This is a genomic window from Kitasatospora setae KM-6054 (assembly GCF_000269985.1).
Lineage (GTDB): Bacteria > Actinomycetota > Actinomycetes > Streptomycetales > Streptomycetaceae > Kitasatospora > Kitasatospora setae.
In genome coordinates this window covers 7,793,839-8,024,524 of the sequence record NC_016109.1, presented here as the reverse complement: position 1 = coordinate 8,024,524, position 230,686 = coordinate 7,793,839, and the positions used below count along the sequence as shown (strand labels likewise).

Annotated in this window: 140 protein-coding genes and 7 pseudogenes (2 of these 147 running past the window's edge); 66 read left to right on the top strand and 81 right to left on the bottom strand. The window is 75.7% G+C overall.

Annotated features, from left to right (window positions below):
- The 5 genes in view from KSE_RS34925 to KSE_RS34905 are tightly spaced (at most 58 nt apart) and all read right to left on the bottom strand, a layout consistent with a single transcriptional unit that may run on beyond the window.
- On the bottom strand, positions 1–111 hold the 5' end (the start) of the coding sequence (locus KSE_RS34925) for an SDR family NAD(P)-dependent oxidoreductase (RefSeq protein ID WP_014140110.1). Its footprint begins 6,867 nt before the window's first position; only the first 111 of its 6,978 coding nucleotides appear in the window; it begins with the start codon at positions 109–111; the stop codon falls past the left edge of the window.
- Positions 108–19,646, bottom strand: coding sequence for an SDR family NAD(P)-dependent oxidoreductase (locus KSE_RS46085; protein ID WP_014140109.1), 19,539 nt, complete (start codon positions 19,644–19,646; stop codon positions 108–110). Before KSE_RS46085 ends, KSE_RS34925 begins: the two co-directional genes overlap by 4 nt.
- Positions 19,646–24,400 carry a non-ribosomal peptide synthetase gene (locus tag KSE_RS34915; RefSeq protein WP_014140108.1) on the bottom strand — a complete coding sequence of 1,585 codons (4,755 nt, stop codon included), beginning with the start codon at positions 24,398–24,400 and terminating at the stop codon, positions 19,646–19,648. Before KSE_RS34915 ends, KSE_RS46085 begins: the two co-directional genes overlap by 1 nt.
- Complete coding sequence (locus KSE_RS34910) at positions 24,397–36,543, bottom strand: SDR family NAD(P)-dependent oxidoreductase (RefSeq protein ID WP_014140107.1); 12,147 nt, start codon at positions 36,541–36,543, stop codon at positions 24,397–24,399. The genes KSE_RS34915 and KSE_RS34910 overlap by 4 nt, the downstream gene beginning before the upstream one ends.
- A 58-nt stretch (positions 36,544–36,601) precedes the next feature.
- Positions 36,602–42,604, bottom strand: coding sequence for a beta-ketoacyl synthase N-terminal-like domain-containing protein (locus KSE_RS34905; RefSeq protein WP_014140106.1), 6,003 nt, complete (start codon positions 42,602–42,604; stop codon positions 36,602–36,604).
- A gap of 773 nt (positions 42,605–43,377) precedes the next feature.
- Between KSE_RS34905 and KSE_RS34900 the strand changes: the two genes are divergently transcribed.
- The 7 genes and pseudogenes from KSE_RS34900 to KSE_RS34875 all read left to right on the top strand — a co-directional run bounded on the left by KSE_RS34900 (position 43,378) and on the right by KSE_RS34875 (position 48,201).
- On the top strand, positions 43,378–44,148 hold the full coding sequence (locus KSE_RS34900) for a HipA family kinase (protein WP_014140105.1): 771 nt from the start codon (positions 43,378–43,380) through the stop codon (positions 44,146–44,148).
- Positions 44,145–44,540 (top strand): DUF3037 domain-containing protein, encoded by a 396-nt coding sequence (locus KSE_RS34895; protein ID WP_014140104.1) that lies wholly within the window; start codon positions 44,145–44,147, stop codon positions 44,538–44,540. Before KSE_RS34900 ends, KSE_RS34895 begins: the two co-directional genes overlap by 4 nt.
- A 118-nt stretch (positions 44,541–44,658) precedes the next feature.
- A pseudogene (locus KSE_RS46265) lies at positions 44,659–44,823 on the top strand (TetR family transcriptional regulator); the annotation flags it as partial.
- A gap of 135 nt (positions 44,824–44,958) precedes the next feature.
- A complete protein-coding gene (locus KSE_RS45305) occupies positions 44,959–45,402 on the top strand; it encodes a TetR family transcriptional regulator C-terminal domain-containing protein (protein ID WP_014140103.1) in 444 nt (147 codons plus the stop codon).
- Positions 45,399–47,102 carry an MFS transporter gene (locus KSE_RS34885; protein ID WP_014140102.1) on the top strand — a complete coding sequence of 568 codons (1,704 nt, stop codon included), beginning with the start codon at positions 45,399–45,401 and terminating at the stop codon, positions 47,100–47,102. The genes KSE_RS45305 and KSE_RS34885 overlap by 4 nt, the downstream gene beginning before the upstream one ends.
- Before the next feature lie 141 nt (positions 47,103–47,243).
- Complete coding sequence (locus KSE_RS34880) at positions 47,244–47,576, top strand: DUF6204 family protein (protein WP_014140101.1); 333 nt, start codon at positions 47,244–47,246, stop codon at positions 47,574–47,576.
- Positions 47,577–47,655: 79 nt separating this feature from the next.
- Positions 47,656–48,201: a DUF2087 domain-containing protein gene (locus KSE_RS34875; protein WP_014140100.1), complete on the top strand. Its 546-nt coding sequence runs from the start codon at positions 47,656–47,658 to the stop codon at positions 48,199–48,201.
- Positions 48,202–48,297: 96 nt separating this feature from the next.
- On the opposite strand, the gene KSE_RS34870 is transcribed toward KSE_RS34875, so the two are convergent.
- The 9 genes from KSE_RS34870 to KSE_RS42485 all read right to left on the bottom strand — a co-directional run bounded on the left by KSE_RS34870 (position 48,298) and on the right by KSE_RS42485 (position 62,019).
- Positions 48,298–49,662 carry an acyltransferase domain-containing protein gene (locus KSE_RS34870; RefSeq protein WP_014140099.1) on the bottom strand — a complete coding sequence of 455 codons (1,365 nt, stop codon included), beginning with the start codon at positions 49,660–49,662 and terminating at the stop codon, positions 48,298–48,300.
- A gap of 124 nt (positions 49,663–49,786) precedes the next feature.
- Positions 49,787–50,746 (bottom strand): class I SAM-dependent methyltransferase, encoded by a 960-nt coding sequence (locus KSE_RS34865; protein WP_014140098.1) that lies wholly within the window; start codon positions 50,744–50,746, stop codon positions 49,787–49,789.
- Between the two features lie 31 nt (positions 50,747–50,777).
- The gene (gene panD, locus KSE_RS34860) at positions 50,778–51,194 is read right to left on the bottom strand and encodes an aspartate 1-decarboxylase (RefSeq protein WP_033257944.1); all 417 of its coding nucleotides are present in this window, start codon (positions 51,192–51,194) and stop codon (positions 50,778–50,780) included.
- A 14-nt stretch (positions 51,195–51,208) separates the two neighbouring features.
- Entirely contained in the window at positions 51,209–52,435 is a 1,227-nt protein-coding gene (locus KSE_RS34855) for a cytochrome P450 (RefSeq protein ID WP_033257899.1), read from the bottom strand.
- Complete coding sequence (locus tag KSE_RS34850) at positions 52,435–53,721, bottom strand: cytochrome P450 family protein (RefSeq protein WP_014140095.1); 1,287 nt, start codon at positions 53,719–53,721, stop codon at positions 52,435–52,437. The genes KSE_RS34855 and KSE_RS34850 overlap by 1 nt, the downstream gene beginning before the upstream one ends.
- A gap of 78 nt (positions 53,722–53,799) precedes the next feature.
- A complete protein-coding gene (gene fabD / locus KSE_RS34845) occupies positions 53,800–57,111 on the bottom strand; it encodes an ACP S-malonyltransferase (RefSeq protein WP_014140094.1) in 3,312 nt (1,103 codons plus the stop codon).
- Positions 57,112–57,113: 2 nt separating this feature from the next.
- Positions 57,114–58,115 carry a methyltransferase gene (locus KSE_RS34840; RefSeq protein ID WP_014140093.1) on the bottom strand — a complete coding sequence of 334 codons (1,002 nt, stop codon included), beginning with the start codon at positions 58,113–58,115 and terminating at the stop codon, positions 57,114–57,116.
- 38 nt (positions 58,116–58,153) lie between these two features.
- Positions 58,154–61,231 carry a non-ribosomal peptide synthetase gene (locus tag KSE_RS34835; protein WP_014140092.1) on the bottom strand — a complete coding sequence of 1,026 codons (3,078 nt, stop codon included), beginning with the start codon at positions 61,229–61,231 and terminating at the stop codon, positions 58,154–58,156.
- On the bottom strand, positions 61,228–62,019 hold the full coding sequence (locus KSE_RS42485) for a hypothetical protein (protein WP_033257900.1): 792 nt from the start codon (positions 62,017–62,019) through the stop codon (positions 61,228–61,230). Before KSE_RS42485 ends, KSE_RS34835 begins: the two co-directional genes overlap by 4 nt.
- A 631-nt stretch (positions 62,020–62,650) precedes the next feature.
- Here KSE_RS42485 and ccrA point away from each other — a divergent pair.
- The gene (ccrA, locus tag KSE_RS34825) at positions 62,651–63,988 is read left to right on the top strand and encodes a crotonyl-CoA carboxylase/reductase (RefSeq protein WP_014140090.1); all 1,338 of its coding nucleotides are present in this window, start codon (positions 62,651–62,653) and stop codon (positions 63,986–63,988) included.
- A gap of 73 nt (positions 63,989–64,061) precedes the next feature.
- On the opposite strand, the gene KSE_RS34820 is transcribed toward ccrA, so the two are convergent.
- A complete protein-coding gene (locus KSE_RS34820) occupies positions 64,062–65,129 on the bottom strand; it encodes an SGNH/GDSL hydrolase family protein (RefSeq protein WP_014140089.1) in 1,068 nt (355 codons plus the stop codon).
- A gap of 126 nt (positions 65,130–65,255) precedes the next feature.
- Positions 65,256–65,642 carry a hypothetical protein gene (locus KSE_RS34815; RefSeq protein WP_014140088.1) on the bottom strand — a complete coding sequence of 129 codons (387 nt, stop codon included), beginning with the start codon at positions 65,640–65,642 and terminating at the stop codon, positions 65,256–65,258.
- Between the two features lie 82 nt (positions 65,643–65,724).
- Between KSE_RS34815 and KSE_RS46525 the strand changes: the two genes are divergently transcribed.
- Positions 65,725–65,889, top strand: a complete 165-nt coding sequence (locus KSE_RS46525) for a hypothetical protein (protein ID WP_014140087.1) — start codon at positions 65,725–65,727, stop codon at positions 65,887–65,889.
- Between the two features lie 23 nt (positions 65,890–65,912).
- Here the strand turns inward: KSE_RS46525 and KSE_RS34810 are convergent, their stop codons facing one another.
- Positions 65,913–66,533 (bottom strand): dihydrofolate reductase family protein, encoded by a 621-nt coding sequence (locus tag KSE_RS34810; protein ID WP_014140086.1) that lies wholly within the window; start codon positions 66,531–66,533, stop codon positions 65,913–65,915.
- Positions 66,534–66,640: 107 nt separating this feature from the next.
- Positions 66,641–66,793: a hypothetical protein gene (locus KSE_RS46420; protein ID WP_407927460.1), complete on the bottom strand. Its 153-nt coding sequence runs from the start codon at positions 66,791–66,793 to the stop codon at positions 66,641–66,643.
- A gap of 489 nt (positions 66,794–67,282) precedes the next feature.
- On the opposite strand from KSE_RS46420, the gene KSE_RS34805 reads away from it, so the two are divergent.
- From KSE_RS34805 to KSE_RS40570, 11 genes and pseudogenes are all read left to right on the top strand, one after another.
- On the top strand, positions 67,283–68,020 hold the full coding sequence (locus tag KSE_RS34805) for a Crp/Fnr family transcriptional regulator (protein ID WP_014140085.1): 738 nt from the start codon (positions 67,283–67,285) through the stop codon (positions 68,018–68,020).
- Between the two features lie 151 nt (positions 68,021–68,171).
- Positions 68,172–68,981 (top strand): nucleotidyl cyclase domain-containing protein, encoded by an 810-nt coding sequence (locus KSE_RS34800; RefSeq protein ID WP_081539939.1) that lies wholly within the window; start codon positions 68,172–68,174, stop codon positions 68,979–68,981.
- A complete protein-coding gene (locus KSE_RS34795; RefSeq protein ID WP_014140083.1) occupies positions 68,974–71,649 on the top strand; it encodes a hypothetical protein in 2,676 nt (891 codons plus the stop codon). The genes KSE_RS34800 and KSE_RS34795 overlap by 8 nt, the downstream gene beginning before the upstream one ends.
- Positions 71,646–72,941 carry a hypothetical protein gene (locus tag KSE_RS34790; RefSeq protein WP_014140082.1) on the top strand — a complete coding sequence of 432 codons (1,296 nt, stop codon included), beginning with the start codon at positions 71,646–71,648 and terminating at the stop codon, positions 72,939–72,941. Before KSE_RS34795 ends, KSE_RS34790 begins: the two co-directional genes overlap by 4 nt.
- 4 nt (positions 72,942–72,945) lie before the next feature.
- Positions 72,946–73,515, top strand: a complete 570-nt coding sequence (locus KSE_RS34785; RefSeq protein WP_014140081.1) for a Pycsar system effector family protein — start codon at positions 72,946–72,948, stop codon at positions 73,513–73,515.
- 91 nt (positions 73,516–73,606) lie between these two features.
- Complete coding sequence (locus KSE_RS34780; RefSeq protein WP_014140080.1) at positions 73,607–75,979, top strand: hypothetical protein; 2,373 nt, start codon at positions 73,607–73,609, stop codon at positions 75,977–75,979.
- Between the two features lie 100 nt (positions 75,980–76,079).
- Positions 76,080–79,601, top strand: coding sequence for a tubulin-like doman-containing protein (locus KSE_RS34775; protein ID WP_014140079.1), 3,522 nt, complete (start codon positions 76,080–76,082; stop codon positions 79,599–79,601).
- The gene (locus KSE_RS34770) at positions 79,598–82,096 is read left to right on the top strand and encodes a hypothetical protein (protein WP_051055551.1); all 2,499 of its coding nucleotides are present in this window, start codon (positions 79,598–79,600) and stop codon (positions 82,094–82,096) included. The genes KSE_RS34775 and KSE_RS34770 overlap by 4 nt, the downstream gene beginning before the upstream one ends.
- On the top strand, positions 82,093–84,141 hold the full coding sequence (locus KSE_RS46080; protein ID WP_148283213.1) for a protein kinase family protein: 2,049 nt from the start codon (positions 82,093–82,095) through the stop codon (positions 84,139–84,141). The genes KSE_RS34770 and KSE_RS46080 overlap by 4 nt, the downstream gene beginning before the upstream one ends.
- Positions 84,138–86,156 (top strand): hypothetical protein, encoded by a 2,019-nt coding sequence (locus tag KSE_RS34760; protein ID WP_014140076.1) that lies wholly within the window; start codon positions 84,138–84,140, stop codon positions 86,154–86,156. Before KSE_RS46080 ends, KSE_RS34760 begins: the two co-directional genes overlap by 4 nt.
- Positions 86,157–86,205: 49 nt before the next feature.
- Positions 86,206–86,382: pseudogene (locus KSE_RS40570) on the top strand (DUF3311 domain-containing protein); the annotation flags it as partial.
- Between the two features lie 77 nt (positions 86,383–86,459).
- Here KSE_RS40570 and KSE_RS40565 read toward each other — a convergent pair.
- From KSE_RS40565 to KSE_RS34745, 4 genes and pseudogenes are all read right to left on the bottom strand, one after another.
- Positions 86,460–86,687 (bottom strand): annotated as a pseudogene (locus tag KSE_RS40565) (transposase); the annotation flags it as partial.
- 55 nt (positions 86,688–86,742) lie between these two features.
- Positions 86,743–86,949: a heavy-metal-associated domain-containing protein gene (locus tag KSE_RS34755; RefSeq protein WP_033257904.1), complete on the bottom strand. Its 207-nt coding sequence runs from the start codon at positions 86,947–86,949 to the stop codon at positions 86,743–86,745.
- A gap of 116 nt (positions 86,950–87,065) precedes the next feature.
- Positions 87,066–87,728 carry a sigma-70 family RNA polymerase sigma factor gene (locus KSE_RS34750; protein ID WP_014140074.1) on the bottom strand — a complete coding sequence of 221 codons (663 nt, stop codon included), beginning with the start codon at positions 87,726–87,728 and terminating at the stop codon, positions 87,066–87,068.
- Positions 87,729–88,063: 335 nt separating this feature from the next.
- The gene (locus tag KSE_RS34745; RefSeq protein WP_014140073.1) at positions 88,064–88,882 is read right to left on the bottom strand and encodes a hypothetical protein; all 819 of its coding nucleotides are present in this window, start codon (positions 88,880–88,882) and stop codon (positions 88,064–88,066) included.
- A 202-nt stretch (positions 88,883–89,084) separates the two neighbouring features.
- Between KSE_RS34745 and KSE_RS34740 the strand changes: the two genes are divergently transcribed.
- The gene (locus KSE_RS34740) at positions 89,085–89,327 is read left to right on the top strand and encodes a hypothetical protein (protein ID WP_014140072.1); all 243 of its coding nucleotides are present in this window, start codon (positions 89,085–89,087) and stop codon (positions 89,325–89,327) included.
- A 185-nt stretch (positions 89,328–89,512) separates the two neighbouring features.
- On the opposite strand, the gene KSE_RS34735 is transcribed toward KSE_RS34740, so the two are convergent.
- The 5 genes from KSE_RS34735 to KSE_RS34715 form a co-directional block, all read right to left on the bottom strand.
- The gene (locus KSE_RS34735; RefSeq protein ID WP_014140071.1) at positions 89,513–90,388 is read right to left on the bottom strand and encodes a geranyl diphosphate 2-C-methyltransferase; all 876 of its coding nucleotides are present in this window, start codon (positions 90,386–90,388) and stop codon (positions 89,513–89,515) included.
- 29 nt (positions 90,389–90,417) lie between these two features.
- On the bottom strand, positions 90,418–91,800 hold the full coding sequence (locus tag KSE_RS34730; protein WP_033257905.1) for a family 2 encapsulin nanocompartment cargo protein terpene cyclase: 1,383 nt from the start codon (positions 91,798–91,800) through the stop codon (positions 90,418–90,420).
- A gap of 692 nt (positions 91,801–92,492) precedes the next feature.
- The gene (locus KSE_RS34725) at positions 92,493–95,015 is read right to left on the bottom strand and encodes a glycoside hydrolase family 9 protein (protein ID WP_014140069.1); all 2,523 of its coding nucleotides are present in this window, start codon (positions 95,013–95,015) and stop codon (positions 92,493–92,495) included.
- Positions 95,016–95,469: 454 nt separating this feature from the next.
- A complete protein-coding gene (locus tag KSE_RS34720; protein WP_014140068.1) occupies positions 95,470–96,573 on the bottom strand; it encodes an LLM class flavin-dependent oxidoreductase in 1,104 nt (367 codons plus the stop codon).
- Positions 96,570–97,439 (bottom strand): GNAT family N-acetyltransferase, encoded by an 870-nt coding sequence (locus tag KSE_RS34715; RefSeq protein WP_014140067.1) that lies wholly within the window; start codon positions 97,437–97,439, stop codon positions 96,570–96,572. Before KSE_RS34715 ends, KSE_RS34720 begins: the two co-directional genes overlap by 4 nt.
- A gap of 329 nt (positions 97,440–97,768) precedes the next feature.
- On the opposite strand from KSE_RS34715, the gene KSE_RS46075 reads away from it, so the two are divergent.
- The 4 genes from KSE_RS46075 (at position 97,769) to KSE_RS34700 (ending at position 101,699) form a co-directional block, all read left to right on the top strand.
- A complete protein-coding gene (locus tag KSE_RS46075; RefSeq protein ID WP_255519026.1) occupies positions 97,769–97,900 on the top strand; it encodes a hypothetical protein in 132 nt (43 codons plus the stop codon).
- 261 nt (positions 97,901–98,161) lie between these two features.
- On the top strand, positions 98,162–99,445 hold the full coding sequence (locus tag KSE_RS34710; RefSeq protein ID WP_051055546.1) for an LLM class flavin-dependent oxidoreductase: 1,284 nt from the start codon (positions 98,162–98,164) through the stop codon (positions 99,443–99,445).
- A gap of 29 nt (positions 99,446–99,474) precedes the next feature.
- The gene (locus KSE_RS34705; protein ID WP_014140065.1) at positions 99,475–100,869 is read left to right on the top strand and encodes an NtaA/DmoA family FMN-dependent monooxygenase; all 1,395 of its coding nucleotides are present in this window, start codon (positions 99,475–99,477) and stop codon (positions 100,867–100,869) included.
- Positions 100,866–101,699, top strand: a complete 834-nt coding sequence (locus tag KSE_RS34700; protein ID WP_014140064.1) for a DUF1684 domain-containing protein — start codon at positions 100,866–100,868, stop codon at positions 101,697–101,699. The genes KSE_RS34705 and KSE_RS34700 overlap by 4 nt, the downstream gene beginning before the upstream one ends.
- A gap of 317 nt (positions 101,700–102,016) precedes the next feature.
- Here the strand turns inward: KSE_RS34700 and KSE_RS34695 are convergent, their stop codons facing one another.
- Together KSE_RS34695 and KSE_RS42475 are read right to left on the bottom strand one after the other, a co-directional pair.
- Positions 102,017–102,955, bottom strand: coding sequence for an MFS transporter (locus KSE_RS34695; RefSeq protein ID WP_148283212.1), 939 nt, complete (start codon positions 102,953–102,955; stop codon positions 102,017–102,019).
- 12 nt (positions 102,956–102,967) lie between these two features.
- Positions 102,968–103,105 carry a hypothetical protein gene (locus KSE_RS42475; protein ID WP_014140062.1) on the bottom strand — a complete coding sequence of 46 codons (138 nt, stop codon included), beginning with the start codon at positions 103,103–103,105 and terminating at the stop codon, positions 102,968–102,970.
- A 217-nt stretch (positions 103,106–103,322) separates the two neighbouring features.
- Between KSE_RS42475 and KSE_RS34690 the strand changes: the two genes are divergently transcribed.
- Positions 103,323–103,676, top strand: coding sequence for a hypothetical protein (locus tag KSE_RS34690; protein ID WP_014140061.1), 354 nt, complete (start codon positions 103,323–103,325; stop codon positions 103,674–103,676).
- A 209-nt stretch (positions 103,677–103,885) separates the two neighbouring features.
- On the opposite strand, the gene KSE_RS34685 is transcribed toward KSE_RS34690, so the two are convergent.
- Positions 103,886–104,800 (bottom strand): transposase family protein, encoded by a 915-nt coding sequence (locus tag KSE_RS34685; protein ID WP_014140060.1) that lies wholly within the window; start codon positions 104,798–104,800, stop codon positions 103,886–103,888.
- Positions 104,801–104,963: 163 nt separating this feature from the next.
- On the opposite strand from KSE_RS34685, the pseudogene KSE_RS46415 reads away from it, so the two are divergent.
- Positions 104,964–105,266, top strand: a pseudogene (locus KSE_RS46415) (site-specific integrase); the annotation flags it as partial.
- 99 nt (positions 105,267–105,365) lie between these two features.
- Positions 105,366–106,151, top strand: coding sequence for a hypothetical protein (locus KSE_RS45290; RefSeq protein WP_231873268.1), 786 nt, complete (start codon positions 105,366–105,368; stop codon positions 106,149–106,151).
- A gap of 112 nt (positions 106,152–106,263) precedes the next feature.
- Here KSE_RS45290 and KSE_RS45285 read toward each other — a convergent pair whose 3' ends face one another.
- From KSE_RS45285 to KSE_RS34620, 11 genes and pseudogenes are all read right to left on the bottom strand, one after another.
- The gene (locus KSE_RS45285) at positions 106,264–107,652 is read right to left on the bottom strand and encodes a hypothetical protein (protein WP_231873267.1); all 1,389 of its coding nucleotides are present in this window, start codon (positions 107,650–107,652) and stop codon (positions 106,264–106,266) included.
- 229 nt (positions 107,653–107,881) lie between these two features.
- Positions 107,882–108,346, bottom strand: coding sequence for an MFS transporter (locus KSE_RS34665; RefSeq protein ID WP_231873266.1), 465 nt, complete (start codon positions 108,344–108,346; stop codon positions 107,882–107,884).
- A 23-nt stretch (positions 108,347–108,369) separates the two neighbouring features.
- Positions 108,370–109,194 carry a helix-turn-helix domain-containing protein gene (locus KSE_RS34660; RefSeq protein WP_014140056.1) on the bottom strand — a complete coding sequence of 275 codons (825 nt, stop codon included), beginning with the start codon at positions 109,192–109,194 and terminating at the stop codon, positions 108,370–108,372.
- A 104-nt stretch (positions 109,195–109,298) separates the two neighbouring features.
- The gene (locus KSE_RS34655; RefSeq protein ID WP_014140055.1) at positions 109,299–110,828 is read right to left on the bottom strand and encodes a UDP-N-acetylglucosamine 1-carboxyvinyltransferase; all 1,530 of its coding nucleotides are present in this window, start codon (positions 110,826–110,828) and stop codon (positions 109,299–109,301) included.
- A 99-nt stretch (positions 110,829–110,927) separates the two neighbouring features.
- The gene (locus KSE_RS39095; protein ID WP_014140054.1) at positions 110,928–111,164 is read right to left on the bottom strand and encodes a hypothetical protein; all 237 of its coding nucleotides are present in this window, start codon (positions 111,162–111,164) and stop codon (positions 110,928–110,930) included.
- Between the two features lie 228 nt (positions 111,165–111,392).
- A pseudogene (locus KSE_RS34645) lies at positions 111,393–111,623 on the bottom strand (VOC family protein); the annotation flags it as partial.
- Between the two features lie 52 nt (positions 111,624–111,675).
- Positions 111,676–112,134, bottom strand: a pseudogene (locus KSE_RS40555) (squalene/phytoene synthase family protein); the annotation flags it as partial.
- 297 nt (positions 112,135–112,431) lie between these two features.
- Entirely contained in the window at positions 112,432–113,043 is a 612-nt protein-coding gene (locus KSE_RS34635; protein WP_033257906.1) for a hypothetical protein, read from the bottom strand.
- Positions 113,044–113,170: 127 nt separating this feature from the next.
- Positions 113,171–116,440 carry an ATP-binding protein gene (locus KSE_RS46070; protein WP_014140051.1) on the bottom strand — a complete coding sequence of 1,090 codons (3,270 nt, stop codon included), beginning with the start codon at positions 116,438–116,440 and terminating at the stop codon, positions 113,171–113,173.
- A 150-nt stretch (positions 116,441–116,590) separates the two neighbouring features.
- Complete coding sequence (locus KSE_RS34625) at positions 116,591–119,479, bottom strand: FG-GAP repeat domain-containing protein (RefSeq protein WP_014140050.1); 2,889 nt, start codon at positions 119,477–119,479, stop codon at positions 116,591–116,593.
- A complete protein-coding gene (locus tag KSE_RS34620; RefSeq protein ID WP_014140049.1) occupies positions 119,479–122,031 on the bottom strand; it encodes a S8 family serine peptidase in 2,553 nt (850 codons plus the stop codon). Before KSE_RS34620 ends, KSE_RS34625 begins: the two co-directional genes overlap by 1 nt.
- A 188-nt stretch (positions 122,032–122,219) precedes the next feature.
- On the opposite strand from KSE_RS34620, the gene KSE_RS34615 reads away from it, so the two are divergent.
- Complete coding sequence (locus tag KSE_RS34615) at positions 122,220–122,810, top strand: DUF4232 domain-containing protein (RefSeq protein WP_033257907.1); 591 nt, start codon at positions 122,220–122,222, stop codon at positions 122,808–122,810.
- A 19-nt stretch (positions 122,811–122,829) separates the two neighbouring features.
- On the opposite strand, the gene KSE_RS43730 is transcribed toward KSE_RS34615, so the two are convergent.
- A complete protein-coding gene (locus KSE_RS43730) occupies positions 122,830–123,939 on the bottom strand; it encodes an NlpC/P60 family protein (RefSeq protein ID WP_051055539.1) in 1,110 nt (369 codons plus the stop codon).
- 343 nt (positions 123,940–124,282) lie between these two features.
- On the opposite strand from KSE_RS43730, the gene KSE_RS42465 reads away from it, so the two are divergent.
- Positions 124,283–125,272, top strand: coding sequence for a universal stress protein (locus tag KSE_RS42465; RefSeq protein ID WP_035834935.1), 990 nt, complete (start codon positions 124,283–124,285; stop codon positions 125,270–125,272).
- Between the two features lie 126 nt (positions 125,273–125,398).
- Here the strand turns inward: KSE_RS42465 and KSE_RS34600 are convergent, their stop codons facing one another.
- Entirely contained in the window at positions 125,399–126,361 is a 963-nt protein-coding gene (locus tag KSE_RS34600; RefSeq protein WP_157850047.1) for an FkbM family methyltransferase, read from the bottom strand.
- 265 nt (positions 126,362–126,626) lie between these two features.
- Between KSE_RS34600 and KSE_RS34595 the strand changes: the two genes are divergently transcribed.
- The 5 genes from KSE_RS34595 (at position 126,627) to KSE_RS34575 (ending at position 135,968) form a co-directional block, all read left to right on the top strand.
- Positions 126,627–127,208 (top strand): Ig-like domain-containing protein, encoded by a 582-nt coding sequence (locus tag KSE_RS34595; RefSeq protein WP_148283211.1) that lies wholly within the window; start codon positions 126,627–126,629, stop codon positions 127,206–127,208.
- Between the two features lie 10 nt (positions 127,209–127,218).
- On the top strand, positions 127,219–129,366 hold the full coding sequence (locus KSE_RS39085) for a glycosyltransferase family 2 protein (RefSeq protein ID WP_081539758.1): 2,148 nt from the start codon (positions 127,219–127,221) through the stop codon (positions 129,364–129,366).
- Between the two features lie 56 nt (positions 129,367–129,422).
- On the top strand, positions 129,423–130,532 hold the full coding sequence (locus KSE_RS34585) for a glycosyltransferase family 4 protein (protein WP_014140042.1): 1,110 nt from the start codon (positions 129,423–129,425) through the stop codon (positions 130,530–130,532).
- A gap of 358 nt (positions 130,533–130,890) precedes the next feature.
- Positions 130,891–135,321 (top strand): glycosyltransferase, encoded by a 4,431-nt coding sequence (locus KSE_RS39080; protein ID WP_014140041.1) that lies wholly within the window; start codon positions 130,891–130,893, stop codon positions 135,319–135,321.
- Complete coding sequence (locus KSE_RS34575) at positions 135,318–135,968, top strand: class E sortase (RefSeq protein ID WP_014140040.1); 651 nt, start codon at positions 135,318–135,320, stop codon at positions 135,966–135,968. The genes KSE_RS39080 and KSE_RS34575 overlap by 4 nt, the downstream gene beginning before the upstream one ends.
- Here KSE_RS34575 and KSE_RS34570 read toward each other — a convergent pair.
- Positions 135,953–136,957, bottom strand: coding sequence for an ankyrin repeat domain-containing protein (locus KSE_RS34570; RefSeq protein WP_014140039.1), 1,005 nt, complete (start codon positions 136,955–136,957; stop codon positions 135,953–135,955). The genes KSE_RS34575 and KSE_RS34570 overlap by 16 nt on opposite strands.
- Before the next feature lie 172 nt (positions 136,958–137,129).
- On the opposite strand from KSE_RS34570, the gene KSE_RS34565 reads away from it, so the two are divergent.
- Complete coding sequence (locus KSE_RS34565) at positions 137,130–139,949, top strand: AfsR/SARP family transcriptional regulator (protein ID WP_014140038.1); 2,820 nt, start codon at positions 137,130–137,132, stop codon at positions 139,947–139,949.
- A 76-nt stretch (positions 139,950–140,025) separates the two neighbouring features.
- On the opposite strand, the gene KSE_RS39075 is transcribed toward KSE_RS34565, so the two are convergent.
- A complete protein-coding gene (locus tag KSE_RS39075; RefSeq protein ID WP_014140037.1) occupies positions 140,026–140,904 on the bottom strand; it encodes a hypothetical protein in 879 nt (292 codons plus the stop codon).
- Positions 140,905–141,195: 291 nt separating this feature from the next.
- On the opposite strand from KSE_RS39075, the gene wecB reads away from it, so the two are divergent.
- The gene (wecB, locus tag KSE_RS34555) at positions 141,196–142,536 is read left to right on the top strand and encodes a non-hydrolyzing UDP-N-acetylglucosamine 2-epimerase (RefSeq protein ID WP_014140036.1); all 1,341 of its coding nucleotides are present in this window, start codon (positions 141,196–141,198) and stop codon (positions 142,534–142,536) included.
- A gap of 216 nt (positions 142,537–142,752) precedes the next feature.
- On the opposite strand, the gene KSE_RS39070 is transcribed toward wecB, so the two are convergent.
- On the bottom strand, positions 142,753–143,400 hold the full coding sequence (locus KSE_RS39070) for an NUDIX hydrolase (protein WP_014140035.1): 648 nt from the start codon (positions 143,398–143,400) through the stop codon (positions 142,753–142,755).
- Between the two features lie 349 nt (positions 143,401–143,749).
- On the opposite strand from KSE_RS39070, the gene KSE_RS34545 reads away from it, so the two are divergent.
- On the top strand, positions 143,750–144,994 hold the full coding sequence (locus KSE_RS34545) for a S53 family peptidase (protein WP_014140034.1): 1,245 nt from the start codon (positions 143,750–143,752) through the stop codon (positions 144,992–144,994).
- Positions 144,995–145,052: 58 nt separating this feature from the next.
- Here KSE_RS34545 and KSE_RS39065 read toward each other — a convergent pair whose 3' ends face one another.
- Positions 145,053–145,592 carry an OsmC family protein gene (locus KSE_RS39065; RefSeq protein ID WP_014140033.1) on the bottom strand — a complete coding sequence of 180 codons (540 nt, stop codon included), beginning with the start codon at positions 145,590–145,592 and terminating at the stop codon, positions 145,053–145,055.
- 87 nt (positions 145,593–145,679) lie between these two features.
- Here KSE_RS39065 and KSE_RS34535 point away from each other — a divergent pair, with 87 nt between their 5' ends.
- The 4 genes from KSE_RS34535 to KSE_RS39060 all read left to right on the top strand — a co-directional run bounded on the left by KSE_RS34535 (position 145,680) and on the right by KSE_RS39060 (position 152,414).
- Positions 145,680–146,747 (top strand): ADP-ribosylglycohydrolase family protein, encoded by a 1,068-nt coding sequence (locus KSE_RS34535; protein ID WP_014140032.1) that lies wholly within the window; start codon positions 145,680–145,682, stop codon positions 146,745–146,747.
- A gap of 180 nt (positions 146,748–146,927) precedes the next feature.
- Positions 146,928–148,844 carry an FUSC family protein gene (locus tag KSE_RS34530; protein WP_148283210.1) on the top strand — a complete coding sequence of 639 codons (1,917 nt, stop codon included), beginning with the start codon at positions 146,928–146,930 and terminating at the stop codon, positions 148,842–148,844.
- 134 nt (positions 148,845–148,978) lie between these two features.
- Positions 148,979–150,091 carry a patatin-like phospholipase family protein gene (locus KSE_RS34525; protein WP_231873264.1) on the top strand — a complete coding sequence of 371 codons (1,113 nt, stop codon included), beginning with the start codon at positions 148,979–148,981 and terminating at the stop codon, positions 150,089–150,091.
- Positions 150,057–152,414 (top strand): protein kinase family protein, encoded by a 2,358-nt coding sequence (locus KSE_RS39060; RefSeq protein WP_014140029.1) that lies wholly within the window; start codon positions 150,057–150,059, stop codon positions 152,412–152,414. The genes KSE_RS34525 and KSE_RS39060 overlap by 35 nt, the downstream gene beginning before the upstream one ends.
- Before the next feature lie 63 nt (positions 152,415–152,477).
- Here the strand turns inward: KSE_RS39060 and KSE_RS34515 are convergent, their stop codons facing one another.
- From KSE_RS34515 to eccD, 13 genes are all read right to left on the bottom strand, one after another.
- A complete protein-coding gene (locus KSE_RS34515; RefSeq protein ID WP_014140028.1) occupies positions 152,478–153,155 on the bottom strand; it encodes a sigma-70 family RNA polymerase sigma factor in 678 nt (225 codons plus the stop codon).
- Positions 153,156–153,326: 171 nt separating this feature from the next.
- Positions 153,327–154,577: a S8 family serine peptidase gene (locus KSE_RS46065; protein ID WP_014140027.1), complete on the bottom strand. Its 1,251-nt coding sequence runs from the start codon at positions 154,575–154,577 to the stop codon at positions 153,327–153,329.
- On the bottom strand, positions 154,574–157,948 hold the full coding sequence (locus tag KSE_RS34505; protein WP_014140026.1) for a right-handed parallel beta-helix repeat-containing protein: 3,375 nt from the start codon (positions 157,946–157,948) through the stop codon (positions 154,574–154,576). The genes KSE_RS46065 and KSE_RS34505 overlap by 4 nt, the downstream gene beginning before the upstream one ends.
- 115 nt (positions 157,949–158,063) lie before the next feature.
- On the bottom strand, positions 158,064–159,557 hold the full coding sequence (locus KSE_RS39055; RefSeq protein WP_014140025.1) for a hypothetical protein: 1,494 nt from the start codon (positions 159,555–159,557) through the stop codon (positions 158,064–158,066).
- A 125-nt stretch (positions 159,558–159,682) separates the two neighbouring features.
- The gene (locus tag KSE_RS46060) at positions 159,683–170,869 is read right to left on the bottom strand and encodes an EndoU domain-containing protein (protein WP_014140024.1); all 11,187 of its coding nucleotides are present in this window, start codon (positions 170,867–170,869) and stop codon (positions 159,683–159,685) included.
- 104 nt (positions 170,870–170,973) lie between these two features.
- Entirely contained in the window at positions 170,974–171,291 is a 318-nt protein-coding gene (locus KSE_RS34490) for a hypothetical protein (RefSeq protein WP_014140023.1), read from the bottom strand.
- Complete coding sequence (locus KSE_RS39050; RefSeq protein ID WP_014140022.1) at positions 171,284–171,724, bottom strand: YbaB/EbfC family nucleoid-associated protein; 441 nt, start codon at positions 171,722–171,724, stop codon at positions 171,284–171,286. Before KSE_RS39050 ends, KSE_RS34490 begins: the two co-directional genes overlap by 8 nt.
- 42 nt (positions 171,725–171,766) lie before the next feature.
- The gene (locus KSE_RS43150) at positions 171,767–173,773 is read right to left on the bottom strand and encodes a hypothetical protein (RefSeq protein ID WP_014140021.1); all 2,007 of its coding nucleotides are present in this window, start codon (positions 173,771–173,773) and stop codon (positions 171,767–171,769) included.
- A 122-nt stretch (positions 173,774–173,895) separates the two neighbouring features.
- Positions 173,896–174,363 carry a hypothetical protein gene (locus KSE_RS34475; RefSeq protein WP_014140020.1) on the bottom strand — a complete coding sequence of 156 codons (468 nt, stop codon included), beginning with the start codon at positions 174,361–174,363 and terminating at the stop codon, positions 173,896–173,898.
- 5 nt (positions 174,364–174,368) lie between these two features.
- Positions 174,369–174,674: a hypothetical protein gene (locus KSE_RS34470; RefSeq protein WP_014140019.1), complete on the bottom strand. Its 306-nt coding sequence runs from the start codon at positions 174,672–174,674 to the stop codon at positions 174,369–174,371.
- A gap of 77 nt (positions 174,675–174,751) precedes the next feature.
- Entirely contained in the window at positions 174,752–175,105 is a 354-nt protein-coding gene (locus KSE_RS34465; RefSeq protein WP_014140018.1) for a WXG100 family type VII secretion target, read from the bottom strand.
- A 112-nt stretch (positions 175,106–175,217) separates the two neighbouring features.
- Positions 175,218–176,690 carry a type VII secretion protein EccB gene (gene eccB / locus KSE_RS34460; protein WP_014140017.1) on the bottom strand — a complete coding sequence of 491 codons (1,473 nt, stop codon included), beginning with the start codon at positions 176,688–176,690 and terminating at the stop codon, positions 175,218–175,220.
- 72 nt (positions 176,691–176,762) lie between these two features.
- A complete protein-coding gene (eccD, locus tag KSE_RS34455) occupies positions 176,763–178,136 on the bottom strand; it encodes a type VII secretion integral membrane protein EccD (RefSeq protein ID WP_014140016.1) in 1,374 nt (457 codons plus the stop codon).
- Between the two features lie 232 nt (positions 178,137–178,368).
- Between eccD and eccCa the strand changes: the two genes are divergently transcribed.
- Entirely contained in the window at positions 178,369–182,313 is a 3,945-nt protein-coding gene (gene eccCa, locus KSE_RS34450) for a type VII secretion protein EccCa (RefSeq protein WP_014140015.1), read from the top strand.
- Between the two features lie 29 nt (positions 182,314–182,342).
- On the opposite strand, the gene KSE_RS34445 is transcribed toward eccCa, so the two are convergent.
- Positions 182,343–182,699: a VOC family protein gene (locus tag KSE_RS34445; RefSeq protein ID WP_231873263.1), complete on the bottom strand. Its 357-nt coding sequence runs from the start codon at positions 182,697–182,699 to the stop codon at positions 182,343–182,345.
- Positions 182,700–182,779: 80 nt separating this feature from the next.
- Between KSE_RS34445 and KSE_RS34440 the strand changes: the two genes are divergently transcribed.
- Complete coding sequence (locus tag KSE_RS34440) at positions 182,780–183,169, top strand: ArsR/SmtB family transcription factor (RefSeq protein WP_014140013.1); 390 nt, start codon at positions 182,780–182,782, stop codon at positions 183,167–183,169.
- The gene (locus KSE_RS34435; protein WP_014140012.1) at positions 183,166–183,906 is read left to right on the top strand and encodes a hypothetical protein; all 741 of its coding nucleotides are present in this window, start codon (positions 183,166–183,168) and stop codon (positions 183,904–183,906) included. Before KSE_RS34440 ends, KSE_RS34435 begins: the two co-directional genes overlap by 4 nt.
- A 97-nt stretch (positions 183,907–184,003) precedes the next feature.
- Here KSE_RS34435 and KSE_RS34430 read toward each other — a convergent pair whose 3' ends face one another.
- Positions 184,004–185,137, bottom strand: coding sequence for an aminotransferase class V-fold PLP-dependent enzyme (locus tag KSE_RS34430; RefSeq protein ID WP_231873262.1), 1,134 nt, complete (start codon positions 185,135–185,137; stop codon positions 184,004–184,006).
- 552 nt (positions 185,138–185,689) lie between these two features.
- Here KSE_RS34430 and KSE_RS46055 point away from each other — a divergent pair.
- Complete coding sequence (locus KSE_RS46055) at positions 185,690–188,191, top strand: hypothetical protein (RefSeq protein ID WP_033259316.1); 2,502 nt, start codon at positions 185,690–185,692, stop codon at positions 188,189–188,191.
- Between the two features lie 71 nt (positions 188,192–188,262).
- Here the strand turns inward: KSE_RS46055 and KSE_RS43145 are convergent, their stop codons facing one another.
- Positions 188,263–189,114, bottom strand: a complete 852-nt coding sequence (locus KSE_RS43145; protein ID WP_014140009.1) for a hypothetical protein — start codon at positions 189,112–189,114, stop codon at positions 188,263–188,265.
- Between the two features lie 416 nt (positions 189,115–189,530).
- On the opposite strand from KSE_RS43145, the pseudogene KSE_RS46410 reads away from it, so the two are divergent.
- Positions 189,531–190,238 (top strand): annotated as a pseudogene (locus tag KSE_RS46410) (AfsR/SARP family transcriptional regulator); the annotation flags it as partial.
- A 67-nt stretch (positions 190,239–190,305) separates the two neighbouring features.
- Here the strand turns inward: KSE_RS46410 and KSE_RS34410 are convergent.
- Positions 190,306–190,698, bottom strand: coding sequence for a hypothetical protein (locus tag KSE_RS34410; RefSeq protein ID WP_157850079.1), 393 nt, complete (start codon positions 190,696–190,698; stop codon positions 190,306–190,308).
- 273 nt (positions 190,699–190,971) lie between these two features.
- Between KSE_RS34410 and KSE_RS34405 the strand changes: the two genes are divergently transcribed.
- On the top strand, positions 190,972–191,610 hold the full coding sequence (locus KSE_RS34405; protein ID WP_014140008.1) for a ClpP family protease: 639 nt from the start codon (positions 190,972–190,974) through the stop codon (positions 191,608–191,610).
- 1 nt (position 191,611) lies between these two features.
- Positions 191,612–192,208 (top strand): ClpP family protease, encoded by a 597-nt coding sequence (locus KSE_RS34400; RefSeq protein WP_014140006.1) that lies wholly within the window; start codon positions 191,612–191,614, stop codon positions 192,206–192,208.
- A 24-nt stretch (positions 192,209–192,232) separates the two neighbouring features.
- Here the strand turns inward: KSE_RS34400 and KSE_RS34395 are convergent, their stop codons facing one another.
- From KSE_RS34395 to KSE_RS34380, 4 genes are all read right to left on the bottom strand, one after another.
- Positions 192,233–192,712 (bottom strand): helix-turn-helix domain-containing protein, encoded by a 480-nt coding sequence (locus KSE_RS34395; RefSeq protein WP_014140005.1) that lies wholly within the window; start codon positions 192,710–192,712, stop codon positions 192,233–192,235.
- Positions 192,713–192,859: 147 nt separating this feature from the next.
- Positions 192,860–195,388 (bottom strand): DUF7617 domain-containing protein, encoded by a 2,529-nt coding sequence (locus KSE_RS43725; RefSeq protein ID WP_014140004.1) that lies wholly within the window; start codon positions 195,386–195,388, stop codon positions 192,860–192,862.
- A 284-nt stretch (positions 195,389–195,672) separates the two neighbouring features.
- Positions 195,673–196,449 carry a polysaccharide deacetylase family protein gene (locus tag KSE_RS34385; protein WP_033259319.1) on the bottom strand — a complete coding sequence of 259 codons (777 nt, stop codon included), beginning with the start codon at positions 196,447–196,449 and terminating at the stop codon, positions 195,673–195,675.
- 107 nt (positions 196,450–196,556) lie between these two features.
- Positions 196,557–197,540 carry a LysR family transcriptional regulator gene (locus KSE_RS34380; RefSeq protein ID WP_033259320.1) on the bottom strand — a complete coding sequence of 328 codons (984 nt, stop codon included), beginning with the start codon at positions 197,538–197,540 and terminating at the stop codon, positions 196,557–196,559.
- A 221-nt stretch (positions 197,541–197,761) separates the two neighbouring features.
- Here KSE_RS34380 and snpA point away from each other — a divergent pair, with 221 nt between their 5' ends.
- Together snpA and KSE_RS34370 are read left to right on the top strand one after the other, a co-directional pair.
- Complete coding sequence (gene snpA, locus KSE_RS34375) at positions 197,762–198,412, top strand: snapalysin (RefSeq protein WP_014140001.1); 651 nt, start codon at positions 197,762–197,764, stop codon at positions 198,410–198,412.
- Positions 198,413–198,635: 223 nt separating this feature from the next.
- Positions 198,636–199,184 carry an LURP-one-related/scramblase family protein gene (locus tag KSE_RS34370; RefSeq protein ID WP_014140000.1) on the top strand — a complete coding sequence of 183 codons (549 nt, stop codon included), beginning with the start codon at positions 198,636–198,638 and terminating at the stop codon, positions 199,182–199,184.
- A gap of 22 nt (positions 199,185–199,206) precedes the next feature.
- On the opposite strand, the gene KSE_RS34365 is transcribed toward KSE_RS34370, so the two are convergent.
- Positions 199,207–199,635: a hypothetical protein gene (locus tag KSE_RS34365; protein WP_148283209.1), complete on the bottom strand. Its 429-nt coding sequence runs from the start codon at positions 199,633–199,635 to the stop codon at positions 199,207–199,209.
- A gap of 305 nt (positions 199,636–199,940) precedes the next feature.
- On the opposite strand from KSE_RS34365, the gene KSE_RS46050 reads away from it, so the two are divergent.
- Positions 199,941–201,062, top strand: a complete 1,122-nt coding sequence (locus KSE_RS46050) for a PP2C family protein-serine/threonine phosphatase (RefSeq protein ID WP_014139998.1) — start codon at positions 199,941–199,943, stop codon at positions 201,060–201,062.
- 42 nt (positions 201,063–201,104) lie between these two features.
- Here KSE_RS46050 and KSE_RS34355 read toward each other — a convergent pair whose 3' ends face one another.
- From KSE_RS34355 to KSE_RS34345, 3 genes are all read right to left on the bottom strand, one after another.
- Positions 201,105–201,359, bottom strand: coding sequence for a lipopolysaccharide assembly protein LapA domain-containing protein (locus tag KSE_RS34355; protein WP_014139997.1), 255 nt, complete (start codon positions 201,357–201,359; stop codon positions 201,105–201,107).
- Between the two features lie 41 nt (positions 201,360–201,400).
- Entirely contained in the window at positions 201,401–202,243 is an 843-nt protein-coding gene (locus tag KSE_RS34350; RefSeq protein ID WP_014139996.1) for a bestrophin-like domain, read from the bottom strand.
- Between the two features lie 135 nt (positions 202,244–202,378).
- The gene (locus KSE_RS34345; protein WP_014139995.1) at positions 202,379–203,833 is read right to left on the bottom strand and encodes a YncE family protein; all 1,455 of its coding nucleotides are present in this window, start codon (positions 203,831–203,833) and stop codon (positions 202,379–202,381) included.
- Positions 203,834–204,249: 416 nt separating this feature from the next.
- On the opposite strand from KSE_RS34345, the gene KSE_RS34340 reads away from it, so the two are divergent.
- A complete protein-coding gene (locus tag KSE_RS34340) occupies positions 204,250–206,175 on the top strand; it encodes an alkyl/aryl-sulfatase (RefSeq protein WP_014139994.1) in 1,926 nt (641 codons plus the stop codon).
- Between the two features lie 66 nt (positions 206,176–206,241).
- Here KSE_RS34340 and KSE_RS34335 read toward each other — a convergent pair whose 3' ends face one another.
- Positions 206,242–206,676, bottom strand: a complete 435-nt coding sequence (locus KSE_RS34335) for a hypothetical protein (RefSeq protein ID WP_033259322.1) — start codon at positions 206,674–206,676, stop codon at positions 206,242–206,244.
- A gap of 343 nt (positions 206,677–207,019) precedes the next feature.
- On the opposite strand from KSE_RS34335, the gene KSE_RS34330 reads away from it, so the two are divergent.
- From KSE_RS34330 to KSE_RS34305, 6 genes are all read left to right on the top strand, one after another.
- A complete protein-coding gene (locus KSE_RS34330; RefSeq protein WP_014139992.1) occupies positions 207,020–212,083 on the top strand; it encodes a DUF5979 domain-containing protein in 5,064 nt (1,687 codons plus the stop codon).
- Positions 212,084–212,220: 137 nt separating this feature from the next.
- Entirely contained in the window at positions 212,221–212,580 is a 360-nt protein-coding gene (locus KSE_RS34325; RefSeq protein WP_014139991.1) for a PadR family transcriptional regulator, read from the top strand.
- Complete coding sequence (locus KSE_RS34320) at positions 212,577–213,464, top strand: hypothetical protein (protein WP_014139990.1); 888 nt, start codon at positions 212,577–212,579, stop codon at positions 213,462–213,464. The genes KSE_RS34325 and KSE_RS34320 overlap by 4 nt, the downstream gene beginning before the upstream one ends.
- Before the next feature lie 111 nt (positions 213,465–213,575).
- Positions 213,576–214,763 (top strand): MFS transporter, encoded by a 1,188-nt coding sequence (locus KSE_RS34315; RefSeq protein ID WP_014139989.1) that lies wholly within the window; start codon positions 213,576–213,578, stop codon positions 214,761–214,763.
- A gap of 78 nt (positions 214,764–214,841) precedes the next feature.
- Entirely contained in the window at positions 214,842–215,414 is a 573-nt protein-coding gene (locus KSE_RS34310; protein ID WP_014139988.1) for a hypothetical protein, read from the top strand.
- Between the two features lie 127 nt (positions 215,415–215,541).
- Positions 215,542–216,852, top strand: a complete 1,311-nt coding sequence (locus KSE_RS34305; RefSeq protein WP_014139987.1) for an alpha/beta hydrolase family protein — start codon at positions 215,542–215,544, stop codon at positions 216,850–216,852.
- Positions 216,853–216,883: 31 nt separating this feature from the next.
- Here the strand turns inward: KSE_RS34305 and KSE_RS34300 are convergent, their stop codons facing one another.
- From KSE_RS34300 to KSE_RS34285, 4 genes are all read right to left on the bottom strand, one after another.
- Positions 216,884–218,425: an FAD-binding oxidoreductase gene (locus tag KSE_RS34300; protein WP_202523356.1), complete on the bottom strand. Its 1,542-nt coding sequence runs from the start codon at positions 218,423–218,425 to the stop codon at positions 216,884–216,886.
- 233 nt (positions 218,426–218,658) lie between these two features.
- Entirely contained in the window at positions 218,659–219,612 is a 954-nt protein-coding gene (locus KSE_RS34295; protein WP_148283208.1) for a hypothetical protein, read from the bottom strand.
- Complete coding sequence (locus KSE_RS34290; protein WP_014139984.1) at positions 219,600–220,631, bottom strand: polymorphic toxin type 44 domain-containing protein; 1,032 nt, start codon at positions 220,629–220,631, stop codon at positions 219,600–219,602. Before KSE_RS34290 ends, KSE_RS34295 begins: the two co-directional genes overlap by 13 nt.
- Complete coding sequence (locus KSE_RS34285) at positions 220,625–220,855, bottom strand: hypothetical protein (protein ID WP_014139983.1); 231 nt, start codon at positions 220,853–220,855, stop codon at positions 220,625–220,627. Before KSE_RS34285 ends, KSE_RS34290 begins: the two co-directional genes overlap by 7 nt.
- 308 nt (positions 220,856–221,163) lie before the next feature.
- Here KSE_RS34285 and KSE_RS34280 point away from each other — a divergent pair, with 308 nt between their 5' ends.
- Entirely contained in the window at positions 221,164–221,709 is a 546-nt protein-coding gene (locus KSE_RS34280) for a hypothetical protein (RefSeq protein WP_033259324.1), read from the top strand.
- Positions 221,710–221,778: 69 nt separating this feature from the next.
- Here KSE_RS34280 and KSE_RS34275 read toward each other — a convergent pair whose 3' ends face one another.
- Positions 221,779–222,528 (bottom strand): CbtA family protein, encoded by a 750-nt coding sequence (locus KSE_RS34275; protein ID WP_014139981.1) that lies wholly within the window; start codon positions 222,526–222,528, stop codon positions 221,779–221,781.
- 34 nt (positions 222,529–222,562) lie between these two features.
- A complete protein-coding gene (locus KSE_RS34270; protein WP_014139980.1) occupies positions 222,563–222,784 on the bottom strand; it encodes a CbtB domain-containing protein in 222 nt (73 codons plus the stop codon).
- 263 nt (positions 222,785–223,047) lie between these two features.
- Here KSE_RS34270 and KSE_RS34265 point away from each other — a divergent pair, with 263 nt between their 5' ends.
- Together KSE_RS34265 and KSE_RS34260 are read left to right on the top strand one after the other, a co-directional pair.
- A complete protein-coding gene (locus KSE_RS34265) occupies positions 223,048–223,707 on the top strand; it encodes a histidine phosphatase family protein (protein ID WP_014139979.1) in 660 nt (219 codons plus the stop codon).
- Between the two features lie 308 nt (positions 223,708–224,015).
- Complete coding sequence (locus KSE_RS34260) at positions 224,016–225,185, top strand: response regulator (protein ID WP_157850081.1); 1,170 nt, start codon at positions 224,016–224,018, stop codon at positions 225,183–225,185.
- 22 nt (positions 225,186–225,207) lie between these two features.
- Here the strand turns inward: KSE_RS34260 and KSE_RS39045 are convergent, their stop codons facing one another.
- Positions 225,208–225,642, bottom strand: a complete 435-nt coding sequence (locus KSE_RS39045; RefSeq protein WP_014139977.1) for a nuclear transport factor 2 family protein — start codon at positions 225,640–225,642, stop codon at positions 225,208–225,210.
- A gap of 128 nt (positions 225,643–225,770) precedes the next feature.
- Between KSE_RS39045 and KSE_RS34250 the strand changes: the two genes are divergently transcribed.
- The 3 genes from KSE_RS34250 to KSE_RS34240 all read left to right on the top strand — a co-directional run bounded on the left by KSE_RS34250 (position 225,771) and on the right by KSE_RS34240 (position 227,530).
- Positions 225,771–226,286, top strand: a complete 516-nt coding sequence (locus tag KSE_RS34250; RefSeq protein ID WP_014139976.1) for a winged helix-turn-helix transcriptional regulator — start codon at positions 225,771–225,773, stop codon at positions 226,284–226,286.
- A 150-nt stretch (positions 226,287–226,436) separates the two neighbouring features.
- Entirely contained in the window at positions 226,437–227,003 is a 567-nt protein-coding gene (locus KSE_RS34245; RefSeq protein WP_014139975.1) for a TetR/AcrR family transcriptional regulator, read from the top strand.
- 65 nt (positions 227,004–227,068) lie between these two features.
- Complete coding sequence (locus KSE_RS34240; protein ID WP_014139974.1) at positions 227,069–227,530, top strand: SRPBCC domain-containing protein; 462 nt, start codon at positions 227,069–227,071, stop codon at positions 227,528–227,530.
- A 72-nt stretch (positions 227,531–227,602) separates the two neighbouring features.
- Here the strand turns inward: KSE_RS34240 and KSE_RS34235 are convergent, their stop codons facing one another.
- Positions 227,603–229,774 (bottom strand): carbohydrate-binding module family 20 domain-containing protein, encoded by a 2,172-nt coding sequence (locus KSE_RS34235; RefSeq protein WP_014139973.1) that lies wholly within the window; start codon positions 229,772–229,774, stop codon positions 227,603–227,605.
- 309 nt (positions 229,775–230,083) lie between these two features.
- Between KSE_RS34235 and KSE_RS34230 the strand changes: the two genes are divergently transcribed.
- A protein-coding gene (locus KSE_RS34230; protein WP_033259337.1) for an ATP-binding cassette domain-containing protein crosses the window boundary here: on the top strand, positions 230,084–230,686 show its start. It continues 1,737 nt past the right edge of the window; 603 of the gene's 2,340 nt are visible here — the first part of the coding sequence; it begins with the start codon at positions 230,084–230,086; its stop codon lies off the right edge, out of view.

The following is a 230,686-nucleotide window of genomic DNA, read 5'->3' as shown; positions in this document are numbered from 1 at the left end:
GAGGAACGACACCCCGGGCAGGATCCGGGTGCCGTGCACCCGGTGGTCGCGCAGCACCGGGTCGGCCCCTCGCACCACCACGGTGCAGGTCAGGCCATCCAACGCGATCATCGCTTTCCTCCCGGCACGGACTGGAACTGGAGCTCGAAGAACGGCGCCGGCGCCGGCGCGGCGGGCGTGGGCGTGGGCGCGGGGGCGGGCGCGGGGACAGGCGCGGGGACGGCCGGCTGCGCCGCCCGGTCGAACCAGAACCGCCGCCGCCGGTAGCGGGGCGGGTCCAGCGGCGTCCGCGCCGGGACGTACCCGGCCGGAGCCTGGCGCACCACCAGGTGCGCGTTGGTGCCGCCGAACCCGAACGAGCTGACGGCGGCCCGGCGGACGCCCTCGCGGCCCTCGAACGGCCGCAGCTCCCGGACCGGGAACAGCGGCGACTCGTCGAACCGGAAGCGCCGGTTGAGCGTGGCGCAGTGCAGCGTGGGCGGCAGCTGGGCGTGGTGGACGGAGAGCACGACCTTGATCAGTCCGGCGATGCCGGCCGCGCTCAGGGTGTGGCCGATGTTGGTCTTCACGCTGCCGACGCCGCAGAAGCCGATCTCGTCGGTGGCGGCGCGGAAGGCCTCGGTGAGCGCCTTCAGCTCCATCGGGTCGCCGATCATCGTGCCGGTGCCGTGCGCCTCCACGTAGCCGATCTGCGTCGGACGGACACCCGCGTCCGCCAGCGCCCGCTCGATCACCTCCCGCTGCGCCCGGGGGTTCGGCGTGGTGATGCCCATGGTGCGGCCGTCGTTGTTGACGGCCCCGCCCTCAAGCACCGCGTAGACCCGGTCGCCGTCCCGCTCGGCGTCGGCCAGCCGCTTGAGCAGCAGCATCCCGGCGCCCTCGCCGAGGACGATGCCGTCGGCCCGCTCGTCGAAGGTGTGGCAGCGGCCGGTCGGTGACAGCGCGCCGGCCTCGCTCATGCCGACGAACGGCACCTCGTCGAGGAGGATGTCCGCACCGCCGGCGAACGCCAGGTCGGACTCTCCGCTCCGCAGGCTCTGGGCGGCCAGGTGCACCGCCACCAGCGCCGAGGAGCAGGCCGAGTCCACCACCACGGACGGGCCGCGCAGGTCGAGGAAGTGGGACAGCTGGGCGGCGATGAAGTTCTGCGCCACCCCGCTGATCGCCTGCGGTCCGCCCGAGCCGTGGTGCGCGCCGAAGTTGGCCGCCCGGGCGCCCGCGAAGACGCCCACCCGCCGGCCGCCGACGTCGGCGGCGGTCAGCCCGGCGTCCGCCAGGCACTCCGCGCCGGTCTCCAGGACCTGGCGGACCAGCGGGTCGACGTGCGCGGCGCCCGCCGGGTCGAGCCGGAAGTACTCCGGGTCGAACTGCTCGATGCCCTCCAGGAAACCGCCCCACTTGCTGATGGTGGTTCCCGGCTCCTGGACGGGGCGCCAGAACCGCTGCCGGTCCCAGCGGGACGCCGGCACCTCGGTGACCGAGTCCGTCCCGGACACCAGGTTCCGCCAGAACGCGGCGTGGTCGGGCGCACCGGGGAAGTGGGCGGCGATCCCGATGACGGCGATGCCGTCCCGCGCCGCCGCCGGCCGGGCGGACCCGGACGGCTCGGCGGACGTCGCCGCCAGGGCGGGGACCGGCGCCACCGGGGCGGGGACCGGCGCCGGTCCGTCCACCGGCGCCGGCGCGGCGGGCGGGTGCTCCGGGACCCGGTCCCGCAGCGCCTCCGCGAGCAGGGCCACAGTCGGGTTCTCCAGCACCGCCGACGGCTCGGCGACCACGCCGAGCTCCCGCTCCAGGGCGGCCAGGATCTGGGCGATCATGATCGAGTCCACCCCGAGCCCGGCGAAGTCGGCGTCCGGCTCCACCTGCGCGGGGTCCATCCGCAGCGTCCCCGCGATCACCTCGGTCAGCCGCCGGACCAGCTGCTCCCCGGCCCGGCCGGACCGCGCCGCCGCAGTCGCCGCGGTCGCGGTGGTCGCCGCCGTCGCGGTGGCCCCCGGTCGGCCGGGGGCCGGCACCGCGAGCAGCGCGCCGGCGTCGAACCGCCCGCCGTCCACCACGCAGGGCAGCACGACCGGCTCCGCGGCGGCCATGGCCCGGTCCAGCAGGTCCAGTCCCGCCTCCGGCTCGACGGCCCGCAGGCCGAGGCCGCGGTAGGCCGCGGTGTCGGCCTCCGGCATGCCCGCCGACCGCCAGCTCGGCCACTGGACGGAGCGCACCAGCGGCCCGCCCGTCGCGGTCGCGGCCCGGTACTCGGCGAGGCGGTCCAGCGCGGAATTGGCCAGCGCGTAGTCGCTCATGCCGACCGCCAGCGCGGGCACCTGCCCGGCGACGGACGAGTACAGCACGACGAACCGCAGCGGCTCCCCGGCACACGCGTCCAGCAGGCGCTGGAGCCCCGTCGTCTTGGGTTCGAGCACCCGGCTGACGTCCGCCATCCGCTTGCCGATGAAGGCCGGGTCGGTCATCACCCCGAGGCCGGCGCAGTGCACGATCCCGGCGATCGGGCCGAGTTCGCGCCGGGCGCGGTCGATCACCGCGCCGATCCGCTCCGGCGGGGCGCTCTCGACCACCACCCGGACGCCCGGGCGGTCGAGCGCCGCGAGGTCCCGCAGGCGGGACGCCAGGGCGGGATCGGTGGCCGGGTCGGCCAGCAGGGCCGGCCAGGCGGCCCGCTCGGGCAGTTCGGTGCGGCCGAGCAGGAGGAGCCGGTCGGCTCCCCGGTCGAGCAGGCGAGCCGCCACCAGTCGGCCGAGGGCGCCGGTCCCGCCGGTGATCACCACCGTCCGGCCGGCCAGGTCCGCGGACCAGTCGGTGCCCGGTGCGGCCTCGGCGGCCTCCCGCAGCACCGGCGTGTGCCGCACGCCGCCGCGCACGCAGACCTCGGTCACCGGGTCGGTCGCGCCGAGTTCGGCCGCGACCGTCGCCCGCAGCGCGGCCGGGTCCAGGGAGTCGGTGTCGAGCGTGCGGGCGAGGACCGCCCGGTACTCGGCGGTGAGCATCCGCACCAGGCCGGCGAGCCCGGCGCCCCGCAGGGTGGGCCGCTCGGCGCGGAACGCGGTCAGGCCGTGCGTGACGTGGAGGTAGGCGAAACCGCCGGCCCGGTGGGTCGCGACCAGTTCGCGGACGAGCGCGATCCGGGCCGGGTCGGCCGTCACCACGGCGCTGGGCACGGCCGAGACGTCGACCAGGTCGACGACCGTCCCGACCCGGCCGAGCGCGGCCGCGAGCTTCACGCCGTCCACCTCGTCGTCGCCGTCCAGCCGGACCAGCTCGCTCGCCGGGCCGAACGCGGCCCGGGCCAGCGGCTCGGTCTCGGCGCTCACCAGCGCGACGATCCCGCCCGGCAGCTCGGCCGCCGGCAGCGGCGCGGCCGCCCAGTCCTTCACCAGCAGCAGCGAGGACGGCGGCGTGTCCGGCCGCCGCGCCGGCTCGGGGGCCGGAGCGCCCGCCAGCCAGTGCCGCTCCCGGGCGAACGGGTAGGTCGGCAGCGACAGCAGCCGCGGCCGGTCGGCGCGCAGCGCGCTCCAGTCGATGTCGGCGCCGTCCTGCCAGAGCCGGGCGATCCGGTCGAGCCGGCCCTCGCGGACCAGCCGCGCCAGGTAGCTCGCGCCCTCCGGCTCGGCGAGCCAGCCGTGGTCCCCGGCGGGGCGGCTGCCGCCGGAGCCGCCGCCGGAGCCGTCGCCGGGGCCGCCGTCGAGGAAGGCGGCCAGCCGCTCGCGCAGCCGCGCCGTCGAGTCGGCGACCACGGCCAGCCGCACCGCCATCGGCACCCGCCCGACCTGGGAGGTGAAGGCGAGCGAGGACAGCGGCGGCTCCGCGCCCTCGGCCAGGCCGTCGAGGTGTGCCACGGTCGCGGCCGCGTACCGGCGCAGCGCCTCCTCGGAGCGGGCGGAGAGCACGAACACCTCGTGCTCCGCCGCGGGCCCCGTCGGGTCGGCGGGCGGCGCGGTCGGCGGTTCCTCCAGCACGACGTGCGCGTTGACGCCGCCGAAGCCGAAGGAGCTCACCCCCGCGCGCAGCGGCAGCGGCGCGCCGGCGGCGTCCACGGGTTCCCAGGGGGTCGCGGCGCGGACCGGTTCGAACGGCGTGCCGTCGAGGTCGATCAGCGGGTTGAGGGTGCGCAGGTGGAGGGTCGGCGGCAGGGTCCGGTGCCGCATCGCCAGGATCACCTTGATCACTCCGGCGATGCCGGCAGCGGGCTCCAGGTGGCCGATGTTGCTCTTCACCGTCCCGATGCCGCAGGCGGCGGCCGGGCCGGTGGCGAGCGCGCGGTGGGCCCGGGTCAGGCCGTCGATCTCGACCGGGTCGCCGAGCGGGGTGCCGGTGCCGTGCAGTTCGACGTAGGACACCGTCTCGATCGGCACGCCCGCGTCGCGGTAGGCGTCCACCAGCAGGTCGGCCTGGGCCAGCGGGTTCGGCGCGGTCAGCGAGGACGCGTGTCCGCCGTGGTTGACGGCGCTCCCCCGGATGACGGCGTGCACCCGGTCGCCGTCGGCGAGCGCGCGGGCCAGGGGCTTGAGCACCAGCACGCCCACGCCCTCCCCCTTGACGTAGCCGTCGGCCGCCGCGTCCAGTGCCTTGCACCGGCCGTCCGGCGAGAGCACGCCGAGCTGGTTGCCCGCGACCACGGTCTGCGGGGAGAGCACCAGGCTCACCCCGCCGGCGATGGCCAGGTCGCTCTCCCCGGACCGCAGGGCGCGCAGGGCGCGGTGCAGCGCGACCAGCGAGCTGGAGCAGGCGGTGTCGACGCTCTCGCTCGGGCCGCGCAGGTCCAGCAGGTACGAGACGCGGTTGGCCAGCATCGTCCGCGCCAGCCCGGTGCCGGCGTGGGCGTTGACCTGCCCGCCACCCAGCACCATCGCCTCGTAGTCGTTGAACTGCACCCCGGCGAAGACGGACACCCGGCGCCCGGCGAGCCGGTCCGCCCGGCAGCCGGCGTCCTCCAGCGCCGCCCAGGTGTGTTCCAGGAACAGCCGGTGCTGGGGGTCGATCACCTCGGCCTCGGCCGGCGAGATCTTGAAGAACCGGGCGTCGAAGCGGTCGACGTCGTCGAGGAAGCCGCCCCAGCGGGCGGTGCCGCCGAAGCGCCGGGAGACCTCCCGCCAGTCCCACCGGTCGGCGGGGGTCTCGGTCACGAGGTCCCGTCCGTCCGCGAGGTGCTGCCAGAAGCCGTCCAGGTCGGCCGCCCCCGGGAAGCGTCCGGCCATGCCGATGACGGCGATCGCGCCGTCCTCGGACGGTGCCGCCGGCCGCGGCTCGGCGGGCGCGGCGGAGGCGGCGGCAGGGACGGCGGGGGCGGCGGGGGCGGCGGGCCGGCCCAGCCCCGGGTACTCCTCGGCGAGGTGCCGGGCGAGCTTGTCGATCGTGTTCGCACCGAACAGCGTCGTGGTCGGGACCGACACGCCGTACCGCTCCTCGATCGCGGCGGACAGCGACTGGAGGCCGAAGGAGTCCAGCCCGTACTCGCCGAAACCGGCCCGCGGGTCGAGCGCCGCCGGCGCCAGGCCCAGGTTCTCCGCGATCATCTCCCGGAGCCGGTCCGCCAGTTCGCCTCCGGCGTCGGCCCCGGCCGACCGGGCCACGGGCGCGGCGGCCGGCCCCGCGGCCGACTCGGCGGCCGACTCGGCGACCGGCTCGGCCGCGCTCACGGCCTCGCGGGGCCGCATCGAGGCGACCTGCTCGCCCATCCGCTCCGGCTCCCCCGGCAGCACGGCCACCTGGGGCCGGCCGAGGCGCAGCACCAGGTCGAGCAGCCGCTCGCCCTCGGCGGCCTCCAGGTAGCGGAAGCCGGTGGCGGCGAGGTAGCGGCTCTCGTCCTCCGGGTCCACGTGCATGCCGCCGTCGCGCCACATCGGCCAGTCGATCGAGACGGTGCGCCCGCTGCGGCCGCCCGCCGTGCGCAGCGCCTCGCGCTCCTCGGCGAAACCGTCCAGGAAGCGGGCGCCCACCGCGTAGTCGACCAGGCCGTAGTCACCGAGCTGGCCCGCGAGCGAGGAGTACAGGACGAAGAGGTCCAGCGGCTCGTCCGCGGTCACCTCGTCGAGCACTCTGGTGCCCTCGATCCGCGCCCGCAGGTGCCCGCGGAACTCCGCGACGTCCTTGCCGGGCAGCGGCGTGCGGGAGGCGGTGGCGGCCAGGTGGAAGACGCCGTTCAGCGCGCCCCACCGCGTCCGGACGGCGGCCACGACCGCCGCCATGGCGGCCCGGTCCTCGACCGCGGCCCGGAAGTACCGCACCTCGCCGAGCGCGCGCAGCTCGGCGAGCTCGGCGGCCCGGTCCGCTTCCGGCGACCGGCCGGTGAGGGCCACCTTGGCGCCGCGGGCCAGCAGGGTGCGGGCGAGCAGCAGGCCGAGGCCGCCGGCGCCGCCGGTCACCAGGTGGACGCCGCCCGGGCGCAGCGGGGACGGCTGCGCGGGCCGCGGGGCGATCTCGGTCAGCCGCCGGACCGTCCGGCCGCTCTCCGCGAGGCGGACGGCGGCTCCGGAGAGCCGCTCGGCCGCGACCTCGGCGAGCAGCGCGGACCGGTCGGCCCGGCCGGCCACCCGCACCACGCAGACGGCCGTGCCCGGCAGGGCCGCCCGCAGGGATGCCTCGAAGCCGCCCCACGCCTCCGCCATCGCGCCTTCGGGCACCAGGACGTGGAGCCGCCGCGCCGGGGCCCGGGAGGCCATCAGCGCGCGGGCGAGCAGGAACACCGACTCGGTGCCGAGGTCCGCGCGGTCCGGGTCCAGCAGCGGCCACTGGTGCACGACGCGGTCGGCCGGGACGGCCAGCAGTCGGGCGTAGTCGCCGGGCTCGCCGGGGCGGATCGTGACGGTGTCGCCGTCCTCGGCGTACGCGGTGCCGGCCCGGACGTGCACGGCGCCGGGGACCGGCAGGTCGCCGAAGACCAGCATCCGGCCGGTGCGCGGTACCGCCGGCGGCACGGGTTCGGCCACCCACTCGGCCGCGAACAGGCTGACCGGCGCGGCCGATTCGGTCGGTCCGGTCGGTACAGCCGGTTCGGTCGGTCCGGCCGCCGGTACCGGGGCGCCGTCGGTGAACCAGTGCCGCTCGGCGGCGAAGGGGTAGCCGGGCAGCGAGCGCAGCCTGGGCGGCCCGGTCCGCCGGGCGGCCCAGTCGACGCTCGCGCCGCGCACCCAGGCGGCGGCCGCCGCCTGGTCGTCGCCGTGCTGGTCGAAGGGTTCGGGGTCGGTGCCGCGCTCGACGCGGCCGAGGTGCAGGCCCGCGGTGTCACCCGCGAGGAACCGCCGCAGGGCGGCCAGCGCGTGCTCGGCCGAGCCGGTGACGAACGCCAGGCGTTCGGCGTGCGGGGCGCGGCCGCTCTGCAGGGTGTGCGCGGTCGCGACGAGGTCCGGCGTCCAGCTCTCCGGCCGGTCCAGGAACGCCTGCGCGTGGGCGCGCAGGCGTTCCCCGTCGCGCGCGGAGAGGACGAGGACGACCGGGGCGGTGGTCGCGGCCGGCTCGTCGTCGGCGCGGTACTCCTCCAGGACGACGTGGGCGTTGACCCCCCCGTAGCCGAACGAGCTCACGCCCGCCCGGCGCGGCACGCCGGGCGCCGACGGCAGCCAGTCACGGCCGGCCGCGGCGACCTCGAACGGGGTCCCGGCGAGCGCCAGGTGCGGGTTGGGCCGCGGCCCGTGCGGGTCACCGGTGATCCGGCCGTTCCGCATCGACAGCAGCACGCGCAGGACGGCGGCGATGCCGGCGGCCGGTTCGAGGTGCCCGATGGTGTTCTTGAGGGCGCCGAGGGCGCAGTGCGGCTGCGCGGGCGCCGGGTGGCCCCAGTCGCGGTAGAGCTCCGCGAAGGCCTGGCGCAGCCCGTTGGTCTCGGCGGGGTCGCCGATGACCGTGCCGGTGCCGTGCGTCTCGATGTAGCCGATGGTCGCCGGGTCGACGCCGGCGGCGCGGTGCGCCTTGACGATGACCTCGGCCTGGGCGCGCGGGTTGGGCGCCGTCAGCGAGTTGGACCGCCCGCCGTGGTTGACGGCGGTGCCGCGCAGCACCGCGAGGACGGGGTTGCCGTCGGCGCGGGCCCGGCTGAGCCGCTTGAGCACGACGGCTCCGACGCCCTCGCCGCGCACGTAGCCGGTGGCGTCGTCGTCGAAGGCCCGGCCGACGCCGTCCGGGCTGAGCATCCCGGCCCGTTCGAGGGAGGCGAAGGTCACCGGCGACAGCATCAGGCTGACGCCGCCGGCGATGACGGTGTCGCAGTGCCCGAGCCGCAGGGCCTCGGCCGCGCGGTGCAGGGCGACCAGCGAGCTGGAGCAGGCGGTGTCCACGGGCTCGCTGGGGCCGCGCAGATCGAGGTGGTAGGAGACCCGGTTGGCCAGCATGGACGGGGTCAGACCGGTCGACGTGTAGGCGTCGGTGGCGGTGCCGGAGCGCTGGACCAGCTCGGCGTACTCGGAGGCGCCGACGCCGACGAACAGGCCGGTGTCGGTGCCGGCGAGGGAGGTCGGGTCGATGCCGGCGTCCTCCAGGGCCGTCCACACGGTGCGCAGCAGCAGGCGCTGGCGGGGGTCCATCCAGCGGGCCTCGCGCGGGGAGATCCCGAAGAACAGCGGGTCGAACCGGTCGATGTCGGGCATGAAGCCGGCCCGGGTGACCCGGGTCCGGTCGGGGTGCCGCGCCGGGTCGCCGTGGTGGGCGCGGGCGTCCCACCGGTCCTCGGGCACCTCCTGGAAGAGGTCGCCACCGCGCTGCAGGTTGGCCCAGAACGCGTCCAGGTCGGCGGAGCCGGGCAGGGTGCCGGCCATGCCCACGATCACCACCGGGTCGTCCTCGGCCGGGGCGGCCTGAGCCGGGGCAAGGGCCTGAGCCGGGGCCGGGGCCGGGGCGGGGGCCTGAGCCGGGGTGGGCCGGTCCGCTTCGGGGAGGGCGTCCGGGTGCTCGCGCACCAGCCAGGCGGCGAGTTCCTTCGGCGTGGGGGTGGCCAGCAGTTGGTCCGGTCCGACCGGCACGGCGAAGGCCGCGGAGACCTCGCCGGCCAGCCGGACCAGGCTCAGCGAGTCCAGGCCGTGGTCGTGGAAGGAGCCGGCCGGATCGAGGTCGGCCACCGGGTAACCGCTGACGTCGCCCAGCAGGCGCAGCACCGCGGCCAGGACGCGGGGGCCGTCCGCCGGGACGGACGCCGGGGCGGTGGGGGCGGGCAGCGGGGCGGTGGAAACCGACCCCGGGGCGACCGCGTCGATCCAGCAGCGGATCCGCGCGAACGGGTACCCCGGCAGGGACAGCGGGCGCACCGGGCCCCGGTGGGCGGCCGCCCAGTCGAACGCCGCGCCGGCGGCCCAGCGGCGCGCGGTGTCGTGGGCGTCGGCGGCCGGCGCGGTGGCGGGGCCGGGCTCCGCGGTCGCGACGCCGGTGTACCCGCCCGGCCGCCCGGCGAGGAAGGCCGCCAGCGCGTCCGCGAACGCCTCCGCCGAGGAGGCGACCACGGCGAGGCGGTGCGCCTGGGCCTCCCGCCCGACCTGGAGGGTGTACGCCAGCCGACCGAGGTCGACCCCGGCCCCGGCTCCGGCCCCGGCTCCGGCCCCGGCTCCGGCTCCGGCTCCGGCTCCGGCTCCGGCCGACAGGGTGGCCAGCTCGCGCAGGGTCGTCCCGCCGTGCACGGCCCCCGCGCGCACCGCGTCGGTGCGCCCGATCAGCCGCACGATGGTGGCCGGGTCGAGGCCGATCTCGTCGAGCGGCTCGTCCACCGCCGTGACGGGCACGCCCGCCGCGGCCGCGAGGTCCGCCACGTCGACGGCCGGGCGCGCGGCGCGCAGCCAGGCCAGCGTCCGCTCGGCGACCCGGCGCAGGCCCTCCTCGTCGCGGGCCGAGAGCGGGAGGACGGTCGGGCCCGCCGGGGCGGGGGCCGGGGCGTCCTGCCGGTACTCCTCCACCACGAGGTGGGCGTTGGAGCCGCCCGCGCCGAAGGCGCTGATGCCGGCGCGCAGCGGTCCGGGGCCGGTCCACGGCGCGAGGTCGCGCTGGACCCGGAACGGCACCCGGTCCCAGTCGACGGCCGGGTTGAGCCGGTCCGCGTGCAGGGAGGGTGCCAGTTCGCGGGCCCGCAGCTGGAGCAGGACCTTGGTGAGCGCGGCGATGCCCGCCGCCGACTCCAGGTGCCCGAGGTTGGACTTCACCGAGCCGAGGGCGATCGAGCCGGCCGGCAGGTCGCCGAAGGCCCGGGCCAGCCCGGCCACTTCGGCGGGGTCGCCGAGCACCGTGCCGGTGCCGTGCGCCTCCACGTACGAGACGCTGCCCGGTTCGACGCCGGCCTCGCGCAGTGCCTCGGCGACGACCTCGGCCTGGGCGGCGGGGCTGGGCACGGCGAACCCGCCGGTCTTGCCCCCGTGGTTGAGGGCGCCGGCCAGGATGACGCCGAGGATCCGGTCGCCGTCGCGCTCCGCCGCGGCCAGCGGCTTGAGCAGGACGGCGCCGACGCCCTCACCGGGTGCCATGCCGTCGCCGTCGGCGGCGAAGCTGCGGCAGCGTCCGCTGTCGCCGGTGAAGCCGCCGACCGCGAGCTGACGGTACTTGCGCGGGTGCGGGGCGAGGTTGACGCCGCCGGCCAGCGCGTAGTCCGCCCGGCCGGCCGCCAGGGCCTCGCAGGCGAGGTGGACGGCGGTCAGCGAGGACGAGCACATGGTGTCGACGGCCAGGCTGGGGCCGTGCAGGTCGAGGGCGTAGGAGACCCGGTTGGCGATGGAGGCGTACCCCATGCCGCCCGCGAGGCCCCGCCCGTCCTCGAACAGCTGGTAGTGGCCGTACATGACTCCCACGTAGACGCCCACCCGGCTGCCGCGCAGCCGGGTGCGCGGGTAGCCGGCGTCCTCCAGCGTGTGCCAGGAGGTCTGCAGGAACAGCCGCTCCTGCGGGTCGGTCAGCTCGGCCTCGCGCAGCGACATCTGGAAGAAGCGCGGGTCGAACTCGTCGATGCCGTCGAGGAACCCGCCCCAGCGGCTGACCGGCCGGCCGTCGGCCGCGGTCAGCGTGCGGTGGTCCCAGCGCTCGGCCGGCACCTCGCGCACGCAGTCGCGGCCGGCCCGCAGGTTCTCCCAGTACGCCTCGACGTCGTCGGCGAGGGGGTAGCGGCCCGCGACACCGATGATCGCGATGCGGTGGTCCGCCGCCGGGCGGGCCCCGGCCTGCGGCCGGGGATCCGCGACCGCAGCGGGGGCGGCAGCCGGGGCGGGAGCCTCGGCGGGGGCGGCGGCCGGGGCGGCGACCACGGCGGCGGGGGCCGGGGCGGGCCGCTCGGGGAGCAGCGCGCGGATGGCGTCGGGGTGGCGCTCCACCAGGTGGTCGGCCACCTCCCGGATCGTCGGGTACTCGAACAGCAGGGTCGCGGGCAGTTCGCCGGTCCGCTCGGCCAGCAGGTCCGCGATCCGGGGCACGGTCAGCGAGTCGATGCCGAAGTTCTCGTAGGTCTCGTCGAGCCAGAGCCGCTCGCGCGGGACCTGGAGGACCTCGACGAAGGCGTCCTTGACGTACTCCCGGGCCGCCTCGGTCAGCGCGTCGGCGTCCCCGTCCCCGTCCGCGTCCACGGTCGCGGGCGCGGGCGCGGGCGCGGTGGCGGCGGCTCGCGGCGCGCCCTCCGCCGCCGTCTCGGCGACGACCACGTGCTGGCTCAGCCCCTCGTCGGCGGGCAGGGCCCGGCTGCGGGTGAAACCGGCCAGGGCGAGGGCCCGGCGCCAGCCGGGGGCGGAGAGCAGCGGCGAGCCGGGCAGCCGCAGTTCGGCGTCCTGGTGGAGCCACCAGCCGTCCAGCAGCCCGAAGGTGAGGGTGGCGGTCATGACGTTGCTGCTGGCCTCGTTGAGGACGAGGCGTCCGCCCGGCCTGAGCAGCAGGTGGACGGAGCGCAGGGTGGCGAGCAGGTCGCTGGTGGCGTGCAGCACGTTGGCGGCGACGACCAGGTCGACGCTGCCGGGCCGGAAGCCCTGCGGGACCGGGTCGCGCGAGACGTCGAGCTGCTCGAAGCGGACGTACGGGTGCTCGGCGGCGAACCGCCGGCGGCCGTGCTGCAGGAAGGCGCGGGAGATGTCGGTGTAGACGTAGTCCACGTCGGCGCCGGAGGCGGACAGCACGGGCAGCACGCTGGCGGTGGTGCCGCCGGTGCCCGCCCCGATCTCGACGACCGTCAGCCGGCCGCGGTGCCCGTCCAGCAGGTCGCGGACGGCTCCGGCCACCAGCTCGTTGGCCCGGTCGACGACCGGGCTGCCCCGGTAGGCGCCCTCGACGAGCGCGGTGGAACCGCCCGGGAACATCACGTCGGTCGCCCGGACGGTGCCGCGCATGACGCCGAAGAGGTTGTGCATACAGGGCCCGAGCAGCCGGTCGAAGCGGTTCAGCGCCGTCTTCCGCTCGCACAGCTCGACCAGGTCGCCCTCCGGGTCGGCGCTCGCCGGACGCCCGGTGGGGGCGAGCCGGCCGGCGTCGTCGCGCAGGAAGCCGGCCCCGGTGAGCTGGCGGAGGAGTTCGGCGAAGAGCCGGCCGTGCGCGGGGACGACGCCCAGCCGCTCGGTGAGCGTCTCGGTGGTCCACCGCTCGGCCTCGGTGAGGAAGACGCCCTCCTGCCGGAACAGCGTCCACAGCCAGCCGAGCATGATCTCGTCCAGGCGGGCGTCGTCGTCCACGGTGAGCAGCCGCTCGACCGGGCGGAGCGCCGCGAGGGAGGGCACCAGCGACACGTCGTCGGCCGGGGTGCCGGGCTCGGCGGTCTCCGGCTCGACGCCGACCGCGGCCAGCACGGAGGCGTCGGCCTTGACGACGACGACCTGCCGGTCCGGGCGTCCCAGCACGCTGTGCACGGCGGCCATCCCCTCCTCCGGGGTGATCGAGTGGATGCCGGTGGCCGCCAGGCGGGCCCGGTGGCGCTCGTCCGCGACGATGCCGACCGTCCCCCAGTAGCCCCAGTTGATGACGGCGACCCTGGCCCGCAGCACCCCGTCGAGGTGGTGGGCGAAGGCGTCCTCGAAGGTCGAGCCGGCCGCGTAGTTCCCCTGCCCGGCGCTGCCGGAGAGCGCCACCGCCGAGGAGAAGAAGAGGACGAAGTCCAGGTCGGACGCGTCGGCGAGCGCCGCGTGCAGGGCGACCGAGGTGCGGGTCTTGGCGGCGAGGACGTCCTGGAAGGTGTCCTCGGTCATGGTGGCGACGCTCTGGTCGCGCAGCACGATGGTCGCGTGGAAGACGCCGTGCAGGGCGCCGTGCCGGGCGCGGGTGCGGGCGACCGCCTCGCGCAGGGCCCGCGGGTCCGTCGCGTCGGCCCGCTCGTAGGAGACGAGTTCGCCGCCCGGGTCGATGGCGCGCAGCCGGGCGCGGCGCCCGGCGTCCAGCTCGCTGCGGCCGAGCAGCACGACCTTCGCCCGGTGGCGCCGGACCAGCCAGTCGGCGACTTCGAGTCCGATGCCCCCGGCGCCGCCGAGGACCAGGTAGACGCCGTCGCGGCGGATCGGCTCCCGCAGGGGCGCGGGCGCGGCGGCCACGAGCCGGCGGCGGTGGAGCACGCCGCCGCGCAGCGCGTACGGGCCGCCGGCCGGCACCCGGAGCAGGTCGGCGGTCGGCGCGTCGGCGGACGACCGGTCGACGACCGCGACCTGCCAGCGCGGGTGCTCCTGGGCCAGCGACAGGGCGAGCCCGTGCAGGCTCGCCGCGTACGGGTCGCGGACCGGCTCGTCGCCGGTGCTGAGCGCGTCCTGGGTGACGACGGTGATCCGGACCGGGGAGCCGAGCCGCTGCAGCGCCTTGGCGAGCCGGAAGAGCGTCAGCACACCCCGGTCCTGGGCGGTCTCCAGCGCCTCGACGTCGTCGGTGCGCCCGCCCGCGGGGGCGAGCAGGACGACGTGGTCGGGCCGGCCGGCGGCGTCCGGGAGCCGGCTCGGGTCCAGCTCGGTGACCGTGCCGGCCAGGCCCTCCCGCAGGACGGCGGCGAGCGCGGCGTGCTCCGGGCCGCGGACCAGCCAGGTGGTGCCCCCGGCGGGGGCCCGGCCCGGCTCGGCCACCGGCACCCAGCGCGGGACGAACATCAGCCCGTCGGCCGACACCGACGCGGCGTCTGGCACCGGCGCGGCGTCCGACACCGGCACCGGCACCGGCACCGGGGCGGCCTGGGGGGCGACGGCGGACACGGCGGACGCGGGCGCGGGCGCGGCACCGGCGGCGGGCCGCAGCGAAAGGTCGCGCAGCCGGACCCGGACGTCGCCGGCGTCGTCGGTCAGGGTCAGGTCGTAGCGGTCGGCGCCGACGGCCCGCACATGGGCGTACCCGTGCTCCGACAGCGGGGCGAACACCTCGGCGGCCGCGAGCGAGAACGGCACCATGGCGGGGCCGGCCGTGCGGTCGCGCAGGACGGCGAACGCGTGCAGCGCGCCGTCCAGCACCGACGGGTGCAGGGCGCAGTCGGCGAACCGGGCGGCCGCCTCGGGGACGCGCAGGCGCACCAGGGCCTCGCCCTCGCCGGAGGCGATCCACTCGACGGCCCGCAGGGCGGGGCCGTAGAGCAGCCCGGCGGCCGCGAGGTCGGCGTAGAGGTCCGCGCCCTGGTGGAGCCGGGTCAGCCGGGCCTTCAGGGCCTCGACCGGGACGGCCCCGGGCCGCAGTTCGGCCAGCTGGGCGAGCCGCCCTTCGGCGAGCGACTCGTCGGCCTCGCCGAGGAGTTCGAAGCCCAGGCCGCCCCGGGCGCGGCGCAGCCGCAGCCGGGCGGTGCGCTCGGCGCCGGCCACCGTGAACGGCCGCAGCCAGCGGACGTCGTCGAGCCGGACGGGCTGCGCGAGCCCGGCCTCCTCGGCGGCGGCGCGGGCCATCTCCAGGATGGCCGCGGCGGGCAGCAGCCGGATCTCGCCGACGCGGTGCCCGTCGATGAGCGGGTGCTCGGGGCCGAAGACGGTGCGGTGGGTCAGGCCGTCCAGGCTGTCGGCCGGGGCGACCCCGTCCAGCAGGGGGTGGACCGGGCCCGGCAGGGCCGTGCGGGCGGGCGGCGACCAGATGGTTCCGGTCAGCCAGCAGCGCAGTTCCTCGAACGGGTAGCCGGGCAGCGGCACCCGCCGCCCGGTGCCCCGGGGCCAGCTGATCCTGGCGCCGGCGGCCCAGGCCGCGGCGAGCTCGGCGGGGTCGTCGCCGGCGGGCGCCGCGGCCCGGGCCGAGGCCCGGCCGCGCGCGCTGCCGGTCCAGACGCCGGACCGCGCGTTCCCGCGGAGCGCGGCCACCAGCTCCTCGGCGGTGGCGGCGAGCACGACCATCCGGTCCGCCCACTCCTCGCGCCCGGCCTGGAGGGTGAACGCCACGTCCGCGAGGTCGTGGCGCCCCCGCTCCACCGCGTCCGCGAGCTGCGCGGCCAGCACGGGCAGGCGCTCCGGTGTCCGGGCCGACAGCGGGAACAGCCAGGGGCCGGTCCGGCCGGCCGTCGGCCGGGCGGCCGACGGGTCGGCGACGTACTCCTCGATGACCAGGTGGGCGTTGGCGCCGCCCGCGCCGAAGGAGCTGATGCCCGCCCGGCGGGGCCGGCCGTCCTGCCGGGGCCAGGGGGCGAGTTCGCGCTGCACCCGCAGCGGGGTCGAGTCGAAGTCGATGTTGGGGTTCGGCGGGTCCGCGTGGAGCGAGGGGACCAGCTCGCCGTGCTGCATCTGCAGCAGCACCTTGCTGAGCCCGGCCATGCCGGAGGCGGACTCCAGGTGCCCGATGTTGGACTTCACCGAGCCGATCGGCAGGCTGCCCGGCGCCCGGCCGGAGCCGCCCAGGGCCAGGGCGAGGCCGCGGACCTCCACCGGGTCGCCGAGCGCGGTGCCGGTGCCGTGGGCCTCCAGGTAGCCGAGCGAGTCGGGGTCCACCCCGGCCTCGGCCAGCGCCTGGCTGACCAGCCCGCCCTGCATGACCGGGTTGGGCACGGTGAAGCCGTTGGTCCGGCCGCCGTGGTTAACGCTGGAGCCCAGGATGACGCCGTGGATGTGGTCGCCGTCCCGGACGGCGTCCGCGAGCGGGCGCAGCAGCACGGCGCCCACCCCCTCACCGGGCACGTAGCCGTCGCCGTCGGCGCCGAAGCTGCGGCACCGGCCGTCACTGGAGGTGAAGCCGCCCTGGCCGAGGAAGCGGTACTTGTACGGGTGCACGTGGAGGTTGACGCCGCCCGCGACGGCGAACTCGGTGTCGCCGGCGCGCAGGTCCCGCACCGCCAGGTGAATGGCCGTCAGCGAGGACGAGCACATGGTGTCCACGCCGAGGCTCGGGCCGGTCAGCCCCAGGGTGTACGAGACGCGGTTGGCGATCGACGCGTGCGAGGAGGCGCCGATCCGGCCGTCCTCGGCCTCGTGCAGTTGGTACAGCCCGTACATCGCGCCGACGTAGACGCCGACCCGGCGGGTGCGGAGGTCCTCGCGGGTGCGGCCGGCGTTCTCCACGGCGTGCCAGGCGGCCTGGAGGAACAGCCGGTCCTGGGGGTCGATGATCTCGGCCTCGCGGGGCGAGATGCCGAAGAACAGCGGGTCGAAGCGGTCGATGCCGCGCAGGAAGCTGCCCCAGCGGCTGTACCGGGCGGCCCGGTCGGCGGGGGTGGCCTGGTCGTAGTCGCGCCAGTCCCAGCGGTCGGCGGGGATCTCGGTGACCAGGTCCCGGCCCGCCCGCAGGTGGGCCCAGAACTCCTCCGGGGTGTCCGACTGGGCGAACCGCGCGGCCACGCCCACGATGGCGACGGGCATCGGGCCGGCGGGGGCGGCCTGCGGCGCGGACGCCGCCACGGGCGCAGCGGCGGGCGCAGGAGCGGCAGGCGCAGCGGCGGCGGGCGCAGGAGCGGCGGGCGCAGCGGCGGCGGGAACGGGGGCGGCCTGCGGCGCGGGCGCCGCCTGCGGGGCGAAACGGTCGCCGTACCTCCCGGCGAACCAGCCGGCGAGCGCGCGCAGGTTCTGGTACTCGAAGAACAGGGTCTTCGGCAGCGACCCGAAGTGGTCCTCCAGCCGCCGGGTCAGGTCCATGATCAGCAGCGAGTCGATGCCGAAGTGCTCGAACGCGGTGTCCGCGTCGATCTCCTCCGGCGGGAAGTCGAACACCTCGGCCAGCACGCCGCGCAGGAACTCCTCGGCGGCAGGCCCGGCGGAGGCCCCAGGAGCCACGGGAGCCGCAGGAGGCGCGGGAGCCGCCGCGGACGGCAGGGCCGGGGCCGGCGCGTCCAGGACCTCCCGCAGCCGTGCCAGCCGGCCGTGGGCGACCATGACGTGATCCCCGTCGTGGCCCAGCGCGCGGTCGAAGGCGGCCAGGGCGGCGGCGGTCGGCATCGCGACCAGCCCGACCTGGCGGGCCATCCGGGCCGCGGCGGCCTCGTCGGCGTCGACGCGGATCCCGCCGTCCGCCCAGAGCGACCAGAGCACGGAGAGGCTGCGGCCGGGCCGCGTGCTGCCCCGGCGCCAGGCCGTGAAGGCGTCCAGGAAGCGGTTGGCGTAGGCGTAGTCGGTCTGGCCGGGGCTGCCGGCGGCGCCGGACACCGAGGAGAAGCAGACGAAGAACTCCAACGGGTCGCCCGCGGTGGCCCGGTCGAGGGCGAGGGTGCCCTCGACCTTGGGCCCGAGCACGTCCGCGAACTGCTCGTCGGACTTGCGCACCAGCAGCGCGTCCCGGGTGGTCCCGGCGAGGTGCAGCACCCCGTGGAGCGGGCCGAAGTCGGCGTGCACCCGCCCGACGAGCTCGGCGGCCGCGCCGGGGGCGCCCAGGTCGGCCCGCAGGTAGTGGACGTCGAGTCCGGCGGCGCGCAGGGCGGAGAGGTCGGCCTCCGCCGAGCGGCCGGTCAGCACGTAGCGGGCGCCGGTGCCCAGGTGGGCGAGGAGGCGGCGGCCCAGGGCCCCCGCGCCGCCGGTCACCAGCACGGTGCCGCGCGGGGCGAGCGGGGCGGCGGCCGGGGCGACCGGCTCCCAGCGGAGCACCTGCCGGCGCCCGGCGGCGTACCGGACGCGGAACTCGTGCGCGGCGCCGGCCTCGGCCGCGACCGCGGCGGCGAGGTCGTCCGCCTCGACGGCCGCGACCCGGAACTCCGGGTGCTCGTTGGCGAGCGCGCGGGCGAAGCCGTCCAGGGCGTGCACCCGCGCGTCGTCGGCGCCGCCGGTCGGCCGCAGGACCTGCAGGACCCGGACCGGGTGCCCGGCCGGCCGGGCCGCCCAGGAACGGAACAGCCGCAGCAGTCCGGGCAGCGGGTCGCCCTCGGTGGTGCGGACGACGAGCAGTTCGCCGTCGCCCGGTTCGCCGTGGTCCGCCAGGGCGGCGTCCTCGGTGGTCCGCTCGGCGCCGGGCAGGTCGCCCTCGCCGAGCAGCCGCACCCGGGCCGGCCGGGCGCCGTCGGCCGCGGCGGGCGCGGCGGGCGCGGCGGGCGCGGCGGGCGCGGCGGGCGCGTCCTGCCAGCGCTGGACGAGCAGGTGGGCGGCCGGGCCGTCCGGCGCGGCGCCGTCCAGGGCCCGGGTGACCACCGCGCGCAGCCGCACGGACACCAGGCCGTCGTCGTCGGCGAGCACCACGTCGTGGCCCGCCGGGGTCGCCACCGCGTGCACGTGGCCCCGCTCGGGCAGCGGCCCGAAGACGTCGACGCCGCCCAGGGCGAAGGGCAGCTCGCGCGCCCGGCGGGCCGACGGGTCCCGGTCGGTCCACAGGCAGGTCTGGAGCATGGCGTCGAGCAGCGACGGGTGCAGGGTGAAGCGGTCGAACGGCTCGTCGGCGGCCGCCGGGACGGCCACCCTGGCCAGCGCCTCGCCCGGGGCGTGCCGCACCGACTCCAGGCCCCGCAGGCTCGGCCCGTAGCCGCCGCCGAGTGCGGTGAACACCGCGTAGCACTCCTCGGCGGTGGAGGTCCTGGGCAGGCGGGCGCGGACGGCGGCCAGGTCGAGCCGGGGCGCCGGGGCGGCCGCGTCGAAGCGCAGGGTGCCGGTCGAGCAGAGTTCGCCGTCGGCCGTGCCGTCGGACCGCCGCAGCTCGTAGGCGACCCCGCCGTCGGCGGCGGCCGGTTCGAGGTGCAGGCGCACCCGCACCGGCTCGTCCCGGACCAGGACGGGGCGGGCCCAGAGCACGTTCGCGATGCCGGTGGCCCGGCCGTGCCCGCGCTCGGCGGCGGCCGCCACCGCGAACTCCAGCGCCGCGACGGCGGGCAGGATCCGGACCTCGCCCAAGGCGTGGTCGCGCAGGTAGAACTCGCCACCGGTCAGCAGCCGCTCGTAGGACTCGCCACCGGTCAGCGGCCGTTCGGGGGCGGCCCCGGCCAGTGCCGCGGGCGGGTCGATCCAGAAGCCGCGGGTCGCCCGGGGCGGCTGCGGCAGCGAGAGCCGGGCCGGCCGGCGGCCGGCCGGGCGGGGCCACCGCAGCGTGCCGCCCGCGGTCCAGCGCAGGGCCGCCGCGACCGGGTCGTCGACGGTCACCGGGGTGTCGGCGGCGCCGGGCGCGGCCGTCCCCGTGCGGACGCCCTCGCCGTCCCGCAGCCGGGCGGCCAGGTCGGCGACCCCGGTGACGACCACGGCGAGCCGCTCCCGCAGCTGCTCGCGGCCGGTCGCCAGGGTGTGGGCGATCCGGTCCAGGGAGGCGGCCGGGTGGGCTTCCAGCCAGGTCGCCAGGTCGGCCCGGTAGCGGTCGAGCTGCTCGCGGCCGTCGGCCGACAGCACGATCAGCCGAGCGGCCCGGTCCTCGGTCGTGCCACCCATCAACGTTCCCCCGCCTCTTCGATGACCACGTGCACGTTGCTGCCTCCCATGCCGAACGAGCTGACGCCGGCCCGGGCCGGTGCGCCGTCGGGCGTCTCCCACGCCTGCGCCGCGGACTGGATCCGCAGCGGACTGTCCGCGAAGTCGAGCATCGGGTTGGGCGTCCGGAGGTCGACCAGGCCGGGGAGCGTGCGGTGCCGCATCGCCAGCACGACCTTCACGATGCCCGCGACCCCCGCCGCGGCCTCCAGGTGGCCGATGTTGGTCTTGACCGACCCGACCCCGGTCCGGCCCGGGACGACCGGGATCCCCCAGTCGTCGTAGAGCCGGGTGAACGCCTCCTTGAGCGCGTCGACCTCGATCGGGTCGCCGAGCGGCGTCCCGGTGCCGTGCGCCTCGATGTAGCCGACGGTGTCCGGCGGGATCCCGGCGGCGCGGTGCGCGGCCAGCACGACCTCGCGCTGCGCCTGCGGGTTGGGCACCGTCAGCGAGTGGGTGTGCCCGCCGTGGTTCTCCGCCGAACCGATCAGGACGGCGTGCACCGGGTCCCCGTCCGCGAGCGCGCGGTCGAGCAGTTTGAGCGCCAGCAGGACCACGCCCTCGCCGCGCCCGTAGCCGTCCGCCCGCTCGTCGAAGGTCTTGCAGCGGCCGTCGGGGCTGAGCATCCCGGCGCGGCGCAGCCCGGCGAAGCCGTGCGGTGCCAGCAGCAGGTTCGCCCCGCCGGCCAGGGCCAGTTCGCAGTCTCCGTACTGCAGCGCGCGGGCCGCCCGGTGGACCGCGACCAGCGAGCTGGAGCAGGCGGTGTCGAACACCGCGCTCGGACCGCTCAGGTCGTAGACGTACGAGATCCGGTTGGCCGCGATCGAGGCGACGTTGCCGATCAGGAAGTGGTCGCCCATCTCCGGGGAGCCCGGGCCGAGCAGGCTGAGGTAGTCCGCGCCGCTGAGCCCGACGAAGACGCCGGTGCGGCTGCCGGCCAGCTCGGCGGGCAGCTGCCCGGAGTCCAGCAGGGCCTCGTGCGCGGCGTGCAGCAGCAGCCGGTGCTGCGGGTCCATCTGGGCCGCCTCGCGGGGCGAGATGCGGAACAGCGACGGGTCGAACGCGTCCACGTCGTCGACGAAGGAGCCGCGGTGGCCCTCCGGGAACAGCCGGGCGGAGAAGCCGCGCTCCAGCGGGTACGGGCGGGTCAGGTCGCGGCCGGCCGCGAGGTGGCCCCAGAACTCCTCCAGGCTCGCCGAGGACGGCAGTCGGCCGCCGATCCCGATGATCGCGACCGGCGGGTAGCCCACGGCGGCCGCGGGCGCACCGGCGGCCGCGGCCGGGCCGGCGACCGGGGTCGCGGTGGTGGTCGCGGTGGTGGTCGCGGCGGCCGGGGCGGTCGCGGCGGCCGGGGCGGCCGGGGCGGCCAGCTCGGGACGGGTCGCGGCCAGGTGGGCCGCCAGCGAGGCGAGGTCCGGGTGGGAGTAGAAGACGGTGGGCCGCACGACGACGCCGAGCCGCTCCCGCAGGGCCACGGCCAGCCGGGTGAAACCGACGGAGTCGAAGCCGACCTCGCCCAGCGGCCGATCGACCGGGACCTCCTCGGCGGGCCGCCCCGCGACGCCCGCGGTGGCTTCGCGCAGCCGGGCCAGCAGGTCGCCGGCCGGCCGGTCCGCGGCCCGCGCGGGCGGCCGGGCCCCAGGCGGGGCCGCCGGGGCCGGGGCCGGGGCCGCCGGGGCGCTCCGCTCCTGCGGGTGCCCGAACCGGCTCAGCAGCTCGGCGTGCGGGAGGTCCGCCAGCGGGCCGGCGTCGACCTTCGCGTTGGGGGTCATCGGGAACCGGGCCAGCGCGACCGTCCGGGCCGGGACCATGTACCCGGGCAGCAGCTCGTCGGCCCGCCGGACTGCCTCGGCCGCGACCTCTGGGGCGGCGGTCACGAACGCGACCAGCTGCGGGGTGCCCGGCAGGTCCTCGCGCACGACCACCCGGACGTCCCCGGTCCCGAGGTGGCGCCGGACGGCGGACTCGACCTCGCCGAGCTCGATGCGGTGGCCGCGCAGCTTCACCTGCCGGTCGGCCCGGCCGAGCAGCAGCAGCTCCCCGGTGGCCGACCAGCGCGCCAGGTCCCCGGTCCGGTAGAGCCGCTCGCCGCTCGCCGGGTCGCGCGGGAACCGCTCGGCGGTCAGCTCGGGCCGGTTGCGGTAGCCCCGGGCGACGCCCTCCCCGCCGATCAGCAGCTCCCCGACCGCGCCGAACGGCACCGGGGCGCCGTCCGGACCGGCCACCCGGAAGGTGGTGTTGGCGATCGGGGTGCCGACGGTGACCGGCCGGTTGCGCCGCACCCGCAGCGCGGAGGACCAGACGGTCGTCTCGGTCGGACCGTACATGTTCCACAACTCGTCGCAGCGGTCGAACAGTTGGGCGGCGAGTCCGGCGGTCAGCGGCTCCCCGCCGCACAGGATCCGCCGCACCCGCCCGGTCCAGCCGGCGTGCAGCAGCATCTGCCAGGTGGCCGGGGTGGCCTGGACGAGCGTCGCTCCCGAGCGGTCCAGCAACTCCGCCAGCGCCAGCCCGTCCCGGAGGGTCTCCGCGGGCGCGAGGTGCACGGTGGCGCCTCGGGTGAGCGGCAGCAGCAGCTCGAGTCCGGCGATGTCGAAGCCGGCGGTGGTGACGGCGAGCAGCACGTCGTCCTCGGCGCAGCCCGGCCGGTCGGCCATCGCGGTCAGCAGGTTGACCAGATTGCCGTGGGTGACCTCGACGCCCTTGGGCTGCCCGGTCGACCCGGAGGTGTAGAGCACGTAGGCGAGGTCGGCGTCGCGGCGGGCGACCGGTTCGGCCGGCGCCGCGGTGCCCGGGCCGTCGACGGGGATCCGCTCCCCCGGGACGTCCGCGGGCAGCCGGTCGGCCAGGCCCGGTTCGAGCAGGACGGCGGCCGGCCCCGCGTCGGAGCCGATGTGGGCGAGCCTGGCGGCCGGGAAGTCCGGGTCCAGCGGGACGTACGCGGCCCCGGCCGCCTGGACGGCGAGCAGCGCGACGATCAGCGCGGCGCGGCGGTCCGTCAGGACGCCGACCAGGTCGCCCGGTCGCACCCCGCGGGCGCGCAGGACCCCGGTGAGGGCCCGCACCCGGCCCGCGAGCTCGGCGTAGGTCAGCGCGCCCTCGGCGTCCACCACGGCGGTGCGCTCCGGGTGGCGTCCGGCCCGGGCGAGCACCAGCTGGGCCGTGCTGACGTCGCGCGGCCGCCCGGCGGCGGTGGCGTTGACCCGCGCCAGGGTGCCCCGCTCCTCGGGCGTGCCCAGGTCGAGGTCGGCGGTGCGCCGGTCCGGGTCGGCCGTGACGGCTTCGAGCAGCAGCCGGTAGTGCTCGGCCAGCCGCTCGACGGTGGGGCGGTCGAACAGCTCGGTGTCGTACTTGACGTACAGCAGGGCCTCGGTGTCGCGGACGACCACCTCGACCACGAGGTCGTTCTCGCTCTCCTGGGTGAGGTCGAGGGCGTCCCGGAAGACGGTCTGGCCGGCGGCCATGTCCTGGTCCCCGCCGACGCCCTGCTGGAGGTAGAAGCCGATGCCGAACTCCGCGTCGGGGTCCGGGCCGCGGCGCAGGTCGTCGACGACCGCGGCGAACGGGTAGCCGCCGTAGTCCTCGGCCCGGACCATCTCGTCCTGGACGGCGTTCGCCAGCTCGGCGAAGCTCAGCCGCGGGTCGCAGTCCACCCGCAGGACGACCGGGTTGATCAGGTAGCCGACGGTGCGGTCGAAGCGGTACTCGGGCCGGCCGTCGGTCGGCACCATCACGCTGATGTCACGGTGGCCGGAGTGCCGCTGCAACAGCGCGGCGAACGCCCCGAAGACCACGCCGAAGGTGGTCACCCCGGCCCTGCGGGCGGTGTTCCGGACGGCGCTCCAGGTGGCCTCCGGCAGCCGGAGCTGCACCATCGCCCCGCTGGTGTGCGAGGCGGTGCCGGCCCGGCGGCGGTCGGCGATCGCCTGGAGCACGGGCGCGGTCGAGGCGCCGCCCAGCCGGTCGAGCCACCAGCGCCGGTGCTCCTCGGCCTGCGGGCCGGCCAGCATCTCCCGCTGCCACCGCACGAACTCGGAGTACGGCGTGGCCGGTTCGACCGGCGGGAGCCCCCGGCCGGAGGTCAGCCCGTCGTAGCAGGCGACGATGTCGCGCAGCAGGAGGTGGCTGGAGACGCCGTCGGTGATCAGGTGGTGGAACACGAGCAGCAGCAGGGCCCCGCCGCCCGGCGTGGTGATCAGCCAGGAGCGGTGCAGCGGGTCGTGCTCCAGGTCGAACGGCTGCCGGACGAGGGAGTCGATCCGGGCCGTGAACTCGCCGTCGGTCACGTGCCCGAGGTCCAGCCGGGGCACCTCGACCGGGCGGTCGGTGATCACCTGCACCGGGCCGGTGGCGTCCAGCCGGACGGCGATGCGCAGGTCCGGGTTGCGTTCCACCGCGGCGATCAGCGCCTCGGCGAGCCGGTCCGGATCGACCTGGTCGCCGAGCCAGAGGCCGAGCGGGAGGTTGTAGGAGGTGGCGTCCGGCCGGCTCTCGTGGATGGCCCACAGCGCGGCCTGGCCGCGGGTGAGCGGGTAGGGGTTCGGGTCGTAGGGCGTCGGCGTCGGCGCGGGGGCAGCGGCCGGGGCCGGGGCCGGGGACGGTGCGGGCGCGGCCGGGGCGGCCTCGACCAGGCTGCGCAGCAGCGGGCCCGCGACGTCCTCGGACACCTCGCCGGCGGCGATCGCCTCCAGCAGTTCGCGCAGTGCGGTGCTCATCGGCCCGCCCCTTCCTTCAGTGCGGCCAGCGCGGAATCGACGCCGAGGCTGCCGTCGCGCAGGCCGGCCAGCAGCGCGGCGATGCCGTCCGACGGCGGTCCGGTCACGGGTGCCGGTGCGGATGCGGGCGCGGGCGCGGGTGTGGACGGCGGTGCGGTCACGGGTGCCGCTGCCGGTGCGGGCTGCTGCGACGCGGGCAGCGGCCCGTAGGTCTCGAACACCGCCTGCGCCGCCGACCTGACGGTCTGCCGCACGGAGAAGACCCGGGTCGGGACGTTCACGCCGTAGTCGGCGCTCAGGCGCCGGCTCAGCCGGCGCAGGCCCAGCGAATCCACCCCCGCCTCGGACAGCGCCAGGTCCGCGGTGAGCCGCTCGACCCGCATCCCCAGGTGGGCGGCCAGCAGGGCGCGCACGTGCTCGCGCACGGCGGCCTCCGGGTCCCCGTCAGCCGCTGCCGCCCCGACCGGCGGGACCGCAGCGGGCCCAGCGGGCGGGACCGCAGCGGGCACGGCGGGCACGGACGCCACCGGCTCCGGAACGGCTACCGGCACAGGTACCGGAACAGGCGCGGCTGCGGGCGCGGCCGCCGTCTCCGGAACCGCGACGGGCTCGACCGGCGCGGACTCGACCGGTGCAGGCTCGACCGGCGCGGGCTCGACCGGCGCGGGCTCGGAGCCGGTGACGCCCTCGGCCGGGATCAGCCCCGATTCGGTGGCCTGCACCCGGTCGAACCGGTCGCCGGGAGTGAGCCAGTAGCTCTCCCGGGCGAACGGGTAGGTCGGCGCGGGCACCCGCCGGGGCGCCGCCCCGCGCCACAGCTGCGTCCAGTCGATCGGGGCGCCGCCGACCCAGAGCCGGGCCACCTTGTCCAACCGGCCGGCGTCCAGGACGGCCCGCAGGTAGTGGAGCCCCTCCGCCCCCTCCAGCAGGAGCGAGGTGGTGGCGTCCCGGCCGCTTCCGGTGAACACCCGCTGCTCGGTGCCGTCGGCCAGCCAGGTCTCCAGGAGCGCCGCGAGCGAGGACGGCGAGTCGGCGACGACGGCGAGGCGCTCGGCGTACTCCTCCCGCCCGGTCTGCAGGGTGTGGGCGAGCGCCGCCGGGTCCACGTCCTGGTGGCGGGCGGCCCAGCGGGCGAGGTTCCCGGCGTAGTCGCGCAGCCGCTGCCCGTCCCGGGCCGACAGGACGAACAGCTGGTCGCCGGCGGGCCCGGCGACCGGTTCCTCGCGGTACTCCTCGACCACCGCGTGGACGTTGACCCCGCCCAGCCCGAAGGCGCTCACCCCGGCGCGCAGCGGGGCTTCGGCCCCGTCGGCGGTGCGCACCGGCAGCCAGGGCTCGCGCTCGCGCACCACCCGCAGCGGGCTGTTCTCCAGCCGCAGGTGCGGGTTGAGGGTCTCGAGGTGCACGTTGCCCGGGATCTCCCGGTGGCGCATCGAGAGCAGCGCCTTGATCAGGCCGGTGACGCCCGCGGCCGCCTCCAGGTGGCCGGTGCTGGGCTTCGCCGACCCGAGCGCGACGTGCGGCACGGTCCACTGGGCACCGTGGTCGGCGTACAGCCGGGTGAAGGCCGTCTTCAGGCCCTCGACCTCGATCGGGTCGCCGAGTTCGGTGCCGGTGCCGTGCGTCTCGACGTAGGTGACCGTCCGGGGGTCCACTCCGGCGCGGCGGTGGGCCGCGACCACGCAGGCGGCCTGCGCGTCCGGGTTGGGCGCGGTGAGCGAGTTGGTGCGGCCGCCGTGGTTGACCGCGCTGCCGCGCAGGACGCCGTGGATGACGTCGCCGTCGCGCACCGCCGCGTCGAGGCGCTTGAGCACCACCATGCCGACGCCCTCGGCCCGGGCGATGCCGTTGGCCCGCGCGTCGAAGGTGCGGCAGCGGCCGTCCGGGCTCAGCATCTCGCCCAGGCTCATGTCGACGAACAGGGTCGGCGAGGCGATGACGTTCACACCGCCGGCCAGCGCGACCTCGCACTCGCCCTGCCGGATCGCCTCGGCCGCCTTGTGGACGGCGAGCAGCGAGGACGAGCAGGCGGTGTCGACGGGCTCGCTGGGGCCGCGGAGGTTCAGCAGGTAGGACACCCGGTTGGAGAGGATCGCGTGGGCCCGGCCGGCCGAGTTGTAGCCGTCGAGCGGGACGCCGAGGGCGTGCTGCAACTCGAAGTAGTCGTAGGTGCTGCTTCCGATGAAGACACCGGTGTCCGTGCCGGACAACGCGGACGGCCGGATGCCCGCGTTCTCGATCGCGCTCCAGGTGGCCTCCAGGACGAGCCGGTGCTGCGGGTCCATCGCGACGGCCTCGGTCGGCGATATGCCGAAGAACCGCGCGTCGAACAGGTCGACCCGGCGCATGAACCCGCCCCACCGGACGTTGGTGCGGAACTCGCCCGGCTCGGGCTCGCCGTCGATGCTGCGCCAGTCCCAGCGGTCCGGCGGGATCTCGCGGACGAGGTCGTCGCCCGCCGCCAGGTGCTCCCAGAACTCGTCCAGGTCGTCGGAGTCCGGCAGCACCCCGGCCATGCCGACGATCGCGACACCGTCGAGGCCGGCCGCGACCGGCGCGGCCGGCGCGGCCGGGGCAGCCGGGGCAGCCGGGGCGGCGACCGGCACCGCGACCGGGGCGGCAACCGGCACCGCGACCGGCGCGGCCGTGAACGCGGCCACCGGCGCCGCCAGTGGCGAGGTCGCGGCGGCGGCCGCGACCACCGCGGGATCCTGCGCGAGGATGGCCCGGCCGTGGTCACGGAGGATCTTGGCCACCAGGTCGTCGACGGTGGAGACCCCGTAGAAGGACGCCGGGGTCACGTCGAGGTCCCACCGGGTGTTCACCCGGTGGCTGAGCCTGGTGTACATGATCGAGTCGAAGCCGTAGCGGCTGAGCTGCTCGTCCGCGGCGAGCTCGCCGGGCAGGACCCCGGCCACCTCCTGGACGAGTGCGAGCAGTTCGTCCGCCACGGCGGCCTGCCGGGCGTCGTCGGCCGCGCCGGCTCCCGACGCCGGGGCGGGCCCGGCGGGCCCGGTCGCGGTCGCGGTCGCCGGGACGGCCTCCGCCGGTGTGGGGGCGGTGGTCCCGGGCGCGAGCGCGTCGGCGGACGGCTCGTGGTCGCCGACCCAGCAGCGCCGGCGCTCGAACGGATAGGTGGGCAGCGCCACCAGGACGCCGCCGCCCGGCCACTCCACCGGTTCCCCGGTGACCCAGCGGTCGGCCGGGGCCGTGCCACCGGGCCGGGCCAGCGCGGGGTGGTCCGCTCCCTCGGCGGCGGCGGCGAGCGCGGCGGCGAGGGTCCGGCGGTCGGCGGCGGTGACGGCCAGCCGCTCGGCCATCGCGTCGCGGCCGTGCTGGAGCGTGTGGGCCGCGTCCGCCAGGTCGGCGATCCGGTCCAGGCCGTCGCGCAGGGCGGCGGCGTAGCGGCGCAGTGCCTGCGGGGTGCGGGCCGACAGCGGGAAGACCCAGGGGCCGGCCGGACGCAGCGGTGCCGGGCCCGGCTGGGCCTCCTCCAGCACGACGTGGGCGTTGACCCCGCCGTAGCCGAAGGAGCTGACGCCCGCGCGGCGCGGGTGGCCGGCCGGGCGCGGCCAGGCGGTCGCCGACCGCACCAGGTGGAACGGGCTCCCGTCGAACCGCAGGTGCGGGTTGGGCGCGGTGAGGCCGGCCACCGGCGGCAGCACGCCGTGCTCCATCGCCAGCAGCGTCTTGATCACCCCGGCGACCCCGGCGGCGGACTCCAGGTGGCCGACGTTGGCCTTCACCGCGCCGACCGCGCAGTACGGCTCGGCCGGTTCGGGCAGGCCCCGGCGGCGGCGCAGTTCGTCGAAGGCCGTCCGCAGGCCGTTGATCTCGACCGGGTCGCCGAGTTCGGTGCCGGTGCCGTGGGTCTCCAGGTAGCCGACCGTGGTCGGGTCGACGTCCGCGCGCTCGTACGCCTGGACGATCATCGCCGCCTGGGCGGCCGGGTTGGGCGCGGTCAGCGAGCGGGCCCGGCCGCCGTGGTTGACGGCGCTGCCGCGCAGCCAGGCGCGGACGGTGTGCCGGCGCGCCCGGTCGGCGCCGGTCAGCACGACCAGGCCGAAGCCCTCGCTGCGGACGAAGCCGTCGGCCTCCGCGTCGAAGGAGCGGCACCGGCCGGTGGGGCTGAGCATGCCGGTGCTGCTGAGCAGTTCGTGGTTGTGCGGCGTCAGGACGAGGTTGATGCCGCCGGCCACCGCGATCTCGCACTCCCCCGACCGGATCGCCTCGGCGGCCCGGTGGATCGCGACCAGGGAGCTGGAGCAGCCGGTGTTGACCGGTTCGCTCGGCCCGTGGAGGTCGAGCAGGTAGGAGACGCGGTTGACCAGGATGGAGTGGGTGGTGGCGGTGGCGGCGTGGGCGTCGACCGGGTGGCCGGCCGACCGGCGGATCTCGTCGTAGTCGTTCGACCCGGCGCCGATGAACAGGCCGACGTCGGTTCCGGCGAGCGCGCCGGGTGCCAGGCCGGCGTCCTCCAGCGCCGTCCACACCCCCTGCAGCACGAGTCGCTGTTGCGGGTCCATCCCGGCGGCCTCGTGCGGCGAGATGCCGAAGAACAGCGGATCGAACATGTCGACGTCGTGGACGAACCCGCCGTGCCGGGCGTGCACGCCCTCCGGGAGGGTGCGCCAGTCCCAGCGGTCGGCCGGCACCTCGCCGATGAGGTCGTCGCCGGCCGCGAGGTGGCGCCAGAAGTCGTCCAGGTCCCGGCTGCCGGGCATCCGCGCGGACAGTCCGACGACGGCGACCGGATCCGGGCGGGCGGGGCGGGCGGCGCGGGCGGCCGGCTCCGGTCGCCGTTCGGCCGCGGCGGTCACGGCCGGCGGGGCGGTCACGGCCGGCGCGGCGTACCGGGTGCGCAGCCGGTCCCCGTGGTCGCGGACCAGGCGCTCGGCCAGGGCGCGCAGGGTGGCCGTCTCGTAGAACAGCGCGGGGGTCACGTCGAAGTCGAACCCGTCGTTCAGCCGGGTGGCGAGCAGGCTGTAGCTGACGGAGTCGAAGCCGTAGTCCCCGATCGCCCGGTCGAGGTCCAGCTCGTCGCGCGGGATGCCCGAGGCGTCCGAGGTGAGCGCCAGCAGCTCGTCGGTGAACGCGGCGGCGGGATCGTCCCCGGCCGGGGCGGCGAGGGTGCCGCCCGCCGCCGGGGCGGCGCCGGCCGGCGTGGTTCCGGGCGCGGCCGTGGCGACGACGACGTGCTGGAAGTTGCGGCGGGTCTCCGCGGGGCCGGGCAGCGCGGCCACCGGGCCGTAGCCGGCCCCGGTGAGCAGCGCCGTCCAGCCGGGCACGTCCAGCAGTGGCGAGCCGGGCAGGCGCAGCGCGGTGTCGTGGTGCGTCCACCAGCCGTCGAACAGGCCGTAGGTGACGGTCCCGCAGAGGGTGACCGTGGTCAGTTCGTTGAGCAGCAGTTCGCCCCCGGTGCGCAGCACGGTGCGCAGGTGGCGGACGGCCCGGCCGAGGTCGGAGGTGGCGTGCAGGACGTTCGCGCCGACCACCAGGTCGAAGCGGCCCGCGGGGAAGCCCTGGCCGACCGGGTCGCTGTCCAGGTCGAGGCGCTTGAACCGGGTGAACGGGTGGCGCCCGCCGAACTCGCGCCGACCGTGCGCGAGGAAGGTGACGGACAGGTCGGTGTACCAGTACTCGACCCGGTCGCCGTACGGGTCCAGGGCGCGGAGCAGGCCGGCCGAGGTGCCGCCGGTGCCCGAGCCGACCTCCAGGACGCGGACCGTCCCGTCGGCCGGCAGCTCGGCCACCCGCCGCTCGACGTGCGCCATCAGGCGGTCCGTCAGCAGGTCGTTGTAGAGGTCGCTGATCGGGTTGCCCCGGTAGACGCCCTCCATCAGCGAGGTGCCGGAGGAGGGGAACAGCAGCTCGGTGGCGAGGAGTTCGCCGCGCAGCAGTTCGCCGTAGTGCGCCAGGCAGTGCGCGAGCAGCCTGACGAACACCGCGTGCTCGGGGTGCGCGGCGGCGAGGTCCTCCAGCTGCCGCAGGTGTCCGTCGGCCCTGGCCGCGGCCAGGGCGCCGGGCACCGGCCGGTGGCGCCCGGCGCGCAGCTCGACCAGGCCCTCCTCGGTGATCATGGCCAGCAGGGTGCGCAGCAGCCGGTCGTAGCGGGGGACGACCCCCACCCGGCGGGCGACCTCGTCGGCGTCCGGGTCGGAGCCGTGCCACGCGCCGAGGTCGTCGAGGACGGCGAGCAGGGCGCTGCCCGCGATCGTCGCCATGCGGCGGTCGAGGGCGTGGAAGTCGTCCACCAGCAGTCGGTCTCCGGCGGTCAGTGGGCGGCCGGTGGGCACCATCCGCGTCGTCTCCGTTCTCGCTGCTCCCATCCGGTCGCGCAGGGCTGCGCTGCCGGGTACCACGACGACCTGGGGGTTCGGCTGTCCGAGGGCCCGGGCGAGCGCGGCGAAGCCGCTCCCGGGCTCGATGGAGGTGAAGCCGGCGGCGGTCAGCCGGTCGCGGTGGGGGTCGTCGGCCACCGCTCCGACGGTGCCCCAGTAGCCCCAGTCGACGGCGCGCACCGGGTAGGGCAGGCGGGCGTCGAGGGCGTGGGCGTAGGCGTCCAGGAAGGTCGATCCGGCCGCGTAGTTGGCCAGGCCGGGATCGCCCAGGAAGGACTGCGCGGACGAGAAGAGCACCAGGAAGTCGAGGTGCCGTCCGCGCAGGGCGTCGACCAGGGCGGCCGCGACGCCGGACTTGGCGGCCAGGCTCTCGGTCAGGTCGGTGTCCGAGAGGTGGTGGGTCAGCCGGTCGCGGCGGACCAGGGCGGCGTGCAGGACGCCGTGCACCGGCCCCTCCTCGCGGAGGAGGGCGGTCATCCGGCGGACGTCGGTCGCGTCGGCCCGGACGTAGCGGATGCCCTCGCCGAGCCCGTCGGCCGGCCCTTCGCCGCGGCCGACGAGGACGACCCGCGCGTCCTGCTCGGCGACGAGCCGGCGGGCGAGCGCCAGGCCGATCCCCCGCGCGCCGCCGACGACCAGGTACCGGCCGCCGCGGCGCAGCGGGACGGCTCCGCCGCCCGCCGGCGCGGGGCGCAGCACCTGGGTGTGGCGGACCGTGCCGGTGCAGGCGAGGCGGGTGCCCCGGGGGGCCGGTGCCACCAGGGCCGCGGACGGGTGGGCCGGGTCGAGGTCGACGGTCGCGACCGACCAGCCGCGGTGCTCGTTCTCCAGCACCCGGGCGAAGCCCACGACCCCGGCGGCGTACGGGTCGGTGACACCGCGTCCGGGGGCGGCGGCGGCACCGACGGTGACGACGACCCAGTCGAGTTCCGGGATCCGGGACCACTCCCGCGCGTACCGGGCCAGGGCCCGGACGCCGGACGCCTCGGCCCGGGCGACCCGCTCCACCTCGTCGGGGGCGGCCTCCGTCGTACCGGTCAGGACGTAGACCAGGCGCGGTACGACCGCCACCGGGTCGCCCAGCCCGACGAGCAGGGCGTCGGGGTGGCGCTCCGCCAGCTCGGCCGCCAGGCCCGCCCGGGAGGGGGCGTGCAGCACCACGACGGGGCCGTCGGGGGCCCGCCGGCCGGCGGGGGCGGCGCACGGCTCCCAGACCGGGAGGTCCATCGGGAGGTCCGCCGGGACGTCCGCGGCGACCTCGACGGGTGCCTGGACCGGGAGCGCCGCCGGAGCCGGGGCGGACGGAACCGGGGCCGCCGGGGCGTTGCCGACCCAGCAGCGGACCCGCGCGAAGGGGTAGCCGGGGAGCCGCACCTTGCGCGGCTTGCGGTCCCGGTGCAGCGCCCGCCAGTCGGGGGCGGCGCCGGCCACCCAGGCCCGGGCCAGTTCGTGCGGGTCGAGGGAGTCCGGGGCGGTGGCGCCGACCGGTCCGGCGGCGGTGCCGCGGTAGCAGCCGGCCGGCGCGGCGCCGTCCAGGTAGGCCCGGAGGGCGGAGCGCAGTTCGTCCGGCCCGGAGACGACCACGGCGAGCCGTTCGGCCATGGCCTCCCGCCCGGTCTGCGTGGTGTAGGCGAGGTCCGCCAGCGGGACGCCGGGGCCGGCCGGCACGGCCGCGGCGAGGTCGGCGAGCGTCGAGCGCGCGTCGACGTGCGGGGGGCGGCCGGGGAAGCGTTCGGCGAGGGTCAGCGCCAGGCGGCGCAGGTCCTCCGCGTCCAGGCCGAGCTCGTCGAGTGCGGTGTCCGGGTCGGCGCCCGCCAGTCCGGCCGGTTCCGCCACCTCGGCGATCCGGTCGGCGGCCGGCAGGTCGGTGTAGCGGTGCGCCAGTTCGCGCAGCGCCTCCTCGGTGCGGGCGGAGAGCAGGACGGCCTGCGGCCCGCACAGCCCGGTGTCCGGTCCGGGCGGCTCCGGGAACTCCTCGACGACGACGTGGGCGTTGGACCCGCCCGCGCCGAACGCGCTCAGTCCGGCCCGGCGCGGGGTGCCGACCCCGGCCGGCCACGGCTCGGCCCGGCGCTGCACGTCCAGCCCGACGGTGTCCCAGTCGACGGCGGGGTTCACCGGGTCGGCGTGCAGGGAGGGGGCGAGGGTGCGGTGGCGCAGCTGGAGGAGGATCTTGGTCAGGCCGGCGATCCCGGCCGCGGACTCCAGGTGGCCGATCGACGACTTCACCGACCCGATCCGGGTCGTCGTCCCGCCGAACACCTGGTCCAGGGCGGAGATCTCGATCGGGTCGCCGAGCGAGGTCCCGGTGCCGTGCGCCTCGACGTAGCCGATCGACGCCGGGTCCACGTCCGCCCGCGCGAGCGCCCGGCGCACCACCTCGGCCTGGGCGGCCGGGTTGGGCACGAAGAAGCCGCCCGCCCGCCCGCCGTGGTTGACGGCACTGCCCTTGATCACGCCGAGGACGCGGTCGCCGTCCTCCAGCGCCCGGGCCAGCGGCTTGAGCACGACGACGCCGACGCCCTCGCCGGGCACGTAGCCGTCCCCGCCCTCGCCGAAGGCCCGGCAGCGTCCGTCGGAGGAGACGAAGCCGACCTGGCTCAGGTGCAGGTACTTGTAGGGGTGGACGATCGCGTTCACGCCGCCGGCGAGCGCCACCTCGCACTCCCCGGAGCGCAGGCTCTCGCACGCCAGGTGCAGCGCGGTGAGCGACGACGAGCACATGGTGTCGAGCGCGAGGCTGGGCCCGCGCAGGTCGAGGAAGTAGGAGACCCGGTTGGCGACGGCCGAGGCGAAGGACGTCGGCAGCACCGGCAGCCGCTCCTCGGCGCCCAGGCCGAGCATCTGGTACTGGGTGAACATCACCCCGGCGAAGACGCCCACCGGGCGCCCGGCGACGTCCGCGCGGGTGAGGCCGGCGTCCTCCAGGGCGTGCCAGGAGGTCTGCAGGAACAGCCGCTCCTGCGGGTCCATGCCCTCGGCCTCGCGCGGCGTGATCCGGAAGAAGCCGGGGTCGAACTCGTCGATGCCGTCGAGGAAGCCGCCCCACTTGCTGGTCGAGCGGCCGGCGGCTCGCTGCGGCTGGTAGAAGCCGTCCGTCCCCCAGCGGTCCGCGGGGATCTCGGTGACGCAGTCGCGTCCGGTCCGCAGGTTGGTCCAGAACTGGTCGAGGTCCTCGGCCTTGGGGTAGCGGCCGGCGACGCCGATCACCGCGATGTCCCCGGTCCGGTCGGGAGCGGCCTCCTCGACCGGGGCCGGCCCGGTCACCGCGGCGGTGTCGGCGGGCGCGTCGACGGGGGTGCCCGCTGGGGTGCCGGCGGCGGGGTCGGCGAGGGACAGGGCCAGCGCCTCGCGGGCGCGCCCGGGGTCGCCGTGCAGCACCACGACCTCCGCGCCGGTGAGCGACAGCGCCCGCTCGAACACGGCCAGGCCCTCCGCGGTCGGCAGCGGGACCTGCCCCTGCCGGCGGAACAGCGCACGCGCCGCGTCGTCGGTGCGCATCCCTCCCTCGGCCCACAGCGGCCAGTCGAAGGAGAGCAGGCCGTGCTCGCGGGCGTAGGCGTCCTGGAAGGCGCCGGCCGCGGCGTAGTCCGCCTGCCCGACGTTCCCGGCGACGCCCGTCACCGAGGAGAACAGCGCGAAGAAGTCGAGGCCGAGGTGGCGGGTCGCCCGGTGGAGCAGCACCGTGCCGCGCACCTTGGGCGCCAGCACCGCGGCGAGGTCCGCGGCGGACTTCCCGGGCAGCATGGCGTCCCGCAGGACCCCCGCCGCGTGCACGACGCCGTCCAGCCGGCCGTGCCGGTCGATGACGTCGGCGACCAGGGCCGTCACGTCGGCGGGCACCGTCACGTCGGCGCGGACGAACCGGCCGGCGACCGGCGCCGCCGGAGGCGTCCGCCCGGCCAGCACGGCCGTGGCTCCCCGCTCGGCCAGCAGCGCGGCGAGTTCCCGGCCGATGCCGCCCGCGCCGCCGGTGACCAGGTAGACGCCGCCGGGGCGGATCCGCTGCCCGCCGTCGAACCGCGCGTCGAGGTAGCGGCGCACCTCGCGGCGCCCCCGGGAGTGCCGCACCCAGGTCTCGGCCCCGTCGCCGGTCTCCGCGAGCAGCGCCCGCGGGTCGGCGTCGCCGTCGCACTCGACGGCGGTCACGGCGAGCCCGGGCCGCTCCAGGCGGACGGTGCGGGCCAGCCCCGCCACCGCGGCCGCGACCGGCCCCGGCCCGGCGTGCACCACGGACACCGGGCGCGGCGCGAGCGCCTGCACCAGGGCGAGCAGTTCGCGGCAGGCCGCCTCGACGGCCTCCGGGAGGTCGTCGGCGGGCGCGGCCAGGTGCAGCACCCGCTCCGGCGGGGTGCCGAGCTCGGCCAGCAGCCGCCGGAGGTCGCCGGCCTCGTCGGCGCGGAGCTCGTACGCGTCGGGCCCGAGCCGGCGGAAGGCCGCGCCGCGCCGGACGGTGACCTGCCCGGGGTGCGCCCGGAGGTCGCCGATCACCAGCAGCGGTCCCGGTTCCGGCGCGGCCCGGCGGGGCGCCGGCTGCCAGACGCCGGTCAGGCAGTGCGTGCGGGCGGGGGCGGCGGGCTCCGGACCGTCCGCCGCGGGGGCGGCCGGGGCGCGCCGGTCGGCGGGCAGCAGGCCGAACAGGTGGGCGGCGACCGCGTCGACCGTGGGGTACTCGAACAGCAGGGTCGGGTACAGCGCGATGTCCCACCGCGCCTCGAAGGCGCGGACCAGCGAGAGCAGGTGGGACGAGTCCAGCCCGAGGTCGTAGAAGCCGAGATCGCCGTCGACCGCCAGGGAGGGGTCCCCGACGGCCTGGCGGACCAGCTCGACGACCTCCGCCCGGAGGTCGCCCAGCCCGGCCCCGGACCCGGCCCCGGCCTCGGACCCGGCCCCGGCCCCGGCCCCGGACCCGGCCGTCGCCGGGGCTTCCGGCGCGACGGGGGCCGACCGCTCGGCCGCCGCGGTGAGCCGGGTGATCGACGCCGTGGAGCGGATCCGCTTGAAGGTGAGGCCGGTGAACCGGGCGGCGGGCGCCCCCGAGCCGTCGTACAGGTCGATGTCGGCCTTCACCACGTCGGCGCCGGCCGCCACCCGGGTGAACCGCAGGTCCACCGTGCAGGTCTCGCCGAGCGGGCGGACCGCCCGGAACCCGCCGATGTGCAGCGGGATCAGCGGGCGCCCGTCGGCGTCCTCCCCCGCGAAGGCCAGCGCGTACGCCTGCATGGTGGAGCCGTCGAGCAGGGCGGGGTGGAGCAGGAAGTCCCCGGCCGTGGCACGGGCCTCCTCGCCGAGCGCGATCTCGGACCTGACCCGGTCGGCCGCGACCCGCAGGGTGCCGGTGACCCGCATGAACGCCCGGTGCTCGATGCCCGCCGAGCGCCCGGTCGCGTACACCTCGGCGACGTCGCGGGCGGCGCCGGTCGGGGCCGGGGCGGGCGTGCCGGTGAGCGGCGGCAGGTCGGTGCGCAGGGTCGCGTGCAGGTGGGTGGTCACCGTGTCGTCGACCGGGCGGCCGTGGTGGGTGCGGCGGCTGGTCGCGGTGACCCGGTGGACGTCGCCGTCGGGTTCGGCCACGACGGTCAGCTCCCGGTCGAAGTCCTCGGTGGTCACCACGGGCTCGACGAACAGCACGTCGCTCAGGCCGGTCCGCTCCAGCGGGAAGTCGTGCGCCGCGAGCAGCCGTTGGACGATGTCGAGGAACGTCACTCCGGGCAGGGTGCGCACCCCGTGCACCCGGTGGTCGTCGACGATCGGGTTGTCCCTGGTCAGGTGTAAGGCACAGCGTACGGACCGTCGGTCCACGTGTTCTCTCCTGGTGATCGGCGGTTCGGCTCGGCGGGGGGCGGGCAGGTGCGCCGGACTAGCTGAACGTCAGGTCGAGCCGGGCGGACCTGGGCGGGGCCGGGGTGCTCACGGCGGTGGACCGGTGCCAGAACCGACGGCGGCGGTAGGCGGGGGGCGGCAGCGGGGGGCGCCCGGGCTCCCCGGGCGTGCCGGCGCCGAGGACGACGTGGGCGTTGGTCCCGCCGAAGCCGAAGGCGCTCACCGCGACCCGGCTGCCGGCGGGCAGGTCCGCGACCTCGGTCACCGGGAAGAACGGCGACTCGGCGAAGGCGAACCGCGGGTTCGGGCGGTGGCAGTGCAGGGTGGGGACGAGCGTGCCGTGCCGCAGGATCTGCACGGCCTTGATGAACCCGGCGACGCCGGCGGCGCTGAGCAGGTGCCCCATCGAGCTCTTGACGCTGCCGATCCCGCAGTAGCCGCGGTCCTGGGTGTGGGCGCGGTGGACGGCGGTGAGCGCCTGGAGCTCGATCGGGTCGCCGATCATCGTGCCGGTGCCGTGCGCCTCGACGTACCCGATCGTCCGGGCGTCGATCCCGCCGCGGGCGAGCACGTCGGAGACCAGGGAGCGCTGCGCGCGGCCGTTCGGAGTGGTGTGCCCCATCGTCCGGCCGTCGTTGTTGACGCCCGAGGACTCCAGCACCGCGAGCACCCGGTCGCCGTCGCGCAGCGCGTCGTCCAGCCGCTTCAGCAGCACCATCCCCGCGCCCTCGCCGGGCACCAGGCCGTCGGCGGACTCGTCGAAGGTGCGGCAGCGGCCGCTGGGGGACAGCGCCTTGCCGGCGCTGAGCATCAGGTACGGCTCCTCGTCGAAGAGCAGGTCGACCCCGCCGGCCAGGGCCATCGACGACTCGCCCGAGGCCAGGCTCTGGGCCGCCAGGTGGATGCTCACCAGCGAGGACGAACAGGCGCTGTCGACCACGAGGTTGGGCCCCGTCAGGTCGAGGAAGTGCGAGACGTGCGCGGCCACGAAGTTCTGGTTCACGCCGACGATGTACTCGCGCTTCGGCGGCTGGAGGTGCAGCCGGTGGTTGCCGGTGCGGGCGCCCACGAACACGCCGACCGGACGCCCGCGCAGCTCGGCGTCGGTGTACCCCGCGTCCCGGACGGCCTCCACCGAGACCTCCAGGGTCTTGCGCACCAGCGGGTCCAGGTGCCGCGCGGTCTCGTCGTCGAAGCCGAAGTAGCCGGGGTCGAACAGCGCGGCGTCGTCGAGGAACCCGCCCCACCTGCTCTGGCTGCGCCCGGGTCCGCCGTCGGGGTGGTAGAGCCCGGCGGTGTCCCAGCGCTCGGCCGGGACGTCGGTGACGAGGTCGCGGCCGGCCAGCAGGGCCTGCCAGAGCCTGTCCGGGTCGCTCGCCCCGGGCAGCCGGCAGCCCATGCCGATCACGGCGATGGGTGTCGGCCGTCCGGTGGGCGCGACGGGGACGGCGGCGGCGGGTGGCGGAACGGCGGCGGCGGGTGCGACGACGGCGGGTGCGGCGGCCGGGGTGCCGAGGGCGGCGGCGAGCCCGCCGAGGGTCGGGTGCTCCTGGAGCAGGCTCGGGTCGACCACGTGGCCGAGTTCGGTTTCGAGCGCCCGCACCAGCTCGATCATCAGCAGCGAGTCCACCCCGACGTCGCCGAGCCTGGTGTCGGGCCCCAGCAGCGCGGGGTCGACCCTGGTCGTCCGGGCCACGAGGGCGAGCAGCCGGCCGAGGTCCGCCGGGACCGCCGGGACCGCCGGGACCGCCGGGACCGCCGGGATCTCCGGCGTGGCCGGGATCTCAGGCGCGGCCGGGGCGGGCCGTGCGGGGGCCGCCGGTCGCGGCGCCAGGTACAGCTCCGCCGTGTCGACCGACGGGCGCTCCACGAGGCACGGCAGCAGCACCGCCCCGCCGGGCACCCGCAGCGCGAGGTCGAACAGCCGCAGCGCGTCCGCGGCCTCCAGGTCGGGGACGCCGAGCGCGGCGCCGGCGCTGGTGCGGTCGGCCCCCATCCCCACCTCGCGCCACAGCGGCCAGCGCAGCGAACGCACCACCTGGCCGGGCTCGTCGGCCAGGGCCTCGGCGAAGTCGTCGAGCGCGGTGTTCGCCGCCGCGTAGTCCAGGTAGCCCGCCGCCAGCCGCGGCGAGGCGGCCGCCACCGAGGAGAACAGCACCAGGAGCTTCGGCGGCTGCCCGCCGAAGGCCGACCGGAGCACCCGCAGCCCGTCGGTCTTGGGCCGCAGCACCCGGGCGATCTCCTCGGCCCCGCGGGCCAGGAAGGAGGTCGGGCGGTCCATCACACCGGCGCAGTGGAAGGCGGCGGTGATCTCCCCCGACTGCTTCCTGACCTGGCCGAGCAGTCGGCGCAACCGGGCCGCGTCGTCGAGCGCGTCGGTGCGCACGGTCAGCGTCACCCCGCGTTCGACCAGCGCGGTCAGCGCGGTGAGCCGGGCGCGCAGCAGCGGATCCGTGGCCGGGTCGGCGCACAGGGACGCCCACCGGTTGCGGGCCGGCATCCGGGAGCGGCCGAGCAGCACGAGGTGCCGGGCGCCGCGGTCCGCGAGGTGGGCCGCCAGGCGCAGGCCGATCCCGCCGAGGCCGCCGGTGATCAGCGTCGCGCCGCGGTCCAGTCCGGCGAGCGGGTCGGCGCCGGTGGCGGCCGGGGCGAACCCGGCCACCGGGCGGCGGCGCCGGCCGCCGGTGTGGCGCAGTTCGGTCTCGCGGTCGACCGCGGCCGCCTCGGTGGCCAGGGCGGCGGCGAGGGCGTCCTCGTCGCCGTCCACCCGGACGGTCCGCGCGTGGACGGCCGGGAACTCGCCGGACAGGGCCCGGTAGAACCCGGCGAGGACGGACCGGTCGGCGCCGCTCACGTGGACGCAGCGCAGTCCGGACCGGGTGTTGGCGGCGAGGACCTGCTGGAGCAGCGCGATCCGTTCGGCCGTTCGGGTGCCGGGCTCGGTCCAGTCGACCAGGTCGACGATCCCCGCCAGGCCCGCCGGGTCGGTCAGCGGCTCCCCGGGGACGTGCACGACGGCCTGGCCGCCGAGCAGCCGGCGGGCGAGCTCCCGGTCGGCGGTCACCGCCAGCAGGCGGCCGGCGGGGACGGTCGGCGGGGCGGGCGCGTCCTCCCAGGTGGTGGTGAGGAACTCGGGGCCGGCCGTGGGCGCCGCCCAGTGCGGGTCGCGGGCGAACGGGTAGGTCGGCAGCGAGGCGGGCGGGGCGTCCGGGGTCGTCGACTCCCGCTCCGCGACGGGCTCGCGGTCGAAGACGGTGGCGAGCCCCTCGGCGAGTCCGGCGAGGTCGGTGGCCTCCACGGCGACGCGGTGCGCCAGGGCGGCCCGCCCGGTGCGCATGGTCCGGGCGACGGAGGCGAGCGGCGGGGCGTCCGGGGAGCGCACCGCGGCGAGCAGCGCGGCCACGGCGGCGCGCAGCGCCTGCGGGGTGCGGGCCGAGACCGGTACGACCACCGGGCCGTCGAGCGGCCGGTCGGGCCGCGCGGCGGGGGCCTCCTCCAGCACGACGTGCGCGTTGGTGCCGCCCATGCCGAAGGAGCTGACGCCGGCCCGGCGGGGGGCGCCGCCGGGCGGCGCCTCCCAGGGGCCGCGTTCCCGCTGGAGCCGCAGCGGGGAGCCCTCCAGCCTGATCATCCGGTTCGGCCGGGTGATGTTGCGGGTGGCCGGGATCGTGCGGTGGCGCATGGCCAGGATCACCTTGATCATGCCCGCGATCCCGGCGGCGGCCTCCAGGTGGCCGATGTTGGTCTTGAGCGAGCCGACGCCGCAGTGCGGCCGGTCCGGGACCGGGCGCCCCCAGGCGTCGTAGAGGCGCTCGAAGGCCGCGACCATCCCGGACACCTCGATCGGGTCGCCGAGGCGCGTGCCGGTGCCGTGCGCCTCCAGGTAGCCGATCGTCGCCGGGTCGACGCCCGCCTCGGTGTGCGCGGCGACCAGCAGGTCGGCCTGGGCCTCCGGGTTGGGGGCGGTGAAGGACCGGGCCTGCCCGCCGTGGTTGACGGCCGCGGCGCGGATCACCGCGTGCACGCGGTCCCCGTCGGCCAGGGCCCGGTCCAGGGGCTTGAGCAGCAGGGCGCAGACGCCCTCGCCCCGGACGTAGCCGTCCGCGTCGTCGTCGAAGGTGTGGCAGCGGCCGCGCGGGCTCAGCACGCCGGTGCGCTGGTAGGCGTACTGCCGGGCCGGGTCGCACAGCACGTTGACGCCGCCGGCGAAGGCCTGGTCGCACTCGCCGGCGCGCAGCGCGGCGACGGCCTGGGCGACGGCGACCAGGGAGGAGGAGCAGAGGGTGTCCACGGCGACGCTGGGGCCGCGCAGCCCGAGGGCGTACGAGACGCGGTTGGCCACCAGGGACGGCGACACGGCGACGCTCAGGTGCGGTTCGTCGCGGCCGGCGTGCGCGGCGAGGACGGCGGCGTAGTCCGAGTGGCAGACGCCGGCGTAGACGCCGGTGCGGGTGCCGGCCAGCGCGGTCGGGTCCCAGCCGGCGTCCTCGGCGGTGGCCCACGCGGTCTCCAGGAGCAGTCGCTGCTGGGGGTCCATCAGCGCCGCCTCGCGCGGGCTGATGCCGAAGAACTCGTGGTCGAAGCGGCGGATGTCGTCGAGCAGGGCCGCCCTGCCCACCAGGTCGGGGTGGGCGGCGGTGTCCCACCGGTCGGGCGGGATGTCGCGGACGGCGTCGGCGTCCCGGCCGAGCAGGTCCCACAGCTCGGCGACGTTCTCCGCGCCGGGGAACCGGCCGGCCATGCCGACCACGGCGATCGGTGCCGCCGGGTCGCGGGGCGCGGCGGCCGCCGGTCCCCGCGCCCCCGCGGCGGCCGGTCGTTCGCCCCGCAGCACGCGGGCCATGGCGGCGGCCGTGAACGCCTGGAACATCCGGCTGGGGTCGAGTTCGAGCCCGAGCTCGTCCTCGGCCCGGACGGCGAGTTCCGACAGCGCCAGGCTGTCCAGCCCGAACGGGCGCAGGTCGTCGTCGGCGCTCAGCGAGCCGGCGGGCCGGGCGAGCACGGTCTCCAGCAGCGGCAGGAGGTCGGCCTCCAGGCCGTCGGGGACGGATCCGGCGGGCGCCCGTACCGGCGCGGGCGCCCGTACCGGCGCGGGGGCCTGAGCCGGCGCGGGGGCCTGAGCCGGGGCCGGGGCAGCGGTCTGGGCGGTGCTCTGGGCGGTGGTCTGGGCGGCGGCCCCGGTCCGGGGCGTCCCGCCGTCCCAGAGGCTTGCGAAGACGCCGGGGTGGACGAGGCGCTTGACGGTCCTGATCCGGGCGAGCGGCCGGCCGTCGTGTTCCCGCAGCAGGGTCGAGGTGAGCACGGCCCGGTGGTCCGGCTCGAAGCGGCAGTCGTCCAACCGGTAGCGCACCGAGTCCTCGATGCCGCAGTTGCCGAGGTAGAGGATGTCCCGGCTGAGGGTGCAGGCTTCGACGGCCCACTCCCCTCCCGGCGCGAGCGCGTGGAGGTACTTGCGCTCGCCCCGGTCGTTGATGTGCGGGTACGAGGCGAAGTAGAGCAGGCCGGCCGCGTTGACGTCGGCGAACGGGTTGAGCTCGTAGGTGTCCTGGAACAGCCCGGGGCCGTCGGCGGGGCCGATCCCGCTCCTGGCGCGGAACTCGGCCTGGAACTCCAGGTGTTCGGCGGTCGGCCGGCCCGCCGACGCCCGTCCCGGATTGCGCGGGGTGCCGGGGGACAGCCAGTTCCCCGCGCCCCTGCGGACGAAGGAGGTGAGCAGCCGGGCCTCGACGTGCGAGGTCGCGGTGGCGAACCGGACGTCGCTGACGAAGGCCTGGTCGTCCAGCCTGGTGGCGGTGCCTTCGAGCCGCCCCCGGTCGTGCTCGGCGAAGAACCGTAAGGAGTCGGCGGCGGTGAGCCGTACCCGGACGAAGGCGGGCAGCAGCCTGGTGCCGTCGGCGTCCGCGAGGTCCGCGACCTTGCAGCCGAAGTGGTTGCCGATCAGTTCCCAGTGGAGGTCGCCGGCCTCGCGCAGCAGCCAGTTCTCCGACAGTCCGCCGACGGACAGCGAGGGGAGCCCGAGGACGACCGACCGGCTCAGCATCCCGGCCCCCCGGTGGCCGGGGCGGGCGGCAGGTGGGGCGCCGGCACCGAACCGCCGCCTCCCGTATCCAGGCATGCGCATGACAGCTCGCAGCGCCGGTTCACCACATCCCCCATCCCTGACGTGTCGTCACACCGGCTCCGAGGCTGCGCGGCACGCCGCCTGCGCACGATTCGTGGAGCCCGTCGAAGAAGAACAGTCGGCGGCTGCGGAGGCGGATTCCGCCCCTCGCACATCCGTGCTGGCGCCCGCCCGACTCGGATCATCATGAACAGACATGCCCACGGCCCGCAAGGGGCGTCAGTTCGTCCACCACGAGGGCCTCCGGCGGAACACCCGCGCACCGGGCCGGGCCGGGAGGGCCGTGCGGTTCACGGGCCGGGCGCGGGGTTCCCCACTTCGGCGGATTTCATTCCGGCGATTTCAATCTTCCCCTCCCCGCGCCCTCACCAGCGAATTCCGGCGCTCCCTCCATCGATGCCCGAGCATTTCGCCCTCCGCCGGGATCCGGCGCGGTGGCGGCCGCGGCGGCCGGTCCGGCCGCCGGTCCGGCCGCCGCCCCGGCGGGTCCGGCCGCCACCGCCCGCGGGGGCCCGGCCGGGGCCACCCGGAGATCGGCCGGAAACCATCGGCGGGGGCGAGGATCCAGCCACGCCCGCCGGACCGGGGCCGCCGGGCCCGGGTCGGCCACCAGGGGGCGAACTCCCTTGTGGGTGACGAGGATTCAGCCAGCGCCTTGGAGCACACCGCCGCCCCGGGCTAGGGTGCGCAGCATGTTACGGAACGTGAAAGGCACCCAGTACGTGACCGCCCTGCGCGAGGGCGGATCGCTCCCCGGCATCGTCGAGGCCGACAACGACGGCACCTACGTGGTCAAGTTCAGGGGGGCCGGGCAGGGCAGCGCGGCCCTGGTCGCCGAGGTCGTGTGCGGCGAGCTCGGCCGGCGCCTGGGCATCCGGGTCCCCGAACTGGTCCTCCTCGACGTGGACCCCGAACTGGCCCGCCGCGAGGCGGACCAGGAGGTCCAGCAGCTCCTGCTCGCGAGCACCGGCCTGAACCTGGGCATGGACTTCCTGCCCGGCTCGGTGAACTACGACGGCATCACCTGGCAGCCGCCGGCCGAGGAGGCCGCCCGGATCTACTGGCTGGACGCGCTCACCGCCAACGTGGACCGCACCTGGTCCAATCCCAACCTGCTGATCTGGCACCGGAAGCTGTGGGCGATCGACCACGGCGCCGCGCTGATCTTCCAGCACTCGTGGCCGGCCGTGGACGCCTGGGCCCAGCGCAAGTACCCGATGGACTCCCACGTCCTGAGCGAGCCGGTGGCCGAGCTCTCCGACGGGAAGCTCCGGGACCTGGACGCCGAACTGGCCGCCCTGGTGACCCGCGAGACCGTGGAGGAGGTGGTCGGGCTGGTCCCCGACCACTTCCTGCTGGGCATGAACTCCGCGAACGGCCTCGAACCCGACGTGCTGCGGGCGCGCTACTGCGACTACCTGCTGGCCCGTTGCGCCGGCGAGCGCGGCTGGTGGCCGGCATGAGCGCCGGGACGGCCCCGTCCGTCGGGTTCGACTACGCGCTGCTGCACGCCGTCCCCCGCGTCGACCGGGGCGAGCGGATCAACGTCGGCGCGCTGCTGTACTGCAAGGAGGCCGACTACCTGGCCGCCGCGATCCACCTCGACGAGGCGCGGCTGCGCGCCCTCGACCCGGAGGTCGACGTCGCGGCCGTCGCGGGGGCCCTGGAGGCGATCCGCGCGATCTGCACCGGCGACCGGGCCGCCGGCCCCGCCGCCGGCGGCCCGGCCCGGACCCGCTTCGGCTGGCTCACCGCGCCGCGCAGCGCGATCGTCCAGCCCAGCCCGGTGCACGGCGGCATCACCGCCGACCCGGCCGCGGAACTCGACCGGCTGATGCGCCGTTTCGTGCGCTGACCCCGCACCCCGTCCCACCGGCCGCCCTCGGGCTGCCGCCGCCTCCCCCCGGGGGCGGCGGCAGCCCTTCGTCGTTCCGGAATCCATTTCAGATACACCACCGCATTGAGATACAGTCCTGTATCCGACGGCGCATCAGGAGGCGATCACCATCACCAGGCGGCTCACCCGGCAGCAGAGCCGGGAACTCACCCGCGAACAGCTGCTGCGGGCCGCGGCCGAACTCTTCGCCGAGCACGGTGTCAGCGGCACCTCGGTCGAGCAGATCGTCGAGCGCGCCGGCTACACCCGCGGTGCCTTCTACGGGAACTTCGAGGGCAAGCACGAGCTCGTCCTCGCCCTGCTGGAGCAGCGCACCCAGCACGAGCTGGAGGAGATACAGGAGCTCAGCCGGGACGCCGGGTCGTTCGACGACCTGATGGACCACATGCGCTCCTGGTACCGCCGGCGCGACACCACCCTCGGCAGCTGGCTCTCCCTGCGCACCGAGCTCTGGCTCTACGGCCTGCGCGACCCGGAGCTGTTGCCGATGCTCGCCGACCGCGAACGGCGTTCGCGCGCCGCGCTCACCCAGGCGCTGGAACAGGGCTTCGCCGCCCGCTCGGTGGCCCCCCCGGCCCCGGTCGAGTTCCTGGCCCTCGTCGTGCACGCGCTGGGCGACGGACTGTCCATCCAGCGCGTGATCTCCCCCGAGGACAGCGACATCGACACCGTCGCGAACGCCGTCGAACTGCTGATGCGCTCGTGGAGCGCGCTCGCCCGGAACCCCGGGCCCACCGACGAGGCCCCCCGCCCGTCCCCCGGGCGTCCGACCGCCGAAGGCCGGACGCCACCGACCGAGAAGCCGGAGAAGAACCCATGAGCAGCAAGGCCGGGCAGGCGGCGCAGCCGACTGCCGAACCGCCCGTCGCCTCCGACGCCCCCGGGCCGGACCCGAAGCGGTGGCTCGCGCTGGCCGTCCTGCTGGTCGCCACCTTCATGGACCTGTTGGACGTCAACATCGTCACCGTGGCGATCCCGACCGTGCAGAGCGACCTCGGGGCGTCGGCCGTCGTCGTCCAGGCGGTGACCGCCGGCTACACCCTCGCGTTCGCGGCCGTCCTCATCACCGGCGGCCGGCTCGGCGACATCTTCGGCCGCAAGCGGATGTTCATGACCGGCGTCGCCGGGTTCGTGCTCTCCTCCGCCCTGTGCGCGGCCGCGCAGAGCTCCGAGATGCTGGTCGGCGGCCGCATCCTCCAGGGCGTGACCGCCGCGATCATGGTCCCGCAGGTCCTGGCGATCATCCACGTCAGCTTCGACCCGAAGGAGATCGGCCGCGTCGTCGCCCTGTACGCGGGCATGATCGGCCTGGCCATCGTCGCCGCCCCGATCCTCGGCGGCGTCCTGGTCGACTGGAGCCCGTTCGACCTCGGCTGGCGGGCCGTCTTCGTGGTCAACCTGCCGGTCGGCGTGGCCGCCCTGGTCGGGGCCTCGCGGTGGATGCGGGAGTCGAAGTCCCCGCACGCGATGCGGCTGGACCTGATCGGCATGCTGCTCGCGATCGTCGGCCTGCTCCTGCTGATGCTCCCGCTCATGCTCGGCCGCGAGCTCGACTGGCCCGCCTGGAGCATCATCTGCCTCGTCGCCGCCGTGCCGGTCCTGGTGGGCTTCGTCTTCTACGAGCGGTACAAGACCCGCAAGGACGGGTCGCCGCTGGTGATCCTCTCCCTGTTCAAGGTCCGCGCGTTCGGCGCCGGCGTCGCGGCGCAGATGCTCTTCAGCACCGTGCCGGCGGGCTTCTTCCTCAGCTGGACGCTCTACCTCCAGGGCGGTCTGGGCTGGTCGGCGCTGCACACCGGCCTGACCGCGATCCCGTTCTCGCTCGGGGTCCCGATCGTCGGCACCATCGCGGTGCGCACGCTCCACCCCCGGTACGGCCGGCACACCCTGGTCGCGGGCGCCGTGGCGATGATGCTCGGCGTCGGCTCCTACGCCTGGATCGCGAACCGGGCCGGGGACGGCATCACCTCCTGGCACGCCGTCCCCTCCATGCTCCTGCTGGGCTCCGGCATGGGCCTGCTGATGGCCCCGCTGACCGGCCTGATCCTGCGCGAGGTCAAGCCGCAGGAGGCCGGCGCGGCGTCCGGCATCATCAACGCGACCGGTCAGCTCGGCGCGGCCCTCGGTGTGGCGATCATCGGCGGCATCTTCTTCTCCGCGCTGGCGAGCAACGCGGGCCCGCAGGCCGACAAGGTGATCCCGACCGTCCGGGCGGTGGCGCCGGCCCAGGCCGGGGCGATCCGCGCCTGCGCGACCGACTCGCTCGGCCAGGCCGACCTGACCAAGGTGCCCGAGAGCTGCACCACGCTGCTCGCCAGTACCTCGGGCACCAGCCAGGACGCCGGCCCCGGCGCCGACGCCAAGACGATCGGCCACACCCTGGACGAGATCCGGTCCAAGACCTTCATCGCCACCTACAGCACGGCGCTGTACTGGGCGGCCGGCGCCCTGGTGCTGGTCACCGGCCTGCTGTTCCTGCTGCCGCACCGGACGCACCGGCCGGAGAAGCGGCAGGCGTGAGCCTCGGCGACCGAAGGCTGTTCGCCCCCGGCTGCTAGGCTGGCCCGCTGCCCTGTCATCGACTGACATGTGGTCAATTCCCTTGCGCGGGACCGCAGAACGCGGACCGGTGCCCGAACCAGACCCTGGAGAAGCACAGTTATGAGTGGCACGACCTACCAGGTCATCACCCACGGCAAGTTCGCCGAGCTCACGGACGAACAGCGGGCTTCCCTGGTCGCCCAGGCCGGCGACCACGACCTGTTCAAGGCCCGGTTCACCGAGGAGGGCACCGTCACCTACGAGCCGGCCCTGCTCACCTTCACGTTCCGCGTCCTCATCCCGGCGACCGACGACGACACCGAGGAGCTCGTGCTGGGCCAGGCCGAGGAGCTGGCCGCGGCCGCCGTCCAGGGGCTCGGGGGCACCTACCGGGACCTCCGGTCGGTCTCCACCGACCTGTCCAAGATCAAGATCAAGCGCAAGGGCCGCTGACCCCCTGCTGACTCCCGGCCGGGAAGCGGCCCGCGCCGGGCGCACGGGCCGGCACGCTTCGGAAAGGACGCGTTATCCCATGACACCCGAACAACTCGCCATCGACCTGGGCGACCCGGTACTGCGCCGGGTGTTCTCGGCGCTCGCCCTCGGCGCGACGACCTCCTCGGAGATCCTCTCCGCCTCGGGGCTCGCCGCACCGCAGGCCGCCAAGGCCATCGGGCAGCTGGTCCGCAGCGGGCTGCTGGTCCAGGGCCGCGGCTCGCTGGCGCTGGACGAGGCCGGCCTCGCCGAGGCCGCCGGGGCCGCCGCCCGGCGGGTGGCCGAGGAGACGGCGGCCGACCAGCCCGACCCGCAGCTGCGCGGGCACATCCGCGGCGGGATCCTGGTCGACGTCCCGGAGCAGGACGACGCGAGGCTCGCGGTGCTCGGGCACATCGCCCGGAGCACCTTCGCCGTCGGCGACGACTACGACGAGCGCGCGGTGACCGACCAGCTGCGGCCCTGGTGCGAGGGCGGCGCGCTGGACGCCGTCTCGCTGCGGCGCGCCCTCGTCGACGACGGGCTGCTGGCCCGCGAGTCCAACCGCTACCGGCTCGCCGCCCCCGTGGGCAGCACCGGCTGAGGACCGGCGGAAGGCCCCGCCCCGGAACGCGGGGCCTTCCGCCCCCCTTGCCTTCCTCGCGGGCCGGTCGACGGGCCCGGCCCGCTCAGACCCCGCTCAGACGCCGGTCGGCACCGGTCGCGGCCGGCGCACCGCGTCCACCACGGCCGCCTGGTACGGCGTCAGCGCCGGTGCGGCCCCGGCGGGCGGGGACAGCGCCGCCCAGTCCGGCCGGAACCCGCACTGGTGGAGCGCGCCGAGCGAGTCGAGCAGCGAGCGGCGCTCGGCGCGCCGACGGCCGGAGGGCAGCAGCCGGGCGGCCCGCTCCCCGTGCTCCAGCGTCTGCCGGATCGGGCTGAGCAGCACCGGGTGCGCGCTGACCTCGACGAACACCTCGTGGCCCGCCGCGTGCAGCCCCTCCACCGCGGCGGCGAGCCGGACCGGCTCCCGCAGGTTGCGCATCCAGTAGCCGGCGCCGAGTTCGGTGCCGGGCACCGGCTCGGCCGTGACCGTCGAGTACATCGGCACCCGTGTCGGCCCCGGCCGCAGCGAACGCAGCGCGACCCTCAGGTCGTCCCGCAACTCGTCCACGTAGTGGCTGTGCGAGGCCACCGTGCCCTTGATCACCCGGCAGTAGACGTCCCGCCGCTCCAACTCCTCGACCAGCGCGGCGAGCGACTCCGCGTCACCGGCCAGCACCGTCGAACGGGGGCTGTTCTCCCCGGCGACGCTGATCCGGCCCCCGCTGGCCGCAGCCACCGCGTGGGCCTCCGCGGGCGGCAGCTCGGTGGTCGCCAGCGCCCCCTTGCCGACGATCCGGCGCAGCAGGCCGCTGCGCCGGCAGGCGATCATCAGGGCGTCCCGCCGGGACAGCGCGCCGGCGGTGTGCGCGGCGGCGATCTCCCCCATGCTGTGGCCGACCACCGCGTCCGGCGTCACGCCCCAGCTGCGCCAGAGCGCCACCAGGGCGATCTGCAGGGACACCATGGTCGGCTGCAGGACCTCGATCTCCCCCAGCCCGGACTCCTGGCCGTCCAGGCCGAGCTGCTCCACGACGGAGAAGCCGGCGAACTCCCGGACCTCCCGGTCGCAGTGGTGCAGGGCCGCGCGGAACACCGGTTCGGTGGCGAGCAGTTCGCGCCCCATCCCGTACCACTGGGCGCCCTGGCCGGCGAAGACGAACACCAGCCCGGAGGGCCGGTCGGGGGCGGGCGCCGGGAGGCTCCCGCCGCCCGGCGCCGTACCCGGCTCCGCGCCCGGCCCGCCGAGCAGCTCGGCGAGCTGCCCGGCGAGCTCCTCGTACGACTCGACCGCGAAGGCGAGCCGGTACGGGCCGGGCGCGGAGCCGGGCGCGGCGTCCCGGCAGTAGTGGGCCAGCGGCGGCAGGTCGTGCCCGTCCAGGACCCGGGCCCGATGCGCGGACAGCACCGCCCGGAGCCGGTCCTCGGTGTCGGCGGCGACGGCGAACAGCCGTGCGTTCATGTCTCCCCCTCTCGATCCCTCTCCCGGTGCCTCTCCCGGTGGCTTTCCCGGGCCCTGTCCCGGGCCCTGTCCCGGGTCCGGGTCCGGTGGCGGGGCGCCGGGGCCGGCGCCCCGCCGGACGGGGTCACCGGCGGACGGCGATCTGGTGGCGGTAGCTCTCCATCGGCAGGCCGCTCATCCACGGCACCACGCCGATCCGGCTGAGCGCCCGGATCGTGGAGTTCGGCCGGTAGCCGGCGAACATGCCGCCGAACATCAGGATCTGGCTGTGCGCCACGATCTGGCGCATCAGCGGGTTGAGCCGCTGGCGTTCCAGCTTCTTGCGGAAGTGGCTGCCCGGCGCCATCCGCCGCCGGACCGCCGCGCGGACCTCGGCGGAGATGTCGTGGTCGGTGGTCCACTCCAGCCCGTCGATCTCCGCGGCGGTCTTGCGCATGGCGGCGTACCGCTGGCGGGTGAACACGTCGATGTGGCTGAGGTGGCCGCCCGGGCGCAGCACCCGCTCGACCTCGCGCAGGAACCTGCCGAGGTCGGGGTAGGTGTGCGAGCTCTCGATGTTGACGAGCACGTCCACCGAGGCGTCCTCGAAGGGGAGTTCCTCGGCGTCGCCGTGGACGAACCGCAGGCTGTCCCCCCGGGCGAGGGTGGCGTTGGCCCGGGTGATGGCCACGGGCGACAGGTCGAGGCCGGTCATCCGGGCCCCGGGGACGATCCTGGAGAGGAAGTCCAGTCCTCCCCCGATGCCGCAGCCGACCTCCAGGACGTCCCGGCCGGCGAGGCCGTCGAGCCCGACCGGGAGGTCGCGCAGGGCGAGGAAGTACAGCTGCTGGCTGAAGCCGTCGGTCCACGGCTCGCCGAACCCGGGCAACAGGGCCCGGATCTCCTCGGCGATCCCGGCGTCGTACATGCCCCAGTTCCACAGGTCGCCCCCGCCGGAGAGGGTGGCGGCCATGTCGTAGATGGTGGCGCTGGCCTTCTTCATCCCCGCGGCCTTCCCGCCCTGGCGGGGTGTGCTGGACTCGTCGAGGTTGATGTCCGCGAGGCCGCTGGTGAAGGCGGTCATGATCTCGGGTGTGGCTGTCATGTGCGTTCTCCGGGAGCCGGGTCGGGGGCGCTCACGCGCTGACGGTGTCGCCGCGGACCAGGCCGAAGCCCTCGGGCACGTCGGCCGGGTCGGTGCCGGTCGCGAGGGGCCGGTTGTCCGCGTCGACGAACACGATGCTGGGTTCGTACGAGCGGGCGTGCTCCTCGGCCATCGAGGCGTAGGCGATGATGATGACCGTGTCACCGGGGCTGATGAGCCGGGCGGCGGCGCCGTTGATGCCGATGATCCCGCTGTCCGCCTCGCCCTCGATGACGTAGGTGCTCAGGCGGGCGCCGTTGTCGACGTCGACGACGTCGACCTTCTCGCCGGGCCAGAGGTCGGCGGCCTTCATCAGGGTGGCGTCGATGGTGATCGAGCCGACGTAGTGCAGGTCCGCCTGGCGCACCGTCGCCCGGTGGATCTTGGACTTGAGCATCTCGCGGTACAGCATGGTCTCCCCGTTCACCAGGTCACCGGCAGCTCGTGGACGCCGTAGATGATCATCTCGGCGCGGGTGCGGACCTGCTCGGCCGGGACGGCGAGGCGCAGCTCCGGCAGCCGGGCGGCCAGCCGTTCGAAGGCGATCCGCAGCTCCAGCCGGGCGAACTGCTGCCCGACGCACTGGTGGATGCCGTAGCCGAAGGCCAGGTGCGGCACCGGCTCCCGGGTGATGTCCAGCCGGTCCGGGTCGGCGCAGAGCGCGGGATCGCGGTTGGCCGCGGCGAGCGACATCGAGACCGCGTCGCCGGCCGCCATCCGGTGCCCGTCGAACTCCAGGTCCTCGCCGGCCGCGCGGATCGCGCCCCCGTGGACGACGGTCAGGTAGCGCAGCAGCTCCTCGACGGCCTTGGGGGCCAGCCCCTCCGGGTCGGCGGCCAGCGCGGCGTACTGCTGCGGGTGTTCGAGCAGCGCGAAGGTCCCCAGGCCGATCATGTTGAGGCTGGTGTCGTAGCCGGCGACCAGCAGCACGCTGCCGATCGTGGCGAGTTCCTCGTCGCTGAGGTCGCCCCCGGCGGCGAGCGTGCCGAGCATGTCGTCGGCGGGCTCGGCGCGCTTCGTCCGGACCAGCCGGGCCAGCACGGCGCCGATGTTCTGCCAGCCCGAGATCGCCTCCTCGGCGCTGGAGTGCACGGTGAACAGCGCCTGGACGGCCTTGCCGAACTCCTCGCGCTGGTCGGTCGGCACCCCGAGCAGCTCGCAGATCGCGGCGACGGCCACCGGCTCGGCGAACGCCTCGACCAGGTCGACCGGCCCCTCGTGGGCGAGCATCGCGTCGAGGTGGCGGTCCACCAGCTCGGTCATCCACGGTTCCAGGGTCCGGGTGCGGCGGGCCGAGAACCAGGAGGCGACCTGGCGCCGGTAGCGGGTGTGCTCCGGCGGGTCCATCGCGGTGAACATCCCCGGCGGGATCGCCATCCCGGAGGAGGCCATCGGCAGCGGGATGGGCGAGCGGAGGATCTCCCCGCGCGAGCTCATCCGGCGCTCCGTCAGCAGGCGGCGGACCTCGTCGTAGCCGGTGACCAGCCAGCCGGTGTGCCCGTCCGGGAACACCATCCGGGCGACCGGGTGCTCCGCGCGCAGCTCCGCGAGCCCCACGGCCGGGTCGAAGGGACAGCCGCCCCGGCGCATCGGGTGGCCGTCGACGGTGGGGACGGGGGTGGGGGTGGGGGTGGGGGTGGCGTCGCTCATCACTTCTCTTCCTCCGGTGACAGCAGCACCGGGAACCGTTGCATGGCGAGCAGGTAGCGCGGCGCGATCTCCGCCGGGTCGACGGCCGGCCGCAGGTCGGGGAACCGGTCGAACAGGCTGGTCAGGGCTATCTCACCCTCGATGAGGGCGAGGCTGCCCCCCAGGCAGTAGTGGGCGCCGCGGCCGAAGCCGAGGTGCGGGTTGTGCTCGCGGGTGAGGTCCAGGCGCTCCGGGTGCTCGAACTCCGCCGGGTCGCGGTTGGCGGCCGCCAGCACCACCTGGACGGCCTCGCCCGGCCGCACCGTCACTCCGCCGATCTCGACCGGCTCGGTGGCGAAGCGCCGGAAGGTGTGCTTCACCGGCGCGGTGTGGCGCACCAGTTCGGCCACCGCGCGGTCGCCGATCCCGGGGTTCTCCTTGAACAGCCGCAGCTGGTCGGGGTGCTGGAGCAGGGCGAGGGCGCCGAGCGCGATGAGGTTGCGGACCGTCTCGTGGCCGGCCTGCACCAGGACCATGGCCAGGGCCACCAGCTCGTCGTCGTTCAGCCGCTCGCTGTCGTCCTCCTGCGCCTCGACGAGCTCGGAGATCAGGTCGTCCCTGGGCGCGGCCCGGCGGGCGTCGATCAGCTTGCGGGTCACGCCGGCCATGCCGCGCACGGCCGGGGCGAACTGCTCGGGGTCGGGCCGCAGGGCCTGGGCCAGCGTCTCGCTCCACTCGCGCCACTGCTCGCGGTACTCCTCGTCCACGCCGAGCAGTTCGCAGATCACGATGATGGCCAGCGGGTGGGCGTAGTGCGCGATCAGGTCGGGCTCGGGCTCGGCCGCCAGGCCGTCCAGCAGGCGCTCGGCCACCCGGGCGATCGCCGGGGAGAGCGCCTGCATCCGGCGCGCGGACAGCGCCCGGGTGACGAGCCGGCGCACCCGCATGTGGTCGGCGCCGTCCATGGTCAGCAGGGTCGAGTCGAACATGTCGACGATGTCCTCGGGGACGCCCCGGCTGAGCATGCTCTGCCGGTGGGAGTCGCCCGGCGGGCGGCTGCGCAGGGTCGGCTCGCCCAGGACCTTCCTGACGTCCTGGTAGCCGGTGGCCACCCAGATGTCGCTGCCGTCGGCGAACTTGCCGCGGCAGACCGGGCGGGGGCCGGAGAGCCAGCGTTCGCCCGCCGCGGGGTCGGTGATGAACGCCGGGTCGGACAGGTCGAACTCGCTGGCGAACGGGTCCGGTCCGCTGGTTGCGGCGGGTCCGTCGGCGTCGTGCGGGTGCTCGGGCACGGCGGTGTCGGTCATGGGGTCAGCTCGCTCCTCGTTCGGCGTCTCGATCGGGCCGGGTCAGGCGGCCGGGTCGGCACGGTGGATCGCGGCGGGTCAGGCGGCAGCGGTGGCAGCGGTGGCGGTGGCGGCGCCGACGGCGGCGGCCTCGGTCATCAGGCGGTCGGCCAGTTCGTCGGCGTGGCGCTCCCGCCAGTCGCGCAGCGGGGTGTGCTCCAGCCAGCGGTTGCAGGCGCCCAGCGCCGGGCCGCAGGGGATCTGGTAGTCGGCGACCCGGTCCGGGGTGCCCTCGATGGCCCAGGCACTGGCCTGCGCGCAGTACCAGCGGAAGACCAGCGCCATCCGCCGCTTGGGGTCGGTGCCGGGTCCGGCGGGGTGGCCGAGCCGCGCGTACACCTCGTCGAACGGGGCGCCGAGGTAGTCGCGTTCCACCTTGGCGCGCACCGCGCCGGGCACGGCGTCCCAGGAGTCGTGGTTGCGCCACAGGTCGTAGAGCTTGGCCGCCCTGGCGTGGAACAGCACGCCCCGGCGGAACACCCGGGCCCGGCCGCCGAGTTCGAACAGGCCGCCGTACGGCGCGAACGCCGTGTCGTGCACGTCGGCCTGCTGCAGCAGGTCCTTGGCGGCCGGGCTGATGCCGCTCTCGGCCGTGCACAGGTTGACCGAGCCGGTGAGGACGAAGTCGGCGCCCAGGACGAAGGCCGCGGCCGCCGACTCCGGTGCGCCGATGCCGCCGCCGGCGCCGATCCGCACGGCCCGGGCGACTCCCCCGAGCTCCGAGCGCAGTCGGCGCAGCGAGGGCAGCAGCGCCCACAGCGCCGCCAGGTCCGAGTGGTCGCCGGCGTCGCCGACCGCGCAGACGTCGTCCGCCAGCGCGACGCGCTCGCCGACCGCCGCCTCCTCGGCGGTGAGCAGCCCCTCCGCCACCAGCTGCCGGGCGAGCGCGGCGGGCGGCGGCGAGAGGAACAGGCGCGCCGTGTCCGGGCGGGTCACCTTGGCCAGCAGCCTGCGGGGCACGTGGACGGTGCCGTCCGGCCGCGACCGGGCCCCGGTGAGGCGGTGCCGCACCAGCGCGGGCGTCACCTCCACGTGCGTGGCGGCCTCCACGAACCGGACGTCGTGCCGGATCAGCAGGTCGACCAGCTCGTCCTCCGCTCCCGGGTCGAACGGGTCGTGGGTGACGTTGACGCCGAACGGCGCGCCGGCCGGGGCGAGGTCCCGGATCCGGGCCACGGCCGCGCCCACCTCGGCCGCGGGGAGCCCGGCGGCGCCGAAGAAGGAGAGCAGACCGGCCCGCGCCATCCGGGCGACCAGGTCGACCGAGCCGATGCCGAGGCGCATCCCGCCCGCGGCGTAGGCGAGGCGGACCCCGTAGTCGCGGCGGAAGGCCGCCGACCCCAGCTCACCGGGGCCCCGGGCGGCCCGCGCCGCCACGGCCGGGACCTCCGCGATCGGGGCCTCCCTGCTCGGGACCTCCCCGGCCGGGAGCTCCGCGGCCGGCAGCGGGGCGGCCTCGTTCCGGATCCGGTCGATCAGCTTGGTCAGCACCTGCCCGGGGCCGATTTCCCGCACCCGGAAGTCGCCCAGCGCCATGAGCAGCCGGACGCTGTCCGTCCAGCGGACCGGCGAGACGATCTGCCGGCGGAGCGTGGCGGCCACCTCGCCCGCCCGGTAGGGCCTGGCCTCGACGTTGCCGATCACCGGGATCTTGGGGGCGGCGAAGGGGGTGGCGTCCAGCAGCCGTCCGAACTCCTCGGCGGCCCGCGCCATGTAGCGGCTGTGGAACGGCGCGCTGACGTTGAGCGGTGCGCAGCGGGCGCCCGCCTCCTTGAGCAGCGGCAGCGCCCGGTCGACCGCCTCGACCGGGCCGGCGATCACCGTCTGGGTGGGCGCGTTGTCGTTGGCGAGGTCGAGCTCGTCGAGGGCGTGGTCCCGGAGCACCTGCCGGACGAGCCCGGCGTCCACGCCGGAGACCGCGGCCATCGTGCCGCCGGTGACCTCGCCCATCAGCCGGCCGCGCTCGGCGACCAGCCGCAGTCCGGTCTCGAAGTCGTACACCCCGGCGGCGAACAGCGCGACGAACTCCCCGAGGCTGTGGCCGAGGACGTAGTCGGGCAGCCGGCCGCCCTCCTGGACGGCCGCCAGCCAGCCGAGCGCGTTGACGACGTACAGCGCGGGCTGGGTGTACCGGGTGTCGCGCAGGTTGCGGCCCGGGTCCTCCAGGCACAGTTCGCGGACGGAGTAGCCGAGCACGGCGTCGGCCCTGGCCACCAGCTCGGGGTAGCGGTCGAACAGCTCCCGGCCCATGCCCTTGGCCTGCGCGCCCTGTCCGGGGAAGACCCAGACCTCGAGCGTCCCCGGGCCGGCGTCGGGCGGCCCGGTGTCGACGGCGGGTCGGGCGGGCACGGCCGTCGGAGCGGTCACGGGTGTCACCTCGGTTCGTCGGGCGGGGGTGGCGAGGGCGGGGCGCGCGTCGAGCACGGCCCGGTGGAGCACCTCCTCGCGGGCGTACGGGGACAGCAGCGGCATGACCCGGGACGAGCTGCCCTTCGGCAGGGCCGCGCGCACCAGGTTGGCCATCGACCCGGACGGGCCGAGGTCCAGGAAGAGCAGGTCGTCCCGGGCCAGCAGCGGGCCGAGCGCCTTGGTCAGGTCGAACGGGTCGCGCAGCACCCGCCACAGGTGGTTCGGGTCGATGATCCGCACGGCCGCCCCGGTGGTTCCGGAGATCAGCGGTGTCGTCGCGGGCCTGGTGGTCAGCGAGCCGACCAGGTCCTTGAAGGCGCCCTCCATCGGGTCGATCAGCGGCGAGTGGAAGGGGTAGAGCACGGGCAGCCGCTGGCAGAGCGTGCCGGCGGCCTGGAGGTGGCGCTCGATCCGGTCCAGTTCCGCGGCCGTCGAGGCGAGGACGAAGTTCTCCGGCGAGTTCACCGCGGCCACGTGCGCGCGGGCGAGGACGGGGTCCCGCCGGGCGAGGCCGACGTCGGCGAGCACCGCGAGCATGCCGCCGCGGGGGCACTCCGCCTCGAAGAGCTCCACCTGCCGCAGCAGGGAGGCCAGGCACTCCTCGGGGTCGACCATGCCGGCCACCGCGGCGGCCGCGACCTCGCCCAGGCTGGCGCCGAGCACCGCCGCCGGCTCGAAGCCGTGCGAACGCAGCATCCGCGCCAGGGCGTACTCGACCATGAAGATGGCCGGCTGGGTCAGCGACAGCCGTGTCATCGGCCGCTCGGGGCCGTGGCCGCCGCCGTGGATGGCGGCGACCACGGAGTCGCCCCGGAGGTCGCGGACGACGGCGTCCAGGGAGTCGAGGGTCTCCCGGAACACGGCGTCGGCCCCGTGGAGCCACTTGCCCATGCCGTGGTACTGGGAGCCCTGGCCCGCGAACAGGAAGACCGGTGTGAGCATGGTCAGGCGGCCCGCAGGGCGGCTTCGAGGACCTTGTGGCCGGTGGGCAGCTGGGTCACCGACGCGACGGTGAAGCCGCCCTCCTCCAGGGCCCGGCGCATCGCCGGCTCGTCCAGGCCGAGGGTGCCCTCGTCGCACGCCACCGCCTGGAACATCGCGCGCCAGCCGTCGATGTCGTTCTCCACCAGCGGCTCCAGCACGAGCAGCCGGGCGTCGGCCGGGCTCTCGGCCATCGCGGTGGCGACGGTCCGCAGGATGCGCACGCAGTTGTCGTACGTCCAGTCGTGCAGCACGTTCTTCAGCAGGTAGCGGTCGGCCCCGGCGGGGACGGACGCGAAGAAGTCGCTCGGCACGTAGCTGATCCGGTCGAGCACCTCCTGGTCGCGGACCCGGCCGAGGGCGGCCGTGCCGCGGGCGCAGACGCTGGCCCGGTCGGCGACGACGCCCTTGAGCCCGGGGTGGGCGCCGAGGATGCCCGGGAGCAGGCCGCCGCTGCCGCCGCCGACGTCGACGACGGTCGCGGCACCGCTGAAGTCGTGCTGCTGGACCAGGCAGTGGGCGACCGGCGCGGCCAGGTCGATCATGCCCTGGTCGAACAGTTCGGCGGTCTCCGGGTGGGTCTCCAGGTAGGCGTACAGCGACTCCCCGAACACCTCCTGGAATCCGGAGCGGCCGGTCTTGACGGTGTGCATCAGGCCGGCGAAGGCGTCGTCGTACAGCTCGGCCGAGAGGATCGCGAAGTGGCGCTGGGTGAACGGGTGGTCGGCCCGGAGCGGCGCGTAGGCCTCGGCGAGCCGGAACGCGTCGCCGTCCCGCTCCAGGATGCCCGGGACGGTGAGCATCTGCAGCAGCCGGTACAGCACGTCGGGGTCGGTCTCGGTGCGCTTGGCCAGTTCGGCGGCGGTCATCGACCCGTCGCCGAGAACGTCCGCGATCTCCAGCCGGGCGGCGACGGCCAGCGCGCGGGCGAACCAGCCGCTGACGGCCAGCTTGAGGATCTCCATGGGGTGTGGCTCCTTCGGGGTCCGGTCGGGGGGTCCGGTCAGGCGGTCCGGCGCAGCCGGTCGACCAGCGCGGCGGGGGTCGGGTTCTCGAACATGTCGGTGAGGGCGAGCCGGACGCCGGTGAGGTCCCGGATCCGCTGGGCGAGCACGACCGCCAGCAGCGAGTGCCCGCCGCTGGCGAAGAAGTTCGCCCCGGGGTGGAGGTCCCGGCGTTCCAGCAGTTCGGCGAAGAGCGCGGTGATCGTCGCGGTCAGCTCGTCGTCGGTGGCCGCGGCGGGGCCGGCGGCGGCCGGGGCCCGGTCCTTCGCCGCGAGGTCGGTGAGGGCCAGGTAGTCGACCTTGTCGCTGCCGGTGCGCGGGAAGGCGTCCACCGCGACGAACCGGTGCGGTATCACCGAGCGGGGCAGCGACTTGTGCGCGTGGTCCCAGAGTTCGTCGACGGCCTCGGGCCGGCCGGGCACCCGGACGAACGCCGCCAGCGAACCGTCCGCCCCGGGGTCGCCGACGACGACCACGGCCGCCGCCTCGACGTCGGGGTGTCCGGCCAGCACGGCCTCCACCTCGGCCAGTTCCACCCGGTTGCCGCGCAGCTTGACCTGGCGGTCGGTCCGGCCGTACAGGTCGATCCGGCCGTCCGGGCGCCAGCGGCCGATGTCCCCGGAGCGGTGGAAGCGGCCGTACTCGGCGTTCTCGCCGAAGCGCTCGGCGGTCAGCTCGGGCCGCCGGTGGTAGCCCTCCGCGACGCCGATCCCGGCCACGCAGAGCTCGCCGCGCAGGCCGATCGGCAGCGGGCGGCCGTACGGGTCGGCGATGAAGATCCGGGTGTTGGCGACGGGCGCGCCGACGTCCACCCGGCCGGTGCGGGGGGCGGTCATCCGGCCGGCCGTCGCCCAGATCGTGCTCTCGGTCGGGCCGTAGACGTTCCAGAGGTCGGCCCCGGCCGCGAGCAGCGTGTCGGCCAGCTCGGCGGGCAGCGGCTCGCCGCCGCTCAGGACGGTCCGGCCGGCCGTCAGCTCGGCGTCCTCGCGGACGACCAGCCGCCAGGTGGTCGGGGTGGCCTGGAGGAAGCCGATGTCGTGGGCGGTGACGGCCGCCGCGAGCAGGGCGCCGTCGGTGCGCGCCTCGTCGGGGAGCACCACCGTGTGGCCGCCGTGCAGCAGCGGCATCATCAGTTCCAGCGAGGACGTGTCGAAGCTGTACGTGCTCAGCCAGCCGGTCGGCCGGGGGGACCCGGCCACGCCGAACCGCTCGGCGTAGTCGACGACGTGGTTGACCAGGCTGCGGTGCGGGATCGGGATGCCCTTGGGGCGGCCGGTCGAGCCCGAGGTGTAGATCAGGTAGGCCAGGTCGTCGGGCCCGGCGGTCACGGCGGCCGGGTCGACCGGCACCTCGGGGGCCGTGGCGCAGTCGGGCGCGGCCACCGGGCGGGGGCCGGGCGGCGGCGTGGTCCCCGCGCCGACGATCACGGTGCGGGCGCCCGCGTCGTCGAGCTGGTGGGCCAGCCGCTCCTCGGGGTGGTTCGGGTCGAGCGGCAGGTAGGCCGCGCCCGCGAGCCAGGTGCCGAAGACCGCGGCCGCGAGGGCCGCGCCGCGCGGCAGCAGCAGGGCGACGACGTCACCGCGCCGCACGCCGGCCCCGGTCAGCCGGGCGGCCGTGTCGACGGCGGCCGACCACAGCGCGCCGTACGTCACCACGCTGTCGCCGTCCCGGACGGCCGGCGCCTGCGGCTCGGCGGCGGCGCGCCGGGCGAAGCCCGCGAGCACCGACGGCGGTTCGACGGCGCGGTCGGTCGCGTTGGCGGCGTCGATGACCGCGCGGTCCCGCTCCGACCAGGTCGGCAGCGAGGCGATCGGCGCGTCCGGTGCGGCGCCTACCGCGACCAGCAGGGCGTCGTAGCGGCTGACCATCAGTTCGACGTCGGACCGGTCCAGCGCGCCGGTGTAGAACGCCGCGCGCACGGTGGCCTTGTCCTTGCTGGAGGAGACGAAGAACTCCAGGTCGAACTGGCTGAAGCCGTTCTCCACGACGACGAGTTCGGCGTCGGCCCCGGCGACCGTGAAGGCGCGCTGGTCCTCGACGTAGGGGACGTAGTTGAAGACGTGCTTGAACAGCACGTTGCGCCAGCCGGAGCCGTCCCGTTGGACGACGTCGAGCAGGTCGTCGGCGGACACGTCCTGGTGGGCCATCGCCTCCAGGAAGGTGCGGCGGGCTAGCGCCGCGAGGTCCCGGAAGCTCGCCTCCCGGTCGAGCGTCAGACGCAGCGTGACCAGGTTGCTGTGGTAGCCGACCGCGTCCGCCGCCTCCCGGGTGCGGGAGTTCACCGGCGAACCGACGGTCAGGTCCGGGCCGGCTCCGTGGGCGGCGAGCAGGACCGCGTAGGCGGTGAGCAGGACCACCGACTCCGGGGCCCGCAACTCCCGCTGGAGGCGGCGCACCACCCCGAGGGCCTCGGGGGACAGCACGTGGGTCACCTCGTCGCCCCGCAGTGTGGTGACCGGCTGCTGCTCGGCGCGCTCGCACCACAGCTCCAGCCCGGAGGAACGGAATCCGGCCATGGTCTCGGCCCAGTACCGGCGGCTCTCCTCGGACGGACCCGGCTCGTGCCAGGCGGGCACCTCGACCGGCGCGGGGGCCCCGCCGGCGAGCACCGCCTCGTAGAGCGTGACGAACTCGGCGCGCAGGATCGCCGTGGACTGGACGTCCGAGACGGCGTGGTGGAGGGCCAGGCAGTACACGTCGTGATCCGGTCCGTGCAGCAGCAGGGCCCGCACCAGCGGGCTGCCGTCGGCGCGGAAGGGGCGGGCGACGAAGGCGGTCAGGGCGGCGCGTTCCCCCTCCTCGCCGAGGTCGGCCTCCTCCAGGTGCACGGCCTGCGCGGCCGGGACGGATCTGGTGAGCTCGGCGTCCGCGCGGTGGAAGACCGTCCGCAGCACCTCGAAGCGCTCCAGCAGGAGCGCGGTGGCCTGCGCGGCGGCGGCGGCGTCGAGGCGGCCGCGCACCCGCAGGCCCAGCGACAGGTTGTTGGCACCGCTGTCCGGGACCAGCTCGTCGAGCAGCCACAGGGCGGTCTCCTTGCGGGACGCGCGAACGGCCCCGACCGGAACGCCGGGGCTCACGCTCCCCCCTCCGGCCGGGCGGCGAGCAGGCCGGCCACGGTCTCGGCCACGGCGGGGGTGCGCAGCAGGTCGCGGTGCTCGACCTCGAAGCGGTGCTCGTCCGCGATGACGATGGGCGCCACCCCCGGCGTGGTGCGCATCCGGTTCAGGCCGCTGCGCTCGCTCCCGGAGGTGACCACCGTGGCGCGCGCCCAGCCCGGCCGCGGGTCGAGGCCGGAGGCGGCGCACAGGTAGGCCATGAACGAGCCGACCATGGCGACCAGTTCGTCGGCGTAGTCCTCGGCCAGCCCCGCCCGGAGCAGGGCTCCCCGGCCGATCGGCGTGAACACCGCGTACAGCTCGGCCGCGAACTCGGTCGGCTCGATGCCCGGCTTGGCGGCGAGCAGTTCGGCCGTCCCGGCCAGCTCGGCGATCTCCGCCTCGGTCAGGATCGCCGTCATGTTGCCGACCACCCGCCCGAACTGCAGGTGGGCGGTGGGCACGTCGACCAGCTCGGGATCGAACACGATCACCGCCGGGGCGACGGCCTGGCGCTCGGCGAGCTTCTCGGCCAGGGCGCCCGCGAACACGGATCCCGCGCAGTAGCCCATGACCGCCCGGACCACCCGGCCGGACGCCTCGATCTCGGAGAGCCAGGCCGCCAGGTACTCCTCGGGCGGGGCACCCGTCTCGGGGGCGCGGACCGGCGCGACCGTCTGCCAGAGCGAGAAGTCGGGATTCAGGTGGGGCAGCAGTTCCGCGAACCCGCCCTCGTTGCGGCCGGTCACCGGGAAATCGGCGGCGAGCACGATACCGGCGTCACTTCCGGCGTCAAAAACGACGTTCCACACGGCAGGATTGGGCATATCGCTCCCCCGGTCGTCAATGATGGGTGCCATGTAACATCACGGGCCGACAGGGCCCGGAAGGCCCGCCAACCCCGGATATTAGATGACCCCGTTCGATCTGTCCACATCAATTGATCAATGCCAATCGCACTCAAACACAATGCGCATCGTGTGGATTCGGGCCACGGGGGAGGCGTTTCGGCCATGCGCGGCAAGATCACCATTACCCGACCCTCCGGCCCGCCAAACATTTGTCCGACGAGAAAAACTCATTAATCCCCGGGAAATTGGCGGAAATCTTGCGGCCCGCCCCCCGCACCATCCCGACGACCCCGCACGGAGCCGTCTCGCGCCCCCCGGAGACTGTCCGAAAGTCTTCGCGCCGGCTCCCGGAAGCACCCACTGGGTCACGCAGTTGACGTACAGTCACACCGATCTGGAGACCCGTCGCCCAGGCACCGCCCGCCCGGCCGGTTCCCGCCGGAGCACCACGAGGGGTTTCGGGCCGCAGGGCGGACCCCTGTGCCGACAAAGAAGTCGCGCGGTTTCGCCTACTTTCCTTGCCGAGGTCCACAGCAGAGGAACTCCCACCGTGAACGAGATTGTCAGCGCCGTCCTTTCCGAAGACGCGGAAGGCCGGGACTTCGCCGCGCTCAGAATTCCGGAGAGCTACCGCGGGTGCGTTCTCAGAAAGCAGGACGTCGGCCTGTTCGACGGCATGGCGACGGCGAACAGGGATCCACGCAAGTCCCTTCACCTGCAAGACGTCCCGACTCCGGAGGTGGGCCCGGGCGAGGCCCTCGTCGCGGTGATGGCCAGCTCCATCAACTACAACACGGTGTGGTCCTCGATATTCGAGCCGCTGCCGACCTTCCATTTCCTGGAGCGCTACGGGCGGCTGAGCGAGTCCGCCAGGCGCCACGACCTCCCCTACCACGTCATCGGCTCCGACCTGGCGGGCGTGGTGCTGCGCACCGGCCCCGGCGTGAACCGCTGGCGGCCCGGCGACCGGGTCGTCGCGCACTGCCTGTCGGTCGAGCTGGAGTCCGCCGAAGGACACGGCGACACGATGCTGGACCCGGAGCAGCGGATCTGGGGCTTCGAGACCAACTTCGGCGGCCTGGCCCAGCTCGCCCTGGTCAAGGCCAACCAGTTGATGCCCAAGCCCGCCCACCTGACCTGGGAGGAGGCCGCCTCCCCGGGCCTGGTCAACTCCACCGCCTACCGGCAGCTGGTCTCGCGCAACGGCGCCGGCCTGAAGCAGGGCGACAACGTGCTGATCTGGGGCGCCAGCGGCGGCCTCGGCTCGTACGCCACGCAGCTCGCGCTGGCCGGCGGCGCCACCCCGATCTGCGTGGTCTCCAACCCGCGGAAGGCCGAGGTCTGCCGGTCGATGGGCGCCGAGGCGATCATCGACCGCTCCGCCGAGGACTACCGGTTCTGGAAGGACGAGCACCACCAGGACCCGCGCGAGTGGAAGCGCTTCGGGGCCAGGATCCGCGAGCTGACCGGCGGCGAGGACGTCGACATCGTCTTCGAGCACCCCGGCCGGGAGACCTTCGGCGCCTCCGTCTACGTCACCCGCAAGGGCGGCACCATCGTCACCTGCGCCTCCACCTCCGGCTACCTGCACCAGTACGACAACCGCTACCTGTGGATGTCACTGAAGCGGATCGTCGGCTCGCACTTCGCCAACTACCGCGAGGCCTGGGAGGCCAACCGGCTGGTCGCCAAGGGGAAGATCCACCCGACCCTGTCGAAGGTGTACCCGCTGGAGGAGACCGGCCAGGCCGCCTTCGAGGTCCACCAGAACCTCCACCAGGGCAAGGTCGGCGTCCTCGGCCTGGCCCCCACCGAGGGCCTCGGCGTCACCGACCACGAGCTGCGCGCCCGGCACCTCGGCGCGATCAACCGCTTCCGGGTGTCCTGAGGCCGACCGGGCGCGGGCCCCGGCTCCGGCGCGGGGCCGGCACGGGGCCGGGGCCGGCGCGGGGCCGGGGCCGCTAACGAGCGGCGCGGCCGAGCAGCGGCTCGACCGCGGCGGCCACCTGCTCGGCCTGGAGGTCGCGGCCCCGCTCGTTGGGGTGCACGTACCAGGGGATCCGCCGCCCGTCCGGGCCGAGTTCGGAGTCCTCCAGCAGGCCGCCGACGCCCCGGTCGGGGCCGGCGCAGGCGGTGCTGTCCCCGGTGCGGTCGTAGAGGTCGACGTACGCGGCGCCGCCGGCCTCGGCGACCCGCCGGGTCAGGTCGTCCAGCCGGCGCTGGACCCGGTCGATGAACGGCAGCGCGTCCGGCGGGATGTCGGCGAACGGGAGCGCGTCCTGACCGGGGGCCGGGGTCAGGCAGGCGGCCGGGTCGGCGGGCACCATCCGGGAGTAGCCGACCAGGACGGTCCGGACGCCCGGTGCGGCGAGGCGGGCCCGGACGAGCAGTTCGGTCAGCTCGGCCTCGACCTGGACGAAGCGCCCCTCCAGCCACTCCCGGCCGGCCCCCTCCTCGAAGAACTCCCGGCAGTCGGCGGCGGGTTGGTCCGGGTCGACCGGGTCGCCCGGCATCAGCGAGCCCGCCCGGAGCGTGGCGGAGCACTGCTTGAGGACCCGGCCGAAGCTCAGCGTGTTGCCGCCGACGCTGCCCACCAACAGCCGGGTGTCCGGGGCGAGCGCGTCCTGCTGCGGCGCGGCCCGCCGGTCGGCGGCGAGCGGCTGCGGCGTCCAGAAGTCGTGGACGGCCGCGCCCGAGCAGGAGACGTCCGCCCGGACGTCGAGCGGGACGCCCCGCTCGGCCAGCAGCCGGGTGGCGACCGCCGGGTAGTTGGCGACCGCCCGGAAGCAGAACGGCCCGTCGCCGTCCGGGCTGACCGGGGCGATGCCGAACCCGGCGGCGAGCGAGTCGCCGAAGAAGACGGTCGGCACCGGTTCGGCCGGCCCCGGTCCGGCCGGGGCCCGGTTCGGTCCGGCACCGGCCGCCGGCGCGGCGAGCGCCGGACAGCTGCCCAGCACGACGGCGGTGACGGCGGCGACGACCGCCCGCCGGAGCGCCGCGGTCGTCGTCTTGCGGGTGGCCGTGGGCATGGTCGCGCCCTTTCGTCGGGGGTTGCGCGGATGGCTGCGCCACGCATTCACTCACATGCGGAGCGTCACCATCCGGCGGGCCCGACCCGCCCCCGGCGCCACGACTGGCAACGGGGGCTCCCGGATTCACCCCATCCGGTGAACGGGCAGTCGGGGCACACCCGGCGGGACGAAGCCGGCCGGGACCGAACCGGGCGAGGGCGAACCGGGCGAGGGCGAACCGGCCGGAACGGGCCAGAGCGGGGCGCGGCGGGCGACGGCCGGCTGGTGCCGCTGCTCCTCGGGGCGGTAGCGGGCGGTGCGGCGGTGGAAGTCGAACTGCCCGACGATCCGGTACCGCAGGCCGCGGACGTACTCGTCCAGGCCCCGGCAGGCGGCCACGTCCAGCCCCAGGTCGGCGCGCAGGACGGGCAGTTCACCGGCCACCAGGTGCTCGAACTGCCGCAGCCGGGCGTTCATCAGGTCGTGGTAGTCGGTGACCGCGTTCTCCGCCGCCCGGACGGTGCCGCGCAACGCGGATGTGAAAGGCTTCCGGGTGCTGCCCCGCAGGTGGGTGGTGGAGCGGACACGCTCCTGACCGGGACGGTGCGGACGGTTGGTCCGGGACCACGGGCGCGAGACCGCGCACGCCGAAGCGATGATCAAGGTCGCCGTGATCCGGCTCATGGCCGCCCGCCTCGCCGGAGAGGAGATCAAACCACGCGGCCCCGTCGAGACCGAAGCAGCACGCCGCCTCGCCGACGGCCTCGACAACCGGTAGTCATCAGCCGACCCAACGCCTTCTCAGTCCTGGAGCTCGCTCATGTCGCCGGTCGCCGGGACGCCCTCGACCAGGCCGTAGCGCAGCAGGACGGTGCCGCGCGGGCTCGCGGCGGGCGGTTCGAGCAGCGCGAGGCTGGTGGGGACGGCACCGTCGGCGAACACCTTCTTGCCGCTGCCGAGGACGATCGGGTGGACCCACAGGTCGAGCCGGTCGAACAGCTTCTCCCGCAGCAGGGTCTGCACCAGGTCCAGACTGCCGACCACCTTGACCTTCTGGTGCCGGTCGCGGAGCTCCCGCACGGCGGCGGGCAGGTCCGGCCCGAGCAGTTCGGACCCGGCCCAGGTCAGCTCGGGCTCGCCGCGCGAGGCGACGTACTTCGGGATGCGGTTGAACAGTTCGGCGAAGGGGTTCTCCCCGGCGTTCGGCCAGTAGGCGGCGAAGATGTCGTACGTCCGCCGCCCGAGCAGCAGCGCGTCGGTGCCCTCGTACGCGGCGTCGACCTGCGCCCCGGAGACCTCGTCGATCAGCGGGGCCTGCCAGCCGCCGAACGCGAAGTCGTCCGCCGGATCCTCCTCGGGGCCGCCGGGCGCCTGCCCGACCAGGTCGAGGGTGGTGAACAGCTCGATGTCGATGAGGCCCATGGTGTGCTCCCGGGGGGGTGGGGGGTCCTGTCGGATGTACGGACGGACCGGGGCGGGCGGACTCATCGGTCCGCCCCCGTCCAGTCTGCTCCGCCGGGCCGTCCCCGCTACCGGCCGCGGCCGCCGGTGCAGGTGCAGGGGCGGGTGCCGTGCGAGCCGGGCCGGTAGCGCCAGCCGACGACCTGCGGGGCGGTGCGGATCCGCGAGCGCCGGATGCGCGGCGCGTCGGCCGCCGAGGTCAGGTGCACGAACATCGCCATGCGGGAAGGACGCCTTTCCGGAGGTTCGGGGGCGAACGGACGGCCGGCGGCCGCACCGCCGGCGAGCGCACCCACTCCGCTGAGCAGGCGTTCCGGGGTCTCGGCGGCAGGCGCACCCGACGGATTCCTGATGGTTCGTCAACTTCGTTTTCCTTCAGGGAAATAAGGGTTCACTCCGGCGTCCGCCGGTTCGCGCGCGGAGCGCGCGCCGGCGCATTCGGGCCGTACATCACGTCGTTGCCAAGAGATGTCCGAATCGTTTCCGAAGCCTGCCCGGAATCCCCACCGAACCGGCCCCGACCTGCGGTTCCGGCGCCGCCACGGCACCCGGCGACGGGGGGCTCGGAACGTCCCAGCAGTCACACCCGTCACTCTGGCACCAGCACGACGTCCCGGCGCGAGAGCTGGCCGAAATCCACCTCCGACGGGTCTACGCTCTCCCCACGTCGGACCGGAACAAGGCCTTCAGCAATCACCAGGGGGGGTGGCATGGGGCTGCTCGGCGGCGACCTTCCGTTCGCCCGCACTCTCACCGTCCAGGACCTGGAGGCCTTCACCGCACTGGGGACCGCCCGGTCCTTCGCCCCGGGGGAGCACCTGTTCTCCGAGGGCGACCGCACCACCCACGTGCTGCTGATCCTGACCGGCTGGTCGATGGTCTTCACCGCCGTCGACCGGGGCGCCACCCGGCTGGTCCTCGGACTCCGCGGGCCGGACGAACTCCTCGGCGAGCTCGCCGCGTTGGACCAGCGCCCGCGCAGCGCCACCGTGCAGGCGCTGGGCGCGGCGCAGGCGCTGGTGGTCCCCGGGGAGGGGTTCCGCCGCTTCCTGGCCGAGAACCCCCGGGCCGGCAGCCGGGTGATGACCCAACTGGCCTCCCGGCTGCGGGACTCCGACCGGGAACGGTCCGCGCTGGCCTCGCTCACCGTGGTCCAGCGGCTCGCCCGCCGCCTGATCGAGCTCTCCGGCACCGACGCCACCTCCCGGCCCGGCCGGAACGGCGGCGCGGCGGTGGTGCAGCTCGCCCAGGACGACCTCGCCGCCACCGTCGGTGCCACCCGCGAGGCGGTGGCCAAGGCGCTCCGGCTGCTGCGCGACCAGGGCCTGGTGCGCACCGGCACCCGGAAGGTGGAGATCCTCGCCCCCGCACCACTGCTGCTGCTCGCCCAGGGACCGCCCGGCCAGCCCGGGTCCGGCCGACGGCCGGGCACCGCCGGACCGCCCTGACCGGGACGGCCCGAGACGGAACCGCCGGGGGGACGGCAGCCTGCGCGGGCGTGCGGCCGGCCGTCCGCACGGCGCGTGTAAACGGCCACAGACAACCCGTCTCCCGGGGGCCGATTCTGCCGGTGTGCCGAAGCCAACCACAGGGGTGAACGTGAACGACGGGACCATCGACGCGGTGTACGAGCTGGTGGTCGGGGTGGACGTCCGGAAGTCCAGTGCCTACGACGACCGCGGCAAGGTCCGGATGCGCCGGCAGCTCTACACCGTCCTGAACCGGGCCTTCGGCCTCGCCGGCGTCCCGGCCACGGCCGTCCACCAGGAGGACCGAGGCGACGGCGTCCTGGCCACCATCGCCTCGTCCGTCCCGCCGTCCCGGATCGTCGGGGTCTGGCTGACCGAGGTCCACGAGCAGCTCCGCCAGGAGAACGAGAACGCGGAACTCCCGCTCGGACTGCGGATCGGCCTGCACGTCGGACCGGTCACCCACGACGCCAAGGGGGTCAGTGGCCACGCCGTCGACCTCGCCTGCCGGCTCACCGACGCGGACGCCGGCCGCCACCTGCTCGAACGCGAACGCGCCGACCTGGTGGTCGTCGTCTCCGACTCCCTGTACCGCGAAGTGGTCCGGCACGGCGGCCGGTTCGTCGACCCCGGGCACTACGCGCCCGCCCGGCTGGCACTCAAGGACGACGAGGTCCCCGCCTGGCTCCGGCTGCCCGGCCGCCCCCGGCCCGAGGCGCTCACCCCCGCGGCACCCGCCGCCCCCGGGGGACCCGACCGGCCCGACGCCCCCGAGGACCCCCCGGCCCCGATACCGGGCCCGGTAGCGCCCCCGGTAGCGCCCGGCGGGATCAGCTTCGGCGAGATCCAGGTGGACGGCGACCTCTCCGTGAACCAGGGCAACACCTACCGGGCGCCGGTCCACATCGGCCGCACCGTCAAGGGAGGCCACCGTGCCTGACCTGAACAAGGTCGTCGACGCTCCCCCGGAGCGCCGCGCGGAGGGACCGCGCGAACCTCGTGACCCCCGTGAACCCCGTGAGCCTCGCGGCCAGGACGGGCGGGCGCGGGACGAGCAGGTACGGGAGGACCCTCCGCAGGACGGGCGGGCGCGGGACGAACGGGCGCGGGACGAACGGGCGCAGGACGAACGGGCGCAGGACGACGAGCCCGGGCGCGACGAGCCCGGCCGCGACGAGCGCGAGGAGGCGGAGCGCGAGGAGGCGGAGCGCGACCGCTTCCGCCAGCTCAGCCGGGACCAGCTGCTGGACGACGAGCAGGAGGAGGGCGGCGCCGCCGCCGGGATGGCGGCGACCTCGCGGGCGCACCGCTCGGCGCGCTCGTCCTACCAGGTCGGCGGGGACCACAACCTGTTCGACCGCTCGGTGATCCACAGTGCCCTCATCGGCGACGTCCACCTGCGTCTGGACAGCCGGCAGGCGGTCGGCCCGGTCAGCGGCCCGGTGCCGGAGGAGGAGCTGCGCCGGGTCCGCCGGATCTACCGCGACCCGGAGGGGTACGCCGGTCTCCAGCAGGCGCTGCGGCGCCAGCACGTGCTGGTGCTCGCCGGTGCCCCGGGCACCGGCCGGACCTGCACCACCCTGGCACTGCTGGACGAGCTGACCGCCCCCGGTCCGGCCGGGGACCCGGCGGCCGGGCCGGTTCCGGCCGAGGGCCCGGCGGCCGCCGCGGCCGGGGTCGGGGCAGCCGGGGCAGCCGGCGCGGAGCCGTCCGCCCGGGTCTCCCGGGTCGCGCCGGACACCCCGCTGAGCCGGTTGACCGCCGTGGTCCGCGAGGGTACCGACCGGCGGCGCGGCTTCCTGCTCGAACTGCCGTCCGGCGGGGGCCGTTCGGTGCTGCCGCCGGACGAGCTGGAGCTGGACGCGCTCGCCGCGGCCCTGGCCGTCCGGGGCTCCTACGCCGTGCTGGTGGTGGCCGCCGGGCCGACCGCGGCGCCGCTGCTCGCCGGGCGGTACGGGCTGCTCTGCCCGCCCGCCCCCACCGAGGAGCTGCTGCGGGCCCGGCTGTCCGAGCGGCTGGCGGACGGGGCCGACCCGGACGAGCTGCTGCCCGACGCGTCCGGGAACAGGACCGGAAGCGCGTTCGACGGGGCGTCCGCGCGGCTGGTCGAGCGCGCCGAGCAACTGGCCGACGACCCCGAGGTGCGTTCCGCCGTCGGGCTGGAGGACCTCCGCCCGGCCGAGGCCGAGCTGTTCGCCGACCTGATCGCCTCCCACGTGCGGGGCCGGCTCACCCGCGCGGAACTGCTCGACGGGTGCGCCAGCCTCGCCCCGCAGCAGGCCCAGGAGTGGTTCGCCGGGGCCGACCGTGCGATCGCGGACGCCTCCGACGGCAACGAGCGCTCGGCCGCGACGGTGCTGCACCCGACCGCGTCGCGGATCGCCCTCGCCGTCCTGAACGGTTCGGCGCACAGCACCGTGGCGGAGGCCGCCCACCTGCTGACCTGGGAGCTCGCGGTCACCCGCGACCCGGCCAACGCGCCCGCCCGGCCGCTGTTCTGCGACGACCCGATCTCCGATCTCGCCTTCCTGCGGGCCGAGTTGGTCAACGGCGAGGTGGAGACGGCGGGCGTCGGCGCCCCGGCCCGGATCGTCCGCTACCGGGGCCGGGCGCTGTCCGCCGCCGTCCTCGCCGAGGTCTGGGACCGGCACCACCCGGCCCGCGAGCCGATGGTCCGCTGGATCCGGCTGCTCACCGACGACCCCCGGCCCGAGGTGTGGGTGCGGGCGGCGCTGGCCGCCGGCGAACTGTGCTCCCGGGACTTCGCCACCGGCTACGACAAGCTGATCCGGCCGATGGCGACCGCGGCCGCCCCCCAGCGCCGCGCGTTCGCCGCCACCGTGCTCGACCAGACCTCCCGGCACGCCAGCCACCGGCCCACGGTCCGCGCCCTGGTCCGGGACTGGGTGCGCTCCCCCTCGGTCCGGCTGCGCTGGACCGCCGCCATGGCGCTCGGCTTCGGCCACCTCGCCCCGGCCGCGGAGGCCCTCGACTGGCTGGCCCGGATCGGCACCGACGCGGAGCACGACCTGTCCCCGCTGGTCTCGTACAGCACCGTCCGGATGCTGTCCGGCACCGCCGACCGCGAGGTGCTGCGCCGGATCGCGGACTGGACGAAGGACCACCGCCCGGCGCACCAGGACCTCGGCCTGCTCACCGTCGTCCGGATGGCGGTGACCACGGTCGGCGAGGTGTGGGACGGCGAGGTCTCGCCGGACCTCGCCGACCTGCTGGACTGGCCGCTGCCGCTGGCCCTCGCCGCGACCCGCCCGGACCGGGCCGGGGAACTGGCCGACCTGCTGTGGACGGCGCTGCGCACCTCGCGCTCGCACGAGGCCACCGTCGACGCCCTGGCGGACTGGCTGCGCGGGGCCGTCGGCCCGGCCGACGACGGCCCGGACACCCGGCGCGGACTGGCCGCGCTGCTGCCCGCGCTGTTCGCCGAGAACCACGAACGGCAGCTCCTGGACCTGCTGTTGCGCCGGATGATGCGCGACGCCGACGAGCCGCTGGACCAGGCGTCGGCCCAACGGCTCTGGCACCTCGCCACCACCGGCCGCCCGGCCCGGGACCGCCCCCGTCGGCCCACCGAAGAGGAAGAGCGATGACGAACGACCCGAACCCCTCCGAACCCGGCGCCCCGGTCTTCCTCGCCGGCCCGCTGCTGCGCGAGCAGCAGGACCCGACCGCCCTCCGACGGCCCGGACCGGGCGTCTCCCAGGTGCACTTCTACCGCAACGGCGGCCACAGCATCGTCACCGCGCGGGGCGACGAGCACGTCAACCGCCCGCTCCTCGGCCGCGCGATGACGGTCTCCGAGGTCGCCCGCGGCACCTACGTCACCTCGCTGTCGCTCCAGGTCCCGGCGGTCGGCGGCACCACGTTCTTCGACGTCGAGGTGGACGTGCACTGGACGGTCACCGACTGCCTCCGGGTGGTGGAGACCCAGCTCACCGACCTCGCCGTCCGGCTGAAGGCCCCGCTCGTCCACCTGCTGCGGGGCATCTGCGAGAACCACCGGGTGTCGGACGCGGCCGACGCCGAACGCAAGGCCATGTCCGCCTGCGCGAGCGGCCAGTGGGACTACCTCGGCGACGACCTCGGGCTGGACGTCCGGCTGTACGTCCGCTTCGCCGTCGACCGGGCGACCCTCGAACACGCCGGGCGACTCCGGGACGGCAGCAACCAGGGCGACCTGGCCGCGCAGGAGCACCAGGGGAAGCTGGCCGAGGAGTACCGCAAGTCCCAGCTCCTGGCCCTCCAGATGGGGAAGTTCGAACGGATCCTGGACGGCGGGGAGCAGACCGAACGGACCTACATCCTCGCCGCCGACCCGGACGGGGCCGCCGCCTACCTCGCCGGACTGCACCGGCAGCAGCACGCCGACCGGCAGGAACGGCTCACCAGCGCCGTCGAGTTGATGCGGGACGGGGCGATCCAGTCCGTGGAGCTGGAGAACCGGCTCGGGGACATGCTGAGCGCCGACGGCCACCCGGCCGCGGGCGCCCTCGGCCGCCCCCCGGTCCGCTCCGGCCACCGCCCCGCGGAACTCACCTCCGCCCCGCACCGCGACGACACACCGGACGACCGCGACCGAGGGACGGACCGTCCGGGGCGGAACCGCGAAACCCCGCAGCCGTACACCCCGACCTGGCTGGACGTCGCACCGGACGCGGACCGGCCGCGCCGCCGCCCCAGCGAGGCGTTCGACGACTGGGAGAGCGCCGCGCCCCCGGACGACCGGCCGGAACGGACCGACCGCGCGCGCGACCGGGAGCGGGAGCGGGAGCGGGAGCGCGACCGGGAGCGGGAGCGAGAGCGGGAGCGAGAGCGCGACGACTGGCCCGACGACCAGGACGACCACGACGACCGGGCCTGGTCGCCGGACCGGGGCCGGTGACGCCGTGACCGAAGCCCCGACCACCGCCGCAACCGCACCCGCCACCACCGCGCCCGCCGCCCCTTCGCCTTCGCCATCGCCTTCGCCTTCGCCGTCCGCCGACGAGAACCGTTTCGTCGCGGGCCACCTGCTGGCCGCGGTCCGCGAGGACATCGGCCGGGCCGACACCAAGGCCTCGATCCTGTTGACCGGCGCCCTCGGCCTGCCCGCCCTGCTGCTCGGCCAGGGCTGGCCGGGCGGCGGGGCGGCCGGGTACGCCTCGGTCCTGCTGGTGCTCGGCGCGGTGTGCTGGGCGGCCGGCACCGTGGCGCTGGTGCAGGCGATCATGCCCCGCACCGGTACCCAGGGCGAGCACGAGAGCGTCACCTACTTCGGCGACCTGCTGCCCGGCGCCGCCGGGCCGGAGCTGGCCGAGCGGTTGGCGGCGGCCGGGCGCGACCCGGCCGGGTGGCTGCTGCTCCAGGCCGTCGACGTCAGCACCATCCTGGCCGCCAAGTACCGCTGGATCCGCCGGGGCGTCGGCTGTCTGGCCCCCGGCGCCGTCCTCACCACCGCCGGAGTGCTGCTCGGCTGAGCGCACCCGCCCACACCCCTCATCCGCCGATCTCCCGGCCGGCCCTGCCGGTCGGTCGGAAGCACGCACCCTGAAACCGGAGGAAACGACGGTGCCCCACCTGTCCATCGTGCCCACCTGCCGTCGCGCCGCGCCGGCCCCGTTCCGGCTCCGGTACCCGCGCCGGGGCCTCGGGCGCACCGCGGCGGGCGTCGCCGCGGCCCTGCTGGCCGTCACCGGGCTGCCCACCGCCCCGGCCTTCGCCGCCGACCCGTCGCCCTCCGCGTCCGCCACCGCGTCCGCCACCGGGTCCGGGTCCGGCCCGTCCGCCGCCGCCGCGATCGGGCCGGTCAACTACGCCGTCGCGGTCGACGAATCCGGCAGCCTCGACCCGGCCGACCTCGAACGCGAGCGCACGGCCGCCCTCCGGATCGCCCTCGGCGAGGTCCACCACGCCTCGACGGTGGGCATCTTCGGCTTCGCCAGCGGGAAGGCGCTGGGCCCGGTGGACGAGGTCTGCCCGCCGACCCCCCTGGACGCCGTCGGCCGCGACCGGATCGGCAGCTGCGCGGCCGGGCTGCACCGGCGCACCCCCGAGGAGGGCGACGACACCGACTTCCCGCACGCCGTCGCCCAGGCCGTCACCCGGCTCGGCGCCGCCGACCCGTCGGTGCCGCGGGTGCTGTTCCTGCTCACCGACGGCAAGTTGGACGTCCGCAACAGCGAGTCGTACGGCAAGGACCTCACCCCGGATGCCCGGATGGCCGTCGCCGAGGCGGACCTGGCCACGGCGCTGGCCGCGGCGAAGGCCGCGAAGATCCAGATCTGGCCGCTGGGCTTCGGCTCGCTGCCCGACCGGGCGGCACTGGACCGGATGGCCGCCGCCGGGTACCAGGAGGGGTGCGTCAGCCTTCCCGACGCCACCCCGCGGGCCACCGTGGTGCAGGACTCCGGGGAGGTCGGCGCGGCGCTGGAGACGGCGTTCGCCGCCGCCCACTGCCTGCGCACCGGGGGCGTGCAGACCGGCCGTCCGCCGGCCGACCTCCAGGTGCGGATCTCCCCACTGGCCGCCGTCGGCAGCATCGTGGTCGACAAGGGCGACCCGCTGGTGACCGCGACCTACTACGACCCCAGCGGGCGACGGGTCGGCGCGTCCGGCTCCGACCAGGGCTCGACCTACGAGTTCTCCGGGCAGGGCCAGAGCGTCGAGTCGCTGCGCATCACCGACCCGGTGCCGGGCCAGTGGCGGGTCCACCTGGACGCGCCCGAGGACCACCGTTCCCAGCTGGCCAGTGTCAGCGTGCTCTGGCGCGGCGCCCTGAACAGCTCGATCACGCTGTCCCCGCCGTCGCCGCGGGCCGGTGAGCGGGCCACCGTGACGGTCCGGCTGCAGACCCGCAAGGGCCTGGAGATCACCGACCAGCAGGACCTGAAGCAGTTGTCGGTCGCCTCCCTGCTGACCGGTGACGGCTTCTCGCCGGTGCCGGTCGCGCTGTCCGACGACGGGGCCGCCCCGGACGCGAGGGCCGGGGACGCCACGTTCACCGGCACGGTCACCGTCCCGGCCTCCGCCACCGGCGCGATCACGGCGTCCAGCACCCTGACCGCCGCCGGTCTGACCGCCGACGAGAACCGCCCGTTCCGTTCGGCGGTCTCCCCCGCGGTGCCGCTGGTCACCGCGGCCTTCTCGGCCGCCGGCCCGCTGGCGGCGCACCCGGGCGGGTCGGTGGAGGCCCGGCTGACCCTGCGCAACGACGACGCGGTGCCGCACACCCTGCACGCGAGCGTCACCGACGTCGCCCCCGGCCTGCTGACGCTGTCCCCGGACACCGTCACGCTGGCGCCCAAGGAGTCCCGCACCGTCGACGTCACGCTGACCGCGGGCGACGCCGCGGCGTTCCGGCTGCCGGACGACGGGGTCACCGTGGGCGGCAAGGCCACCGTGGTCGACACCTCGGACCACGACCGGGTGGTCGTCGACGCCCCGCTGTCGGTCCGGGTCACCCCGCCGCCGTCCTTCCTGGAGCAGTGGTGGTGGGCCCTCCTGGCCGCCGGTCTGCTGGCCGCGGCCGCCGCGCTGGTGCTGCTGGTCCGGCTGGCGGTCCGTCGGCGCCGCAGGTCCCCGGAGGGGTTGGAGCTGACCCTGCTGGACGAGCGCGGCGCCGAGGCGAGCACGCTCACCACCACCGCCGGGTCCGGCGGTTGGTACGAGTTCGAGGTGAAGGGCATCGGCAGCCCGTACCCGCGGCTGGTCCACCACTCCGGCGGGACGTACCGGGTGCAGCGCGGCCAGGACGGCGGCGCGGTGCTGGAGACCCGGCGCCGCGACCGGGTCCGGCTGACCGAGGGCGCGCCGGTGGCGCTCACGGGCGGCCTGAGCCTGCTGCTGACCGCGAACCACCGCCCCGCCCCGGTCGCCCCGGCGCCGTCCGGCGGCGTGCCGTCCTCCGCCCTGCCGCCCGAGTCCACCGACGCGTGGCTGTGACCCGGGCCGCTGCCCGGCACCGGGGCCCCGGGCCCCGTCCACCCCGTTCCTTTCGACACCCGAGCCGGCCGCCCCGTGCGGCCGGATGGAGGCGGAACCCATGAAGATCTTCCAGCCGATGCTGTTCGTCGGTCTGGGCGGCACCGGTGGCCTGGTCGGCGCGGAGCTCGACCGGCGCCTGCGCGCCGAGCTCTGCGGCCCGGACGGCACGGCGCTGACCGGCCTCGGCGGCCTGGCCCCCTACCAGCTGCCGGACTGCCTGCAGTTCGTCTACGCCGACTTCAGCGAGACCGACCTGGCCCGGCTGCCGCACGCCACCGCCGCCCCGGCGATGCGCCCGGTGTTCAGCCGCACCTCGCGCTCCACCCACGACCTGCTGCCGAACTTCGACAGCTCGCCGGACGTCACCAAGATGCTCCGGGCGAGCATGCCCGAGGAGACCGCGGCGTGGCTGCCGCCCCGGCAGAACGAGCCGCGGGTGACACCGTTGAAGAACGGCGCGGGCCAGCTGCCGACGGTCGGCCGGGCGGGCCTGTTCGGGACCCTGCGCGGCGGCCTGGACCCGGTCCTGGAGCCGCTGATGCAGGCGATCGACGCGCTCGCCCGCTCCGGCGGGTCGCTCAGCCAGCTCGGCGGCGGTCCGGTCAGCGGGTGCGACGTCTTCGTGGCGTTCTCGGTGGCCGGCGGCACCGGCGCGGGCATCTTCCTGGACTACCTCTACCTGATCAACCACGCCTTCCGGGAGAAGGGCTTCGACGGCGTCAAGGTCTACCCGCTGGTGGTGATGCCCTCGGCGTTCCCGGTGTCCGGCGGTGGCGGCCGGGAGGCGGAGCTGAACTCGGCCCGCGCCCTGGTCGACCTGTTCCGCCTGGTGGACGAGCAGAACGCCCCCGTGCTGGGAGTCGACCACGGCGACGTGGACGAGGAGCTGATGCTGCGCATCCGCTACCCGCACACCGCCCCGATCCGGCTGCGCACCGGCATCCTGCCGACCGCCTTCCTGTTCAACCGCACCGCGGGCATCCGCCCGGACGACCTGCGCCGCTCCATGGTGTCGCTGGTGATGTCGCTGATCGGCACCGAGCTCGGCGACGGCCGCGCCGCCCGGACCAGGGCCGACGACGACTACCAGACCTTCGCCGCGAGCTTCATCAACCGGGGCGTGCAGCGGGCCGCCGTCGCGCCGTCCGGCATCGGCCGGCGCGGCGTCTCCACCAGCCTGGTCGCCTCGATGACCGCGCCGGTGGACGAGCTGGCCTCGCTGGTGTCCGGCCGGATCCTGCGCGCCTCGATCGACCAGCTCGACGACCGGGCGCACCGCCCGGGCCGGAGCGCCGCCGACCTGGTGCAGCAGGTGTTCGCCGACTCCGGGCTCGAGGAGCTGCTGCGGCGGCCCCAACTGCCGATCCAGCCGCCCTCGCCGGAGCCGCGCGGCAGCTCGGCCATCGAGGCGGGGCTGGCCGCCCGGCTGGCCGGCATGCAGTCCGAACTCGCCAACCTGGCCCGGCAGGCGGCCGCCCGGACCGCCGAGATGGCGAAGGACTTCGCGCCCCGCCGGGCGGTCGACCGGCTGCTGGCGGGCGTCGACCCGTTCACCGTGCAGCGGGTCGTGCGGGGCGACCCGCAGGCCGGCGACTCCCTGGCCCGGCTGGGCTTCCTCGGCATGCTCGACCAGCGCACCCACACGCCCCCGCTGCCGCCCGGCACCCGCGAGACCCCGCCGAGCGGGGCCCGGATCCGGCGCCGGATGGGCGGCCTCGCCCAGCCGCGCTGGGGCGACGAGGAGGTCCAGGCCGTGCTGCGCGCCCAGGACGCCTGGTACAAGTGGCGCAGCCACCAGGTGTGGCACGAGGCGTGGAAGAGCCAGCAGCAGCGCTGGGAACCGGCCGCCCGGGCCCTGGAGAGCGAGGTCAACCGGCTGGTCTCGGCCTTCCGCAGCCACGCCAAGGACGAGCCGCGGGCGTTCGCCGAGCAGTCCCAGACGCTGTACGAGGACCGCACCGGCGTGTCGTACCTGCTGCCGCCGCAGCGCGACCTCAAGCACTTCTACGACGACCTGGTGGCCCGGCTGGCCGCCCGCGAGGGCCTGCCGGAGAGCGAGGACCAGGCGGCCCTGCTGATGCGGCTGGTCGGCGGCGACGAGTGGCGCGCGGCCAACGCGCTCAGCCGGCGCAGCCCGGCCGGTGCGGTCGGCGAGGTCAAGGCGGCCGTCGAGGCGGGCGTGAAGCGGCTGTTCGCGGAGAGCGGCGAGCAGTTGGAGGAGCGTCCGCTGCTGCCCGCGATGGGGGTGCTGCTGGCCGCGGCGGCGGGCAGCGAGGAGGACGCCGAACTGGTCAGCAAGGAGGCGCTGGAGCAGTTCGGCCGCAAGCTCGCCGGGCTGCTGCCGGCCGGTTTCGTACCGGAGGGCACCGGCCCGCTGAAGGCCCTGGTGACGTACCCGCGGGTGAAGTCCTCGGACGAGGTGGAGGACTTCCTGCGGAAGGCGCTGCGACTGCCGAAGGAGGCCCGGGCCGAGTTCCGGGGCGTCGAGACGCAGTCGATCACGGTGGTGCTGTTCCGCAGCGAGATGAGCCTCACCCAGGTGCCGGAGGCCCGCAAGATGCTCCGGCAGTGGGCCAAGGCGAAGGACAACGAGCAGGGCGACGACGTGCTGCGCTGGCGCCAGCGGCTGGGCCACCGCGACGACTGGCTGGTCTCCACCGAGGCGGACCGCCGCCTGATCCTGCACCGGCTGCTCAACCTGCTCTGGAACGGGCAGGTCGACGTGTTGGAGGGCCCCGAGGACTCCCCGCGGCTGATCCGGCTGCGACTGTTCCGGGAGCACGGGCCGGAAGTGCCGGGCGTGCGGCTGCGGCTGGGCGAGCAGCAGAACGGCGTCTCCAGCTGGGCCGAACTGCTGCGGGCCTACGAGCGGTGGACGGTGCTCGACGACGAACGGACCGTCGAGGACTACTGCAGCCGCCTGATGTCGGCCTACCCGGCGGGCCTGACCCGCTCGGCGAGCCGGCCCGACCCGCTGTTCGTCCGGCTGGTCGAGCAGATCGCGCCGCAGCAGCGGAAGATGCTCCGGACCCGCCGAGAGAACGGCGGGGAACGGGTCGACGGCTGGTTCCGCCCGCTGTGGCAGTTCTGGGCGGAGACCCTGCCCGCCGCGCTGCGGCTGGAGTTCAACGACCAGCGGGCCGTCCAGCCGAACCTGGCGACGCTCCTGGAGGCCATCCGCAGCGGCCAGTTGGACCCGCGCCCGGTCGACGACGTCGACGACGAGCCGCACGGCGCCCGGACCGCCCCGCCCCGCGAGGAGGAAGAGGACTTCGGCACCCGCCGCCCCGCCGGACGGGACGACGGACGGGACGACGAACGGGACGAGCGGCCGCCCCGGTCCGCGGAACGGAGCGGCCCCGGCCCGGACCGGTACGCCGAGCGAGACACCGACCGGTACACCGACCGCGACACCGACCGCAGCACCGACCGGTACACCGAGCGCGACACCGACCGGTACACCGACCGCGGCACCGGCCGGGTCGCGGAGTGGGACGAGTCGTCGTACGGGTGGTCGTCCCGCGCGGAGGAGCCCGGGCGGTCGCGCGGCGCCGAGCGTTGGGACGGTGAGGAGGCGTGAGCAGTTCCTTCCCGGTGCCCGCGCCCGTCGTCCGGCTCGATCTGCGCGCCCCGGAGCTGGCCGGTACGGACCCGGCCGTGCTGCGGAGCGCCGTGGTGGCCCGGCTGGCGGAGCAGGGCCTGTCCCAGCCGCACGACCTGCGGTTCCTGGTGATCGACACCCCGGCCGGGCTGGACGCCCACCACACCCGGATCGAGCAGGTGATGGCCTACCGCGCGCCGGGCCGGGTGCGGGTGCTCTGCCTGCTGGTGGGCGGGCTGCCCGACCACCCCGGCCCGGCGGAGCGGCGGTTGCTGCGGCCCGCGACCCTGCGGGCGCCCGAGGCCGGCCTGGTCTGGGCCGGTGACCTGCAGGCCGGGCACGGCCACGACGACCCGGCCGGGCCCGCCGACCCGCAGGCGCTGGCCGTGCTGGCCGACGTCCTGTCCGTTCCCGAGCTCTTCGACGAGACGCTGGACCTGCTCGCTTCGCTGCCGGACGGGGTGGCGGCCCCGGCACTGCGGGTGCTGGAGCACGGGCTGTCCCCGGAGGTCCGCCACCAGGCGTGGAGCGAGGCGCTGCTGCGCTTCGCGGGCTCGCACGACCCGGCTCCGGCCGGACCGGCGGGCGACCGGCTGCCGGGCGCCCTGGAGGGGCTGGTCACCGGTTCCGCGACCGGTTCGCCGTGGCGGCGGACCGGGAGCGGCGAGGAGTCCCGGGCGCACCACGAGGCCGTGGACGCGCTGGACACCGCCAGGGCCGAGGCGGTCCGGTTCGGCGGGCCGGCCGGGCTGGTCACCGGGGCCGGGCGGGCCGAGCTGGAGTCGGCACTGGGCCGGGGCCGGCAGGCGCTCGACCGGTACGGCGCCCTGGTCGGCCGGGTGCTGCGGATCGACGGCGGCACCGCCGGGACGCGCTCCGCCGCCGAGTCCGCCACCCAGCTGGCCAAGCTGGGCATCGCGCTGGATCCCCCGACCACCACCGGCGAGCGGGTCGGCGAGAGCCTGCGCCTGCTCGCCGTCGGGCTGCTGAACGCGGGGCTGCCGCTGCGCTCGGTGGCCCAGCGGCTCACGCTGCTCGCCGGTCAGGTGCAGCCGCTGTCGAACAGCCCGCTGCTCGCCGAGCTCGACGGGCTGCGGCCGTCCACCGCGGGCGACCGCAGCCTGCCGCCCGCCCCGCCGGGCCTCGGTGTGCTGGGCGCGGCCGGGCTGGCCGGGCTGCTGGGCGGGCTGTGGACCTGGCCGGCGCTGCCGGCCGCGCTGGTCGTGCCGCTGCTGGTCTCGCTGGGCGTGCTGGCCGGGGTGCTGCGGCTGCCGGGCGGGCCGGGCCGGGTCTCGCACGCGGTCGGGCTCGGCGTGGCCGCGCTGCTGGGGGCGGCGGTGTCGGCCGCGGCGGCCGGCGCGGCCGGGCTGCCGCCCTGGACGGGTGTCGTCGGCCTGCCGGTCGGGGGCGTCCTCGCCGGCTGGCTGGTGCTCCGGGCCTGGCGCGACCACGCGCAGCGCTGGGGCCTGGAGCGCGGCGTGGAGCCGCTGCAGCAGGAGCTGCACGGGCTGGAGGCGCTGCTGGTGCGGGCCCTGCGCGAGTTCTGGGCGGTCGAGGAGCGCCGGTACTGCGCGGACGCGGCGATGTCGGTGGTCGGCATGCTGCGGGCCACCGCGGCGGCGGCCGAGGAGGAGGCCGCCCGGGACCTCGCCGAACCGTCCGGTGCCGCCGGGGAGAGCGAGGAGGACTGGCTGGGCCGGGCCGCCGACGACGAGGACGACCCCTGGTCGTACGGCGACGGCGACGGCGACGGCGACGGCGACGGGTACGGCGACGGGCAGTACGACGACGAAGCGGACGACGACTGGATCGGCCTGCGCTCCGAGGACAACCCGGCCCGGGCGGCCGGCGGCCCGGCCGCCGGGCCCCGGCCGGGCGCCGCCGGCCGCCCGCGGTGGCTGGAGCGCGGGGAGGCGAAGGGCGGCCCCGAGCTGGTGCCGACCCTGGTCGGTGACCTGACGGACGCCACCCTGACCGCCCTGGACCCGTACTGGGGGGCGGTGGAGCGCGGCCGGGCCGGTGACGCCGCCCAGGAGCGGATCACCGAGCGGGTGCGCGAACTGCTCGCCGCGGCCCGCGACCACCTGGACCGCAACGACGTCCTGCCCGCCCCGCCGTTCGCGGCCCCGCACCGGATGCGCAGCGGCCCGGCCGGGCTGCTCGGCGTCGACGTCGGCCGGGCCGCCGACCAGACCTTCCCCGACCGGGACGGCCGGGGCCTGCTGCAGTTGAACTCGGCCGAGCAGCAGGACCTGCTCAGCCGCAACCCGGACGCGGTCGTCCTGGTCCGCTTCGCCCCCGAGTCCGCCCACGGGGGGCCGCTGCTCGACGGCGGCGGCGAGGAGGCCCGGGAGGTGCGGACCGCGGCCGGCCGCTACGCGGGGCGGCTGCGGCTGACGGCGCTGCGCGCCGGGGTGGTCGGGACCGTCCGGCAGCGGCACGGCTCGGCGTACGACGAGGAGGAGCAGTGGTGAGCAGCACCCGGCCCGGCCCGCGCCCGCGGGACCTGAACGGCCCCGGCGGCCCCGGCCCGCAGAAAGCCGTGGACCTGCCGTACCTGACGCCCGCCGGGCGGCGGCTGGTGGCCCCCGCCCGGTTCGGCCCCGACCCGTCCGGCACCGGCCGCGGCGGGCCCCCGATGCGCAACGCGTCGCTCGGCGGCAAGCGCTGCGTGCAGGTCCGGGCCGCCGCCGCGGACGGTGCCGGCCCGGCCGAGGCGGCCCGTGACGCACTGGACGCGGAGGCGGCGGCCGCCCTGCGGCTGCACCGCGCCTTCGAGGGCGGTCCGGCCGCCCGGCTGTTCCCGACGCTGCTCGGCTACGACCTGGAGGCGGCCGAGCCGTTCGTCCTCTACCTGCCGCCGCGCGGCACCCGGGTCGACCAGCTGCACGGCCTGCCCGGCGTCCAACTGCGGGTCGTCGAACGGGACCTGGTCGACGCCGCCGCGCTGCTCGCCGAGCTCGGCCTGGTCCACCAGGGCGTCACCCCGGCGACCGTGCGCTGGGACGGGCGGTCCGTGCAGCTGTGGGGTCTGCACGCGGTCACCCGCACCGGCCGGCCGCGCACCGCGGGCGGCACCGCCCCGTACGCCTCGCCCGAACTGCGCGGCGGCACCGGGGAGAACGACCCGCGCGACACCCTGTGGAGCGCCGCCCAGGTGATGTACCGCCTGGTCACCGGGCAGGAGGGCGACCCCGACCGGGAGCCGGCCGACCTGGCCGACCACCGTTCGCTCGCCCACAGCATGCGCTCCTCGTTCGCCCCCCGGGCCGCGGACCGGCCCGCTCCGGCGGCGCTCCGCGACCTGCTCGCGCCCGGGCACGGCCAGGCCGCCGTCCGCGACCCCGACGACCTCGCCCCGCACCGCGCCGCGTTCGACCGGGCCGTCGCCCTCAAGCGCGCCGCGGACGGCGGCACCGGCGGCGGCCCGGACGGCCCGGAGGCCGACGAGGACGGGGTGCTGTGCCCGTCCTGCCTGGAACGCATCCACTTCGATCCGCAGGCGCTGTACGTCCCCGACTCCTTCCAGGAGCTCCAGCCGTACCGGCTCACCGCACAGCAGAGCCGGCAACTGCGCGCCGACGAGCTGCGCGGCGCCTTCCAGCGCTGCACGGGCAGCCCGACGCACCACGTCCCGGTGCCGTACCTGCTCAACGGGCGCCCGCTGACCGTCGCCATGATCGGCCAGTCCAACACCGGCAAGAGCCACCTGCTGGCCCAGATGATCGCCGAGATCACCGACGACCGGCTGAAGCCGTACGGCGTCAGCTGGCAGTCCGTCAACCCGGAGCAGCACGCCAACTTCCTGAACCGGCAGGTGGTGCCGCTGCGCAACGGCAACGTGATCGGCCACACCGCCGGGCTCGGCGACGACGAGCCGGTCCGGTTCGTCGAGTCCCTGCTGATCACCGACTCCCGCGGCCGGACCCGCCCGCTGGCCTTCTTCGACCTGGCCGGGGAGGACCTGCTGCGCACCGACGCGCTGCTGCGCTTCCTGCTCGGCGTCGACGCCCTGGTCTTCGTCGTCGACCCGCTCCTCGCCGTGCCCCTGCCCCAGCTCGACGAACTGCGCGCCTCGCTCGGACTGCGCGTCAACCGGGACGGCGACCCCGCGTTCGCCACCGTCCTGGACCGCGTCCCGCGCACCGGCCCGCACCTGACCGTGCCGTCCGCGGTCGTGGTCTCCAAGGCCGACCTGCTGCGCACCGAACCCCCCGTGGACCGCTGGCTGACCGAACCCGGCACCACCCCCCTGAGCCGGCGACGGCTGCACGAGGAGAGCCGCGACGTGTACGCGCTGCTGCACCGCCACGCCGGGAAGTCCTGGCTGCGCCCCTTCGACACCGCCCTGCACTGCACCATGCACATCGCCTCCGCCACCGGCGGACGGCAGCAGGACCGCCGCTACCCGCACGGCGTCCGGGCGCAGCGGGTCCTGGAGCCGCTGATCGCCCTGCTCGCCGCGCACGGCGTCATCGACCTGCCCGACGCCCGCACCGCCCCGGAGGCCGGACGATGAACACCACCGGACCGAGCGAGTACGTCGACCAGGTCGTGTTCCGCTGGCAGGGCAACCAGGGCCGCCGCAGCTCCGGCCTGGCCCCCGCCGCCTGGTCCTGCCCCCCGGAGGTCGCCGACGACCTCGCCCGCGAACTGGCCCCGCTGCTCCGGGTCGACAACGCGGAACGCCCCGGCCTGGTCCGCACCTTCACCAAGCGCGACGAGACCGTCGTCATCCGGCGCTGGCCCACCTGGGACGCCGCCGGACGGCCGAACACCGCCTGCCACCTGCTGCTCGGCACCCCCCACTCGCTCACCGCCCGCACCGCGCTCGCCCTGCACGACTGGCCGATCAGCACCAGGCAGTTCGCCGAACAGGCCACCGGCACCTGCGAACCGGTCGGCACCGCCCGGCTGCGGGACCTCTCCGAGCGGGCCTGGGCCGACGGCCCGGAACGGATCGCCGAGGTCCGCGACGCGCTCACGGTCGCCACCGCGGCCCTGCTGCGCCGCCCCGGCTCCCGGCTCTCGCTGCGCGTCGACGCCCTGCCCGGCTGGCCCGACCGCAACCCGTCCGCCGCCGCGATCCGGGGCCTGTACGAGATCTTCGGCCGCCGCTGGCTCCCCCAGCCGTGGACCTTCGCCACCTACGACGTGACGGACCGCCACGACCTCACGGTCACCTGGGTCGACGACTGGACCACCGACTCCGGCCCGCAGCACGAACGCTCCCGCATCGACCCCCGCCGGGCCGAGCACGACGAGGCCCACGAACTCGCCGCCCGGCTGGTGGAACGGCTGCTGAACCGCCCCGCCCACGGGAGCTCGGGCCTGCCCGAACTCACCGCCCCCGCCCTGCGGAACGCCGCCGGGCGGCCGCCCGAGGAACGCCTGCGCCTGCTCGCCCGCGCCCTCCGGGGCACCCCGCCCCCGCACCCCCGGCCCCGGCACTCCCCGGCCGACGGCGACCACCGGGACCACCGGGACCACCGGGACCGGGACGGGCGCGGCGGCCCCGAGCACCGGGACGTCCCCGACCGCCACGGCGAACGGGACGTCCCCGACCGCTACGGGGAACGGGCCGAACCCGACCGCTACGGGGAACGGGCCGACCGGAACCGGCACCGGCACCCCGACCGGCCCCCGTACCAGGAGGACGAGGCCGAGTTCCCCACCGTCTACGTCCCCGCGCCCCACGTCCCCGCGCCCGTCGCGGAGGTCCGCCGGTGCCTCGACCGGCCCGGCGCGGACGCCAAGGCGGTCGTCGCCCGGCTGTGCGAGCTGGCCGAGGCCGGCGAGGAGCCGCTGCTGGAGGTCCTGCGCGAGGAGAGCCTGTCGGTCTCCGCCACCAACCAGCTGCTGCAGGCCCTGCACGTCCGCGGCCGGGAGCGCAGTCCCGGCGAGAGGTCGCTGCTCTGCGCCCAGGTGCTGAGCCAACGGCTGTTCATCGACCGCACCGCCGCGGGGCCGGACGCCGAGGGCAAGGGCGTCGAGCGCGCCGTCTGGCTGTTCGACTGGGCGGTCCTCCCCCACCTGCGGGACCAGCAGCACCACCAGGCACTGGTCGCCCTGTTCACGGGGCTGCTGCTCGACAACACCCCGGCCGAACGGGAGTTGCTGGCCCTGCTGGTCCCGCCGCCCGGGTCGGAGCGGGCCGCGCCCGACCTGCCGTCCGAAGTCTGGCAGGAGTTGTTCCACCACCGGGCCCGTGCCGTCCCGGGGCAGCCGCTCCCCCCTTCCGAACCCGCCGGGACGGCCGGACCACCTGGTGAGCCGTCCCCGGAGGCGCCTCCGGCCCCACCGCCCGCTCCCCCGGCCGCGCCTCCGCCCGCTCCCCCGGCCGTCCTTACACCCCCTGCCGAACCCGACGACCTCCCGGAGGTCCTGCCCCGGCCCGTCCCGCCGCGCCCGCCCTCGTCGCCGCCACCGCCGCAACCACCCCCGCAGGGGTCTCAACTGGGCATCATATTAGGCGTGTTGGGCGTCGGACTGGGGCTGATAGCAGTGTTGGTGATGGCGCTCCTGCTGTGGTGAGCCCGGTGCCGGGCCCCGGCGGGGCGCCCGGGCCCGGCGGGGCGCCCGGGTGCTGGCCGGGCTGTGCCTACTGGTGCCGATCGTGGTGATGATGTGGGTACCGTCGTACCGCAAGGTCACCCCGAAGCTCGGCGGGATGCCGTTCTTCTCCTGGTACCAGCTGCTGTGGGTGCTGCTGTCGGCGCTGTTCACCGGCACCGCGTACCTGCTGATCCGGCGTGACGAGGCGGCCCGCCGGGCCGCCTCCGCTGCGGACGCGCCCGTTCCTGTTCGCCGCCGAGGGCCGCCCGCGTCCCACGGCACCGGATCGTGCGGGGCCAGCCGCCACGCGCATCCGCTGACCGGCACGTACAGCACGGTGTCCACGACCGGACGACGCGGGAACCCCAGCGGACGGCCGCCCCGGCGCGGATCCCGCTCCGGCAGCAGCGGCTCGATCACCGCCCACCGGGCGTCCGTCAACGACGAGTCACAGGACGGCTCACACGAACAGACACACCTGCCGGTGACCTTCGCGAGCCCGCAGACCACGAAGATCACCGGCCATGGGTCACGCCATGGAGTTGATCACTCGCCCGACACTTTCTCAGACCCGGCCGGTGAGCACGAACCCGGCCTCGTCGACCGCGGCCCGGACGCCCGCCTCGTCGACGTCCCCGGTGACGGTGACCCGCCCGGCCTTGGCGTCGGCGGTGACGGCGGTGACGCCCGGCAGGACGGCGAGCCCGGCGCTGACGGTCTTCTCGCAGTGGCCGCAGCTCATGCCGTCGACGGCGAAAACGGTGGTGCTCATAGGACGTGCTCCCGTTCGGTGGGTGTTTCCGTGCCCGTCCACGACAGCGCACGGCGACCGGCGCGGGCACCCTGACACGCGGCCGGGTGCCCCCATCGGATGGAGCGGGGAACCGTTCAGGCCGCCCGGGCGACCAGCGCCCGGTCGGCGTGCTCGGCGTCGGCGAGTTGCCTGATCAGGACGGTGCGGGCCCGGTTCACCCGGGAGCGGACGGTGCCGACCGGGCAGCCCGCCACCTCGGCGGCCCGCTCGTAGGGCAGGCCGAGCAGCGCGGTCAGCACGAAGGCGTCCCGGCGCTCGGCGGGGAGCGCGGCCAGCAGGTCGCCGAGCGCCACGCCCTCGTCGAAGCCGGGCAGGCCGCGCGGCTGGGCGCGTTCGGCGGCGCCCTGCCAGTCGTCGGTGTCCAGCAGCCGGGGCCGGCACGCGGCGAAGCGGTGGCGGTCCACGACGACGCGGCGGGCGATCGCCAGCAGCCAGGTCCGGGCCGAGGAGCGGCCCTCGAACCGGGGCAGGCTGCGCAGCGCCCGCAGGTAGGTGTCCTGGGTGAGGTCGTCGGCGGCCTGGGGTTCGCCGCTGAGCCGCGCGACGAACCGCCACACGTCGGCCCGGGTGGCCCGGACGAACCGCTCGACGGCCACCGGGTCACCACCACGGGCGGCCAGCGCCCAGGCGGTCACCTCCGCGTCGTCGACGCGCGGGGCGGAACGGGCGTTCGTGGGACGGGCGTTCGTGGGACGGGCCGTCGCGGGACGGGCGGTCAGGGGGAGGGCAGGGGTCATCTCGGAAGGTCCTCGCTCGCGGAAGAGAAGAGACGGGAGCGGCCGCCCGGCCCACGTCCTGCCACGTCCCGCCACATCACGCCGCGCCGCCGCACCGCCCCCCGGCGCGCTCCCGGCAGGCCGGACGGAGCGCGCGGAACGGACGAGACGGGCAGGACGGGACGGACGGCGGGAGTGCGCGGGAGGGGCCCGGGCGTGGCCGCGCGGCCGGTCCGGGGCGCACGGCAGCCGCACCGCCGCCCGGGGCCCGTCCTCGCCGCTCCGTCGCGGCGACGGGGGCGAGGACGGGCCCCGGGGAACGGATGCGGCGGAGCCCCGGTGCGGCGGACGGGCCGTCAGCGGACGGCGGCCGGCCCCGGCGGTCCCCGGGTGGCGGGCGAGCGGAGGTGCGGGGGCGGCCCCGGGCGGCGCGCCGCCCGGTGGGGCCGGCCGAGTCGGCGCGGAACGGCCGGGCGGACGGCGCCGATCAGCAGCAGGACGGGGGCGAACAGCCGGGCGGCGACGGTCCGGGCCAGCCCGTGCACGGCGCGTTCGCCCGCCGCCAGCCACCGGCCGAGCAGCAGCGCGGCCAGCAGGTGCGCGGCCAACATGCCGAGCGTGGCGCCGTGCTGGTGCCCGGCGACCACCGCCACCGCGTGGTGGCCCATCGCCATGCCGGGCATGTCCGGCATGGCGGCCATGCCGGAGGTGGCGGCCGTCGCGGGTTCGTCCAGCGGTACGACGGTCATCCCGTCCCCCGGCGCGATCCCGGCCGCCTCGACCAGCCGCGCCACCTGCTCGGCGCCCGCCGGCCCGGCACTCAACTGCCCGGCGCCGCCCGGTGGTCCGGTGCCGCAGAGCAGCAACCGGGCCCACTGGGCGGCGATCCCGCCGGGCGCGGGCGCGGCGGTCGCGGCCTGGCCGAGCGAGAACACCGCGTGCAGCAGGGCCTGGACGCCGACGGTCAGCCCGGTGACCGCCAGCGGCCCGCGCTCCCGGCCGCCCGACAGCCACCCCAGCCCGCCGACGCCGCCGAACGCGGCGAGCAGGGCCCAACCGGGCAGCGGCGCACCGGACATCAGGGCGTGGGCGGTCGCGGCGAGCAGCACGCAGCCGGCCGCGAACACCGCGGCCCGCCCGCTCCGCCCGACCTGCCCGACTCGTCCCGGTTCCATCGCGGGCCCATCGTCGCACCCGCCGGCTCCCGGCCCGGCCCCGGTCCGGCGGACTCTCCCCCGCCCGTGTGACTGTGACCTGGATCACATCAACGGGTCGGGAACTCGAACTCCGTCCGGGACGACGACTGTTCCGGCCCCTCCCCCGGGGCCGCGCCACCCCCGACCCGGACCGGCCGGTCCCGGACAGGAGAGCTGCACCGTGCAGGAGACCCTCGTTCCGATCGCCACCTTCTGCGGCAACTGCGACTGCGGCTGCCCGCAGTTGTTCCTCGACGCCGACGCCCCCGAGGAGCAGCGGGTGCGCATCACCGACGACTTCGGGCAGCGGATCCAGATGAGCCGCGAACAGTTCGCCGACCTGCTCGCCCAGGCGAAGTCCGGCGCCCTCGACGCCACCGCGCTCGACACAGCCGCCGTCGACGCAGCCGCCGTCCCGGCCTGACCCGTCCGTTCCCCCGCCCGGGCCGATCCCGCGCGGGGGGCGTCTGACGTGCCGGGACTGGTGACGCCGGCCCTGTTCGCGGTGGCCGGTGGCGCTGCCGCCGTCCTGCGCCACGGCCTGACGGCCGGCCCCCGCGCACCGCGAGGACCGGCCGTCCGGTCGGGCGTACCGCGCCTGCCGGGGTGTCAGACCCGGTCGGCCGCGATCAGGACGTACTGGAAGGACCCGTCCTTGTACGACTCGATGAAGGCTTCCTCGATGCCGGTGACCAGCGAGGAGGTGGCGCGCAGCTCCCAGTAGGGCAGGGTGTCGGGGGTCAGGTCGATGACGGCCTGCGGGACGAGGCGGTTGTCGGCCATCGCGCGCAGGTACTCGCGGCGGGAGTGGATGTTGCACTCGAAGTGGGCGTTGATCTGCGAGACCCACTTGGAGGGCTGGCCGTAGCGCGGGTTCCAGCAGCCGGTGATGGTGACGTAGCGGCCGCCGACCTTGAGCACCCGGGAGTGCTCGGCGAACAGGTCGTGCAGGTCGACGTACATGCTGGACTCGTTGTTCCACGAGCCGGACATCCGGCCGGTCTCGAACGGGGTGTCGAGCATGTTGCAGACCCGGGAGCGGACGTGGTCGGCGATGCCGAGCTCCTGGGCGCGGCGGTTGCCGAACTCGGCCTGGGTGCTGGAGAGGGTGACGCCCTCGACCTTGGCGCCGAAGCGCTGGTGGGCCATCACCATCGAGCCGCCGCGGCCGCAGCCGGCGTCCATCAGGGTGTCGCCGGGCGCGATCGGGCCGAGGTGGTCGAGGAGCACCTCGGCCTGCGCGGACTCCAGCCGGTGCAGCTCGGTGATCAGCTTCTTCTCGTACTCGCTGTCCTCGGGGGTGCCGAGGGAGGCGGTGTCGATCTCGCCGATGCCGTAGTGGTGGTGGTACAGGCCGTCGACGTCGCCGAGGCGCAGGTTGACCGGACGGGCCTCGTTGTTCCAGTAGCGCGCGATGTCGCCCTGGTAGGCGGTCGCGGGCGCCGGGACGAAGGCGGAGGCGGTACCGAGGTCGGTGCTGGTCATGTGATCAGGTGTCCTTATCTTGCCGGTGCTTACCAGAAATCGGGCAGGCTGTAGCGGTAGGTGTTGGTCTGGTGCCAGTGGTGGTTGCCGTCGACCCAGGCGGCCACCCCGCGCAGGAAGCGCAGCAGCTGCGGGGCGGGGCAGGCGGCGGCGAGCGCGGCCGACTCGGCCTCGAAGGCGCGCATCAGCTCGTTGTGCACCTCGACCGCCTTGAGGTAGCCGTCCTTGTCGGACAGGCCCTCGCGCTCGGAGATCACCACCGGGAGGTTCAGGTGCCGGCCGGGGGCGGCCAGCTCCTTGGTGTACGAGTACAGGTCGTTGACGATCGTGGTGGCGTTGCCGGCCAGCGCGATGACCCGCTGGGTCTGCGGCATCGCCTGCAGGTCGGCGGGCAGCTCGTAGCCGCCGACGGTGTCGGTGATCGTCGGGCACGGGCGGAAGTTGTTGAACTGGCGCATCGCCAGGTACTCCCACACCTCGGGCACGTGGTCGTCCTGCGACCAGGACGCCTCGGCCAGGTAGCCCAGGTGCAGCCGCGCCATGTCGTGCCGGAACCGGTCGGCCTGCGACGGGCTGGCCAGCTCGGTGAAGTACCGCATCGCGGAGCGGTAGGCGCGGCGCGGCGCGTCCGAGCCGAGCGACTCCGCCCAGTCCGGCGCGTACTCGGCGGTGGTGTGCACCGGGTCCAGCGCGGTGTGCGCGAGCAGCAGCCGGCTGCCGAGGCCGACCGGGGAACCGCCGTGGTCCTCGCAGTAGCAGTCGTCGACCGCGTTCTCCGCGACCATCAGCCGGGTCGCGACCATCACGTGCTCGACCGTCGGGGCGTCCGGGTGGCAGACCACCATGTAGCGGCCGACCGAGAAGCCGTCGAACTGGCCCTCCCACTCGTCCGGGAACAGGTCGACCTCGTCGACCGCCCAGTCCTTGATCCGGCGGCTGACCTCCGCCACCCGGACCGGATCGGGCTCCGCCACCGGGTGGAAGTACAGGCCCGGCACCGGCACCCCCTCGACCGGCTCCGGCAGCGACGCCGACGCCTCCGGCGCACCCGGCACCTCAGCCCCGGGCTCGGGCAGCCGCTCGGGCAGCGGGGAGACCCGGAACAGGCCCCCCGTCCCGAGCCCGCTGGGACCGCGCAGGATCCGCTGCAACCCGTCCGCCTCCGGCACGGCGACCGGCTCGGGGACGGACGGCGCGGGCACAGACGCCCCGGACACGGACGGCGCGGGGACGGTCTCGACGGTGGCCGGGGTCGTGGCTGTGGCTGTGGCTGTGGCCGGGGCTGCGGCGGCGGCAGCGGCCGTCGCCGCCACCGCCTCGGCGACCGCCGCTGCGGCCGCGACCAGGAACGGCGGGTCGGACGGGTCGGACGGCAAGGCGGGGAGCGGCGAGGAAAGCCCTGGGTCGGGCATCCGTGACTCCTTTACTGGGAGGTGAGGGGCGGTCTGATCGGAACCGGTGGCGAGATCTCGCCACTGCTTGGGGGTGCGTCGGCGCGGTGCGCGGTTTCGCGGCGCGCCGGACGCGGGGGGGTGTTCGACGGTCGGTGCGCGGCCGTCGCCGGGCCGTCCGGAGTGTCGTGCAGGCGTGCGGACGGCGGCGAGCGGCCCGCGGCCGTCCGCCACGAGGGGGGATCTCGTGGTCAGCCCGCCCGCGGGGCGTCCGGGGAGGACGCGACCGGCGGGTTCGCCCGCGTCCGCGGCGGCACCTGCTTCGCGACCGGGCCGGTCTCAACGGTCATGGGACGAACGCTCCTCACAAGCCGAAAAGATGACGAATCGTCAGAACTTGCGGACGACTCGGTCGGATCTTGAGGAACGCTAGTGCTCAGTCGACGGCCTTCGCCCGGGAGGCGGGGGGTATTTACTTCGATACGGTGATCTTGCCGAGCCCGATGTTTACCGGCCCGATTCGCAGCATTTCAGCCACCCCGGCCGCACCGTCCCCGAACCACCCGCCCACCGAAGTCCCCGCACCACCCACCGACCGTTTCCGGCCACCGCCGCCGCGCGCGAACGCCCCCGCCCCGCGCGCGCAGGCGGGGGGACGGGGGCGTTCCGTTCGAGGAGGAGACAGGAAAGCGGGCGGCGGGTCAGGCAGGGGGTCAGGCGGCGGCGCAGGCCCGGCCGTTCAGCGTGAAGGCGGGCAGCGCGGCGGGACTGCCGCTCGCCTGGAAGCCGAAGGAGGCCGTACCGCCCGGGGCCAGCGTCCCGTTCCAGCCCGCGTCGGCGGCGGTGACGGCCGCGCCGCTCTGGACCACCTTGGCGTTCCACGCGTTGGTGACCGCCTCACCGCCCCGGTACGTCCATGCCAGCGTCCATCCGGAGACCGTCGTCCCGCCGGTGTTGCGCACGGTCACGTCGGCCGTGAACCCGGTGCCCCAGTTGCTGCCCACCACGTAGGCCACCGTGCAGCCCGCGACCGGCTGGCTCGGACTGCCGCTGCCCGACGAGGACGAGGACGGGGAAGGGGACGGGGACGGGGACGGCGAAACGGAGGGCGAGGGCGACGGCGAGGGAGACTGCGAAGGCGAAGCGGACGCGGACGCGGAAGGGGACGGGGAGGAGGACGGGCTCCCGCCCGGTTCGGCGCCCCACTGCGGCACTCCCCCGTCCAGCAGCCGGATGTTCGCCGCGTCCACCGGGGTCGAGCCCGGGACCAGCGAGATGCCTTGGTAGGACCAGTCGTTGGTGGGGTCCCAGGCCCCTGCCGAGGCGATCCGGAACTGCACCTCCTTGCGGTAGGCGGACTGTCCGGCCGGGGCGATCACGGTGTTCGAGCAGTCGACCGTGACGTAGTAGGTGGAGCCGGCGTAGAGCGTGGGTCCGCTGACCGCGCCGCACTGGTTGTAGTTGGTGGTGAGGGTGATCTGGCTCGGGCTGACGCCGGGTTCCAGGGTGAAGTAGTAGCGCAGCGCGGCGTTCTTGAGCGGGCGGGCCGGCCAGGCCGACTTGTCGATCAGGTACGCCTTGATCTCGGTGAAGTTGGTGCCGGCGGCGTTCACCGAGGCTTGGACGGACATCTCCGGGCCGTCGGGGGTCTCCCGGGGCGGGAAGGCGGCGAGCGGGCTGCCGCCGTACTCGCCGTAGAGGCGGGCGAGCGCGCCGGTGAAGGCGGCGTTGTAGTCGGTGGCGACCTCGTTGTTGACGTAGTTGGAGCGGTCGTCGGTGTAGGCGTCGTCGGCCGAGCTGGGGCCGCCGACCAGGGCGCCGATCAGGGTGTGCCGGCTGTCGACGGGGTTGGTGAGCTGGTCGGTCCAGGAGCCGTGGGCGGTGCGGTGGTGCGGGTTCTTCGGGGAGTTGGCGCCGAACCCGATCAGGTAGCTGGACTTGCGCGGGTTGTCGCCGAGCGCGTAGCCGATCTGGCGGACCGCGAAGTCGTGGTAGCGGGCCTTGCGGACGGGGTCGCCGGCCAGCGTGTCGGAGTAGACCAGCGCCACGAAGGAGGTGTTGGCGGCGTAGCGCAGCGACCCCCAGGAGTCGAGCACGGCCTCGCCGCCCGGGGAGTACCTGACCTGGCTGCCGTTGACGCCGACGGTCCACCAGTCGAGCCAGCGGTTGGCGTCGTCGACGTACTGCTGCTTGCCGGTGAGCTGGGCCAGCAGCACGTAGGCGCCGTAGGACTTGTCGTCCCAGGCGATCGTCCACTTGTACGACTTCGTCGTGGACTGCGGTTCGGTCGACAGGTTGGCGTAGTAGCTCTCCGCCTTCGCCAGGTAGGCGCTGTCACCGGTGGCCCGGTAGAGCCAGATCGCGCCCCAGACCAGCTCGTCGTTGTAGCCGCTCCAGGAGTTGTAGTAGCCCTGGGCGTCCTTGATGCAGTCGCTGTACTTGCCCCGGTAGGTGTCGGCGAAGGAGTACAGCTGCTTGGCGTGGGTGAGCAGGGTCGCCGCGTACGCCGGGTCGCTGTCGGCGAACACCATCGACGAGGAGGCGAGCGCGGCCGCCGTCTCCCCCGCCAGGTCCGAGCCCGGGCAGGAGGCGTCGATCCTGTACGCGGGCCGGGCCATCGGCAGCACCTCGGCCGGGCCCCACCAGGCGTGGTCGGCCGAGCCGCTGCCGACCTGGCCGTAGAGCACGTTCGGGGCCGGGTGCGCCTTGATCAGGTAGTCGTCGACGAAGCGCAGGTTGTTCTTCAGGTAGGGCAGTTGGCCGGAGGCGGTGTACGCCTGCTTCTCGGCGATGCCGCCCCAGGCCAGCATGGTGGTCGAAGCAGCCATCGGCAGGCCGAACTTGACGTGGTCCCCGGCGTCGTACCAGCCGCCGGTCAGGTCGAGCCCGACGTCCTTGCCGTCGTCCAGCGCGGAGTCGCCGCGCCAGCTGACCCGGTTGGTCGCGGGCAGCTTGCCGGACTGCTGGGCCTCGTAGAACAGCAGCGACTTCTGCAACGCCTCACCGTAGTCGAACGCGGGCGCGACGGCGGCCGGCTCGGCCGGCTCGACCGCGGCGGCCGCGGCGGCCGTCCCGGCGTGCAGCGGCAGCAGCGCGGCGGCGGCGAGCACCCCGGCCGCGAGCAGGCCCAGGACGGCCCGGCGGGTGCCGCCGACCGGACGGGCCGGGGCGGCGGTGCGGCGGCGCGGGCGTTCGGGGCGGGACGGTCCGGGTGGGGGTGCGGCTGCGTGCGGCATGGCGGTGGCGTCCTTCCGGGACGGCGTCGGGGTGGGGGAAGCCGACCGGACCGCCCGTGACCTGCCCGAACGCGATGGGAGCGCTCCCACATCACGATCGGCTCGGAAGGGCTCGGGCAGGCGGTGGGCGGCGTCCATGGTGTCCGCGCCGCCGCGACCGTGTCAACGCTCAACCTGGAAGTTACACAAGGAGATTGACACCAGCAGGGCGAGCGCCCGGACTACTCCGCCCGCTCCCACCGGCGGACCGACACCCCCGGCCCTCCGTGAACTCACCTTTCGCGCACAGAAGTTCCGCACTCCACTTCCGGGTGGCCGGTGCGCTCGGTGGGCCGGCGGGTGTCACGGCCCGCCGGCCCGTCCTGCGGGTGAGGCTCCACCGTAGGCGGGGCGGTGGGTCGGGCGGCAGGGGCCGAACGTCCCGGGCGGGGGACGTTCGGCCCGCTCGGGCCGTTCAGAGCAGGGGGCGGACGTGCTCGGCGAAGGTGTAGGCCTCCTCCAGGTGGGGGTAGCCGGAGAGGACGAACTCGTCGACGCCGGCGTCCCGGTACTCGGCAAGGCGGTCGGCGACCTCGCGGTGACTGCCGACCAGGGCGGTGCCCGCGCCGCCGCGGACCAGGCCGATGCCCGCCCACAGGTTGGGGGCGACCCAGAGCCGGTCGCGGCGGCCGCCGTGCAGGTCGAGCATCCGGCGCTGACCGACCGACTCCAGGGCGCGCAGGCGCTGCTGGCCGGCGGTGACCGCGGCGTCGTCGAGGTCGGCGATCAGCGCTTCGGCGTCCTGCCGGGCGCGGGCGGCGGTGGCCCGGCTGAGCACGTGCACCCGCAGGCCGAAGCGCGGCGCGCGGCCCTGCGCGGCGGCGAGTTCGCGCACCCGGCCGATCTTCTCGGCGACCTGCTCGACGGGTTCGCCCCAGGTCAGGTAGGTGTCGGCGTGCCGGGCGGCGACGTCGAGCGCGGGGTCGGAGGAGCCGCCGAAGTAGACCCGGGGTACCGGGTCGGGCGGCTGGCGCAGTTCGCCGCCGTCGATCCGGTAGTGCGGGCCCGCGTGGTCGTACGGGGTGCCGCGCCAGGCGGTGCGGACCACGTCCAGGAACTCGGCGGCCCGGGCGTAGCGTTCGTCGTGGCCGAGCCGGTCGCCGTAGCCGCGCTGTTCGGCGTCGCTGCCGCCGGCCACCACGTTGAGCAGCAGCCGCCCCTCGGAGAGGCGCTGGAAGGTGGCGGCGGTCTGTGCGGCCAGCGCGGGTTCGATCAGGCCGGGGCGGAAGGCGACCAGGAACTTGAGCCGGCGGGTGGCGGCGATCAGCGCGGCGGTGGTGATCCAGGCGTCCTCGCAGTGCGCGCCGGTCGGGGTGAGCACCGCCTCGTAGCCCAACTGATCTGCGGCCTGCGCGAGTTGGGTGAGGTAGCCGAGGGTGGCGGGCCGCCCGGCGGCGGCTCCGCCGTTCGCCCCGCCGATGCCGGTGCCGTGGGCGGCGCCGCCCAGGTCGCGGGCGTCACCGCCGGTCGGCAGGAACCAGTGGAACGCGACGGGCGGCCGGTCCTGCCGCCCGGTCACGGCCGGGCCCCGCCGTCCGCGCCGCCGTTCGCCCCGCCGTTCGCGACGTCGTCCGCGCCGCCGTCCGCGACGGTGACCGGGGTGCGGACCACCGTGAACTCGGTGCGCCGGCGCAGCGTGAAGCCCAGCGACTCGTACAGCGCGATCGCCTTGGTGTTGGACGCGGCGGCGTGCAGGAACGGGCGGTCGCCGCGCTGCTCGATGCCGTGCGCGACGGCCCGCACCAGGCGGGTGGCGAGGCCGCGGCCGCGGTGGTCGGGGTCGGTGCAGACGGCGCTGATCTCGGTCCAGCCGGGCAGCCGCATCCGCTCGCCGGCCATCGCGATCAGCCGGCCCTCCTCGCGCAGGCCGAGGTAGCGGCCGAGCAGGACGGTGCGGGGCAGGAACGGGCCGGGCTTGGTGCGGGCGACCAGGTCGAGCATCTCGGGGACGTCCGCGAGGCCGAGCAGGACGGCCTCGGGCGCGGGCTCGGTGCGCAGCGCGGTGGCGATCAGCTGCACGCCCTGGCCGGCCTCGACCACCTCCCAGTCGTCGGGCGCGGTGGCGGTGACGGGCAGGGCGGTGCCGGGCGGACCGGCCAGCGCGGCGAGGTCGCGCCAGCCCTGCGGGTCGGCGGGGTCGGCGAGCGCGGTGAACGGCGAGACGTCGACGGGGTAGCGGGCGGCGTCGCCGAGCCGCTCGGCGAGGTGGGCGTGCGGGCCGGTGAGGGCCGCCCAGATCGGGTTGTCGAGCAGCGCGACGGCCTCGGGGGTGAGCAGCCGGGCCAGCGCCTCGGCGGCGGTGAGGTCGGCGGTGAGGTCGGTCGCGTCGGCGGTCGCGGTCGCGTCGGCAACGGCGGCGGCGGGCAGGGTGGTGCGCGGGGTCATGGTGCTACGGCTCCTGGTGCGGGGCGGACGTGCGGCGTGCGGCGTACTGCTTCAACCGGCCGGACAGAGCGCGCTGTTGACGCGCAGCAGGTCGACGGGCCGGTCGAGGTACACCTCGCGTTCGAGTGCCCGCACCGTCCCCTCCCTCCTCGCGTCCCGTTCGTCCCCGGTGGCCGTCCCGCCTCCGTCGCGGCCAAGCTAGGCCGGGGCCCGACGGGATGTCAACGACCGTCCGCCGGGCCCGGATCGGTGGTTCGTTACCGCTGTATGAACAGCGTTGTGCCGGGCCGGGTCACGGGGTTACGGTGCGAGGACGGCGGCATCGGGCGGTGCCGCAGGACGCGGGACGCGGACGGGAGGTGGCGGCGGTGCGGGCCTTGGAGCGCGAGGTGTACCTCGACCGGCCGGTCGACCTGCTGCGCGTGAGCACCGCGCTCTGTCCGGCCTGTCCGCTCGGCTGACGCCGCCCCTCATCCCCGCCCCTCATCCCCGCCCCGCCGGGGCCGCCGCGCCTGCCGCGCGCACCCCGGGCAGCCCGCCGGGCCTCCGACCGCCGCGACGACCACCACGACGACCGGCGGCCGACCACCGCCGACCACCGCCGACCACCGGGCCGCCGCGAACAGCCCGGCCCCGCACACCCCGGCCTCCCCGGCTCCCCGGCTTCTCCCAGCCCCTCCCAGCTCTTCCCAGCACCTCCCCGTGAACAGGAACGGTCCGCGATGTCCGCATCCCCAGCAGTGCCCCAGTCCCCCTCCCCCGCCGCCGCCCCGCTGCACCTCGCCGTCGCGCTGGACGGCGCCGGCTGGCACCCCGCCGCGTGGCGGGAGCCGGAGGCCCGGCCGAAGGAGCTGTTCACCGCCCGGTACTGGGCGGACCTGGCGGCGGAGGCGGAGCGCGGCCTGCTCGACCTGCTGACCCTTGAGGACGGGCTGAGCCTGCAGTCGGACCACCCGTTCGAGCCGGACACGCGCACCGACCGGATCCGGGGCCGGCTGGACGCGGTGCTGGTGGCGGCCCGGATCGCGCCGCTGACCAGCCACATCGGGCTGGTGCCGACCGCGATCACGACGCACACCGAGCCGTTCCACCTCTCCAAGGCGGTGGCCACGCTGGACTTCGTCAGCGAGGGCCGGGCCGGGCTGCGGGTGAAGGTGTCGGGGCGCAACGACGAGGTCCGGCACTTCGGCCGCCGCGAGCCGATCGCCCTGGAGCTGGAGGACCTGGACTCGCCCGCCTCGCTGGCCGGGCTGGCCGAGCTCTTCGGCGAGGCCGAGGACTACGTGGAGGTGCTGCGCCGGCTGTGGGACAGCTGGGAGGACGGCGCGGAGATCCGGGACGCGGCGACCGGCCGGTTCATCGACCGGGAGAAGCTGCACTACATCGACTTCGAGGGGCCGCGGTTCGCGGTCCGCGGCCCGTCCATCACGCCCCGCCCGCCGCAGGGGCAGCCGCTGGTGGCGTCGCTGGCCCACCGCGGTGAGCCGTTCAAGCTGGCGGGCCGCTCGGCCGACCTGGCGTTCGTGACGCCGCGCGACCCGGACGACGCCCGGGCGATCCTGGCCGAGGTCCGGGCCGCCCAGCAGGCCGCCGGGCGGGGGGCGGAGACCGTGCACGTCTTCGCCGACCTGGTGGTCTTCCTGGAGGAGCGGCCGGGCGCGGCCGCCGAGCGGCTGGCCCGGCTGAACGAGACGGCGGGCGCCGAGTACGCCAGCGACGCCCGGATCTTCGCCGGTACGCCCGCCGAACTGGCCGACCTGCTGGTCGAGTTCGCCGAGGCCGGGCTGACCGGCTTCCGGCTGCGGCCGGGCGCGCTGCCGTACGACCTGGAGCGGATCACCCGCGGCCTGGTCCCGGAGCTGCAACGCCGCGGGCTGTTCCGCACCGCCTACGAGGCGTCCACCCTGCGCGGCCTGCTCGGCCTGCCGCGCCCCGCCAACCGCTACGCCACCGCTTCCGCCACTGAGCCCGCCACCGAGCCCGCCACCGCCGCCGTCGGCGCCTGAACTCCGAACTCCGAAGGAAAGCACCAGACATGAGCAACGAGAACAGCAGCGGCGGCGACAAGCCACTCAAGCGGATCCACCTGGCGGCGCACTTCCCGGGTGTGAACAACACGACGGTGTGGAGCGACCCGCAGGCGGGCAGCCAGATCGCGTTCAGCTCCTTCGCGCACCTCGCGCGGACCGCCGAGCGCGCCAAGTTCGACTTCCTGTTCCTGGCCGAGGGCCTGCGGCTGCGCGAGCAGAACGGGCTGATCTACGACCTGGACGTGGTCGGCCGCCCGGACACCTTCGCGGTGCTGGCGGCGCTGGCGGCGGTCACCGACCGGCTCGGCCTGGCCGGGACGATCAACTCGACGTTCAACGAACCGTACGAGGTGGCACGGCAGTTCGCCTCGCTGGACCACCTCTCGGCGGGCCGCTCGGCGTGGAACGTGGTGACCTCGTGGGACGCGTTCACCGGTGAGAACTTCCGGCGCGGCGGCTTCCTGCGCGAGGAGGACCGGTACGACCGGGCGCGGCAGTTCCTGGAGGCGTCCTGGCAGCTGTTCGACTCCTGGCGCGGGGACGAGGTGGTGGCCGATCCGGTCTCCGGGACGTTCCTGGGCGACCCGGACGCGGGCCGGTTCGCCTACCGCAGCAGCGAGTTCGACATCGCGGGCCGGTTCGACGTGCCGCGCGCGCCGCAGGGCCGCCCGGTGATCTTCCAGGCGGGCGACTCCGAGCAGGGCCGCGAGTTCGCCGCCGCCTCGGCGGACGCGATCTTCTCCCGGCACGGGACCCTGGACGCGGGCAAGGCGTTCTACACGGACGTGAAGGGCCGGCTCGCCAGGTACGGCCGCGAGCCGGGGTCGTTGAAGATCCTGCCGGCGGTGACCTTCGTGCTGGGCGACACCGACGCCGACGCGCGCGAGAAGGCCGAGGTGGTGCGCCGGCAGCAGGTCAGCGGGCAGACCGCGATCCGGCTGCTGGAGCAGGTCTGGAACCGGGACCTGTCCGACCACGACCCGGAGGGTCCGCTGCCGGCCGCCGACCCGCTGATCGGCGAGCACACCGTGGCCCAGGGCCGGGCCTCGGTCCGGATGAACCGGGACCCGCTGGCGCTGGCCCGCGAGTGGCGGGCGCTCGCCGAGGCGAAGAACCTGTCCATCCGGGACCTGGTGATCGAGGTCAGCGGCCGCCAGTCCTTCGTCGGCACCCCGGCCCGGGTCGCCGAGGAGATGAACCGCTTCGTCCAGGAGGACGCCAGCGACGGCTTCATCCTGGCCCCGCACCTGACGCCCGGCGGACTGGACGAGTTCGCCGACACCGTCGTGCCGCTGCTCCAGGAGCGCGGCGTCTTCCGCACCGAGTACGAGGGCAGCACCCTGCGCGAGCACCTCGACCTGCCCACCGCCCGCACCACCGTTCCCCAGGAAGCGATATGACGACCATTCAGGAACCCACCACCGCCGAGGAGTTCACCCGCGAGTGGGAGGAGTGGCACGCCGCCAGCCAGCGCGCCCTCGCCGACCCGCACGGCTTCCTCGCCGTCACCGGCCTGCACTGGCTGGACGCCGAACCGGCCCGCTACCCGGACGCCCCGGGCGCCTGGTCGACCGGCCCGGACGGGGTCCGGGTCGAACTGGACGCGGGCGAGGAGCTGATCGTCGACGGTCAGCCGGTGCACGGTCGGCACGACTTCGGCGTACTGGCCGAGCGGGCCAGCGTGTACGCGACGGCGGGCGACACCGTGGTCGAGGTCGCCAAGCGCGGCGGCCACGACATCCTCCGCCCCCGCCACCCCGAGAACCCGCTGGTGCGCGACTTCACCCGCACCCCGGCGTACGCACCGGACCAGCGCTGGGCGCTGACCGGCCGCTTCCTGCCGTTCGACACCCCGCGCGCGGTGACCGTCGGCGCGGCCGTCGAGGGCCTGCAGCACGTCTACGACTCCCCGGGCGAGGTCGAGTTCACGCTGCCCGGCGACGGCGGCACGCACCGGCTGACCGCGTTCAACGGCCACCTGCCGGGCAGCCTCCAGGTGCTGTTCACCGACGCCACCTCGGGCGTCACCACGTACGCGGCCAACCGCGCGCTGAACATCCCGGCGCCGGACGAGCAGGGCCTGGTCACGATCGACTTCAACCGGTCCACCAACCTGCCCTGCGCCTACACCGACCTGGCGACCTGCCCGCTGCCGCCCGCCGAGAACCGCCTCCCGGCGGCGGTCGAGGCCGGCGAGCGGATCCCGCTGGAGCGCGGCGGCCAGCCGTAACCGTGACGTGTCACCGGAATCGGTGACGCATCACCGAAGCCCGTGACGTGTCACCGAAGCCCGTGATGTGACACGGATTCCCGTGACACGTCATCAAAGCCCGTGATGTGTCACCGAATATCGTGACACGTCACGGGAATCGGTGACACATCACCATGACACGACATCGAAACCCGTGACACGCCATCGGCCCGGCGCCCGCACCAGCGGGTGCCGGGCCGATGGCGCACGGTGTCGTCGGCCGCGCAGTGTCGTCGGCCGCACGGCCGCACGGCCGCACGGCCGGCGCCGTGCGGCCGCCACCGTCCCGTACCGCGTCAGGCCGGCCGTTTCCGGCCCGGCAGCGCCTGCACCACCAGGGCGAACAGCCCGACCGCGGCCAGGACGTACAGCAGGCAGGCCCGGAACGCGGCCGGGACGGCGTCGGGGCCGGGGACGTCGGCCACGACGCGGTAGAAGACCAGGCCGATCAGGCCGACGCCGAGCGCGTTGCCGACCTGGAGGCCGGTGCTCAGCACCCCGCCGGCCGAGCCGGCGCTCGCGGCCGGGACGCGGGCCAGCACGGTGGCGGTCAGCGGCGCGAAGGACAGGCCCATGCCGCCGCCGTCCAGCAGCAGGCCGGGCAGCAGCCACCACAGGCTCCGGCCGTCCCCGGTGACCGCCCACAGCTCCAGCAGCAGCCCGGCCGCGCGCAGTGCGCAGCCGACCGTGATGGCGTGTCGGCCGATCCGGGCGGCGAGGTGGCGGGCGGTGGTGGAGGCGGCCAGGTAGCCGGCGCCGAGCACGCCGAACACCAGCCCGGAGCCGATCGGCGTCAGGTGCCGGCCCTGCTGGAGGTAGAGCGCGAGCACCAGGAAGTACGAGGCCATCGAGGTCCAGAAGGCGAGTTGGGCGATCAGGCCGACGCTGAAGGCGCGTTCCCGGAAGAGTCGCAGGTCGAGCGCGGGCGAGCCGCCGGCCCTGCGCAGGCGGCGCTGCTGGGTGGTGAACGCGGTGAGCAGCAGCGGGCCGACGGCGAGCAGCAGCCAGGTCCACAGCGGCCAGCCGCGCTGGCGGCCCTCGATCAGCGGCAGGCATATCGAGGTGAGCGCGGCGGTGGCCAGCAGCAGGCCGAGCAGGTCGAGGCGCGGCCGCCCTGGGGCCTTGGACTCGGGCAGCAGCCGGATCGCGGCGACCGCGGCGACCAGTCCGACCGGCAGGTTGACCAGGAAGCAGGCCCGCCAGCCCAGGCCCATCGGGTCGGTGCGGATCAGCACGCCGCCGATCAACTAGCCGAACACGGCGGCGATTCCGGACGTGGCGGCGTACCAGCTGATCGCCTTGGCCCGGGCCGGCCCCTGGTAGGAGGTGGTGATGATGCCGAGCACCCGGGGTGCCATCAGCGCGGCGGCCGCGCCCTGCCACACCCGTCCGGCGATCAGCAGTTCGGCGTTGGGGGCGGCGGCAGCCGTAGACGAGTTCCCTTTAGCGTCAGCGTGTTGAAGCGCTAAGGGCTGTCCCGTAATGGCTGGTCAGGGGCGGGCTGCGGGCTGAAACTCTATAGCTGGTGAGCTCGTGGTGCCGGTATCCTCCCGTGGTCCAGGAGCCGCACCGGCGGCCGGCCAAGTGCAGAGAGCGATTTCCATGACCACCCAGCGATCGACGACCACCCTCTGGCGACCCACTGGTCCCGAGGAGCTGGACCTGGTCCGGGAGCTGGACTGGCGCGCCTGGCCGCCCCGCCTGCCCGAGCAGCCGATCTTCTACCCGGTGCTCAACGAGGACTACGCGATCAGGATCGCGAGGGACTGGAACGTCAAGCACAGTGGTGTCGGATTCGTGACCCGTTTCGAGGTCGAGACGGAGTTCCTGAGCCGGTACCCCGTTCAGCAGGTAGGGGGCCAGACGATCCTCGAGCTGTGGGTGCCCGCCGAGGAACTGGACGAGTTCAACTCCCACATCATCGGCAGGATCCAAGTGGTGCACGAGTTCCGGTAGCCGCCGACTGCCGCCTCAAGGGCGACGGCGTCCACCATGCCATGCTCGGCATCGCCTGCCTTCACAACCTCATCCAGGCCACGTAGGCGGCTCCCGTCAAGAGATGGACCACCCTGTCACAGTCCACCGGAGATCAATTACGGGACAACCCTTACGAGTTGGTGCGTGATAGTGGATGGGGGCTGGATCGCCTGTCGGAGGGCTGTGGTTCACACGTTGGCGGTGCGGTCGGAGACGAGGCCGGCGATGGCGCGGTAGGTGTCGGGCAGGTTGTTGCGGCGGTGGGTCCAGCGCAGGAGTTGCTTCCAGCGTTTGTGGTCGGCCAGGGCGTGTTCGACGGTGATGCGGTCGGATGAGTGCTGGTGTCGGGCCTGTTCCCAGCGGGCGTGGACGTCGGCCAGGGCGCTCTTGTTCGGTTTCCTCGGCGGCGTGATCGCCTGACCGGGGTGATCGCGCCGCAGGCCGAGGTAGCCGTCGTCGAGGAGGACCTCGACCTCGGGGAAGTGCCGGAAGCAATCGGCGATGCCTTCGTTGCGGGCGGCGGTCGCATCGTGCATCCGCCCTGGCCGCAGGGCGTCGGTCCACAGGGTGCGGCCGAGGTGGTCTGCGATCACGGTGGCCTTCATCGTGTTCTGCTTCTTCTTGCCCGACACGAAGGCACGGCGCCCGCCGCGGCCGGCCACGGGCCGGCGGACCTGGATCTCGGTGGCGTCCAGCCGCAGCTCGACACCCTCGGCCTGCGCGTAGGCGAACACGTCCGCCAAGGTCCGCAGACGCACACCGGGCCGGTCGGGGACCGCGCAGCCCCGCCGGGCGAGCAGGGTGCGGATCTCCCCGATCGCCCGGGTGACGATGGAGCGGTCAACGCCGAACAGCAGCCCCAGTACCGCATGCGGAAGGTCGTGCCGCAGATGGATCAGGGTGGCCACCACCCGTTCGGTGAAGACGAGTTGATGACGGGCGCCGGCACCCGCAGCCCGCTTCCTCACCCCACCCCGCACTTCGTGGCGGCGCCCCTCGACCACGGCCTGCCACGGCTCGGCCAACTCGGCGATCAGACTGCCCAGATGCTGCCGGGAGACACCCGTGAACAGCCGATGCGTCAGAACCGCCCGATTGACCATGATCCGCACGCCGAGATCATGCCACTCACCAGCGCGGCCACCTCAACCGCTATCACGCACCAACTCGTTAGGTGAGGGGTGCCCGATGTAGCGGTGGCGGGTGTTCTGGGTGGGAAGGGACTGGCTGACGGGCCCGGATTCGTCCGGGCCAGGCGACTGGGAGATGCAGCCCGGGGACGCCGTGTTCCTGGGGCCGGACCACCGGATCGATCCGCTGTTCTGCCGGTTCGGGCAGTCGTCGGTGTTCCGGGGGTACGAGCAGGAGACCAGGCTGAACTATGCGACGGACATTGCCCTGCTATTGACGTTCCCATCCGGGAGGAACCGGGTCTGGACTGACGCCCGTGAGAGGGACCTGGACGACTTCCGGAGCTGGCGGCTGGAAGCGCCGGCCAACCCGGCCCTGGTGGGTTCGTCGAAGTGGAACAGGGAGCTGGCGGCGTTCTCCGCTCTGTACCGGTGGGCCGACCGGCAGGGGTACGTCGTCGCGAGTCCGGTGACGATGCGCCAGGTCTCGGGGTTGTACGGGGGGACGCGGGAAGTTCCCGAGGGGCTGAGGAAGCCGATGGCGTCGGACATGCGCTGGCTGACGCCCCGTACGTGGCGGCTGTGGACGGACGTCGGCCTGCGGGGCCATAACCGGGACGGGGCGGTCGAGGCTGGCTGGGCCAGCTGGGCCGGCTGGAGGATCGCAATGTCGCGTTCGTGCGGCTGCTGGTCTCCTCGGGTCCGCGTGCTGGAGCGGATCGTGCCCGACGGCGAGCTGCTGTTCGACGCGGCCCTCCACAACCCCACCCACGCCGTCTACCGCACCGGGTCGCTGAGGAACGGCTCGCTCGCCGGGCGGATCGAGGACTTCGTGGCCTGGGCCAACCACGAGGCGCGCACCCAGGACCTGCCCGGCGAAGCCATCTCCGGACCCGCAGCCCGCCAGGCCATCCTCGCGGCCGCCAACGGCCCGGTCTTCCAGGGCTCTCTGGTCGGAGCCGGCTTCTCCCGCAAGCACGCCGCCGCCCGCCGGCACCTGGGCCGCGACGGCAGCGTCCTCTACGACAACCCGAACGCCCTCCTGCTCTGCCTCTACCGACGTGACCGGGTCCTGTGCGCGACGAACCGGGCAGCGCGACGCCCCCAGCCTCGACCAGTGCGTCCCCGGTTGCGGCAACACCGTCCGCACCGACCAGCATGCCGCCGCGCCGAGGGGCTGGAGCGCGCCCTCGACGGCGCTGCCGAACGCTCCAACGGCGCCCTCACCATCGTCGCCCTGGCCATCGAAGCCGACGTCCCCCGCGACGTGCTCAGCGGCAAGGCAACCAGCGTCACGCCACTTCGGCCCGGCACAGGCCGCTGACCGGCCTGTGGACTGCACGGTGTGCTGGCCAACCGTCACCCGCCGGGCGCCGATCTGGCTGAGCGGGAACACCTGCTGTGGCAGGCGCCCGGCTCAGCTCCCTTCCGAGGGTTCAGCAGTAGCCGTCCAGGCGGGTGCGCCGGCCGGGCGTGTGGTTGGGCCAGGGGCGGCGGGCCTGGTCGGAGGCGGCGTCGCGCAGGTGGTCGAGCGCGGTGCCGCCGGGGTAGCCCCGGAAGTCGGCGTACCAGAGTCGGCGGTGGTACTCGTTCCAGTAGCTCACTACGCGGCGTTCGGTGCGGGCGAAGAACTCCGGATTGTCCACCACGAACTGCCCGTACACGGACCTGCCTTCAGAGCCCGGCATCAGCAACTCCCGGTAACCATCACGGAGATCGGTCAGGATCTCCAGCACGTACTCGCCGAGCAGTTGCACGGTGTAGGGCACCACCCACGGGGTCGTGGAGGTGAGGAGCTGCGCGAGGTGGCGCTGTCTGACCCGGCCGTCGTGGTGGCGGGTGTAGAGGCAGTGCAGCAGTTGACGCTGCCGCGGCGGAAGCAGCTCGACCGTGGTGAACGGCAGTTCGCCGTGGTAGATCCGGGAGGGGATGGCAAGGTGCTCCGCTCCGACCCGGACCGTGAAGGTGCGAGCCGGATGCTTCGCTTCCGGGAGGAGTGCGAGTACGGCGCGGGCATCGGCGGCGAGCTCGTGCGGGAACGCCTCGACCAGGGACTCCCGGCCATCGCGGTCCGCCTGCTCCGGCTCCCGCTCGACCGGGCCTCGGGTCCCTCGCGGCATTCCGACGGCCCCGGGGACGTGGCGTTCGGCGACGGCCATCGCCAACCTCCGCAGCTTGGTGAAGTAGGAAGCGCAGTAGGGCTCGTGCATCAGGGGTATGGCCTTGTCGAGGGCGTTGATGGAGTCCCAGAGCTCGGCCGTCCAGGTCTCGTCGAGGGTGTCCTTCAGTTCGCGGTCGACGAGACCGGCCACCCAGAGGTCCACGAGGACCAGATCGACCCCGGCCGGCTCCGCGCCCTGGAAGCCCGGCGGGAACCGCATGTGCCGGTGTTCGTCCCGCAGCCGGACCAGGGAGTCATCGTCCGGGCCCGCCGGCTCCGCCACTGGCCCGAGAAGTGCGGCCACCGCGTCGAAAACGGCCCGGACGCTGGTGACTGCGCCGCTGGGGTGACACGCGGCGCTCGTCCGCTCGCCCCTGGCGAGATCGCTGGGCAGTGCCAGCGCTCGGTCCAGCCCACCGGCGAGGTCCGCCGTGAGGTGGCCCTCCGCTGCGGCCCGCTCGACCAGGTCCGGCAGTGGCCCGCGGTCGGCCAGCCGCTCGGTGAGGGCGAGCTCCAGCGCGACCAGCGAGTGGGTGACCGCGACGGTGGCGAACTCGTACCGGTAGAAGGAGAACCGGAGCAGTTCACGGCTGGTCCCCAGGGCGCTCATCACGGCCATCGGTGCGTTCGCGGGCACGACCAGTTCGGCTATCAGCTCCTCCATGCCCTCGAAGTCGGGGACGAGGAACCCGCTGCGTGGGTCCGGCGGCGCCAGGCGGAGTGGGCCACGAGAAGTGGTCAGGGAGTTCACCGATGCAGTCTGGCCGCCGGGGGCGGGCGTGGCCAGCGGATTTCCGGCCCTGGAGGTGACCACTCCGGAATCAGCCGAGGACGGCTTCACAGCCGGCACAGGCATGACCCTCGACCCCCAACGTCACCCTGACAAGCCGAAGTCAGTACTGCAGCTCCAGAGAGTGGCTCCGCGCCATAGATACCTGCTGATCACGGCTTGAGCCACCCGCCCTCGGGACAAGCTCGGCCCAACATGCTGACTTGACAGGGAACAGGTCGCCGAGCCGGCCGCCGGTGACCATGCCGACTCCGTAGGCCAGCGCGTAGGCGGCGACCACGAGTTGGATCTGCGCGTCGGTGGCCCGCAGGTCGTGCTGGAGGGCGGGGACGGCGACGTTGACGATGAAGAAGTCGAGCCCGGCGAGGAAGACGCCGGCGAGGATGACGGGCAGGGTGGCCCGGTGCGGCGCTCCGGGTGGTGCGGCGGCGGTGCCGGCGGGGACGGGCGCGGGCGCGGCGGTGGTGCGTTCGGTGATGGGAGGGCAGGCTCCTGCGGCAGCGGGGAGGGATGGCGGACCGCGCCGCTCCACCCCGGGGGCCGGGGCGGGGCGCGGTGCGGCCTTCACTCTCCCCGGGCCCGCCGGGGGCCTCAACTACCTGACAGGTAGGCGGCGGTGTGCTCGTCGGCCGGGAAGAAGCTCTCGATGACCAGCTCGGACATGGTCACGTCGTGGGCGGTACCGAAGGTGGCGAGCGTCGCGATGAAGTTCAACGTCACGTCGCCGTGCCGCAGTTGGAGGGGAACCATGATGTCGTCCGGGCCGGGGGCGCCGATCTCGGGCTCCGGCCGCGCGCACGGGTAGCCGAGCAGTTCCTCGTACAGCGGCCGGAGCCGTTCGTCGAGCGCGGCGCGGCAGGCCAGCCGGGCGAGCAGTTTGTCGCGCCACTGGCCGATGTTGGCGATCCGGGGTGCCATGCCCTCGGGGTGCAGGACCAGGCGCAGGCCGTTCACCGGTGGTTCCAGCAGGTGGGCGGCGACGCCCTCGGTGAACAGTCCGAAGGCGTCGTTGCTCGCCACGATGTCCCACCGGCCGTCCACCACCAGCGCAGGGTACGGCTGGTGGCCGCGCAGCACCCGCCGCACCGCTTCCAGGACGGGCTGCATCGCCGGGTCGTCGAGCGGCCGCTCAGGGTAGACGGGTGCGTAACCGGCGGCCAGCAGCAGCGAGTTGCGCACCCGTGCCGGCACGTCCAGGTGTCCGGCGAGCCGCAGCACCATCTCCCGGCTGGGCTGCGACCTCCCGGTCTCGACGAACCCGATGTGGCGTGCCGAGACGTCCGCCAGGTTCGCCAACTCCAGCTGGCTGAAGCCTCGTTGCCGCCGCCATTTCGCCAACAGCCGTCCCGCCCTGGCCTGTTCCCGCGCCTGCTCCTGCACCTGCTCCCGCGCCTGTTCGACCGGACCCGCCGTCATCGCCCACCCCCTTCGTCCGCCCCCAATCTGCGCCAGGCCCGCCCCGCGGACGGCGGGGCGGGCTCCAGCGCACGGGTGCGATGTGCCGCCGGGGGCGGGGCGGGTCAGATGTCGCGGAAGACCTCGATCCGCGCGCCGACCGAGTTCAGCCGGGCCGCCAGGTCCTCGTAGCCGCGGTTGATCACGTAGACGTTGCGCAGGATCGAGGTGCCCTCGGCGGCCAGCATCGCCAGCAGCAGGACCATCGCGGGGCGCAGCGCGGGCGGGCACATCATCTCGGCGGCACGCCAGCGGGTGGGGCCCTCGACCAGGACCCGGTGCGGGTCCATGAGCTGGACGTTGGCGCCGACCCGGCCGAGTTCGGTGAGGTAGACCGAGCGGTTCTCGTAGACCCAGTCGTGGACCAGGGTGGAGCCGTGCGCGCAGGCGGCGATCGCGGCGAAGAAGGGCAGGTTGTCGATGTTGATGCCGGGGAACGGCATCGGGTGGATCTTGTCGATCGGCGCGACCAGCTTGGAGGGGCGCACGGTAAGGTCGGTCAGCCGGGTGCGGCCGTTGGCGGCCGGGTACTCGGGTCCGCGCTCGCAGTCGAGGCCCATCTCCTCCAGGACGGCCAGCTCGATCTCGATGAACTCGATCGGGACGCGGCGGATGGTCAGTTCGGAGTCGGTGACGACGGCGGCGGTGAGCAGGCTCATCGCCTCGACCGGGTCCTCGGAGGGGGCGTAGTCGACGTCGGTGTCGATGACGGCCTTGCCGTGCACGGTGAGCGTGGTGGTGCCGATGCCCTCGACCCGGACGCCGAGCAGTTCCAGGAAGAAGCACAGGTCCTGGACCATGTAGTTGGCGCTGGCGTTGCGGATGACGGTGGTGCCGGGGTGGCGGGCGGCGGCGAGCAGCACGTTCTCGGTGACGGTGTCGCCGCGTTCGGTCAGCACGATGGGGCGCTGCGGGGAGACCTCGCGGTCGACGCTGGCCCGGTAGCTGCCGGTGGTGGCGCTGACGTGCAGTCCGAACTGGCGCAGCGCGGCGAGGTGCGGCTGGACGGTGCGGGTGCCGAGGTCGCAGCCGCCGGCGTACGGGATCTCGAAGCGGTCGGCGCGGTGCAGCAGCGGGCCGAGGAACATCAGGATGCTGCGGGTGCGCCGGGCGGCGTCCTCGTCCATGCCGGAGAGGTCGAGCCGGGCGGGCGGGGTGATCTCCAGGTCGGTGCCGCCGTTGATCCAGCGATGGCGCACGCCGATGCTGGCGAGGACCTCCAGCAGGCGGTAGACCTCCTCGATCCGGGCGGCGCGGCGCAGGGTGGTGCGGCCGGTGGTCAGCAGCGACGCGGCGAGCAGCGCGACGCAGGCGTTCTTGCTGGTGCGGACCTCGATCGCGCCGGAGAGGCGGCGGCCGCCGACCACCCGCAGGTTCATCGGGCCGGCGACGCCGAGCGAGACGATCTCGCTGTCCAGCGCCTCGCCGATCCGGGCGACCAGGTCCAGGCCGATGTTCTGGCCGCCGGACTCGATCCGGGCCACCGCGCTCTGGGTGGTGCCGAGGGCCGCGGCGAGCTGGCTCTGCGTCCAGCCCTTGTGGGTGCGGGCGGCACGGACGAGCTTGCCGATGCGGGAGAGATAGTCTTCGGTCACCGCGTGAACATATCTCACCTGTGCGATGGCCCGCACATCCGGGGCCCGCCAGGCCACCCCGGCCACCCCTTCCTTCGCCCCGGCCGCCGCGCAGGGCGCTCAGCCGGTGCAGCGGGTCGCGACGGGGTGCCGACCCGCGCTGAACGCGGCCGACGGGACGCCCATGAGGCGGCGGAACTCGGCCGCCGGGTGGGACTGGTCGTAGTAGCCGGTCCGCGCCACGACGGCCGCCCACCGGCCCGGGTCGGCCACGAGCACGGCGCGGAGCCGCTCGATCCGGGCGAAGTGCTTCGGCGGCAGGCCGGTGGCGTCGGTGAGCAGGGCGTGCAGCCGCACCGCCTCCTCCAGCCACCCCGACGACCCCGCGCACCCCGACGACCCCGCGTACCCCGACGGACGGTCGGCCAGCGCCGCGCTGAGCGCGCCGACCGGGTCGGCGGCGAGCCGGTCGAAGTCCAGCCCCGGCAGCGGCGGTTCGCCCAGCGGGAGGACGCCGTCGGCGAGGCCGTGCAGCGACCGTCCGAGCAGCTCCCGGGCCCGGGCCCGGCCCCCGCCTCCCGGCCGCTACGACCAGACCAGCCCGTCGTCGGTCCAGCTGACCTCGCGGTGGCGGCACAGGCAGAAGGGGTGTCCGGCCGGGTCGGTGTAGACCTGCCAGCCGTAGCCGTCCGGCCCGATCGCGTCCTGGCGCAGTTCCGCGCCGAGCCCGACGGCCCGGCGGCCCTCGGCGGCGATCTCGTCCACCTCGAAGTCGAGGTGGTACCGCTTGGGGTGCTCCCCCTCCGGCGAGCAGGGCCCGGACGGCGGGGGTGTCCCGGGCGGCTTCGAGGTCGGCGCGGGTGACGCCGTGCGCGGCCAGCGCGTCGGCGGGGAGGGTGAGGCGGCCGTCGGCGAGGTCCTCGGCGAGGTCGTTGACGAAGTCGAGCCGCTGACTGGAGTCGATGAACGTCCGGCAGGCGGCGCGGTAGGCGCGCTGGTCGCCGTCGGGGCCGAGCAGCGCGGCGACCACCATGAAGCCGGGCAGCGAGTACCCGTCCAGGTAGGTCTGGTAGTCGTCCTCGGTGTCGAAGCCGGCGAAGTCGAGGTCGGCGTCCGCGGCGGCGAGGAAGTCCAGCACCCGCCCGCGCAGGACCGGCCGGGCCGCCACGCTGGCCAGCAGCGGACGCAGTTCGGGGTCGTCGGTGCCGTCGGCGCTTCGGGCGTCTCCGGCCTCGAGCGCGGCGGTGACCTGGGCGCGCCAGCGGGCGGACGCGGCGCGGCGGGTGTCGGCCGGGCCGCTGTCGAGCAGGTTGTCGGTGTGGTGCATGAACGCGGTCGCCGCGATCACGTGCGGGACGGTCGCCGGCGGCAGCAGCAGCCCGGCGGCCAGCACCACCTCCCGCTTGTAGGCGGCCACCCGCTCCCGCTGCCGCCCGTACGCCTCCCGCAGCGCGGGCTCCCGCACCCCGGCCGCGTCCAACGCCCGCTCCCAGCCGCCCACGCGCGCCCGTCCCCTCGCCGTCCCGTTCTTCCCGCCCCTATCCTGCCAACCCGGCGGTGCGGCGGGCGCGACCGCTCCCGCCGCGACCACCCCCGCCGCCCCCGCTCCGGCGGCCTCCCGGGCTCAGCCGGTCGCGGTGCGCCGGCCGCCGTACGAGGCGATCAGGGCGTCGACCACGGCGGCCGCGTCGGCGTCGGCGGGCCCGGCCGGGTACTCGGGCAGCAGGTCGTCCCAGACCGGCAGCCAGGAGCCGAGCATCTGCGTCTGCCCCTCCGGGCGACCGAAGAACCACAGGTGCAGGTGCGCGGCGCCGTCGCCCAGCCGGTAGACGTGGGCCCGGGCGACGTGCGGCACCGCCTGCACGTGCCGGACGATGTGGGTGGTCAACACGCCCAGTTCGGCGGCCAGTTCGTCCGGCAGTTCGGCCAGGTCCCAGTGGTCGCGCGGGTACAGCATCAGTGCCAGCGGGACGCCGACGCCCGTGACCCGGTCCAGCCGCCAGTTCTCGGTGAACCAGAGGCCCACGTCGCGCTTGCCGCAGACCCCGCAGTCCGCCGGGTCCTCCCCGCGCCGGGGCGGCTCCGGGACCACCGGGGGACGCAGCGGCGAGACCCGCAGCCCCTCCTGCTCGAACGGGCTGATCTCCCAGCCGGTCATCCGGGCCAGCGGGAGCCGGAGTTCGGCGTCGGCGGCGGCGCGGGCGTGCGCGTGGAACTCGTCAGGTGTCAAAGCCATGGTCGGAAGAGTAGCCCGATCGTCCGCGTCAAGATCATTCAATTCGACGATCCTATCCGGGCCAGAGCACCGCCCCACACCCCGCCGACCCCGGCGCACCTCGCCGAAGACCCCTGCCGAGCGGCCGTCACTCCGCGCCGAGTTCGGCGTGCAGTCCGAGCACCCGGGTCAGGCCGGACGGGTACGGGAGGGTACGGGCGAGGTGGTCGGCGCGGGCGAGGGCGGTGCGGGCGGCCGCGCGGTCGCCGAGCCGGGTGGCGGCGGTGGCGTGGGCAATCAGTGCCTCGGTCTCGGCGAGGCGTTCGCCGGTGGCGTGGGCGCGGGCGGCCTCGGCGGCGGCGATCCGGGCCGCTTCGGTGGGGCGTCCGGCGGCGAGGTGGGCGTGGGCGGCGAGTTCGGGTGCCTGGGCGGCCGCGTCGCCGAGGACGGCGAGCGCACCGTCGGGGTCGTCACCGCGGAGCGCGTACAGGGCCCGGGCGCGCCGGACTTCGTGGTCGGCCTGCTGGTCGCCGGGGGTGCCGGCCCGCTCCAGCAGGGCGGCCGCGCGGGGGCGGTCGCCGGTGCGCAGCAGGACCCGGGCGAGGACGGCGAGGGCGTAGGGCAGTGACCAGGCGTCGTCCCAGTCGGCGGCGGCGACGGCGGCCTCGGCGTACTGGGCGGCGGTGTCGTTCTCCTCCAGCAGGAGGTGGAGTTCGGCGAGGTTGAGCTGTTCGAAGGCGGCGGCCAGCGGGTCGCCGGACCGCCGGGCGTGGTCGAGGGCCTGTCGGCCGAACCGGACGGCGTCGTGCAGTCGGCCGTGTCGGCGGGCGTTCTCGCGCAGGGTGGAGAGGACGGAGCCGAGCAGGGTGGGTTCGCCGTAGGCCTGGGCGGGGGCGAGCGCGCGGTCGCCGGCCCGGCGGGCTTCGCCGAAGCGGCCGGCCAGCCCGAGGTTGATCGCCTGCATGGCGTGCGAACGGGCTTGCAGGAGCTGGCCGGTGGGCCCGGGGACGTGTTCGGCGGGCTCCTGGGCGCGCCGGGCGGCGGCGTACGCGTCGGGGTAGCGGCCGCGCATCTTGTCCAGGCCGGAGCGGGCCAGGTGGTGCACGGCGCGGGCTTCGGGTCCGGTCCGGCCGTTCGGCGGGTGGGCGTCCAACACCTTTGCGGCGGCGGTGAGTTCGCCGATGCGGCAGTGTGCCTCGGAGAGGTGGGCGGCGGCGGTGACGGTGTCGTCGTGGTCGCCGCGGGCCCGGAACTCGGCGAGCGCGGCGCGCAACACCTCGGCGGCGCGGCCGGGTTCGCCCATCCGGCGCAGCACCCGGCTGTGCGCGAGCCGGGCCCGGGCGGCGTCGACGTCGAGCCGGGCGACCAGGTCGCGGTAGTAGCGGTCGGCGGTGTCGTTGGCGTAGAGCGCGGCGGCGCGTTCGGCGGCGCGGCGCAGGTAGTCGGCGGCGCGCGGGTCGTCGGCGCGGGTGAAGTGCGAGGCGAGGGCGTCGACGGCGTCGGGGCGGCGGCGCTGGACGGCCTGGGCGTAGGCGCCGTGCAGTTGGCGGCGGCGGACGGCGGACAGGCCGTCGTAGCAGGTGAGCCGGACGAGGGGGTGGCGGAAGGCGAGTCCGGCTTCGGCGCGGCCGGCGATGACGACCTGGCGTTCCTCCACCAGGGCGGCGGCGATGGCGTGTTCGACGGCGTCGGCGGCGGCGCCGCCGGTGACGGGCGGGTGCAGGGCGTGTTCGGCGACGTCGAGGAGTTCGGCGAGGGCGGCCTCGCCGCCGGCCACCGAGAGGGCTTCGACGAAGCGGCGGGCGGGCGGGTCGAGCCGGGCGAGGCGTTCGCCGACCAGGTCGCGGACGCCGGCCGGCGGGTGGGCCGCGCCCTCCGCCGACTCCCCGCCGCCGCGGGCGAGTTCGAGGGCGAACAGCGGGTTGCCGAGGGAGAGTTCCCAGACTTCGGGGCGGGGCGCGCGGCCGGTGGCGTCGCGGACGGCGGCCAGCACGGCGGCCTCCCCGAGGCGTCCCAACTCCTGTCGGGCGGCGAGCTGTTGGCGGATCAGGGCGGCGACGGCGCGGCGGCGGGGGTCGGTGTCGGGGAGTTCCTCCTCGCGGTAGGTGGCGAGGAAGCGCAGCGGGGCGCCGCGGTCCCGGGCGCGCCGGGCGAGGTGGCCGAGCAGTTGGTAGGAGCCGGTGTCGGCGGCGTGCAGGTCGTCGAGGACGACCAGGGCGGGGCGGCCGGCGGCGAGGTCGCCGAGCAGGGCGGCGCCGGCCCGGAACAGCCGGTCGCGCTGTTCCTCGGGGCTGGGTGCGGCACCGGTCGGGATCTGGCCCAACGAGGGGAGGAACGCGGCGAGTTCGGGGTACTCGGCGCCGACCCGGGCGCGTTCGGCGGGGTCGTGGCCGGCGAGCCAGCCGTCGAGCGCGTCGGCGAAGACGCCGTAGGGGGTGTGGTCCTCGGCGTCCTGGCCGCTGCCCCACAGGACGGCGGTGCCGGCGGCGGCGGCGCGGCGGGCGGCCTCGCCGGCCAGCCGGGTCTTGCCGATGCCGGCTTCGCCGGTGAGCAGTCGGACGGGCGGCCCGGCGGGGTCCAGCAGCAGCGCCAACTCGCTTTCGCGGCCGTGCAGTCGGCTGGTTTCGGCGCCGCGCAGCCGGGCCGGGAGGGTGCCTCCGACGGGGGCCGGGGCGGGGGTGGCGGCGAGGGCGGCACGGTGCAGGCGTTCGGTCTCGGGGCCGGGGCGGATGCCGAGTTCGGCGTCGAGGGCTTCGCGGCACAGGTGGTACTGGCGCAGGGCGCGGCGGCGCTGGCCCTGGCGCAGGCAGGCGTCGATGAGCAGCCGGTGGGCGAGTTCCTCGGCGGGGCTGGTGGTGAGGACCTGTTCGGCGCAGGCGGCGGCGTCCTCGGGGCGGCCCCGGTCGAGGTGGGCGGCGGCGAGCCGGAGCAGCAGGTGTTCGCGGAGCCGGTCGAGCCGGGTGCGGCGGGCCTGGGCCCAGTGCGCGTAGCGGTCCTCGGGGAGCAGTTCGCCGCCGAACTGGCGTATCGCGTCGGCGAGCCGTTCGGGCCGTCCGTCGGCGAGGGCGTCCTCGGCGGCCTGTTCGGCGTGGTCGGCGTCGATCCAGACGGCGGCGGGGTCGAGCAGCAGCAGTCCGCCGTCGGCCTTGAGGTAGGCGGAGGCGGCGCGGGGGGCGAGTTCGGGTTCGAGGGCGTGCCGGGCGGCGTGCAGGGCGACCCGGAGGCTGCCGGCGGCGGCGGACGGGTCGGCGTCGGGCCAGCAGGTCTCCATGGCCTGTTCGCGGTGCAGCCGGTGGCCGGGGGTGACGGCGAGCAGTTTGACCAGGGCGCGGGCGCCGGGGCGCGGCCAGCGTTCGGAAAGTGGCGGCCCGGCGTCGCGTTCGGCCCGGAATCCCTCGAAGAGGTAAAGGCGCAGCATGGGTGGTGCGGTGTCCGTCCGGTGTGTCTCTGGTGCGCCCATAAGGCCGGTAACAGTACACGAACGAGCCTGGTACCCCGCAGGCGGGAGCCTGCGGGGTACCAGCCCTTTACCCGCGCGGACGGTTCCGCGGAGGTCCGGTGAAGAACCTCAGGAGAGCTTGAACGTCGTCATCCGGTGAATGCCGTTGTCGATCGACAGCACGCCGCCGCCCAGCAGCCCGGCGGCCCGGTTGACGCCGAGGGCGTCGAAGTTGAGCGAGATCATCTCCTCCTCGCCGTCGCCGTCCAGGTCGGCGGCGAGGTAGTCGCGGCCGCCGCGCAGGGTGGCGGAGCCGATCGAGGAGTGGAAGGCGTTGCCGTCGCCGACGATCGCCGGGTCGTAGGCGGCCAGGCCGCCCTCGACGCCGCCGACCAGCAGCTTCCTGCCGTCGGGGCCGGTGATGAACTGCGCGGTGCGCAGCGGCGCGCTGGTGGAGGTCCAGCGGTCCTCGCCGTTCGCGAGGTACTGGCACAGCACGCCGAAGCCCATCTCCTGGAGGCCGTCGCCGTCCTCGCCGGTGAAGAAGTTCCCGTGCGACCAGGGGCCGCCGGCCACCTTCTGGTGCAGCACCTCGCCGGTGCGGCCGTCGCGGATCTCGGTGACCGACATCGGGCTGGCCAGGTCGGTGCCGCCGCCGCTGATGCCACCGGGGACGGCGGTGATGATCCAGGTGTAGACGACGGCGTGGCCGTCGGCGTACGGGATCTTCGGCGAGGCGTAGACCGCGTGGTCGAGCAGCGCGCCGTGCAGCTTTCCGTCGACGGCCTCGGCGGGCGCCTTCGGGTCGGCCTGCCAGCGCGGGGTGCCCTTCGCCGCGTCCAGGGCGACGCCGTTCTGCACCGAGTCGCTCTTCTGCATGGCACCCACGCCCGCGTACTGGACGAACACCGTGCCGTCGGCGGCCACCGCGTCGGAGAAGACCACGTCGCCGCTGCCGGCCGGGGCGGCGTACGTCCACAGCGGGGTGCCGTCGCCCCGGTAGGCGCGCAGCGCGTCGGTCGGGACGAGGATCTCCTGCTTGCCGTCGCCGTCGAGGTCGGCCAGCGTGACCGAGCGGACGTACTTGCCGCCGCCGTCGACGGTGGTCAGCACCTTGCCGGTGCGGCCGTCCAGGACGACGGTGGCGGTGTCGGCGGCGACCACCACCTCGGGCTTGCCGTCGCCGTTGACGTCGCCGGTGGCGACGGCGTGCACCTCGCCGGGGACGGTGGCCCGCCACAGCTGCTCGGGCGTGCCGGTGAGCAGCGAGGGGCCGGAGAAGGCCCAGACGCCGTCGGAGCTGCCGCCCGCGACGACGTCCTGGCTGCCGTCGCCGTCGAGGTCGGTGGCGGCGGCGTGGTCGAGGTCGCCCTGGAGCGGGGTGAGGCTCTTCTGCTTGCCGTTGCCGAGGTTGTAGGTGTGGATGTTCTGCTGCTGGTCGACGGTGCGCACCACGCCGCCGTCGATCTGCTGGAAGCGCGGCGAGGCGCTGGTGCCGCGGGTGCTCCAGCGGACCTTGCCGTTGCCGTTGTAGGCGGTGAGCCTGCCGTAGCGCAGGCCGGAGACGTTCTCGGCGGTGTCGGTGGCCCGGCCGTCCTGGGAGCTGGCGATCAGCGAGCCGTCGGTGATGTCCAGGGCCCAGGTGCTGGGGCCGTCGCCCGCGTCGACGCTGGGCTTGGTGGTGTCGGTCCAGCGGACGGTGGAACCGTCCCTGCCGTCGAGCACCCGGATGGTGCTGGCGTTGACGTAGCCGCTGGGGTTGAAGGAGTCCTCGGCGACGGCGTAGGCGCCGGTGTCCTTGCCGAGGTCGCCGATGGTGAGGGCGGTGGGCAGCACGTTGGTGCGGGTGTCGAGCACGGTCCGGGCCCCGGTGGCCAGGTCGTAGCCGACTACGGAGTACGCCAACTGCCGCGTGTAGTCGGGCTGTTCGAGGGCGACGAGGCGGTGCCGGGCGGCGTCCAGCCGCAGCGCGCGGCCGAACAGGTCGCCGTCGGTCCGCCAGCCGGGGGTGCCGTCGGCGGTGTTCAGCACGAAGGTGGTGCCGCGGCCCGCCGTCGTGCTGGTGGCGCGCCGGTCGAAGGAGACCGCGACCTTGCCGCCGCCGAGGTCCAGCAGGTCGCCCCAGGCGGCCGGGCCGGCCTCGCCGGTGTCGTACGTCCAGGTGGAGGCCGGGGTGAGCCTGCCGTCGGCGGAGGAGAACCGGATGCCGGTCAGGGTGGCGGTGGCGGTCCTGGCGGCGCTGGTGTTCTGGCGCGGCGCGTCGGAGACCAGCAGGGTGCCGTCGACGATCCGGACCAGGGTGGTGGAGGCGTACAGCTTCGACCACAGGGTCCTGCCGGTGGCGCCGTCCAGCACGGTGACGAAGGAGCCGTAGGTGAGCGCGGAGCCGGGCGAGGTGAACGGCCGGTACGGGCTGTCGCCCGCGGAGGCGGCGATCACCAGGTCGGGCACGCCGTCGCCGGTCAGGTCGCCGGTGTCGTAGCCCTGCGCGGAGTCCGAGCTGAACGGGTTGACGAAGTTGAACACCATCGGGATCCGGGCCGGGTACGGCTCGGTGTCCCACACCCGCAGCGGCTTGACCTGCCAGTCCGCGTACAGCGAGGCGTTGGTGCGGGCCCAGGTGGTGGAGCCGTCGGCCTGGTGCAGTTGGACGTTGCCGAGGCTGTGCAGGGTGAAGTAGCTGCCGTCGCTCCCGGCCGGGACGGTCCTGGCCAGGCCGCGCACGCCCTCCAGGGTGGAGGCGGCGGTGAAGGTGACCGGCGCGTGCGCGTCCAAGTGGCTGCCGGTGCCGCCCTCGGCGGTGGCCTCCGAACTGTCATCGGCGGCGGCCTGCGGGTAGGCGTCGGCGCTCAGCCGGGCGGCCAGGTCCTGGGCCTGCCGGTCGGTCAGCCTGATCACGCCGTCGGTGCCGGCGGCGGGGTCGGCGGCCAGCGCGTGCGGGGCGGCGGTCAGCGCCAGGCCCGCGGCGACCAGGCCGGAGGCGAGCCGGAGGGCTCTGCGGTGGCGGTGGGTGGTCATCACTTGGCTCCCTGGGTGAAGCGGATCGCCGAGCCGTTGGTCAGGACGGCCTGGTCGAAGGAGTACTGGAGGGCGTCGGTGCCGGCCTGGTTCTCCATGCCGACGGTGGCGCCGGAGCCGCCCCCGGGCACGTTCTGGTACTGGAAGGTGATGGCGCCGGTGGCCTCGTCGAACAGCACCTCGAAGCTGACCCGCTTCGAACTGTCGGCGACCAGCGGGACGTTGTCCCAGACCACGGCGAAGGTGCGCTTGCCCGCGGTGCCGGTGGTGGCGGTGGTGACGGTGGCCTTCTTGTCCAGCGTCAGGTCGTCCCAGAACGGGGCGACGACGCCGTTCGGCTTGACGGCGGTGGGCAGCGCGGTGTTGGCGTAGTCGCCGATCCGCGGCTCCAGGAAGTTGACCAGGCCGTCGGTGGTGACCGAGGCGCTGGTGTACTTCACGCCGTAGTACGTCACCGGGAACGGCAGGGCGACGGTCTTGGCGTCCTCGTCGCCGCTGAGCGCGACCCTGCTGCTGCCCTTGACCCAGCTGTACGCGGCCGGGGCGCAGCTGGTGCCGGAGTTGTCGGTCCGGGCCGGGGTCCGCACGGTCTTGGCGACGTCGGCGGCGACGGCCAGAGGGCCGGTCCACACGCCGTTGCACAGCACGGGCTGGGCGGGCTTGACGGTCAGCGTGTAGCCGCCCTCGGCGACCTTGCCCAAGTTGTAGGAGCCGTCCTGGCCGGAGACCACGGAGGCGACCGGGGTGCCGGTGAGCTCGACCACGGCGCCGGCCAGCGGCTTGCCGGTGACGTCCAGCACGGTGCCGGTGACGGTGTGGACGGCGACGGCGGTCATCGCCAGCGGGACGCTCTGCGGCTGCCCGGCGGCGACCGTCAGGCCCTTGACCTCGAAGTTCGCGTAGCCGTACCCGGCGGCGGCGATGTCGTAGCGGCCGGGGGCGAGCGCGAGCCGGTAGGAGCCGTCGGGGGCGGTGGTGACGGTGCGGGTGCCGGCGGCCTCGCTGCTGACCTTGACGGTGATGCCGGGCAGCGCGGCGCCGGTCGCCCGGTCGGTGGCCCGGCCGGTGATGTCCACGGCGGTGTGCGGGGCCAGGTCGACGGACTTCAGGATGTCCAGCTTGCCTTCGCCCCACACGTTGTTGGCGCCCGCGGTGCCGCCGCAGTGGGTGTCGTCGACGTCCCGGGCGCCCTGGTTGAGCAGCGCCCGGGTGCCGTCGATGTCGCCGATCAGCGAGGGCGCGGCCGACCAGAGCAGCGCGACGGCGCCCGCCACGTGCGGGGTCGCCATCGAGGTGCCGGACTCCGCCATGTACGCCGAACCCGGCCAGGTGGAGCGGACGTTGACGCCCGGGGCGGAGATGTTCGGCTTGGCCGAGCCGTCCACCAGGGACGGCCCGAAGCCGGAGAACTTCGCGATCTTCCCGTTCACGTCGTAGGCGCCGACGCCGTAGGACGGGGCCTGCGAGCCGGGGGCGTGCGAGGTCGAGCAGGTCGTGCCGTCGCCGTCGTTGCCGGCCGCGAACGCCTCGAAGATGCCCGCCGAGTTCCAGGCTTCCACGATGTCCTGGTAGAAGGTGGTGTCGCCGCCGCCCCAGGAGTTGTTGACGATGTTCGGCGCCAGGTCCGGCCGCGGGTTGTTGCCGTTGTGGTCGGTCGGCGCGAGCAGCCACTGCCCGGCCTTCAGCAGGAACTCGTCGGAGCACTGCGAGGATTCGCAGCCCTTGGCGGCGATCCACTTCGCGTTCGGGGCGACGCCGATGCCGTTCTTGGCGACCATCGTGCCCATCGTGTGGGTGCCGTGGCCGTTGTTGTCGCACGGCGTGCTGGGGGTGGCGCAGGTGCCGCTCGGGTCGTAGAAGTTGTAGTCGTCGGTGAAGGTGCCGTCGCCGTTGTTGCCGCGGTAGCCGGCGACCAGGTCCGGGTGGTCGTACTGCACGCCGGAGTCGACGTTGGCGATCACCACGCCCTCGCCCCGCGCGTCGTACTGCGCCCACACCTGGTCGGCCCCGATGTCCTTGACGCCCCACTCGGGCGTGCCGTCGCCCGCGTCGGTGGAGGCCGCCGTCGACGCCTGGACGTCGTCTATGTGGTACGTCCGCGCCTTGACGATCCGCCGCACGTCGGCGCGCTTCGCCAGTTCGGCGACCAGGTCGGCGCCGCCGGTGACCTGGACGGCGTTGGCGATCCAGTAGTCCTGGTGGCCGACCTTCCGCCCGTCCAGGAACTTCCGCAGCGGGCCCTGGCTGCGCTCGGCGGTGTCCCGCAGCTCCTGGAAGGCGGCCCGCGCCTTCGCCGCGTGCGGGCCCTTGCCCTTGGCCCCGCCGAGGTCGGCGCGGTCCTTCAGCACCACGAAGAACGCGGTCTCCCCGCCGCCGGCCACCGCCCCGGCCAGGGCCGGGTCCACCTGCGCGGCGGCGGACGGGACGGCGGGCGGGGTCGGGGTGGCGGCCGTCGCGGCGGGCAGCGGCGAGGCGGCCAGACCGGCTGTCACGGTCAGCGCGGCGGTGGCCCACAGGGCCGCTCCGCGCCGGTGCTGTCGGGGCAGGTGCATCGGGGTCCTCCAGGGAGGGGGTGGGGGATGCCCCGAAAGCTAGACAGCGGCCGTTACTGCGGAATTACAGGCTCCGGCACCCCGCCCGGCCTGCGTTGATCCGTTGTTGATCCGGCTGCGCCAGCATGGCCGCACACCGGGTCGCCGCACGCCGCCCGGGCCGCCGAACGACGAGTGGGACGACCGCCATGCACCTGCGCCACCTGCCCGCCGCCGTCCTGCTCCCGGCCCTCGGACTCGCCCTCACCGCCTGCGCCCCGCAGCCGCCCGCCCCGGCCGGCGCCGCGCCCGCGGCCCTGCCCGCCGCACCGGCGCCCGCCGCGCCCGTGCCCGCCACCACGGCGGCCGCCGGCCTGCCCGCCCGGGCGGTGCGCGACAGCGGCGGCCCCTGCACCGCCGACGACCTGCGCGCCACCGTCAGCGCCCGGGGCGGCGAACGGGCCGCCGAGCAGATCGAGTTGACCAACCGCAGCCCCACGCCCTGCACGATGACCGGCTACCCGGCCGTCGAACTGCTCGGCGACGACGCCCGCGCCTGGACCCTCCCGGCGCACCCCGGCGCCGCCGTCCGCACCGTCACGCTCGCCCCGAACGGCAGCGCCCGGGTCACCATCGACTACCAGCCCCGCACCGGCCGCCCCGGCGAGGAGTTCAAGGTCACCGGCATCGCCCTCACCCCGCCCGGCGGCACCGCCCCCCTCACCTTCCACTGGGAGGGCGCCAACCCCCGCCCCGGCACCACCACCGCCCACGTCGGCCCGGTCACCGCCGCCCCCTGAACCGCCCCCTGACCCGCCCTCAGCCCTGCGGCGCGGCACTCTCGACGGGCGCGGGCGCGGTCTCGGGCGCGGTCTCGGGCGCGGGCGACGGCGGGGCCTCGGTGGGAACGGGCGCGACCTGGGCGTCCGGGTCGGGCCGGACCGCGCCCAGGATCGGCAGCATGGTGACGGGCGCGAGCTTGACCACGGTGCCGGTGTGCGGGGCGTGGACGACGGTGCCGCCGCCCAGGTAGAGCGCGACGTGGCTGGCGTCCCCGTGGTAGATCACCAGGTCGCCGGGGCGCAGGTCGCGCAGCGCGACGTGCCGCAGGCCCGCCCACTGCTGCTGGCTGGTGCGCGGGATCGGCCGGCCGGCCGCCTGCCAGGCCTGCGAGGTGAGGCCGGAGCAGTCGAAGGCGTCGGGTCCGGCGCCGCCCCACAGGTACGGTTTGCCGCGCTGGGCGAGCGCGAAGTCGATCGCCTTCCGTCCGGCCTCGGAGGCCCCGCCGCCGGGTCCGGCCGGGCCGGCGGCGAGCAGTTGCCCGGCGGCGCTGTCGGCGAGGGCGGCCTCGCGCCGCTCCAGCAGGCCGAGTTGCTCGGCGGTGGCGGTGGCCAGCAGCTGTTCGGTGCGGGCGGTGGTCTCCTTGGCGCGGTCCAGGGCCCGCTGGGCCCCGTCGGCGGCGTCGGCGGCCGACCGCTCGGCCTGCGCGGCCTGTTCGGAGGAGAGCACCATCCGGTTGCGGGCCTCGCGCAGGTCGCGCAGCACGGCGGCGGCGCTGCGCGAGTCGGAGGCGGCGCGCTGGCGGCCCTCCAGGAACTCCTCGGGCCGGTCGGCGAGGAACAGCCGGGCCAGCGTGCCGAGTCCGCCGTTGCGGTACTGCTCGGCGACCAGCCGGGCCGCCTCGGTCTGGGCGTCGGCGAGCCGGCCGCGCTGCTGCTCGGCCTGCCGGGCGGCGTCCGCCGCGGCCTGCCGCCGCCGGTCCAACTCCCCGGCGGCGGCGGTGTATTCCTGCTGGGCCGCCTCGGTGGCGTGCCGGGCGTCGTCGACGTCCTTGGCCAGCCGGTCGAGCGCGGCCTCGGCACCGGCGGGCGGCGGCGGGGCGGGCTCGGCGGCGGCCGGGGCCGCCGGGGTGAGCAGGAGCGTTGCCACCAGCAGGGCCGCGGCCCGCCAGGATCGGGGTGTACCACGGGACACGGGTGTCCACCGTCCTCGGTCTGATGATCGTAGGCCACGGACACTGTGGCACCGCCCCCCGCCCGCTCCCGGGACTTCGCTTCCGGGGGCGCCCACGCTCACCCGCGCGGCCCAGCCCGCCGCCGCGGCCGCGCGCGCCCCGCCCGCCCGCCCGTCCGTCCGTCCGTCCGGCGGCTGTCCCGCGCGGTCGGCACCGCGGGCGGGCCCGGGCGGGGCGGCGCCCGGCATGACCGGCGCCTCCCGGGGTAGCCGGTGCTCGCCCCGGACGGCAGACGGCCGTCCGGCGCGAGAAGGGGACGTGACCACGGTGCAGAAGATCATGAGCGGGTACGACGGTTCCCCGGGGGCGCGGGCCGCGGTGCGGTGGGCCGGCGAGGAGGCCGCGCGGCGGGGCGCGGAGCTGACGGTGCTGCGGGTCTGGCCGTGGCTCGGCCCTTCGGAGCCGGAGGGCCCCAGCACCGATCCGGTGCGGCGGGCCGAGCACGAGGACCTGGAGGCCGTCGCCCGGGAGGTGGCCGCCGCGCACCCGGAGCTGGCGGTGGCCGTCCAGGCGGCGGCCGGTCCCGCCGCGGACGCCTTGGTGGACGCCGCCGAGGAGTACGACCTGGTGGTGCTCGGCTCGCAGGACCCGGGCGTGCTGGCCGAATGGCTGGGCGGCTCGGTGGCCCTCGCCGTGGCCGGGCGGGCCGGCTGCCCGGTGGCGCTGGTGCGCGAGCGGCCCGCCGAGGAGGACGCCCCGCTCGCCGGGCCGGACGCCCGCCTCACGGCGTCGGCCGCCCGCCCCGTGCCGGAGGGCGCGCTGCTCACGGCCTCGACCGGGGCGGACACCGGGCTCGCGGTGGCGGCACCCGCTCCCCCGGCGGCCCGGCAGCGGGAGATCGTGGTGGGCGTGGCGGGCGAATCCTCGCTGCCCGCCGTCGAGTTCGCGCTCGCCGAGGCGGCCAGCTCGGGTGGCCGGGTGCGGGCGGTGCACGGCTGGGACATGGTGCCGTTCTGGGCCGGGGCGCCCGGCTGGGTGCCGCCGGACCCCGATGTCGACCGGCAGGGCGCACTGATCGCCGCCGACCTGGACCGGATGCTGGACACCGCCCGGGCCGCCCACCCCGGCGTCGAACTGGGCGTCGAGGCCCACCTGGGCGGCCCCGCCGACGGGCTGCTCTCCGCCGCCGAACACGCCGACCTGCTGGTCCTGGGCCGCCACCCGCGCCTGCTGGGCCACCTCGGCGGCCTCGTCCACGCCGCCGTCCGGCGCGGCGGCGCCCCGCTGGTACTCGTCCCGCACGACTGACCCGCACGGCCGGCCCGCACGGCTGACCCACAGGTCCGCCCCCGTCCCGCCCCCGTCCCTTCCCCGGGCCGGGGGCGGACCGCTGTCCGGGGGCGGTACGGGGTCGGGACGGCTCGACCCGCCCGTTCAGCGCACCAGTTGGCCCCGGGCCCGGGGCCCGGCCCAGCGGGCGAGCAGTTCGCGGTCCTCGTCCCGGGCCGCGGCGACCACGTTGACCAGCCGGGCCCGGTAGGTCGGGGCGAGCAGCGCGGACGGGGTGCAGGCGGTGACGGTGTTCCGGGCGGTGTCGACCACGTGGATCTCGTCGTACGCCTCGGCCAGCAGCGCGGCGAACTCCTCGGCGTCCGCGCCGCACCCGGCCAGCTGCGGCGGACAGAACTCGGCGAACAGCACCGGCCGGTCGCGGGCCAGCAGCCGGCGGGCGCCGCGCAGCGCGTGCACGTCGTAGCCCTCGACGTCGACCTTGAGCACGTCGACCCGGCGCGGGCCGCCGTGCTCGGCGAACAGCGCGGGCAGCCGGGAGTCCAGCGCGACCTGGCGGACCGCGAGCCCGCCGCCGCCCGGCGCGGCGACCCGGTGCAGGCCGATGTCCTCGGCCAGTTCGAGGGTGGTGCGGCCCTCGGCGGGTCCGACCGCGTGCGGTTCGACCCGGACGGTGAGGCCGGGGCGGCCGGGGTTGCGGCCCAGGTTCGCAGCCAGCCGGGCCAGGTTGTCGGGGGCGGGCTCGTAGCAGACCAGCATCCCGTCGGCGGGCAGCGCGCGGGCCGCCAGGCAGGCGTACACGCCGAGGTTCGCGCCGACGTCGACGACGGTGCGGCGGTGCGCGCACAGCTCCTCGAACAGGTCGAGTTCGCGCTCCTCGTAGAAGCCGCCGAGCAGGCCCGCCGCGATCGACGCGCTGGCCGTCGGCACCGCCAACTCGGCGCCGCGGAACGCCGCCAGCACCTCGCCGTGGCCGTGCCCGGCCTGCACGCACCAGCGCATCACCCGCCCGGCCAGCGGCAGCCGGCCCACCGCGCTGCCCTTGAAGCACCACCGGCCCGCCCGTACCACCGCGTCCGCCGTCCGCCTGCGCAACTGCCCTGTCACCACTCCACCTCTCCTCGGCGCTGCCGCCTCTGCCGTTTCCCCCGCTACCGCTGCTTCCGCCGACCAGGTACCGCCGATCGGGCCCGGCGCGCAGCGGCCACCCCGGATCGGCGGCCCGGACCACCCGGGCGGCGCAGCGGGCACCGGGCCCTCCGGGTGAATCACGTGGTGACGGTGCGTCAGCGCACCGGCGGCGGTCAATGGCTGTGCGGGCAGCCCGGGTGAACGCGCCCGGGTCCGAACCCCTCTCCTGGCAGGAGCCCACATGACCAGTCCCCCCAGGGGCGTGCTGCGCTACGGCGCGGCCGCCCTGCTGTTCGCCTCCGGCGCCGCGCTGGCCGCGCCCGCCGCCGCGGCGGCCGCGCCGGTGTTCGACACGCTGGCGCCCGCGGCGGGCAGCTATCCGCTCAGCACCGGCACGCTGAGCGCCTCCGGCCGGACCTCCGGCCTCGTCCCGGGCAGCAGCGTGACCGTCTCGGGCGGCGGCTACCAGCCGGGCGCGACGGTCGAGTTGACCGTCTCCCCGGGCGGCGCCTCGCTCGGCAGCGCCAACGCCGACGCCTCCGGCACGTTCACCAAGACGTTCACCGTGCCGGCCGGCACCTCCCCCGGCAGCTACACCGTCCGGGCCACCGGCCCGTCCGCGCGCGGCGGCACCCAGGTCGACTCGCTGACCCTGCAGGTGGTCGGCAGGGGCGGCCGCCACCTGGCCGACACCGGTGGCGCCGCCACCGCCTCGGCCGGCTGGAGCGGCGGCGAGGCCGCGGGCGTCGCGGCGGCCGGGCTGGCGCTGGTGGCCGGTGCGGCGCTGACCGGCCGGCGGATGTACCGCAGGTCGCGCGGTTGAACGGGCGGCGATGACGCGACCTCCGGCATCCGCCCACGCGGTGACCGCCGACGGGCCGGTGGCCCGGGACTCCGCCGAGGAGTCCCGGGCCACCGGCCCCGGTCTGCCCGCCGGCCCGGCCGCGGCCGCGGCCGGCGTGCTGCTCGCGCTGCGCGGCTTGGCCGACCTCGGCCTGCACACCGCCGCCGGGCACCTGCTCGGCCCCGACCGCTACGGGGCGCTGGCCGCGCTCCTGGGGCTGCTCGCGGCGGTCGGCGTCGCGCTGGCCGCCGTGCAGACGGTGGTCGCCGCCGCCGTCCTGCGCGCGGCCGGCGCGGCCGGGGCCGGCGTCGATCCGCGGCCGCTGCTGTGGCGGGCCGTGCGGTGCGCGGTCCCGGCCGCGCTGGTGGCCGGGGCGGTGGCGGTCCCGGTGGCGGGGCTGCTGCGGCTGTCCGGGCCGCTGCCGGTGGTGCTGACCGCGGCGGTGCTGGTGCCGAGCACGGCGGTGGCGGTGCTGTGGGCGCACGCGCTGGGGAGCCGGGGGCCGGTGGCGGCGTCCTGGCCGCTGCTGGTCGGGGCGTTCGTCCGACTGGCGGGGGCCGGGTTCGCGCTGTGGTGCGGGGCGGGGGTGGGCGCGGTGCTGGCGGCGACGCTGTGCGGCGAGTGCGTGACCGCCGGGCTGCTGTTCGTCCGGCTGCCCGCGCGGCGTCCCGGCGGGCTGCCGCTGCGGGTCGAACGGCGGGTGCTGGCGCGGTCGGTGAGCGGGTTCGCCGGGCTGTGGGTGCTGACCGGGGCCGATCTGCTGTGCGCCCGGCACTGGTTGAGCGGCGAGGCGGCCGGCGGGTACGGCGCGGGCGCGCAGCTCGCCAAGGCGTCGCTGGCCTGCGCGAACCTGATCGTGCTGCTGCTGCTCGGCCGACTGGCCTCCGCGGACCGCCGCACCGCCGCCCGGGCGCTGACCCGCGCGCTGGGCGCGGCCGTGCTGGCGGGGGCGGGCACGGCGCTGGTGCTGATGGCGGGCGGCGGCACGGTGCTGCCGCTGGTGTTCGGCGCCGGTTTCGCCGTCGGACCGGGGCTCGGCCTGCTGCTCGGGATCGACGCGACGGCGCTGCTGGTGCTGACCGTGCTGCTGCACTACCGGGCCGCGCACGGCGGCGCCCCGCTGGGCGGCTGGGCGGGCGCGCTGGTGTTCCCGGCGCTGCTGGCGTGCTTCCCGGCCACCGCGCCGGGCATCGCCGCCGCGCACGCGCTGGCCGTCCTGCTGGCGGTGGCCTGCGCGCTGCCCGGCACCGGCCTGCGCCCGGGCCCGGCAGCGCCGGCGCTGCCGGCCGCCCGGGCCGGGTCCGAGGCCGAGGCCGGGACGGCGCCCGAGGCCGCCCGGGAGGCCGTGCACGAGATCGACCGGGCCGCCCGGATCGAGCTCAGCGTGGTCGTCCCCTACTACAACCCCGGCCCGGCGGTCGCCCGCCACCTGGCCGGGCTGCTGCGCGTGCTGGACCGGCAGGGCGCCAGCTACGAGGTGCTGGCCGTCGACGACGGGTGCACCGACGGCAGCGGCCGCCGGGTCGCCCGGCTCGGCCACCGCCGGCTGCGCCGGCTCGGGCACGCCGCCAACCGGGGCAAGGGTGCCGCGCTGCGCACCGGGTTCCGGCAGTGCCGGGGGCGCTGGATCGCCTTCATCGACGCGGACGGCGACCTGGCCGCCGAACTGCTGCCCGGCCTGCTGGACGCGGCCCGCCGCTCCGGCGCGGACGCGGCGGTCGGCGTCAAGCGGCTGCAGCACGGGCGGGTCCGGCGGGTCTGCTCCGGCGCGTTCCGGCTGCTGGCCCGGCTGCTGTTCCGGCTGCCGGTGCGCGACACCCAGACCGGGCTGAAGGTGTTCCGCCGCGAGGCGCTGGCCGGGGTGCTGCCGCTGTGCCGCGAGGACGGCTTCGTCTTCGACCTGGAGCTGCTCGCCCTGCTGCACCGCCACGGGCACCGCCGGATCGCCGAGGTCCCGGTCACCGTCCGCCCCCGCACCGGCAGCACCGTCCGCCCCCGGACCGCCCTGCGGATGCTGGCCGAGGCCCTCCGGCTCGGCGCCCGGCTCCACCGCACCCCCCGGAGCGCACCCGTCCCCGCCACCACCGCCGTCGACCCCCGGCCCGTCCTGCGCGCCCTCCCCGACAACGCGGGCTGACCCGCCCACCGGCCCCCCTTCCCACCCCACCCCATCCCACGACCTGAGCCGAGGCCATGCGCATCTGCGTCTTCAACTGGAAGGACACCGCCCACCCGGAGGCCGGCGGCGCCGAGGTGTACACCCACGAGGTGCTCACCCGCTGGGCCGCCGCCGGACACCGGGTCACGCTGGTGACCGCCGCCGCGCCCGGCGCCCCCGCGACGGAGTCCCGCGCGGGGGTGCGGATCGTCCGCGGCGGCGGCCCGCTGGGCGTGTACCGGGCGGCCCGGCAGTGGTACGGGACGCACGGCGCGGGCCGGTTCGACCTGCTGGTGGACGAGGTGAACACCCGCCCGTTCGGCTGCGCCGCCTGGTCGGCGGGGACGCCGACGGTCGCGCTGGTGCACCAGGTGGCGCGGGAGATCTGGGACGCCCGGTTCCCCGCGCCGCTGTCCTGGCTGGGCCGGTACGTCGCCGAGCCGCACTGGCTGCGCTCGCTGCGCGGGACGCCGGTGCTCACCGTCTCGCCGTCCAGCCGGGACTCGCTGCGCGCGTACGGCCTGCGCGACCTGCACCTCGTCCCGGAGGGGCTGACCCGGCGGCCGCGCCCGGCCGTCCCGCGCGAGCAGGCGCCGACGGTGCTGTTCGTGGGACGGCTGTCGCCGGTCAAGCGGGTCGACCACGTGCTGGCGGCGTTCGCGCTGCTGCGCCGCCGGATGCCGGAGGCCCGGCTGTGGGTCGTCGGCGACGGCCCCGAGCGGGCCCGGCTGGAGCGGCTGGCCCCGCCGGGGACGGTCTTCCACGGCCGGGTGCCGACCGCCCGGCGCGACGAACTGCTGGCTCGGGCCCACGTGTTGGTGGCCACCTCGATCCGCGAGGGCTGGGCCCTGGTGGTCGACGAGGCCGCCGCGATGGGCACCCCGACGATCGGCTACCGCCGCCCCGGCCTGTGCGACTCCGTGCCCGCCGCGGGCGGCCGACTGGTCGCCCCGCACCCCGCCGCCCTCGCCCGCGAACTCGCCGAACACCTGCCCGCCCTGGCCGCCGCCCCGGCCCCCGCCGGCTGGGCCGGCGGCGCCCTCCCCTGGGACGAGGTCGCCGAAGCCGTCCTCCGCACCGCCGTCGAAGCCGCCGCCCTCGCCCCCCGCCTCACCTCCGCCACCCCGGGCAGCGGCCCCCGATGACCACCCACGCACCCCGCGCCGCACGGCAGTTGGCGCCACCTCGGGCTGCCGACCCGCACCCAGGCCGCCAGGCCGCCCACGCACCCCGCGCCGCACGGCAGTTGGCGGCCCCCCGGCCCAGCGGACCAACCGCCGCGCCCGGCAAGCACTTCCGCCCTCCGAGCGCTCACGCGCCGCGCGCCGCACGGCAGTTGGCGCCGCTCTTGCTCCCCGTCCTCCTCTCCTCCTCCGGCGGTGCCCCGCGATGACCGCGCTCGTTCCCGTTCCCCGTCGTCCTGTCGCCGCCGCACCGCCGGGTTCCGCGCGGCGGGTGTGGCGTGCCGTCCGGGGGGCGGCGCACCGGCGCCGGGACGGGCTGGTGCGGTGGGGGGTGCCCGGGGTGGTGGCGGGGGCGCTGCCGCTGCTGTGGTTCCGGCCGGGGCGGGAGTTCGCGACGGGGGACGTCGGGCCGTTCCGGCGGGAGGCGCTGGGGGCGGAGCTGGGGAGCGTCTGGGGGCACCAGATCACCGGGACCGGCGGGCCCTCGTACGAGGTGGTGCGGCTGCCGGACCTGCTGCTGGTGCGGCTGTGCGGGCTGCTGGGGCTGGGGCCGGGGGTCGCGCAGGCGGTGCTGTACGCGCTGGTGCTGGCGGGGGCGGCGACGGGGGCGGCGTGGCTGGCGTCGGTGTGGCTGCGGCATCCGCTGGCGGCGGCGACGGCGGGGCTGCTGGCGGCGGTGAACGTCTACACGCTGGTGTCGCTGCTGAATCCGCTGCCGGTGCTGGCGACGGCGCTGGTGGCGTGGTTCGGCGGGCACCTGCTGCACGCGGCGGCGGGGCGGCGGGTGCGGGCCCGGACGGTCGCGCTGACCTCGCTGCCGCTGTGCTACCTGGGGATGAACCCGCCGCTGCTGGCGGTGACGGCGGGCGCGGTCGCGGTGCTGGCGCTGGCCGCCGCGCCGCTGACCGGCGGGCGGTACCGACCGGTGCTGCGGCTGGTCGGGCGGGCGCTGCCGCTGCTGGTGCTGGCGCAGCTGTGGTGGCTGCTGCCGCAGGCGGTGACGCTGGCCGGCGGCGGGGCGGGGGCGGACTTCAGCGCGCAGACCAACGTGCGGGCCTGGGCGTGGACGCAGGCCCGCAACACGCTGCCCAACATCCTGGCGCTGAACGCGCACTGGGGCTGGACGCACGCCGAGTACTACCCGTTCGCGGCGGCGGTGGACGGCGCGCCGTGGGGCGTGGCGCGCTGGGCGCCGGCGCTGCTGGCGCTGGCGGGCGCGGTGCTGCCGCCGGGGCCGCGCCGCACCCGGTGGGCGCTGCGGGCGGTCGCGGGGGCGGCGCTGGTGCTGGTGCTGCTCTGCAAGGGGCTGCACGCGCCGCTGGCGGCCGTGAACGGCTGGCTGTACGCGCACCTGCCGGGGATGTGGCTGTTCCGCGAGCCGATGAGCAAGTTCGGCGTGCTGCTGGTGCTCGCCGTCGCGGTGCTGGCGGGAGCGGCCGTGCAGCGCGCCGTGGACGCCGACCGGGGGCAGTGGCGGAGGCGGGCGCGGTGGCGGTGGCGGGCCGTCGCGGCCGTGCCGGTCGCCGCCGCGCTGGCCTACCCGTGGCCGCTGTGGACGGGCGCGGTGGTCACCCAGGTGCGGCCGCCGCTGCCGTCCGCGTCGGTGGCCGTCCCGGCGGACTGGCAGCGGGTCGCGGACGCGGCGAACCGCTCGGCCGCCGCCGGGAAGGTGCTGGAGCTGCCGTTGCAGGGCTACTACCAGGTGCTGACCGCATGGGGCTTCCACGGCGTGGACGACCTGCCGCGCGACCTGCTGACCCGGCCGCTGCTGCAGCGGCTGCCGGGCGGCTACTTCGACAACGCCTCCGGCCCGGCCCGGCTGCTCGCGCTCGCCGAGGACGGGCTGGCGGCGGGCGACCGGGACGGCGCGGACGCGGCGGCGGGCGCGCTGCGGGCGCTGGGGGTCGGCCAGGTGCTGGTCCGCCGCGACCTGCGGACGACGGCGGGCGACGTGCCCACCGCCGACCCGGCCGCGCTGGCCGCCGCCCTGGACCGGCTGCCGGGGGCCCGCCGGACGCTGGCCACCCAGGTCGCCGACCTGTACGAACTCCCGCCCGCCGCAGGCGAGTCGGGCGGGCTGCTGCTCGACCCGGCGGCCGACCTGCGGACCACCGCCGAGGCCGCCGCCCGCGGCGCGGCCACCACCGCCGACCCGGCCGTGCCGGTGGACGCGGCCCGGCTCGCGTTCACCGCCCCGGGCGGCGGCGGGCTGCGGCTGCGCGCGGACGGCGGCCCGTACGCGGCGCGCGCCGACCGGGCGGCGGGCACCGCGTACCTGCCCGAGCGCACCGCCGAGGGGGTGCGGCTGGCCGACGCGGGCCGGGCCGCCGTCGACGGCGCCGCGCTGCCGGCCGCGCCGGAGCTGCGGCTCGACCTGCCCGCCGGGGCGGAGCCGGCCGCGCTGCTGGTCGGGCCCGAGGTGCTGCCCTGGGAGCCGGGCCGTCCGGTGGTGGTCCGCCCGGGCGACCGGGTCGCGGCCGCGCTGGCCGACGGACCGGACCTGACCGGCGCGCCGGAGGCTCAGGCAGACGGCGGCTGCGGGGGCGCCACCAGCCTTGCCGGGGAAGGTAGTTGGGAGCTGCGTGCCGAACCGGGCAGCAGCGCCTGCGTCCGCCTGCCGCTGGCCGGGACGCCCGACGGCGGACTGCTGGAGGTCGCCGTCGAGTACCGGGGCAGCGCGCCCCGGATCTGCCTGTGGCAGGACGGCCCGGGCAGCTGCGCGATCGAGCGCCGGCTGCCCGCCGCCGACGACTGGCGGCCGTTCCGCGCCGTGCTGCGACTGGCCCCCGGCACCACCGGCGCGGTGCTGTACGGGTACGCGGACGCGGACGGCGGCCACCCGGCCGACGCCGCCTACCGCGCGGTGGACGCCACCGCGCTGGGCGTCGCCGCCGAGGCCGCCCCGGCCGCCGACCCGGCGCCGCTGCCGCTCGGCCCCGGCCCGCACCGGGTCGACGCCGACCCGGGCCTGCCCGCCGCCGGGCCGCCCGCGTTCAGCGCCCTGCAGGACTGCGGCCGCACCGACGGGCGCGGCTTCGCCGAGGCCGGCCTGACCGCGACGCCGCTCGGCACCGACGGCGTCCGGCTCACCGCCCGCGCCCACACCGCGTGCGTCAGCGTGCCCGTCGACTCCTTCGAACCCGGCACCGGACACCGCCCCGGCCGCTACCGGCTCACCGTGAACTACCGTACGGTGAGCGGCAGTCCGGCCCGGCTGTGCCTGTGGCAGGACGGCCCCGGCCGGTGCGCCGAACTGCCGCGCACCGCCGACAGCGCGCAGTGGCACACCCTGGACACGGTGCTCGCCCCGCCCGCCGACAGCCGCGCCCTGACCCTGTTCCTGTACGCCGACGGGGACGACGTGGGCCGCACCGAGGTCGAGTACACCGGCCTGCGGCTGACCCCCGTGCTGCCGCTGGCCGTCCGGGTCGACTCCGCCGGGCCCGCGCCCGCCCGGGTGGCCGCCGTCCCGGACGGCGCCGGGCGCTGGCGGGCCCGGCTGAGCGGCGTCGACGGCCCGGTCGCCGTCGCCCTGCCCGACTCCGCCGACCCGCGCTGGGAGCTCACCGGCCTGCCCGCAGGCTGGAGCGCCCGCCCGCTCACCCTGGACGGCTACCGGGCCGGCTGGCTGGTCGAGGGGCGCGGCGACGCCGAGCTGCGCGTCGCGTTCGGCCCGGACCGCTGGTGGCGGATCGCCGTCGGGCTGTCCGCCGCGACCGTGCTGGCCTGCGCGAGCGTCCTGCTGCCGGGCCGGCGCCGGCCCTCCCCCGTCCGCCCGCTGCCCGCGCCCGGGCCCGCGCTCGGGCCCGCCCCCGACCACGCACCCGACCCCGAGAGGCCCCCGATGTCCGCCGCCCCGTCCGCCCCGTCCGGCCCGTCCAGCCCGTCCGGCCCGGGCGCACCGCCCCGGATCGCCGTGGTCGTCCCCACCCGGGACAGCGCGCCGCAGATCGACCGGCTGCTCGACTCGCTGGTGCAGCAGCGCGACGGCCTGGAGGTGCTGGTCAACGAGGACACCCGGACCAGTCAACCGCTCGCCCCCGCGCTGCCCGCCTTCCACGCCCGCGGCCTGGACGTCCGGCTCGCCCGCGACAACCCGTCCCGGGCCGCGGGCCGCCGGCGCGGCGTCCGGCGCACCAGCGCCGCCGTCGTGCTGCACCTCGACTCCGACATGACCGCCGGGCCCGGCCTGCTCGCCGAGTGCCGCCGGCTGATCGAGGACGAGGGCTACGACGCGCTGGTGATCCCCGAGGTATCGGTCGGCGAGGGCTTCTGGGCCCGCTGCAAGGTGCTGGAGAAGCGCTGCTGGGACGGCGACCGGGCGGTCGAGTCGCTGCGCTGCCTGCGCCGCGAGCTGTACGACCGGGTCGGCGGCCACGACGAGGAACTGGTCTGGTCCGAGGACAAGGACCTCGACCTGCGGGTCCGCGCCACCGGCGCCCGGATCGCCACCACCCGCAGCGTCCTGATCCACGACGAGGGCCGCACCACGCTGCGCGCCGCGATGCGCAAGAAGGCCCACTACGCCGCCACCGCCGGACGCTACGCCGCCCGCCACCCCCGGCACTTCGCCGCCCAGGCCGGCCCCTGGCGGCTGCCCGTGCTCGCCGCCCGCGCCTGGCGGCTCAGCCGCGACCCGCTGCTGACGGCCGGCCTGCTGCTGCTCAAGACCTGCGAGTTCGCCGCCGCCGGCACCGCGCTGCTGGCCTCCGCCCTGCCCGGCCCGCACCGCGGCGGCACCCGCGGATGAGCGGCGCACCGCTGGACCTCGCCCGGCGCGCCGCCACCGGCGCCCTCGCCGCCACCGCGCTGCTGCTGGCCGGCGCCGTCGCGCCCGCGTACGGGCCGGCCGCGCCGGCCGCCGGCCCCCCGCCCGCCGCTCCCTCCGCCCCCGTTCGCTCCACCGCCGCCGAGCCCGCCGCCCCGGCGCCCGGCGCCGAGCTCGGCACCCTGAGCATCCCCCGGCTGGAACAGCTCGGTCTGCCCGCCGACTTCACCGTCCGGGAGGGCGTCGAGCGCGGCACCGTGCTCGACTCCGGCGCCGTCGGCCACTACGAGGACACCCAACTCCCCGGCGAACAGGGCAACCTGGGCCTCGCCGCGCACCGCAACGGCCACGGCGAGCCGTTCCGGCACCTCGACCGGCTCTCCCCCGGCGACCGGGTGGTGCTGCGCACGCCCCGCGCCACGTACACCTACGCCCTGGACCGCGAACTGCCCGAGACCGGCTCCGACAACTACGGCGTGCTCGACCCCGTCCCCGCCCAGGCCGGCTACACCGGCCCCGGCCACTACCTCACCCTGACCACCTGCACCCCCGAGTTCACCTCGCTGTACCGCCTGGTCTGGTGGGGGCACCTGGTCTCCGAGACCCCGGCGGCTCAGGACTCCCAGTAGTCGAGGTCGGGCAGCCGGACCACCAGGTCGAAGGGGCCGGTGACCGCGCGGGCGTCGACGGGGCGCAGCCCGGCGAAGGCACACGCCTGGGCGACCGGCCGGCCCCGGTGGAGGTAGTCGGCGAGGACCTGTCCGGGCGCGGTCCGGGGGTTCGGGCCGCCGCCCGGGTGCAGGTCCCAGCCCTCGACCGCGCCGTCGCGGACGGTCGCCCCCTGGTTGCCGCTCTTCGGGTTGGCGTAGAGGCCGTAACCGACCGTCCCGGCGGTCAGCCTGGCCAGCACACCCGGAGCGGACGGGGTGTGGCCCCACGGCTGGGTGACGACGCACCCGCCCGGGACGGTCGTGACGCCGACGATCAGCAGCGCCTCCTCCTCGTCCCACTCGTACGGGTCGGCGAGGAACTCCGCCAGGAACTCCTCGCCGACGGGCAGCGCGCCCAGTCGGCGGACCGCCTCGGCGGCGTCGATGCCCGAGACACAGGCCAGGCCGGTGCCCTCGCCGTGGAACTCGCCGAGCGCGTCGGCGAGTTGCCGGGCCGCGCGGACTTCCTCCCGTTCGGCGGCGGTCAGTTCGGCCGGGACGGCGGCGGTCGGTTCGGCCGGGACGGCGCGCGGTGCCGTTCCGGCGGGGGGACCGGGGAGCGGGAACAGGTCGGGGACGGGCCCGGCCAGGGCGAGCCGGCCGGGCGACCAGCCGTCGAGCTGGGGGCGCCAGGGGTCGGCCCCGGCGGCGGCCAGGGCCCGGGCGTTGTCCGGGCGGTCGGCCACGACCGCCTCCCACAGGGCGGTCGTCCCGTCCTGCACCGCGTCCACCTCGGCGACCCGGCTCGCGAGTTCGGCCACCGTCGCGGCGGAACCGTAAGCCGCCGCGAAGTGCAGCGGGCGTACGCCGCCCCCGCACCGCTCCGGATCCGCCCCCGCGTCCAGCCGGGCCCGCACCACCGCGTGGTCGCCCCATTCGTCCCAGCGGATACCCGCCCAGCCCGTCATCGCGCCCCTCCCGTCGGTTTCGTCCACGCACTGTCGCAGACCGCTCCGACAGGCGCCCGGCCGTGGCCGGGAGGGTGCGCGCGGCGGACCGGGGCCGGGGGGCGGGTCGGCCGTGGTGGGGTTGCCCGGGTGCCCCGGGCCCGAACCGCCCGGCGGGGAGCCGGTAGGGTCCGTGGCTGAAGCGGTCGATCTGCGGGGGGGTGTGGTGGAGTTCCGGCTGCTCGGGGCGGTCGCGGTGGTCGCGGCGGGCGGTACCGGCGGCGAGTTGCGGCTCGGGCCGGAGCGGCGGCGGAGCCTGCTGGCGGTGCTGCTGCTGCACCGCGGCCGGGCCGTCCCGCTCGCCCGGCTGGCCGGGGCGCTGTGGGCGGACGGGCCGCCGGCGAACGCCCGGGCCGCCGTGCAGAGCCAGGTGTCGCGGCTGCGCGCCCTGCTGGCCGGGCACGGGGCCGACCGGTACGGCGTCCGGCTGGAGACGGTCGGGGACGGCTACTGCCTGCGGCTGCCCGCGGCGGCGCTCGACCTGGAGCGGTTCCGCACGCTGACGGCCGGGGCGGGCGGGGCAGCCGGGGCGGCCGGGCGGGAGCCCGCGGCGGCGCTGGCCGTACTGGAGGAGGCGCTGGCCCTCTGGCACGGCCCGGCGCTGGCCGGGACCGCCGGCAGTCCACTGCTGGACGCCTGGCGGCAGACCCTGGAGGACAACCGGCTGGACGCCGTCGAACTGCTCGCCGAGCAGCACCTGCGGCTGGGCCGGCCCGAGCGCGCTGCCGAACTGCTGCGGGCCGAGCGCGCGGCGCACCCGCTGCGCGAATCGCTCGCGGCCGGGCTGGTGCTGGCCCTGCACGCCGCCGGGCGGCCCGCCGAGGCCCTGGCGTGCTACCGGCACACCCACGACGCGCTCGCCGCCCGGCTCGGCGTCGACCCGGGCGCCGCGCTGCGGGCCGCCCACGCGTACGTCCGGCACGGCGCCCCGGCCGCACCGGCCGCACCGGCCGCCGCACCGGCCGCCGGGCCGACCGCGGGGCCGACCGCAGGGCCCCTCCCGGTGGAGGACGCCGACCCGCCGGCGGCGCCGCTGCTCGCACCTCCGCCGCCGCGCGGCTTCCACGGCCGGGAGGACGAACTCGCCCGGCTGGACGAGGTGTTGAGCCCGGGTCGGGAGTGGCCGATCGCCCTGGTGACCGGGCCGGCCGGGGTCGGGAAGACCGCGCTCGCGCTGCACTGGGCGCACCGGCAGGGCGAACGCTTCCCGGGCGGGGTGCTGTTCGCCGACCTGGGCAGGTTCGGCGACCGGCCGGACCGCGAACTCGGCGAGGTGCTGGGCGAGTTCCTGATCGCCCTGGGCGTCCCGCCGAGGGAGCTGCCCGCCGAGGCCGCCGCCCGGGCCGCCCGCTACGAGCAACTGACCCGTACCCGGCGGGTGTTGGTGGTGGTCGACGACGCCCGGGAGTCCGCGCGGGTCCGCCCGCTGCTGCCGGCCGGCGCCGGCTCGGCCGTGCTGGTCACCAGCCGGCACCGGCTGCCCGGCCTGATCGCCACCGAACTCGCCCGCCCCGTGCCGCTCGCGGTGCTGGGCCCGGAGCAGTCCGCGGGCCTGCTGGCCCGGGTCCTCGGGCCGGAGCGGATCGCCGCCGATCCCGCAGCCGCCCGCGAACTGGCCGAGCTGTGCGGCGGGTTGCCGCTGGCGCTGCGGATCACCGCCGCCAAGGCCGCCGCCGACCCGCAGCGCGCCCTGGCCGCGCTGGCCGGTCGACTGCGCGACGAGCGGCGCCGGTTGGGCCATCTCGCGGCCGATGAGCTGAGCGTCACCAGCGCCCTGCGACTCTCCCACGAGCAACTGCCGCCCACCGCCGCCCGGTTGTTCCGCGCCCTCGGCCTGCACCCGGGCCCCCTCGTCGACACCCGCTCGGCCGCCGCCCTCGCCGATCTCGAACACCACGCCGCCGCCGAGGCGTTGGAGCAGCTCGCGGCCACCCACCTGGTCGACTGGGCCGGCCCCGAGGAGTACGTCCTGCACGACCTAGTGTGGCTGTACGCCCGCCAACTCGCAGCCGCCGTCGACCCGTCGGAGCGGGCGGCGGCACTCGGCCGGCTCGCCGACCGGTACCTGCGGACCGGGCTGGCCGCCGACGCGGCCGTCGCGCCCGACAGCCCGCCCTGCTGCGAGCCGCCCGCCGCCGGTCGACACCCTTGTCCCGAGCCCGAGTTCACCGGGGCGGTGCAGGCGCTGCGCTGGCTGGGCGCGCACCGCGAGACGCTCGGGCGGGTGATCGCCGCCGCCGCGCCGGAGCGCGCCTGGCAGCTCGTCCTCACCCAGTGGCCGCTGATCGTCCGCCGGACCAGGGACGGCTGGGTGCCGCAGCTGCGGTTCGCCCTGGCGGCGGCGGTGGCGAGCGGGCATCCGGACGGGGAGAGCCAGGTGCGGGCGCTGCTCGGCTGGGTGCTGTTCGCCGAGGAGCGGCTCGCCGAGGCGGCCGACTGCCTCGCCCCCGCGCCCGGGCTCGCCGACCGGGCGGGCAGTCCGGTCGGCCGGGCGGTCGCCCTGGTCAACCTGGCCGCCGTCCAGGCGGCCCGGGGCGAGACCACCGCCGCCGACCGGGGGCTGGCCGAGGCCCTGGAGACCGCGCTGGCCGCCGAGAACCGGCGGACCGTCACCCTCGCCCTGCACCACCGGGCCCACCACCTGCTGGCCACCGGACGCCCCCGGCCGGCTCTCGAACAGGCGCTCCGGGGGCTGGAGTTGGCGGACGAGCGGACCCCCTTCGCGCACCGGGTCCGGCTGCACACCGCCTGCGGCGAGGCCCTGGCCGCGCTCGGCCGCCACCCCGAGGCCCGGAGCCGGCTGCTGCTCGCCCTCGGCGAGGCCGAGCGGCGCGGCGAGGACCGCGACACCGCCGAGGTCCTGCGCTCGCTGGCCCGCGCGGAGGGCGCCGCCGGACGGGTCGGGGCCGCGATCGGCCACTGGCAGCAGGCCGAGCGCCTCAGCCCGCGCTGAGCCGGCCGCACCCGGCACGGCGCCCCGAGGCCGACCGGGCCCCGGGGCGATGCTGCCGACCGCGTTGGCGGACGGGTCAGTTGGTCTTGAAGGTCTTGGTGCCGAGGGCGGCCCAGCCGGACCAGGCGCTGCCGTTGGTGCTGTAGGAGTGCGAGAGCACCCCGTCCGTCCCGACCGCGAACACCTCCTGCGTCCTCGTGACCGGGTTGTACACCGCCACCGGCTTCGACGCGAACGAACCGCCCAACGACGCCCACCCGCTCCACGCCGAACCGTTCGTGCTGTACGCATGCGCCACCGCACCATCCGCCCCCACCGCGAACGCCTCAGCCGTCACCGTGTCCGCGTTGTACAAAGCCCAACCCGACGACGACGGAACCTGCGCGACCGGCGGAGTGGTCGGGTCGTCGACGATCTTGTTGTAGCGGTAGGCCTTGTAGTCGCCGTTGGGGTGCGAGTCGAAGGTCGCGGCGTTGATCGAGACACCGGTGATGTGCTTCACCGGGGTCGAGCCGAAGGAGTAGTAGGAGAAGGTGGTGTGCGCGGCGTCGTCCCACTTCTCGAACAGGATCACGTGGTCGTAGAAGCTGTTCAGGATGTCGCCCGCCTTGAGCTGGCTGCGCGGGATCTCGGTGGCGTAGCCGGGCAGGCCCTGGGTGCTGGGGCTGGCGCCGAGGTGCCAGGCCATCGAGACGTAGCCGGAGCAGTCGGTGCGGTAGGCGCGGCCGGAGGAGTCCGGGTAGGTGGCGCCCTGGTTGTAGGCGATGGTCTTGCCGTACCAGTACTGGGCGCGCTGGATCACCTCGCCGCGGGTGATCTGGCCGTCGACCGAGGACGCGGCCTGCGCGGTGGTCGCGGTGGCGACCGTGACGGCGGTGGTGGCGATCGCGCCGGAGAGGGCGATGGCGGCGGCCAGGGCGGTGCGCAGGACCTTGGAAGTACGGGTGGAAGACATGGCGGATCCCCTTCACAGCGGTGCGGTCGGTCCACGAGAAGGGGTTCCGACTGTCGCCAACCGGACAGTCCGAGAGCGGACATCATTTCATGTACATGCCAGCGAAAGGGGCATCGAGAAGCCGGCGGGGGACGCCCGCCGGCCTGCGGACGGCGCTGGAGCGGACGCCCCGGCGCGGCGCCCTGGAGCCGGGCCGCTCAGCCGGGCGGCGCAGCACGGCGGGTGCCGGGGCGCTGTCCGGCCGAGGATGGTGGGCGACTGGGTCCGTGACGGCAGGCAGGAGGGCGCCCGGTGGTGGAGCAGGCGGACGGGGGCGGGGACGGCGGCGCGGACGGGCGGGCCCCGGTGCTGGTGGCGGTCGGGACCAGGCCCGAGGCGATCAAGATGGTGCCGGTGATCCGGGCGCTGGCGGCGAGCTCCCGGCTGCGGCCGCTGGTGGTGTCGACCGGCCAGCACCGGGAGCTGCTGGCCGAGGTGTTCGACCTGGCGGGGATCCGGCCGGACCTCGACCTGGCGGTGGGGGCGCCCGGGCTGCCGCTGAACCACCTGTTCGCCCGGGTGCTGTCCGGCTTGCAGGACGCCCTCACCGAGCGCTTCGGGCCCGCGGCCGGACCCGCGGGCGCCGGACCGGCCGGTGCCCCGGGGCCGGCCAGCCGGTACCCGGTCTGGGCGCTGGTGCACGGCGACACGAGTTCGGCGGTGGCCGTCGCGCTGGCCGCGTTCCACCTGCGGATGCCGGTCGCGCACGTGGAGGCGGGGCTGCGCACCCACGACACCAGCGCGCCGTTCCCGGAGGAGCTGAACCGGCAGCTGATCGCCCGGATCGCCGCGTTCCACCTGGCGCCGACCTCGCTGAACGAGGAGAACCTGATCCTGGAGGGGGTGCGCCACGAGCAGGTGTTCGTGACCGGCAACACCGCGATCGACGCGCTGCTGTGGGCGTCGTCGGCCGATCTCCCGTCCGGGGTACCCGAGTTGGACGCGCTGATGTCCGCCGCCGACCCCGGCCGGCCGCTCGTGGTGGTGACGGCGCACCGGCGGGAGAACCTGGCCACCGGCGGCCTCGGGCACGTCGCGCAGGCGCTCGCGCAGGTCGCGGCGGAGCGGCCCGAGACGGTGTTCGTGCTGCCGCTGCACCCCAACCCGGCCGTCCGGGCGCAGCTGCGGCCCTCGCTCGGCGGGCTGCCGAACGTCCTGCTGACCGAGCCGCTGTCGTACCCGGTGTTCGCGGCGCTGCTGCGCCGCGCCACGCTGGTGGTGACGGACTCGGGCGGCATCCAGGAGGAGGCGCCCGCGCTCGGCGTGCCGGTGCTGGTCACCCGGGACGCGACCGAGCGCACCGAGGGCGTGGACGCGGGCACCCTGCGGCTGGTCGGCACCGAGACCGGCGCGGTCGCGGCGGCCGTCCGGCACCTACTGGACGACGGTGCGGCGCGGGCCGCGATGGCCGCCGCCGAGAACCCGTACGGCGACGGGCGGGCCGCCGAGCGGATCGTGGCCGCCTTGGAGCACCTGACCTTCCGCGCCCCGAAGCCGGCCCGGTTCGGCAGCGGCTACCAGCGGGCGGCGGTGCTGCGGGCGGCGGGCTTCGGCGAGTCGGCGATCCGCCGGCCGGGCCGGGCCACGGGCTGAGGGGGCGGCGCCGGATGCGGGGGGCGATGGGGTCGGGGGGGCGGTGGGCCGGGGGCCGAACTGACGACATGTCGGCTTCCGGCCCCGTGCCTCCCGCGTTGCGGCCGCGACTCCGGGGCCCGCCCGTGAGCGGTGGAGCGCGAATCGCACGTCGAGCGGACGGGTTCCGCGCGCGGCGTACGGCGGGCGGGGCCCTGGTTGCTGGGTGACGGGCGGTCAGTCGTGCGGGTGGCCGTCGATCAGGACGGCCGTGCGGCGGCTCCGGTGGGCGGACCGGAGTGCGGCGAACCAGGGGCGTTGCCCGGGTTGCAGGTACGGCAGCCACTCGGCGTACTTGCGCCAGGCGCAGCTGTCGTGCTCGGGGCTGAGGCGGACGGGGAGGCCGGGCCGGACGGGTGGCGCGGCGTAGGCGAAGTCGATGACCGGGGGCCAGCCGTCGGCGGCCGAGCGGTAGTCGACGGCGAGCGGGCGCAGCGGGCCGGTGGGGCGGTGGCCGGTCTCCTCGGCGAGTTCGCGCAGCGCGGTGGCGGGCGGGTGCTCGCCGGGGTCGGCGAGTCCGGCGGGGAGCTGCCACCAGGCGGGGTGCCCGGGGTACGGGCGGGCCTGGTGGAGCATCAGGATCCGGTCGTCGGTGTCGATCAGCAGGACGGTGGCGGAGACGACGTGCGGCGGGAGCGCGGCGGCGAAGGCGGCGGGGTCGATGCCCTCGTGGGCGCCGGGGGCCTCGTGGGCGGGTGCGGAGGTCAGGATCGGGGTCCTTCCGGGCGGGGTCTCTGGTCTTCTCGGACGTTCAACTCCGGCGGGGGTGAACAGGTTTCGGTCCGCGGTGGGATGCCATCCGAACGGTGGGGGAAGCGGAGGCAAACCCTCCCCCGGCGAATCGGCGTCGATGGGCCAAGCGTACGGGCCCGCGGGCAAAGGGCTGGTTCGGATCGCTCCTGACGCCTTGTTGGGCATGGGCATGACCTTCTAGTGTCGAACGCCAGTCCTCCGGTTCGCCCCGGCCGGTCTCCGCGGACCCCTCCGCGGACTCCCCCGACGGACCCTGACGGACCACGACGGACCACGACAGATCCCGACGGACCCCGGCCGTTCGGCGGACCCCGACACACCCCGCCGCCGCGCCCCGCCCCGCCGCGCACCCGGACACCATCCGTCCGCGCGGCCCGGCACGCACCGCTTCCGGTCACCCCAGCCAAGGAGGCACCTCCGCATGCGCACTTCCGCCACCGCCCGCCGCACGGCCCTCGCCGCCGCGGGCTCCGCCGCCCTCCTGCTCTCCGCCCTCGCCACCGCCGTCCCGGCCGGCGCGACCGCCGCCCCGCAGGCCGCCGCCAAGGGCGGCACCTCCTGGGTCCGGGCGTGCGCGACCCTCGCCCGCGGCGACAACGCGGCCTGCCACGCGCTGCGCGTGACGAGCACCGTCGAACAGGTCGCGCCGTTCGGCGTCAGCCCGCGCCTCACCCCGTCCGGCTTCGGGCCGGGCGACCTGCTGAGCGCGTACAAGCTGCCCGCGAACGGCGGCGCGGGCACGACGATCGCGATCGTCGACGCGTACAACGACCCGAACGCCGAGGCCGACATGGCCGTCTACCGCTCGCAGTACGGCCTGCCGGCCTGCACGAAGGCCAGCGGCTGCTTCAGGCAGGTCGGCCAGACCGGCGGCAGCACCCTGCCGGCGAACAACACCGGCTGGGCGGGCGAGATCTCGCTCGACCTCGACATGGTGTCGGCGATCGCGCCCAACGCGCACATCATCCTGGTCGAGGCGAGCAGCGCGACCATGGCCAACCTCGGCACCTCGGTGAACACTGCGGTCAGCCTCGGCGCCAAGTTCGTCTCCAACAGCTACGGCGGCAGCGAGTCCTCCGCCGACACCTCGTACGACACCTCGTACTTCAACCACCCGGGCGTCGCCATCACCGTCTCCTCCGGCGACTCGGCGTACGGCGCGCAGTACCCGGCCGCCTCCAGGTACGTCACCTCGGTCGGCGGCACCGCGCTCAAGCGGGACGGCAGCGCCCGCGGCTGGTCGGAGAGCGTCTGGCTGACCAACTCCACCGAGGGCACCGGCTCCGGCTGCTCCAAGTACGACGCCAAGCCCAGCTGGCAGAAGGACACCGGCTGCGCCAAGCGCACCATCGCCGACGTCTCGGCGGTCGCCGACCCGGCCACCGGCGTCGCGGTCTACCAGACCTACGGCGGCAGCGGCTGGGCCGTCTACGGCGGGACCAGCGCCGCCGCCCCGATCATCGCCGGCGTCTACGCCCTCGGCGGCGCCCCGTCCAGCGGCTCCAGCCCGGCGTCCTTCCCGTACGCGCACACCACCGCGCTGTTCGACGTCACCACCGGCTCCAACGGCTCCTGCTCCCCCGCCTACCTGTGCACCGCCGGCACCGGCTACGACGGCCCGACCGGCCTCGGCACGCCCAACGGGACCGCCGCCTTCACCGGCTGACCCCACGTCCACCCACCGGCACGCCCGCCGCGCCGGGCCCGGGACGGCCGCCGCCGTCTCAGGCCCGGCGCAGCACCACCGCGTGCTCGGCCCGCACCATCCGCAGCATCGGGCAGCGCTCGTCGGCCGCCGCGAGCAGCCCCGCCAGCACCTCCTCCGGCACGTCGGCGCGCAGTTCGACGTCGGCCGTCAGGTCGTACGGGACGGCGGGCGCGTCGGTCGGCACGCCGAAGAACCGGGCGTCGTTGTTCCGGGCCCGGACCCGGACCTCCACCCGGTCCAGCGGCACGTCGTCCAGCGCCGCCAGGCAGAGCACGGTGTGCGTCAGGCAGGTGCTGACCACCGCGCACAGCAGCTCCGGCGAGGACGGCCCCAGCCCGTACCCCCCGATGTCCGCGCCGCCGTCCCCGAGCAGCGACCACTCCCCCACCCGGACCTTGCGCACCCCCGTCGCGTCGTCGGCCACGCAGACCGCGCCGACCTCCTCGTCCCAGTCCGCACTGGCCGGCCGCCGCCGCGCGGCGTCCCGCATCGCCGCCCCCTTCTCCTTCAAGTGCTGGGCCAGCCCCGGGCGTTGGATCGCTGTCGTGTTCGTCATGACCGGTAGCGTACGGGGACGCCGGGGGCGCTGGACGACCGGCCGTGATGGGATGGGCCGCCGGAGAGCGGCGGACGGAGGAGCGGGATGGCGGAGAGCGGGAACGCGGCCGGGGACGAGGACGCGGACGCGACCGGGGAGGCGGCCGTGCGGGTGGAGGAGGCGCGGGCGCGCGGGCTGGTGCTGGGGGCCGCGCTCGGGGACGCGGCCGGGGTGCTGCGCGGGCGCTGGCCGGAGCGGGGGACGCTGCGGGTCGGGGTCGCGACGCAGCTCGGGGCGTTCACCATCGAGGGGTTCATCCGGGCGATGGTGCGCTGGAACCACCGGGGGATCTGCCACCCGCCGTCCGTGGTGCGGTTCGCCTACTGGCGGTGGGGCGTGCTCCAGGGCATCGTGCCCGGCCCGGCCAGCGGGCGGCTGGACGGGTGGCTGTACGAGGTGCCGGAGCTGGGCGAGCGGCGCGGTTCGGCCCCGGCCACCGTCGCCATGCTGCTCGCCGGGGCGTCCGACGGGCCCGCCACCCCGAGCCGCGGGGCGCACGCGCTGACCCGCTCCCTGGGACTGGCCGTCGCGCGGGCCCTGGGGCGCGGCGACGGCTACGCCCAGGTGGTGCGCGGCATCGCCGAGCTCACCCACGGCGCGCCGGACGCCCAGGAGGCCGCCCTGCGGGGCACCGAACTGCTCGCGCACTGCCTCACCGGCGCCGACCCGCTGCCGCACCTGCCCGCCGCGCTGGCCGACCTGCCGGTGCCGCCCGAAGCCCTCGGCCTGCTGCTGGCCGGCCCGGCGAACGGCCCCGACCCGACCGCGCTGGCCCGGCTCGCGCCCGACGCGACCGCCGTGTCCGCGCTGCTCGGCGGCCTGTACGTGTTCACCCGCTTCCGGCGGCCGGGCGAGATCGGGTCCGCACTGCGCTTCGCCGCGACCGCCGCCCCCGACGCCCCCTCGGTCGCGGCCACCGCAGGCGCGTTCCTCGGCGCCGCGCACGGCGTCGACGCGCTGCCGGCCGGCAAGCTCGCCCGGCTCGAACTGGCCTGGGCGCTGGACGTGCTGGCCCGCGACCTGCTCCGCGAGGTGAGCGGCCCCTCCCCCGGCGGCGGCGCGTACACCGAGGGCACCGATCCGTACTGGACGCTGCGCTACCCGGGCGGCTGAACGGCGACGGGGGCGGGGCGGCGCCGGGGGACGCGGAGGGCCGGAGGTTACGCGCTCCGTTCAGGGGAAACGTTTTGGTCACGCGGTCTCCCCCGGCCAAGCGAAATCCCGCCTCCAGGCGGCGCAGGACGGCGGCGGCGTCGGGGCGGCGGCGGCGCGGCGTCGCCTTGCATGTGCGGCATGTCAACTCTTCGACACGGGCGTCACCACGCGTTCCGGTCCGACTCGCTGCTGCCCTGGGTGCGGCAGACCTGTGCTCCCCGGCGGCGGCCCGCCGTCTCGTCCGCGGCCTGGCGCTCGCTGTGCGCGGTGAGCGCGCCCGTCGGCCTCGGCCTGCTGGCCGGGCGGCCCGCCGAGGGGGTGATGGTCGCGCTGGGCGCGCTCTCGGCGGTGCTGACCGACGTGGCGGCCGCCTACCGGCACCGGGCGATCACCATGCTGCTGCCCCAACTGCTGGGCGTGGCAGGGGCGTTCGCGACCCTCTCGGCCGAGGGGACGGCGTTCGCCCCGTACCTGCTGCCCGCGCTGGGGGTGCTCGCCGGGACGCTGGCCTGCCTCAGCCTGGAGGGCTCGCTCGGCGCGATGATCCTGCTGATGGACGCCCAGGTCGCGCTCGACCTGCCCCTGCCCGGCCCGCTCTGGCGGCCGCCCGCGCTGCTGCTGCTCGGCGGCCTGTCGGTGGTGGCGCTGGCCCTGGCCGGACGCCCGTTCTTCCGCGGCCGGGCCGAACGCGCCCTGCTCGCCCACTGCCTGGCCGGCTGCGCGGCCGTCCTGGAACCGGACGCGGCGGGAACCGCCGGAACGGCCCGGCGGCGCGAACTGCACGACGCGGTGGAACGGGCCCGGCACACCGGCGCGGTCGGCGGCAGCCCGCTGCTCGCCCGCCACCTGCCCGGACTGCTCGCCCTCGCCGAGACGGCCTCCTCGGCCGGCGCGCGCGCACTCGCCTCCGACCCGGCGCTGCGCGAACGGCTGCGCGCCGAGGCGGGACGGATCGCGGCGGGACGGCACGCGGCGGGGCGGCGCGCCTCGAACGCGGCGACGGCGGACGGGGCGACAGCGGACGCGGCGTGGCCGGGGGCGGGCGGGCCGCTGGACGAACGGCTGGCGCGGGCCGCGCGGGCGGCGGTGCGGGGCGGGGACGGGCTGACCGCATCACCCGCACCGGCCGTGCCGGTCGCGCCGGGCGACTGGCGGGACGGGCGGCGGCGGGCGGTGGCCCGGGCGGTGCTGGCGGACCCGCGGTCCTGGCTGTGCGGCCTGCGGGTCGGCCTGGCGCTGCTGCTGGCGGGCGCGGCGGCCGCGTACTTCGACCTGCCGCACCCGTACTGGGCGGTGCTGAACGTGACCTTCGTCTGCCGGCCGGACATCGGGCCGGTCGCCGGCCGCGCGCTGGAACGATTCTGCGGCACCGCGCTCGGCCTGCTCGGCAGCGGACTGGTGCTGACCCTGGCCGGGCCCGACTCGGCGCTGCTCGCCGTCCTCGCGCTGGCGGCCGGACTCGTCCCGGCACTCTCCGGCACCGGCTACCTGTACCAGGCGGCGGCGCTGGCCACCGTCGTCATGATGGCCACCCAGCTCGCCGGCGACCCCGGCCTGCCGCTGCTGCTGCCCAACCTGGCCTGCTGCGCGATCGGCTGCCTGGCCTCCGTGCTGGCCTGCGAACTGCTCAACCCGGGCCAGCGCCAGCACGCGGTGGCCCGCCGGCTGGCCGTCGCCGTCGAACAGACCACCCTCGCCCTGACCCCGCACCGCCCCCGTACCGTCCTCGCCCCGCACCTCCAACTCGCCAAGGCCCGCGCCGAGTTCGAGCGCGCCCGGCGCGAACCGCCATGGCGGCAGGGCTCCACCGCCCGCTGGGCCGCGCTGATCGACGAGGTCGAGCGGACCGTCGAGGCCGCCCTCGCCCCCGCGCCCGACCCCGCCGAGCACCAGCACTTCGACACCACCCGCCACCACCTGCACCGCCTCGCCGACCGCCTGCACCGCCTCGACCGGCCGCACCCGCCCGCCGACCGGGCCCGCGCGAGCGGGCCACGGCTCACCGGAGCGGGGGCGAAAGCGGGAGTCAGGGCCGGGGCCGGAACCGTCGGGTGATTCCGGGACGATCATTCGGAGGCGGAATTCCCGGCTCTCACATGTGAAATGACAACCGGAATTCCGCATCCCGCTCCGGTCGGCCGGGAGAAAACCCTGTCGACCGCGAGCCCGGCATGGCACAGTACGTCACTGTGGCCGATGCGTTCGTACCTGCACGAGGATACTGGGAACCCGATCACCCCGTACTCGACGTCCTGCGGTCGAGACGCGACTCGGGCAGCCTCCCCGGCGCCCGCACCGACGGCGCGCGGGTCGCGCTGGCCGTGGAGGGCGGGGGCATGCGCGGGGTGGTGTCGGCCGCGATGCTGTGCCAGCTGGAGGACCACGGGTTCAAGGACGCGTTCGACGTGGTCTACGGCTGTTCGGCGGGCGGCATAAACGGCGCCTACTTCCTGGCGGGAAACACCTGGTATTCGCTTTCGATCTACTACGACGACCTGACGACGCGCCGTTTCGTCGACTTCTCCAGGGCGTTGCGGCAGAAGCCGATCCTCAATCTCGACTACTCCTTCGACTACGTCATGGAGCGGGTCAAGCCGCTGGATTACGCGGCGGTGATCAGTGCCGCGACCCGGCTGGCCGTGCCGATCACCGATGTCGACGGGCTGCGGACGGTCGTGCTGCGGGACTTCGCCTCCAAGGCGGAGCTCAAGGCGGCGCTGCGCGCCTCCGCCTGGCTGCCGATCGCGGTCCCCGGCACCGCGCGCACCCCGCAGGGCGGGCGGGCCGTGGACGGCGGGGTGCTCACGGCGCTCCCGTTCCGGCTCGCGCTCGACGACGGCTGCACCCACGTCCTCTCGCTGAGCACCCGCCCGATGCGCGAACGGGCCGGCGGGAGCACGTCCCTGATGCACCGCTACACGTACCTGTACCTGGAGCGGCTGCGTCCCGGTCTGGGGCGCGGCTACCTGGCGGCGATCCGGCAGAAGTACCGCGACCAGGAGTGGCTGCGCGCTCAGCGGCACCCGTCCGGCGGGGCCGGGCCGTACGTGCTGGACCTCGCTCCGCTGCCCTGGATGCCGGAGCTGAAGCGGCACGAGATGGACCGGCACGTGCTGCTCGAACACGCCCGTACGGCCTACGAGACGGCTTTCTGCGCGTTGGAGGACCGCCCGGTCTCCCTGCTCGCCCAGGGCCGCATCCACGCCATCCCCCGGCTGACTGTGGTGGAGACCGCGAATGGCGCCCCAAGGAGCAACGCTCGATCCGGTGCTCACGGCCCTGCGCGGCCTGACCGGCCATAGCCGGGAGGACACGGCCGCCCTGCGGTCGGTCCTGGGCCTGCTGGCCTCCGGGCCGGAGACCGCCAGGCGGTCGGCGGGCCGGCGGGCCGCCTGGCGGCGGATCCTGCAGGACGTGCCGGTGGACGAGCGTTCCTTCGACACCCGGTTCGGGCTCGGCTCGCGGACGGCCCTGATCGCCCGGCTGACGGACTGGTGCACCTCCTACCGGGGTCAGGACGAGGCGCTCCGGGCGGCCTGCGCCGACGTCTTCGGGTTCACCGGGCTCTTCCTGCTCACCCTCGTCGGCCTCGCCGAGTCCGAGGCGCAGCGCTCCCGCGTCCTGACGACGGGTTCGGCCGGCGCCGCCCACGGTGCGGACGGGGCCGCCCTCACCCACGACTGCGCGGCGGTCTGCGCGGTGCTCGTCGCGGACCGGGAGGTCAGCCGGGTGGTGTCGGCCGTCTACGCTCCGGAGCCCGCCGGGCCGCGCTCCGCGCCGGAGGACGCGCGGGAGAACGCGCAGGCGGTCCGGGAGTGGCGGGCGATGTCCCCGGAGCTGCGCTTCCACCGGCACGGGAGCACGTCCGTGATCCTGCGCGGGAGCACCGCCGGGGCGGTGCACGGTGTCAGCCCGAGCTTCGCGCTGAAGCTGATCCTCTACCCGTTCACCGGGATCGAGACCCTGGCCAAGGCGACCCGGGAGTACGCGCGGACCTACGGGTCGGCCGCCCGGGACCTGCGGCACCTGGTGCGGGTGTGGGCCAGCCACGACACCTGGATCATGATGGAGTTCATCGAGGGCCGGACCCTCGCCGAGACCGTCCGGGCCGAGGCGGCCGGTCGTCCCGCGGGCGAGCTGCGGCTGAGCCTCGACCGGCTCCGCGAGCAGGGCGTGCGGCTGTTCGACGCGCTGGCGGAGCTCCAGCAGGTCGCCGCGGACGATCCGTCGCGCGGCGGGCCGGGCGGTGTCCACGCGGACCTGTCGCCGTCCAACATCATCGTCTCGGCCGCCGACGGCGCCTTCCGGCTGGTCGATCTCGGCCGCAACTACCTGTACACGCACACCATCACCGGCGGCACCGGGGCGGCGCCCTCCTACATCGCGCCCGAGGTGCGGGCCGGGGACGGCGAGATACCCCGGGCCGACCTGTACTCGCTGGGCCGGCTGCTGACGCTCTTCGGCACCGGGGTGGAGAGCGGCGAGTGGGTGGTGCCGGACGTCTTCCACATGCGCGCCCCGCAACTGGCCCGGTTCCTGGAGGACCTGGTCGACGCCGTCCCGGAGCGGCGCCTGCTGATCTTCTCCGATCCGGGGCGGCGGGACTTCTCCTACCTCCGGCTGAAGGCGGCCTTCCTCGCCGAGCTCGAACTGGTACGGGCCGCCGAGCGGGACAGCGGCGAGCTGCGGGTCGAGTCCGGCTGGCGGGCGCTGCGCGAGCTGGCCCGGCCGCTGGCGGGCGACCCCGGCCGGGAGTGGCGCCTGTGGCGCCACCGCAGGCGGCGCGGCACCGCCGCGACGGACGGCAGCCGGCAGCCGCTGGCCACCTGGCTGCTCGGCTGGTCGCTGCTGTCGGCCCTGGTGTGGGCGCTGACCAACTTCACCGTCCTGACCTGGCTGTCCCGCGACCTGAACCTGTCCTGGGACAACCGCCTGATCGAGCTGGCCCAGCACCTCGGCGGCACCCCCGACGGCCTGCCGATCGTCGACTCCTGGCGGCACGCGGACTACGCGGTCCCGGACTGGCGGGCCAACCTCCCGGCCCGCATGGTCGGGTTGTCCTACGCGATAGCCGCCCCGAAGTACTACCAGATGCTGTTCTCGGGCCTGACGCCGCTCGCCGTCGGCCGCGGGTCCGGCTCGCTGAGCCGGCTCGCCCTGGTCACCGAGGCCGCCATGCGGATCATGGCGGTGGTCCCCTGCGGCCTGGTCCTCGCCATCACGCTGGTCGAGCCGCGCTGGTGGCCGATCAACTCGGCGATCGGCCAGATCCTCACCTGGCTCGCCAACGTCATCACCCTGGCGTACGTCCGGGCCGTCATCGCGCGCTCCCGGCGGCTCGGGCTGACGACGGTGCCCGAGGACGACAGCAAGATCACCGGCCTGGCGGCGTTCACCCAGTGGTCGCCGACCTCGATGTTCTACGCGGTCGCCGTCCTCACCATCGGCCTGCTGCTCTACCTGGGCTTCCTGCACGACGTGTACGTGTACGCCCTGGCGGTCACCTCCACCAACCTCGTCCTCTTCTACGTCATCAAGTGCGGCCTCGGCGGCCCGCTGGTCCGGGTCGCCATCGTGCGGGCCTGCCTCACCGCCGAACGGATCGGCCGCCTCGGCGGCCGGTGAGCCCCGACGGGCGGTGAGCCCCGACGGGCCGGGGCCGTGGCGGCGGCCCCGGGTGCCGGCCGTCTAGCGCTCGGCCCCGGCCGTGCCGCGGGCCTCCAGGATCGGGCGCAGGGCCCGGGTCGCGTAGAAGCTGCGGGACTTGACGGTGCCGGCCGGGACGCCCAGGACGGCGGCGGCCTCCGCGACCGAGCGTCCGCGCATGTGCAGTTCGACCAGCACGTCCCGGTGGTGCGGCGGCAGTTCGGCCAGGGCCACCGCCATGTCGCAGGCGTCGAGGAGCGCGTCGTACGGGTCGTGCGCCCCGGCGTGCTCCTCCGGTGCCTCGTCGAAGACCTCCCGGGCCCGGGCCGTCTGCATCCGGTAGTGGTCGATGGCGATCCGCCGCGCCACCGTGAACAGCCACGGCCGGCTGTGCTCCGGGCCGCGCCGGATCGCCGCCGGGTTCTGCCAGGCCCGCAGCAGGGTCTCCTGGACGATGTCCTCGGCCTTGCCGCGGTCGCCGCTGGTCGCCCGGAGCATCGCCCGCAGCAGGTAGCCGCCGTGCAGGCGGTACAGCTCCGCCAGGGTCGCCTGGTCCAGGGTGGCCCGCTCGGCGGCGGGCGGCGCGGGCTCGGTCGGGGGGTGTCCGGTCGGTTCGGCCTCCGTTGTCGTCGGTGCGGTCGGTGCCGCCGGTGCCGCCGGTGTCGTCGGTCCGGCGGGTGGATGGGTGTGCTGGGATCGTGCGGCAGCGTCGATGGCCACGGCGGTTGAGTCCTTCACAACAATCGTCGGCTTTGGGCAAGCCGCCCCCGCTTGGCCCGCCACCACTTCCCGAGCATGATGCCGGGCGCCGCCAACGCCGCACGAACGTTCCGCCAACGCCCTGGCGGCGTCCGGCTGTCGGCCCGCTGTCGGCCCGTTGTCAGCCCGTTGTCAGCCGGTCGCGCGGCGGCGCCGGGCGGCCCGGCGGGCGGCGGCGGTGAGGGCGATCGCGGCGGTCAGGACGGCGCTGGCCCCGGCGACGGCGCCGGCCCGGGCGGTGGCGGTCCGGTCGGGGGCGGGCGGGACGGTGACCGGGGCGGGGAGCGGCGGGGGTCCGGCGGGCGGGGGGCCGGCGGCCGTCGCGGCGACCGGGTCGACGGTGCCCCAGCCGAGGTTCGGGTCCGGCAGGGTGGTGCCGGGGCGGTAGGCGGTGGACTCCAGCCGGGCGGTGAGCTGTCCGGCCGTCAGGCCGGGTTCGCGGGCGAGCAGCAGGGCCGCGGTGCCGCCGACGATCGCGGCCGCGCCGCTGGGCCCGGAGGAGCCGGCCTGGCCGCCGCCGGGGCCGGTGGCCAGCAGCCCCTCGCCGGGGGCGGCCAGGTCGACCCGGGCGGGGGTCGGGCCGCTCGCGCTGCCGGTCGCGGTGGGGGCGCCGCCGGGGCCGACCGCGGCCACCGCGAGGACGCCGGGGTAGCCGGCCGGGTAGACCGGGTCCCGGCCCGGCTGCCCGTCGGGGCCGGCCGGGGCGACCAGCAGGACGCCGCGGGCGGCGGCGTAGCCGACGGCGTCGGTGAGCGCCTGGCTCGGCACGGGGACGGGCACCCCGACGACGGCGATCCGGGCGCCGCCGTCCACCGCGGCCCGGATGCCCTGGGCGAGCAGGTCGGGGGTGGTGGTCCCGGCGTCGTCGGTGACGGCGACGGCCAGCACGGTCGCCTCCGGCGCGATCCCGACCGGCCCGGCGGCGGGCCCGGCAGCGGGCCCGGCGGCGGCACCGGCCGGGCCCGGGCGGGCGGCGACCAGGGCGGCGAGGAAGGTGCCGTGGCCCACGCAGTCCCGTCCGGAGCCGCCCTGCCCGTACAGCCGGGGCCCGAGCCGGAGCCGTCCGGCCAGCGCGCCGCCCTCGCCGCCCGCCGCCGCGTCCACGCCGGAGCCGAGCACGGCGACCGTCACCCCGGCGCCGCGCCCGCGGGTCCAGGCTTCCTCGGGGCGCAGGTAGACGCGTTCCCAGGGCGTCCGGTCGGCGGTCTTGGCGGACGGCTTCCAGCAGCCGCTCTGTTGGACGTCGGAGCGCTGCTGGGTGACGGCGGGCAGGTCGGACGCGGCCGGTGACGCGCCGTCGGCCGCCGCGGGGGCGGCCGTGGCGAGCACGCCCAGCAGGGGCAGCGCGCCCAGCAGGGAGACGGTGGCGGCGGTCCGGTTCACCCGGCGCTCCCGGGGGCCGGTGCCGCGATGTCCTCCGGGAGCAGCAGGCTGAGTTCGGAGAGGTCGGCGACGTCCAGGCGGCCGAGGCGGCGGGCCTGCCGGGTGACCATCGTCTCCAGGGTCTGGCGGGCGAAGCGGCCGTTGCCGAAGGCGCGGTCGCGCGGGACGGCGGCGAAGTGCCGGGCGAGGGCGGTGAGGGTCTGCGGGGCGCAGGTGTAGCCGGCGGTCTCGGCGTGCCGGCCGACGATGGTGACGAGTTCGTCGTCGGTGTAGTGGCCGAACTCGATCTGCCGGGTGAAGCGGGAGGCCAGGCCGGGGTTGGAGGCGAGGAAGTGCCGCATCTCGTCCTCGTAGCCGGCGGCGATCACCACCACCTCGTCGCGGTGGTCCTCCATCAGCTTCATCAGGGTGTCGACGGCCTCCTGGCCGAAGTCGGCGCCGCTGCCGTGCCGGGGCGTCAGGGTGTACGCCTCGTCGATGAAGAGGACGCCGCCGCGGGCCCGGTCGAAGGCTTCCCTGGTGAGCTGGGCGGTGTGGCCGATGTAGCGGCCGACCAGGTCGGCGCGGGCGGTCTCGACGAGTTGGCCGCCGGGGAGGACGCCGAGTTCGGCGAGCAGCCGGCCGTAGAGCCGGGCGACGGTGGTCTTGCCGGTGCCGGGCGGGCCGGCGAAGACCAGGTGGTGGCTGATCCGGGCGGTGGGCAGGCCGGCCTCCTCGCGGCGGCGGGTCTGCCGGAGCAGGTCGACCAGGTCCTCGACCTGTTCCTTGGCGGCGGGCAGGCCGACCATGGCGCGGAGTTCGGCGAGGAGTTCGGTGCCGTCGCCGCGGCCGGCCGGCCGGGTGGCGGCGGGGGCGACGTCCTCGGCGAGGAGTTGGGCGAGGTCCCGGTCGGAGATCTCGGCTCCGGTGGCGAGCCGGGTGGCCTGCCGGTCGACCATCTCCTCGAAGACCTTGCGGGCGGCCCGGCCGTTGCCGAAGTCCTCGCCCCTGGGCAGTCGTTCGAACAGGGCGCGGAGCGCTTCGCCGGTGCCGTCGGCGAGTTCGTAGCCGTGGCCGGCGGCGGTGCGGCCGACGATGGTGACGAGTTCGTCGACCGAGTAGTTGGCGAACTCGACGGTGCGGCTGAACCGGGAGGCCAGGCCGGGGTTGACGGCGAGGAAGTCGGTCATCTCGGCGGAGTAGCCGGCCACGATGACCACGACGTCCTCGCGGTGGTCCTCCATCAGCTTGACCAGGGTGTCGACCGCCTCCCGGCCGAAGTCGGGGCCGCTGCCGCCCCCGCCGGTGGAGAGGGTGTACGCCTCGTCGACGAAGAGCACGCCGCCGAGCGCGGAGCGGAACACCTCGGTGGTCTTCAGCGCGGTGCCGCCGATGACCGAGGCGACCAGGTCGGCCCGGGTGACCTCGACCAGGTGGCCCTCGCGCAGCACCCCGAGCTCGGCCAGGATGCTGCCGTAGAGGCGGGCGACGGTGGTCTTGCCGGTGCCGGGCGGGCCCGCGAAGACCAGGTGGCGGCTCATCGGCAGGGCGGGCATGCCGGCGAGTTCGCGGCGCCGGGCCAGCTTGTTGAGGTTGACCAGGGTGGCGACCTGCTCCTTGACGCCGGCCAGGCCGACCAGCGACTCCAGCACCTCCAGCGGCCCGGCCGGGGCGGCGGACGGCCCGGGCGGCGCGCTCCCGCCCGTCCCGCCGGTCTCCCCCGTGGCGGGAGCGGTGGCGAGGGAGGGGGCGGGGGCCTCGGCGGCGGGGGCGGACGGGCCGGCGGGGGCGGTGCCGTGCGCGTCAGGTCGGCCGTTCTCCTCGCTGGTCAGCTCCTCGACCGCGAGCCGTTCGCTGGGCACCGTCTGGCGCAGGCCGGAGCCCCGGTTGCGGGCGAGCGTGCAGTCGGTGAGCCGGACCGGGCCGTCGGAGTCGGTGCGGACGCCGTCGCCGGCGTTCTCCTCGGCCGCGAGCCGGACCAGGACGGCCCGCGCCCCGGCGCCCAGCCGCACGCCGTGCCGGCGGTTGCCGGTGCAGCGCAGCCGGGTGGCGTCCAGTTCGGCGCCGTCCTCGGCGGTGACGCCGTCCTCGGCCGAGCCGGAGACCTCGCAGTCGCGCAGCGTCGCGGTGCCGACCCGGCCGACCAGCACGCCGGAGCCGCCGGAGCCGCGCACCGAGGTCTCGCCGATCCGGGTGTCGGCGCCGTCGGCGATCCGGATCCCGGCCCGGCCCGCGTCCAGCACCTCGCCCTTCTCCAGCTGCCCGCGCCCGTCCCGCAGCGCGGCCAGCCCGTCCGCGCCGGCCCGGTGGACGGCGGTGCGGCGCAGCCTCGGGTTGGCGCCGTCGGTGATCAGCACGCCGGTGCCGGTGACGTCGCGGACCTCCAGCCGGTCGACGTCGGCGGCGCTGCCGCCGGTCAGCTCCACCCCGTCCGCGCCGCACTCGCGCACCACGGTGCGGTGCAGCACCGGGCCGGACGAGTCGCCGACCCAGATGCCGGTGCCCTGCGCGCCCGCGACCTCGCAGTCCTCGAAGGTGCCCCGGGAGCGGGCGGTGACGTGGATGCCGTGGCCGCCGGTGCGCAGCGCCCGGCAGCCGCGCAGCCGGGGGTCGGTGCCGGCGGCCAGCGCGAAGCCGTGGCCGGAGGTGGCGGTGACGGTGCAGTCCTCCAGCACGACCTGCTCGGTGGAGCTGATGTACACGCCGATGGTGGCGTCCCGGACGGTGGTGCGCAGCAGGCGGGTGGTGCTGTGCTCCTCCAGGGCGACGCCGGGCTTCTCGGTGACCGAGATGTCGCAGCCCTCGAAGGTGCCGCGGGCCCGGCCGTTGGCGCACACGCCGTTGCCCCGGGCGTCGCGCAGCACGCAGTTGCGGACCAGCGGGTCGGCGTGGTCGCCGATCACCACGGCCGAGCTGCCGAGGTGCTCGATCACGCAGTCCTCGATCACGCTGCCGCCGGTCGAGGTCTCCACCACGCCCGCGCCCGCCGGGTTGGTGACCCGGCAGCCGCGCATCGCCAGCGAGCCCTCGCCCCGGGTGAGCAGCGCCGTCCAGGAGCTGCCGACGACCTCGCAGTCCTGCATCGCGGCCTGCCCGCGCGGCACGTCGACGGCGGGCAGTTCCTCGTCCTGGCCCTGCACGACCAGGCCGGTCAGCTGCACCGCCTCCGCCGTCACCTGCACCACGCAGCCGCGCCGGGCGGTGATCCGGACGCTGCCGCGGGCCTCGGCGGCGGTGATGGTGACCAGTTTGCCGATCACCAGGTTCTCCTCGTACCGGCCCGGGCGCACCGAGATCACCGCCCCGCTGCGGGCCGCGGCCAGCGCCTCGCCGATGGTGCGGTACCGGCCGTCCCGCTGCTCCGGACAGACCGTCAGCACGTGGCGCGACATGGGCTTGGGCTTCCTCTCGCCGGTGGGGCGGTGGCGTCTGTGCGGGGTCGGGCGGTCAGACGATCGGGTGGTCGGACTATCAGGCGGTCCGATCGGGCGATCGGGCGGGACGCGGTCAGGCGGTGCAGTCGACGCGCACGGCGGACGCCGCGTGGTGGGCCTTGTCGAGGGCGGCGCTGCCGTAGTCGATGCCCCGGTCGTGCAGCATCACGGCGATCTTCCCGGCGGTCACCGGGAAGCTGCCGGCGTTGACCCAGCTGCCGCGGTTGGCGGTCTGGTCGATGGTGAAGGCGCCGAGGGTGCCCTCGCCGGTGGTGAAGTAGCGCTGCACGGTGTAGTACGAGGGCTTGCCGCCGACCACCTTCGGGTCGGCGCTGTTCGGGACGAACACCGAGAGCTTGCAGGTGCCGCTGGTGATCGGCGCGGTGTTGAACGCCCACAGCACCGAACCGCCCGCGTCCTTGCCGCTCGCGCCGGACATCGGGATCGACACGTACGAGCCGCTGCAGCCCGAACCGGCGTAGCCGCCCGCCGAGTTGGTGGTCCAGCCGGTGGTGCCCTCGCTCCAGCGGCCGTTCTGGTCGATGCCGGTGGCGCAGCCGAGGCCCGCGACGGCGCTGAAGGAGGGCGCGGCGGGCGCGGGGGGCGCGGAGGACTTCGCCGGGGCCGGCGGGACGACGGGGGCCGCGCCGCCGGTCGTGGTGGTGCCGCCGCTCGTGCCTCCGGTGGTGCCGCCGGCGGCGCTGCCGCCGCCCGTGCCGCCTCCGGTGCCGCCGCCCGTCGTGCCACCGCCCGTCGTACCGCCCCCGGTGCCGCCGGGCTTGGCGGCCGCGCCGGTGCTGCCGCCCGGGGTGCCGGACGCGCCGGCGGGCGTGCCGTCGGTGGCGCCCGGCGAGGGGCTGGCCGAGTCGCCCGGCAGCGACGGGACGCCGTCGACCGGGACGGCGACGGCGGTCGGGTCGTTCGGCCCCGGGGTCGCGATCAGGTCGCCCAGCTCGGGGCCGCCGGCCGGGGTCTGCTCCGCCCGGCCGACCCCGCCGCCGGCCTTGGGGTCGCCGCCGGAGAGCGCGAACGGCAGGCCGAGCAGCAGCGCGCCCGCCAGCACGGCGGCGATCACCACCGGCTTGCGCACCCGGCCGCGGCGCTCCGGCTCCTCCGTCCCGTCCTCCTGGTGGGGTTCCTCGCCGTACCCGCCGTCGCCGTACTCGGCCCCCGACGGCACCGGAGCCGCCCCCGGCTCGGGCTCGGGGGACAGGAACGGGAAGACCCGGGGCGAGGTGCGCGGCGGGCGCGGCGCGCGGCGGCCGTCGTCGTCGGCGGCCTCGGTCCGGCCGTACTCGGGCACGGCGGGCGCGACGGCGGCGGACGCGACGGGGGCGGGCTGCGGCTCGGGCTCGGGCTGCGGCTCGGGCTCGGGCTGCGCCTGCGGCGCCGGCTCCGCCGGGGCGGCGGCCTGGCGCTTGCGGTTCGGGTCGGGCAGCACTCGGCCGTACCGTGGCGCGGACGTGTCGGCGTCGGTCTCCGCTTCCTCGATCTCCCAGGCGACCGGCGGCAGTTGGATGCCCCCGGTGCTGCCCTGCGGGCCGTTCCCGTCCGTGCTCGTACCCACCAAAGACTCCTCGGCTGCCTAGCGGTCCGGTCTGCGGGGCGCCCGGCCCACCGGCCCGTACGCGCTCCCACCCCGTAGGTACGGACCGGCCCGCTCCGGCGGTTCACCGGGGGCGGGCCGCGGTGTCACGCCCCGCTGCCGGCCGGGTTGAGCACCCCGAGGATGTCGTCCTCCACCCGCCAGTCGTTGCGGGCGGCGGCACGGAGTTCGTCCGGAGTGAGCCGCTGCCCGCCGTGGCGGCGGCTCAGCCAGCGCTCCACCTTTTCGAGCAGCCGGCGGATGTCGGCGTTGGTGGGCTCGGTGGGCTCCTTGGTCGGCAGCAGTTCCCTGATCAGGCCGTTCAGCTGGTCTCGGGCGCCACCGGCGGCTTCGGCCAGCCGGTGGACCGTCCAGATCCGGTGCCGACCGGCCTCGCTGTGGACGGTGAAGTCGGTGCCGTAGGCGGCGCGCCCGAGCTGGACCAGGCCGGCCAGTCGGCCGCGGGTCTCGGCGTCGAGCGGGGTCCGGGGGGCGCCCTCCTGGTTCGGCCTGGGGTACAGCAGTTCCCAGGCGTCCTCAAGGATCCGCGGGTCACCGTTGAATCTCAGGTCGCCTTCGGGAACGGTTTCACTGAAAGCAAGGAAAGTATCGCTCGGGATCTTGCTTTCACTGGTATCCGCGAAGGGGATGTCGACGGTGAACGGCAGTACGCCGCTGCTCCGGCCCAGTTCCTTCCCGCCTTGGAGGGCCACCGCCTCGATCCGGGCGTACCCGCTGTACCGGGCCATCTCGGTCGGGTACTTGCCGTTGGAGACGGTCTGCCCGGTGCCGCCCTGGCCGCCGCCCTCGCGGACCGTCCGCTGCGCGCCGAGCAGGAGCGCCGGGCTGTGCGAGAAGTCGTCGGCGAACTTGAGGCCGACCCGCAGTTGGCCGCCGCCGGAGGAGGACGACAGGGCGGTGCCGGACGCCCCGGCGGTGAAACCGTTGGCCGGGCTCAGCTCGATCTTGGCATCCTTGCCCTGATAGTCCAGCTCCAGGATCTTCACCCCCAGTTCGAGGCTCTTGTCGCCGCCGAGCGGCCAGCTCCCCGGCTGCCCGGCCGAGACCGGGTCGGTGCCCCGGGTGGCGGCGGAGAACAGGGCGGAGAGATAGCTGTGCGAGGTGACGCTCCGGGCGGTGTCGGTGGAGCCGCCGAAGTGCTTCACCTCCAACTCCCGCACCATGTCCTGGAGTCCGCCGACGTCGCCGAGCCAGCGCAGCACGTCGGTGTCGCCCAGCCCCTCCTTCCAGACCCGCTCCGGCGGCACCCGGACGGCCTGCTCCGGGCCCGGCTTGTACGGCAGCGCCGGCCCCTCCTTCGCCCCGGACGCGGCCGGCTTCACCACCGGACCGGTCTCGGCCGTCTCGATGAGGGTCTCGAAGCCGACCCGGGCCGTGGTCCGCAGCACCACCTTCCGGCCGAACCTCGGCTTCCAGGTGATCGTGAACTGCAGCTCCGCCTCGCCGCGGTAGGCGCTGCCCGGCACCTTGGCCTTGGAGGCGGAACCGGACGCCACCGACTTGGCCTGGGCCTCGATCCAGTCACGGCCGCGCCCGTAGTTGCCGGCCAGCCCGATCGTGACCGGCACCGTGCCCGGGACGGTGCCCGCCCCTCCGAGGTTCGTGCTGTGCCCGCGCCCCGTGCCCGAGTGGGTCTCCGACCCGGAGTCGGCGAAGCCGTGCTGGACGTCGGTGCCCGCGTTGAACTCGGTGGTCCCCGCGGCCCCCAGGTGCTCCAGCCGGCCGACCAGCACGGCCCCCGTCTCGACGGTGACCGACCCGATCCGGAGCGGCTTGCGGTCGCCCGCCAGCATCCCCTTCAGCCTGGCCTGGAGCCGGTCCGGCGTGAGCTCGCCCTCCAGCTCCGCCCGCATCCGGGCCCAGTCCCGGCTGGCGAACAGGCCCTTCGCCAGCCGCCCGACCTCCGCCGCGGCGTCCTTCGCCCGCTGCCAGCCCTCCGCCGTCCATCCCGGCCGCCGCTGCTCGGCCGCGTCCTTCCAGCGCCTCGGCCCGTCCTCCAACTGGTCGACCAGCGACTCCCCCAGGGTCCGGCGGGGTCCCTCGCCGGGCTCGGTCACCGAGTGGACGTCGGTGACGATCGCCGAGGAGTCCAGCCGGTCCCGCTCCAGCGACTCCGCCAGCTTCCTGGCTTCGGCCTCCGCCGCAGCGGCCCTCTTCGCCGCCGCCTGCGCCTCGGTGTCCTCCGGCCGGACCTTCGGCACGGTGTCGGCCACGGCGTCCCGGAGCGGAACCGCCACCCGCGCCCTGACCGACGCCGAATCCGTGACCGGCGGCCCGTCCTCCCGCCCCATCCAGGTGAACCTGACCTCGACGTCGTACACCGCGTCGAGGTCGAACACCGCGGCATCCTCGACGTGCTTGCCCCGGTTCGACACCGAACCGACGACGTCCGCCGCCTCGCCGTGGGTCTGGTCCCTCCGCTGGACGTGCCCCACGGCGCCCTCCAACGCCAGCGCCTTGACCTTGGCCTGGACGCCCCCCGTCCCCCGCAGCACCCGGTCCTGCACGTACCCCTGCCCCCGGGACGCCCGGCTGCCGGACTCGAACTCGTACCCCTTCACCGGCCTCGGCGGCACCGGCGCCTTCCCCTCCCCGCCCGCGACCGGCTCCCGCACCTTCGCGGTGAGGACGATCTCCGCGCTCCACAGTCGCCCGCCGACCGTCTCGGTGAGCTTCGCCCCCCGGCTGAGCCGGGACAACTGCCCCTTCAGCACCAGGTGCTTGAAAGCACGGTCGATCCGGCTCGCGTGCTCCGCCGTCAGCGTGTGCTTCGCACCGATGATCGCCTTCACCTTGGCGCGGACATCGGCGGTACTGCCCAGGCTGTGCACCACATAGGACGCGTTCAGCTCGTTCCGCGACTTCACCCGGGACGGCAGGACGGGGACGGGCGGCTGGTCGTCCGGCTTCTTGTCCTCGTCCTCGCCCGGCTTCTTGCCCCCGTCCGCGTTCTCGTTCGCGTTCGCGTTCTCGTTCGCGTCCGACTGCGGCTCCTTGGGCTTGGGACGCTCGAAGTCCTTCTGTCCCTTCGGGAGTTCGCGTTCGACGGTGCTGGTCTTGTCCAGGCCGATCTCGACCGTGACCTTCTCTCCGGCGGTGGCCTTCCGGCCCTTCACGTCGACTTCGACCCGCACCGTCAGTTCGGCTCCGTAGAGCACCTGCGGCAGCTTGTACTTGCCGTTGGCGACGACGCGTTCGTTGCTGCGGTCGCGCCAGCCCTCGCGGGCCCGCTGCTGGGCGCTGCCGACCGGCGTCACCTCCACGCCGATGCCGGACGCGCTGTCCTTGCCCTTCCCGCCGGCCTGGAAGTGCAAGGTGTCGGTGCGGGAGGACAGGCCGCGGACCTCGCTGAAGGCGTTGGTCTCGCTCACCGGGTTCAGCTCGGCCTCGTCGTCGACCCGGCGGTGGGTCAGCCGGTCGAGTTCCGCGGTGAACGTGACGACGATCCCGTCCTTGCCGCCCAGCTTGACCTCCACCGACTCGCCCCTGCTCAGGGCGGTCATGTGGGCGGCCAGCCTCGGCAGGTTGACCGTCGCCAGCACCTCCTCCCGGATCCGCGGCCAGTCCTTCCCGTAGCGCTCCGCGCCCTTGGCGTCGAGCGCCTCGCGCAGGGCGGCCGTACCCTCCAGGTCGCGTACGACGACCGTGTCGTCCAGGCCGTTCGCCCAGACGTCGTCCGCCGGTCCGAGGATCCGGTGCGTCGACGCCGCCTCGACGTTCCCGGTCTCCGGCACGGTCGCGGGCACGGTCTCCGGCTTCGGGAGGAGGCTCCTCTCCTCGGTGTCCCGGCGGTCGACCAGCAACCGGACGTCCGCCGCTCCGGCGGGCTTCCCCTCCTTGCCGTTGAAGGACACCGTGAACTCGACGGTGCCCTCGTACAGGACGCCGGGCACCTTCGCCTTGCTGGTCAGCTGGGACGTCAGGCTGCTGCCCTCGATCACGACGCCCTCCCGGGCGTGCCGCTGGTTCGCCCCGCCGTTGACGATCCCGTCGCCCAGGGCCGGTCCGGTGGTGGGGAACAGCGGGAACTGTCCGGCGTGGCCCCGGCTGCGCTGACTGCCGCTCACCTGCTGGACGACGGTGCCGATGTTGAACTCGGTCGGGTCCGTCACGCCGACCACCCGCAGGTCCCTGACCTTCGCGGTGATGTCCACCCGGGCCAGCGGCTCGCCGTCGGCGTCGGTCAGCACCACGGTGATCGGCTCGCCCGCCGTGGCGCTCTTCAACTCGTGGTGCAGCCGGGCGAAATCGACCTCGGCGAGGATCTTCGCCCGCAGCGCGGGCCAGTTCTCCCGCACCTGTGCCGTCGCCTCGGCCCACACCGCGTCGAGCAACAGCTCCACCGGCGTCTTCGGTACGGCGTCCGACTGCCCGGCGTCCGACTGCCGGGCGCGCGGGGTCAGCTCCAGGACGATCTCCTGCCCGCCGATCCGGCCGTCCCTGGCCAGCCGCGACGGGGGCACCAGCTCGACGTCCTTCGGCGGCGCCTGGTACCTCGGCGCGGCGACGGTCAGCCCGACCTCGACCCGTTCGACCGCCGCCTCGGCGTCCGGACGCACCGGGGCGCGATGGTGCCGCAGCCCGCTGAAGTCCAGTTCGAGGGCCATCGTGGAGTCGTACACGACCGCATCGACCGAGGTCTTCGAACGCGCCACCACACCGCTGACCTCGACGTGCGTCTCGCCCTCGCCGCGATCGTGGAAGTAGCCGACCAGCTCGGCCAGTTGGATGTCGTCGTTGGTGTGCCGAAGCTGGCCGCCGACAGCGAACTGCCACTGCTTCTCCGCGCGCCCGCCCACCGCGACGGACCGGTCCGCCCCGTTCTCGAACTCGATCTTCGTCCGCCCCTTCCGCCGCTCGGCCCGGGCGAGCTTCCCGCGCAGCACCACCTCGCCGCTCCACCCGTTCCCCCGGAACGGCGCCCGCCACGTCTCCCCCCGGGACACCGCCGCGAGGATCGGCCGCAGCACCGCCGGCCCGAAGTACGCCTCCGCGAAGGCCCGCACCGCGTCCCGGTCGCCCTTCGCCTTCGCCACCAGCACCTCGATGACCTTCTGCCGCAGCGCCACCTCGTTCGCGCTCAGCGCGAGCACCAGGTCCCCGCCGTCGATCACCGTCTTCGGCGGCCGCGCCGCGTCCTCCGCCTCCTCACGCTCAAGCCGCTCCCGCTTCTCCTCCGCGAGCCGCTGCTTCTCCTGCGCCTCCGCGCGCGCCTTCTCGCGCTCCTTCTCGCGCTCCAGGCGCGCCCGCTCCTGCTCCGCCCGCTCCGCCCGCAGCTTCTCGGCCGCCTCCTGCTGCCGCGCCCGCTCGTCCTCCTCCCGCCGCACGCGCTGGAGCCGCGCGGCCTCCTCCCGCTCCTCCACCCGCCGCAACCGCGCCCGCTCCTGCTCGGCCCGCTCCTTGGCCCGCCGCAACCGCGCCTGCTCCTGCTCGGCCCGCTCCTTCGCGCGCAGCGCCTCCCCGTCCTCCTGCCGCTCCCCCTGCTGCTCCTTCTTCTCCCGCTCCTTCGCCTCGGCCTCCTCCCGCTCCCGCTCGCGCAGGACCCGGGCGGCCTCCTCCGCCTTCGCCTTCGCCTCCTCCCGCTCACGCGCGAGCTTCTCCTCCCGCTCACGCAGGACCCGCGCGGCCTCCTCCGCCTCGGCCTTCGCCTTCGCCTTGGCGGTCTCTTCCTCGGCCCGGCGGTCCTTCGGGGGGTGGCCGAGTTCGACGAGGGGGGCGTGTGCGGGGCCGACGGTGTCGGGGGATTCGTCGGTGGGGCGGAAGCGGATGTCGAGGGCGTGGGCGAGCAGGGACGGGAGGAGGTCGGATTCGGTGGGGGACAGCGGGTCGTCGGGGTCGCCGAAGCGCCTGCGGAGTTCGGTGAGGGCCTGGTGGTGGGAGAGGTTGCCCGTGGGCTCGGGTGCGAGGTGTCGGCCGCCGGGACGGACGAGGGCCAGGAGGTCCTGCGGCAGTCTGCGGTTGTCGGTGTTCAGGTAGTCGGCGATCGCCTCGCGCAGGACGCGGACGGGGTCGGGGGCGGGGCCCGTTGCGGGGTGCGGGCGGGCGGCCTTCCGGACGAGTGCGGGGTCGGCGGCCGCGAGCGCGCTGAGCAGCGGGTGCGGCGGCGGTTCGCTGGCCTGGTAGTGGACGCGGGCGCCGTCGCGGTAGATGGCGAGGGGGCGGCCGTTCTCCGGTCCGACGAGTTGGTCGGCGCCCGGTCCGACGGGTATCACCCGCAGGCGGAGGTTCAGTGCGTGGGCGACGAGGGCGGGGAAGCTGTCGCCGTAGTCGGAGTTCCAGGCCCAGGCGTTGATGGCCCTGAGCAGGCCGGTCCGTTCGCTCGGCAGCATGGTCTCGTCGGAGCGGCGGGTCTGTTCGCGGACGAGTTCGGCGAGTCGGGCGTGGTCGAGGTCGGCGGCGGCGGCGCGGTCCTCCGGGGCGAGGTGGGCGAGCAGGGCTTCGCGGGAGAGTTCCTGGGTCCAGTTCGGGTTGCTGCGTTCGAAGAGTCCGGTCAGGGCCTGGAGGCGCAGGTCTTGGTAGCTGTGGCCGTCGGCGGCGGCGCGTTGCCCCGGGGTGAGGAGCTGCCGCAGTTCCTCCCGGTGGTAGTACTGCTGCTGGCCGAGGTCCCGGGCCCGGACCATCCGGATGATGTCGGGCGGGACGGCCGCCAGGTCGAGGCTGCCGAAGTGTGCCGCGATCCGGTCGATGAGCCGGCGGGCCGTCGCCTTCTCCCGCAGGGGGTGTCCGGCGACGAGTTCGGGGGCGCTGACGCCGACCGCGTGGAGCAGGCAGAGTCCGTCGTCGGGGACGTCGATCCGCCGGCCGGGCTCGGGCAGGTCGTTGCCGGGGACGTGCGGAGCGTGCGGGGTCTGCGGCGGGGTCGGGGCGGCGCGCCGGAGGTCGGGGTGCGGGGGCTGGGCGGGGAGGGGTGCGGGGGTGGCGGTGGGCGGGCGGTGGCCGGTGCCGGGGGTGGCGGGTTCGCGGAGGGGGGCGCTGCGGTGGGTCGGGGCGGGGGTGCCGGGCTGGTCGTCGGTGGGGCGGTGGACGAGGTGGCGGCCGTCGCGGGTGACGCCTTCGATCCGGACGCCGCGGGCCTCGCCGACCCAGTGTTCGGCGCCGGTGCCGGGGGGCCGGGGGTCGCGGCGGTTCCGGTACGCCTCCTCGACGGCGGCGTGGACGTCGGCGAGCGTCCAGTGCTCGGGGTACATGGTGTGCGGGGGCGCGCCGGCGGGGGTGTGCCAGTGGGTGTCCTGCCGGGCGAGCGGGGCGCCGGGGGCGATCGTCGGGTCGAGGTAGTGGACGGTGGCGCGGTAGGTGCCGTTGGGGCGGGCGGGTTCGGGGAGGCGTTCGATCCGGATGCCGTGGGCGGCCGCCGCGGCGGGGGTCGGGGCGTGGTGGGCGCCGGTCATGGTGTGCCGGTCGCCGTACTGGAGCAGGTCGTCGCCGCGCAGGTCGAAGGGCTGCCGGGTGGAGTGCCAGGGCGCGTACGCGGGGGTGTCGAGGTCGGACTGGCGGTCGGCGGGGCGGAAGGAGGTGAACTCGCCGGCCTTGACCTCGCCTTCGATCCGGACGCCCGCGTACTCGCCCTCCCAGTGGTAGGCGTAGGGGCCGGTCCTGGTGGTGTTCCCGGTGCGCAGGGCGTGCTGGTAGGCCTGTTCGGCGGCGTAGACGGCGTCGTCGGCGGTCCAGTGCTCGGGGAAGACGGTGCGGTGGCGGGCGCCCGCCAGGTCGCCGGCGGGGTCGTTCGGGCGGGGGCGGAGGTGCTCGGCGGGGCCGCCGACCACCCGGAAGGTGCCGTTGCGGTGGCCGCCGCCGGGGACGGGGGCGGGACGTTCGCGGCCGGAGCCGGCGGGGGCGTACAGGTGGCCGCCGCCGTTCGGGCCGCCGTACAGGGCGGTGCGGCGGGTGTCCTCGCCGAAGCGGGCGCGGGCCGGCAGGTCGGGGTGCGGGGACGGGGCGGGGCCGAAGGCGGCGTCGACGGTGGCACCGAGCTGGCGCAGGTTGCGGGCGCGCAGGACGCCGCGCGGGGCGTCGGTGCCGGGGGTGGTGCCGGTGCGGTCGAGGTCGAGCAGCGGGCGGTCGCGGCCGTCGCGGTACCAGGTGCCCATCAGTCCGCTGTCGGGGTAGACCGGGCGGGGGCCGGCGCCGGCCTCGCGGTACTCGTCGGCCAGGCCGAGGGCGTGGCCGAGTTCGTGGGCGAGGGTGGTGGCGTCGCTGTGCAGGTTCCAGTTGGTCAGGTCCTCGCGGCCCGCGCCGGGGTGGACGGTCGCGGTGTGGTGGGCGTCCTCGGGCCGGTCGGTGAACTCGACCTCGACCCGCAGCCGGTCGCCGCCGGGCAGCCGCTGGCCGAGGTCGTACGTGTCGGCGACGCCCTGCCGGGCGCGCTGCCGGAGCGCTTCGAGGGCCTTGGCGGTGTCGGGGGCGGCGGGGTCGAGGTGCCGGGTGTCGAGGTGCACCCGCAGGGTCAGCAGGGTCTCGGTGTCGCCGTCGGGGTAGCGCAGCCGGGTGGCCTGGAACGACTCGTGGCGGCGTTCGGCGGTGCTCCGGGCGAGCGGGTTCGCGGGCGGCCGGATCTCGCGGGTGCCGAGCACGGTCGGCGACCCGCCGCCGGACGGGTGGGGCGGACGCTGGTGGGGTTCGCCCCAGACGTCGGTGATCAGGCCGTCCTCGACCCGGACGTTCACCTTCACCCCGGCGTGCTCACCACGGAACACCAGCGGCGGCGGCCGGTCGCCGACCCGCTCGCCGACCTGCTCGGGCACGCCGGTGGTGGCGATCCGGTGCGCGGCCAGCCGGGCCTCGGCGTCGGACCAGTCCTCGGGCAGACCGCGCCGGGGGCGCTGCCAGGCCGCGTCCCCGAACGCCGCCCGCGGCGGGCCCGACGGCACGTCCGGGGCGACGGGCACCTCCGGCACGACCGTGGCCTGCGGTGACGGCTGCTGTTGCTGCTCGACCTGCTGGTGCTGCGCGGTGACGTGCTGCTGTTGCTGCTGCGCGGACGGGACGGGCCGGACCGGCGCGGCGACCGGCTGCTCCAGGACCGGCCCGTGGCTCTGGGTGGGCGCCTTCGGTGCCTTCGGCGGAGGCGGCGGCGGAGTCTCCCCGGCCGCGCCGCCCGTGCTCGTACTCGTGCTCGTGCTCGTGTGCGTGCTGGTCGTCAGGTCCTCGTCCCGGGACCGGGTGGGCGGCTGCCCGGCCGGTGGCTTCGGCACGTTCCCGCCGGGTTCGTCCAGGTGCTCGGCGCTCTCGGTCGGGACCTTGACGACCGGTTCGGTGCCGCCGGGGTGGTCGCCCTCCAGGAGGTCGACGTGGTCGAGCAGCGACTGGATCAGCTCGGCGACCTCGGAGTCGGCCGGGGGCGACGTGACCGGCTTCCCGGAGGCGTGGCCGACCGCGTCGGCGAGGTCGTCCAGGGTGCCGTGGCGCAGCTTGGCGACCTCGTACGAGCCGGGGTGGCCCATCCGGGGCACCGGGAACGGCACGATCTTGCCGGAGGCGAGGCTGGCGAGGGCGGCGAAGCTGATCGGGTGGTGCAGCGGGAAGTACTCGGAGGCCCCCTCGGCGACCGCCTCGTACTGCTTGTCGTGGACCCACTGCTGGTAGCGGGCCATCACGGGGTGGGCGCCGAGGTGCAGGACGTGGCCCATCGCCCCGGTGAGCACGCCGCCGAGGAAGCTGCCCGCGCTGACGCTGAACTCGTGGTCCTCGCCGAAGATCAGGTTGTAGAAGCCCTCGCTGAGGACGTTCTGGGCGCCGCTCTGCAGGTAGCCGCCGAGGGCGAGGCCGAGGTGGTAGGCCCGGTTGCCGCCGGTGATGCCCTCGGCCAGGTCGGGCAGGTGGGTGGAGAGCATCTCGACGTGCCGGGCGGAGAGGCCGGGCACCTTGGGGTCGACGCCCTTCAGGACGTCGCCGAGCGCGGTCCTGAGCCCGCCGCCCGGGGCGGCCCCGGCCGCGGCGCCCGCGACGTCCTTGGCGACGGCCCCGGCTCCGGCACCGGCGGCGTCCTTGGCCCCGGCCCCGGCCGCGGCGCCCGCGACGTCCTTGGCGACGGCCCCGGCTCCGGCACCGGCGGCGTCCTTGGCCCCGGCCCCGGCCGCGGCGCCCGCGACGTCCTTGGCGACGGCGCCCAACCCGTCCTTGAGGGCGGCCCGTTCGACGCCGCTCAGCCAGTTGCGGGTGAACGCCTCGCCGAACTCGCGGCCGAGTGCCCGGGCCGCCTCCTTGCCGCCGAGCGAGTCGCCGAGGTGCTTGGCGAAGATCGTCCCCATGTCCTTCTCGAAGATCTCGGCGAGGGTGCCCCTGCCGACCTTCCCGAAGCCGTTCTGGAGTTGCTCGGTGGCGGCCTCCAGCAGGCTGCCGAGGTCGCGGGCGAGCGCCTTGGCCTCCTTCTTGGTGAAGGCCATCCCGGCGAGCTCCTTCTCGGACTTGGCGAGCAGCTCCTTGCCCAGCAGGCCGGTCGAGCCGGTCCGGCCCTCCTTCTCGGCGGCCTCCTTCGCCGCCTTCAGCAGGCCCTTGAGGCCCTGGAGGTCGCCGTGCACCAGGTAGTCGCTGAGCCGGTCGGCGAGCAGTTTGCCGCCGCTCTTGCCGATCAGCCGGCCCAGCAGCTTGCCGAGGCCGAGGCCGAGCAGTTCGAGCGGGCCGCCCAGCACGCCGCCGATGACGCCGAACAGGGCGGCCTGCTTGGTGTACTCCTTGTCGACCTCCTTGCGGTTGCCCTGGCCGATCTGGATGCCCTGGATGATGCCGTCCATCAGCAGGCCGCCGACCAGGCCGGCGAAGGTGTGCATCAGGATGGTCTTGAGCAGGTACTTCATCAGGGCCTGGAGGGCGACCTTGGTGAGCAGCTTGCGCAGCACCAGCCCGGAGAGGCTGGCGCCGAAGCTGAACGGCGCCCAGAAGATCGCCAGCGCGATCTCGACCAGCAGTTGGACGAGTTGGGCGATGGCCATCCACTTGGTGTACTCGACGGCGTTGGCGACGTCGGCCGCGCAGTCGGCGAGCTTCTTCGCGGTGGCGCCGGCGGCCGTGACGTAGTCGTCGCCGCCGGTGCCGCCGATGAAGGACTTCAGCTCCTCCGAGAACGCCTTCATGGTCGCGCCCTCGCCCTGGCGCAGGCAGGCGACGGCGACCTTGGCGATCTGCTCGCGGAGTTCGGGCATCTCCTCGGCGAAGCGCTCGTAGGCGTCCCGGACGTCGCGCAGCTCCCCCTCGCGGATCTTCGGCCAGGGCATGCCGGTGATCGCGCTGAAGAAGGCCGCCGTCGAGGCGTTGACCTCGATGGAGGAGTGGGACACGGGAACCGTCCTCGCCTGGGTACGCGTCGCTCGCCGTCGGGGGGTCCGGGCCTGGCCGGACGGGGCTGGCCGGGGGGGCCTGGCCGGGGGCCGGGCCGGGTCGGTCAGAGCTTGGAGTTGATCGTCTTGGTGCCGTCCTCGTCGGCGCGGTCGAGCGCGTCGGAGTAGGTGGCGCCGCCCTCGTAGAACCGGCCCATGCTGGTCTGGATCCGGGTGACCAGTTCGGTGAGGATCTGCGTGCCCTCGTCGACCTGCTGGTGGTACTGCTTGCCGATCTCGTCGTCGCCGCCGACGTGCAGGTTGCCCCGGTTGATCACGTCGAGGTTGGCGTTCACCTCGCCGACCAGCTCGTGCAGCTTGTCGAACTCGGCGAAGCTGCCCTTCAGGCCCGAGCCCTTGGAGGTGCTGCCCGGTTCAGCCACGGAACTCCTCCTGCCGGTCGGCGCCGCGCGTCCGGGGGCCGTTCTCGCCGCCGGGGCGCATCGCGTACAGCGGGGCGAGGACGTCGTCGAGTTCGGTGCCGCCGGTCATCGACAGCCGCAGGGTCTCGCCGAGGCCGTCGAACCGGCCGATCCGGGCGGCGATCTGCTCGCCGACGGTGGCGCGGGCCTCGTTGAGGACGTCGGCGAGGACCTTGCCGAGCTCGGCGGGCGCCATCGACCGGTAGGCGTCGGTGTGGAAGGTCAGCGAGACGACCTGGCCCTGCGAGCCGACCTTGGCGGTGGCCATCCGGTCCTTGGTGGTGGCGGAGGCGGTGAGGTCGTCGAGCTCGCGCTGGACGGCCTCGGCCTTGGCGAGTTCGGCCCGCATCTCCTCCATGGCGAGGGCGATCTGCTCGGCGAACGGGTTGCTCACGTCGGTCCTTTCCGTTACGGGGGGTGGGTCGCCGGCGGCGGGTCAGCGTCCGATGACGCCGTGCACGGCTCCGGTCTCGGTGCCCCAGACCTCTTCGTCCTCGGCCAGCCAGGTGGTGCGCCGGCGGTCCTTCTCGCCCGGGGCGCCCCCGGCGCCGACGCCGCCGCCGGGGGGCATCATCGGCGGCATGCCGGAGGAGCTGGTGGCGGTCTGCCGGCCGGTCAGCAGGGCCTGTTCCTCGGCGGCGGCCGCGGCGGCCTTCTGGGCGGCGATCCGTTCGGCGTTGGCCTGTTCGGCGGCGACCTTGACCGCGGTCGGGTCGGCGCCGGCGGCGAGGGCGCGGGCGCTGAGGCCGCCTCCGGTGCCGACCAGGCCGGGCAGCCCGCCGAGCCCGGTGCCGCCGGAGCCGGTGGGGCCGCCGGACAGGGTGCCGGTGTGGTAGGTGAAGCCGCCGCCGGAGAACCGGTTCGGGGCGAGCAGGCCCTCGCCGGAGTCGGCGGCGTAGCTGTCGGTGAGCAGCTGCCGGTACTGCGGGACGGGGGTGCCCTTGGCGTCGCGCAGGGTGCCGTCGGGGCCGATGGTGTAGTCCTTGCCGGCCAGCATCGGGTTGCCGTTGGCGTCCAGCACGGGCTTGCCGTTGGCGTCGACGATCCGGCCGTCGTCGGTGATCCGGGAGCCGGGGGGCAGGGTGACGGGCTTGGTGCTGCCGCCGGTGCCGCCCGTCCCGCCGGTGAGGTCGGTGCCGCCGGTACCGCCGCCGATCAGGTTCGGGAGGCCGCCGGTGCCGGTGCCGCCCGTCCCGCCGCCGCCCGTCCCGCCGCCGCCGCCGGTGAGGTCGATGCCGCCGCTACCGGGCCCGCCGCCGGTGCCGCCGCCGTCGAGGTTGAGGCCGCTGCCGCCGCCCGTGCCGCCGCTGCCGCCGCCGTCGAGGTTGAGGTCCTTGGTGCCGGTGCCGTCGCCGCCGCCCTTGCCGGGGTCGGGGTCGCCGCTGCCCGGACCGGTGCTGGGGGGTGTGCTCATCGGCAGGTGCAGGCCGGCCTGGCCGAGGCCGTGGTTGTCCATCAGGGTGCCGGCGATGTTGTAGTAGTACTCGATGTTCTTCATCGCGGTGTTCGCCGCCGTGTCGAGCAGCAGCATGTCGGCCTCCCAGATGGCCTTGGCCCGTTCCCCGACCGCGGCCCAGAAGTCGGCCTGCTTGGGGTCGCCGAACTTCGCGCCGGAGAAGCTGACGCTGAAGCCGGAGGCCGCCCCGGGCTCGCCGCCGACCGCGGTGGCCGGCTTGCCGCCCTGGTTCTCCCAGAAGTCGCCGCCGCCGCCCTCGGTCCCGAACGTCAGGTGCACCTGGGCGCCGGACAGCCCTTCGGCGAGCGCCTTGGCGAGGGAGGTCACCGGGCTGCTCTCCGGGCTCTTCAGCCAGTTCTCCCAGGCGTCCACCAGCGGCTGGAGCTGGGCCTCCAGGGTCCGGCCGGCCGTCCGCAGCGCGCCCGCCACGTCGACGTCGACGAGCTTGTCGCGCAGGTCCTCCAGCTCCCAGGCGTAGCCGGTGAGGACCGCCGCGAACGACCCGGCGGCGCTGCCCTGCCAGTCGCTGCCGACGCTGTCCACGTCGGCGGCCCACTTGCGGGTGACCGGGATCCAGCCGTCCAGGAACCAGCTGGCGCGCTCCAGCATCCGCGCCGCGTCCTCGAAGCTGGCGACGCTGACCCGGTCGTTGGCCTTGGTGTTCAGCAGGGGGTAGAGCACCCGGGGCGCGTCGCGCAGGAACTTGCCGAACGGGTTGGTAGCCGGGTTGAACTCCCCCCAGTTGAGGATCACGCCGACGGCCACGCTGCCGTGCTGGGTCGTGTTGTCGGACTGGTAGGTGAAGTTCCACGAGAACCAGCGGTCGAACGCCTGGCCGGCGACGTCGGCGCCCTTGAAGCCGCTGGTGATCTCGACGTTGTGGCCGCCGACCCACTCGACCTTCGGGTCCGTGACGGCGGACCGGCCGTCCCGTGCGGTGAACTGCGACGGTGCGAGCATGGACAGGACGTCCTCCCACGCGGCCACGGCGGTTCCCTCCTCGTTCGGTGGTGCGGTGCGGTGCGGTGTGCGGTGCGGTGTGCGTACGTACGTACTCGTGCGGGCCGGCCCCGGCGCGGGGCGGGCGGGGCCGGCCCGGCGGCGCGGGGTCAGTGGGGGCCGGTGCCTCCGCCCGCCCCGCCGCCCGTCCCGCCGCCCTTGAGGACGTCGTCGATCAGCCACATCAGCTGGGCGGCGGTGAGCGCGCCGTCGTGGCCGTCCCCGAGCGCCCGGGAGGCGTGCTTGAGGTCTTCGCGGAGCGCGATCGCCTGGCGCGAGAGCTCCTTGAAGTAGGCGTCCAGGGCGCCCGCGTAGGTGCCCAGGGCGGTGATCAGGCTGCCGGGAGAGGTGTTGTTGCCCACGCTGGTCCCGGCCAGCAGGTGGTTGACACCGCCGCCCTCCTTGCCGGTGCCGGTGTAGTTCCGGACGGTGAGGCGCGGCTCGGAGAAGTCGAAGTCGTGGATCAGCCAGGCGAGCTTCTGCTCGGCGAAGTCGGCCAGGTACCCCTCGGTGATCTTGACTCCGCCCTTGCCGCCGCCCTCGTGGGTGCCGTCCGGGTCGTCCTCGTTCTTCGCCACCGGGGTCAGCCCCTGGTGTGGTCGAAGTGGGTGCTGGCGAGCATGTCCGCGTCGCGGATGGTGTCGCGCATCTCGCCGAGGACGGTCTTCGCCTCCTCGATCTTCGTCGACATCCGGGTGTCGGCGCCGCTCAGCTGGAGCGAGAAGGCGTCGGCCGCGCCGGAGAACTGGCCGATCAGCTCGGTGCCGAGGACCTGCTTCAGCTTGCTCATGGTCTCCTCGTTCTGCTCGACCATCTGCCGGAAGCTGGCCGCGAGGTCGTCGATCGCCGAGTCGAGGTTGGCGTAGTGGAGTTCGAGGTCGCCGCTCATGATCGGGCCCTTTCGGTGTCGGGGTGCGGGAGTGCGGGCGTACGGGGGTACGGGGGTGCGGGGTGCCGGGGCGGCTGCTACTGCGGGTTGAGCACGCCCTCGATGTAGCCGGGCAGCGTGCCGCCGCCACCGCCCATGCCGTAGGCGAGCTTCACCGTGTGGTCGCCCGCGTTGCCCAACTGGCTCTTGCCGGCGGCCAGTTTGTCCTCGAATTCCTGGTAGGCCCGGGTGACGTTGGCGTACTCGGCGGCCCACTCCGCCATCTTGCTCTGGTAGACCGCGCTGGCCGCGCCCTTGAAGCTGTCCCGGACGGCGTCGGTGATGCCGTCGATGTGCTGCCGGATGTGTTCCATCGTCTGGTACTGGCCCTGCACCCAGCCGATCGCCTGGTCGATCGCGGCATCGGTGTTCTTGAACGTGGGCGTGCTCACGTGCGCTGTCCCTCCTCGCGTGGCGCCGGCCGGGAACGGACGGCGAGGCGTGTCGCGGGGCCGTGCTCGGACACGGCCCGCCAGGGTGAACGGGGCTTCCCCGCCCGGCGGTTCACCGGGTGCAGCGGCCCTCCGCCGCGGCCGCCGGCGGGACGACGCCGGCCGCCGCCAGCGCGGCCGGGTCCAGGCTGGGGCCGGTCGGCAGCAGCGACAGCACCCGGCCGGGGACGGCGGCGGGCGCGGCCTTGCCGTAGCCGAGGCGCTCGGCGGCGGCGGCCGAGGCCAGCGGGTACTTCACGCCGCCGTCGGTGACCAGGTACAGCGTCGAGCCGTAGCCGCCGCCGGACAGCGCCCGCACCAGCGCGCCCGCGCCGGGCCGCACCGCGATCCGGTCGGCGGGCGCGCAGGACGGCAGCACGCCCGGCTGCGACGCGGGCGGCAGGCCGAGCACCGCGACGGCGTCCGGCACGGTGAGCGTCAGCGCGCCCTCGTCCGGTCCGGTGCCGGTGCCGGGGTGCAGCGCCGCGCACAGCGCCCGGTCGGCGGCGGGGCGCAGCAGCGCCGGGGGGCGGTCGGGCAGGCCGGCCGGGTCGAAGGGGCCGGCGGCGGGCGCGGAGTGCGCGGCGAGGTCGGCGGCGCCGACCGGGGCGAGGGCGACCCGGCCGCCGCCGTAGGCGTCCTGCTGGGTGCGCGGATCGCCCTGGAGCAGGGCGAGTTGGGTCTCGGTCAGCGGGACGAGGCCGCCCTGGGTCAGCAGGTAGCGCTCGGTGCCGGTGCCGGCGAACAGCTGCCCGATCCGGGTCGGCTGCCCGGCCAGCGCCGGTCCGGCCCCGCCCCGTCCCGGCACCTCGGGGGCGCGCAGGTCGGGGCCGGCCGGGAACGCGCCGAGGAACGCGGCGGGGACCGGGACGGGGTCGGCGGCCGGGTAGCCGAGGGCGCGCGCGGCGCCGCCGAGCGCGTACCGGCGGCCGTGCCAGAGCAGGTGCTGGGCGCCGTCGGGGGCGGCGACCAGGACGGCCTGCTCCCCCGCGTCCCGGCCGGGCTGCCGGGTGCCGACGCTGACCGACAGCTGCGGGGCGGCCTTCGCCGCGCCCGTACCGCTCCCCTGGCCCGCGGCCGCCGTCTGCACGCTGCACACCAGCCAGTCGGCCGGGCCGACGTCGGCCGGGGCGGGCAGTCCGTCCGGCGCGCCGACGATGCCGACCGGGGTGCCCCGGCCGGTGCCGTCCAGCGAGTGGGCGGCGACCTGGACGACCGTCAGCTGTCCGCCCGCCAGCAGTCGGGCGCTGGCCTCGTTCAGCACGGGGTGCAGCAGGTCGCCGGCGTACAGGTAGCGGGCGCCGGTCTCCTTCACCACCACCAGCGTCCCGGGTTTCTTCCACCCGGTCGCCCCGCCCGGCTTGACCATCCCGTAGACGCCGGCCCCCGCGCCGATCACCAGCGCGACGGCCAGCCCGAGCACCGCCCCCCGGTTGGTCCGCCCGACCGGGGTGTCCGGCGCGTCCGGCTCGGCCCGCAGCACGCCGGCGGCGACCCGGCCCATCACGAACAGGTGGGCCTGCACCTGGTCGCGTCGGGATTGCATGACGGGTACCTCCTGGGGGTCGGTGGCGAAGGGGACGGGCGGACGGTCAGAGCGGCGCTCCTGCGGCGGCGCTCAGCCGGCGAGCCCGCGCATCGCGCCGTAGAAGCCGAGGACCTGGAGGGCGAGCGGCAGCAGGGCGAGGGCGGTGAGGGTGTGCAGGAGGTCGCCGGCCCGGCCCCAGTACGGGAGGAGGCGGCGGCCGGGGACGGTGCGGGCGGTGAGGACGAGGGCGGTGGCGGCGGCGGTGAGCAGGGCGTACAGCGGGAGGCGGCCGGCCGGGTCGGTGTGCGCGGCGGCGCGGAGGGCGAGCAGGGCGAGGCCGAGGGCGCCGGGGAGCAGCAGGGCGAGGCGCTGGCGCAGGCCGCCGATGTCGCGGGCGTGCAGGAGCAGCAGCACGGAGAGGTCGGCGGCGGTGGCGGGGACGGCCCAGCCGGTGTCGCGGGCGGTGGCGAGCAGGGTGAGGGCGGTGGCGCAGACCGCGCCGACGGCGAGGAAGAGGCCGGCCAGGTAGCTGTCGGCGACCAGGCTGCGGGCGAGGACGTCGTCGGCGGGGAAGGGTTCGATGTCCTGCTGGAGTTCGTCGGCGTTGCGGGGCAGCGCGGGCAGGCGCAGTCCGGAGAGCCGGAAGGCGAGCGCGGGCGCGAACGCGCCGAACAGCACGGCGGTGGCGGCGGTGACGGCGGCGGCGTGGGTGGCGGGGACGCCGCGGGCGGTGAGGGCGCCGGCGCCGCAGGCGAGGACGGCGGCGGCGAGGAGTCCGGTGCAGACGGCTCCGGCGCCGGTGAGGGCGAGGGCGAGGACGGTGGCCCCGGTGGCGGCGGACGCGCCGGCCAGCAGCCGGGCGGGGCCGGTGACGCCGGGCAGCAGGGCGGCGGCCGCGGCGGCGTGGGCGACGCCGGCGACGGCGAGCGCGGTGCCGGTGCCGGGGTCGCCGAGCTGCCGGGTGAGGGCGCGGGCGCCGGCCAGCAGGGCGAGGGCGGTGAGGGCGGCGGCGGCGCAGCGGGGGGCGGCGGGGCCGGGGAGGGCGAGCAGCAGCAGGCCGCAGCCGAGGGCGGTGAGGGCGAGGGCGAGGGCGAGGCGGCGGGTGGCGGCGGGGCGCCAGGAGTCGCCGCGGGCGAGGGTGCCGGTGCGGACGCCGTCGACCAGGTCGTCGAAGTGGACTTCGGGCAGCGGGGCCTGGCCGGGGCGGAGGTGGAGCTCCTCGCCGTCGCGCAGGCCGAGGGCGTCCAGGGTGCGCTCCTCGTCGAGGGGGGCGCCGCCGATCCGTTGCAGGACCCAGCCGGAGTGGTCGCCGCCGTCCTCCTGGACGCCGGGCCCGGCCCAGCCGAGGACGGCGGGCAGCAGGTCGGCGAGGACGACGTCGCCGGGGAGGGCGAGTTCGAACGCGGCCTCGGGGGCCCGGAACCTCAGCCGGACCAGTCCGGTCGCCGCCGTGCCACCGCTCATCGCTGTCCGCGCCCCTCTCGTGCCGTGCGTTCCGCCACCCAGGCGTACGGGCGGCACCCCGCGGACGGTTCAGCTGAACCGCGGAGGGGCCGCGGCCCGTACGCCTGGGTGGGCCGGGCCCCGTCCGCCCCCGGCGATCCCTCTGCCGGTCCCTCTGCCGATCCCTTCGCGATGGAGTTCCCCGTTGAGCGTGGTCCTGGTCGACCGTCCGCCCCGGCGTCCCGGGCCGGCGATGCCGGACGGCGAGTTGCAGTTGCAGGAGCCGCCGGTGCTCCCGGAGCAGCAGAGCGGCATGGGCAACGTGATCGCGATGGCGCCGATGGCGCTGAGCTCGCTCTCGATGGTGATGATCTTCCTGAACCCGCAGTCGGCGAACGGCCCGCTGACGTACGTGGCGATGGGCATGATGGGGCTGTCGGCGGTCGGCATGCTGGTGACGCAGCTGGTCCGGGGCGCGGGCGACCGCAAGCGGCAGTTGCGGTCCGAGCGGCGGGACTACCTGCGGTACCTGGCGCAGATGCGCCGGCAGGTGCGGCGGCACGTGGCGGGTCAGCGGGAGGCGCTGGCGTGGCGGCACCCGGCGCCGGGGGCGCTGGGGTCGATGGTGCGGTCCTCGCGGCTGTGGGAGCGGCGGGCGGCGCACCCGGACTTCGGGGACGTGCGGATCGCGGTCGGCGCGCAGCGGTTGGCGGTGCGGCTGGCGCCGCTGTCGACGCAGCCGGTGGAGGACCTGGAGCCGCTGTGCGCGCACGCGCTGCGCCGGTTCATCCACGCGTACGGCTCGGTCGCGGACCAGCCGATCGCGGTGCACGTGCGGGGGTACGCGCACGTGCTGGTGCGCTCCGCGCCGGAGGACGAACGGGCGCGGCCGCCACGGGAGTTGGTCCGGGCGATGCTGGCCCAGCTGGCGTTCTTCCACGCTCCGGACGAGTTGCGGATCGCGGCGGCGGTGGCGCCGGAGCTGCGCACCGAGTGGTCGTGGCTGAAGTGGCTGCCGCACGCGCTGCACCCGGTGGACACCGACGGCGCGGGCCCGGTGCGGCTGGTCGCGGACTCGCTGCTGGAGCTGGAGCAGCTGCTGGGCCCGGAGTTCACCGACCGCCCGCCGTACGAGCCGGACACCCAGCCGGGCCGGGACGAGCCGTTCACGGTGATCGTGCTGGACGGGGTGGCGCTGCCGGCGGGCAGCCGGGCGGCGCTGGCGGGGTACCGCAACGCGGTGCTGATCGACCTGGCCGGGGCGCTGGAGTGGCAGTCCGCCCCGCACCGGCTGCGGCTGCGACTCGACGGCGACGAGCTGGCGTTGGTGAGCGCCGACCGCAACCGGCAGGACACCTCGACGGTGCTCGGCCGCCCGGACGCGCTGTCCGGCCCGGCGGCCGCCCGGTTCGCCACCGCGCTGGCACCGTACCGGCTGGGCGACGCGCTGGACGCGGCCGAGCCGCTGAGCACCGACTTCGACCTGACGGCGCTGCTGGACGTCAACGACCTGTACCGGCACGACGTGGCGGCGCGCTGGGCGGTCCGGCCGCCGGGCGGGCGGCTGCGGGTGCCGATCGGCGTCGGCGCGGACGGCACCCCGGTGGAGCTGGACCTGAAGGAGTCGGCACAGGGCGGCATGGGCCCGCACGGCATGCTGATCGGCGCGACCGGCTCCGGCAAGTCCGAGCTGCTGCGCACCCTGGTGCTGGCGCTGGCGCTGACCCACTCCTCGGAGACGCTGAACTTCGTGCTGGTCGACTTCAAGGGCGGCGCGACCTTCCTCGGCCTGGACGAGCTGCCGCACACCTCCGCGGTGATCACCAACCTGGCGGACGAGGCGGCCCTGGTCGACCGGATGCGCGACGCCCTGCACGGCGAGCTGAACCGCCGCCAGGAGCTGCTGCGCGCGGCCGGCACCTACAGCTCGCTGCTGGACTACGAGAACGCCCGGGCGGCCGGCACCCCGCTGGACCCGCTGCCGACCCTGTTCGTGGTGGTCGACGAGTTCAGCGAACTGCTGTCCGCGCACCGGGACTTCATGGACCTGTTCATCATGATCGGCCGGCTCGGCCGCTCGCTCGGCGTGCACCTGCTGCTCGCCTCGCAGCGCCTGGACGAGGGCCGGATGCACGCCCTGGAGTCGCACCTGTCGTACCGGATCGGCCTGCGCACCTTCTCCGCGATGGAGAGCCGCGGCGTGCTCGGCGTCCCGGACGCCTACCAGCTGCCCTCGCAGCCCGGCAACGGCATCCTGCGCAGCGACACCGCCACCCTGACCAGGTTCAAGTCCGCGTACGTCTCCGGCCCGTACCGGCGCCGGCGCGGCGCGGCCCGGCAGGCCGCGGCGGCCGGGCAGATCGTCCCGTACGGCACCGACTACGTGGCGCCGCGCCGCACCGCGCCCGAACTCCCCGCCCCCGTACCGGAGGACGAGCCGGACACCACGCTGCTCGAACTCGCCGCCGAGCGGCTGCGCGACGCCGGGCCGCCCGCCCACCGGGTCTGGCTGCCCCCGCTGGAGACCCCGCCGACCCTGGACGAGCTGCTGCCGCCGCTGGCCCCCGTCCCCGGGTACGGGCTGGCCCCGGACGGGCGCCCGGCCGTCGGGGCGCTGACCGTGCCGGTCGGCGTGGTGGACCGGCCGTTCCAGCAGCAGCGCGAGCTGCTCACCGCCGACCTGTCCGCGGCCGGCGGCCACGTCGGCGTCGCGGGCGGGCCGCAGAGCGGCAAGAGCACCCTGCTGCGGACCCTGGTGGCCGGGCTGGCGCTCACCCACAGCCCGCGCGAAGTCCAGTTCTACTGCCTGGACTTCGGCGGCGGCACGCTCTCCGGGCTGCGCGACCTGCCGCACGTCGGCGGGGTCGCCGGGCGGCACGAGCCCGAACGGGTGCAGCGCACCGTCGCCGAGGTCGCCGACGTCATCACCCGCCGCGAACTGCTCTTCGCCCAGCGGAACATCGACTCGGCGGCCGCGTTCCGGCGCCGCCGGGCCGCCGCCGACCCGGCACTCGGCGAGGAGCGGCACGGCGACGTGTTCCTGGTCATCGACGGCTGGAACACCGTCCGCGAGGAGTTCACCGCGCTGCTGCCCGCGCTCGCCCTGATCGCCGGCCGCGGCCTCAACTACGGCGTCCACCTGGTGCTTTCGGCCGCCCGCTGGAACGACGTGCCGAGCGGCCTGCGCGACCAGCTGGGCACCCGCTTCGAACTGCGCCTCGGCGACCCGATCGACTCCGCGATCAACATGCGGGCCGCGCAGACCGTCCCGCGGGTCCCCGGCCGCGGCCTGACCGCCGACCGGCACCACTTCCTCGCCGCACTGCCCCGGATCGACGGCCTCGGCGACAGCGAGACCCTCACCGACGGCGTCGCCGACCTGATCGACGCCGTCGACGAACACTGGACCGGCCCGCGCGCCCCGCACGTCCGGATGCTGCCCGCCCTCCTCGACGCCGCGGAACTCCCCTCCCCCGAAGGCCGGTTGCGCGTCCCGCTCGGCCTGGAGGGCAGCACCATCGCCCCGCTCTGGCACGACTTCGAGGAGTCCCCGCACCTGCTCGTGGTCGGCGACAGCGAGAGCGGCAAGACCAACCTGCTGCGCCTGCTGGTCTCCGCCATCACCACCGCCTACACCCCCGCCGAGGCCCGCATCATGCTGGTCGACTTCCGGCGCGGCCTGTACGAGAGCGTCCCCGAGGAGTACCGCCTCGGCTACGCCGTCGCCCTCGACGTCCTCAAACAGGTCGTCACCGGCGCCGCCCGCGCGATGACCGCCCGGCTCCCCGGCGAGGAGATCAGCCCCGCCCGGCTGCGGCTGCGCGACTGGTGGACCGGCCCCGAACTGTTCGTGCTGGTCGACGACTACGACCTCGTCCCCACCCAGCCCGGCGCCGCCCACCCCTTCGCCCCGGTCCTCGACCACCTCGCCCAGGGCACCGAACTCGGCCTGCACCTGATCGTCGCCCGCTCCGCCAACGGCATCGGCCGCGCCTACAACGACGCCCTGCTCCGCCGCCTCCAGGACGTCAACACCCCCGTCACCCTGCTCTCCTGCCCGCCCAGCGAGGGCACCCTCTTCGGCAGCGTCAAACCCCGCCAACTCCCGCCCGGCCGCGCCCTGCACATCACCCGCCGCCGCACCGTCCAACTCCAGACCGCCCACCTGCCGGAACCGGAGCCCGAGCCGGAGCCCTAGACCACACCAGCCCGGGGCCCGGCGTGCGGCTAGGCGGTGTGCTCGACGTACTCGATGACGACGCCCCCCGGGTGCCGCACGACGGCGTTGCGGCCGGTCGGCACCCGGTTCGGGCCCGAGACGATCTCGCCGCCGCGCGCGTCCAGCAGCGCCCGCAGCCCGTCCAGGTCGTCGACGAGCACGGTGCTCTGGACGTCCCGGAACGGGGCGAGGGCCTCCTCGGTGCCCGCGACCAGCAGGAAGCCGCCGATGCCCGCCACCTCCACGTCGCCGTACCCGAAGCGCTTGCCGACCTCCCGGCCGGTCAGGTCGCGCAGGGCGGGCAGCGCCCGGTCCAGGTCGTCCACGTACAGCCGGGCCAGTGTGGCCAGTACCTTCACGTCCACCCCTCCATGATCGATTCGACTTTCCCGAATCGTTGAACCGGGCGCCATACTAGACGCCGACCCCGAGGAGGAGGAAGCCCGTGCGCACCCTGCCCCAGCCCCACCCCCAGGACTTCGACCTGGCGACCGTGCTGCACGCCCTCGGCGACCCCGTACGCCTGCAACTGCTGCGCCTGCTGGCCGCCGACGGCGAGACCACCTGCAGCCCCGAGGGCCTGGCCGTCCCGCGCTCGACCCTCTCCAACCACTGGCGGATCCTGCGCGAAGCGGGCATCACCTCCACCCGCACCAGCGGAAGGACCCGCCTGGTCACCCTCCGCCGCACCGAACTCGACGCCCGTTTCCCCCACCTGCTCGACGCCGTCCTGACCGCGCCACCAGCCGTACGTCGAGAAACAACTGACGAACCGTCACCGTTCGAGGCGAACCCGGCGACCGTGTCCGACCCCCGCACTACCCTGGCGCCGTGACGAGTCGAAACCGAACCCACCGCACCACCGCGGCCGCCCTGCTGGCCGCCGCCCTGCTGTCGACCACCGCCTGCAGCGGTGGCGGCGGCGGGAGCGCTGCCACCGGCAGCCCCGGCCCGAGCACCCCCGGCGACGCCGGGCAGCCGCGGCAGGCCGGCCGGTACCGCGTGATCGACGACCTCTGCGCGGCGGTGGGCGACCCCGGCCTGCCGGGGCAGCTGACCGGCTCCATACCGGTGACCAGCGAGGGCATCGAGACCGATCCGTCCAAGACCCTCAGCTGCAGCTACGACGCCTCCTCGGCGGACGGGGACTGGCGGGTGGTCATCGACGCGACGGTCTTCGAGGCGGCCCGCGGCTGCCACTGGCTGGAGGTCTCGGCCGACGTGGCGAAGTCCCCGCTCGACGGCCCCAAGCCGACCGAGACCCGGACGTTCACGCCGAACGACGGCGGCGGCCTCGGCCAACAGGGCTACCAGTCGTCCGTCCGGCACCCGCGCACCGACTCCGCCACCACCCCGGTCGACCGACTGACCTTCCAGTCCGCCGTCTGCGACGGCAACCTGAACCTCGCCGTCGACGTCGACTACGGCGCCGGCCCCGGCCTCGCCGCCGACTACCCGGGCGCGCTCGACAAGGCGGAGGCCGCGGCACGGAAGAAGGCCGCCGAACTCCTCAAGCGGGCGGAGGAGAAGCTGTCCGAGCACCCGCTGAGCCCCCAGCCGACGGCCTCCTGACCTGTCGGCCCGCCGACCCGCCGGCCTGCCGACCCGCCGACCCGCCGGCCCGCCGGCCTTTCGACCCGGGGACCCGGGAGAGCGGGCCCTCGGCCGCTCAGGCCCGGGCGGCGGGCACCGGGAGGGCGTCGATCAGCCGGTCGATCTCGTCGTCCGTGTTGTAGTAGTGCACCGAGGCCCGGACCACCGAAGCGAGCGAGCGGGGTTCGAAGTCCCAGCGCGCGTGGTCGGCGAGGGCGACCGAGACGTTGATCCCGCGACTCCCGAGGAGCCGGGCGACGTCCCGGCTGTCGTGGCCCTCGACGGTGAAGGTCACGATGCCGCACTGGCGGGCGCCCCGGTCGTGGACCCGCACGCCGGGGAGTGCCCGCAGCCGCGCGCGCAGGGTGGCGGCCAGCGCGGTCACCCGTTCCTCGATGGCCTCCAGGCCGAGGTCGAGGGCGTAGTCCACGGCGGTGCCGAGGCCGATCTTGCCGGCGTAGTAGGTCTCCCAGTTCTCGAACCGGCGGGCGTCGTCCCGGACCCGGTAGCCGTCGGCCGAGGTCCAGGCGGCCGCGTGCAGGTCCAGGAACGGCGGCTCCAACCGTGCGCGGATCCGCGGCGAGCAGTACAGGAAGCCGGTGCCGCGCGGGGCGCGCAGGAACTTGCGGCCGGTCCCGCTGAGCAGGTCGCAGCCGATCTCGCCGACGTCGAGCGGCAGTTGGCCGACGGACTGGCAGGCGTCCAGCAGGTAGACGATCCCGGCCTGCCGGGCGACCTTCCCGATCTCGGCGGCCGGGTTGACCAGCCCGCCCTGGGTCGGCACGTGCGTCACCGCGATGAGCTTGACCCGCTCGTCGACCATCGCGCGCAGGGCGTCGACGTCGAGCTGGCCGTCGGCGTCGTCCGGCACGACGTCGACGCGCACGCCGTGGCGGCGGGCGGTCTGCAGGAAGGCGACGGCGTTGCTGGCGTACTCGGCGCGGGCGGTCAGGATGCGGTCGCCCTCGGCCCACGGCAGCGAGTAGAACGCCATGTCCCAGGCGCGGGTGGCGTTCTCCACCACCGCGATGTCGTCCCGTCCGGCACCGAGCAGCCGGGCCAGCGCGTCGTAGACGTGCTCGATCGGCCCGGCCTGCGCGGCCGCCGCCTCGTACCCGCCGATCTGCTCCTCCAGCCGCAGGTGCCCGATCACCGCCTCGACCACCGGACGCGGCGGGAGGGCCGACCCCGCGTTGTTGAGATGCACCACCCGCGCGACCCCTGCCGTCTCCCGACGGACCCGCTCGACGTCGATCGCCACCGACACCCCACCCACCCCTTCACGGCCGTCGCGCATGCCCACGGATGCCCACGGTACGGCCGAACGCCCGCCGCTGTCCGGGGCATCCGGGAATGCCCCGGACAGCGGCGGGCGGACGCGGGCCACGGGGTGGAGGGGTTCGCCCGCGCCGTCGAGAGCCTCCGGCACCCGGCCCGCCGAACGACCGCGCGGCCCACCCGCACCGGGCCCCGCCCCTCCGCGCCCGGCGGGCCCGTTGAACCGGTCACCCCCTCGTGGCCGTATCCCCCGTTGATGAGCCTCTCCCGTCCCGGCCGGGCCGCCGGCGCAGCCGAGCCCCCCGCCGCCTCCCGCCACCGCCCGGGGCGGCGACGGGGGGCGGCGGCCGCGCTACCCCCCGGGAGCGGGGGCGGGGCCGGCGCGGTGGTGGCGGCGCGGTCCGAGCTGCGGGCGGTCGGGGAGCATTTCGTGATCGCCCCGGCCGGTGCCGACGCGTCCGAACTAGCCGCTGCGGTACGGGGGTTGCAGCCGCTGCCGGGGAGCCTGATCGTCGTCGCGGCGGCCCCCGACTCGGCGGCGGTGCTGCGCGACCGGATGGCCGACCTGGGGCTGCTGGCCCGGGCCCGCGGCGTGTCGACGCTGGTGCTGGCGGCGTCGGGGCTGGCCGCGCTCGCACCGAACGGGCGGCGGCCGGCCGAAGTGGTCGCGGAGCGTGCCGAGTTGCCGGTGATCGCGCCGGACGGCCTGGTCGAGATCTCCCCCGACGGCGAACTGGACGTGGTCGCCCCGGAGGGTTCGTCCGCCCCCGTCTCCTGGTGGTACTGCGCCCCGGGCGCCGCCCCCCGCCGGGCCCGCCGGGCGGCCCGCAGCGCGATGGCCCCGCCCCCGGCGATCACCCCGGCCGCTGGCAGTGCGTTCGCGCCGGTGCCTGCCCGGCCGCCCGCACCCGTCGAGGTGCGCCGGCTGCCCGCCGGCTACTGGCTGACGCACGCCGCGGCCCCGCCCCGCGAACCGCTGCCGGGCCTGGGGCTGGCCGCCGCGCCGCCCGGCACCACGGTGCTGGTGGTCGGGACGCCGGCCTGCCCGGTGCTGCTCCCCGAGGACTTCGCGGACACCGTCACCGCCCTGCCCGTCGACCCCGCCCGGCTGCTGGTGAGCGCCCCGTGGGCCGCGCCGGACGAACTCGCCGCGCTGACGGGCACGCTGGCCGGCCGGCTGGCCCGCCCCGTGCAGGCCGCGATCGGGCTGCCGGTGCTGGGGCCGGACGGGCCGACCTCCCGGATCCTGGACGCCCGCGGGCAGGCCCACTGGGAGCCGTACCTGCTGCGGCTGAAAGCGGCGCCCGGCCGGCCGACCGCGCCCTGGGCGTGGCGCAAGGGGCCCGCGGACTGGCGCACCGACGGGCCGGCCGTCTTCGAGGCGTTCCCGTACTGGGCGCTGGAGGCCGTCCCGGCGGGCCTGTGGCTGCGGCCGGAGCCGCCACACGTGCTCACCCCGCGCTTCCGCCGCCCGGAACCGGCCCGGCCGCTGCTGATCGTCGGCGAACGCGACCGGCCGGTGGCCGCCGACGTCTTCGAGGAACTGGGCAACCTGCTGGACCGGCTGCCGACCACCGGTTCGGAGGGGTTCGGCCTGCTCGTCCACGGCCTGCTCGAACCGGACACCGTGCCGGTCGCCCGCTTCGTCGCCCGCCTGCACGACCTCGACTGGCTCGGCCCCGAACAGCCCACCACCGCCCCGCCCGCCCCCGCCCCGGTCTGGTACGGCTCCCCGGCCGCCACCCCCGCACCGCCACCCCAACCGCTGTCGGCCCAGCCCCTGGCCGCCCAGCCGGTGTCCGCCCCGACCGCGACGGAGTCCCTCGCCCCGGCCGTCGAAACCGCACCCACGCCCACGCCCGTGTCGCCGCAGCCGTTCCCGGCCCCGGCCCTCACCCCGCCCACCCGGCTCGCCACCAGCGGCGGCCCGGACACCACCACCACGGCCACCCCCGCACCGGCCACCGCCGCCGCCACCGCCACCTGGCCCCCGTCCGAACCGGAACCCGCACCCGCCCCGACACCCCGACCCGTCCCCGTCCCCGTCCCCGAGCCTGCCTCCGCAGCCGAACCCACCGACGAACCCGCAGCCGAACCCGAACACGAGCAGGCCCCTCCCCTCCCCACCCACCCCGACGAGCCGTCGGCCCGGCCGGTGCCCACCGCCCTCCGCTACCACCGCTTCCGCCCGGAGGAGGTCCCCGTCCCGCCCGCCACCAGCGACGCGGCGGACCGGGACGCCGTCCGGGCGCTGCTCGGCGAGTACTACCACCGCTGCGCGGGACGGGTGGAGCAGGTCTCGACCAGGTTGCCGGCGCTGCGGTCGACGGCCCGGGACGACATCAAGCCGGACCTGGCGGCCGTCCTGATGCACCACGGCGACACCGGCGTACCGGCCGACCGGGCAGGGCTGGTCGCGGCGGCGCGGGGCGGCGATCCGGAGCTGGCGCCGTTCCTGCGCTGCCTGGGATCGGGGCTGCGGCGGCTGCCGAGCCACCACGGCGCGGTCCTGCTGGGGGCGCCGGGCGGGACGGATCCGGTGGCGCTGCTGGCCGAGTACGCGGTCGGACGGGTGCTGGTGGAACCCGGGCCGGTCACCGGACTGTCCGCGACGGTCGCCGAACTGCCGTACACGCCGGTCGAGTTCGTCGTCTGGTCGGCCACCGGTCGACGCACCGCCGCCTTCGCCGCCGGAACGGACGAGCCGCAGGTGGTCTTCGCGCCGGGCACGTCCTTCACCGTGCTCGCCGTCCTCCCGAACGACAGCGACGGCGACGACGTGCCGAGCCGGGTGCTGCTGCGCGAGTCGACCGATCCCGAAGGCGCCGATCCGGCCGCACGCGACCGGGCCGCCCTCACCCGCCTGCGGGCCTGGCTCGACCGGCGGGCCCGGATCGACCCGGCCGACCGCCGGACGGTCGACCGCCCGGAGCGCTTCCACCTCACCCCGGGAGTCGCGCCGCTCCCGGAGCCCGCCGCGACCTGACACCGCCCGCCCCGCCCGGACCCGGCGGCGGCCCCGGACAGCACCCGGCGGCCGCCCCGGGGCCGCACCCGCTACCGTCCGCCCGCCCCGCCGTCCGCCCGCGCCGCCCGCACCTCCCCCGCGCCCGTCCCGTCGGTCCCCGCCCCGTCCGCCACCGCCCCGTCCGCCACCGGGACGCCCGCCACCGGCACGTCCCGCTCGGTACGGCGCGCGGCGGGGGCCGCCGGGTCCGGCCGGCGGTCCCCGGGGGCGGCCGGAGCGTCCTCCCCGAGCCCCCAGACCGCCGGTACCACCCGCTCACCGGTCACCCGCCCGTCCGCCTCCGGCCGCTGCGGCGGGCGCCGGACGGCCGTCACCCGCCGCAGCGGCGCGGCCCACTCCGCCCGGACCGCGCCGTCGCGCTTGGGCCGGATCGCCCGCACCTCCCCGGGGCCCAGCTCGGACTCCGGCACCGGAACCTGCTCCCACCCCTCCGGCACCGGCGGCACCTCCCACCCACCGACGGCGACGCCCCGGCCCTCACCGCCACCCGCCACCGTCCGCCCGGCGCCACCAAGCCCCGCCGCCGAGGTCGGCACCGTCTCCGCCCCCGCCCCCGCCCTCGCCTTCATCCCCATCGCGTCCTGGGCCGCCCGCTCGTCCAGGCACTCCAGCCGGACGGCGAGGCCGCCCCGGGGCGCCCGGGCCGCGCCCGGTTCACGCAGGAGTCCGTCGTGGCGGCGCCAACTGCCCTCGGGGGCGCGGTGTTCCAGGGTCAGCTCCCAGTCGCGGGCGGCGGGGACGTCGAGGCGGGCGCCGATCCGGGCGGGGAGCGTCCAGGTGCCGTAGGGGGTGCGGGCCACCACCCGCTGTTCGGGGGCGGGGGCGGGGTCCGTACCGGTCACGGTGATGCGCCATGCTCCGCCCATCCGCAGCACGTCCACGCGAGACCTCCCGAGCCGTTCCGCACCCGCCGCTCCCGGAGGGGGCGGGCGCGTTCGACCCGCACCCTGCTCGACGGGCCGGCCGCCCTCCCGGGTTCACCGACCGCACCGAACCGACCGCACCGAACCGACCGCACCGAACCAGCCGCGCCGAACCGGCCGCCACCGCGAACAGCTGACGATCGGTCAGCGAATTTCGACCGACCATCACTTGAATGCTGAACTACGACATGGTCGACACAGCATCCGATCATCGATTCATCAGACCTCCAATCTCCGACAAACACACGAATAACCGCCCGAAACCGCGACCTCCCGAGGTCAAGGGCCGGTCAACCGCGTGTGGCAGACTGCCGCCGAATCGTGGACATCGTGGACGGAACACCTAGCCAACCCGCATCCACCTGGGGGAATCCGTGCTCATACGCCTGCTGGGGCCCGTCGAGCTGCGGACCGCCGACGGCCGCCTGACCCCGCCCGGCGGCCCCAAGCGGTCGGGCGTCCTGGCGCTGCTGGCGCTCGAACTGGGACGGGTCGTCCCGGTCGCGCGGCTGTCCGAACTGCTGTGGGGCGACGCGGCCCCCGCCCAGTCCCGGGCCGCGCTCCAGGGGCACATCGCCGCCCTGCGCAAGCTGCTCACCGGCACCCCGTTCACCCTGCTGACCCGGACACCCGGCTACCGGCTCGACGGGCCCGCCGACCAGATCGACGCCCTCCGCTTCGACCACCTCACCGCCCGCGCCACCACGCCTACCAACGACGCGGACGCCGTGGCCCTGCTGGACGAGGCGCTCGCGCTGTGGCACGGCGGCTCCGCCCTCGCCGACCTGCCGGACACCGAGCTGCGCCGCGTCCTGACCGACCGGCTCGCCCGGGACCGCACCCGGGCCCTGGAGCGCTGGGCCGGGCACCTGCTGCGCCTGGACCGCGCCCCGGAGGCCGTCTCCGCGCTCGACCGGGCGGCCGCCGCCGACCCGCTGTACGAGCCGCTGGCCGCCCTGCTGGTGCGCTGCCTGCACCGCTCCGGCCGCCCGGCCGACGCCCTCGCCGCCTACCACCGCACCCGCCACCGGCTGTCCGAGGAGTTGGGCGTCCGCCCGGGCCGGGCCCTGCGGGCGGCGGTCGACGAGGTCCTCTCCCCCGAGCCGGCCCCGCTGCCCACCCCCGCCCCCTCCCCCGCGCCGATCCGCCTCAGCGGAGCGACAGTTCGGCCAGCAGTAGCTGCACCCCGCCCTCACCGAAGCGGTGCATCAGCAACGCGACCCAGCGCGCCACCTCGTCCCGCTCCGCCCGCGTCCACCGCCCCGCCGACGGATGCTCGTCGACCACCAGCGCCCGGGCGACCCCGCGCAACCCGGCCGACGCCTCCAGCAGTTCCCCCGCTCCTCCCTCGTCCGGCCCGCCCAGCGCGAGCCGTCGCGCCACCGCCGCCACCTCCCGGGCCGCGGACTCCGGTACCCCGGACCCCGCGGTCGCCAGGGCCTTCCCGTCCGCGTCCGGAGCCGCGCAGGGCCCGTCCGGAACGCCGTCCTCCGCCGCCAGCCACGATCCGATCAACGCCCGGATCTCCGCTTCCCCGTCCATGCGCACCAGCATGCCAGTCCTCGCCCGGCCCCCTGCCGCCCTCACCCGCACCGACCGCCTTCCCCGTCTCCCGGCGGCTCCCGTCGTCACCGTCCCGTGAACCTGAACGGCCCTCACCCCGTCCGGCGTTCACCGTGCCGCCGGACGCCCCGTCCCCGGACGTTTCTCTGCCCGCAGCGAATCTGCGGCGGGCAGAGAAACGTCCGGCGACGGGTGGCGGCGGGCAACAGTGGAGTGACCGACTGTCCGTCACTTGCACTTCCGGGAGAACCGATGACTCCACTCAGTACGCTCCGCCCGCGGGCGGAGGACGGCGACACCGCGTCCGGCCCGTTCGACGACCACCTGGCGGCGCTGCTGCTGGCCCGCCGGATCGTGCTGCTCGGCACCCAGGTCGACGACGTGTCGGCGAACCGGGTGTGCGCGCAGTTGCTGCTGCTCTCGGCGGAGGACCCGCGCACCGACATCAGCCTGTACATCAACAGCCCGGGCGGTTCGGTCACGGCGGGGCTGGCGATCTACGACACGATGCGGCTGATCCCGAACGACGTGTCGACGCTGGCGATGGGGTTCGCGGCCAGCATGGGGCAGTTCCTGCTGACGGTGGGCGCGCCGGGCAAGCGGTTCGCGCTGCCGAACGCGCGGATCATGATGCACCAGCCGTCGGCGGGCATCGGCGGCACCGCGTCCGACATCGAGATCCAGGCGGAGAACCTGGAGTACACCAAGCGCGCGATCGAGCGGATCACCGCCGCGCACACCGGCCAGAGCGAGGAGACGATCGCCCGGGACGGCGACCGGGACCGCTGGTTCACCGCCGAACAGGCCCGCGAGTACGGGATGGTGGACCGGGTGCTGGAGTCGCTCGCCGAGGTCGGCTCGGCGTCGTCCCGTCGACGGGCGGGGCTGTGACATGGCCTCCTACCCGATTCCCTACGTGATCGAGCGGACCGCGCAGGGCGAGCGCTCGTACGACGTGTTCAGCCGGCTGCTGAACGAGCGGATCGTCTTCCTCGGCACCGAGATCGACGACGGCGTCGCCAACGTGGTGATCGCCCAGCTGCTGCACCTGGAGTCCGCGAGCCCGGACGAGGAGATCGCGATCTACCTCAACTCGCCCGGCGGGTCGTTCACCTCGCTGATGGCGATCTACGACGCGATGACGTTCGTGCGCTGCCCGATCGCCACCTACTGCGTCGGGCAGGCGGCCTCCACCGCCGCCGTGCTGCTGGCCGGCGGCGACCCGGGGCGGCGCTCGGTGCTGCGGCACTCCCGGGTGCTGCTCGGCCAGCCCGCCAGCGGCGGACGGCGCGGGACGGTCTCCGACCTGAGCCTGGCCGCGAAGGAGGTGCTGCGGATCCGCGCCCAGGTCGAGGAGGTGCTCTCCCGCCACACCGGCCACCCGGTGGCGACGCTGCGCGCCGACATGGACCGCGAGAAGGTGTTCGGGGCCGACGAGGCCGTGGCGTACGGCCTCGCCGACCGGGTCCTGAACAACCGCGTGCTGTAGGGCGCGCGGCGGTCGGCGGCGGGCTCAGGCCGCCAGGCAGAGCCCGCCGTACCGGCCCGCGGAGGCGGTGGCGGCGGCGGAAGCGGTGCGCAGCGCGGTGGCGCTGCGCCCGGCGGTGGCGCTCGCCCGGCGGGCCGCCGTGGCCCGGCGCCGGTGGGCCTCGACGAGTTCCTCCTGCACCAGCGAGAGCACGTCGCCGAGCCCGAGCCCGAGTGCCCGGGCGGCGGCGGCGAGCACCTCCGAGGAGGCTTCCTTGCGGCCGCGCTCCAGCTCGGACAGGTACGGCACCGAGATCCGGGCCGCCTCCGCGACGTCCTTCAACGTCCGCCCCTGGGTGAGCCGTTCGCGCCGCAGCACCCCGCCGACCACGTCCCGCAGCAGCGGTTCCCGGGCCTCGGGTTCCGCCTGCGGCCCCGGCACGGGGCGCAGCGGCGCGGGGTGCGACGGCACGGGGCGCAGCGGGACGACGCGGGCCTGGGGTGCGTCCGGCAGAGGAGTTGTCATCTCCCCAGCCTAGGCACCCCGGGCCCCGGGGACAGCCTGTGCGGCTCCGCTCTGCTGTCAGCAGAACCGGTGCGCGGAGCCGGTGCGCGGAACCGGTGCGCGGAACCGGCACGCGGCCGCCCCGGGGCCCGTTCCCGCCCCCGTTCGCTAGTCCTTGCCGGGCACCGCGAGGATGCACAGCAGCGAGCAGGCCACCGCCGAGGAGGGCGCGGTGGTGGTGGGGGCGGTGCCGGCGGGCGCGTTCGCGGCGACGAAGCTGGCGGACGCGGTGTTCTTCAGCGGCAGCGCGAGCAGCAGCGAGTCGCAGTAGACCTGGCGGCTGCTGCCGGCGGCCAGCGCGAACGTGCCGGCGGCGTGCTGGCAGGCGGGCGTGGTGGGGTCGTTGACGGTGACGGTGGCGGCGTCGACGGGGCCGGCGTTGGTGACGGTGATCCGCCAGTGGGCGGTGCCGAGCAGGCCGAGCAGGCCGACGGGGCTGGTCTTGGCCCAGGGGCCGGGTCCGCCGGGTGCGCAGTCGCGGGTGAGGGCGGAGCCGCAGATCTCCTTCTCGACGGTGATCTTGGGCTGGCAGCCGGTGCCGGGGGCGACGGCGGTGGTGACGGTGTTGGAGGTGAGCGCGCCGGTGCTGTCGGTGCCGGTCGCGGTGTTGCTGACGGAGGTGGTGGTGCAGGCGGCGGCGACGGTGGTGCGGAAGCAGATCTGCGGCGCGTCGCCCCGGTAGTCGACCACGAGCATGGGGTGGTTGGTGGTGCTGAAGTCGCCGGTGCTGGTGAGCACGAGCTGGGCGGTGACGGTGAGCGCGGGGTGCGCGGCGGGGTCGACGCCGGTCAGGTCGACGGTGCCGTCGGCGGCGAGCGGCGGGACGGTGACGGGCGCGCCGCCGGGGTCGGTGACCAGGACGCGGGAGGCGTTCAGGTCGACGTGGGTGAGGTCGATGTCGGTGAGCCGGGCCCGGCTGTAGCCCTGGATGTGGCCGGTGGCGCCGTCGCAGTAGAAGTCGGTGGGCTTGAGGGTGACGGTGGCGCCGCTGTGCTGGCAGGGGCTGGCGGCGGTGGCCGGGTCCATGGAGAACAGCACGCCGGCGTCGCCGAGGCCGATCAGGCAGCGGGTGGTGCTGTCGTAGGCGTAGCCGTAGTCGCGGGTGACGCCGCCGTTGGCGCTGGGGTGGGTGGCGGGGGTCGGGAAGCCGGCGCAGGGGGCGGCGGCCGTCCAGTCGTGGCAGAGGGTGACGCCGCTGCCGCCGCTGCCGCCCCAGGCGGGGAAGTAGCTGCGGGTGCGGGTGCCGGTGGCGGTGTCGGCGGTGACGGTCTCGGGGTCGAAGGTGAGGGTGTTGCCGCTGAGGGCGGCGAGCGTGCTGGGGGCGGTGAGCGGGGAGCCGTCGACGGCGTAGCAGGTGGTCAGGACGTTGGCGCCGCCGACGGTGCTGGTGCAGGCGCCGTTGGGCTGTCCGGCGGTGTCGTACGAGGTGAAGGCGTCGTAGGTGTAGTAGGCGGTGCTCGGTCCGGCGGTGTGCGGGGTGGTCCAGCCGGCGCAGGTGGTGTTGGTGGTGGTGTCGAAGCAGCCGAGGGCGGGCGCGCCGGGGGCGCTGGAGCCGCTGCCCTGCGGGGCGGAGGAGGCGAACACCTTGTCGCCGACGGCGGTGACGCCGCCCTGGTAGAGCGCGCCGGGGGTGTTGGGCAGGTCGTGGTTGGGGGCGACGACCGGGGCGTAGGGCTGTCCGGCGCAGGGGGTGCGGGCGGGCAGGGTGAGGCAGAGCACCTGTCCGGTGCTGGCGGCGGCGTACAGGTTGTCGCCGACCTTGACGAGTCCGGCGAGGTTGTTGGCGGCGCTGGGCGAGGTGCCGTTGGCGGCGAGCGCGGTGTAGCCGCAGTTGGCGTGGGCGGCCAGGTCGAGGCAGCCGACGCCGACGCCGGTGGGGGTGTAGGCCGGGTAGTACAGCAGGTTGGGCTGCTGCGGGTCGAGGACGTACTTGGAGGTGAGCGGGCTGCCGAGGTCGCCGGTGTTGCCGGTGCCGAGGGGCCCGGCGGCGGCGTTCAGCGGGCGCGGCCAGGGGCCGCCGGTACAGGGCTGGCCGGTGGTGAGGCTGCTGCAGACCACCTTGGCGGTGGCGGGGGCGGCGTGGTGGTAGATGCTCCACGCCTGCACCTCGCCGGTGGGCGTCCGGTACAGCACGGGGGTGTAGCCGTCGCCGCCGGTGGCCTGCGCGGTGGGCTGGACGGGGGCGAGCAGCAGCGGGGAGAGCTGCGTCCCGCCGGCCCGGGCGACCGGGTTCTCGGCCCGGACGGCCACGGTCGCCGTCCCGGGGTCGGTGCTCTGGAAGGTGCTGCCGTCGGTCGACCAGGACGGCGTCCAGCCGGGCGGCACCTGCAGCGAGCCGGGGACGTACGTCTGCGCGGTGCCGGCGCCGCTGATCGGGTCGGTGACGGCGGCGGGCGCGGGGGCGTCCGTGGCCGAACCGTTGCGGTACTGGACGGTCCACTTGAGGGTGTCGCCGTGCTCGGCGGTCGCGGCGCCGGGGTGGGTGGTGTTCTGCACGCCCTTCACCAGCGCGGAGCCGGCGGCGGCCGCGCCCTGGCCGTCGGCGGCGGGGGCCGGGGCGGCGGCGGGGGCCGGGGCGGCGGCGACCGGGGCCGCCTGGCCGAGGCCGAGCAGCAGCAGGGCGGTACTGACGGCCACCGCCAGGCCGGTGCGGGCCGCGCGGGACCGGCGGTTCGGAGTCGGGAAGGACGGAGGGAGCGGAGGGAGCGGAAGGGGCGGACGCGGGCTTTTCAGCACTGTTTCTCCACCTCGGATCAGCAGCCGGTCCGACTGGTCGTCAGACCGCGCCGCCGCCCAGGTTAGGAGGCCGAACTCCCGCTTTGTGGCCCGATTTTCCTATCGATCTCATGATGACCGAATATGGCCATCACTTTGCCCCGAGAAAACGAACATCCGCCCTTCATTCGAAAACACGATCCGGCTCATCGGTAGATCGTGCCGGGCTTCGCCGTCCCGGGCGCCAGCAACTGGTCGACGGTCACCAGGGTGTAGCCCCGCGCGGCCAGCCCGTCCAGGATCGCGGGCAGCGCGGGCACCGTCCCCGCGTGCAGCGGGTGCAGCAGGACGATCCCGTCCCGCGCGACGCCGTCCAGCACCCGGCGGGCGATCAGCCCGCTGTCGTCGGTGGCGTAGTCGCGCGCGGTCACCGTCCACAGCACCTGGGCCAGGCCGAGCTCGCGGGAGATCCGGGAGACCCGGTCGTCGGTGCGGCCCTCGGGCGGCCGCATCAGGGTCGGGCGCCGGCCGGTGAGCCGCTCGATCGCGTCGGCGGTGCGGCCCAGCTCGTCCCTGACCCGGTCGTCCGTGGCCTCGGTGAGCCGGGCGTGGGTCCAGGTGTGGTCGCCGACCGCGTGGCCCTCCGCGGCGATCCGGCGCACCAGCTCGGGGTACCGGTCGAGGTCGCGGCCCTCCAGGAAGAAGGTGCCCAGCCCGTGGTGCTCCGCCAGCAGGTCGAGCACCTCGCCGGTGGGCTCGCCGGGGCTGCCGTCGAAGGTGAGCGCGACGCACTTCACCCGCGCGCAGTCCACCGCGCCCGCCGCCACCGCCCCCGCCGCCTCGCCCTGCCGCCGCGCCTCCGCGGGGCCGACCGTGACCATCGCGAAGCTCCGCACCACCGCGACCACGGCCAGGGCCGCGACCGCCAGCACCGCCGTCCCGAGCAGCAGGTAGAACCGCGGCCGCTTCCGCACCTTTTTCATACCGGTGACCCTACATTCCTCCTTTCACCCGATTTGACCATCAATGACCACCTCGCCCCCCCGGGGTCGACGACCCCCATCCGCCCGGCCCGAACGGCTCCCGAGCGTCACCCGGCCGGGGCGGCCGGGGCGAGCAGGGTGTGCAGGGAGCGGTTGTGGCGGCGCAGCCAGGCCAGGTAGGCCGGGTTGACGCTGGCCAGGTCGAGGTAGGCGTGGCAGAGGTCGACCCAGAGGCCGTCGAGCGCGGGGCCGCCGACGGTGTCGGGTCGCCAGGTGAGCAGCAGCCGGACGGCGAGCGGGTCGCCGTGGACGGGGCGCAGGACGGTGCCGGGGCCGGGCGGCGAGGTGGGCTGGCAGGGGCGGACGGCTTCGCCGGAGGCGACGAGTTCGGCGGCGGTGGCGTTGTCCCGGACCTGGACGACGCGCGGGTCGAGTCCGGCCTCGGCGAAGGCGCGGCGCAGGGCGGCGTACTCGTGGTCGGCGGTCGGGTCGACCATCCAGGTGTCGTGGGCGAGGTCGGCGAGGCTGACGACGGGCCGGCCGGCCGCGGGGTGGGTCGCGGCGAGGGCGACGAACTGGGGTTCGCGGGCGACCAGGACGCGCTGCTCGGTGCCGGCCGGCACGTGCAGCGGGAAGCCCTCGCTCTCGTGGACGAAGGCGATGTCGAGCTGTTCGGCGGCGACCAGGTGGAGCAGGGCGATGGCGGAGATGTCGATGTGGATGGTGGTCTCGGTCTCCGGGAGCCGGTCGTGGATGCGGCGCAGCCAGGCGGCGACGGCGCGGCTGCCGACGCTGCCGATCCGCAGCCGGCGGCGGCCGGGTCCGGCGGCCTCGGCGCGGGCGGCGGCGACCAGGGCGTCGAGTTCGGTGATCACCGGGCGGGCCCGGGAGAGCACGGTGTGGCCGAGGGCGGTGGGGCGGCTGCCGGTCCGTTCGCGGGTGAACAGCCGTCCGCCGAGGGACCGTTCGATGCGGTGCAGCTGGGTGGTCAGCGACGGCTGGGTCATGCCGAGTCGACGGGCGGCCTTCCGGACGCTGCCGGTGTCCGCGATCGCGCACAGCACCCGCAGGTGTCGGACGTCGAGCTCCATCACGGGAGCATAGCCAGCCGCCCCGCGCCTGCCAAGAGCATGTCAAGGAATGCCCATCACTCGCCAACTCCGCCACCGCGCAAGGGTATTGACCAGAGCTATCGCCGGTTGCCATCTCCGCGCCCCGGCCGCCCTGCCCCAAGCTCGGTGCAACCACTCACCAGCGCGTTCCGGGCGGCCACCCCATGCCGCCGGGAGCCGCGGAAAAATGGAGTCCCCACATGAACCGCTCCATGACCGTGCTCGCCGCCGCCCTCGGGCTGGTCCTCTCGGTCGGCAGCGCCGCCGCCGTGCCCGCCGCGGCCGCCACCCCCGCCGCCCCCTCGACCGCCACCGCCCAGGGCTACACCCCGGCCGCGGGCCTGGCCGCCAAGTCCGAGGACGCGAACAACAAGGCGTTCTACGAGGCCGTGATGAAGTCGGCCCGCGCCAAGCAGGCCGCCAACCCGTACCTGCTGGTCGTCGCCGTCACCTACGACGCCAGCCAGGCCCCGTCCTTCCGCACCGTCATCTCGCAGAGCGCGCAGATCTGGAACTCCTCGGTGAGCAACGTCCAGCTCCGCTCCGGCACCAACGCAGACTTCCGCTACTACGAGGGCAACGACTCGCGCGGCTCCTACGCCTCCACCGACGGCCACGGCCGCGGCTACATCTTCCTCGACTACGCGCAGAACCGGCAGTACAGCTCGCTGCGGGTGATCGCCCACGAGACCGGCCACGTCCTCGGCCTGCCCGACCACTACTCCGGCCCGTGCAGCGAGCTGATGTCCGGCGGCGGCCCCGGCACCTCCTGCACCAACCCGTACCCGAACACCACCGAGCGCAGCCGCGTCAACAGCCTCTGGGCGTACGGCCTGGCCGCCGCCGGCTGACCCGGCCCGGCCCGGCCCGGCCCGGCGCCCCCTCCCCGAGCGGGTGCGGGCCCGCTCGGACGGAGGTCCGCAGGGCGGACGGGCGGCGCACCCCGGCGGGGGTGCGCCGCCCGTCGTCGTCCCGTCCCGCCACCGGGTGCCCCGCGGCCAGAAGATGCGGCCCCGCCCGGGCGGGGGTACGAAGAGCGGACCGCATGCCACCCGTTCAGGAGAGGACGCCGGGATGTTCGAGGAACGCCGCGCCCGCCGCCAGGCCAACCGCGCTTTCGACCACGGCGACGGGGTCACCCGCTACCAGATGCGCCAGAAGGTCCTCGCCGTCGGCGACGACTACTGGATCGACGACGACGCCGGCGACCACGTCTACAAGGTCGACGGCAAGGCCCTGCGCCTGCGCAGGACCTTCCACATCGAGGACCGCTCCGGCCACCGCGTCGCCACCGTCCAGGGCCGCGCCCTGCGCATCAAGGACTCGATGGAGATCGAGGACGCCGACGGCCACCGCATCGCCATGGTCAAGAAGGCCCTGATCAACCCGCTCCGCGACCGCTGGCACATCGAACAGGCCGACGGCCCCGACCTCTCCGTCCACGGCAACGTCCTCGACCACGAGTACACGATCGAACGCGACGGCACCAAGGTCGCCGAGGTCTCCAAGAAGTGGTTCCGGCTCCGCGACACCTACGGCCTGGAGATCGGCCCGGAGGCCGACCACGCCACCGTCCTGGCTGCGGCGATCGCGATCGACGCGATGTCGCACCCCGGCGACTGACCCCCCGCCCGGTCGGCGCCGCTCAGCGGCGCCGCGGCCCGGCCTGCTCGCGGAGCCGGGCCATCCGGTCGCGGAGCTTCTCGGCGTCCGCCCGCCGGTAGCGCGCGGTCGAGCGGAGCGGCAGCTCGCCGGCCGTGCGGTGCGCAAAGACCACCAGGTGGTAGGGCTGCCCGGCGTTGCCGACCCGTTCGGCCACCGCCGGTTCGCCGAGGTCGCGCCAGGACGTGCGCACCGTCCGGCCCATCCTCCGCTCGGTGAGGCCGGACCGGTCGACCGTCACCCCGACGCGCACGCCGAGGTAGGTGAACCAGACCGACAGGACGGTGAAGACGGCGTACATGCCGATGGCGAACGGGGCCTCGCTGTAGAGGGTGCAGCTCAGGCAGAGCACCACCATGCACGTTCCGAGGACCGCCAGGGCCGCCCGCTGGAGGGCGGGATAGAGCGTCACCTTGTTCTCCATGTCCCCCACTGCCTATCCCGTCCGTGCCGTCCGCTGGAGTCGATCGTACGGATGCGCTCGGGCGCCGTCAGCAGAAGCGACGAGACGGCGGCGCGACGGCGGCGCGGGGGCGAAAGGCCCTACCGGGCGGTGCCGGGCGGCGGTTACCGTCGTAGGCCATGCCGGTGCCCCCGCCCGGCCCGCCGCCGTTCCGTCCTCCGGCGCGCGGAGCGGTCATGCGGAGCGATCGCGCGGAGTGTTCCGTGCGCGGGGGTCGGAGGAGGACGCGGACAGCCGAGAGGGAGCGCAGCGAGATGTCGTCGACCGTCGACGGGCCGGGCCACGCCGGACGGGGGCGGTGGTGGTCGCGGCCGTGGGTGCTGCCGGCCGCGGCGATGCTGCTGGTGGCGGCGGGCGACCTGCTGCTCGGGCCGGCGCTGGGGCTGCTGCCGCTGTTCGCGGCCGGCCCGGCGCTGGCGGCGGGGCGCGGTTCGCCGCGGACGGTGCTGGGTTCGGCGGCGCTGGGGGTGGCGCTGGTGCTGCTGGTCGCGGTGTGGGACGGGCTGTGGGGGCACACCCGGGTCTGGGTCGCGCTGTGCGGGATCGTCTTCACGGCGCTGGCGGCCTGCTGGGTGTCGGTGACCCGGCGGCGGGCGGAGCGCGAACTGGTGGACGTCCGGGCGGTCGCGGAGACGGTGCAGAACGTGCTGATGCCACCGCTGCCGTCCCGGCTGGGCCCGCTGGAGCTGACCGGTTCGTACCGCTCGGCGCACCGGACCGCCCGGGTCGGCGGCGACCTGTACCAGGCGGTGCAGGTGCCGGACGCCGGGGTGCGGATCCTGGTCGCGGACGTGCAGGGCAAGGGGCTGGAGGCGGTCAGCGCGGCGGCCGTGGTGCTGGGCGCGTTCCGCAACGCGGCGCCGGTCGCGCCGGACCTGAACGCGCTCGCCGCCCAGATCGAGCACGCGCTGGCCGAGCAGACCGCCGGGGACCGGTTCGTCACGGCGCTGCTGGCCGACGTCCGCCCGGACGGCCGGACCACGCTGCTGGACCACGGGCACCCGGTGCCGGTGCTGCTCCGGGCGGACGGCGGCGGCGCGCCGGTGCTGCCCCGGCTGGACCCGGCCCCGCCGTTCGGGCTGGCCGCGCTGACCGGCGCGCCCGCGCCGCGGCCGACCGTGCTGACGCTGCGCGACGGCGACCGGCTGCTGTTCTGCACCGACGGCCTGACCGAGGCCCGGGACGGCGCCGGCGCCTTCTACCCGCTGGCCGACCGCGCCGCGCCGCTGCTCGCCGCGCGCTCCCGGCGGCAGGCGCTGGACCGGCTGCGGGACGACGTCGAGGACTGGACCGGCAGCGGCCCGGACGACGACTCGGCGCTGCTGCTCTGCGACTTCCGCCCGGTCCCCGCCGAACGCCTGCGGGTGGCGGCCTGAACCCTCGGGCCCGAAGGTCCCCGGACCGCCGCCCCCGGGCCGTCAGCCCTTGGTGCGGCGGCGGGCCAGCAGCCAGCCGAGCGCGGCGCCGACCAGCAGGGTGACCAGCAGGACCAGCCACAGCGGCAGCGTGACGGTGGGGATCCAGAGCCGGATCTGCACGGAGGCGGTGTTCACCGCGATGAACCAGACCGCCAGCACGCCGAGCACCAGGAACACGATGGTCCTGATGCGCATCTCGCGGCCGCCGACGGTGACCGAGGCCGGCCGGTCCGCATTGCTCGTCTTGTCAGCCATACGGCCCATTATGTGAGCGATCACCCGGTTCGGCCCGTCGGCTACCGACTGCCGCCCAGCGCCGGGCCCGGCGGTCCCGCCGGGCCCACCGGCCGGGCGTCCAGCTGGTCCATCCGGGCGAGCGCGTCCCGGAAGGCGCCGGAGCCGACCCGGATACCACTGGCGAAGGGGTGGTTGAGCTGGACCACCACCCAGACACCGCTGGCGAACATCGCCGCGAGCAGGCCCATCCCGAGCAGCGCGCGCGGCCCGGTCGGCCAGCCCATCAGGAGCAGGAAGAACGGGGCGACGCACGCGCTGGTGATCAGGAAGCCGAGCAGGACGGGCGAGATCCCGTCCCCGGCGGCGGCGGACAGCCGGGCCCGGCGCTGGGTGTAGACCTGCTGCAGGGCATCGTGCAGGTCGGACTGGCTCTGCGCGGAGGCGCCGGGGGCAGCGGCCCCCGCGGCTCCGGACGCCCCGGCGCTGTCCGCCGTCGTGAGGTCGCGGAGCGCGTCGAGGTGCTCCCAGGCGGCGGGGGCGGCCTGGCCGCGGGCCATCAGCGGCCACTCCTCATCGACGACGGTCCGGGCGTAGTCGCGCAGCCCGCGCTGGAGCGCGGCGGCCTGGGCGGCCGGGTAGCCGCGGCTGGCCAGGTAGGCGTCCCGGACCGCGCCGGCCTCGATACCGGTTCCGGCCCGGGCCGTGCCGAGGCTGTTGCTGGTGCTGACGATCAGGAAGGCGATGGTCAGCACGTACATCGAGGCGATCGCCCCGCAGGCCGCGGACACGGTCGGTCCGCCGTCGGCGATCCAGCGCCGGCCGATCCGCCGCTGCCACAGCCAGGCGGCGAGCATGCCGAGCCCGCACGCCCCGAGGGCGACCGCGGCACCTTGCAGGTACATCCCGACTCCCGTCCGTGATCCGGTTCCCCCGGCTCCCCAGGATCGCCACGGATGTCCGCCGGGGCCCGGCCGACCACTCCATCGGGTAGCTCCGGCCGGGCCGTCCGGCCCATCGGGATGTCAACCGCTTCCTGCTCAGCCGCAGTTGATGATCAGTCCGGCGAGCGCGACGCAGCTGCGGGTCGCGCTGTCGTCGGACGGGTCCGGGTCGTCGGGGGCGGAGGCGGTGCGGGTCACCGTGGTCTGGTAGGCGGTGCCGAGGCTGAGCAGCGCGACCGGGAGGCTGAACGTGCGGCCGGCGCTGGCACCGGGCGCGAGGCCGGTGACGGTGCAGGTGACCCGGCCGGGGGCGGCGGCGCAGCCGGGGGCGGTGGTGGTGGGGGTGACGGCGCCGGGGACGACGGTGGCGGTGTAGGTGGCGCTGGTGGCCGTCGTGGTGGTGCTGGTGTTGGTGACGGTGAGGGTGTAGTCGATCCGGCCGCCGAGCAGCCCGGCCACCGGCGTCGCGGTGAGGCGGACGGCCAGGTCGGCCTCCCGGTGGACGGGGGCGGGCGCGCGCGGGATGGCCAGGTCGACGGGGGCGCGGACGTCGCGGGCCCGGCCGAGGACGGTGTCGGTCGCGGTGTCGAGCACGGTCAGGTAGTCGTCGGCCCGGTTGGCGACCCACAGTTGGCCGCCGTCGGGGGTGAGGGCCAGCGCGCCGGGCTCGTCGGGGGTCTCGACGATGCCGGTGACCTGCCCGCTGCCGGTGGCGAACGCGGTGACGGTCGGGCCGAGCGCGCTGCCGGCGTAGCCGCGCCCGCCGTCGGGGCTGACGGCGATGCCGTCGGCGCCCGCGTAGACCTGCACCTGGGCGCCGACGGTGCGGGTGGCGGTGTCGACCACGGCGACGACGCCGGTGTCGTACTCGGTGACGTACGCGTGCCGGCCGTCGGGCGCGACGGCGACCCGCCGGGGCGAGCCGGGCAGCGGGAGGGTGGCGACGACGGTGTTGCCGGCGGTGTCGACGACGGTGAGGCCCTGCGGCTGGACGAGGTAGAGCTCGCGGCCGTCCGGGGAGAGCGCGGCGTCCTCGGCCAGGAAGCCGACCGGGATGCTGGCGGTGGCGGCGCGGGTGGCCGGGTCGAACACGGTGATCCGGGCGGCCGCCGGGTCGCCCTGGTAGTCGCCGACGTACAGCCGGGTGCCGTCCGGGGAGACCGCGACGGCGCTGCTGCCGGTGCGGGTGGCGATCGGGACGGGCGCCCGGCCGGGGGCGGTGGTGTCCACGGCCCAGACGGCGGGGGCGCCCCGGTCGGTGACGTAGACCCGGGTGCCGTCCGGGGCGGCGGCGATCCGGGCCGGCTGGACGCTGCCCGGGAGGGCGATCTGCCCGAAGGGCTGCCGGGTGGCGGTGTCGATGGTGGTCAGGGTGCCGCCGGTCTGGTCGACGACGTACGCGACGGTCCCGGCGGGCGGCGGGCCGGGCGCGTCGGCCGGGGCGGCCGAGGCGGGGGCCGGGAGGGCGAGCAGCAGCGGCGCCGCGAGGGCGAGCGCGAGCGCGCCGGCGACGGCGGGTCTGCGGAGCGGGGCGGCGGGACGGGATCGCACTGCTGTCTCATTTCGTTCGTTCGCGAGGGTGGCGCGGTGACGGCGCGGCGCGGCGCCGTCCGGGCCCTGGGCGGCGGAGCGCCGGAACGGCGGGCGCGGCCGCGACCGGAGGTGTGCGGGCGGTCACCGGGTGTGCATGCTGCTGGGCCGCGCGCCCGGCTCGCAAGGGCGGTTTCGCGCCACCGCGAGCGCCCGGCGCGCGTTCCCGCCGGATCCGCGACCGCCGGACCGAAAAGCGTCCCGTCGCATTGTCCGAAAGGCCGCCTCACCGATCGCACACGCCCCTCCGCCCCAACTCGCCACTCCCGGAAGGGCGTTCGGATATCGCTCACTCGATCGGCGCAGTCGGCCGGGCGGTTCGGCGCCCCGGCCCCGAGGCTGAGGGGCAACGTCCGTCCTCGATCAGGGAGTCATCGATGGCCCAGCGCCCCAGCTCCGAGCCCACCCCGTCCGGACACACCCCGTCCGAGCCCGCCCAGCCGAGCATCGCCGCCGCCAACCGCGCGGTGCTCGACCGCTTCCCGTTCGACGACACCCGGGACTTCGAGGACGCCAGGCGCGGCTTCCTGGGGACGGCGGCCGACCCGCTGGTCAGGGACGAGGGCGGGCGGACGGTCTGGGACCTGGAGGCGTACGGCTTCCTGTCCGGCGACTGCCCGGACAGCGCGAACCCGAGCCTGTGGCGGCAGAGCGGGCTGGTCTCCGACCACGGCCTGTTCGAGGTGGTCGAGGGGATCTACCAGGTCCGCGGCTTCGACCTGTCGAACATGACGATCGTCGAGGGCGACGAGGGCGTCCTGGTGATCGACCCGCTGCTGACCGCCGAGACCGCCGCGGCCGGCCTGGCGCTGTACCGGGCGCACCGGGGCGACCGCCCGGTGACCGGCGTGCTGTACACGCACAGCCACGCCGACCACTTCGGCGGTGTGCGCGGCGTCGTCCCGGACGGCGCCGAGCTGCCGGTGCTGGCACCGGAGGGCTTCCTGGAGCACGCGGTCAGCGAGAACGTGTACGCGGGCACGGCGATGAACCGGCGCGCGGCGTACATGTACGGTGCGGCGCTGCCGAAGGGGCCGCGGGGGCAGCTCGGCGCGGGCCTCGGCCAGACGCTGTCGACCGGCGAGGTGACGCTGATCCCGCCGAACACGGACATCACCCGCACCGGCCAGGAGGAGGAGGTGGACGGGATCCGAATGGTGTTCCAGCTGACCCCGGGCACCGAGGCCCCGGCCGAGCTGAACATCTTCTTCCCCGCCTTCAAAGCGCTGTGCATGGCGGAGAACGCCACCCACAACCTGCACAACCTGCTGACCCTGCGCGGCGCCCAGGTCCGCGACCCGCACGTGTGGTCGCGCTACCTGACCGAGGCGGTCAACCTGTTCGGTGCCGACAGCGACATCGCGTTCGCCTCGCACCACTGGCCGGTGTGGGGCCGCGAGCGGGTGATCGCGTTCCTCTCCGAGCAGCGCGACCTGTACGGCTACCTGCACGACCAGACGCTGCGGATGCTCAACACCGGCCTGACCGGCCCGGAGATCGCCGAGCTGATGCAACTGCCGCCCGCCCTGGAGAAGGCGTGGCACACCCACGGCTACTACGGCTCGGTCAGCCACAACACCAAGGCGATCTACCAGCGCTACCTGGGCTGGTTCGACGGCAACCCGGCCCACCTGTGGCAGCACCCGCCGGTCGAGGCGGCCGCCCGGTACGTCGACTTCATGGGCGGCGCCGAACAGGTGCTCGCCAAGGCCCGCGAGTCCTTCGCGTCCGGCGACTACCGGTGGGTGGCGGAGGTGGTCAACCACGTGGTCTTCGCCGACCCGTCCAACGCGGACGCCCGCACCCTGCAGGCCGCCGCGCTCGAACAGCTCGGCTACGGCAGCGAGAACGGCACCTGGCGCAACTTCTACCTGATGGGCGCCCTGGAACTGCGCGACGGCGGCGTCGGCACCCCCACCGCCACCACCTCCCGCGACGTGATCGCCGCACTCACCCTCGACCAGCTCTTCGACTCGCTCGCCATCCGGGTCGACGGCCCGGGCAGCTGGGACGCCTCGCTCGCGATCCGCTGGAACATCAGCGGCCACCGGGAACCGGTCACGCTGCGCCTGCACAACGGCGTCCTCACCCACATCGCGGGCGAGGGCCCGGCGGTGGCCCCGCCCGGTGTGACGATCACCCTGGACGAGGCCGACCTGCGTGCCGTCCTGCTCGGCGCGGCCGACCTGAACGACCTGGCCACGAGCGGCAGGGCCGCGATCGACGGCGACCCGAAGGTGATCGCCGAGCTGCTCGGCCACCTCACCGCCCCGGACCCGGACTTCGCCATCGTCACCCCCTGACGCCCGGTCACCACCGGAGGGGCGGGGCGCCGGAGCTCCGGCGCCCCGCCCCTCCCGCGCGCTCCGTCAGAAGGCGACCTTGTAGGTGTCCCCGTCGACGTGGACGTGCTTGTCGTTGCCGGTCAGGAAGAACGCGTACCGCTTGCCGTTGTCCACCGCCGCGGCCGCGACCGGGGTGGAGCCGGCGCCGCCGTCCAGCGACTGCCAGGCGGTCCAGCCGTTCTTGTCGTCCTGCCAGGACGCGCAGTAGAGCTTGCCGTCCAGCCCGGTGATGATCACCGAGGGCACTCCCGCCGGGTTGACCAGGGTGCACACCGCGTTCTTGGTCTGCCCGCCGGGGATCTTCGTCCAGGCGGTGGCCCAGGCCCCGCCGGTGTTGACGTTGTAGTAGACGCCCTGGTCCTCCCCCACCGCGAGGACGAACAGCTTGTCGCCGGCGGCGATGGCCGCCGCCACCGGCAGCGCGGTGGTCATGCCGCCGGGGATCTGGGTCCAGCTCACGCGTTCACTCTCCATGGTCGGAAGCCGAGGCTCCGCAGTGTGCCGCCCCGCGCGGCGGTCCCGCCCGGCGATCACCCGAACCTCCCGCGCGCAAGGACGTGATCACGCCAACCGCCGTTCCCGCCCCGCACTCTCCCGCGCGCCGCCCACCCACCCGCCGCGCGCCCCGGCCGAGACACTCGCCGCGCACCCTGCCGAGGCGCTCGCCACGCACCGCGCCACGCACCGCGTCACGCCGTTCGCCTGACAAATGATCAGCCCACCGGTGCGGCCGCCCGCCGCCCCGACTTGCGGATCATAGGGTTTCGCCGTATTTGTCCGTTTCCACGGCGAGGACCCGCGCATGCCACGACCACCCCGCTCCACCCTCCGCGCCGCTCTGGGGGTGCTGACCGCCGGCGGCCTGCTGCTGGGCACCTTCGGCACCTTCGGCGGCGCGCTGCCGACGGCCTTCGCCGCCGACGAGCAGAGCGCGGTCAGCATCACCAAGACCGACGACCTGGGCGGAAAGCCGCTGCAGCCGGGCGACGAGTTCGTCTACACGCTGAACGGGCAGTGCTCGGGTCTGACGGTGGACTGCGTGCACTTCACCGTGACCGACACGCTGCCCGCCGAGTTCGAGGTGACCAGCCTCCCGCAGTCGACCAGCACCCGGGACGTCACCTACGACGCGGCGACCCGGCAGCTGACCATCGTCTACAAGCAGGCGCTGCAGAACCCGGCGGGCGAGACCGGGCTGCGGGCCGGGCAGGCCGGGTCGGTGGAGGTCGGGATGCGGCTGCCCGCCGACACCGATCTGAAGACCGGCACGGTGGTCACCAACACGGCCGCCGTGGACGCCGACAACGCGGCCCCGCAGAGCGCCGACGACGACATCACGGTGCAGATCCCGCTGGTGGTCAAGCCGGTCGGGACGAAGAGCTGGAGCGACGGCTCGGCGGTCGCGGGCAGCGGGGAGGAGTCGACGCTGACCCTGGGGGTGCGCAACAACTCCTCGTCCTCGGCGCAGGTCTCCCGGCTGACCGTCTCCGACACCGACCAGCAGACCTTCGAGTACTTCGACTTCGAGTCCGCCACCGTCACCGCCTTCCCGGCCGGCGCGGACCGGGCGACGCTGGTGGTCACCACCGCCGACGGCGCCACGCACACCGGTGACCCGATCACCTCCCCCGGCCCGCTCCCGCTGCCCGCCGGGGTCGACGCCTCCCAGGTGACCGGGTTCCAGGTGGTGTTCACCAACAGCGCGGGCACCCCGCTGCCGACCGACCCGAACGGCGGCTCGGTCACCGTCCGACTGAAGCTGCGCGACACCTACCGCTCCACCGGGCAGCCGCTGAAGCCCACCGACAAGATCACCGTCGACAACTGCGCCACCCCGCAGGCCCAGGAGGCGGCGTCGGGCACGGTCAACGGCGCCGACGCCTGCGCCGGGTACGAGATCCTGCCGGACGTCCTGGTGGTCAACGCGACCAAGAAGTTCTTCCCCGACACGAACGGCGACTGGTCGCAGCAGAGCGGCGAGCACGCCGTGGTCGGCGAGAACTCCCCGGTGACCGCGCAGGTGGACGCCGTCAACCAGTCGCCGTTCCCGATCAGGACGATCACCGTCACCGAGCCGTCCACCCTCCAGCCCGCCGACTTCGCCGAGCTGGACGTCCGGCAGGTGCGGCTGCGCTTCCCGGCGGGGGCCACCTCGGCCGCGCTGACCGTGACGTACGCGGACGGCACCACCAGCACGAACACGTACACCGCGGACACCGTGGTGGACGTCGGCAAGCCGGGCACCACCGTCGCCAAGGTCGAGGTGACGTACACCGGCACCGACGCCGCCGGGAACCCGACGATCGCGGCGGGCGCGGACGCCGGGCTCGACCTGCACGGCACGCTGGTGCCGGGGGTGACGGCCGGTCCGCTGACCAACTGCGCCTCGTTCACGGCGGACGCGGGCCGCGCGGACGGCAGCGGGACGGCCGCCGGGCAGGCCTGCCAGGCGCTGACCGTGGAGGACCCGAAGTCGGCCAGCGGCGGCAGCAAGTCCACCGACCAGACCGACGTGCCGCCCGGCCAGCCGATCCCGATGCACCTGAAGGTCACCAACAACGGCAACGTGCCGATGGTGAACCCGGTGCTCACCGACCCGCCCGCCAAGCCGGACGGCACGCCCGACTTCTCCCAGGGCACCCCGTTCAGCGTGCTGCGGATCGACTCGATCACCGTCAACCCGTCGAGCGCCCCGGTCACCGTCGAACTCTGGGACCCGACCACCGGCAGCTGGGTGCCGTACGACGCCGCGAACACCGACCTGCTGCACCGGGCCACCGCCGTCCGGGTCTCGTACGCGGGCGGCCTGCCGCCCGAGGGCGGCTACAGCATCGACCTGGTGACCGAGCGCCGCCCGGAGGCCGGGGACGGCAGCAGCTTCCAGAACTGCTTCAACCTGACGGCCGACTCCGGCTACGCCGCCGGCAGCCCGGTCTGCTCGGCGGGCATGACCACCGGCCCGGCCGCCGACGCCGCCTCGCTGAACAAGTCGATCAGCCCCGGCCAACTGCCCCAGTACGTGCCCGGCCTGGCCCGGCAGCACGCGGACGTCGCGCTGACCGTGCTCAACACCGGCAACATGTCGGCGAACCTGCTCCGGATGACCGACCAGGACGCCGACTTCTTCGACGCCGTCGACCTGGTCGGCATCACCTCCAACACGATGCCGGCCGGCGCCGACCGGGTGCAGGTCGACGCGTACGTCAACGGCGCCTGGGTGAACGGCACCCCCGCCGGGAACGCCGCGCTGCCCGCCGGGGTGAACCCGGCCGACGTGACCGGCGTGCGGGCGAGCTACACCTCCACCAGCCCGGCCAACGACGGCTACACCCTCACCCCGTGCGCGGCCACCAGCTGCTCCGGCGTGCTGCACCTCGACGTCAGCCCGCGCCCGACCCTGCGCTCCACCGGCGGCCCGGTGCCCGACCACCTGGAGGACACCCTCTCCGGCGCCTTCTCCACCAAGCTGGAACCGGCCGGGCAGCTCGCCCCGATCGCCCCCGTGACCGCCACCCTCGACCTGGTCAAGGGCACCCCCGAGCTGGACGTCAGCAAGACCCCGAACACCGCGCTGGCCCCCGGCGAGGACGCCCCCTTCCAGCTGAAGGTCACCAACACCGGCACCGCGAACGTGCCGGACCTGGTGGTCAAGGACGACCTGCCGCCGGGCATCGCCTTCCTGAGCACCTTCCAGGGCGACAACGGCCAGCCGTACCGGATCATCGACGTCCGGCTCCCGGACGGCACCCCGCCCGTCCCGACCCCCGTCTTCACCCAGACCACCAGCGGCTCCCGGATCTCCGGCCTGACCTGGGACTTCGCGAAGAACGCGGACGGCTCGGCCTGGGTGCTCGCCCCCGGCGCCACCTTCACCATCGAGATCCACGTCACCCTGGAGGCCGGCATGACCGCCGACCAGGTGGCCACCAACACCATGGGCGCCACCTCCTCCGACCCGGCGCTGGTCTGCGACGGGACGAACCAGCGCGACGGCGCGGTGTTCGGCACCGGCCTGTACTGCACCGCGACCGCCACCCTGACCGCCAAGTCCGGCGCCGCGTTCCAGGCCCGCAAGTGGGTCTCCGGCAACGACGCGCTCGGCTGGTACGACACCCGGGCCAAGCGGGGCGTCCCGGCCGGCGACGCCTCCTGCCTGTCCACCACCGACGCGGACGGCATCCGCTACACCGCCGCCCCGTGCATCGCCCTGGTCAACCCCGGCGACCGCTACCACTACCTGATGCGCCTGCAGAACGCCGGCACCGAGGCCGGCACCGCGATGCGGATCGTCGACCGCCTCCCGGTCCAGGGCGACACCGGCGTGCTGCTCCCGCAGAACCGCGGCACCGCCTGGGACAACCGCCCCACCCTCGCCACCGAGCCCAAGCTCACCGGCCCCGGCACGATGACCCTCGCCTACGAGGACACCGAGCCGCTGTGCACCGACGACCTGAAGATGGGCGGCGCGGGCTCCACCGAGGCGCAGTGCCCGGCCGGCACCTGGGACGACCCGTTCAGCGCCCGGGTGCTGGGCTTCCGGGCCGAGCTGGTGTTCTCCCCCGCGCTCGCGCCCGGCGGCACCGTCGACCTCACCTACGCGATGGACACCCCGACCAAGGTCACCCAGGACGGCGACCCGACCATCGCCTGGAACTCCTACGCCCACAACGAGACCACCCAGCGGGCCGGCAGCCAGCGGGTGCTCCAGGCCAACGAGCCCACCCAGGTCGGCGTGGCCACCGCCTACGGCAGCCTGACCATGCGGAAGACCTTCGGCGCGCGGCCCGACCGGCTCGGCGCGGCGCTCGACCGGGTGCCGTTCCCGTTCCACGTGGTGTGCCGCAACACCCCGGCGGGCCTCGGCCTGACCACCGTGCTCGACCAGGACTACCGGGTCTCCGCGAACCGGCCCGTGACCGTCGGCGGCATCCCGGCCGGCTCCACCTGCCAGGTCTGGGAGACCTCCGCCCGCGGCGGCGCCTCCGAACACCCCGTCGGCGACCCCGTCGGCATCACCATCACGCCCGGTCTCGGCAGCGAGTCCGTGCAGACCGTGCCGATCCGCAACGACTTCCGGTTCGGCGGGATCACCCTGCAGAAGGCCCTCACCGGCGAGGCCGCCCGGTACGCCGCCGGGAAGACCTTCACCGCCACCGTCTCCTGCGCCCTGCCCGACGCCGCCGGCGACGCGAGCGACCTCGTCCTGCACCAGGACTACCAGGTGACCGCCGACCAGCCCGTCACCGTCACCCCGCTGCCCGTCAACTCCCGCTGCTGGGCCGAGGAGATCGACACCGCCGGCGCCGGGCAGGCCGTCGTCGACCACGGCACCGCCGACGACCCGGTCACCGTCACCGCCGGCGACCCGGCCGGCGCGACCATCACCCTCACCAACACCTTCCCCGCCGGGAAGCTCGCCGTCACCAAGCACGTGGTGAACGGCGGCCCCGGACCGTACTCCTTCGCCCTCGCCTGCACCACCGCGAGCGGGCCCGTCCCGCTGGCCGCCGCCGACAGCGCCTTCGCGCTGAGCGACGGCGAGACCCGCGAGATCACCGTCCCCGACGGCGCCGAGTGCACCGTCACCGAACGGGACGCCCCCGCCGGGGACACCGTCGGCTACTCGGTCGCCGACGGCCGCACCACGGTCGCCGGCCGCGCCGCCGTCGAGGTCACCAACACCTTCGCCCTGCCCTCGCCCACGCCCACCGCCGCGCCCACGCCCACCGCCTCACCGACCGGGGGCGACGGCGGCGCGCTCCCGTCCACCGGCACCGGCTGGGCGCCGTGGGCCTCCGCCGCCGCCCTGCTCGCCCTGCTCACCGGCGCGGCCCTGCGCCTGACCGCCCGGAGCCGCCGCCACTGACCCTCCCCGCTCCGCGTTCCGCCGCCCTGACGCCCCCTCCTCCCGCCTCATCCCGCCTCATCCCGCACCGGCCCCGCGACGGCTCCGCAACGGACTCGCACTGGACCATAGTCAGTCATCCGGTATATACAGTGATCATGAGTGAACGCACCAGTCACAGCCAGCCGATGCGGGAGCCCACCCTCCTGCTGCTGGCCGCCCTCGCGGACCAGCCGCGGCACGGGTACGCCCTGCTCGGCGAAGTCACGCGGATCTCCGACGGCCGGGTCCGGCTCCGGGCCGGCACCCTGTACGGGGCGCTGGACCGGCTGCTGGCACAGGGGTTGGTCCGGGTCGAGCGCGAGGAGGTCGTCGACGGGCGGGCCCGCCGGGTGTACGCGCTGACCGAGCAGGGGCACGCCGACCTCGACGCCGAGGTACGGCGGATGGAGGCGGTGGCCCTGGAGGCCCGCCGCCGGATCCAGCGGGCCGGACGGCCCCTGGGGGTGACCGGATGAGCGCCGACGCACGCCTGCTGGAGTGGGCGCTCCGGTTCCACCCGCCGCGCTACCGCGCCGAGTTCGGCCCGGACCTGACCGAGGCCGCGCTCGCCTCGCTGGCCGGCCGCCCCCGCCTCGCGGTCCTCGCCGAGGCCGCGCAGCTCGCCTCGCACGGCCTGCGGCTGCGCCTCGGCCTCGGCGCCGACCGCCCGCTCGGCCGGGCCGCCGCCGGGGCCGCGCCCGCCGTGCTGGCCCTGGCCGCGGCCGGGCAGGCGGCCCACCTGCTGCTGGAGTCCCGGGTGTTCGGCAGCGTCCTGCCGCCCGACCAGCTCGCCCGGACGTTCGGCACCCGGCCCGCCTGGGCGGGCGTCGCGCTGACCGCGGTGGCGCTGTTCGCGCTGCTGCTGGGCCGGGTCGGCACCGCCCGGCTGCTCGGCACCGCCGCCCTGGCCGCCGCCGGGCTCGCCGCCGCACTGACCGCGCCGCACTGGCTCGCGGGCGCGGTCGGCGAGCCGTTCACCGCGCTGCTGAACCCGCTGGCCGCCTGCCTGTTCCTGTGGCTGGCGCCGCTGCGGCTGACCCCCGCGCCCGGCCGCCGGAGCGCCCTGGCCGCGCTCGCCCTGGGCGCGGGCGGGACGGCCCTGCTGGTGGCCGCCCCGGTGGTCGGCGGGCAGGGCCTGCCCGCCGTGGTCGCGGTGCTGGCCTACGGCCTGGTCGACCGGGGCACCCGGCGGGCCGCGCTCACCGGGCTGGTCGCGCTGCTGCCGCTGTACCCGGCGCTGCTCGGCGGGTTCGTCCCGCACCACCCGTCGCCGTTCGGGGTCGTGCGCACCGTCCTGGTCGCGGCGGTCGCCGCGGCCGTCCTGCTGGTGGCCCGCCGCCGCGCCCGGCGCCCGTCCTGAGCCGACCGCCCGCCTCCTCCCGATCGCCCGACCGCTCTCGCCCCGGGGGCCCCTCCGCTCCCGTCCGCCCCCGGCGCGCCGGTTCCCACCGTCCGGCGCGCTGCCTACGCTGTGCGGGTGACAGATCGTCGACGCAACAGGTACCTGGGGGCGGCGGCCGCGTTCGCCGTCTGCATGGCCGGCACCACGCTGCCCACCCCGCTGTACGGGCTCTACCAGGAGCGGATCGGCTTCTCCGAACTGATGGTGACGGTGGTGTTCGCCGCCTACGCGTTCGGGGTGATCGGCGTGCTGCTGCTGTTCGGGAACGTCTCGGACGCGGTGGGGCGGCGGCCGGTGCTGCTGGCGGGGCTGGCGCTCGGGGCGGCCAGCGCGGTGGCGTTCCTCACCGAGCAGGGCCTGGCCTGGCTGTTCGCGGGCCGCCTGCTGTCGGGCTTCGCGGCGGGCCTGTTCACCGGTACCGCCACCGCGTACGTCCTCGAACTCGCCCCGCCCGAGCGCAAGGGCCGGGCGGGTTTCGCCGCGACCGCCGCCAACATGGGCGGCCTGGGCTGCGGGCCGGTGCTGGCCGGGCTGCTCGCCCAGTACACGGCGCGGCCGCTGACCCTGCCGTTCGCCGTCCACCTGGTGCTGCTGGCGGCCTCGTTCGCGGTGGTCCGCGCGCTGCCGGAGACGGTGCCCGGGGCCCGGCCGGCCCGCACCGCGCGGCCCAGGCGGCCGACGCTGCCCGCCGAGGTGCGCGGGGTGTTCGTGCCCGCCGCGGTCGCCGCGTTCGCCGGGTTCTCGCTGCTGGGGGTGTTCACCTCGGTGGCGCCCGCGTTCCTCGCCGAGGAGTTGGGCGTGCGCAACCGCGCGCTGGTCGGGCTGATCGTCGCCGGCGCGTTCTTCGCCTCCACCGTCGGCCAGTTGCTGGTGCCGAGGCTGGGCACCCGGCGGGCCGTCCCGCTCGGCTGCCTGGTGCTGATCGGCGGCATGGGCCTGCTCGCCCTCTCGCTCTCCACCCGGACCCTCGTCCCGCTGCTGGCGGCCGCCCTGGTCGGCGGCACGGGCCAGGGCATGGCGCTGCGCGGCGCGGTCGGCGAGGTCGCGGCGGCCGCGCCCGCCGCCCACCGCGGCGGGGTGCTGTCCGCCCTGTTCGTGGTCGCCTACCTGGGCATCTCCGTACCGGTGATCGGCGTGGGCCTGCTCGCCGGCCCGCTCGGCCTGCCGGACGCGGGCCTGGTCTTCACCGCCTGCATGGCCGTGCTGGCCGCCGCCGCCGGCGCCTTCCTGCTGCGCCGGGCCCGCGCGCTGGGCTGAACACGCCCCCGGCCTGCCGCCGGCGGGCCGGACCCTGGTAGGACTGCCGCAGCGTCACTCGTACGGAGGAACCGCACCATGCTGATGGCCGGTCGGCAGATGGCCCCGGAGGCCGAGCACCTGTTCCTGCTGCTGTGGGGCGCGGTGGTGTTCTCGGCCTGCTCCGCCCCGGCGTTGAACCTCCGGGACGCGGCCGACCGGATGGCGGCCTTCCGCCGGGACCAGTACCGGTTGGCGGGCCGGGAGCCGCGGAACCCGGACACCTTCCTACTCCGGGCGGCCACCTCGGTGCTCGCCCTGGCCGGCGCGGGCTGCGCGCTGGCGGGCGCGGCCGGGGTGTTCGACGTGGACACCGGCGTCCTGTTCACCCGGCAGCACGATCTCGGAGCGGCCGCACCGGCCGTCCTCGCGGCCGGCCCGCTCGTCCTCTGGTCCCTCTGGCTGCCCCGCCGCAGCCCGCTCCGCACCGCCTGGGCCACCCGGCGCGGCGCGGCCCGCGCCCTGGCCGTGCTCTTCTCCCTCACCCTGCTCGGGACCGCCACCGCCCTGGCCCTGGGCCGCTCCACCCTGGCCGCCTTCGCCGCCGCCCTGACCGGGGTGGCCGCCTTGCTCGTACTGCTCTCGCTCCCCCGGCGGATCCCCGTCACCTGATCGGGCGTCATACCCCGGTGTTACCACTCCGGTTGGCTCTCCGGTACGACGCGGGCCACCCGTTCGTCCCCGTACGGTGGCGCCCGCCGGGACACACCGGACCCGGTCGGACACGGAGGAGTCAGCGATGGGCAAGCGCGGACGGATCGGGGCGGCCCTGCTGCTCGCGGCACTGGTACTGCCGGCGGTGGGCCAGGCCCCGGCGGCGGCCGACGACCGGCAGGCGGACGGACGGCAGCCGGGTGACCGGCAGCCGGACGGACGGCAGGCAACGGCGCAACTCCCGGAGCCCACCGGCCCGTTCGCGATCGGAACGACCGCGCTGCGGATCGCCGACGACTCCCGGCCCGACCCGTGGACGGCCGGGCGGACCCGCGAACTGATGGTCAGCTTCTGGTACCCGGCGGCCCGCCCGGCCGCCGGCGGCCCCGGCCCGCGCACCGCGCCGTACATGCTCCCGGCCGCCGGGGCGCACTTCGGCGGGCCGGACGGCGTCGGGCTGATCAACTACGGTGTCACGCCCGGCAGTACGGACTGGTCGTCGATCCGCACCCACGCCCGGACGGACGCCCCGGTGCTGCCCGGCGGGCCGCGCCCGGTGGTGCTGTACTCGGCCGGGCTGGGCGACCCGCGCGGCTGGGGGACGGCACTGGTCGAGGACCTGGCCTCCCGCGGCTACGTGGTGGTGACCGTCGACCACACCTACGAGGCTTCCGAAGTCGCCTTCCCGAACGACGCATTGGCGACCTCGGTACTGCCCGGCCTGCTCGGCACCCCTGACCTCGACATCGCCGCGGTGCTGCGCCGGTCGATGGACGCCCGGGTCGCCGACACCCGCCTCGTCCTCGACCGGCTCGCCTGCCTCGGCGAACTCCCGGGCCTGCCAAGCGGGTTGGCCGCCGCCCTGGACCTCGGCCGGATCGGCATGGCCGGCCACTCGGCGGGCGGCTTCACCGCCCTGCAGGCCATGCACGACGACCCGCGGATCACCGCCGCCGTCAACCTGGACGGCCAACTGCACTTCCCCAACCCGGACGGGAAGGGCGGCGTCCACCTCACCGACCTCGCCGAGGACGGCCTGACCCGCCCGTTCCTGCTGATGGGCACCCGCAGCCCCGACTCCGGCTCCTACCGCGCCCAGCCCGGCTGGGACGCGCTGTGGCGGCACAGCACCGGCTGGCACGCCGACGTCACCCTGGAGGGCTCCCGGCACGGCTCCTACACCGACGCGGCGTCGCTGCTGCCCGGCCTCGCCCGCCAGGGCGCGCTCTCCCGCGCCACCCTCCGCGACGACCTCGGCGACCTCGCCCCCGCCCGCGCCCGGGCCGCCACCCGCGCCTACGTCGCCTCCTTCTTCGACCGCTGGCTGCGCGGCCACGACGACCACCTGCTGGACGGCCCGTCGCCGCGCTTCCCCGAAATGACCTACGAGCGCTGAGAGTCGGGCTACGCCGCCCGGCGCTCAGCGCTCAGGCCGCGGTGACGCTCTGCGGGAAGGCGAACACCCCGTCCGGGTCGTAGCGCCGGGCGACCTCGCGCAGGCGCGGCAGGTTGTCGCCGTAGTAGGCGCGTCCCCAGTCCGGCAGTGTCGCGTCGATGTAGTTGACGTAGGCGCCGGGTGCGCCGAGCCGGGCCAGGCCGTCGCGGATCTCGTCGACGGCGGCCCGGACCCGGTCGGCGTTCGCGCTGGTCGCGGCGGCGTACACCTGGGCGCTGGCGAGCGAGCCGCGGTGCGGGAACGCCGTCCCGTCGGGGGCGATCTCGCCGACCGCGCCGCCGAGCGAGTCGAGCAGCAGGTCGACGCCGGTGCGGCCGGTCATCAGCTCGGTGAGGCGGGCCGGGTCGAGCGGCCGGGGGCCGAGCATCCGGGAGACGGCGACGAATCCGGTGCGGGTGAGCCGGCCGCCCTCCCAGGTGGGGTGGCACTGGGCGACGGTGTCGTTGGCGCAGCCGGCCATGAACTTCATCGCGGCCAGGTAGTCCTTGGCGGCGACGGTGCGCCCGGTGGGCGCGGTGCCGGCCAGCCGGACCAGCCGGTCGAGCTGCGGGTTCGCGCCGGACGGATCGCCGACCCAGCAGCCGACGATCCGGCAGGTGGGCGGGTTGCCGCCGGAGACCTGGCAGCCGGCCCAGAGCTCGGGCGGGGCGTCGGCGACCCACTGCTGCCAGGCGCCGAGCACCTGCGGGACGGATCCGGCGGGGAACGGCAGGACGAAGACGGTCAGGCCGGGCGCGGGCGGGGTGTCGAAGGTGAACCGGGTGACGACGCCGAAGTTGCCGCCCCCGCCGCCGCGCAGCGCCCAGTGCAGGTCGCTCTCGTGCGCGGCGTCGGCGGTGCGCACGCAGGAGTCGGCGGTGACGACCTCGGCGGCGCGCAGCCGGTCGCAGGTCAGGCCGTACTTGCGGGCCAGTACGCCGATGCCGCCGCCCAGGGTGAGGCCGCCGATGCCGACCGTCGGACAGCTCCCGCCGGGCAGCAGCCGTCCGGCGGCGGCGAGTCCGGCGTACACCTCGATCAGCCGGGCGCCCGCGCCGACCTCGGAGCTGCCGTCGGGGTTGGTCCGGACGGTGTTCAGCGCGCGCAGGTCGATCACCAGGCCGCGGTCGGGGACGCTGTAGCCGAGGTAGCTGTGGCCGCCGCTGCGGGCGGCGACCGGGAGGCCGTGGCCGCGCGCCACGTCCAGGCAGGCCCGGACGTCGTCGGCGGAGGCGCATCTGGCGACGGCGCCCGGGAGTTGGCCGTCGTTCAGCTCGTTGAAGCCGAGCCGCGCCGTCCCGTAGCCGGGGTCGGCGGGCAGCACCAGCCGATCGCCGAGCCGCTGCCGCAGCGCCCGCCAGTCCGGCGGCGCGGCCCGCAGGGCGTCCCGCTGCCGGGCCGGGAACGCCCGCACCCCTTCCGTCCCCGGTGCTCGGCCCTCCGCCGCCCGGGCCGGGGCCGCGCCCAGCAGCAGCCCGGCCCCGAGCGCTCCGCCCACCGCTCCGCCCACCGTCAGGAACCGACGACGATCCATCACCACGACGCACCTCTCCGCCCGGCGCGGAGTGCGCGGGGCTTTCCGGCCCCGATCGTCAGGCCCCGGGCCGCCACCGCCCGGCCGCGGCCCGCCGGAGTGCGCCCGATGGCGCAGCGCGACGGCGCGCACCGGGCGGCGCGTCGGCCCGCGCACGCCGCACCGGGGTCGGCGCGCGCCGGGCCGGGGCGGGCACCCCGCCGCCGGCCCGGCACCGCGCGGTCAGCGCCCGGTCAGCGCGCGGCGTCGAACGGCGGGGCGGCGGGCAGCGGCGGTACGGCTGGGGGTGGCGGTGCGGCCGGGGGCGGCGGTGGGTCGGCGGGGCGGGGGGCGAGCAGCGCGGGCGCGGTCCACAGCGCCAGGCCGGCCAGCAGCGCGGACGGCCAGCGGCCGCCGTCCTGGCCGGCCCAGGCGAGGGCGGCCGCCACCGGCAGCGCCAGCAGCCGCGCCGTCAGCGCGACCGACCGGGCGGCCCGACCGGGCAGGGCGATCCGCCGGGCGCCGGACGCGCACCAGGCCGCGCCGGCGGCCGCGAGCAGCCACACCAGGACGTGCCAGGGCAGCGGCGAGCCCTCCCGCGCTCCGCGCGCGGCCGCCGCGTCGACCCGCCGCACCGCGTCCGCCGTCTCGGCGGGGGTGAGCGGCGAGCGGTCGCCGGAGCCGTAGCCGGGGGCCGGGAGGATCCGTCGTACCGAGATCTGCTCCACGTACTGGCCGCGCCGGACGGTGGCGCGGACCGACTGCTCGTCCGCGTCGTTCCGCTCCCAGCGGTAGCGGACGTCGGGGTCGCCGCCGAGGGCGGCGGCGCCGGGGAGCGCCGCGGTGAAGTCCGCCGGCAGGGCGGCGGACGAGGCGTCGGACCGGTCGGCGCCGAGGGCGGCGAGCATCGGCGCGTGGTAGCGCTCGACGGTCTGCACCACCTGCAGCCGGTCGTCCGCCCAGATCCGGGTGGCGCTGTCGCTCACCAGCTCCCTGACCAGCAGGCTCGCCCCGCGGCTGTCCTGGCGCTGTTCCCAGTCGGCGGGCAGGTCGGCGGGCTGCGCCAGCATCCGCTCCGGCGGGAGGTCGGCCCGCCAGCCGGCCGGGACCGGGAGCTTGACCAGCAGGACCGCCGAGCAGAGCACGGCCAGCAGCACCGCGCCCGTCCTCCGCCGCGCCCCGGCGGCGGGTCGGGTCAGTTGGGCCATGGCCGGACCTGCGTGATCACGTTGTCCCGGTGCTCGTCCGGGTGCTCGGCGAGGTACTTGGCGTCGGCCTGCCGCTTGGCCTCCATCTCGTCGACGAGTTGCAGGACCGCCGCGTCCATCTGTTCCTTCGTCATGTTCGGTCCGTACTTGTCGTAGAGCTGCATGCCCAGCTTCATCGACATGTCGTCACCCTCGTCGTTGGTGCCGGTGCTGCTGAGGCCCCCGTTCGCGCCGTTCATCAGCTCGAACTCGCTGAGGCCGGCGGCCTTGCCGACGTACCCGTAGTGGATGTTGGAGTAGATGTCGTAGGAGACCGAGACGTTCCGCTCCGGGACCTTGAAGTAGTAGTCGTTCTTGGAGATGTAGTCGGACGACTGGCGGTACTCGTCCTCGCCCTGGCCGCTCTTCGCGGCGCGCATGTCGGCGTAGCCGCCGGGGCGGAACTCCAGGTCGCTCGGGCCGGTGTCCTGCCGCAGCGCCCAGGCGGCGGCGCGGTCGGCCTCGTGGGCCCGGGCCCGGGTGTTGATGACGGCGCGTTCGAGTTCCTGGCGGTCGTGGTCGATCTGCTGGCGCAGCTTCATCTCGGACTCGCTGGGGACCGGGTCGCCGCCCCAGCCCCAGCTGCGGTCGTGGTCGTCCTTCTCGGCCTGGTCCAGGGCGGGCGCGGTCACCTTGCCGCCCGGGCCGACCACCAGCCCCAGCCGGGGCGCCTCGGCCTCGGACAGCCGGAGGAGTTCCTTGCGGGCCTCGGTTATCCCGCCGTGGCAGTCCGTCAGGATCCCCTGGATCGACCTGGCCTCCAGGGTGCCCTCGCGCAGCTCGCCGGAGACCTTCGCCATGAACTCCTGGGCGGCGTCGGCGTCCTTGCCCTGCCAGCCGGACTCCCTGGTGTGGACGAGCACCGAGTCCCGGTAGGCGTCCTGCTGTTGCCCGAGGCAGTCCGCCGCTTCCTTCCAGCGGAGCGCGGCCTCCTGCAGCGCGTCCAGCGGTGCGTTCAGCACCTGTTCGTAGGTCAGCACCGTCGTCCTTCCTCTTGCCCGTGCCGGCGGTCCGCCGTCTCGCGCAGCGCGCGGCCGACCTCGAACTGCTGGGCCGACAGGCCGTCGGCCGCGCTGCGGCTGGGATTCTCCGGACGACTGCCGCCCTCGCTCGCGATCTCCCGGATCCGGTGGGCGTTCGCGGACGCCTCCCTGAGTGCGGCGGGGTTCACGTTGATGCCGGTACCCGGCGTCGGATTCTGCATGACACGTCCCGAATTCGGGTTCGGTGCAGCCTTGTTGCCGTCTCCCCCCTCGGATGCGGCGGCCGAAACGCATCCCCCTGATGCGTTCGCCGGACGAGGATAACAGGCCCCGTACGGGCTCCGGCCTCGTGCCGGAGCCCGCCACCCGATGATTCGTGTGCGCGTGAACCCCGCGCCCCGCACGGTGGATGCCGACCGTCGGCACAACGCCCCTTTTATTCTCCTATTGCCACACCATTGCCGCCTTCCGGATGAAACCCACTCCATCCGATTCGATGTCGGACGCGGACGAACGACACGATGTCCCCATGATCACTTCTCGGCTCCGCAGCGGCCTCGCCGCCGCACTGACCGCCCTGGGCACGCTCGCCTTCGTCGCCGCGCCCGCCACCGCGACTCCCTTACCGCAGAAGGCGGTTGCCTCGTCCCGGACCATCGCCGAACCGCACTGCGGCGGCGAGTGGGTCGACTACCGGGACAGCAGCGAGACCCGGCGGATGAAGAGCTGGCTCTGCCTGTACGACAGCGGTGACGGCAAGGTCTACCCGACGCTGTGGACCGAGTGCGGCTGGTGGAAGATCATCGGCTGGGCGGCGCCGCCGAACGGCTGCCGGATCTGGGAGCCCAGCTACTACGAGATCACCTTCCCCGACGGCAGCAAGACCAAGGACGCGACCTTCCCGGGCGCCTCCGGCAGCGACAAGGCCGCCACCAACGGCGGTTCGTACGCCTGCCAGAGCGGGCCGTGGAAGCTCTGGTCCTACTACGGCGTCGAGATGAAGGACGTCCTGGGCAACTGGGGCAGCGCCGTCTCCGCCACCCACGAGGTCACCATCGACGTCAGCTGCCCCTGACCTCTCCCCAACCTCGACGGGCCGGTTGCGCGCTTCTCGGGGAAGTGCGCAACCGGCCCGTCGGGCTTGCTAGTTGGCGGCGGGGACGGCCGCAGCGGGCGTCCGGGCGGGCTTGGGGAGGAGCAGGCGTTCGGCGAGGTGTCCGAAGAGCAGGCCGAAGGAGAGCCAGAGGGTGAGCTGGATGGCGAGGGCCGCGGTGCGGAACTGCCAGAGCAGGGTGGCGGAGAAGTCCGCGGGGACTTCGTTGACGGCGGGCAGCAGGACGTACCCGAGGCCGATCAGCACGGCGTAGCCGAGGGCGGCGGCCAGGGTGGCGTTCCAGTTGCCCAGGCGCGGGGCGAGTTGGCGGCCGGCGGTGATCGCGGCGACGGCGAGCAGCACGCTGAGCAGCATCAGCAGGAAGTACAGCGTGGTGCGGTGGCCGATGGTCTCCGGATCGCCCACCGACGGCGGGTTGGCCGGGTACTTGAGGAACGGGACGACGTAGCCGGCGAGGAGTGCCGCGCCGGAGAGCAGCAGGGCGGCGGCCCGGGGGCCGATGCGTCCGGTGCGGCCGAGGGCGAAGCAGTAGGCGAGGGCGGCGATCCCGCCGAGCGCCAGGCCGTAGAGCAGGATGCCGGTGGCCAGGCCGGCGGTGGACTGGAGGGTGCGGCTGACCAGTTCCTCGCCGTGCTCGTGGCTGTGGCCCTCCTCGAAGGCGATCGCCGCGTCGATCCGGGGCTCGCCCAGCAGGTAGGCGACGATCAGGGCGACGACGCCGGCGCCGAGTCCGGCGAGCATGCCGCGCACCAGCAGGTCGCGGACGGTGTGGTTCTTCATCTGTTCGGTTGCTCGCTTCTTCTGCCGGTACGGGTCAGTGGCAGGGGAAGCCGAGCAGGTGCCGGCCGTCGTGCACCCACTCGTGCACGGCCTCGCCGGAGAGCAGCGAGGTGGCGCCCTGTTCGGCGCCGACGAAGTAGAGCAGGGTCAGCAGCAGGACGCCGAAGAACAGCGCCCAGGGAGCGACGGCCTTGACGGACAGCGGGGCGATGGCCGGCGCGCCGGTGACGGCGGCGGGTGCGACGGACTGGGCCATGGCGGGTGACCTCCTTGCGGGAACTCGCGTCCCGATCGTGTGGAGCAGGGAAACGACGGAGGCGGGTCTGACTCCCCTGGCCTGGCTCACCCGGCCGGGGTTCACAGTGGCGCGACCGTGCCGGGTTCGAACCGGACTTCCGCGTACCGTCGTTGATATGAGGTTGTTCGCCCAGAAGGTACCGTTCCCGGACGGGCCCCGCCAAGGGCGCGACACGCCGATCCACCGGTTCGTGGACGGATGACTCCAGGGAGGGCGGGCCCGTGACGGTCCGGGTGATGTTGGTCGCACCGGCACTCGGCACGGAGGGCCGCGCGGGCCGCTTCGGGGACGACCTGCCGCTGACGGACGCCGAACTGGCCCCGGCCCGCGCACTCGCCGCACCCCGGGCCGACCTCGTACTGGCCGCCCCGTCCGCGCGCTGCCGGCAGAGCGCGGCGGCCTTGGGACGGTACGGCGCGGGCGTGGGGGCCGGCGTCTGCGGCGGAGCGCTCCCGACCGAACCGGCCCTAGCCGAACCGGCACTGGTCGAGCCGGCCCTGGCCGGCCTGGACGCGGGCGACTGGCGCGGCCGCCGCCTCGACGAACTCGCCGCCACCGCACCGGAGTCGATCACCCGCTGGCTCTCCGACCCGGACTTCGCCCCGCCCGGCGGCGAGTCGGTCTCCGCGCTGCTGGCCCGGGTCGGCGGCTGGCTGGACGCGCTGCCCGCCGACACCGGCCGACTGCTCGCCGTCGCGGAACCCGCCGCCGTCCGCGCCGCCGTGGTGCACGCGCTGGGCCTGCCGCCCGCCGCGTTCTGGCGGCTGGACGTCGTCCCGCTCACCCTCACCGCGCTCAGCGGGCGCGCCGCGCGCTGGAACCTGCGCTGCGGCGCGCCACTGCCGCCGCTCCCGCCACCGCTCCTGGCGCCGGTCGGCTGACCTCGATGTGCTCCGCTCCGGACCGAAGACGCCCGCCCGCGACGTCCCGCCACCGGGCGCCCACGCCGGTCGCCACCCCGCGCGCCTCCGACCACCCCCGAACCGTGACCTGACTATCCGTCAATTCCGCTCCCGGTGCCGTATTGTCGCCGTCTCGGCCAGCGCGATCGCGGATGGTCGCGTCCCGTCGCGGCCGCTCCCGGCCAGGGCGGGGGCGGGCCGGCCGGTACGAGTGGAGGTACGCGGATGCGGATGCGGGTGCGGGTACTGGCGCGGCCGACTGCGGCCCTCCGGACGGGGTGCGGCCGGTGACGGCCGCCGACGGCCTCCCGCCGATGGCCGACCTCCCGCCGATGGCGGACGAACTCGGCTCGGAGCAGCGCGAGTTCGCCGAGGGACTGCGCGCCCTGCTGCGCGATCCGGACACCCGGGTGGCGGACTCGGCGGCCCGCTGCGGGCTGGACCGGGACACCCTCGCCGCCTACCTGTCGGCCGCCCGCATCCCGCCCTGGGAGTTCGTCGAGGCACTGCTCGACACCCGCACCGCCACCGCGCCCCTCGACCGGCCGACCGTCCGGGAGCGCCTGCGCCGCTCGCGGATGGCCGCGCTGCGGGTGGCCCGGCCGATCGGCCGGGCCGTGTGCCAGATCGAGGGCCAACTGCACGCCGCCGCACGGGAGATCGACCAGGCCGACGACCAGGCCGAACAGGCCGAGCGCGCGCTCGCGCACAGTCGCCGGGCGCTCGCCGAACTGGAGGCCCGGGTGCCCCAGCAGGGCGCCCGCCCGTCCGCCGAGCCGACCGTCCCGAGCCCCCGGGAAGCCGGCCGGGCTCCCGCCCAGGCCCCCGAACAGCCCGCCGGGCAGCACGAGTTGCTGGCCCAGCGGGCCGCCCTCGCCGAGCAGGCCGAGCAGTTGGCCGAGCAGTCCGCGCGCGCCCGCGAGCAGTCCGCCCGGGCCGAGGCCCGGCGCGCGCTGCTGGAACGCCAACTCGCCCTGGTGGAACGGCAACAGGGCACCTCGACGGCCCCCGCCGCCCCGCCCGCCGGGGCCTCGACCGGGGCGGCGGACGACGACGGGCCGCCGCCGAAGATCCTGCTGGTGGACGACCGTCCGGAGAACCTGGTGGTCCTGGAGGCGCTGCTCGGCCCGCACGGCCACGAGCTGGTCTCCGCGACCTCGGGGCCGGACGCGCTGCGCGCGCTGATAGAGCCGGACGGCTACGCGGCGATCCTGCTCGACGTGCAGATGCCCGGCATGGACGGCTACGAGACGGCCGCACACATCCGGCGCCGGGCCCGGACCCGCGACATCCCGATCGTCTTCGTCACCGCGATCGGCAGCGGAGCCGACCACGCGATGCGGGCGTACGCGGCGGGCGCGGCCGACTTCATCCCGAAGCCGGTCGACCCGTGGGCGGTGCGGGCGAAGGTCGCGTCCTTCGTCGAGCTGCACCGCGAGCGCGCCGCGCGCCGCTGACCGACCCCCGGCACCGCCGCCGTCAGGCCGTCGCGGCCGCCACCGCGGCATCCTGGCGGCGGCACGCCTCGTCCAGCGCCTTGGTGTCCTCCAGCACCTCGTCCGCGGTCATCCGGCCCCAGCGAAGGGTGATCCACTGGACGGCCTCGTTGCGGTAGGGCGTGCCGTCGGCGAGGGTGGCCGCCACGTCGAGGCGGACGACCACGGTGGTGCGCCAGGGCCAGCCCCGGACGAGGACCTCCCGCGCGGTCAGCCGGATGCCGGGGAAGCGCTGGTAGAGGGCTCGGAACCACTCCTCGAAGCCGTCGCGGCCGACCAGTTCGGCGCCGAGCGGGGTGTCGCCGGCGAACCGGAAGCGCAGGTCGGGGGCGGCGGTGGCGACGGCCGCCCGGTAGTCGCCGGTACCGATCCGCCGCCACAGCGAGCGGACCCTGGCGCGGATGATGGCGTGGTACATCGCTGCCTCCCGTGGTGCGAACGCGGGCGCGGACCGGTCCCACCCCGTCGCCGTCCGCCTCCTTCCGACCGTAGCACCTCACTTGCAACATGCAAGCCACTCCGGCCGGGCGCACTACACTGGACGCCGTGGACCGCACCCGCTTCGCCGACATCCCCTGCTCCGTCTCGCGCGCCGCCGGGGCGATCGCCGACCCGTGGACGCTACTGGTGCTGCGCGACCTGTTCCTCGGGCTGCGCCGCTTCGAGGAGTTGCGGCAGGACCTCGGCATCGCCACCAACATCCTCACCGCCCGCCTCGACCACCTGGTCGCCGAACGCCTGGTCGAGCGCCGCCGCTACCACGCGCACCCGCCCCGCGACGAGTACCTGCTGACCGACGCCGGCCGCGACCTGCACGGCATCGTGCTGGCCCTGCTCGCCTGGGGCGACCGCCACCGCCCCGACCCCGCCGGCGCCCCGCTCCTCCCCCGCCACACCGCCTGCGGCCACCCGTCCCGCCCGACCGTCACCTGCGACCACTGCGGCGGCGAACTCGCCGCCGGCACCGTCGAGTTCACCCCCGGCCCGGGCGGGCGCCCGGCCCGGGGCACCACCGTGATCGCCGCCCGCCTCGCCAACGGCCCGCTCCCGTCCGGCGACTGACGAGCCGCCACCGCCCTCCCCCGGAGCGATTACGCGTCACGCGTTGCGAAACCGTCCGCGCTGCGCCTAGGCTTGCCCCCGTTACGAAACACGCGTAGCGGAATCAAGCCGAGACCAGCCTCGGCATCGGCATCGGGACCAGGGGGGACCATGGCCAGACCTCGGGACGCGGGCGTGGACGCCAACGTGCTGACGGCGGCCCGGGAACTGCTGCGGGAGCACGGCTACGGGGGCTTCACGCTGGACGGCGCCGCCACCCGGGCCGGGGTCGCCCGCACCACCGTCTACCGGCGCTGGCCGACCAAGGACCACCTGGTGGTAGCCGCCTTCGGCACCATGTTCGAGGTGGCGCCGATCGAGGAGAGCGGAGACCTCCGGACCGACCTGGTCCGCACGCTCACCGCCATCGCCGCCGGGCTCCGCCACCCGGCGACCCGCGCCCTGATCGCCGAGCTGATCGCGGCGGGCACCCGGCATCCGGAGCTCGGCCTGGCCCTGCGGGGCCTGTGGGCCGCCCGCCGGACGACCGCCGCCACCCTGATCGACCGGGCGGCCGACCGCGGCGAACTGCCAGCCGAGGCCGAACCCGCGCTGCTGCTCGACCAGTTGGTCGGCCCGCTCTACTACCGGGTGCTGATCAGCGGCGACCCGGTGGACGACCACTACGCCCGCACCCTGGTCGACAGCGCCCTCTCCGCACACCGCCCCACCACCTGACCCACCACCCGTCCCACCGCACGCCCCATCACCCGTCCCATCGACTTCCCCGGGGGGAACCGTCCATGAGCCTCTTCGCCTGCGAGGTCCACGCCGAGTCCGAGTTCGCCGGAACGCCCGATTCGGCCTGGCAGTTGCTCACCGACCACGCCCGCTATCCGCAGTGGCACCCGGTGGTGGTCCGGGTCGAGGGCGAACTCGCGGTCGGGGCGCGGCAGACCGAGGTGGTCCGCACCGCCTCCGGCCGCGAGCTGACCTTCCACCCGGTGTTGACGGTCGTCGACCCGGGCCGCGAACTCGCCCGCGCCGGGCGCCTGTTCGTCCCCGGCCTGCTCGACAACACGCACCGCTACCTGATCACCGACCTCGGCGACGGCCGGGTCCGGGTCACCCAGAGCGAGCGCTTCACCGGCCTGCTCGCCCCGCTGCTGCGCGGCCGCACCGCCCGCGACACCCGCACCCGCTTCGCTGCCGCCCTCGACAACCTGGCCGCCCTGCTGGCTGGTTCGGCCGCCCCCGCCGCGTGACGGCGAGGCCGCCACCCCCTCAGCGGGGGCGGCGGCCTCATTCCGTGGGGGTCTCGTACCCCGGGGCGGCGGCTACTTCCAGCTGTCGCTGAGCGTGACCGTCCCGGCGGCTCCGGTGGTGTAGGAGCGGTTCGCGCCGCTCTCCCAAGTGACGTTCCCGGCCGCGTCCTTGACGATGTACTTGTACTCGAAGGCGGTGCTCGCCGGCATGGTGAGCGACAACGTCCAGCTCGGGTAGGAGGCGGCGGACATCAGCAGCGCGGAGGCCGGGTTCCAGCTGCCGAGCTGGGCGGTCGAGCCGACCAGGTAGATGTTCTGGCCGACCACGGTGGTCTTGTTCTCGCCGAAGTTCACCGTGACCTGCCCGGTCGAACCGACGCTGCCCCAACTGTCGTTCAGCGTCCCGCCGGCCGCACCGGAGTTGGCGCTGTGGTTCGCGCCGCTCTCCCAAGTGACGTTCCCGGCGGCGTCCTTGACGATGTACTTGTACTCGAAGGCGGTGTTCGCAGGCAGTCGGACGCTGCCGCTCCACACCGGGTAGCCCGCCGGGGAGAGCGCGACGGCCGCGCTCGGGTCCCAGTTGCCGAGCTGGGCGATCGAGCCGACCAGGTAGACGTTCTGGCCGACCACGGTGGTCTTCGTCTCGTTGAAGCTCTCCGTCACCGTCCCGGCCGGCGAGTCGGACGGCGAGGCGCTGGCGCTCGCACTCGCCGAAGCCGACGCCGAAGCCGACGCGCTCGCGCTCGAAGTCGGGCTCGCGGTAACGGTGGTGGCGGCGTACAGCGCGACCGCGTCGCCCGCGGCCACGGTGACCGTCGCCTTGCCGGTGCCGTCCACGCTCACGGTCGGGCCGGTGCAGGCGGAGCCGCTGAGGTCGCCGTGCATCACGTCGCAGTAGGTGCCGGCGGCCAGGCCGGTGGTGAAGGTCTGGGTGAGCGCGGCGGAGCCGTTGTTGATCGCGACCCAGCCCTTGCCGCCGCGGCTGAACGCGATCGCGTTGCCGCCGTTGTCCCACCAGTTGGCGACCGCCTGGCCGCGGGCGGCGTTGTGCCAGCCGACCATGTTGGCGATGCCCTGGTCGCGGTCGGTGCAGGTCCAGGTGGCGTTGCCGCAGTTGACGTCGGTGACGAAGCCGTTGCCGTCGGCCGGCGGCGAGTCGTCCTTGTTGGCGAACCGGTAGCCCGCGTACACCTGCGGGGTGCCGTAGCCCCAGGCGAGTTCGAAGACGTGCGCCAGCCGGTACTTGCTGCCGTCGTTGTAGGTCAGCGTGGTCTTGTCGCGCTCCAGGTCGTGGTTGGTCACCATGACGGCGGACTTGTCGCTCGGCTCGAGTCCCCAACTCTGGCCGAAGGTCTTGAGGTTGGCGATGCTGCCGTTGAACTGCTGGCTGAGTTTGGAAGCGTAGGTGAACTCCAGCACGCTGCCGTTGCCCTCGAACGCGGCGGGCGCCAACTGGCCGCTGCTGCCCGGGAAGATCTCCTGGTAGACGTACGGCCGCCCGCCCCACCGGGTGTCGTTCACCCGGGAGAGGATGTTCGCCATGTCGGCCTGCGCGACGTGCTTGGCCGCGTCCACCCGGAAGCCGTCGACGCCCGCGCCGATCAGGGTGTTCAGGTAGCCGGCGATCCTGCCGCGGACGTAGTCGCTCTCGGTGTCCAGGTCCTCCAGGTTGAGCAGTTGGCACTCCTGCACCTGGGTGACGCTGTTCCAGTCGTTGATGCCGAGGTCGGCGTTGGGACACGGCGGGGAGCCGTGGAAGTCCGACTTGGCGTAGGGCACCGCCGCGTAGCTGTACCCGGACGGGCTGAAGGCCGAGCCGCCGTACCCGCTGGTGCTGCTCTGGTTGCTGCCCGCCATGTGGTTGATCACCGCATCGGCGTAGACCTTCACGCCCGCGCCGTGGCAGGCCGCCACCATCGCGCGGAACTGCGCGTCGTTGCCCATCCGGCTGTTCAGGTTGTACGAGACCGGCTGGTAGACCTCCCACCAGGGGTGCCCGGCCAGCGAGATCGACTCCTGCGGCGGGGCCACCTGCACCGCCCCGTAGCCCTTGGGCCCCAGCACGTCGACGCACTCGGCGGCCACCGAGTTCCAGTTCCACTGGAACAGGTTGGCGATCACGTCGCCGCCGTTGGGGGTGGCGGCGGCCTGGGCGGTGCCCTGCAGGCCGAGCGGCATCAGCACGCCCAGCACCAGCGCGCCGGCCGCGGCGGCGACGGGCACGGTTCTACGGACAGCGGACATCGATGGATCTCCCAAGGTGGTGGGGGACTTGAGGAGGGGAACGGGGAAGACGATCCACCCCGGCCGCGCGCACCGTCAAGGCATCCGTGCAAGAAATTTCACCTCCTTGCGTTCAGATCCACCTCGCACGGAAACACGAATCCGCTAGCCGATTCCCCCGAAAAGGTATGTACCTCCCAACCGTTCGCCCATATCACTCCACTCGCATGGCAAATTCTTTCAGCAACTTCCAGCCATGCGCCGCTCCCGGCCCCGCGCCCGCTCCCGGGTTAGCGTGGCGCGGTGAACGACGACACGATCGACGACGGCATGGTGCGGGTGCGCGGCGCCCGGGTGCACAACCTGCGGGACGTGACGGTCGCGGTGCCGCGCGGCGCGGTGGTCGCGTTCACCGGGGTGTCCGGCTCCGGCAAGTCCTCGCTGGCCTTCGGCACCCTGTTCGCCCAGGCCCAGCACCGCTACCTGGAGTCGGTCTCGCCGTACGCCCGCCGCCTGCTGCGCCAGGTCGAGGCCCCGCAGGTGGACGCGGTGACCGGCATGCCCCCGGCCGTCGCGCTGGAGCAGCGCCGCTCCGTCCCGTCCTCGCGCTCGTCCGTCGGCACCATCAGCACCATGTCCAACCTGCTGCGGATGCTGCTCTCCCGCTGCGGCGACTACCCGCCGGGCGCGCCGCGGCTGGACTCCGACGCGTTCTCGGCGAACACCCCGGCGGGCGCCTGCCCGGAGTGCCACGGGCAGGGCGTGCTGCACCGGGTGACGGAGCGCTCGCTCGTCCCGGACGACTCGCTGTCGATCCGGCAGGGCGCCGTCGCGTCCTGGCCGGGCGCCTGGCAGGGCAAGAACCTGCGCGACATCCTCGGCGCGCTCGGCCACGACCTGGACCGGCCCTGGCGCGAACTGCCCGCCGCCGAA

Bases quoted from the DNA above. Each gene is read 5' to 3' on its own strand.
- KSE_RS46050 (WP_014139998.1), top strand. From the start codon at position 199,941: ATGTCGTCGACCGTCGACGGGCCGGGCCACGCCGGACGGGGGCGGTGG.
- KSE_RS34690 (WP_014140061.1), top strand. From the start codon at position 103,323: ATGACCACCCAGCGATCGACGACCACCCTCTGGCGACCCACTGGTCCC.
- KSE_RS45305 (WP_014140103.1), top strand. From the start codon at position 44,959: ATGGACCACATGCGCTCCTGGTACCGCCGGCGCGACACCACCCTCGGC.
- KSE_RS34300 (WP_202523356.1), bottom strand. From the start codon at position 218,425: ATGGATCGTCGTCGGTTCCTGACGGTGGGCGGAGCGGTGGGCGGAGCG.
- KSE_RS34275 (WP_014139981.1), bottom strand. From the start codon at position 222,528: ATGAAGAACCACACCGTCCGCGACCTGCTGGTGCGCGGCATGCTCGCC.
- KSE_RS39045 (WP_014139977.1), bottom strand. From the start codon at position 225,642: ATGTACCACGCCATCATCCGCGCCAGGGTCCGCTCGCTGTGGCGGCGG.
- KSE_RS34870 (WP_014140099.1), bottom strand. From the start codon at position 49,662: ATGAACGCACGGCTGTTCGCCGTCGCCGCCGACACCGAGGACCGGCTC.
- KSE_RS34395 (WP_014140005.1), bottom strand. From the start codon at position 192,712: ATGACAACTCCTCTGCCGGACGCACCCCAGGCCCGCGTCGTCCCGCTG.
- KSE_RS34915 (WP_014140108.1), bottom strand. From the start codon at position 24,400: ATGAGCACCGCACTGCGCGAACTGCTGGAGGCGATCGCCGCCGGCGAG.
- KSE_RS34875 (WP_014140100.1), top strand. From the start codon at position 47,656: ATGACACCCGAACAACTCGCCATCGACCTGGGCGACCCGGTACTGCGC.
- KSE_RS34745 (WP_014140073.1), bottom strand. From the start codon at position 88,882: ATGGAACCGGGACGAGTCGGGCAGGTCGGGCGGAGCGGGCGGGCCGCG.
- KSE_RS34615 (WP_033257907.1), top strand. From the start codon at position 122,220: ATGCACCTGCGCCACCTGCCCGCCGCCGTCCTGCTCCCGGCCCTCGGA.
- KSE_RS34620 (WP_014140049.1), bottom strand. From the start codon at position 122,031: ATGCACCTGCCCCGACAGCACCGGCGCGGAGCGGCCCTGTGGGCCACC.
- KSE_RS34735 (WP_014140071.1), bottom strand. From the start codon at position 90,388: ATGACCAGCACCGACCTCGGTACCGCCTCCGCCTTCGTCCCGGCGCCC.
- KSE_RS34755 (WP_033257904.1), bottom strand. From the start codon at position 86,949: ATGAGCACCACCGTTTTCGCCGTCGACGGCATGAGCTGCGGCCACTGC.
- KSE_RS34880 (WP_014140101.1), top strand. From the start codon at position 47,244: ATGAGTGGCACGACCTACCAGGTCATCACCCACGGCAAGTTCGCCGAG.
- KSE_RS34865 (WP_014140098.1), bottom strand. From the start codon at position 50,746: ATGACAGCCACACCCGAGATCATGACCGCCTTCACCAGCGGCCTCGCG.
- KSE_RS39085 (WP_081539758.1), top strand. From the start codon at position 127,219: ATGACGCGACCTCCGGCATCCGCCCACGCGGTGACCGCCGACGGGCCG.
- KSE_RS34840 (WP_014140093.1), bottom strand. From the start codon at position 58,115: ATGGAGATCCTCAAGCTGGCCGTCAGCGGCTGGTTCGCCCGCGCGCTG.
- KSE_RS34505 (WP_014140026.1), bottom strand. From the start codon at position 157,948: ATGTCGCGCCACGTGCTGACGGTCTGTCCGGAGCAGCGGGACGGCCGG.
- KSE_RS34730 (WP_033257905.1), bottom strand. From the start codon at position 91,800: ATGCCCGACCCAGGGCTTTCCTCGCCGCTCCCCGCCTTGCCGTCCGAC.
- KSE_RS45285 (WP_231873267.1), bottom strand. From the start codon at position 107,652: ATGGAGGAGCTGATAGCCGAACTGGTCGTGCCCGCGAACGCACCGATG.
- KSE_RS34715 (WP_014140067.1), bottom strand. From the start codon at position 97,439: ATGACCCCGCGCACCACCCTGCCCGCCGCCGCCGTTGCCGACGCGACC.
- KSE_RS34900 (WP_014140105.1), top strand. From the start codon at position 43,378: ATGTTACGGAACGTGAAAGGCACCCAGTACGTGACCGCCCTGCGCGAG.
- KSE_RS34790 (WP_014140082.1), top strand. From the start codon at position 71,646: ATGACGAACGACCCGAACCCCTCCGAACCCGGCGCCCCGGTCTTCCTC.
- KSE_RS34575 (WP_014140040.1), top strand. From the start codon at position 135,318: ATGAGCGGCGCACCGCTGGACCTCGCCCGGCGCGCCGCCACCGGCGCC.
- KSE_RS34400 (WP_014140006.1), top strand. From the start codon at position 191,612: ATGGCCTCCTACCCGATTCCCTACGTGATCGAGCGGACCGCGCAGGGC.
- KSE_RS34805 (WP_014140085.1), top strand. From the start codon at position 67,283: ATGGGGCTGCTCGGCGGCGACCTTCCGTTCGCCCGCACTCTCACCGTC.
- KSE_RS34530 (WP_148283210.1), top strand. From the start codon at position 146,928: ATGTCAACTCTTCGACACGGGCGTCACCACGCGTTCCGGTCCGACTCG.
- eccD (WP_014140016.1), bottom strand. From the start codon at position 178,136: ATGAGCGGTGGCACGGCGGCGACCGGACTGGTCCGGCTGAGGTTCCGG.
- KSE_RS34570 (WP_014140039.1), bottom strand. From the start codon at position 136,957: ATGACGGGCTGGGCGGGTATCCGCTGGGACGAATGGGGCGACCACGCG.
- KSE_RS34705 (WP_014140065.1), top strand. From the start codon at position 99,475: ATGAGCAACGAGAACAGCAGCGGCGGCGACAAGCCACTCAAGCGGATC.
- KSE_RS34405 (WP_014140008.1), top strand. From the start codon at position 190,972: ATGACTCCACTCAGTACGCTCCGCCCGCGGGCGGAGGACGGCGACACC.
- KSE_RS34885 (WP_014140102.1), top strand. From the start codon at position 45,399: ATGAGCAGCAAGGCCGGGCAGGCGGCGCAGCCGACTGCCGAACCGCCC.
- KSE_RS34330 (WP_014139992.1), top strand. From the start codon at position 207,020: ATGCCACGACCACCCCGCTCCACCCTCCGCGCCGCTCTGGGGGTGCTG.
- KSE_RS34660 (WP_014140056.1), bottom strand. From the start codon at position 109,194: ATGACGGCGGGTCCGGTCGAACAGGCGCGGGAGCAGGTGCAGGAGCAG.
- KSE_RS34700 (WP_014140064.1), top strand. From the start codon at position 100,866: ATGACGACCATTCAGGAACCCACCACCGCCGAGGAGTTCACCCGCGAG.
- KSE_RS34625 (WP_014140050.1), bottom strand. From the start codon at position 119,479: ATGACCACCCACCGCCACCGCAGAGCCCTCCGGCTCGCCTCCGGCCTG.
- KSE_RS34710 (WP_051055546.1), top strand. From the start codon at position 98,162: ATGTCCGCATCCCCAGCAGTGCCCCAGTCCCCCTCCCCCGCCGCCGCC.
- KSE_RS46070 (WP_014140051.1), bottom strand. From the start codon at position 116,440: ATGCTGCGCCTTTACCTCTTCGAGGGATTCCGGGCCGAACGCGACGCC.
- KSE_RS34385 (WP_033259319.1), bottom strand. From the start codon at position 196,449: ATGAAAAAGGTGCGGAAGCGGCCGCGGTTCTACCTGCTGCTCGGGACG.
- KSE_RS39075 (WP_014140037.1), bottom strand. From the start codon at position 140,904: ATGTCTTCCACCCGTACTTCCAAGGTCCTGCGCACCGCCCTGGCCGCC.
- KSE_RS34285 (WP_014139983.1), bottom strand. From the start codon at position 220,855: ATGCAGAATCCGACGCCGGGTACCGGCATCAACGTGAACCCCGCCGCA.
- KSE_RS34305 (WP_014139987.1), top strand. From the start codon at position 215,542: ATGGGCAAGCGCGGACGGATCGGGGCGGCCCTGCTGCTCGCGGCACTG.
- KSE_RS45290 (WP_231873268.1), top strand. From the start codon at position 105,366: ATGGCGTCGGACATGCGCTGGCTGACGCCCCGTACGTGGCGGCTGTGG.
- KSE_RS34310 (WP_014139988.1), top strand. From the start codon at position 214,842: ATGCTGATGGCCGGTCGGCAGATGGCCCCGGAGGCCGAGCACCTGTTC.
- KSE_RS46085 (WP_014140109.1), bottom strand. From the start codon at position 19,646: ATGGGTGGCACGACCGAGGACCGGGCCGCTCGGCTGATCGTGCTGTCG.
- KSE_RS34410 (WP_157850079.1), bottom strand. From the start codon at position 190,698: ATGGACGGGGAAGCGGAGATCCGGGCGTTGATCGGATCGTGGCTGGCG.
- KSE_RS34585 (WP_014140042.1), top strand. From the start codon at position 129,423: ATGCGCATCTGCGTCTTCAACTGGAAGGACACCGCCCACCCGGAGGCC.
- KSE_RS34235 (WP_014139973.1), bottom strand. From the start codon at position 229,774: ATGTCCGCTGTCCGTAGAACCGTGCCCGTCGCCGCCGCGGCCGGCGCG.
- KSE_RS34905 (WP_014140106.1), bottom strand. From the start codon at position 42,604: ATGCTGAGCCGGTCGGTCGTCCTCGGGCTCCCCTCGCTGTCCGTCGGC.
- KSE_RS34350 (WP_014139996.1), bottom strand. From the start codon at position 202,243: ATGTACCTGCAAGGTGCCGCGGTCGCCCTCGGGGCGTGCGGGCTCGGC.
- KSE_RS34380 (WP_033259320.1), bottom strand. From the start codon at position 197,540: ATGGAGCTCGACGTCCGACACCTGCGGGTGCTGTGCGCGATCGCGGAC.
- KSE_RS34635 (WP_033257906.1), bottom strand. From the start codon at position 113,043: ATGGCTTTGACACCTGACGAGTTCCACGCGCACGCCCGCGCCGCCGCC.
- KSE_RS34280 (WP_033259324.1), top strand. From the start codon at position 221,164: ATGATCACTTCTCGGCTCCGCAGCGGCCTCGCCGCCGCACTGACCGCC.
- KSE_RS46420 (WP_407927460.1), bottom strand. From the start codon at position 66,793: ATGGCGATGTTCGTGCACCTGACCTCGGCGGCCGACGCGCCGCGCATC.
- KSE_RS34295 (WP_148283208.1), bottom strand. From the start codon at position 219,612: ATGGCCCAACTGACCCGACCCGCCGCCGGGGCGCGGCGGAGGACGGGC.
- KSE_RS34320 (WP_014139990.1), top strand. From the start codon at position 212,577: ATGAGCGCCGACGCACGCCTGCTGGAGTGGGCGCTCCGGTTCCACCCG.
- KSE_RS34685 (WP_014140060.1), bottom strand. From the start codon at position 104,800: ATGGTCAATCGGGCGGTTCTGACGCATCGGCTGTTCACGGGTGTCTCC.
- KSE_RS34775 (WP_014140079.1), top strand. From the start codon at position 76,080: ATGAAGATCTTCCAGCCGATGCTGTTCGTCGGTCTGGGCGGCACCGGT.
- snpA (WP_014140001.1), top strand. From the start codon at position 197,762: ATGAACCGCTCCATGACCGTGCTCGCCGCCGCCCTCGGGCTGGTCCTC.
- KSE_RS34760 (WP_014140076.1), top strand. From the start codon at position 84,138: ATGAACACCACCGGACCGAGCGAGTACGTCGACCAGGTCGTGTTCCGC.
- KSE_RS34895 (WP_014140104.1), top strand. From the start codon at position 44,145: ATGAGCGCCGGGACGGCCCCGTCCGTCGGGTTCGACTACGCGCTGCTG.
- KSE_RS34245 (WP_014139975.1), top strand. From the start codon at position 226,437: ATGGCCAGACCTCGGGACGCGGGCGTGGACGCCAACGTGCTGACGGCG.
- KSE_RS34810 (WP_014140086.1), bottom strand. From the start codon at position 66,533: ATGGGCCTCATCGACATCGAGCTGTTCACCACCCTCGACCTGGTCGGG.
- KSE_RS34820 (WP_014140089.1), bottom strand. From the start codon at position 65,129: ATGCCCACGGCCACCCGCAAGACGACGACCGCGGCGCTCCGGCGGGCG.
- KSE_RS34750 (WP_014140074.1), bottom strand. From the start codon at position 87,728: ATGACCCCTGCCCTCCCCCTGACCGCCCGTCCCGCGACGGCCCGTCCC.
- KSE_RS34270 (WP_014139980.1), bottom strand. From the start codon at position 222,784: ATGGCCCAGTCCGTCGCACCCGCCGCCGTCACCGGCGCGCCGGCCATC.
- KSE_RS34340 (WP_014139994.1), top strand. From the start codon at position 204,250: ATGGCCCAGCGCCCCAGCTCCGAGCCCACCCCGTCCGGACACACCCCG.
- eccB (WP_014140017.1), bottom strand. From the start codon at position 176,690: ATGCAATCCCGACGCGACCAGGTGCAGGCCCACCTGTTCGTGATGGGC.
- KSE_RS34855 (WP_033257899.1), bottom strand. From the start codon at position 52,435: ATGAGCGACGCCACCCCCACCCCCACCCCCACCCCCGTCCCCACCGTC.
- fabD (WP_014140094.1), bottom strand. From the start codon at position 57,111: ATGCTCACACCGGTCTTCCTGTTCGCGGGCCAGGGCTCCCAGTACCAC.
- KSE_RS34850 (WP_014140095.1), bottom strand. From the start codon at position 53,721: ATGACCGACACCGCCGTGCCCGAGCACCCGCACGACGCCGACGGACCC.
- KSE_RS34595 (WP_148283211.1), top strand. From the start codon at position 126,627: ATGACCAGTCCCCCCAGGGGCGTGCTGCGCTACGGCGCGGCCGCCCTG.
- KSE_RS34545 (WP_014140034.1), top strand. From the start codon at position 143,750: ATGCGCACTTCCGCCACCGCCCGCCGCACGGCCCTCGCCGCCGCGGGC.
- KSE_RS34325 (WP_014139991.1), top strand. From the start codon at position 212,221: ATGAGTGAACGCACCAGTCACAGCCAGCCGATGCGGGAGCCCACCCTC.
- KSE_RS34725 (WP_014140069.1), bottom strand. From the start codon at position 95,015: ATGCCGCACGCAGCCGCACCCCCACCCGGACCGTCCCGCCCCGAACGC.
- KSE_RS39065 (WP_014140033.1), bottom strand. From the start codon at position 145,592: ATGACGAACACGACAGCGATCCAACGCCCGGGGCTGGCCCAGCACTTG.
- KSE_RS34355 (WP_014139997.1), bottom strand. From the start codon at position 201,359: ATGGCTGACAAGACGAGCAATGCGGACCGGCCGGCCTCGGTCACCGTC.
- KSE_RS34470 (WP_014140019.1), bottom strand. From the start codon at position 174,674: ATGAGCGGCGACCTCGAACTCCACTACGCCAACCTCGACTCGGCGATC.
- KSE_RS34535 (WP_014140032.1), top strand. From the start codon at position 145,680: ATGGCGGAGAGCGGGAACGCGGCCGGGGACGAGGACGCGGACGCGACC.
- KSE_RS34240 (WP_014139974.1), top strand. From the start codon at position 227,069: ATGAGCCTCTTCGCCTGCGAGGTCCACGCCGAGTCCGAGTTCGCCGGA.
- eccCa (WP_014140015.1), top strand. From the start codon at position 178,369: ATGCCGGACGGCGAGTTGCAGTTGCAGGAGCCGCCGGTGCTCCCGGAG.
- KSE_RS34370 (WP_014140000.1), top strand. From the start codon at position 198,636: ATGTTCGAGGAACGCCGCGCCCGCCGCCAGGCCAACCGCGCTTTCGAC.